The organism is Rhodanobacter sp. Soil_C_14, from assembly GCF_057657335.1.
This window is the reverse complement of the sequence record NZ_JBDGIQ010000001.1, coordinates 916,829-1,147,514: the sequence shown is the minus strand read 5'-3', so window position 1 is coordinate 1,147,514 and position 230,686 is coordinate 916,829. Positions and strand designations below refer to the sequence as shown.

Genomic DNA, 230,686 nt, shown 5'->3' with positions numbered 1-230,686 from the left:
GCCGGTGTACCAGCCCGACGTGCTGGTCTACGACGTGTTCGACGCCGACGGCAAGCAGCTGGCGATCTTCCTGGCCGACATGTATGCGCGTCCGTCCAAGCGCGGTGGCGCGTGGATGAACTCCTACGTGCAGCAGTCCGGCCTCACCGGCAACCTGCCGGTGGTGGCCAACCACCTCAACATCACCAAGCCGGCCAGCGGCCCGACCCTGCTGACCTGGGACGAGGTGACCACGATGTTCCACGAGTTTGGCCATGCGCTGCACGGCATGTTCTCCAACGTGCAGTACCCGTACTTCAGCGGCACCAGCGTGCCGCGTGACTTCGTCGAGTTCCCCTCGCAGGTGAACGAGATGTGGTCCGACTGGCCCAGCGTGCTGGCCAACTACGCCAGGCATTACCAGACCGGTGCGCCGATGCCCAAGGAACTGCTGGACAAGGTGCTGGCCACCTCGAAGTTCAACCAGGGCTTCGCCACCACCGAGTACCTGGGTTCGGCCATGCTCGACCAGAGCTGGCACCAGGTCGGTGCGGACAAGATCCCCGAGGCGAACGGCGTGATGGCGTTCGAAGCCGCTGCGCTGAAGGCCAACGGCACCGATTACGCGGCGGTGCCGCCGCGCTACCGCACGCCGTACTTCAGCCACATCATGGGCGGCTACGCGGCGGGCTACTACGCCTACATCTGGTCGGAGGTGCTGGACGCGAACACGGTGGAGTGGATCAAGGCGAACGGCGGCTTGACCCGCGCCAACGGCGACCGTTTCCGCTCGACCCTGTTGTCGCGCGGCGGCAGCAAGGATGCGCTGCAGCTGTTCCGTGATTTCGCCGGCCACGAACCGCAGATCGAGCCGCTGCTGAAGCGTCGCGGTCTGGATGCGTCGGTCGACTGATCCGCACCTGTCGACGGCAGCGGCCGCCCGGGTCACGCCGGGCGGCCGTTTCTCTCCGGCTCCGCCGCATCCTTCGCCTCGATGATCGAATCCCCCACGCCGTCGCCCAGTCGCCATCGCCTCGTGCGCGGGTTGCTGTTCGGCGTGGGCGCGCTGTCGCTGCTGCTGGGCGTGATCGGCATCTTCCTGCCGCTGTTGCCGACCGTGCCGTTCCTGCTGCTGACCGCCGCGTGCTGGGCTCGCGCCTCGCCACGCTGGCATCGCTGGCTGCTGTCGCAGCCGCGGCTGGGACCGGCGATCGAACGCTGGGAACGCGAACGCAGCGTGTCGCGCCGCACCAAGGTGACGGCGCTGATGGTGGTCACGCTGTCGATGCTCGCCTCGATCGGGTGGCTGCGCGCACATGCCTGGTTGCCGTGGATGCTGGCCAGCCTGATGGTCGTGTTGCTGCTGGTCATCGCCCGGCTGCCCGAGTCGCGGGGCGGACCACGCTGAGCGGCTGCGTTGTCCCGGACACGCACGACGGCTGCGCCGCGAACCCGGCTCCGGGCATACTGCGGTCCAACAATCAGGGGAACCGAATGACCATGCAGAATCCGTATCAGGCGCCGCAGGCCGATGTTGCCGACACCTTTGTCCCGGACAGCGGCATCGAGCAGGTGGCCAGCGCGCAGAAGCTGATCATCTACGCGATCCTCGGCTACTTCGCCGCCGTTGCCTTGCAGGGCGTGCTTGGCCTGTTCGCCGCGTTGCTGCTGGTGCTGGTGGTCTGCGCCGCGCTGGTGGGCACGTTCAAGCTGTGCACCGGCATGGGTTTCTCGATGGCCAGCCGGGTGATCCTGCTGGTGCTGATGTTCGTGCCGCTGGTGAGCCTGATCGTGCTGCTGGTGCTGAATGCGAAGGCCACCGCCAGGCTGCGCGCGGCCGGCTACCACGTCGGGCTGCTTGGCGCCCGGCGGTGAAGCGAAGGCGGTCGTGACGGCGACTATTTCGCGTCAGGGGTCGCCGTTCCGCTTTCCACCACCATGTCCAGCACATAGGCGCTCGACGCTGCGCCGGCCGGCGGGTTTGGCCATGCGTAGCGCTTGACCCGCAGCACGTTGCGCACCCCGGGCTGGTGTTCGTAGCCTTCGATCGGCTGCGCCAGCGGTTGCCATGGGCCGGGTTCGCCCACCCGCAAACCCTGGTCGTCGTAATGCAGCTGGCGAACCTGGAGGCAGTTGTTCGCCGGCGGCAGCGGATGCTGGCAGCTGACCGGTTCGGCCGCGACCTCCAGGAACTCGATCGTGCCGGGACCCCCGTAGCGCTGTTCGGCGGTGGGCTGGCCGGCGAAGGTCAGCGTGGTCCCGTCGGCGGCGGCCAGGCTGAGCAGGGACTGGCCGTCGGCGCTGGATGTGATCAGCGCGGGCTTCGCCCCCAGCACGTGCTTGATGGTCTTCTCGCGCTGCATGAGGACGGGATCGGCGCAGGCCATCATGGTCTGCATCAGCGGCCCGGTGAGCAGGTGGCCATCGACGATCTTGTAGCTGCCGCCGATGCCGTTGCAGGCATGGCTGACGCTGATGCGATCGTCGGTGAAGTCCAGTTGCAGGGGTTTGCCGGAACCGTCGAACAGCCCGTCCAGGCGCTGGTTGTTGCCGTCGACGGCATCGTGCAACTGCCAGTGATGGCCGCCCAGGGCCGGTGCCGTCGTGGCCACGGGCGCCGCTGCCGCCGGGTCCGGTGCATGGGACGGACTGCAGGCGGCGAGCATCAGGGGCAACAGCGATGACCAGAGCAGGATTTTCATGGGATGCCTCCACGATTGGGCTGGCGTATGCCTCACCGGCATCATGTTGCAGCTCGTGTGAACCCCGAATCAGTGCGCGCAGCACGGTGACGGGGGAGCCGGCGCATCGCAGCGGGCTGGCGTGGGCCCGATTCGCCGGGACCCGCGATCAAAAAAGAGCCGCGCCAGACGGGGGGGGGCCGGGCGCGGCAAAAGTTTGAACCGACCACTGCCAAGTGCATCGGGCGCCGGCGACGAAGGACTCGCGACAGCCCGTGCAAGCTAGCCGGGGGTTGTCTCACGGTTTCGGATCGCCCTGACCGAGATCAGGGCGGCTGACCGGAAGGGTCGGCATCATGGTTCATGGCGGATCTCCCGCCCTTGTCCTGGAGGCTGTACCGATGCTGTTCGAAGTGAAGAATCTCGTTGACGACGCCGGCGCCATCGCCGCCATCCTGAGGACCCATGACGCCAACGCGAAAGTCACCGGTGATGTCGCCACGGGTCAGATCGACGTGTCGGCGCAACTGACGTCCGGCCAGGTCATCACCGCATTGCAGGAGGCGGGTTTTGCCGCCAGCCGCGTGTCCGAACCGCAACAGATTCACGTCAGCGGCGGTAGCACCTGCTGTGGCAGTTGCTCCTGAGGCGGATGCATCCATCGATCGCCTAGCTGCGCGGCGGCGGGAACGACGGCGGGGCGTCGGCCGCTGCGCCGCCCCAGGACCGATCGGGCTCCGACTGCAGCGTGAATTGCAGGTGGCCGCCATGTTCGACCAACGAGGTCGGCAGCCAGGGCTTCGTGTGCGGTTTGCCGTCTACGCTTAGCGCGTGCACGTAAAGACGTTCGGGATCGGCGCCAGCCGCGTCGATCGCTAAATCACCGCCGGAACCATGCACCACCGCATGCGGAAATAGCGGGCTGCCCAGCAACAGTTCGGCGCGTCCGGGGATTTCCGGATACAGGCCGAGTGCCGCCCATACATACCACGACGACATCTGGCCGAGATCGTCGTTGCCGGGTATGCCGTCCGGTGCGTTTTTCCAGATCGTGTCGAGCACGATGCGCACGGCTTTCTGGGTTTTCCAGGGCTGGCCGGCGTAGTCGTAAAGCCATGGCGCGCCTACCGACGGTTCGTTGTCCAGTTCAGCATGCAGCGGGCCCGCGCCGGTCAGCGCCCAGTGGCCGTCCGTGTCGTGGAAGAAGGCATCCAGCCGCGCGGTGGCTTTTTCGCGGCCGCCCAGCGCGTCGAACAGGCCATGGACGTCGAACGGCACCATCCACAGATAGACCGCAGCGCTGCCTTCGACGAAGCCCTCGTCGGTATCTGGTTTGAAGGCGGGCCAGCTGCCGTCGTTGTTGCGGTTCTGGATATATCCGCCCTGCGGCGTGGCGGCGGGATTGAACAGATTGCGCCAGTAGCCAGCGCGGGTCAGGAATTGCTGCTGGCCCGCGTGGTCGCCGACCCGGCGAGCCAGCTCGGACAAGGCAAAGTCGGCGGTGGCCGATTCCAGCGTTTCACCGGCACCGCCCCAGGCATGCGACTGGCTGGCGATGTAATGCAACTTCAGCCATTGGTCGAGCGACGGCCGCTGGCCCACGCACTCGACGTTGCAACCCGCATCGCTGAGGTCATTGGCGGTAACGGTGGTCGCTGCGGTGCGCAGCGAATGGTAGGCGCCGCGCAGGTCGAAATGCTGGCCGCCGAACGCCGCGATGTCGGCCAGTGCCGGCACGGAAGGATCGCCGCTCATGACGTGGGTGCCGCCGGAGTTGTGGGTCCAGCGATCCCATTCGCCATGGTTCTGTCCGGCCTGGTTGTACAACGACTGCGCAATGTCGCTGCCGACGCGCGGTTGCAGCCAGGTCACCAGCTGCAGGTGCGAGCGGTAAATGTCCCAACCGGAGAAGTTGGCGTATTGCGCCTGCTGGCCATTGCTGACGCGATGCGTGCGCTGATCGAAGCCGCGATACTCGCCGTTGACGTCGCTGTAGACGTTTGGATGCATCATCACGTGGTAAAGCGCGGTGTAGAACGTGGTGCGCTGATCGCTGCTGCCACCGCCGAGGGTGATTCCGCCAAGTGCCTTGTCCCAGCTGGCGGTCGCACGCTGTCGCACTTGCGCCAGCGTGGTGCCCGGGTGGATCTCGGCATCGAGGTTGGCTTTGGCGTTTTCCAGGCTGACGTAGGAGATGCCCACCCGTGCCTGCACCTTGCTGCCCGGCTTGAAACCGACCCATGCGCCGGAGCCTTTGCCCAACGGGGGGAAACCCTTGGCGGCGTAACTGGTGCCGCCACTGGCTTCGGTGCCTCCCGGTTGCAACTGGTCGTCGTGCCAGCTGCCTGTTTGCGTGAACGGCTGGTCGAACTCGGCGACGAAGTAGAGCGTGTAGTAGCTGCGTTGATTGGCTTCGGAAAGGTAGCCGCAGAAATTGCCGCTGGTGACCGAGCCGCTGACCGTGCGCCGCATGCGATCCACCTGCACCGTGGCCGCGCTGCTGCCGACTTCGGAGTCGGAAGTCCGGATCAGCAGGTTCGCCTTCTTTCCGGCAGGAAAGCCGAACCGTGCGACGCCGCTGCGCATTGCTGCGGCAAGTTCGACGTCCGTGCCGTTGGCCAGCTTTACCTGGTAATAGCCGGCTTTGGCCTGCTCGTCGGCGTGACGGAAGTCGCTCGCATAGCGGCTGTCATCGTCATCGGAGGAAGGTGAACTGGTGATCGGCGTGGTGACGGGCATGAACGGCACGTCGCCGCTGGCACCGGCACAGCCGGTACCGGAAAGATGGGTCAGGCTGAAACCGCGGATACGTGCCGCCTCATAAAGATAGCCGCCCGGCGCCGCGGTGCGATTGTGCTTGCCCCGCGTGTTCTCCGGGCTCCATTGCAACATGCCAAACGGCAGCACGGCACCGGGAAAGGTGTTGCCGCCATGACTGCTGCCGATCAGCGGATTGACGGCCGCAGCCGGTGACAGGATTTGCTGTCGTGGGTCGGCTGCGGCGCTGACCAGCGGAACGGCAAGCAGCGCACAGAGTGCGATGACGCGGATCGAAGTTGCCATGTCTTGCTCCCATGTCGGCGCACCTGCGGAAGAAGATGCCCGGGTGTGATCCATCGGATGTGATCCATCAAGCGTTGATCACTGACGCTGCTCAGGCCTCAAGCAAAACCCGTCGCCGCATGTCGGTGAAGATGAGGGCTCGGCGTTTGTGCCGTTCCTTCAGAAATTCCGGATGCCGGCGTCGTCCGTGCGCACAAGGGGTCAGGGGGCGCCATTTCGGAGGTGAAGTTCGTGGATTTGGAACGATCCAAATGTAACTTATCGGCGCCGTTCCTCACGTCGCGGTGCAGCATGCGTCCTGATGGGGAAGGTGCTAGCGTGGCCGCTTGGATCGATCTAAATAAAAGGCTGGCGATGACCACCGACTCCCCTCCAGGTTCTTTTTGCCAAGGTTTGCCCTGGTGGCGGAGCCTGTCGCGGGCCAGGTGGCTGTCGTGTTCGCTGCAAATCCCGAAGGCAGTTACTCCGCGACAGCCGTCACGCCGTTTGGTGGTGGCAATGCGCCTTGCTGCTCCGCATCGTGTCGTTTCCGGACGATGGGAAAGTGATGGGAAGCGCCTGCGATGGCCTTGCGGGGAGATCCACGGCGGACTTGTTTGTCCGGGTACGGGCCGACCGGCGGGAATTTTTCGCACGGAATTTGGATCGTTACAAATTCACTGATTCGACCGCCACGTCTGGCGCGGGTCGGTGAAGCTTTCGGGGAGGGCGTTCGTGCACGGCAACGTATTCACACGTTCGAAAGTTCGTCGCATGACCAGGCTGCTGCCGGGTCTGGGACTGCGCTTGTTGTTCGCCACGGCATGCTTGCCGAGTGCCAGCGCGGCTATCGCAAAAGATGGCGCCGTCGAGGGCTGGTTGCGCTCGTTTGAGCCGACCGAACCGCCATCGCTGGTTTCCGTGGCGACCACCAACGCGGCACTCCGTCTCGATGTGACGGGCGGGCCGTCGACCAGCCACGCACTTGCCGCGCGAGCGGATGTGGGTTTCGATGGATTGCACGCGCTGCATTACACCGCCGGGTCCGTGGCCAACGGATCCGTGGCGCTGTTCGACGTGGATATTCCGGTGCGTGCCGATTCCGTGTTGTCGTATGTGATCTTTCCCCAATCCGTCGATGGTGATCTGCGCAACCCGGCCAACTACGTGGCCATTGATCTGCTGTTCGACGACGGCAGTCGCTTGTCGCAACTTGGCGCGGTGGATCAGCATCGCATCGGCATGACCGCGCAGGCGCAAGGGCACGGCCGCGTGCTGTACCCCGACCAGTGGAATCTTGTCTCCACGGCGCTGGGCAACGTGGCGGCTGGTCGGCGTATCCGTCAAGTGCTGGTGACACACGACGACGCCTCTGACCGCGCGCAGTTCGAGGGTTACCTGGACGATATCCGTATCGACGCTGAGCCAACATCGCAGCAAGCGGAGCGTCCCAGCGATTTCGTCAACACCTTGCGCGGCAGCAACAGCAACGGCCGTTTTTCGCGCGGCAACACCTTTCCTGCGGTGGCATTGCCCCACGGCTTCAACTTCTGGACGCCGACTACCCAGGCCGGTTCCGACTGGATCTATCAGTACCAGGAACGCAACGGCGCCGATAACCGTCCACGCATCGAGGCATTTGCGCTGTCGCATGAGCCCAGTCCGTGGATGGGCGACCGGCAGACTTTTCAGGTGATGCCGGCACAGGCGGCGAATGGCGTGCCATCACTGGATCGGGCCAAACGCGCGCTGCCCTTCGAGCACGCCAATGAGGTCGCCCGCGCCGATCTGTACCAGGTGCGTTTCGACAATGGCATGCGGGCGGAAATCACGCCGACCAATCACGCGGCGATGATGCGTTTCGGCTTCACCGGCCCGAAAGCCCAGCTGGTCTTCGACAATCGCGACGACCGCGGCGGCATCACCCTGGACCCCGCCGGGCGATCGATCAGCGGCTGGTCCGATGTGAAAAGCCGACTTTCCACCGGTGCTACGCGGTTGTACTTCTACGCCAGCTTCGACCGGCCGGTTCGCGCCAGCGGCCGCTACAAGGGCACGGCACGCGACCACGTGGCAGCCTGGTTCGCCTTCGATGTGGATGCGCGGCAACCGCAGGTGACGATGCGTATCGCCACCTCGCTGATCGGCGTGGAACAGGCGCGGCACAACCTTGAACTGGAGATCGCCCCGCAGGACAGCTTCGAGGATGTGCGTGAGCGTGCGCGACAGGCATGGGATGCCCGGTTGGGCATCATCGAAGTGGACGGAGCCAGCCGTGACGAGAAAGTCACGCTGTATTCGAACCTCTACCGCCTGTTCCTGTTTCCGAATGCGGCGTTCGAAAACACCGGCAGCCGCGAGCATCCGGACTATCGCTACGCCAGTCCGTTCTCGCCGCCGCTGGCCGCCAGCACGCTCAGCCAGACCGGTGCGCGCGTGCTCGAAGGCAAGGTCTACGTCAACAACGGCTTGTGGGACACCTATCGCACCGCGTGGCCGGCCTACACCTTGCTGACGCCGGGCATGGCCGGCGACATGATCGATGGCTTCGTGCAGCAGTATCGGGATGGCGGCTGGATCGCGCGCTGGTCATCGCCGGGTTATGCCGACTTGATGGTGGGCACCAGCGCCGACGTGGCATTCGCCGATGCGTGGCTGAAAGGCGTGCGCAATTTCGACGTGAAGTCGTTCTACCAGTCGGCGCTGAAGGACGCCACCGTGGTCAGCCCGATCGCCGGCGCCGGGCGCAAGGGCATGCAGCGCTCGCCGTATCTCGGCTATACCGACAATGCCGTGGACGAAGGATTGTCGTGGTCAATGGACGGCTACATCAACGATTTCGCGATCGGCAATCTGGCCGGTGCGCTGGCCAAGGCGAGCGGCGACGATCCGTATCAATCGCATTACGCGGACGATGCCCGCTACTTTCAGCAGCGTGCACTGGATTACGTCAACGTGTTTGACCCGCAGGTCGGCTTCTTCGTCGGTCGCGATGCCGCGGGGCAATGGACCGCTGCCTCGACGCCTTTTGATCCGTTGCGCTGGGGTGGCGACTACACCGAGACGAACGCCTGGAACATGGCTTTCCATGTGCCGCAGGATGGGGTCGGTCTGGCGTCGCTCTATGGTGGTCGCGACCACCTTGCTGCCAAGCTCGATCAGTTCTTTGCCACACCCGGCGTGTTTCACACCGGCAGCTACGGCGGCGTGATCCACGAGATGCTGGAAGCGCGCGATGTGCGCATGGGCCAGTACGGGCACAGCAACCAGCCATCGCATCACATCATCTACATGTACGACCTGGCCGGGCAGCCGTGGAAGACCCAGGACAAGGTGCGCGATGTGCTGTCCCGGCTGTACGTGGGCAGCGAGATTGGTCAGGGCTACCCCGGCGACGAGGACAATGGCGAGATGTCGGCGTGGTGGTTGTTCAGCGCCGCGGGTTTCTATCCGCTGCGCATGGGCACGCCGACCTACGCGATCGGTGCACCGTACTTTCCGCGGATGACCATCCATCTCGAAAACGGCAAGCGCATCGAGATCCGTGCGCCCGGCGTCAGCGATCGCAACCGCTACATACAAAGCGTCACCCTCAACGGCCGGCCGTACCGCAAGAACTACCTTGACCACGCTGACCTCGCCGAGGGCGCCGAGCTGGTATTCCGCATGGGGCCCAAGCCGTCGCGCTGGGGCACCGATGCGGCGGCAAGCTTGCCATCGCTGACGCAAGCGGGCAGCCGACCGGCACCGTGGCGCAATCTTTTCCGGCCGAGTCATGACGTGGCTGTTCTTGACGGTGACCAGCCTGCGGCAAAGCCGTTGACCGACGGTGATGCCGCCACGAGCTCGGTCCTTGACGGAAGTCATCCGACGATAGACGTCCATTTCACCGATGGCGCCCGGCGCGTGCTGATGTATACGCTGACCAGTGCGGCAACCGGCCATGGTCCTGGCGATTGGGAGCTGCAGGGTTCCAGCGATGGCAGTCGCTGGCACGTGCTGGATCGCCGTCACGGGGAGGCTTTTCGCTGGCCGCAACAGCTGCGCGCGTTTGGGGTCACCGAGCCGGGCGACTACATCTATTACCGCTTGCGCATCGACAACGGGAACGATGCAGGACCGGTGGCGTTGTCGGAGATCCAGTGGCTTGGGCAGGCGGTGGAACCGGTAGGGAAAGTGGCGGCGCGTCGCTGAACTGAAGCGGCGCGCCGGCGGTAGCGGCGGGGCCAGACAAGCAAGAAAAACGCACGATTTCCGGTCGTGCGGCGGGGAGCTTTGTGCCCGGAAAAAGCTGGGCGCAGGGGGGCGTCGTGAACAGGCGTGGCGGCAGTGCCGGTGAGCGGCTTGTTGGCCATGTTCCCGACGGGCATGGAGAGTCGTGGCGTGCCGCAGTGCATCGGCACATGGTCAATCCTGAGTGGAGTGCATCTATCCCATGAAATTGAAAATTCTTGGTGCCATCGTGACGTCGCTGCTGTCGATCCCGGCAGCACACGCGTGGGCCAGCGACCTTCAGAACACCGTGCCCGACACTCCCGTGGCGGCTCGGGACGTGGCTGTGGGGAGTCAGGCCGACAAGGCCGACAAGCAAAAGAAGCCGGCTGCCACGCCCGAGGTCAAGCAATTGCAGGCCCTGCAGGTAACCGGCTCGCTGATTCCGCGGGCACAGGTCGAGGGCCCCTCGCCGGTCATCACGGTGACCGCCAGGGACATCGAGCAGCAGGGTTTCGGCAATGTATTCGATGCGCTGCGCGCGCTGCCGGTGTCCAACGGCTCGGTGCAGGATCCGCAATTCACGGGTGGCTACACGCCCGGCGCCAAGACGATCAGCCTCTTCGGGCTGAATCCGAGCTTCACACTGACGCTGCTCAACGGCAAGCCGATGACCAGCTACCCGCTGGCCTACAACGGCAGCAACAATATCGTCGACATCGCCAATATCCCGGTCGGCATGATCGACCATATCGACGTGCTTACCGGCGGTCAGTCTTCCATTTACGGATCGGCGGCCATTGCCGGCGTGGTCAATATCGTGTTGAAGGACCACGTGGAAGGTACCCATGTGAGTTTGCGCATGGGCGGCTACAACGATGGTGGCGGCGACAACCAGCGCCTGCAACTGAGTACGGGACACCGTTGGGGCAAGCTGGATGTGAGTGCCGGCTTGCAGGTATCCAGGGAGACACCGGTCTGGGCATTCCAGCGCAGCTACATCGACTCCTACGATGACGATCCGACCGGCAAGCCGGGAGTGCCTTCGCGGACCTTCCTGCGCATGGCTGCCGGGGCAAACCCGCATTACATCGATCCGGGGGCGGACGCCTGCGTGCCATTGGGCTATTTGTATTCGGGCACCACGCGATACAGTCATCGTGATGGCGCCAGCCTGGGCAATTACTGCGGCAGCCCGAACAACGTCAGCCTGGCGTCGCTCAGCAACAAGAGCACGGACGTCAACGGTTCGCTGTTCCTGCGTTACCACATCAACGACAACACCGAGTTGTACTCGGACATGCTGTACAGCTACAGCAACCCGACCTACAGCGGCGGCAGCCCGTTCTGGAACCAGACCTTCTACAACCAGACATCCGGCCAGTACGAACAGTGGCAGCGCATCTTTGCGCCGGAGGAAGTCGGCCTGGATGCGAAGGACCAGCACGTGTTCACCCATACCTACAACGCCAGCTTCGGCATTCGCGGCGGCATCGGCGATACGGGCTGGAGCTACGACGCTTACTACAACCGTTCTCAATCCAGGGCCGTGCGCAAGTCGACCGACTTCCTCGCCAACAATGGCGTCGATGCGTACTACCTCGGGCCGCAGCTGGGTACGGATGCTTCCGGCTATCCGATCTTCGCGCCCCATCTGGATCGGTTGTACCAGCCACTGACGACGGCGCAATACCAGCAGTTCTCCGCGACCAATCGCGCAGCGTCGATGTCATGGACGCAGAACGAGACGATCACCGCCAACACGACCGACCTGTTCCAGTTGCCGGCCGGACCGGTGGGTTTCGCCGCGATCGTGCAGGCCAGCAACGAGCGTTTCGACAACCGTTCGGGCAGCCCGCTGGCCGATGAAGGCTATTTCCGCGGAGTGGGTGGCTCCACCGTGGCATCCGGTGCGCGCTCGCAGTACGCCGCCGGTGCCGAGATGCAGGTGCCGTTGCTGAAGACCTTGAGCGCCAACCTGTCGGCGCGCTACGACAAGTACAGCTACGACGGCGGTGGCAATGGCAAGGCCACCTACAAGTTGGGCCTGGAATACCGGCCGATGGACCACCTGCTGATTCGTGGCAGCTATGCGACGGCGTTTCGCGCGCCGGACATGTTCTACCTGTTCTCCAGCCGCAGCAGCGGCTATTCCACCGCGACCGATTACTACAAGTGCCGCGCGGCAGGTTACACGTCGGACAATTTCGACAGCTGCCCCCAGGCCGGCGGATCGATGCTTGCCGTGTCCAGCGGCAATACGGGCCTGAAGGACATCACCGCCAAGTCATTCACCTACGGCTTCGTGTGGTCGAATGCGGACAACAACCTCAGCTGGTCGGTGGATTACAACGCGATCCGTATCTCCAATGAAGTGGCGATCCTGGGCAGCGACGAGATCCTCGACCTGGAGGCCAATTGCCGCCTGGGCATATCCGAGAACGGGCAGACCGCCTACGACATCAACTCGCCGACGTGCGCCGAGGTACTGGGCGAGGTGCAGCGTCTGCCGGCCAGCGACCCGGTCAATCCCGGCGGCGTGCAACAGGTTTCGACCTATCCGATCAATGTGTCGTCCGAGTACCAGACCGGTATCCAGTCGAACCTGACCTACCGGCTCGATGCCGGTGCGTGGGGCAAGTTCATCTTCAGCGGCGACTACTACAACGAGTTCAAGCACACCTGGCAGGAAAAGCAGGGTGATCCGACCTACGACCTGTTGTGCTGTGCCAATTCCGATGAATTCAAAAGCCGCGTCAGTGGCAGCCTGACCTGGAATATCGGCAACTGGAGCTCAACCGTCTACGGCATCCGCAACGGCAATACGTGAAACGCCATCGGCACGGCGAAGAACATCGCGCCGTGGGTATTGTTCAACGGCAGCGTGCGCTACCGGCTCAACCCGATGGCCTCGATTGCGCTGGTGGCGAACAACATCGCCAACAAGCGTCCGCCGCTGGATCGCACCAATGGAAATTGGCCGTATTACGACGTGGGCAACTACAACGCCTATGGCCGCGCGGTCTCGATCGAACTGGGACTGGACTTCGGCCAATGAGCTGGGTGCGGATCGTGTCGCGCAAATGGCGCGGCATGATCCGCCCTGTCGGGACGTGGCCGTTTCAGGTGCGGAGCGTGCGCGCCGGCGACGAGGGCTTACTTGCCCGGGGACGAGCGCGGGCGCTTCGGCCCGGGCGCGGAATGCCGGCCCTGCGTTGCATCGATTTCGTCGATCCAGCCGGCACGCGAGCCCGGGAACGCATCTGCGTAGGGCACGTAGGGCTTGATGTCGAGGATCGGCGTGCCGTCGAGCAGGTCGACGCCGCGTACCTGCAACACACCATCGCCCACCGCGACCAGTTCCACCGCCGACAGGCCGAGCGCGTTCGGTCGGTGTGGCGAACGCGTGGCCAGTACGCTGCGCTTGCCGCCGCCGCGCGGCGGGCGCACCTCGGCCTTCCAGCCTTCGCTGCGATGGAAGGCGAACACCAGCCAGATCCGTTCGAAGCCGGCCAGGTCGCGGTAGGCTGCCGCGGGGAAGTCCGCGATGAACTCGATCGTGGCCTCGGCCGCTTCCCGGGTCTCGGTGCCGGCCACCACGGTGGACTGGTGCGGCGCGTCGATCCGCCGCGCATACGGTGAACGCACGAAGGCGATCGGCGGGCAGGACAGGGCGCTGGAGGTATCGTGGGCGGTGCTCATTGCGGCATTATCCACCCTCGCCCTGCCTCTCCATGGTTCCGTGAACCTTCCCGCCGAGGACGCCATGAAATACCTCGTGATGATCTACTGCGACGACGCCTTGCTGGGCGCACTGCCCGAAGGCGAGTTCGATACCCTGATGCACGGTTGCTTCGTCAAGGCCGACGCCTTGCGCGCCAACGGACAGCTGCACGATTCGCAGCAACTGGAAGCGCCGGCGACCGCGCGCACCGTGCGCGTGCGCGAGGGTCGCACCAGTGTGGTCGATGGCCCTTACGCCGAAACCAAGGAATACCTGGGCGGCTTCAACCTGATCGAGGCGGCCGACATGGACGAGGCGGTGCGCATCGCCTCGAACTTCCCGTGGTCGCGCACCGGCGCGATCGAGATCCGCCCGCTCCGCGACATGGATGCGGTGCGCCAGCGGGTAGGTGCGTGAGCATGCGCGACGACGATGATTTCGAGGACGACCGCGACTTCGACGACGAAGACGATTCGGTCGAGGCGCGGGTGTGGCAGCTTCTGTTGCTGATCAACCCGGGCGACGAAGACTCCGCGCTGCAGCAGTTCACCGCCTACCGCGAAGCGGTGGCCGATGGCGACGAGTCCGAGCCGGTCGAGCTGGTGGCGCGGGTGATCGACTGGCGCGCGGGCTTCATGGTTGCCGAGGACGACCTGCGCTCGCTGGTGCAGGCGCTGGACGAACTCAGCGCGCGCTGGAACCTGTCGATCGACTGGAACGGCGACCCGGACGACGACGATTATTTCGATGATCGCGATGCCGGCAGCGTGCTTGGTATCGCTTACGACCGGCTGGCCGAATCCGGCTATACCTTGTGGACCTGGGAAACCGAGGACGACTCGCATGCCGGCTGGATCACGCTGAGCCGCGACAACGAGCCGATGCGCGAACTGGCCACGGCGCTGCACATCAACCTGCGTCTGGGCAGCGACTTCGGCTGAGCCGCGAAGAAGGAACGGGACAGGCATGCTGCAACTGATCGGCTTCGATGGCGACGACACGCTGTGGCACAGCGAGGGCTACTACCGCGAGGCGAACGACGCGTTCGCCGCGATCGTGGGCCGCTACGTGGACCTGGGCGACCAGCGCGTGCACGACACCATGCTGGCCACCGAACAGCGCAACCTGCAGCTGTTCGGCTACGGTGCGAAAGGCATGGCGCTGTCGATGGTGGAAACCGCGATCGCGCTCAGCGACAGCCGCATCAGCGCCGCCGACATCCACCGCATCGTCGAGCTGGGCAAGAGCGTGCTGCAGCATCCGGTGGAACTGTTGCCGGGCATCCGCGAGGCGGTCGAGGCGGTGGCCGCGCACCACGACGTGGTGCTGATCACCAAGGGCGACCTGTTCCACCAGGAGAAGAAGGTGGCGCAGTCCGGCCTGGCCGACCTGTTCCGCCGCATCGAGATCGTGTCGGAGAAGAACGCCGCCACCTATCGGCGCGTGCTGGGCGAGTTCGACCTGCAACCGGCGCAGTTCGCGATGGTCGGCAACTCATTGCGTTCGGACATCGAGCCGGTGTTGCGCCTGGGCGGCTGGGGCGTGCACATGCCCTACCACGTGACCTGGGCCCATGAACTGGAGAGCACCGTGGAGGCGAACGATCCGCGGATGGTGAGCGTCGATGCTCCCGCGGGGATCGCCGCGGCCGTGGCGCAACTGGCGCGGCGTTGCCGGTAATGCCGGCGCCAGCTCAGGCCGGGTCGTCGGCGGGCCGGCTGTCGGCGGACAGGTCGTCATCGAAGCCGGTATAGCCTTCGGGAAAGATCGGTGTGCCGTCCTGTTCCAGTCCGCTCATCTCGGCCAGCGCCTTGGCGGCGGCCGTCTCGGCCACCGTCTTGTCGCGGAAGCTGCGGTTCTCGCAGATCGCGTAGTACACCGGGAAACCGTGGCGGCGTGGCGTGATCGCCAGCCACGCGGCGTAGCGCGAGCCTTCCAGGGTGGCGCCGGAGCGGGCAAGGTAGTTGTCGAACTCGCGCTCGGCCATGGCTGTCGGTTCCGCTCGGAAAGCATGCATTGTATAGGGATGGCCGCCGATGCCGGCGCGTCGAAGCAGGGCCCGTCCTCGAAGGCGGACGCGCTTCAGCGGTTCCGCGCGCTGTTCGCGGCGCGGATCTGGTCGATGCCCAGCGCCTCGCTTTCGCCCGGTGGCGGCAGGCCGGTCTTCCGGCAGAACGCGACCAGGCGCGAATCTTCGCGGAAACGCAGGATGAGCGGGTCGCTCAGCATGAACAGGATGTCGTGGGCCGGCGCGCGCTCCAGCCATTCCATGGTCCGGTCCGCGTCGCCGCGCAGCGCATAGGCTTGTGCGACCAGATAGGGGCTGGTTTTCGCCCAGACCTTGTCGGCGAGCACCTTCGCCAGTGCCGCATCCGCCTCTGCGCGGTCCGGGGAAATCTGCGTGGCGATCGCCAGATTCATTTCGCGCCACGGCGAGAGCTGCTTGCGGGCGGCCTCCTGCGCGGCATTCACGTCGCCGCGCGCGATGGCTACGTACATGAACTGGTATGGCCGGGATGATTCCGGTGGCGACAGGTCCTCGGCGATGCGCAGGTACTTCGTCGCCTCGTCCAGCCGGCCAGTCGCCGTCAGCAGTTTGGCGTATTCGAAATCGTTGACGTTGTACAACGGCTCGATCGAGAGGAGTTGCTCGCGCAGCCGGATCGCCTCCCCCAGTTTCCCCAGGCCGGCCAGTACGAAACCGCAGCCATTGAGAACCGTGCCATCCTCCGGTGCCAGCTGCACGGCACGGCGGCATTCGGCCAGGGCGCCGCGGGCATCGAAACTGTAGAACTGCAGGTAGGCGCGGGCTGCGTGGGCCTGGCCCAGGCCGGGCGCCAGTTGCAGCGCCTTGTCCGCTGCCAGGCGCGATTGGCGCAGCTGTTCGCGGGCCACCGCGGGAGGATCGTCCCGGAACGCGGCGACGGTACTCCACGATCCGGACAGGTACGCCCATGCCATCGCGTATTGCGGGTCCAGCTGCACGGCCCGGGCCATGTACTCGGCGGCCTTGGGGAAATCCTGGTTGTGCCAATGCTGCAGGCCCTGCAGATAGACGTTGTAGGCGTCGATGTTGCCGCCGGGTGGGCGGTCGTTCGGTCTTGCCGATGCTCCGGGCGACAGCAGCTTCAGCTGCAGCGCACCGGCCACCGCCTGGGCGATCTCGTCCTGCAGGGCGAACAGGTTCCTGTACGGCCGGTCGTAGTGCTCGGTCCACAGCGTGCTGCCGTCGGCGGCGCGGGTCAGTGACGCGTTGATGCGCACGACGTCACCGGCGCGCTGCACGCTGCCGGCGAGCAGGTAGGCCACGCCCAGCTTGCGGCCGATCGTCGCGCTGTCGTCCTTGCTGTCGCGGAAGCGGAAGGCCGAGGTGCGACCGATCACCTTCAGTCCCTGGAACCGGGACAACGCGTCGATCAGGCTTTCCGACAGGCCGTCGGAGAAGTACACCTGCTGCGCGTCGTTGCCGGCGTTGACCAGCGGCAGCACCGCGATGCTCCGCTCCGGGACCGGCCCCGGGGCGCTCGGCGCATGCGGCCACCATGTCCAGCCGGCGAAGGCGAGCAGCGCCAGCAGCGGCAGCAACCACGGCAGCGCACGCGGCACGGCGCCCCGGTCGCTGGCGCGCCGCCCGCTGGCGCGGGGCGGTGGGGCAGGGGACGGCACCGGCACCATCGGCGCTGCCGGCACGGATGCCTGCAGGGCCTGCAGTGGGTCGTCGGGCGCGGCTTCGGGAAGGTCGAAGCGGTAACCCACGCCATGCACGGTGTGCAGGTAGCGCGCCGCTTTCGCGTCCTCGCCGAGCGCGTGCCGCAACAGGGTCATCAGCCGGTTCAGCACCCCCGGGGTGACGTGGCGGTGGCCCCAGACGGCGTCGAGGATCTCGTCGCGGGTGAAGACCCGGCCGGGGGTGCCGGCGAGCAGCGCCAGCACGGCGAAGGCCTTGGGTTCCAGCGGCTGCTCGATGCCGTCGCGCAGCAATCGCCGGCCCGCGAAGTCGATCGCGGATTCGTCGAAGGCGAGCGGGGCGGGCGTTGAGGGGTCCATGGCGTCCTGTGGCGGTGCACGTGGGTGGACGAAAACCTGCGCTGCGGGGCGGCCCCCAATGTTTTCCCAAGGAATCCAAGCAATGTCCAGTGCTTCCCCAGCGGCGGCCTCAAGACCCGTGGCGCCGCATTCCCGAAGCTGGCCACACCGGCACCCGCCGGCACGTCGCCCGAGGAGATCGCCATGAACCGTCGCCTTCGTTTCGCCGCCGTCCTGCTCACGGCATGTGTCGCACCGGCCTTCGCCCAGGAGGGCGCGGCGACGCTGCCGTCGGTCCGGGTCACCGGGTTCGTCGCCGATTGCGCGTCACCCCGCCTGCCCACCCAGCGCCAGGTCGAGGCATGGACCGGCCTGCACAACTTCGGCCAAGTCTACGCCGCGCGCGAGCGACTGATGGCCGGAATCGGTCGCGCCTGCCAGGGGCGCGGCGTCGATAACGTGCAGGTCGTGATGCACCGGCTTTCGCAAGGCGAGCCGCGGCTCGTCGCCATGGCGCGGCAAGCCCGCTGAGCGGGGCTTGCCGCGGTTGTCCACCTCATACGCAAGGAGATACGCATGAACCGCAAATACCCACAATGCGCACTGGCCATCGCCGTGGTCCTGTCCGCCAGCACTTACGCCAGGAACTACGGCGCGTGGAGCAACGCGGTGCCCGCTCCCGGGATCAACACCGCGGCGGCCGAGGGCTGCCCGATCGAATCGCCGGACGGTAAGTACCTGTACTTCATGTCCACCCGCAATGGCGGCCTGGACAACTGGCGTGCGAGCTGGAACGTCGCGCTGCGCAGCTGGGAGCACGCCGCCAACCTCGGTGCGCCGGTGAACTCGCCCACCGCCGCCGACTACTGTCCCACGCCGTTGCCCGGCAAGTGGCTGCTGTTCGTCAGCTCGCGGCAGAACGCCGGGGACTGCGCCGGCTGCAAGGCGATGCCGGCGCCGCCGCCCGGCAGCCCGCCGGCCGGCGACATCTTCCTGACCCGGGAAAACCCCGCGCACGGCTGGGCGACGCCGGTTGACCTGGGCGGCTACACGGACGGCGGCCCGAACACCCGGGGTTCGGAGTACAGCCCGTCGGTGGTGGAAACCGCCGAGGGCACCTTCCTGTACTTCTCCAGCGACGGCTATCCGGACAGCAAGAGCCATGACATCTACATGAGCCGCATGCGCGCCGACGGCACGTTCGGGCCCGGCGTGCGCGTGGCCGAGCTGAGCACCGACGCCGCCGACCTGATGCCGAACGTGCGCCGCGACGGGCTGGAAATCGTGTTCAGCAGCAACCGCGCCAGCGCCGATCCGCGCAACCAGGACATCTGGCATGCCACGCGCCCGGACACCGCTTCGCCGTGGACGGTGCAAGGTCCGATCGAGAACACCGCCGTCAACACGCCGGACGGCGCGGAAACCCGCGCCACATTGTCGGCCGACGGCACCCGCCTGTACTTCGGCCGCAAGCATTTCGCCCAGGTGCCGGCCGACCCGGGCGATGTCTACGTCAGCACGCGCGTCAGGTTGAACAGGAGCGGCGGCGACTGAACCTGCGCGGGGAACAAGGCCGCGGCGGCCATCGCCATCGCGGCCTTGTTCGTTTCGCTCCGGGCGCGTGCCGTGCATCGCATGGCCTGATTGCCGCATCATGGCGTGATGATTGCCGCCTCTTCGCCACCACGCGTCGTGCTGGACACCAACGTGTGTCTGGACATTTTCCTGTTCCACGATGCGCAGTCCGCCGCGCTGCACGTGGCGATGCGCGAGGGCCGCATCCAGGCGGTGACGCGCAGCGACTGCCGCGCCGAATGGCTGCGCGTGCTGCACTATCCGCAGGTGCCGATCAGCGCCGAAGCACGGCCCGGCATCGAGGCCGCGTTCGATGCCCTGGTGCACTGCCTGCCGGACGAACAGGCCGCCGCGTCGCCCGGGGTATCGCTGCCGCGCTGCGCGGACCCGGACGACCAGATGTTCCTGGAGCTGGCGCAGGCCTCGGGTGCACGCTGGCTGGTCAGCAAGGACAACGAACTGCTGAAGCTGGCGCCGCGCTGCGCCCGCGACGGCTTGTTCTGGATCGGCCTGCCGCAGGCCTGGTCGCCGCGCCACGGTTGACGACCGCGTCACCCGGCTTCGTGCTGTACTGGCCTGGCTACCCGTGGAGATGCGCCATGCTCACGCCAGAGATCATCGATTGCCCGTATTGCGGCGAATCCATCGGAATCCTGATCGACGCTTCGATTTCCAGCCAGCAGTACATCGAGGATTGCCAAGTGTGCTGTCGCCCGATCACGCTGAGCGTGGAGGTCGACGAGGACGGCACGATCGCGGTGCGCGCATCCGGCGAGAACGATGCCTGAGCGAGCCCGCGCTGCTACACGATGCCGATGCCCTGCTCCAGCAGCGCGGCGCGGGTGGTTGCATCGCTGGCCGGCGTCACCGGGCGGCTGAGGTCCCACAGCACGCTGGCGCGAAAGCCGAGTTCCCGCGCATCCTGCGCTGTCCACAACACGCAGACGTCGCGGGCCAGTCCGCACACCACGACCTCGTCCACGCCGCGTTCGCGCAGCCAGCCGGCCAGGCCGGTGCTGGGGCGGCTTCCATCCGGGCCATGGTTCTCGCGAAAGCCGCTGTAGGAATCCACCGCGGGATCGCTGCCCTTGCGGATCACTGCGTCCAGCGCCGACCAGTCGATGCCCGGATGCAGCTCGGCCCCGGCCGTGCCCTGCACGCAGTGATCGGGCCACAGCGTCTGCGGCTGGCCGTACAGGTCGATCCGCTCGAACGCGGAGCGTCCCGGATGACGGCTGGCGAACGACACGTGGCCTGGCGGATGCCAGTCCTGCGTGGCGACCACGTGGCGGAAGCGACGCGCGCGCAGCAAGGCGTCGATGCCGGGCACGATGGCGTCGCCCTCGTGACAGGCCAGCGCGCCACCGGGCATGAAGTCCGGTTGCACGTCGACCAGGATCAGTGCGGCATGGGCAGGGCGGTTCGATGTCATCGACGGTTTCTTGTGGAGCGGTCGGCGAAAGTCTAACCGGAACCGGCTGCGCGACCGGATGACCCATAATGGCCGCAGGCATACGAACCGGGGGCGCGCAGTGCAGTACGACCAGTCGTGGATGGGATACGGAATCATCGGTGGTCTGCAGGCCGGCCTGATTTCCGCCGTGGCGGGATTCGTCCTGTTCCTGTTGTTCCACTGGCTGGGTCGGCGCAATGGCTGGAGTTACGGTCCGCAGATCGGCTGGTCGTTCCTGCTGGCCAGCGCACTGACCGTCAGCGGCGACCTGTGGAACCTGTTCTATTTCAATTACGGGCGGATGCAGTCGCTGCAACTGCTCAAGGTGAAGCTGGCCGAAGTACACGATCCGGACAGCATCGGCCTGCGCACCTTGTGCGAAGTGCTCGGCGTGGCCGTGGGCATCTACCTGGCCTGGGCCCTGTGCAGCGGCGACTGGAAGCACCGCTTCGGCCGCCGCCGCTGAATCTTCAGCGCGCCGGCAATCGGTGCCCGAACAACCACGGCCACAGCCCGTCGGTGGCGTACGCGGCCTGCCATGAGCCGTGGTTGAGCGTGGCGAATTCGGTATAGCGCACGTCGGCGTGGTGCGCCTTGAGCGCGGCGGCCATCTGCCGCGATTCCCGCGGCGGCACCACATCGTCGAGTGCGCCGTGGAAGATCCATACCGGCAAGTTTCCGATGTGGGTGGCGACCCAGGCGTACGGATCGTCGATGCCGGCGGGGATGCCACGCAGGTACAGGTCGGCGTTGTCGTTCGGGTGACGGATGCCGCCGCAGATGATCGCGGCGGCGGCGAACAGGCCCGGACGATCCACCGCGATCTGCCATGAGCCGTAGCCGCCCATCGACAAGCCGGTGAGGTAGAGCCGCCGGCGATCGCCGTGCCAGGCCTTGATGCTGTCCTCCAGCGCCTGCAGCGCCATCTTCTCGACCGCGCCGGTCCAGCGGCTCCCTTGCGGCGCCTGCGGGATCACCACCACGGCGGGGAAGTCCTGGTGCTCGACGAGCCACGGCGGCAGGCCCTGGCTCAGCTGGGCGCGGTTGTCGTCGCCGCGTTCGCCACTGCCGTGCAGGAACAACACCACCGCCCAGTGCCGTTTGGCCGTCCAGCCGTCCGGAACGAAGACCTGGTAGCGATGTGTCACGCCGTCCAGCACCAGTGAGCGTTCGACCAGATGCGCCGGTTCGGCGGCGTGGCCGGCAACACATGCCGTCATCAGGCACAGCAGCAGGGCGAGCTGGCGCATGGTGCTTCTCCGTGATGTCAAAGCAGCGGATCGAACAGGCGCGCCACGTGCATGGCGACCCGGCGCAGGTACGGTGCATCGCGATACTCGTGTTCGTCGATGGCCTGGGCGCGCCTGAAGTCGTCGAGCAGCATGACCGCCACGTCCGCAGCGAAACCGTGGTCGACCACCATCGCGCCGACCTCGAAGTTCAGCCGGAACGAGCGGCTGTCCAGGTTCATGCTGCCGATCGCCGCGGCCTCGCGATCGATCAGCAGCGCCTTCTGGTGCAGGAAGCCCGGCTGGTAGCGGAACACCTTGATGCCGGCGCGCACCGCCTGGTACGCGTGCAGGGTCGAGGCCAGGAAGACGGTGTGGTGGTCCGGGCGCGACGGAATCAGGATGCGCACGTCCACGCCGCGCAGCACGGCCAGCTGCAGCGCCGCACGCACCGCGTGGTCGGGGATGAAATAGGGCGTGCTGAGCCACACGCGCTGGCGCGCCGCGTTGATCGCGGCAGTGAAGAACAGCGAACCGGTTTCCTGCGGATCGGCCGGGCCACTGGCCACGATCAGCGCGCTGGCGTGCCCGTCTCCAGTCGGCACCGGCAGCAGCGGTGGCGTGCTGCCGGTGATCCAGTGCCAGTCGTCGGCAAACAGCTGCTGCAGGTCGGCCACCACCGGTCCGCGCAGTTCCAGCATGGTGTCACGCCACGGCGCCAGCGGCGGCTTCAGGCCAAGGTATTCGTCACCCACGTTGAGTCCGCCGACGTAGCCGCGCGCGCCATCGACCACCACGATCTTGCGATGGTTGCGGAAGTTGAGCTGCAGCCGGTTGCGCCAGCGATGCGTGGCGAAGCGGTGGATCTGCACTCCACCGGCACGCAGGGTCTCGACGTAGCTGCGTGGCAGCGCATGGCTGCCGATGCCGTCGAACAGCACGCAGACGCGCACCCCGGCGGCGGCTTGCTGCAGCAGGACCTGCTGCAGGCGCCGACCCAGCGCATCGTCATGGATGATGAAGAACTGCAGCAGCAGGCAGTGCCGTGCCTCGGCCATCGCCGCCAGCATGGTGTCGAAGGCGGCGTCGCCATCGATCAGCAGGCGCAGCCGGTTGCCGCTGCGGAATGGCCGGCCCTGCAAGGCGCTGATCGCGGCGTAGCTAAGGCAGGCCGGATCGGTGGCCGGTTCGTCGTCCGCCCCGGTCGTTGCCGGATGTTCCCTTGGCGCCTGATGACCCACGCGGTAACCGAGGAAGCGGCTGGAGCCGAGATAGAGATAAGGCAGCAGGGTGACGTAGGGCAGCAACAACAGGCCGAACGCCCAGCCGATCGCGCCTTGCGGGGTGCGCGTGTGCATCACCGCATGCATCGCGGCGAGCAGGCCCAGCGCGTGCAGCAGGAGGATGCAGAAAGTGAGCGCGCCGGCCGTCATCAGGGGCGCGGCGCGTGGCTCAGCCGTCCAGCAACTGGTCGGCGAGGTGGCGTGCCTGCTGGCGGATTTCCGGCATCGCGGTGGACTCCCACAGGGTGCCGCGCAACAGGCTGCCGATGGCGAACAGGTGGGGCCAATGCCGGTCTCCGTGCTGCAGGCGGCCGTTGCGGTCGGCGATCACGCCCAGGCCCAGCGGATCGGCCTCGATGTGTGCGTTGGTGAGCAGCTGGCTGATCAGTCGATGGTCGCTGCGACGCAGGTCCGTGTCCAGCCCGACCGTCTGGATCACCAGGTCGGCATCCAGCACCTCGACGACGCCGGCGTGGGCCATGGTCAGTCGCAGCGAGGCGCCATCGACCTCCACCGCGTGCAGCCGCCCGCATCGGCGCTGCAGCCGGCCGCTGCGCTCCAGGGCATCAACTGCGTCGTGGACTGCCGGCGCCATGCGATGACGCGCGCGCTCCCACGCCCAGCGCGCGTGTCGCATGAAACGCGAACGCTGCTCCAGCGGAAGTTCGGCCCACAGGCCGGACAGGTGCGGGCGCAGGCTGTCCACCACGGCCCGCCATTCGATGCCGGGCTGGCCGATGGCTTCGCGCAGCAGGCGTGTCCACTGGCGGATTTCGGGTGCATCGTGCATCGCCTCGACCAGCCCGGCGCCATCGTCGACGGGCAATGCCGCGTTGTGCAGGTGCACTTCGGGAAAGCGGCCGTGACGGGACAGGCCGACGAACCCGGCCTGCGGCCAGCGCGCGGACAGTTCCAGCACGACATCGACGGCGGTCAGCCCCAGTCCCACCAGCACCACCTTGCGCGGCGGTGGCTGCGTCTGATCGGCGCCGGCCAGCAGGCGCCACGGATCGACGATGTAGCGGCCGCTGGCCAGCGCCGCTGCGCCCACCACGCCCAGCGGCTGTGGCGGCAGCGCACCGAGCGCCAGCACGGCCGCGTCGACGCGATGGCTTTCCTCGCCATGGATCACGGTGACGCCGTCGGTTTCAGGCACCAGCGCGTCCACCGCGAAGGGAATCAGGTTGACGTGGTGGCCGCGCGCCTGGCCCTGCTTCAGCGCCCGCACCACCTCGGCCTCGAGGTAGTCGCCGTAAAGCCGGCGCGGCAGGAAGTCGGTGCCGTTGACGACCGGATCGCTGCGCTGCACGAAGTCGAGGAAGCCGCGCGGCTTGCCGGCGAACATGCTCATCGATGCCGCCCGCACGTTCAGCAGGTGGTGCTCGGAGGTGGTGGCATAGGCCACGCCGCGCGCGGGGCGGCCACCACCGGTGAACCAGTCCAGTTGCAGTGGTGGCGTGGTGTCGCGTTCCAGCAGTTCGCTGAGCAAACTGGCGGCCGCGGCACCACCGCCGATGATGGCAAGGCGTCGAAACATGGTGCTTCTTTCGTCGGGTTCCAGATCAGCCGTGCAGGCGGCTGGCGGTGATGTGGCGTGGGGCGACCTTCAGTTGCGCAGCGGCAGGCCCGGTCCGCCCGGGCGTGGCGTAGTCGGCCATTTCATCGCCGTAGACGTGCAGCGACAGGGCCGTCTCGTAGCGCGACAGGTTGCGGCAGCGGCGCAGCTGGTGGGCCTCGCCGTCGAACCAGGCGCCGTCACCCGGGCCAAGCCATTGGCGATCCAGCACCGTCAGTTCGTTCGATGCGGCGTCGCGCTGGCAGGACTGCACTTCCAGCGCGCCGACCAGGGCCATCTCCAGGCCCCAAGCGCCATGCTCGCGCAGCGGGGAAACGTGGTTCGCCGGCCAGGCGACGATCCACAGGCTCAGTGGCGGCTTGTTGCGCCGGGTCAGCAGGATCTGCTCGAAGCCGCGCTGCCGCTGGCGCAGCGAGGCCAGTCGGGTGGCCATGGACGAGGCGTCCTGGTGCACCACGCGGCCCAGTTCGCGGGCCATCGAGGCAAGGTCGGGGTGGGCGGAGCCGGCGTGTTCGAGCGCGATGCTGCGCAGGGTTTTCAGGATGTGTCGATGCGTGCCCATGCGTGGAACCTGGCAGGGTGAATGGCCGCAAGTGGATCATGCGCATCGTTAACAGGTTGTTGAACGGGACAGCCACGACAACGGCGCCCGGCGTGCCGCCGGAACGGCCCGGGCGCCGTGTCGTGGCGACCCCTCATTCGCGCAGATTGAACGTCACCGGCACCCGCGCCAGTGCGCGCACCGCCCGCCCGTCGACCATGGCGGGCTGGAAGCGCCAGCCGTCCAGCACCTGCTGGATGGCGCTGCGATCCAGCAGCAGGTAACCGCTGCCACGCTCCACCGTCACCTGGACGGGCTTGCCGGTTTCATCCACCAGCACGCGCAACAGCACGGTGCCGTGCATGCGTTGCTGCAGCGCGCGGGTGGGGAAGTGCAGCGGAGCCGAACGATAGGCCAGGCTGGCTTCGACCGGTGCGGCGTCCACCGCGGGTCCGGTGGTCGTGCCCGCCGGCAGCAGGGTGGGCGTGGTGACCGGCGCCACCGGCACGTTGCCGTCGGCGACGGGTGTCGCCACCGGCGGGCTGATCGGCGTCTGGTGGTGGACCACCGGTGGCGCCACGGGTGGATGCGGCAGCGGCAGCACCTCGACCGGTGGTGGCGGTATCACCGGCTCCGGTGGCGGGATGAAGCTGATCGTGGGTATCGGGTTGAGCCGCTGGATCGCGTGGAAGAACGCCGGGCCCGAAGGCCTCGTCGCGATCATGATCACCGCCAGGTTGAGTGCGATGGCGGCGCTGATGGCCGCGATGCGCGCGGGGTCGGGATGGGTACGGTGAGCAACAGCCAGGCTTGCGGGAGACATGGTCAACCTCCTGACATCGGTGGGGATGTTGCGGCGTCACGCTGCGTGAGCAGGGGGATCGTGCTGCCGCGACCCGAGCCTATGCCCCCAAACCGCACTTGCGCAACAGGACGTCTGGATGGCCAAATGCGGGTTTGTCGGGTGCGGTCGTCCGCCGGGGATTTTTTCTGCGGTGCGCACCCGGCCATCAGTCCCCGTTGCCGTGCAGGCACGGGTGCTCGCGAAGCGCGCAGCTGTCCTGCAACAATCAGGCAACGGCAACCGGCCGGCAGGCGACGAGGCAACAGGATGAACCTGATCAAATGGGCGGGCGTGGTCGCGCTGGCGTGCGGCGGACTGATGCTGGGTACGCCGGCGCGGGCGGGCGATGTCTCCTGCAAGATGACCTTCCAGCTGTCCGGCTGGTCGGTGTTCTACAAGACCGCCAAGGGCACCGGCACGGTCCGCTGCAGCAACGGCCAGAGCCTCAACGTGAAGCTGCGGGCCAAGGGCGGTGGCCTGACGTTCGGCAAGACGAAGATCAGCAACGGCATCGGCAAGTTCAGCGGCGTGACCGGCGTGCGCGACGTGCTGGGCAGCTATGCCGATGCCGAGGCGCATGCGGGCGCGTCGAAATCCGCCGCCGCGCAGGTGCTGACCAAGGGCAGCGTCTCGCTGGCGCTCAGCGGCAAGGGTGAAGGCTGGAACCTGGGCGTGGCCTTCGGTGCCTTCATCATCGAATAGTGTGACGGCGCGACCATGCGCCACGGTATGCACGAGCCGGGCGCGCGGGTAAGGTAGAGCCGCGCGCCCCGCGTCCCCGGAGAAACCCCATGACCGCCTTGTCCGGCACCGCCATGCCGAGTTACAGCTTCGGCGACGAACTTGCCAGCAGCATCATCCACGGCCTGGGCATCGTGCTGAGCATCGCCGGGCTGGCGACCCTGGTGGCCTTCGCGGCGCTGCATGGCAATGCGCTGACGGTGGTGGCCTGCGCCGTGTTCGGCACCTCGCTGGTGCTGCTCTACACCGCCTCCACGCTGTATCACTCGATCCCGTCGATCGCCGCCAAACCGACCCTTCGTGCGCTCGATCACATCGCGATCTATGTGCTGATCGCCGGCACCTACACTCCGTTCACCCTGATCGCGCTGCCCGGGGTGTGGGGCTGGAGCCTGTTTGCCGCGGTGTGGACGCTGGCGCTGGCGGGCAGCGCGCTCGAGCTCGGCTTGCTCAAGCGCTACCACAAGCTGGCCGTGCTGCTTTACGTGGGCATGGGCTGGATCGGCATGGTCGCGTTCGAGCCGCTCAGCAGGCACCTGCAGGGCGGCGGCACCGCGCTGCTGCTGGCCGGCGGCCTGGCCTATACGCTGGGGGTGCCGTTCTACCTGTGGCGACGACTGCCGTATCACCACGCGCTGTGGCATGTGTTCGTGCTGGCCGGCAGCGTGCTGCACTTCCTCGCCGTGTTGCTGTACGTGATTCCCGACGCGCCGGGGTGAGCGTGCCGACTGCGTTCGAAGCCCTGCGCCGCGAACTCGAAGACGCGGCAGCCCATCTGGGCAGACCGCACGACCTGCGCTTCAAGCCGATGTTCGGCGGGCTGATGGCCTGGCTCGATGAAAAGCCCTGTGCCTGGCTGAGCGTGGACGGCATGGCCCTGAAACTGGCGCCTGCCGATCAGCCGGCGCTGCTGCGACTGGCCGGCGCTTCGCGACTGGTGGCCAGGCCTGGAGCGCCGCCCAGTCGCCACTACATCGTGCTGCCCGCTGCGCTCAGCCGCGACACGGTGCAGCTTTCCGGCTGGCTGCAGAAAACCGCCGCCGCGAAACATCGCTGACGCTTCAGCCGAACAGCATCGCCAGGCCGAACAGGCCCACCATCAGGAATGACAGCACCAGCTTGAACAAGGTGCCCAGCAACAATCCGAGCCACGTCGCCGCGCCCACGTGCGCCGAACGCAGCACGCTGGTGCCGGAGGCGAGCTCGCCGACCAGCGCGCCAGCGAACGGCCCGAGCAGCAGGCCCGGGATGCCGAAGAACATGCCGACAAAGGTGCCGATGGTGGCGCCCCACAACGCGCGGTGGCTGGCGCCAACCCGCTTGGCACCCAGCGTGCCGGCAACGAAGTCGACGATGATGCCGATCGTGCCCAGCGCCCCGATGATCAGCAGCCACCACAGGCCCAGGTGCCGGTAATCGTCCACGGCGGCGACCAGCCAGATCCCGCCGAAAACCATCGGGATGCCCGGCAGCGCCGGCAGCACCGATCCGGCGAGGCCGCCGACGATCAGCAGGGCGGCGAGGATGTAGAGGGCGATGTCGAGCATGGGTGGCCTTCCGCGGGCGCAGACCGCATTGGAGCAGAAGTGAGTGGAGAGGAGTGAGAAGTGAGAGAGAGCGGGTGCGCGGATGCTCTTCTCTAACTCCTCACTCCTATCCACTCCCTCCTCGCTCGGCTACTTCTCCACGAAGGCCCGCTCGATCACGTAGTCGCCCGGTGCGCGGGTGCGTGGCGAGGCCTGGAAGCCGCGGCCGTCGAGCAGGGCGCACAGGTCGTCCAGCATCGCCGGACTGCCGCACAGCATCACGCGGTCGGTGGCCGGGTTCAGCGGCGGCAGACCGACCGCCGCGCTCATCACGCCGTCGACGATCGCGTCGGTGATGCGGCCGCGGTGACGGAACGGCTCGCGGGTCACGGTGGGGTAGTAGATCAGCTTCTCGCGCACCAGCTCGCCCAGGTATTCGTGCTGCGGCAGCTCGTGTTCGAGATAGTGCGCGTAGGCGAGGTCCTCGATCCGGCGCACGCCGTGGGCCAGCACGATCCGGTCGAAGCGCTCGTAGGTATCCGGGTCGCGGATGATGCTCATGAACGGGGCCAGCCCGGTGCCGGTGCCGAGCAGGTACAGGTTCCGCCCGGGCTTGAGGTCGGTCAGCACCAGGGTGCCGGTGGGCTTGCGCGTGACGATCAGCGGATCGCCGGGCTTCAGATGCTGCAGGCGCGAGGTGAGCGGGCCGTCGGCGACCTTGATCGAGAAGAACTCCAGGTGTTCCTCCCAGCTGGCGCTGGCGATCGAGTACGCGCGCATCAGCGGACGGCCGTCCGTTTCCAGGCCGATCATCACGAACTGGCCGCTGTCGAAGCGGAAGCCGGGATCGCGCGTGGTGCGGAACGAGAACAGGCTGTCGTTCCAGTGCTGCACGTCGATCACGTGCTCGGTTGCCATTGCCACCATGTCGGTTGTCTCGCGTTGTCGCTGGTTCGGGGAGCCGCGCGCCGGGTCCTCCGGCGGGACGGAGTGGGGACTCGCGGGGAGGGCGGCAGTGTGGCCACGGTGCCTTGCGAGCGCCGGAATGAGCGCGGCGACGTAGCTGCCAAGGATACGCGATCCGCCGCCCGCCTGTCGCAGACCCGCGCCGCGATCTGCGGCATCATGCGGCATTCGGCCACAGGCGAACGAAGGGAGGGAGAAGATGGATCATCGCGTCACGCAGGCGGTTTCGGATCATCACGTCGGCCAGCGTCACCTGGATCGGCTGGTCATGCTTTCCGATGGCGTATTCGCCATCGCCATCACGCTGTCGGCGATCGAGATCAAGCCGGAGGCGGTGCCGGGGAAAACGCTGTGGGAGGTCTGGGCGACGCCCCTGCTGATCTATTTCCTGAGCTTCTTCCTGATCGGCACGGTGTGGGCCTTCCACCGGCGCATCGTGGCGCATCTGCGCGACATCGACCCGGTGGGCACGGCGATCAACCTGCTGCTGCTCAGCCTGGTGGCCCTGATGCCGGTGGTGATCCGCTTCGTGTTCGAGGGCTTTCAGCAGGGCCAGGGCCTGCTGGTTTACGGGGTAGCGCTGGGCGCTACCTACGCCTGCATGGCGGTGCTGTGGCTGCATGTCGCATTCTTCGCCCGGCTGGCGCCCGATCTGCCCCGGCAAAAGGCACGCCAGTGGCTGCTTGAACTGTTCGCGGGGGCGCTGATTTTCGGTGCGCTTGCCCTGCACGAGGCACATCTGCGCTGGGCGTCGGTGGTGGTGACCCTGCTGGCGCTGGCGCTGCTGTCGGCCAAGCGGCTGCGGGTCCTGCGTGGGCGCGATCGGAGCTGACGCCCGCCGCGCTGAACACCGGACGCGGCAAGGACAGCGGCGGTTTGCCGGCGGCCAGGCCGGAACAAGGCGATGTACTACAGCGTCCAGGGCGCAGGTACTACAGACAACGGCCTCCCGGGACGGCAGCGGCGACGGCCCGCTTGTCGCATCGTCGCCGCTGGTCGTGGGCCAGGGCCGGACCATGATGGATACCAGGGGGACTTCGCGGCATGCCGGGATGGCGTGCCAGGGTTCTCTTTGGTGAATGCGGGGGCGGGTGATGCCGGTGATGCTCGGCCAATCCAGGGCTATCCAGGCCGTGCGGGCGCAACTGCAGCGCTACGCCGGCTGCGACGTGCAGGTGTTGATCGAGGGCGAGACCGGCACCGGCAAGGAGCTGGCGGCCCGCGAAATCCACTATGCCAGCGCCCGCCGCGACCATCCCTTCGTGCCGGTCAACTGCGGCGCAATCCCCGACAGCCTGATCGAGAACGAACTGTTCGGACATGGTCGCGGCGCTTTCACCGACGCCAAGCAGGCCCAGCCCGGGCTGGTCGATCACGCGCGTGGCGGCACCCTGTTCCTGGACGAGGTCGACGCGCTGTCGGACAAGGGCCAGGTGACCCTGCTGCGCTTCCTGCAGGACAACGAATACCGGCCGGTCGGCGGTGGCGCGGCGCGCGTCTCCGATGCCCGCATCATCGCCGCCACCAACGCCAGCCTGGAACGGCAGGTGGCAGCCGGACGCTTCCGCCGCGACCTGCATTACCGGCTGAATGCGCTGTACCTGCGGCTGCCTCCCCTGCGCGAGCGCGGCGACGATGTGGCCATGCTGGCCCGGCATTTCCTGGACGACGTGGCGCGGCGGCTGCAGGGCCCGGCCAAGTGCTGGGGCGACGACGCCATCGAGGCGATGACGGCGCACGCGTGGCCGGGCAATGTGCGCGAACTGGACCACATGGCGCTGCGCGCCTACATGGGCAGCGAAGAGGCGGTCATCGGGCTGGCCCAGTTGCGCGCGGTCGAACCGGCATTCGCGGGTATCGCAGCGGCCCCGCGCCGGCGTGCGCATGAACCGGACCTGGCATTCGCCACGGCCAAGCTGCATGCCATCCGCCAGTTCGAACTGGACTACCTCACCCGGCTGATGCAGCAGGCCTGCGGCAACATCAGTGCCGCCGCCCGCCTGTCCGGCACCGAGCGTCGCCAGCTCGGCAAGCTGCTGCTGAAGAACGGCATCGAGACCAGGCAATTTCGCCCCGACTGAGCGGCGCATGTCGCGCTCCGCCGCGTTCCTGCCCGGGTCAAGTTTTCCCCGGGTGCGTTGTCGAAACGGGTTTGTCCTGACCCGGTCGTCCCGGCGCGACGGTTCCGATCCGTTGCGGCAGCCCGTTTGGCGACCTCCTGCCATTGGCATGTTCGTTGCGTAGGTTCCCCTCGAGCACGGAACCGGCGGCGAAACAGCCTGCGTTCCGACGCGAACCTGCCATCCGGAACGAAAGGAGATCGTCATGGCCACCCCCGCCACCCCGTTGACCAAGTACAAGGACATTCCCTGCTGCCCGAACCTCGACACCCAGCCGGTGTGCGACGTGATGGACATGCGTCGTCGCCTGCTGTTTCCCACCACGATACGCACGCGCAGCGGCCAGCAGGTCAATGTCGAAGTCATCCTGCATACGCGCTTCAAGCGCTGTTCCGGGCCCATGGCCCTGGGCGATGTCGTCTACACCACCACCTTGCTCCCGGGCGAGAAGGTAAGGCTGGCCACCACCGACCGGCGCAGTCGCTTCAGCTTCGACAGCGAGTCGAATCTCAGCTACCGCAGCGAGCAGATGTCGGAGGAGCAATACCGCATGTCTTCGCTGCGCTCGTTCATGTCGGACCAGAACAGCCAGGACAATGGCTCGACGCGCAACACCGACCAGGGCTCGTGGGATTTCCACGGCGACGCCAGCGGCTCGATCGGCTTCATGTCCGCCAGCGCCGATGCCAACGCCCACGGCAGCCACAACGCCGAATCGACCTTCGAATATCTCCAGCAGCATTCGGCGCAGGCCCGCATGGCCGACAACCTGTCGGTGGAATCCACGCGCAAGGCGCACTCGATGTCCGTGGGCGAGGTGTCCACGCGCGCCCATCAGCAGGGCGAGACGGAAGACCAGTACGAGGCCTCGTCGCGCGAGTTCGCCAATCCCAATGCCTGCCACGCGCTGACCTTCCTGTTCTACCGCATCAACAAGATCGAGACGCTGTCGTTCGAGCTGGTGGCGATCGAACGCCGGGTGCTTGATCCGGTGGCGCCGGCGCCGTTGCTGGCCAACCCCATCCGCGCCAAGGGTGCGGTGGCGGTGATGCCGCAGGAAGTGCCGGCGATGAATGCCAAGCGACTCGATATCGAGAGCCGCGGGCTGCAAAGCGAGGCGTTGCACGCGCAGGCCGGCGCTGCCCCGGCGACGCTGCAGTCGCGCTTCAACCTGGCGGCACTTTCGGTGCCGGTGAATGTGCAGACCCCCTTGCCGGACGACGTGCGCAAGGCCGCGCTAGCCGAGGTGGACAAGCAACTGGTCGAACGCAAGCTGCTCGATCCCAAGACCGGCGGGTTTGCCGCCGATGCGCGCACGCAGTTCGAGTACACGCGTGACACCTCGTTGCCGACCGCCGGCGTCATCGTCAAGGGCTGTTTCGACGACTGCAACATCTGCGAGCCCGAACTGCAGAAGAAGACCCAGCTCGAAATCGTCCGGCTCGACCTGCAGAACCAGTTGCTCAAGCGGCAGATCGAGTTGCTGGACAAGGCGCAGGAATACCGCTGCTGTCCGGTTGCCGAAAGCGGCACCACGTAATCACGAACGGTTCTTCGGGCCAGCTTCGAACGCCCTCTGTCGCAACGGACAACCACCCCAGTCGCAACAGGCACCCCGCCGGCATCCGCTTGCATGGCAGCCGGGCGTGCGTGCCGGAGCGGTGGTTCGTCGCGGATATCGACCATCAAGCCGCACCCCTCAATTCAGGAGTCTTGCCATGAAATCCGAAAAGTCCGCCCGCCTGCAGATCAAGGTCGAATTCAGCGACCAGGGCGAAGTGCCGGCACTGCAGGCCTATGCCTTCAATCGCCAGGGAGCCGCGCTGGGCCAGGCGCCGTTGAAGGACGGCGCTGCCGTGATCGAGGTGCCCGCCGAAATGGACGGCCAGATGGTCGAACTGATCCTCGGTCCACCCACGGAGAAAGGCCAGCCGGTGCCGACCGCGGCGGCCTTGAAGCGGATGGGCGGTTACGCCAGAGCCACCCGCCTGCTGCTGGACAAGCCGGTGCTGCAGCTGAAGCTGCCGACCTACATCTTTCCGCACTGGTGCCTGTGCTACGTGCGGGGCCGGCTGGTCAAGCGCTTCAACCTCCCCGATGGCAGCGCCAGGGAATTGCCGGTCTGTCATGCCCGCGTACATGTCTGCGAGGTCGATCGCATCCGGCTGGTGATCGAGAAACTGCCCGACCCGGAGATCCTGCGCCTGCGCGACGACCTGCTGCACAAGCTGCAGTTGCGGCCGCTGCCGTTTCCGCCGATCCCCGATCCCGGCCCGCTGGCCGGGCCGATCATGACGCGCAGTGCCGCACGGCCCGCCGCCGCGGAATCGCCGCTGCCGCAGGCGCCGGCTTCGACCGGCGCGGAGACCCTGGCCCTGCATGCGGCGGCACTGACCGCAGCACAGTCGGCCGGACAGGCCCGCCGTCAGCTGCTCGGGCTGGCCAGCATCATCGCCATCCACCTGTGCGATCTCACCTATCTGTGGGGCTACTTCCGGGTCGATGCGCTGACCACGATCGATGCCGACAGCGACGGGCGCTTTGCGGCGCTGATTTTCCACGACTGTGCCGACCAGCCGGACCTGTACTTCTGGGTCGAGCAGTTCCAGGGCGGTGTCTGGACCACGGTGTACCGCCCCTCGATCGGTTGCGGCACGCACTGGAATTATCCCTGCGGCTCGGAAGTCGTGATCAACCTGCCGGGCGCCGTGGCCTGCGAGGAACCGCCGTATGACGTTCCGCCCGGGGTCACCCTGTTCATGCTGCCGTACGCGATCGCCAACGCGCCGATCTGGGGCATTCCGCCCGGCGCGCCGCCGGCGCCGGCCGGATGGGTGCGGCCCGACGGCATGCTCGACTACCAGACCGGGACCTCGCTGGGCTGGCTCTACAACGCTCCGTTCGGCGGCACGCTGAACTTCATCCACGACGACTCGTACTTCATTCCGTCCAGCGGGATCAGGTACTACCGCTATTCGTGGCGTCGCGTAAGCGGCACACCGAACACCGGTGCCGCTGATCCGAGCTGGACGCCTATCAGCACGCCGTTGACGCGCGGCTACCGGATGGAATATTCGGACCGCCCGTTCACCTACGAAAGCTACCCCGTCGGCCCGGTCACGGTGGGTCCTCACAGCGGCCTGTTCGAGTTCAAACCGCAAACCCCGCCGGTACGTCCCACCGATCCGCCTACCGCCGTCGTCCCGCGTGAATGGACCAGCGGCAATCTGAGTGAAGTGGGGGCGAGCTGGGATACCATGCTTACCGCACCTCCGCTGTCGGCCGACAACGCCGCCGACGATGCCGGTGTCTTCGAAGTGAAGATCGAGGTGTTCGATCCCGCCGGCCATCAGGTGATGCCGGGCGCGGGCAGCTTCCGCTTCCTGGCGCGCAATGCCGACGGCACCACGACCCGCCTGTCCACGGCCGCCGAGGAAGCCGGCGGCGCCTATGTCATGCGCGTGCATGTGGACAACAACCGGGTGCGGGCGGATCTGCCGCAGCCGAGTATCGGCGGCGTGTCGGCCAGCGACGACTGCGGCTTCCTGCGCTATCACCCCGGTGACCTGGTGCGCCTGCGCTATCTCGCGGCGCATCCCAACCAGCATGCGGTGTTCGACTTCGACGTCACGCGTGGATCGCACGTGCTGCCGGAGGGCTCCACGCTGGCGCCATACGTCGAGGTGGCGGCATCCAGCGCGGCAACGGTCTCCGCGCCCTACGTGAAGGTGGCCGGCTACTACCAGCGGGACTTCACGCCCGCGAGTCTGGTCGGCAGTTGCGTCAATGCGGCCTTTGCCGGATCCCTGCGGGTCTATGGCAAGGCCACCGACGGCTACCAGCGCCTGGGTATCGACGACAGCCGACTGATCGCCTTTGCGCTCGCCGAGCGTGGCGTCGTGCACCCGTAATCCGCCGCATCCCGGTGAGCCGGTCGGCCACCGGGATGCGGCAAGCGAATGAATCGCGACGCGGATGCGTCGACAACCACTGAAAGGAGAGGGACATGGCCACGTCAAGAACTTCCACAGCGAAAACATCGAGCCCGAAATCGTCGGCGCCGAAACCGTCGGCCGCGAAGGACGTCGCATCACGGGCAACCGCGTCGACGGGAGCGCAGGGCCAGAACTGCGCGGTGATCAATCCGTATGCGCTGGCCGACCTGGTTTCCGGCCAGCCGATTCCATGGAATGCCATACCCGACCCCGCCAGCGTGCTGGAGCAGGTGCTGGCCACGCCATACGAGGAGCTGTTCGATCCCAAGTACGGCGGTCCGCTCTACGTGGGCCTGGCCCTGGACAAGCAGCTCAACCTGGTGCGCGAGCGCTCGCCGCTGCTGGATGTGCAGCTGCCCCGGGACGGCAACGACGCCGAGGCGGGCGGGCTGGCCAGCCTCGACCAGTACACGACGCTGGCCGAGATGGCGCGGGTGCCCGAGCTGAAATCCATCCTCGACTGGCCGATCCTGTGCGGCGACCTGTCACGCTATTCGCGCCTGCGCGTTTCGCTGAGCCTGCCACCAGCCCTGCGCGCGCTGGTGTTGGGTCGCTCCCTGTCGGCGGACATCGTCCGTTCGATCACCTTCGATCCGAAGATCGTGCTTAACGCGATCCAGGGCTGGACGCCACCGGGTGCACACTGGGCCACCTCGGGCGAGTTCTTCCACGAGACCGCCGAGTTCTTCGACCCGGTCCAGGGCGCCGTGGCCAACTGCTATTACATCGCGGCGCTCTCGGCGATCGCCTGGGCAACGCCGTTCCGGATTGCGCACCTGACCCGGGCAACCGGAACCAGCCAGACCCAGTTCAATGACCAGATCAACTTCTGCAAGCCCGACTCGGGCGGTGCGCTGGACAAGTCGATCGAGGTCACCGAGGCGGTGCCGCTGACCGCGTCCGGCTACCCGATCTACTGCCGCTCCAGGGAAGCGGGCGAGTCATGGCCGGCCGTCTACGAGAAGGCCTACGCCAAGCTGAAGACGGGGACTTCCAGCGACATGCCCGACATCACGCAGACCGCCTGGGGCGACTGCGTGTGGGCCACGGCCCAGCTCAATGGCGGCGCGCGCCACTACTACGACACGGCCAGCCGCAGCGCCGACGACCTGTGGCACCTGCTGCGCTCCAACTGCCTGTCGTACCGCACCTTCAATCCGATGACGGCATGGACCTACTCGACCGGCGATGCCGCGCCCGACCACGTGGATTATTCCAGCGCGCACATCGTCGGCTCGCACTGCTACACGGTGCTGGGCTGGGCCTATCGCGACTGCCGGCGCTGGATCGTGCTGCGCAATCCCTGGGGCAGCACCGAGGCGACCAGCAGCGTGCTGGACGCCACGATTTCCATGTACGACGTGAGCTGGTGGCGACCGATCACGCTGAAGGACAACGACGGCGTGTTCGCGATGGAGATCGGGGCGTTCAAGAAATACTTCGCCGGTTTTGGCACGGCACATTGAGCGGCCATGCAGGACGATGCCGAGGTGAGGCGCGAGGTACTCGCCTACCTGCGTTCACACCCGCAGGCGGCGGATACCTTGTGCGGCATCGTCAGCTGGTGGCTGCCGCGGCAACGGCTGGAGACCGGCCGCCGGCGCATCGAGCAGGTGCTCGATGAGCTGGTGAGCGCGGGACTGCTGCGCCGCGATCCGTTGCCTGACGGCGAGGCGCTGTACGGCCTGGAACGACGGGCCGGCACTTCGCCCCTGCGCTGACGTCAGGCCGGCGACGTACCGCGGCGCGCCGGGCTGGCCGTCGCCAGCACGTACACTAGGCGCATGAATGATCCTGCTTTTGCCCTGCCATGGCGCCTCAGCGTGGCGCCGATGATGGACTGGACCGATCGGCACTGCCGCTATTTCCACCGGCTGCTGTCGCCGCGTTCGCGGCTGTATACCGAAATGGTGACCAGCGCGGCGCTGGTCCGTGGCCGCCAGTTGCGCCTGCTGGAGCACAGCCAGCAGGAGCACCCGGTGGCCCTGCAGCTGGGTGGCAGCGATCCGCGAGAGCTGGCGCAGGCCGCCCGCTTCGGCGCCGAGGCGGGTTATGACGAGATCAACCTCAACGTCGGCTGCCCCTCGGACCGGGTGCAGTCCGGCCGCTTCGGCGCCTGCCTGATGTACGAGCCGGCGCTGGTCGCCGATTGCGTCAGGGCGATGCGCGATGCGGTCGGCATTCCGGTCACGGTGAAGTGCCGCATCGGGGTGGACGACCAGGACGATTACGCCGGCCTGCAGCACTTTACCGAACAGATGCTGGGCGCCGGTGTCGAGGTGCTGGTGGTGCATGCGCGCAAGGCCTGGCTGAAAGGCCTGTCGCCGAAGGAAAACCGCGAGGTACCGCCGCTGGACTACGAGCGGGTGTACCGGCTCAAGCGCGAGTTCCCCCAGCTGGCGGTGGTGATCAACGGCGGCATCACCAGCGTGGCGCAGGTGCGCGGGCACCTGGCGCAGCTGGACGGGGTGATGCTGGGTCGGGCCGCCTACCACGATCCCTACCTGCTGGCGCAGATCGAGCACGAGCTGCATGGCGAACCGCTGCCCAGCCGCGAGGGCGTGCTGGAGCACCTGCGTCCCTACGTCGAGGCCGAGCTGGCCCGGGGTACCGCGTTGAAGCACATCAGCCGGCACCTGCTCGGCCTGTACCAGGGCGAACCGGGCGCGCGCGCGTTCCGCCGCACGATCAGCGAAGGCGCCCACCTGCCCGGCGCGGGCTGGGAACTGCTGGAGCGGGCTGCGCTGCCGTGTGCGGCGGCGTGACAGGCGTCGTCCATCCGGTCAGTATTCAGCCCTGATTGCCTAGTCTGGGCGTCCAGGCAGTAGCCAGACGGGAACTTCGCGCATGACGGGGCACAAAAACTTCATCACCGCTCTGCTGATATCGCTGTGCGTGGGTGCGGCCGGTGTGGCCGCGGCCCAGTCGGCGGCGGTGACGCTGGATCAGGCGGTGGTCAAGGTGCAACAGGATACGGGTGGCAAGATCCTGTCGGCCGAGCAGCGCGGGGTCGGGCGTCGGCAGGAGTACCGGATCAAGGTGCTTACGCCGCAGGGACACGTCAAGGTGGTGGTGGTCTCGTCCGAATCGGGCAAGAATCCCCCATCGGCCCAGTCAATCAAGAATCCGCCCGCCAAGAACGCGGGTCGCAAGGAGAAACGCTGATATGCGCATCCTGTTGGTAGAGGACGAGGCGCCGTTGCGCGAGACGCTGGCGGCACGCCTGAAACGGGACGGATTCGCCGTCGATGCGGCGCAGGATGGCGAAGAGGGCATCTACCTCGGCCGCGAGGTGCCGTTCGATCTGGCGATCATCGACCTGGGCCTGCCCAAGATGTCCGGCATGGAACTGGTCAAGGCGTTGCGCGAACACGGCCAGCGTTATCCGATCCTGATCCTGACCGCGCGCGGCAGCTGGCAGGACAAGGTCGAGGGGCTCAAGTACGGCGCCGACGATTACCTGGTCAAGCCGTTCCACGTCGAGGAGCTGCTGGCGCGCATCAATGCGCTGGTGCGCCGTGCCAGCGGCTGGTCCAAGCCGATCCTGGCCTGCGGCATGATCAAGCTGGACACCACCGCGCAGACGGTGACGGTGGAAGGCAAGCTGGTCGACCTCACCAGCTACGAATACAAGGTGCTGGAATACCTGATGCTGCATGCGGGCGAGCTGGTCTCCAAGGCCGACCTCACCGAGCACATCTACCAGCAGGACTTCGACCGCGATTCCAACGTGCTCGAAGTGTTCATCGGCCGGCTGCGGCGCAAGCTCGACCCGGAAGGCACCCTCAAACCCATCGAGACGGTACGTGGACGCGGATACCGCTTTGCCATCCCGCGCACCGACGGCGACGACGAATGAGCGTGGGTCGTCGCACGGTCCGCTGTCCCTGGCAGCGCGTGCGGCGATCGCCACCAGTTTCGTGCTGGCCGGCTTCCTCGGCCTGGTCGGGCTGACCCTGACCCAGACCACCAAGGCGCGCGCGCTGCGCGGGCTGCAGGATCGGCTCGAGAATTTCGCGATTGCCTACATCACCAGTACCGACGTCAACCGGTACGGCAAGCTGCTGGAGCCGGAAACCGCGCCCAACCCGAATTTCTCGCGTCCGGGCTCGGGCCTGTATGCGGTGGCCCTGGGCGACAACGGCTACCACTGGGAGTCCTCCTCGGCGATCGGCCGTGACTTCACCTTCCTGAAGCCGCTTGAGCCGGGCCAGAGCGTGTTCGTCGGTCCGATCGACACGCGCATGGGGCGGTTGTACTACTACAGCTACGGCGTGGCGTTCGACACGCTGGACAAGAAATCCGTGCGGCTCACCGTGATGGTGGCGCAGACCGAAGACCAGCTGGAGGGCGAGAACGCGGTGTTCCGCCACACCCTGGTGATCTGGCTGTCGATCCTGGGCGTGATGCTGATCGTGCTGCAGCTGTTGCTGCTGCGCTGGAGCCTCACCCCGTTGCGCAAGGTGGCCAGCGACATGAGCCGGGTCGAGCGCGGCGACAGCGAGCAGCTGGACAGCCAGTACCCGCTGGAGCTGACCGGCCTGACCGAGCGCATCAATGCGTTCATCACCAACGAGCGCGAGCAGCGTACGCGTTACCGGCACACCCTGGCCGACTTGGCGCACAGCCTGAAGACGCCGCTGGCGGTGATCCGCTCGCAACTGGAATCGGCCAACGGCGAGGACGACGCGGCACGGCGCAACAGCGTGCTCGACCAGGTGCGACGGATGAACGAGCTGGTCGCCTACCAGCTGTCGCGCGCGGCCACCTCCGGCCGGCAGACCTTCGCCAGCGCGGTGCCGATCGCCGGCCACGCCGAGGATCTGGTGCAGGGCCTGGAGAAGGTCTACGCGGCCAAGAATGTCCTGTGCGAATTCGATATCGAGGACGGTGCGGTGTTCTACGGCGAGCAGGGTGACCTGCTGGAGCTGATGGGCAACCTGCTCGAGAACGCGTTCAAGTGGGCCGGCCATCGCGTGTTGCTGGTGGTCAGGATGCGCCACGAGGCGGGACGGCAGCGCTCGGGCCTGCTGCTCAGCGTGGAAGACGACGGCCCCGGCATCGCCGCGGACAACATCGAGAAAGTGCTGCAGCGTGGCGTGCGTGGCGACGAACGGGTGCAGGGCCACGGCATCGGCCTGTCGATCGTGCAGGACATCATCCATGCCTATCAGGGCGAGCTGGTGGTCGATCGTTCGCCGGAGTTCGGCGGTGCCCGTTTCAGCGTGAGCCTGGCCGCGACCTGAGCGGCCCGGCTCAGCGTTCGCTGCCTTCGGCGGGCGAGCGGCCGTAGTAGGCCTGCAGCAGTTCGGCGATCGCGGGTTCGGCTTCGCGCAGCAGGGCCGGACGCGAGTAGTGCATCTCGCTGACCACGGCGAAATATTCGGCGACGCTTTCGGTGGCGTAGTGATCGATCGGGCTTTCGCAACTGTCCGGCGGCATGGCGACCAGGCGGTCGTAGGCCAGTTGGAATTGCTGGATCCAGCGTCGCCGGGGAATGTCCACCAGCGGAGGCACGCCGTCGGGCGGGCCGTCGAGCATGTCCAGCTTGTGCGCCATTTCATGCACGACGACGTTGTAGCCGTCCCAGGGTTGTTCCAGGTCCAGTTGCACATCGGCCAGCGACAGTACCAGCGGGCCACGTTCCCACGCGTCGCCGGCATGGGCCTCCCCGCCATCGCCGGCGATCCCGCTGCGATCGTCGTGGTGATTCCGGCGCACCTTGAACTCGCCCGGATAGATCAGCACTTCGCGCCAGCCACGCAGGCTGCCCGTGCCCTGCTGCAGGGCCGGCAGGCAGGCCTGCATGGCAATCAGCAGGCGCCAATAGTCGTCCAGCACCGCGCCCGCCAGCGCGTGGAATTGCTTGCGTGCCAGGAACAGGGTGGACAGCTGGCGCAGCCTTTGCTGCCGTTCCGGATCAAGTCCGCGGGCCAGCGGGCAGGCACTCAATCCGCGTCGCCACAGCGGATCTGCGATCGGAGCGGGCTCGAAACGCGCCCACAGTGTCTGCAACCAATGTCCCGGCATGACGCCGAGCGCTTACTGGATCGACCCAGGCAGCAGCGATTGCCAGCCCAGATGCGGCCGGCGGGAGGGTGTCGGTGCGGACGATGAGCCGCCGGAACGACCATTGCCGGACGCCGGTTCGGCGTTGTCGCTGCTGCTTGCCGGGGGGCAGTCGTGGTTCAGGCCCGCGGCATCGCCGCCACTGGCGGCATTACCGTCGTGCGCGGAGGCGCTGTCGACCAGGGTGCGCGAGGAACTGTCCAGGTCCTGGGAATCCATACTCGCCGCACTGGCACCGCCGATCCCGGCAATGCACAAGGCGCAACCAACCAACCAGTGAACGGCACGCATGGCGATCAAACTCCCTGACTCGCAGCGAAGACCCCGGATCGTCTCAGAAACGCTGCGGCCATGCCAGTGCTGTGGACCGCCCGACGGCGGCCGGCCCGCCGGTGGGCCCGTACGGCGGCCCGCCCGGGCTAGAATCCGCCGATGCCAAACCTGTTCCGCCTCCTGCCCCGCGATACCCGTCACTGTCGCATCGCCCTCTTTGCGGGGCTGCGCTGATGCAGCCTGCGCAACTGCTGGCCCTGCTTGCCGCCGGGGAGCCACTGTCCGGCGAAGCGCTGGCCGTGGCGGCCGGCGTCACCCGTGCGGCGATCTGGAAGCAGGTGGAGGCCTTGCGCCGCCGCGGCGTTCCGGTCGAGGCGCGTGGTGCCGCGGGGTATTGCCTGCCCTGGCCGTTGCAGATGCTGGATGCGGCGCGCATCCGGGCCCTGCTGCCCGCGAGCGCCGCGTCGGCGCTGACTGCGCTGGACGTGCACTGGGAACTCGACTCCACCTCCAGCGAACTGCAACGTCGCCTTGCGACGGCAGGGGATTTCAGCGTGGTGCTGGCCGAAACCCAGCACGCCGGTCGCGGCCGGCGTGGCCGCGAATGGCTCTCCCCGCCGGGGATGAACATCTACCTGTCCTGCCTCAAGCGTTTCGACGCGGGTTTTGCCGCGCTCACCGGGTTGTCGCTGGCCGTCGGCGTGATCGCCCTGCGCGCGCTGGAAAAACTCGGCATCGGCGGTGCCGGCCTGAAATGGCCCAACGACCTGCTGGTGGCTCCCGGCAAGCGCAACGATGGGCCCGGCGGCAAGCTGGGCGGCATCCTGATCGAGCTCAGCGGCGAATACCAGGGCCCTTGCGCGGCGATCATCGGGATCGGCCTCAACCTGCGCCTGACCCCGGCCCTGCGCGAGCAGGCCGGCCAGCCAGTGGCCGATCTGGCCGGGCTTGGCGGCGGCATGCCGCCGGATCGCAACCTGCTGGTGGCGACCCTGATCACGGCCCTGGTCGAGGGTTTGCGGGAATTCGAGCGCGACGGTTTCGCCGCGTTCGGGACGGACTATGCGCGATACGACCTGTTGCGCGACCAGCCGCTGCAACTCAGTGGCGCGCTGGAGGCTTTCCATGGCGTCGGTGCGGGCGTGGACGCCCGCGGCGCGCTGCAGGTTCGCCTCGACGACGGCAGCATCAGGCGGGTCGACAGCGCCGATGTCACGGTGCGTCGCGCATGAGGCTGCTGCTGGACCTGGGCAATACGCGGCTGAAATGGGCGTGGCAGGCTCCGTCAGGGGAATGGCTGGCGGAGGGGGCCGTGGACTGGCGCGTGGATGTCGCCGCCACCCTGGCGACGGCGTGGGCGCCGCTGCCCGCGCCGAGCCAGGTGGTCGGCGCCTCGGTGGTCGACGCTTCCCGTGAGGAACAGGTGGCCGCGGTGGTCCGGCGGCTGTCCGGACTTTCCGTGAACTGGATGCGCACGCCGGCGCAGGCCTGCGGCGTGCGCAACGCATACGCCGAACCGCAACGCCTGGGCGTGGACCGCTTCCTGGTGATGGTGGCGGCGCGAGCGGCAGGTCACGGGCCGCATGTGCTGGCCAGCGTCGGTACCGCGCTGACGCTGGATGCGCTCGATGCCGAGGGGCGACATCTGGGCGGCCTGATCGCGCCCGGCCCGCAATTGATGCAGCAATCGCTGTTCGAGGCCACCGCACGGATCAGGCCGGAGCACCCTGGTGCCATCGTCGAGCTGGCCGACAATACCGCTGACGCGGTCGCCTCCGGTTGCTGGCAGGCTGCCGCTGCGCTGGTGGAACGGTTTGCTTCGCGCGCGGCAGCGCGGCTTGGTACCGTACCCGAACTTGTCCTGGGCGGCGGGGACGCACCGATCCTGCTGCCGCTGCTGTCGCTGCCCGCCCGGCTCACCCAGGATGGCGTGCTGCGCGGCCTGGCGGTCTGGGCTGTGGCGCAACAATGAACCGGGCCGTGTCGGGTTGCCGGTGATGGAGGCTGGATGTTCCTGCGATTGCTGTTCGTACTGCTGACCGCACTCAATATCGCGGTGGGCGCCTGGCTGCTGCTGGGCCAGCCCTATGCCCGGGGCGGCTTGCCGACCGAGCCGGGCGTGACCGAGTTGCGTCTGTTGTCGGAAATGCCCGCCACCACACCGGTGGTGGCCCCGGCGGCCACGGTGTCTGGCGGCGTGACCAGCCCCCGCAATCTCAGCTACAGCTGCGTGGCGCTGGGCCCGTTCGCGACCCCCCAGGATCTGCGCAATGCGCGCCAGGCGCTGGCCAGCCAGGCGACGCGCATGCGTTCGCGCCAGGAGCAGGCCACCCAGACCAGTGGCTGGTGGGTCTACCTGCCGGCGGCCGGCAGCCGCGCCCAGGCGTTGGCGGTGGCACGACAGCTGTCCGCCCGCAACATCAATGACTACTTCGTGGTCAGCTCCGGCGACCAGCCCAATACCATCTCGCTGGGCCTGTTCAAGGACCCGGCGAATGCCCGCAAGCGTCGCGATGAAGTCACCGCGGCGGGCTTCTCGCCACGCATGACCGAGCGCAGTGAAAGCGTGCCGGAATACTGGCTGGACCTGGTCGTCGCCGATGGTGGCAGCTTCGACTGGCGCAGCCGGGTCTCCGCCAGCGGGATCGCCTCGCACAGCACCGGTTGTTTCTGAACGCGCCATGCGGCGCAGCCTGCTAGAATCCTGCGCTTCGCCGGCATAGCTCAGTTGGTAGAGCAACTGATTTGTAATCAGTAGGTCGCGGGTTCGACTCCTGCTGCCGGCACCAGCACATGCGGACAACAGGGGCGTTCCTTCGGGGTGCCCCTGTTGTTTGTGGGCCTTGCGAAGCCCGGGCCAATCGAGCGTGCGGCAGTTCGCAACCCGCCGCCGCTCCGCCCACCGCATAGCCGGCGGCCTGCCGAATCTTCCACATCGGCTTTACGCGATCATCGCGATTCCTCCACCTGACCTTCTCCACGCTACAGGCTTGAGGAGCATGCGAGGACAGCACATGGGAATGCTTTATGTGGTGCAGGGCTATCACGACGCCAGTGGCGAGATGGTGGCAGACAAGCCGATTCTCCACGGACTGCAGCAACTGGCGCTTAGCCGTGGCGAGCAACTGGCCTGCGAATGTGAAGGCGTCCTCGTCTATGCGCAGAGCGCCGACGTCGATCGGGGCGAGTACTCCGAGCCGGTGATCCTTGCCAGTTACGGCCGCGTTCCCGTTGCGGAAGGGGAAGGGCTGCGTGCGACCGGGTGACATGGCGATCGGCGCTGTTCCGGCGCGCCGGTGGCGCACACCACCCGTAGGCCGGCGCCGACATCTTCCCCTCGGCAGCTTGCCCACACTGGTCGCCTGCCGGAAGCACATCACCACTGTCACGGGGGAGACAGTGACTGTGCCGAGCCGGCCTGGCGGGAGGGTGAGGCGATGCGGACTGTGTTGACGATCAGGGAGGCCAGTCATGGCCTGTGGCGTATCTGCAGCGGCGAGGCAGTGCTCTACGACAGGTTGCGTCTGGCGCACGCGATTCGGCTGGCGCGGGGTCTGGCCAGAGAGAAGCACGCGAACTCCGGGCAGGCGGTAAGCGTGGAAATGGCCTGCTCCGAATTCACCATCTCGCTGGTCCATTACGCGCGCCCGAATGCATTGCAGCAGGCGGCCTGATCGACAAGGCGGTCGCGGCGAATCCGACGGACGCGGCAAGTGCCTGGCGTCATGGTTTCAGGCACGTTTCGTGCCAATTTACGGATAGAAATCAGCGTTCGTTCGAATGTGCACGCAGCGTGAAATCTTGCTAGGATCTGGCCTGAGGCTGCACAGGGGCAGTCCAGGACAATCAAATGCAAACGCTGATCGTACATTCCGCCTTCTGGCGTGGAGTGTCGCTGTTTGCAGGGATGCTGATGGGGAAAGTCTTGCACGACTCCCGCCACCGGGTTCTGGTGGCGCGTGAGGGTGCGGATCTGGTGAGCTGGTGCTCGTCTGCGCGGTCACGTCGCGAAGATGAACTGGCACGCAGCCGCCAAGCCGAGGCAGGCTGATCCGGCATTCGTTTCCGGTCTGACTGGATTCGAAGGGCGGTAACGGGTTGTTCGCCGTGAGCGGTGCGGAGCCGGCTTTGCGCTGGCCGACGCGCCGGGCGCCATGCGAATACAGACACGGCAGCATCCGTTTGTCGTGCTGCGTCTCCTCAACCATTGCCGGGGAATTCCGATGTCGGCTTTTCCGATGCTGCGGTTCGCTGCCCTTTGCGTATTCTGCGTGATTGCCCCGACCACGGCCGCCCAGTCCGACTCCGGCAACATGATGAAGATGAGCATCACCATGAAGATGCAGATGGCCGACCTGGGCGACATGCCGGCCCGCACGGTCAACCAGAATGTATGCACGTCGAAGGATCACGACATGCGCTCGATGCTCCAGCAGCAGAAGGACTGCGTAGTTAGCAACTACCATCAGCAGGGCAACGTGATCAGCTATCACGTGGTCTGCGGCGGCAATCCGCCACGGATGACCGGTGACGCGCAGTTCGAGTTGCTGCCCGGTGGCGACATCAGGGGCAGCATGCACGCCGACAGCAACATGAACGGTCAAGCCATGGTCATGGACATGACCTATGCCGGTCAGCGCACCGGCAGTTGCGATTACACCGCGAGCCGGCAGAAGCACTGAGCCAGGTTTCCTGCGCGGCACGACCGGGTGGTCGCGCCATCAGCACGGTTGCGGCCTGCTGCCGTCATGGTCTGTGCGTATTCCCAGGCCACCTTCGCGGCCCGGGCTGCGGCGTCAATCCAGCCATTCCGGTAGACTTCGCCGGATAGGTGGAGTCTTTTCGCTGCGAAAGTCCTGCACACGGGGATGCTGGCGACGCATCCGGGCCGGTTGCCTCAGACCCGTTGCTCTCCGCCTCACCCACATCAATGGTGCGCGCCCGGACAACGGCGCAGTCGCCCCCAGGCATGCAGGAGCAGGCGAACGTGGACAAGCAGACCGTTTCATTGATTGGCGTGCCGACCGACATCGGCGCCGGCCATCGCGGTGCCGGAATGGGACCCGAAGCCCTGCGCGTGGCCAATCTGGCCAGCCGGCTGGAACGTCGCGGACTCAAGGTCATCGATCGCGGCAACCTGCAGGGTCCGCTCAACCCGTGGCTGCCGCCCGAGCAGGGCTATCGTCATCTGGACGAAGTGGTGGCCTGGAATACGGCCGTCCATACGGCTGTTCATCAGGAACTGCAGGCGGGGCGCATGCCGATCATGCTCGGCGGCGATCATTGTCTGGCGATCGGTTCGATCTCGGCCGTGGCGCGTCATTGCCATGACGAGGGCAAGCAGTTGCGGGTGCTGTGGCTGGATGCGCACACCGACTTCAATACCGCCGAAGCCACGCCCACCGGCAACATCCACGGCATGCCGGTGGCCTGCCTGTGCGGCACCGGCCCGGCCGAGCTGACCGGTCTGGGCGGAGTCGTGCCGTCGACCACGCCGGACGTGTTTCGCTACATCGGCATCCGCTCGGTCGATGAAGGCGAGAAGCGGCTGGTGCGCGGCGCCAACATGCAGGTCCACGACATGCGGCATATCGACGAAGTGGGCATGAAGCGGGTGATGGAGGAAGCCCTGTCCGGGATGGACGAAAACACCCATCTCCACGTGAGCTTCGACGTCGACTTCCTCGACCCCAGCATTGCGCCCGGCGTCGGCACCACCGTACGCGGCGGACCGGATTACCGCGAGGCGCAGTTGTGCATGGAGATGATCGCCGACACCGGGCGGATGGCGTCACTGGACATCGTCGAACTGAACCCCGCGTTCGACAAACGCAACGCCACCGCCAAGCTGGCCGTGGACCTGGTCGAGTCGCTGTTCGGCAAGTCCACGCTGATCCGCTGATGCGGCGTCGCCGGAAATCGGCGCGACTCGCGACGAGCCACGCCAAATCGCCTACTCCTCGACGACCTTGGCCTCCGGCGCGTTTGCCGCCACCGAGGCGATGCCGGCGTCGCGCGAGCGCTCGCTTTCATACATCTCGCTGCTGCCGATGACCTGGTGGTTGGCGGCCTTCAGGTTGAAGTGGAACTTGCCGTTGGTCGAGGTCTTCTTCTCGTAGCGAGACGGATCGGGGGCGTTCTCGCGCACGGATTCGATGCCGTTGCGCGCGCTGGCCTTGTCCTTGTAGCCCTCGTTCCTGAGGATGGTTTCGCCGTTGCCGGCTTTCAGGTTGAAGTAGGTTTCGCCGTTCTTGCCGGCAAACAGGGTGAATTTTCCGCTCATCGGCTGGGTTCCCGGTGTGGTGGTGTCCGACAGAATCTGGACTGGCGTTTGTGATTTTTTTGACAAGGCGGCGATTGGGTCTGTCGAGCCGCTCTACCGGATGTCGTAGACTGGCGTTTTCCTCGCGCGACGCAGCATGAATACCCGAGTTCTTACCGGCATCACCACCACCGGCACGCCGCATCTTGGCAATTACGTGGGGGCGATCCGCCCGGCCGTGGCGGCCAGTCGGCGCGATGATGTGGATGCGTTCTACTTCATGGCCGACTACCACGCGCTGATCAAGAGCGACGATGCGGGACGCATCGAGCGTTCGCGGCTGGAGATCGCCGCGACGTGGCTGGCGGCGGGACTCGACCCGGCACGGGTCACCTTCTATCGCCAGTCGGACATCCCGGAAATTCCCGAGCTGACCTGGTTCCTCACCTGCATCGCCTCCAAGGGCATGCTCAACCGCGCGCATGCCTACAAGGCCGCGGTGGACAGGAACACCGCCGCGGGCGAGGACGTCGATGCGGGTATCACCGCGGGCCTGTACATGTATCCGGTGCTGATGGCGGCGGACATCCTGGCGTTCGATGCGAACCAGGTGCCGGTGGGCCGCGACCAGATCCAGCACATCGAGATGGCGCGCGATCTTGGCCAGCGCTTCAACCATCTGCACGGGCATGACTTCTTCGTGCTGCCCGAGGCGTTGATCGAGGAGCAGGTGGCCACCTTGCCGGGCCTGGATGGCCGCAAGATGTCGAAGAGTTACGACAACACGATCCCGCTGTTTGCCGGCGGCAAGAAGCAATTGCGCGAGACGATCATGCGCATCGTCACTGACTCGCGCCTGCCCGGCGAGCCAAAGGATCCGGACGACTGCGCGCTGTTCACCATCTTCCGGGCGTTCGCCAGCCAGATCGAAACCGCGGCGTTCCGCCAGGCCCTGCTCGATGGCATCGGCTGGGGCGAGGCCAAGCAGGTGCTGTACGAGCGCATCGAGACCGACGTGGCGCCGATGCGCGAACGCTACGAAGCACTGATGGCCGACCCGGCCGCGATCGAGACGATCCTGCGGCAGGGTGCGCAGAAGGCGCGCGCGATCGCCACGCCGAAACTGGCGGCACTGCGCGAGGTGCTTGGTCTGCGTGCCATGACCACCGCGCCTGCGCCGGCCATCGGATCGAAGGCCACGCCGAAGCAGGGGAAAATGCCCCGCTTCGCCAGCTTCCGCGATGCCGATGGCGGCTTCCGCTTCCGCCTGTTTTCCGCGGAAGGCGAGGAGCTGCTGCTGTCGAAATCGTTTGCCGATCCGAAGGCGGCCGGCGCGCTGCAGAAGCAGATCAGGGCGCTCGGTGCCGGTGCCGCCGTGCTGCAGGTCCGGTCGCTGAGCGTGGACCTGGAGCTCGACGGCGCGACGGTGGCCAGCACGCCGGATTGCCGCGACGAACAGGCACGTGACGAAGCGCTGGCCTCGTTGCGCGAGGCGCTGGATCAGCTCGCCGCGCAGGACTGAGGCGCGGCAATCCAGGCCCACGGAGATCGAACCATGCGTTACCTCGCCATCCTGCTGTTGACCCCCTGGCTGCTGATTCTGTGCTGGGGCTACTGGGCATATCCGAAGAGTCTGCCGCGCGTGGCCGCGCGACGGTTCTTCGACGTCGCCGCCGTCGTGCTGGCGCTGATCGCCGCGGCGCAGTGCGCGGTGATCGGCTTCGATCGGGTGGAGCTGCCCACGGTCGACGGCTTCGGCCGCGCGAGCGGCGCGATCTGGCAGCAGGTGCTGCCGGCGCTGTATGGCTACGCTGCGTTCACCGTCGTGCTGTTGCTGGCGATGCTGTTGCGGCATGCGCTGTGGGGACGCCGGCGCTGATCCGCCGCGGACGACCTGCCACAAGTCATGCAATGACCAATGGCCGTCGACCCGTTTAAACGCTGACGGCAAGCTGTGCATCTATCCCCGGGTGACGAGTGCCTCGTTCGCCCAGGCGCGATCCTGCGCCAGACCTCATGGAAGTTCCCACATGCGCGTGGCATGCCTGTTGCTGTTTTCGCTGGCCGCAGTTTCCGCGCCGGCACTGGCCGTCGATATCGATGGACATATCCAGCCGGACGAATGGAAAGGTGCGCGGCACATCACCGATTTCCGCCAGGTGCAGCCGCTCAGCGGCAAGCCCGGTTCGCTGCATACCGAAGCCTGGGTCCTGGCCACGCCGAAGGGCCTGGCGGTGGCCTTCCGCTGCGACCAGCCGCCTGGCGTGCCGCGCACGCATCAGCGCGTGCAGCGCGACTTCGAGGACCAGGTGGATCGGGTCAACGTGATGGTCGACTTCAACGGTGACGGCCGCACCGGTTACGACTTCGTGGTCAGTTCCACCGACGGCATCAACGACGCGGTGATCACCAACGAAACCCAGTTCAACAAGGACTGGGATGGCAACTGGAAGCACGCGGTGAGCGAGGATGCTGCCGGCTGGAGTGTCGAGATCCTGATCCCCTGGTACACCGCGCCCATGCATGCGGCGAAAGACGGCCAGCGCAAGCTGGGGATCTATCTGGACCGGGTGACCGGCTCGACCGGCGAACGCGACGGCTGGCCGGTGGCCAGTTTCACGCTGCCGCGCTTCCTGTCCGAATTCAGGCAGATCGAGGTGCCGCACTACAGCCAGTCGCTGTTCGCCGTCACGCCTTACCTGTCCGGGCTGTATGACAACGTGCGCGGCCGCAGCCACTTCCAGGAAGGCGCCGACATCCTGTGGAAGCCGAACGGCCAGTTCCAGCTCACCGCGGCGTTGAATCCGGACTTCGGCCAGGTCGAGAGCGACGACCTGGTGGTCAACTTCGGCGCCACCGAAACCTATGTCAGCGACAAGCGGCCGTTCTTCACCGAGAACCAGGGCATCTTCGATTTCAGCCTGCTCGACGACAACAGCCAGCTGGTCTATACGCGCCGCGTGGGCGGCCCGTCGGATGACGGCCATGGCGCCGCCGACATCAATGCGGCGGTCAAGCTCAACGGCAGTTTCGGCTCCACCAGCTACGGCGTGCTGGCCGCCGACGAGGATGGCGAGGCGGGGCGCTTCTTCGGCGCCGCGCGGCTGACCCACGATTTTGGCGACCAGAGCCTGGGCATGTTGCTGACCCGGGTCGACCGGCCGTGGCTGGATCGCGAGGCCACCGTGCTGGGGGTCGATCACCACTGGCGGCCGACGCCGCAACTGACCATCGCCACCAACGTGGTCGGCAGCGACATCCTGCAGTCGGGCACGCATACCCGCGACAGCGGCGGCACCATCATTGCCGACTACGAGATGGGCGACGGCTGGCGCCAGCAGTGGCTGGGTATGCATTTCGGCGATCAGTTGCAGATCAACGATTTCGGCTACCTCGACCGCAACAACTTCAACTACGCCCATTGGGAAGTGCGCAAGCGCTACACCGCGTTGCCGGCCGATTCGGCCTACAGCTCCAAGGAATGGCGCTACCGCATCGACGCACTGGACAACGATCACGGCCTGCGCCTGCGTCGCCAGTTCCGCGTCAGCCGCAACAGCAACCTGCGCAACGGCGCCACCGAAGTGGTGCAGCTCAACGCCAACAGCGCAGGCTGGGACGACCTGCTGACGCGGGGCCATGGCGCGCTGTTCCTGCCGCCCAGCATCGACCTGGCCTATGAGCGGGTCAGCCCACGCCACGGCGACTGGGCGTTCAAGCTGGAAGCGGAGGTGGTCAGTGGCGGCCTCGGCGGCAACCGCCAGTTCGGCTACGACATCAAGTTCATTCCCACCTATTTCATCAGCGACGCGTTCAGCGTCTACGCCGGCCCCTACTACGAGCATCTGCCGGACTGGCTGGTGTGGCAGCACGACAACCTGATCGGCCGGTTCGACGAGCACACGCTGCAGCTCGATACCGGTTTCGACTGGGCCATCGACCCGCGCCAGGAGCTGCGTGTGAAGCTGCAGGCGATCGGCCTGGATGCACGCCTGCGCGGCGGCTATCGCGTCGGCGCCAACGGCCGCGCGGTGGCCAGCGACGAGCCGGTCGACGATTTCAGCGTGCGCAACCTCGGCCTGCAGATCCGTTACCGCTACGAGCTGGCCCCGCTGTCCTACCTGTACGTGGTCTATGGCCGTGGCGGCTACGCGCTGGACGGCTACGCCCGTAACACCGCCGACGCGTTCGGCAACAGCTTCGCCTTGCGCGACGACGAGCAACTGCTGGTCAAGCTGAGCTACCGCTTCGACATGTAGCAGCCGCTCATTCCCAGCGGTTGAGGTGCGGCCCGAACGCCTCGCGCTGCGGCTGCACCACGCAGAAACGATGGCCGCCGGGCGCCTCCATCACCCACCAGCGCTCGCGCACGAAGGCGATGCGGCGGGCGCCGAGGTGTTCCAGTCGGCCCACTTCGGCGTCGAGGTTGTCGGTTTCGATGTCCAGGTGCACGCGGCTGGCGTGCTCCACCTTCTGCAGCAGGATGATCGGCTCGTCCGCGGCGGTGCGCAGTTCCGCGTACCTGCCGTCGCCGTCCTGGTCGGGGCTGGCGACCGGCTTGCCCAGGGCTTCGCTCCAGAACGCGGTGGCGGTGGCGAGGTCGTCGACCTGGCAGTCGATGACGAGGGTGCTGAGTCGGCTGTGATGCATGGGTCATCTCCGCTGTACGACGCGCGGTGCGGCGCAGTGCGAGAATACGCGGCATGGCACCGCTCAAGTACCTCCAGGCTTATCCCGTCACCTTGCTGGACAAGGTGCGCGAGCTGATCGCGCAGGAGCGCCTGGGCGAGCACCTGGCGAAGCGTTATCCCGATCGCCACGAGGTGCAGAGCGACAAGGCGCTGTACGCGTACGTGGCCGCGCTGAAGCAGCAGCACCTGAAGAACGCGCCGGGTATCGACAAAGTGCTGTACGACGCCAGGCTCGACGTGCTGCGCAATGCGCTGGGTCTGCACACCGCGATCTCGCGCGTGCAGGGCGGCAGGCTGAAGGCGAAGAAGGAGATCCGCGTGGCCAGCCTGTTCAAGGCCGCCGCGCCGGAATTCCTGCAGATGATCGTGGTGCACGAACTGGCGCACCTGAAAGAGCTGGACCACAACAAGGCGTTCTACCAGCTGTGCACCTACATGCTGCCGGACTACCACCAGCTGGAGTTCGACCTGCGCGTGTACCTGACCTGGCGCGAATTGCCTTCGACCGACCACACCGACGTGCGGGAACGATGATGGATAGTGCAGCACTGCAGAAATACCTGCTTCGCCTGTTCGAGCGGCACGACGTCGAACTAGAGGCCGACGAAGATGGCTGGCTGGTCACCGACGGCGACTTCCCCGCGATTCGCGCCGACTGGCACGAGGGCGTGGCGGGTGAACCGGGTCGGCTCGATGTCGACGTGGTGCTGGGCGAGGAACGGCGCATCGAGGAAAGCTTCGCCGGCCTCGGCGGCGGCGAAGCGGGCTGTCGCGATGCGCTGAAGACCTTCGAGCAGAACGTGTTCCACCTGTTGCTGGCCGCCTGCTGGTACGTCACCGACGACCGCCGCATGCAGATCACCGCGTGGGAGATCGGCGTGCGCAGCTGGGACGTCTTCATCGGCCCGTTCAGCGTGCGCGGTGCGGACGTCGCCGACATGCCGCTCGACGCACTGGCATCGATCGAGGCTGCCCTGAAACGCGAAGCGCTGACTCCCGAACTGCACTGGTTGCGGCTGGTGCACAGCCACGCCGAAGACGGCGACTCGCGCTGCGAAGCCCTGCTCGACAACGAACTGTGGACGGCCGGAACGCTGGCCCTCAACGAAGTGGCCTGGCCCCGCGGCGGCGACTACAGCGCCCGCTGCTTCATGCTGCTGGACGTGCGCGATTACTGATGGATGCCAGCGGGCGCCGCGTGGTGACCCGCGCCACGAACGTGCAAACAAACAGGGCGCCCGAGGGCGCCCTGTTTGCTTGACGATGATCCGCCTGCTCAGTTCGGCAGGGACAGATCGTCCAGCATCGCCTTGAGGAAGCGCGCGGCTTCGCCGCCGGTGGCGGCGCGGTGGTCGAAGGTCAGCGACAGCGGCATGCGGCGGTGCACTTCGATGCCGCCGATCACCGCGACCACGTCGTGGCTGAGCTTGCCGGCGCCGACGATGGCGACCGTGGGCGGCACCACCACGGGCGTGGCGTAGCGGCCGGCGAACATGCCGAAGTTGCTGAGGCTGATGGTGTAGCCGGACAACTCCGAGGCCGGGATGCTGCGGTCCTCGACCTGGCTGCGCAGGCGCTTGATCGCGGTGCGGATGCCGGCGCCGTCGAGCATGTCGGCGTTGCGCAAGGCCGGCACGAACAGGCCGTCGTCGGTGTCGACCGCGATGCCGATGTCGACCTGCGGGTGCAGCGTGCGGGTGAGGTTCTTGCCGTCGAACCAGGCGTTCAATGCCGGCACCGTCTTGCAGGCGAACACGATGGCGCGGATCAGGCGCGCGGTGATGTCCTGCTTGCCGATCCAGGCGTGCAGGTCGGCGTCATCCACGAGCGTGGTCGGCACGACCTGGGCGTGGGCGTCGGCCATCACGCGGGCCATGTTGCGGCGCACGCCCTTGAGCTGTTCCGGCTGGCCGCTGGCGGCCTGTGACGGCGGCGCGGTGCGCACCGGCTTGCCAGCCAGCGAGACCGGGCCGCGCTGCGGCTCCGGCTGCGGCAGCTCGGGCGCCAGGTGACGGCCGGCCGAGGCGGGCACCGCGCGGGCGGGGGCGGCGCCGAGGGCGGCCGAGCCATTCGCGGCGGCGTCCTTGACGTCCTTCATGGTGACCACGCCGTCCGCACCGCTGGGGCGCACGCGGGTGAGGTCGACCTTGAGCTTCTTCGCCAGCGCACGCACGGCCGGCACGGCCTTGACGCCGCCGATGCTGGCGGCCTGTTCGACGTGGACGGTGTTGCCGCTGACCATGGCGCCGACCACGGTGCCTTCGTCCTCGCGATCCTTGCCGCCGGTCTCGACTTCGCCACCCTCGTCGGAGACGACGACCTTGCTGCTGTCATCCGCGGCCGGGCTGCCGACACTCTTCTTCGGGCCATGCTGGTGGCCGGTGTCCTGCGACTCGGCGCGCTGCTTCGCGTTCGGGTCGGGTTCGAACTCGGCCAGCGCGGCGCCGGTCTCGATGATGTCGCCGGGGGCGCCATGCAACTTGACGACCTTGCCGGTGTACGGCGAGGGCACGTCGACGACCGCCTTGGCGGTTTCCATCGAGCACAGCGGGGCGTCCAGCTTGATGGTGTCGCCCACCTTCACGTGCCACTCGACCACGGTCGCGTCGGGCAGGCCTTCGCCGAGGTCGGGGAGGTAGAACGTCTTGATGTCAGCCATGAGCGGATTTCCAAGTATGAGTTTTCCGGTTTGCTCCCTCCCCTGCTTGCAGGGAAGGGTTGGGGTGGGGTCCTCTTGATCCGGGCTTCAGATCAAGAGCTTTACCCCCTCCCAGCCTCCCCCTGCAAGCAGGGGGAGGAGCAAGGGCGTCAGCTTGCTGCGAGGGTACGCTTCGCCGCGTCGACGACGCGTTCCACGTTCGGCAGGTATTTCATTTCCAGGCGGAACAGCGGGATGTGCGTGTCGAAGCCGGTGACGCGCTCGACCGGGGCGAGCAGGTCGTACATGCATTCCTCGGCCAGGCGGGCGGCGATCTCGGCACCGAAGCCGGCGGTCTTGGGCGCTTCGTGCACGATCACGCAGCGGCCGGTCTTCTGCACCGATTCGGCGATGGTGTCGAAGTCCAGCGGGGTCAGCGTGGCCACGTCGATCACTTCGGCGCTGATGCCCTGTTGGGCCAGCTCGTCGGCCGCTTCCAGCGCTTCCTTCACCTGTGCGCCCCAGCTCACCAGAGTCACGTCGGTGCCGTCGCGCAGCACGAAGCACACGTCCAGCGGCAGCGCCTCGCCGTCGTCCGGCACCTCTTCCTTGTACTGGCGGTAGATGCGCTTGGGCTCGAAGAACATCACCGGATCGGGATCGCGGATCGCCGCCAGCAGCAGGCCGTAGGCACGCGCGGGCGAGGACGGCATCACCACGCGCAGGCCGGGGATGTTGGTGAACAGATGCTCGTTCGCCTCGGAGTGATGCTCCGGTGCGCGGATGCCGCCGCCCCACGGCGCGCGCCACACGGCCGGCACGGTGAGGCGGCCGCGGGTGCGGTTGCGCATGCGCGCGGCGTGGCAGGCGATCTGCTCCATCATCGGGTAGATGAAGCCTTCGAACTGCGCCTCGGCGACCGGCTTCATGCCGGCCACGGCGAGGCCGACGGTGACGCCGGCAATGGTGGTTTCGTCCAGCGGCGTGTCCAGCACGCGCAGTTCGCCGAACTTTTCCTGCAGGCCCTGGGTGGCGCGGAACACGCCGCCGTTGACGCCGACGTCTTCGCCCAGCACCACGACGGAATCGTCGTGCGCCATTTCATAGGCGAGTGCCTGGGTGACGGCTTCGATGAGAGTGATTTGTGCCATGACTCAATGACCCTTGTTTTCAAGCGACAGGACGTAATCGCGCTGCTTGGCGAGATCGGCGGGGATTTCGGCGAAGATGTAGTCGAACATCGCCGAGACCGGCTGGGTCTTGGTCTCGAGGTAGGCGTTCACCTCGTTGTCCATCCAGTCGTCGCACTCGGCCTTCCAGGCTTCTTCCTTCGCGTCGTCCCACACGCCCTTGGCCACCAGCCAGTGGCGCAGGCGCTTCATCGGCTCCTTTTCCCAGCCGTCCTTCACTTCCTGCTCGCCGCGATAGCGACGGGCGTCGTCGGCGGTGGTGTGGTCGCCCAGACGATAGGTGACCAGTTCCAGCACGCTGCCGCCTTCGCCGTTGCGCGCGCGCTCCAGCGCGTCTTCCATCGCCTTGCGCACCGCGATGATGTCGTTGCCGTCGACCTGGATCGAAAACAGGCCCGCGGCGATGCCCTTCTGCGCCAGCGTGGGCGCGCCGGACTGGATCTTGCGCGGCACCGAGATCGCCCACTGGTTGTTGACGATCACCGCGACCAGCGGCAGGTTCTGCGCGCCGGCGATGTTGATGGCGCCGTAGAAGTCGCCCTTGGACGAACCGCCGTCGCCGATGGTGCACACCGCCACGCGCTTCTCGCCGCGGATCTTGAACGCCAGCGCGGTGCCGGCCGCATGCAGGCACTGCGTGGCGATCGGCACCGACCAGGCGAAGTCATGCCGCGCAGGCTCTTTCTGGTAGTCGTTGCCGCGCTCGTCGCCGCCCCAGTACATGTAGACCTCGCGCGGCTGCACGCCGCGGTACAGCTGCGCGCCGTATTCGCGATAGCTCGGCGCGTAAACGTCTTCCGGCTTCATCGCGCTGCCGATGCCGACGTGCGCGGCTTCATGGCCCAGGCAGCTGGCGTAGGTGCCGAGCTTGCCGGTGCGCTGCAGCGCGATCGACTTGGCGTCGAACACGCGGGTCGACAGCATCAGCTTGTACAGCTTGACCATGTGCTCGAGGTCCTTGGCGAACTCGGGCAGATCGTCACGGACCTGCTTGCCCTCGGCGTCGAGGTATTGCAGGTATTCGATTTCAAACTTGGCGGCGATGGTCACGACTCGCTCCGGGGTGAGGAAGAGAGGGAAAAACCTGGTTGATGGCGTGCCCTCGACGCATCCTCGGGCACACAAACGACCGAACAAGACCGCGCTTGATAACAGGCAGGCATGTTGCGCTGCAAGGTACAGCGCAGCATTCGTGGGCGTACGGATGGGCATGTCGCGCGGCTTCCCGGAACGTCAAACGCACTGCAAAGCGGGTCTCCCGCGACTGTTGCCAAGTATTCGAGGTGTTCAGGACGAGCCCCATGTCCTGGGTCAGGGACTGACCGGGCGGCAGCCGTTACCATGGCCGTTTTCCGGAAACGTGACGGAACACCATGACCGACAACCAGCGCGATCTCGAAGCCGGCATCCAGACCGATCTCAACGGACAGATCACCTACGGCGGCTATCTGCATCTGGACACCTTGCTGTCGGCACAGCAGCCGCTGAGCCAGCCGCCGCATCACGACGAGATGCTGTTCATCGTGCAGCACCACGTCTCCGAGTTGTGGATGAAGCTGCTGATCCACGAGCTGAAGGCGGCGGTGCTGCACCTGCAGGCCGATGACATCGATGCCTGCCTGAAGATCCTGGCGCGGGTGAAGCAGGTGCAGCGCCAGCTGTTCGAGCAGTGGGCGGTGCTGGAGACGCTGACGCCGGCGGAGTACCTGGAGTTCCGTGGCGTGCTGGGGCCGTCGTCCGGCTTCCAGTCGCTGCAGTATCGCCAGATCGAATTCCTGCTGGGCAACAAGAACGCCGACATGCTCAAGGTGTTCGCGCACGATCCTGCCGCGCAGGCGGAATTGCGCGCGGTGCTGGAGGCGCCCAGCCTGTATGACGAGTTCCTGCGTTACCTGGCGCGGCGTGGCCACGCGGTGCCGGCCGAGTTGCTGGAGCGCGACTGGACGCGGGCGTACCGTCGCAACGATGCGCTGCTGCCGGTGCTCAAGCGCATCTACGAGGATCGCGCGGGGTTCTGGCCCGAGTACCACATGTGCGAACAGCTGGTGGACGTGGAGGAGAGCTTCCAGCTGTGGCGTTTCCGCCACATGAAGACGGTGGAGCGCATCATCGGCCATCGCCGCGGCACCGGCGGTTCGTCCGGGGTGAGTTTCCTGAAGAAGGCGCTCGATCTGGAATTCTTCCCCGAACTGCTGGACGTGCGCACCGTGCTGGGCAGCTGAGCGAATCGCCCGCCGCTTGCGCAGCCCGGCCTGAATCCCGTCATGATGTGCCACCTGAAATCCGGGGGCACCCATGAACGAAGCCGTCCACACCAGCACCGCACCCGAGTATCCGCAGACGCTGGGGCATCCGCGTCCGTTGTGGATGCTGTTCATGACCGAGTTCTGGGAGCGCTTCGCGTTCTACAGCGTGAGCTGGGCGCTGGCGCTGTACATCGTGGCGCACTTCTACCACGGCGATGCCTCCGGCCAGGCGTGGGCCGCCAGCATCTTCGGTGCGTACACCGCGCTGATCTACGCCTCCAGCATCTTCGGCGGCTACGTGGCGGATCGGGTGATCGGCTATCAGCGCTCGATCCTGCTGGGCGCGCTGATGATGGCGCTGGGCCTGTTCGTGGTGATGCTGCCCAGCCGCGGTGTCTTCCTGCTCGGCCTGGCGATGGTGATCGTGGGCAACGGGCTGTTCAAGCCGAACATCTCCACCATGGTCGGGCAGTTGTACGGGCGCGACGATCCGCGCCGCGATCGCGGCTTCACCCTGTTCTACATGGGCATCAACGGTGGCGCACTGCTGGCGCCGCTGCTGACCGGCTGGATGGCCGCCCATTTCACCGACACGCCGATGCAGCAGAACTACCGCATCGTGTTCGGCGCGGCCGGCGTGGGCATGCTACTCAGCCTGCTCTGGTTCTGGTTCGGCCGGCGCGGGCTGAAAGGCGTGGGCCGGCCGGCGCCTGAAGCGGCCGGCCGCATGCGCGTGGTGTGGGTGGTGCTGGGCATGGTCGTCGCCGTGCCGCTGGTATACCTCCTGCTGGCCTTCGTCACCACCGGCTTGTCCTGGATGCTGGGTGCGCTGTTCGCCGCGGTGGCGGTGATGCTGTTGGTGGAGGCGGTCAGGCACGGTCGGGTGCAGGTCGACCGCGTGGTGGCGATGCTGATCATCTTCGCCTTCAACATCCTGTTCTGGATGTTCTATTTCCAGCTGGGCACCTCGTTCAATTTCCTGGCCGAGAACCTGGTCGACCGGCAGATGTTCGGCGGCTGGACTTTCCCGGTGGGCTGGTTCCAGTCGGTCAGTCCGCTGGCGATCATCGTGCTGGCGCCCGTGGTCACCGTGGTCTGGGCTTTCCTGGCGTCGCGCAGGAGCGAGCCGTCGATCCCGCGCAAGTTCGGCCTGGGCCTGATTTTCAACGGCCTGGGTTTTGCGGTGCTGATGTACGCGCTGTCGCGCCTGCTCGATGTGCAGGGGCTGATTCCATTCTGGCCGCTGGTGCTGTGCTACGTGCTGCAGACGGTAGGCGAGCTGTGCCTGTCGCCGATCGGCCTGTCGATGGTGACCAAGCTGGCGCCGCCGCGACTGGTCGGCCTGGCGATGGGCGGCTGGTTCCTGTCGCTGGCGGTGGGCGGCAACCTGTCCGGCCTGCTGGCCGGCAGGATCAGCGGCGAAAGCGGGATGACCGCCGCCTCCGCACTGGACGGCTTCACCTTCAGCTTCTGGCTGCTGGCCGGTGCCGGTGTGTTGTTGCTGCTGATTTCGCCCCTGATCAACCGACTGATGCACGGCGTGCGCTGAAGCGATCCGGCCCCGGCAGCACGCGGTTTTCCCCGGGCCGCGTGCTGCAGCGCATTTGACGGATGCGGAGCCGCCGGTTACATCTGGCCGTTCGCAATAACCTGCGAATCACCGATGAGTACAGGGGCAAGGCATGAGTAACAGCACACTCGCCGGCGACGCGAAGCCGGTACCCGACTATCCGCAAATGCTGGGGCATCCGCGTCCGTTGTGGATGCTGTTCATGTCGGAGTTCTGGGAGCGCTTCGCGTTCTACGGCATGCGCTGGGCGCTCACGCTGTACATCGTGGCGCAGTTCTTCAACGGGGATGAAGCCGGCCAGGCTTCGGCCAGCCGCACCTATGGCGCCTACCTGGCGCTGGTCTACGCCACCGCGGTGTTCGGCGGCTACGTGGCGGACAAGATCATCGGCTACCAGCGCTCGATCCTGCTGGGCGCGGTGGTGATGGCCGCGGGCCTGTTCATGGTGATGGTGCCCCAGCACGAGATCTTCATGCTGGGCCTGGCCACCGTCATCGTGGGCAACGGCCTGTTCAAGCCGAATATCTCCTCGATGGTGGGCCAGCTGTACGCCACCGGCGATTCGCGCCGCGACCGCGGCTTCACGCTGTTCTACATGGGCATCAACGCCGGTGCGCTGATCGCGCCGATCCTGACCAGCTACCTGGCCGAACGCGTCTTCGGCACGCCGCAGCACGACAACTTCCACGTGGTCTTCGCCGCGTCGGGCGTGGGCATGCTGATCAGCCTGGTGTGGTTCTGGTTCGGTCGTCGCCAGCTCGGCCCGGTCGGCAAGCCGGCACCGGAAATCGCCAACCCGATGCGCGTGGTGTACGTGGCCATCGGCGTGCTGGTGGCCATTCCGCTGGTCTACCTGCTGATGGACCAGGCCGGTGCGGTGGCGATCCAGTGGCTGCTGACCGCGCTGTTCATCGGCGTGGGCGTGATGCTGGTGATCGAGGCGATCCGCACCGGACGCGTGCAGATCCAGCGGGTGATCGCGATGCTGATCATCTTCACCTTCAACGTGCTGTTCTGGATGTTCTTCGAACAGGCCGGCAGCTCGTTCAACTTCCTGGCCCAGCACATCGTGGATCGCAACTTGGCGGGCTGGGAATTCCCGGTCGGCTGGTTCCAGTCGGTGAACCCGGTGGCGATCGTGCTGCTGGCGCCGCTGGTGGCGCTTGCGTGGGGCTGGCTGGACAAGCGGCGCATCGAGCCGTCGATCCCGCGCAAGTTCGGCCTGGGTCTGATCGGCAATGCGCTGGGCTTCGCGGTGCTGATGTATGCGCTGTCGCGGCTGGTCGGTGGCGACGGCATGATCCCGCTGTGGACCCTGGTGCTGTGCTATGTGCTGCAGACGGCCGGTGAGCTGTGCCTGTCGCCGATCGGCCTGTCGATGGTGACCAAGCTGGCGCCGGCGCGCCTGGTCGGGCTGGGCATGGGCGGCTGGTTCCTGTCCACCGCGATCGGCAACAACCTGGCCGGCCTGTTCGCCGCCCACGTCAGCGGCGACAGCGGCATGACCGTGGACTCGGCGTTGTCCGGCTACACCTCCGGCTTCTGGATTTTGCTGGGCGGCGGCGTGCTGCTGTTCTTGATCGCCCCGCTGATCAACAAGCTGATGCACGGGGTGAGGTGAGGCAGGAGCGGGAACGCAGAGCAAGAGCGGGCGCGGCGTGCGTTCCCGCTCTTACTCCATCAAGCGGTCCAGTATCCGCGTCAACCAGCGCTGCTCCTCGGCGTCCAGCCTGGCCAGCACTTCGCGTTCGCGGGCACGCGCCATCGGCGCCACTTCGTCGTGCATGGCCCAGCCCGCTTCGGTGAGGCTCAGCACCGAGCGGCGCTTGTCGTTGTCGTGGGTGGCCCGGTCGACCCGGCCGGCCTCGACCAGTCGGGCCAGCGCACGGCTCACCGCCACCTTGTCCATCGCCGTGCGTTCGGCCACCTCGCGCGCCGACAAGCCCTCGAAGCGCGCCAGCACCGCCATCACCCGCCATTCCGTCACCGAGATGTCGTAGCGACGCTGGTAGTCGTCGGCGATCGCCTGGCTGATCGTGTTGGACAGGATCGACAGCCGGTACGGCAGGAAATGCTCCAGCTGCAGCGGGGCGTGCTCGGCGGTGGCAGGGGCAGGCTTGCGCTTTCGGGGCATTGCGGCGATGGTCCTTGCAAATGGTTTCATATGAAACTATAACGTGGGTTTACCGTCGATGGTGCCACGCTCTCGTGCTGCCATCGTGCACCGTCACACAGGAGAGCGCCATGAACGCCCAGCCGAACCTTGGCATGCAGGTCACCACGTTCGAAAACCCGATGGGTATCGACGGTTTCGAATTCGTCGAATTCGCCGCCCCGGCCGGTCGCGCCGATGAGCTGCACGACCTGTTCAAGCGGATGGGTTTCAGCGCCGTGCTGAAGCACAAGTCGCGGCCGATCACCGTGTACCGCCAGAACGGCGTGAACTTCCTGGTCAACGAGGACCCCGAATCGTTCGCTGCCGACTTCGCCGACAAGCACGGCCCCAGCGCCTGCGGCTTCGCGATCCGTTTCAGGAAGCCCGCGGCCGAAGTGCTCGCCACGGTGCTCGGCAACGGCGGCGAGGCGGTGACCGACAAGGTCGACAGCAAGGCGGTCGGCGCGCCGGTGATCAAGGGCATCGGCGACTGCATGCTGTACCTGGTCGATCGCTACGGCAGCGCCGGCAGCATCTACGACGCCGACTACGAGGCGATTCCCGGTGCCGAACAGAACCCGGCCGGTTTCGGACTCACCTTCATCGACCACCTGACCCACAACCTGTACTTCGGCAACATGCAGAAGTGGTCGGACTACTACGAGCGCCTGTTCAACTTCCGCGAGATCCGCTACTTCGACATCAAGGGCGCCAAGACCGGCCTGGTGTCCAAGGCGATGACCGCGCCGGACGGCACCGTGCGCATCCCGCTCAACGAGTCGAACGACCCGAAGAGCCAGATCAACGAATACCTCGACGCCTACCACGGCGAAGGCATCCAGCACATCGCCTGTTTCACCGACGACATCTACGACACGGTGGAGAAGATGCGCGCCGCCGGCGTGGAATTCCTCGACACCCCGGACTCCTACTTCGAGGTGATCGACGTGCGCGTGCCGAACCACGGCGAAGACGTGGCGCGGCTGGCGAAGAACAAGATCCTGATCGACGCCGACATGGAAACCAAGCAGCGCAAGCTGCTGCAGATCTTCACCCAGAACAACATCGGCCCGATCTTCTTCGAGATCATCCAGCGCAAGGGCAACGAAGGTTTCGGCGAGGGCAATTTCCAGGCCCTGTTCGAGAGCATCGAGCGCGACCAGATGAAGCGCGGTTTCCTCTAAGGGTCTCTCCTCATGGCGATCGATGTCAGCAAGGGCTACCAGTCGGGTTTCGGCAACGAGTTTGCCAGCGAGGCGATCGCCGGCACCTTGCCGGTCGGCCAGAATTCGCCGCAGCGCGTGGCCCATGGCCTGTACGCGGAGCAGTTGTCGGGCACCGCATTCACCGCGCCGCGCCACAGCAACCGGCGCAGCTGGCTGTACCGGATTCGTCCGGCGGCGGTGCATCAACCGTTCCAGCCGCTGGCGCATGCCACGTTCCATAACCGCTTCGACGAGGCTCCCGCCACGCCGAACCAGCTGCGCTGGAATCCGCTGCCGCTGCCGCAGCAGCCGACCGACTTCATCGACGGCCTGGTGACCCTGGCCGGCAACGGCGGCCCGGCCGAGCAGGCGGGTATCGGTATCCACGTCTATACGGCCAATCGCTCGATGCAGGGGCGTTTCTTCTACGACGCCGACGGCGAGTTGCTGATCGTGCCGCAGCAGGGCCGGTTGCGGCTGGCCACCGAGCTGGGCGTGATCGAGCTGGAGCCGCAGGAGATCGCGGTGATTCCGCGCGGCGTGCGTTTCCGGGTGGACCTGCTCGACGGTACGGCGCGCGGCTATGTCTGCGAGAACTTCGGCGCGCTGCTGCGCCTGCCGGATCTGGGCCCGATCGGCTCGAACTGCCTGGCCAACGCCCGCGACTTCCTCACCCCGGAGGCGGCGTACGAGGACGTCGAGGGTGCATTCGAGCTGGTGGCGAAATTCCAGGGCGGGCTGTGGTCGGCGAAGATCGGTCATTCGCCGCTCGACGTGGTCGGCTGGCACGGCAACTACGCTCCGTACAAGTACGACCTGCGCCGCTTCAACACGATCGGCTCGATCAGCGTCGACCATCCCGATCCGTCGATCTTCACCGTGCTGACCTCGCCCAGCGACACCGCCGGAACGGCGAACATCGACTTCGCGATCTTCCCGCCGCGCTGGCTGGTGGCGCAGCACACGTTCCGTCCGCCGTGGTTCCATCGCAACGTGGCCAGCGAGTTCATGGGCCTGATCGCCGGCGTCTACGACGCCAAGGCCGAGGGCTTCGTGCCGGGTGGTGCCTCGCTGCACAATTGCATGAGCGGCCACGGACCGGATGCGGCAACGTTCGAGAAGGCCTCGAACGCCGACCTGTCGAAACCCGACGTGATTGGCGGCACCATGGCCTTCATGTTCGAGACGCGCAAGGTGATCCGTCCCACCCGGCAGGCGCTGGAGGCACCCCAGTTGCAGCAGGATTATCACGAGTGCTGGCAGGGCATCGCGAAACATTTCGATGCAGGCCGCAAGGCGTGAAATGCCATGCGCTGATCGTGGCCGCTGCGCTGGCGCTGGCCGGATGCGGCCAGGCGGGCCCGTCGGCATCGCCGACGGCGGAGGCCCCGCCTGTCGCCGCGTCGGGCGCCCGTCCGGCCGTGGCCACGAGCACGCCGGCAACGAGCGCTGCCGACACGATGGCCCGCTACGACGGTTACGGCGACCTGCGTTTCGGCATGGACGAGGCCGCGTTCGAAAAGGCCAGCTTCAATAAGGCCAGCTCCAATAAAGCTTGGACCGGCGAGCTGAAGGGTGCGCCGGAGCAGGGTTCAACGTGCTTCTACAAGACCCCGGCCTGGGTGAAGTCGTCGAAGGATTTCGCCTTCATGTTCGAAGCCGGCCATTTCGTGCGCTACGACGTGGGCAACGTGAAAGAGCTCGCGCCCGGCGGTGGCAAGGTCGGCATGGACGAGGCGCAGATCCGCGCGCTGTACGGAACGCGTGTCGAGGCGCAGCCGCACAAGTATGTCGATGGCGCAAAATACCTGCGCATCGCCGCGCCGCAAGGTGACGGCGTGTTGCTGTTTGAAACCGATGAACATGGCAAGGTGACGCGATGGCGCATGGGTGTGCCGCCGCAGGTCGATTACGTCGAAGGCTGTAGCTAGGAGTATTTGATGAAACTCGCAAGTCTCAAGGAAGGCGGCCGCGACGGCACGCTGATCGTGGTCAGCCGCGACCTCACCCGCGCGGTGAAGGCGAGCGCCATCGCGCCGACGCTGCAGGCGGCGCTGGACGACTGGTCGAACGCCGCGCCGCGGCTCAATGCGCTGTCGGAGGACTTGAACTCCGGCAACGCCGCCGGTGCCTTCGCGCTGGACATGCACGCGCTGGCTTCGCCGCTGCCGCGCGCCTATGAATTCGTCGACGGCTCGGCCTACCTGCCGCACGTCGAGCGCGTGCGCCGCGCCCGCGGCGCCGAGGTGCCGAAGTCGTTCTACACCGACCCGCTGATGTACCAGGCGACCAGCGCCGGCTTCCTCGGCCCGCGCGATCCGGTGGTGGTGCCCAGCGAGGATTTCGGCATCGACCTGGAAGCCGAGGTGGTGGTGGTCACCGATGACGTGCCGATGGCGGCGACGCCGGCGCAGGCGTCGGAGCACATCCAGCTGGTCGGCCTGGTCAACGACGTGAGCCTGCGCGGACTGATCCCGGGCGAGCTGGCCAAGGGCTTCGGCTTCCTGCAGAGCAAGCCGCGCTCGGCGCTGTCGCCGGTGCTGGTGACGCCGGATGAACTGGGCGACGCCTGGGCCGGCGACAAGCTGCACCTGCCGATGCGCACGTGGTTGAACGGCGCATGGTTCGGCGAGGCCGAGTGCGGCGTGGACATGCAGTTCAGCTTTGCCGAACTGATCGCCCACGTGGCGAAGACGCGTCCGCTGACCGCCGGCACCATCGTGGGCTCCGGCACCATCGCCAACGAGGACACCGGCAAGGGCGCCTCGTGCCTGGCCGAACAGCGCACGGTGGAAACCCTGCGCGACGGCCATCCCACCACGCCGTTCCTGAAGTTCGGCGACCGCCTGAAGATCGACGTCACCGATGCCGGCGGCGCCTCGATCTTTGGCTCGATCGAGCAGCAGATCGAACCGCACAAGCCTTGAGGTCATCGCCCGGAGGGGCGGCTGCGGCGTGGCGTCGCGGCCGATGGCGTAATTGATCCGGATCAAGGCAGCCAGATCGGAGCGGGGACAGACTCGCTCCATGGCCATTCCCATAAGCACTCCCGAATTCGACCCGGCGCTGATCGCCCGCTACGACGTGGCCGGTCCGCGCTACACCAGCTACCCGACCGCGCCGCAGTTCAAGGCCGGCTTCGACGAGACGGTGCTGCGCGGCGTGATCCGGGCCTCCAACGAGGAGCCGATCCCGCGGCCCTTGTCGCTCTACGTGCACGTGCCGTTCTGCATGAGCCCGTGCTTCTACTGCGGCTGCAACCGGGTGATCACCCGCGACGTGACCCAGGCCGATCGCTACCTCGAACGGCTGTATCGCGAGATCGAACTGATCGCGCCATTGTTCGACCGCGATCGCCCGGTGCGCCAGCTGCACTTCGGTGGCGGCACGCCGAACTTCCTCGATACCGCGCACATGAGCGAGCTGCTGGAGTCGCTGGCTCGCCATTTCAGCTTCAGCCACGAGGCGGAGCGCGAATACGGCATCGAGATCGATCCGCGCTTCGCCGACGGCGACTACATCCGCAACCTGGGCGCCCTGGGCTTCAACCGGATCTCGGTCGGCATCCAGGATTTCGACCCGGTGGTGCAGCAGGCGGTCAACCGCATCCAGAGTTTCGAGCAGACCCGCGAGGTGCTGGACGCGGCGCGCGAGTCGTCGTTCCGTTCCACCAGCGTCGACCTGATCTATGGCCTGCCGTTCCAGACCGTGGCCGGCTTCAGCCGCACGCTCGACCAGATCGTGGCGCTCAACCCCGATCGCGTGGCGGTCTACGGTTATGCGCACCTGCCGGAGATGTTCAAGGCGCAGCGGCAGATCGACGCCGCCGACCTGCCCGATGCCGCCACCCGGCTGGCGCTGTTCGGCCGCGCGCTGGAGCACCTGTCCGCCGCCGGCTACGTCTACGTCGGCATGGACCACTTCGCCAAGGCCAGCGACGAGCTGGTGCTGGCGCAGCGCGCGGGCACCCTGCAGCGCAATTTCCAGGGTTACTCGACCCACGGCGACTGCGACATCGTGGGCCTGGGCGTCAGTGCGATCGGCCGCATCGGCGACAGCTACACGCAGAATGCGCGTGATCTGGTCGGCTACTACGCAGCGCTGGATGCCGGCCGGCTGCCGCTGATGCGCGGATTGCAACTGGACGAAGACGACCTGATCCGGCGCGAGCTGATCAACGAACTGATGTGCCACGGTGTGCTGGACAAGCACGGCTTCGGGGCGCGCCACCGGCTGGTGTTCGACGAATATTTCATGCGTGAGCGCCAGCGGCTGCAGGCGCTGGTCGCCGATGGCCTGGTGCTGGAGAGTGACCGCGAAATCCGGGTCACCTCGCGGGGACGGTTGCTGTTGCGTATCATCGCCATGTGCTTCGACGCCTATCTGGACGAAGCGGCACAGGCACCGCGTTTCTCACGCGTGATCTGATCGACGACGACGCAGCCCCAACCCGGCCTCATCACAATCATGCAATTCAAGCCCACGCCAGGCCGGCCAGGTCGCCTGCCCGAGCCGCGTAGCCCGATTGCCGACGACGGCGATGAAACGCGCTTCTGCGGTACCTGCGCGTTTTCCAGCGCGTGCATTGCCGCCGGCTACGACAAGCCCGAGCTGGCCGAGCTGCAATGCCTGGTCGAACACGTCGGGCCGTTCCGCGTCGGCGAGCACATCTTCCGTACCGGCGATCCGTTCCGGGCGATCTTCGCGGTGCGTTCGGGCACGGTGAAGACGCGCATGGTCGACAAGGAAGGCCGCGAGCAGGTGCTGGGCTTCTATCTGCCGGGCGAGGTGATCGGCCTCAACGCGATCTATCCCGAGCATTTCCCGTGCGACGCGGTGGCGCTGGACACGGCGTACTTCTGCCGTTTCTCGTTCCCCGCGATGAGCGCGCTGGCCTCGCGCGTGCCGGCCGTGCAGCAGCACCTGTTCCGCATGCTTAGCAAGGAACTGGGCACGGCCAGCCTGCTGGCCGGCGACCACAGCGCCGACGAGCGCGTTGCCGCCTTCCTGCTCGACCTGGGCAACCGCTACGCGGTGCGGGGTTTCTCCGGCACCCAGTTCCACCTCAGCATGTCGCGTGGCGACATCGCCAACTACCTGCGGCTGGCCGCGGAAACCGTCAGCCGCGTGCTGAGCCGCTTCCGCGCGCAGAAACTGATCGCGATCGAGGGACGCGAGCTGGAGCTGCTGAATGTGGCGGCGCTGCGCAAGATCGGCGAAGCCCTGTTGCCGGATTGAGCTCGAGCGGGATGCCGTCCAGGCATTGCCGGACCCGATGATTCGTTGAAGCACCGGCCATGCTGCGGGGCGTGGTTGATGCATGTCATGGTTGCCGGCGAAGGCGCTGTGGCAGCATGGCGAATCATTCGCATTTGTGTGGACTCGCCATGTCTGATTCGCCATCTGCCGGCAACACGCCGCCGGCGTTCGCCGAAGCCGCCCGCCTGCTGGCCTCCGCCCCGCATCGGCCGCTGTTCCTGGCCGGCACCGTCGCGGTGCTGCTGAGCATGGCGTGGTGGGCGGTGGAGCTGACCTGGATGCGCTTCGGCCTGGCCGGCTGGCCGCAGCCCACGATTCCGCCGGGCTGGGCGCACGCGATGCTGATCCAGTACGGCCTGTTTCCGCTGTTCATGTTCGGCTTCCTGATGACCACGTTTCCCAAGTGGCTGGGCCGCCCCGAGCTGCCGCGCACGCGCTTCCTGCCGGTCGCCGGCGGCGTCTTCGGCGGTTACGTGCTGGCGAATGTGGGTCTGCTCGACCTGGGGTGGCTGCTCAAGCTGGGCATCGCGGTGATGCTGGCGGGCTATCTGCTCGGTGTGGTGACGCTGGCCGGGGTGTTGCGTGCTTCGGTGGCCGAGCGCAAGGGTCACGCGCGTTCCTGCCTGGCGGCGCTGTGCCTGGGCACGCTGGGGCTGGCGATCTTCCTGGCGTATCTGTTCGGCGCGCCAGCGGAGTGCGCGCTGCTGGCGATCAAGCTGGGCACCTTCGGCCTGCTGCTGCCGATCTATTTCTCGGTGATGCACCGCATGCTGCCGTTCTTCACCGGCAACATGGTGAAGGGGTACGAGGTGATCCGGCCGGACTGGAGCATGCCGATGGTGTGGGCGCTGTTGCTGGCGCATCTGCTGCTGGACTGGCGTGGCGTGCTCGACTGGCTGTGGGTGGTCGACATCCCGCTGGCACTGGTGTTTGCCTGGCACTCGCTGCGCTGGCAGCCGTGGAAGGCGATGCGCCCGGGCATCCTGGCGGTGCTGCATCTGGCGTTTGCCTGGTTGCCGGTGGCGTTCGCGCTGTTCGCCATCCAGGACGTGGTGCATGCCCTGAGCGGCCAGCTGATCCTGGGCCGCGCCCCGCTGCATGCGCTGGGCATCGGCTTCTTCGGCTCGATGTTGGTGGCGATGGTCACCCGGGTCACCCAGGGCCACTCCGGCCGGCCGATGCAGATGGGCAAGGTCGCGTGGCTGTGCTTCGCCCTGCTGCAGGTGGTGACCCTGCTGCGCATCCGTGCCGAACTGGGTGGCGATGTCTATCTGTGGCTGGTGATTGCCGCCTATGGCTGGCTGCTGGCTTTCCTGCCGTGGGTGCTGCGCTCGGCGTGGATCTACCTGACGCCGCGTGCGGACGGCAAGTCGGGTTGAGCGTGCCCGCTGGGGCAGGCTGGCTTGGGCCGTGGCAGGGTGACGCAGTCGGGCTGAAAAGATTCGCCAATTGATTCACGTCACATGGACTTCCGTGAGATAGCCTAGGCTTGCAATCGCAAGAACTCACGGAGAGCGTCCATGTCACGTCCAGGTCTATTCCTACTCGCTGCGGCGGCGCTGTTCACGCTGGCGGCATGTTCCGGCAAACCGCAGGCCGCGGCCAAGGCTGAAGCCGGCCCGGCGGGTGCTGCGTCCACGGCATCGATTCACGGCGACTTCGGCCCGCCCCAGGGCGAAGCGATCCACGCGGTGCTGACCAGCCCGCCGCACGTGCCGCCACCGCTGAAGCGCAACTACCCGGCGAAGGTCATCGTCGAGCTGGAAGTGATCGAGAAGGAGATGCCGATCTCCGAAGGCGTCAGCTACACCTTCTGGACCTTTGGCGGCACCGTGCCGGGCAGCTTCATCCGCGTACGCCAGGGCGACACGGTGGAGTTCCACCTGAAGAACGCGCCGGACAGCAAGATGCCGCACAACATCGACCTGCACGGGGTGACCGGTCCGGGCGGCGGCGCGGCCTCCAGCTTCACCGCGCCGGGCCACGAATCGCAGTTCACCTTCAAGGCGCTGAACCAGGGCATCTTCGTCTACCACTGCGCCACCGCGCCGGTGGGCATGCACATCGCCAATGGCATGTACGGCCTGATCCTGGTCGAGCCACCGGAGGGCCTGAGCCCGGTCGACCACGAGTACTACGTGATGCAGGGCGACTTCTACACCACCGGCAAGTACCGGCAGAAGGGCCTGCAGCCGTTCGACATGGAAAAGGCGATCGACGAGAACCCGACCTATGTGCTGTTCAACGGAAAGGAAGGCGCGCTCACCGGCGACAACGCGCTGACCGCCAAGACCAACGAGACGGTGCGCCTATTCGTGGGCAACGGCGGTCCGAACCTGGTGTCGAGCTTCCACGTGATCGGCGAGATCTTCGACAAGGTGCAACCCGAGGGCGGCACCATCGCGCAGCACAACGTGCAGACCACGCTGATCCCGTCCGGCGGCGCGGCCACGGTGGAATTCCACACCGACGTGCCGGGCAGCTACGTGCTGGTCGACCACTCGATCTTCCGCGCCTTCAACAAGGGCGCGCTGGGCATCCTCAAGGTGGACGGCCCGGAAGACAAGTCGATCTACTCGGGCAAGGAAGTGGACGCGGTGTACCTGGGCGATCGCTCGGAGCCGAACCTGAAGGCGGTGACCACGGCAGCCAAGGCGCATGCGGCCGGCACGCTGACCAAGGAAGAGCAGATCGCCGCGGGCAAGCAGCTGTTCACCGGCACCTGTTCGGTCTGCCACCAGGCGAACGGCGAAGGCCTGGCCAACGTGTTCCCGCCGCTGGCGAAGTCGGACTTCCTGGCGGTCGATCCGAAGCGGGCGATGACCATCGTCACCCACGGCCTGACCGGCAAGATCACGGTGAACGGCCACGAGTACGACTCGGTGATGCCGCCGATGAGCCAGCTCAACGACGACGAGGTGGCCAACATCCTCACCTACGTGCTGAACAGCTGGGACAACCCGGGCGGCCAGATCAGCAAGGAAGAGGTAGCCAAGGCACGCGCCGAGGCACCCGCTGCGGCGGCCCCGGAGCACTGAGATGCGCGCAGGCCTGCTGTTCGTCCTGGGACTGATGCTGGCACTGCCGGCGGTGGCGGCGGATTACGTCGCCCTGCCGGGTGGGACTTTCACCAGCGTGCTGCCGGCCGACGGCAAGGCGGCGCCGGCGCAGGTGGCGCCATTCCGCCTGCGCACCGAACTGGTCACCAACGGCGAGTTCCTGGCCTTCGTGAAGAAGCACCCCGAGTGGCAACGCGACAAGGTGGCCAGCATCCTCGCCGATGCGCGCTACCTGACCCAGTGGGGCAGTGCCGACGCACTGGGTGACACGGCGTTGCCGCGCCAGCCGGTGACCCGGGTCAGCTGGTTTGCGGCGCAAGCCTATTGCGAGAGCGAAAACGCGCGCCTGCCCAGCTGGTACGAATGGGAATACGCGGCCGCGGCCGATGCCACCCGCCGCGACGCCCGCGCCGACCCGGCCTGGCGCGAAAGCATTCTGGGCTGGTACGCGCGGCCGTCCAACACGGCCCTGCCCGACGTGGGCGGCATCGCCAACGTCTATGGCGTGCGCGACATCAACGGGTTGGTGTGGGAGTGGGTGGACGACTTCAACGCCTTGATGGTCGCCAGCGACAGCCGCGAGCAGGGCGATCCGGACCTGCTGAAATTCTGCGGCGCGGGCGCGATCAGCCTGCAGGAGAAGGAAAACTACGCGGTGCTGATGCGCATAGCGATGCTGTCCGCGCTCAAGGCCGCCAACACCACCAACAACATGGGCTTCCGTTGCGCGAAGTCCGAATGAGGCATGCGCCATGAAACGTCTGTTGTCCCTGCTTGCGATGCTCCTGCTGCTCGGCAGCGCGCGGGCGGCCACGCCGCTGCCCGGCGATTCGGTCTACAACCTGTCGGTGCAGTTGACCGACCAGGACGGTCATCGGCAGAAGCTGGCCGAGCGGCGCGGCCGGCCACAGCTGGTCACCATGTTCTACACCTCGTGCCAGATGGTCTGCCCGATGATCATCGACAGCATGCGGCTGACCCGCAATGCACTGGACCCGGCCACCCGTGCCCGGATCGACCTGCTGGCGGTGAGCTTCGACCCCGTGCGTGACGACGTGGCCACGCTGCGCACCTACGCCGACAAGCGCAAGCTGGATTCGCGCATCTGGACCCTGGCGCGGGCCGAGCCCGCACAGGTGCGCCAGCTGTCCGGCGTGCTGGGCCTGCAGTACCGCCAGCTGCCGGACAAGGAATTCAACCACAGCAGCGAACTGATCCTGCTGGACAGCGACGGTCGCATCGCCGCGCGCACCACCCGCATCGGCAAGCTCGACCCGGCCTTCGTCGAGGCGATCCGCAAGCTGGTGGCTGCCACGCCGCAGGGTTGAGCGCAGGGCGCAACCCGGGTTGATCCATGTCAGCGCGACATGCGGCGGTCGCGCGCAGACTTGGGCGCATGCTTCCGGAGAGTGCGCATGAGTGCCTGGTATCCGTGGATCGTGCTGCTGCACCTGTCCTGCGCGATCGTGTTCGTCGGTGCGGTGACCTTCGAGGTGGTGGTGCTCGAAGCGCTGCACCGGCATTTCGACATCGCCACCATGCAGCGCATCGAGAAGGCCGTGATGGCGCGGGTGCGCCGTTTCATGCCGGTAGTGGTGATCCTGCTGTTCGTCAGCGGCGGCGTGTTGTTCGAGATCCGCTGCGGCGGGCTCGAATGCGTCGGCAGCCGCTTCGGCAACTGGCTGCTGCTCAAGGTGCTGCTGGCGTTTGGCGTGCTCGGGGTATTCGTCAACGCGATGTGGGCGATGCGCAGCGGCAAGATGGACGTCTGCCGGTTCAGGCACACCCATCGCATCGTGCTGGGCTTGATGGTCGGCATCGTGTTCCTGGCCAAGACCATGTTCTACTTGTAGCCATCCATCCAGCAACGAGGTGCACGATGTCCGCAGTCACATTCAAGGGCCAGCCGATCAGCGTCGACGGCCAGTTTCCCGCGCCGGGTTCGACCGCGCCGGCCTTCAGCCTGGTCGGCGGCGACCTGTCCGACGTGACGCTGTCGAGCCATGCCGGCAAGCGCAAGGTGCTGAACATCTTTCCCAGCATCGACACCGGCGTGTGCGCCACCTCGGTGCGCCGCTTCAACGAGCTGGCCGGCCAGCTCGACAACACCGTGGTGCTGTGCATCTCCGCCGACCTGCCGTTCGCGCAAGCACGTTTCTGCGGCGCCGAAGGACTGGACAAGGTGATCAACCTGTCGCTGATGCGCGGCCGCCAGTTCCTCAACGACTACGGCGTGGCGATCGCCAGCGGCCCGTTGGCGGGGTTGGCTGCGCGTGCGGTGGTGGTATTGGACGAACATGACAAGGTCATCCATGCCGAGCTGGTCAGCGAGATCGGCCACGAGCCGAACTATGACGCGGCGTTGAAAGCGCTGGCCTGATCGCGACTATTGTAGGAGCGCACCCTGTGCGCTCCTACGGGCGCTCGATGCCGACGATCGGCACGCCGAACGGCTGGGCCTGCGGATGGAGACCCAGTCCGTATTTCAGGCTGCGACCGATGCGCTCGGCGTATTCCAGCATCGTGGCGGCCGCGGTTTCGTCCAGTTCTTCCGCGCAGGTTTCGCGCCACAGCGCCAGCCAGCGGTCGAAGTGTTCGGCGCGGATCGGATGGGGGCGGTGCGCCCCCATCGGATTGCCGCGATAGCTGCCGGCGCGCAGCGCCACCGAGGCCCAGAACGAGGTGAGCAGGCGCTTGTGCTCGTCCCAGTCATGCACGGCTGCGTTGAAGATCGGGCCGATCTGCGCATCGCGCCGCACCTTCTCGTAGAAGTGGTCGACCAGCCTGGCCAGGGCGGTTTCATCGAGGGTCGACTGCGGGTTCATGCGGGACATGGTAGATCCGTGCGTGGAGCGCTGCGTGATGCCGGCACCAACAAAAAACGCATCCGGCCATGACGGCCGGATGCGTCGCTGGTCCAAGGAGCTTACTGGCCCAGGCTCAAGGTGCCCTTCATCAGCGCGGCGTGGCCGGGGAAGGTGCAGAAGAACGCGTACTGCTCGCCTGCCTTCAGCTTGGCCACGTTGATGGTGGCGACATCGGATTCGCCGCCGCCGATCAGCTTGGTGTGCGCGATGATGCGCGCGTCACCTGGCTTTTCGTAGCTGCTGGCCGCGCCGGCCTTCATGCCGTCGGAAATCACGCCCGCTTCGTCGCTGGCGTGCGACAGCACCCAGTTGTGCCCCATCGCGGTGGCCGGCAGCTTGCCGGTGTGCTTCAGGGTGACCTTGAACGACTTGCAGGTCTTGGGTACGGTGATCGTCTTGGTGTTGAACTGCATGGCGTCGTTCGCCTCGACGGTGGTCGCGCATTCGGCGGCCATCAGCGGAGTGGAAAGCAGGCCGAGCAGGGCAATGGCAATCAGTTTGCGCATCATGGGTTGCTCCTTGGGGAAGTTGGGGATCGAGTGAATTCTGCGATGGTGGTGCGTCATCGGCACTGACCTGGGTCATGGCTTTCGCACTATCCGTCCCGGACACTCTAGCGACACACCGGCAGGCGTCGGAAGGAGGCAAGATGACGCACGTCGTCACCGAAAACTGCATCAACTGCAAGCACACCGATTGCGTCGAGGTGTGTCCGGTGGACTGCTTCCACGCCGGTCCCAATTTCCTGGTGATCGACCCCGACGAATGCATCGACTGCACGCTGTGCGTGGAGGAGTGCCCTGTCGGCGCGATCTTCCCCGAGCTCGACGTGCCGGCGGGCCAGGAGATCTTCATGTCGATCAACGCCGAGCTGGCGCGCGAATGGCCAGTGCTGACCAGCAAGATCCCGGCGATGGAGGATGCGGCGAAGTGGGACGGTGTGCCGGACAAGTTGCCGCTGCTGCAGCGCTGACCTCATTGGCTCCGCGCCGATACGGGCGACGCGAAAAGAAAAGGTTTATGGTGGGACGGCTCGGCGCGACGGCAGGGGAGTGGGGTCGTCGCATCGATCCTTGCGCGCGGGCCCAACCGGCATGGTCATGCTCATGATCATGCGATCTTTCGTCGCACCGGCCCGCATTCTCTCGCCTTGCCGGAGGAAGTAGCGATGAATGAAGCCGCACAACCCTTGACCGACGACGATACCGAGTTGTCGCCGTGGTGGCTGCGAACGGTGGCGCTGGTGATGGTGATCGGCTTCGCCGGATTGCTTGCCGTCACCTTGCTCGCCTATCGCAATGCGCCGCCGATTCCCGCACAGGTGGTCGACGCCCAAGGCGCCGTGCTGTTCAGCGGCGACGATATTCGTGATGGCCAGGCGGTGTTCCTCAAGTACGGCCTGATGGACAACGGCAGCATCTGGGGACATGGCGCCTATCTGGGCCCGGATTATTCCGCCGAGGCGCTGCATCGTCTGGGCGAAGACACCGCTGCGGCCATTGCAGGCACGCAGTACGGCAAGCCCGTGGCTGCGCTGGATGCACGGCAGCAGGCCGCAGTGCACGCTGAAACGGCGGTGACCCTGAAGACCAATCGCTACGACGCGCAGAGTGGCGTGTTGCAATTGATCGAACCCGAAGCCGTCGCCTACCGACAGCAGATCGGTTATTGGACCGACTATTTCAAGGACCCTACGAAGAATGGCGGGCTCAAGCCGAACCTGATCACTGACCCTGCGGAGCTGCACCAGTTCACCGCCTTCGTGACCTGGGCGGCGTGGGCTTCGGTGGCGATGCGGCCCGGCACGGACGCGTCGTATACCAACAACTTTCCCTACGACCCCAGCGTGGGCAATGTCGCCACCGGAAGCGCGCTGTTGTGGAGCGCGCTCAGCCTGCTGGTGCTGTTGGCGGGTATCGCGACCGTGCTGCTGGCATTCGGCAAGTTCGACTACCTCGGCTGGATCAGTCGCGGCCATCACGTGCACCCGCAGCTGCTGCCGGGTCAGTCCAGCCGGGGGCAGCGTGCGCTGGTGAAGTTCTTCGTGGTGGTGGCGCTGCTGTTCCTGATGCAGACCCTGGTCGGCGGCGGCGTGGCGCATTTCCGTGCCGATCCGGGCAGCTTCTACGGTTTCCAGCTGGAGAACATCTTCCCCAGCAACCTGCTGCGCACCTGGCATCTGCAAACGGCGATCTTCTGGATCGCCACGGCATATGTGGCTGCCGCCCTGTTCCTTGGCCGCTCGTTGCGCGCGCCGGATGACGAGCCGCGCTGGCTGGCCGGCTGGGTGCACGTGCTGTTTGCGGCCTTCGTGGTGGTCATCGGCGGCAGCCTGCTCGGGGTCTGGGCCGGCATCGAGCAGAAGCTGGGCAATCTGTGGTTCTGGCTTGGCGACCAGGGCTGGGAGTACCTCGAGCTCGGACGCGTATGGCAATACCTGCTGGTGGTTGGTCTGCTGGTCTGGTTCGCCATCCTGTGGGTGCTGGCGCGACCGCGCGCAGTGGCCAACGTGGCCGCCCGACCGCTGGCGAAAATGTTCATGTTCGCCGCCGTCGCCATTCCGGTGTTCTACGTGCCGGCGTTGTTTTTTGGTGCCAAGACCAATTACACGGTGGTCGATACGTGGCGCTTCTGGATCATCCATCTGTGGGTCGAGGGCTTCTTCGAGTTCTTCGCCACGACCATCGTGGCGCTGACCTTCTATCAACTGGGCCTGACCCGGCGCAACGTGGCTTTGCGCGTGATCTACCTGGACGCCATCCTGTATTTCCTGGGCGGCCTGATCGGCACCGGGCACCACTGGTATTTCACCGGCCACACGAACTTCAACATGTCGCTTTCGGCGCTGTTCTCGGTACTCGAAGTGGTGCCGCTGACCTTGCTGACGCTGGACGCCTGGGACTTCGTGCGCACCACCCGCGGCGATTGCGACGTGTGCGGCAAGGCCGTGGCGGTGCCGCACAAGTGGACGTTCTACTTCCTCATGGCGGTGGGCTTCTGGAACTTCGTCGGCGCGGGTATGTTCGGCTTCTTTCTCAACCTGCCGATCGTCAGCTACTACGAAGTGGGCACGCAGATCACGCCGACCCATGGCCATGCGGCGCTGATGGGCGTGTTCGGGATGCTGGCCGTCGCGCTGATGGTGTTCTGCCTTCGCCAGGCCAGCAGCGACGCGCGGTGGCCCGGCATCGAGAAGTACGTCAGGGTGGCGTTCTGGGGCACCAACATCGGACTGATGCTGATGATCCTGATGAGCCTGTTTCCCAGTGGCGTGATGCAGTTGTGGGACGTGCTGAAGCACGGCTACTGGCATGCGCGCAGCGCCGAGTACGTGGCGATGCCGCGTTCGCACCTGGTCGAATGGCTGCGCCTGCCCGGTGACCTGATCTTCATCGGCTTCGGCGCCGTCCCGCTGGTGATTGCTTCGATCAAGGGTTGGCTGGGCGTCCGCGCGGATGCGCGGGCGGAGGCGCGCTGATTTTCGATCGCGCATGAAAAAGCCCGCGCCGACCAGGATCGGCGCGGGCTTCGGTGTCTGCGAATCTGCGGATTACTTCGCGATGACGCGCACCATTTCCAGGCACTTGTTCGAGTAGCCCCACTCGTTGTCGTACCAGCTGACCAGCTTGACGAAGGTGCTGTCCAGCGCGATGCCGGCGTCGGCGTCGAACACCGAGGTGCAGGTTTCGCCGCGGAAGTCGGTGGCCACGACCTTGTCTTCGGTATAGCCGAGGATGCCCTTCAGCGCGCCTTCCGACTGCGCCTTCATCTCGGCGCAGATCTCGGCGTAGCTGGCGTCCTTTTCCAGCTCGACGGTGAGGTCGACCACCGAGACGTCCGAGGTCGGCACGCGGAAGCTCATCCCGGTGAGCTTCTTGTTGAGCTCGGGGATCACTACGCCGACCGCCTTGGCCGCGCCGGTGGAGGACGGGATGATGTTTTCCAGGATGCCGCGGCCGCCGCGCCAGTCCTTGTTGCTCGGGCCGTCCACGGTCTTCTGGGTGGCGGTGGCCGCATGCACGGTGGTCATCAGGCCGCGCTTGATGCCCCACTTGTCGTTGAGCACCTTGGCGATCGGCGCCAGGCAGTTGGTGGTGCAGCTCGCGTTGGAGATGATCGCCTCGCCCTTGTAGGTCTTGTCGTTGACGCCGTAGACGAACATCGGCGTGTCGTCCTTGGACGGCGCGGACAGGATCACCTTCTTCGCGCCGGCATCGATGTGCTTCTGCGCAGTTTCCTTGGTCAGGAACAGGCCGGTGGATTCGATCACCACGTCGGCGTTCACTTCATTCCACTTCAGGTTGGCCGGGTCGCGCTCCTGGGTCAGGCGGATGGTCTTGCCGTTGATCACCAGATGACCGTCCACGATCTTCACGTCGCCCTTGAAGCGGCCGTGCACGGAGTCGTAGCTCAGCATGTAGGCAAGGTAGTCCGGCTCCAGCAGGTCGTTGATCGCCACGATCTCGATGTCGTTGCCGAAGTTCTGCACGGCAGAGCGCAGCACGTTGCGACCGATGCGGCCGAAGCCGTTGATGCCGACCTTGATGGTCATGAGTGAACGTCCTCCTTAGGGGATGGCAGGCAAGGCCGCGGCAGCGGCCGGGAAACAGCCATTTTACAGCCAATCCGCCCGGGTTGCCCGACCGGCGCGGCAGGCCGGGCGAAGCCGGATGGCATGGCACCGGCCGCCGCCGTGCACGGGGCACGGCGAGCGGCAAAAAGCCGCAGCCGTCTGTGGCATGCTGCGGACATCATTCCGCTGGATCAACCGCCATGAGTTTCACCCGCCGCGCCGCCGTCCTGCTGGCCTGTCTCGTCATCGCGCCGGCGCAGGCATGGGGGCCGCTGGGTCACAGCGTGGTGGCCGAACTGGCGCAGCGCCACCTGAGTCCCGCCGCCGAGGCCGAGGTCGTGCGCCTGCTGGCGCCGGAGCACACGAACTCGCTGGCCGACATCGCCAACTGGCCGGACCAGATGCAGAACGATCCGGCGATGGCGGCCTTGTGGAAGCAGACCCGCGGCCAGCATTACATCAACTTCCGCGGCGGCAGCGCCTGCGACTACGTGCCGCCGCGCGACTGTCGCAACGGCAATTGCGTGGTGTCGGCCCTGCAGTATTACGTCGGCGTGCTGGGTGATCGCAGCCAGAGCGACAAGGCGCGGCGCAATGCGCTGAAGTTCGTGGTGCATTTTGTCGGCGACATCCACCAGCCGCTGCATGCGGGCTATCGCGACGACAAGGGTGGCAACACCTTCCAGGTGCAGTTCGACGGCAAGGGCAGCAACCTGCACAAGGTGTGGGATTCGAGCATGCTCTACAGCCGCGACCTGGACTGGCAGCAGTACGCGCAACGGCTGGATTCCGCCGTGCCGGTCGCGCTGCCCGCGCCGATCGCGCCGCTGGACAATCCCTACGCCCAGTGGGCCGAGGAATCCTGCCGGATCACCGCCGAGCCGGGTTTCTATCCGTCCGGGCACACGATCGACAAGGCCTACGTCAAGGCCGAGCTGCCCGAGGCGGAGCTGCGCCTGCGCCAGGCCGGTCGTCGGCTGGCGGCGGTATTGAACCTCGCCCTGGGCAAATAGCCGTCCGTGTCATCGCCTATGCATACGAATGCATGGGGATGGCGTGCCCTCCTTCATCTGCTAGCCTCGACCCATGAACGAAAATCCGCTGCGCCGTACCAAGATCGTCGCCACCCTGGGCCCTGCCACCGATGCGCCGGGCATGCTGGCGCGGATCATCGCCGAAGGCGTCAACGTGGTTCGCCTGAATCTTTCGCACGGCCAGCCCGACGACCATCGGGCGCGCGCCAATGCGGTGCGTGCCGCGGCCAGCGAGGCCGGTTGCGAAGTGGGCATCCTGGCCGACCTGCAAGGACCGAAGATCCGCATCGAGACGTTCGCCAACGGGCCGGTGGAGCTGGTCGACGGCGCACCCTTCGTGCTGGATTGCCGGCCCGATGCGCCGCCCGGCGATGCCTCGCGCGTGGGCGTGAGCTATTACGGCCTGCCCGGCGACGTGCATGCCGGAGACGTGCTGCTGCTGGATGACGGGCTGGTCGCGCTGACCGTGCTGGACGTGGTCGGCGCCGAGGTGCGTTGCCAGGTGCTGATCGGCGGCAGGCTGTCCAACCGCAAGGGACTCAACCGCCAAGGCGGCGGACTCTCTGTGACGGCGCTGTCGGACAAGGACAAGTCAGACATCAAGCTGGCCGCCGAGATCGGCGCGGATTTCCTGGCGATCTCGTTCGTCCGTTCGGCCGAGGACATGCACCAGGCGCGGCGCCTGCTGCACGAGGCCGGCGGCAACGCCGCGCTGGTGGCGAAGATCGAGCGCGCCGATGCGATCCCCGTGCTGGGCGAAATCATCGACGCGTCCGACGTGGTGATGGTGGCGCGCGGCGACCTGGGCGTGGAGATCGGCGACGCCGAGCTGCCCGGCCTGCAGAAGAAGATCATCCGCGAGTCGGTGCAGCGCAACCGCGCGGTGATCACCGCCACACAGATGCTCCAGTCGATGGTGCGCTCGCCGATCCCGACCCGGGCCGAAGTGCTCGACGTGGCGAACGCGGTGATCGACGGCACCGACGCGGTGATGCTGTCGGAGGAAACCGCCGCCGGTGCGCACCCGGACAAGGCGGTGGCCGCGATGCGTCGGATCTGCCTGGGCGCCGAACGCCAGTTCGAGCCGAAGGAGGATCTGACCGCCACCGGCCACATGCTCGATCGCACCGACCAGGCGATCGCGCTGGCCGCGATGATGCTGGCCAGCCAGCTCGACGTGCGGGCGATCGTGGCGCTGACCGAATCCGGCGCCACCGCGCAATGGCTGTCGCGCTACGGCAGCGCCGTACCCATCTTTGCCCTGTCGCCGATGGCCGGCTCGCGTCGGCGCATGCTGCTGTTGCGCGACGTGCAGCCGGTGGCGTTCTCTCACGAGGGCCTGACTTCGGTGGCCACCGCACGCTCGGCCGTGCAGCAGTTGTTCGCCCAAGGTCGCCTGCAGGAAGGCGATCGCGTGGTGCTGACCCAGGGCGACCACGTCGGCCAGGGCGGCGGCACCAATACGCTGAAGCTGCTTTCGGTCGGCAGCGACGGCATGGTGGAGTGCCTGCGCGACCTGTGATGCTGACGGCTTGCTGTCTGGCCGGGTCGTGCTGACTGTCGCTGAACAAGCGGTCGACTAAACTTGAACTGCCCACCCGTGCTGGAGAAACGCCATGAAGACCATTTTCCGCCCATTGCGCCAAGGACTGTTGTTGGCATTGGCGCTTGGCGTCGTCGCCCCGGTATTCGCCCAGGGCCAGGCGCGCAAGATCGACCAGCAGGACCTCTACCGCTACTGGATCCTGCTCAACACCCAGGTGCAGATGGATGTGCCCAATACGGGACTGAACCTGGACAAGCCCGGTTGTGCGGCGGTGACGTATACGGTCGGTTCGGACGGCGTGCCGATGAACGTGCAGGTGGCCAAGGTGGTGCCCAAGAGCGACCTGGGGCCGGTGGCGCGCAGCGCGGTTTCCAACTTCCGCTACGGCCCGTCGCTGAGCAACCGCATCGGTGAGCCGGTGGCCACCTATTACATCGTGCCGTTCAACGCGCCCAAGGACCCGGCCCAGCGCCAGCAGCTGATGGATGCCTGCAAGCTGCCTGGCTACACGCCCTGAGGCGGTCGTGGGCCGCCTCAGGGCGGCCCCGGCGCGCCCGCCGGTGAATCTGGCCTATAATTGCCGTTTTGAACCATGCCGCTTCGTCTTCGAGGCGGCTTCAACCATGTGCGGGCGTGAAGCCGGCCGCACCACGGAGTCGTCATGAGTATTGAAGATCTCGAAAGCATCGCCCTGGCGATGGTCGCGCCCGGCAAGGGCATCATCGCCATCGACGAGTCGACCAACACCATCAAGAAGCGTTTCGAGGCCGTCGGCATCGAGAACACCGAGGAAAACCGCCGCGCCTACCGTGAGCTGCTGCTGACCACGCCGGGCCTGAACGAGCACATCTCCGGTGCGATCCTGTACGACGAGACGATCCGCCAGTCGACCAAGGACGGCGTGCCGTTCACCCAGGTCATGAAGAAGCTGGGCATCATCCCCGGCATCAAGGTCGACAAGGGCCCGCAGCCGCTGGCCGGCTTCCCCGGCGACGTCGTTACCGAAGGCCTCGACGGCCTGCGTGAACGCCTGCAGGAATACGCCAAGCTCGGCGCGCAGTTCGCCAAGTGGCGCGCGGTGATCAACATCACCGAAGAGAACCCCAGCTCCACCGCGATCGAGGCGAACTGCCACGTGCTGGCCCGCTACGCCGCGCTGTGCCAGGAAGCGGGCCTGGTGCCGATGGTCGAGCCCGAAGTGATCATGGACGGCGACCACAGCATCGAAGTCAGCTACGAAGTGCACGAGGCCGTGCTGCGCAGCCTGTTCAACGCGCTGTACGAGCAGAACGTGATGCTGGAAGGCACCATCCTGAAGATCAGCATGGTCATCCCGGGCAAGGACTCGGACGAGCAGGTCGACGTCGAGGAAGTGGCCGAGGCCACCGTGCGCGTGCTGAAGTCCACCGTGCCGGCGTCGTTGCCGGGCATCGTGTTCCTTTCCGGCGGCCAGACCGACGAGCAGTCCACCGCCCACCTGAACGCGATGAACCAGATCGGTCCGCATCCGTGGCCGCTGTCGTTCTCCTACGGCCGCGCGATGCAGCAGGCGGCGCTGAAGCTGTGGTCGAAGGACATGAAGGCGAACTATGCCGACGCCCAGAAGACCGTGCACGCCCGCGCCCGTGACAACGGCCTGGCGGCGCTGGGTCAGTGGAAGGGCTGAGGTTGAATTCCCGCGATCGTCGGTGATCGCGGGAAGCTGCACGCTACAAAAAGAGAACGGGCGCCTCGCGGCGCCCGTTTTTTTACCTTGAGCCGACAACCGATCAGAAGCGATATTCGGCGCTAACCGAGACCATGTCGGTGCTGAGGTCCACGCGGTCCTTCTTTGCGTCGTAGTAGTCGTAGTTCAGGCCGACACTGACGTTGTTGCTGAAGTCGTAACCCACGCCGGCACCCGCGTACCAGCTGGTGTCGTCCAGGCCCTTGCGAACCGGGTTGGCGTCGTTGCTGAGGCCGTGGCCCTTCCAGCCGTAGATGCCGCCGCGAGCGCTGACATACCAGTTCGGGGTGACGTTGAAGTGGCCGTTCACGCCCGCCGTCCAGCCGTGCAGCTGCGACTTGCCATCCTCGACCACCGGCTGGCTGTTGAAGATGTTCTTGGCGTGGATGTTGCCCAGATCGTTGTAACCGACCTCGGCGCCCAGCGCGACCGACGGGCTCACCGCCCAACGGTAACCGCCGTTGATGCCATAGCCGGTGTCGTTGTCGTCATACGCACCATGGTTGATCGAGGTCTGGCCGACGTTGCCGTTGATGAACCAGCCGTCATTGTGGGTGGGCGCGCTCTGCGCGAACACGGCGGGGCCGGCGAACACGCCAGCGGTGGCCAGGGCGAGGGCAATCAGGGTCTTGTTCATTTTCATGGAGCTTCTCCAGTTTGTTGTCATGGCAGTCGGCCCGATGGGGGAGTGGCCGCTGCTGGTGGTGCGCTGTCCAAGGTGGTCGGCGACACGGAGACTTAGATGGGTCGGGCCGGGAAAGATTCAATACCGATTAGTTCAGTATTAAGCCGGCGTTAACGAAAATGGTTCGGACGGATCAGAAACGGTACTCGGCCGTCAGCGAAGCCGTGTCCGAGGTCAGGCCGACCCGATCCTTGTTGGCGCGGTAGTAGTCGTACGACAGGCCCAGGCTGAAATGCGGGTTGAAGTCGTAGCCCGCGCCCACGCCGGCATACCAGTCGACCTGGTCGAGGTCATGCCGGTTGATGTCCTGGTTGGCGTAGCCGTGGCCCTTCCAGCCATACACGCCGGCCCGGCCGCTGACATACAGCCCCTGCCACACGTTGATCTTGCCGTTGACGCCGGCGGTCCAGCCGCGCAGCGCGTTGCGGCGGTCGGTCAGGTTGACGTCGTCGCTGTTGAAGGCATTCTTCAGCTTGAAATTGCCGAGGTCGTTGTAGCCGACCTCCACGCCGAGGCCGACATCCGGGCCGACCTTCCAGCGGTAGCCGCCGTTGATGGCGTAGGTCGTCGGGTGGTCGTTGTAGGGGCCGACGCGCATGTGCGCCTGGCCGACACTGCCGTTGAGGAACCAGTTGCCGCTGCCGATCGGCTGGCCGGGCTGGAAGTTGCCGCTCGTGGCGGCTTCGGTCGTGCCGGCCGTAGACTGGGCGTCCTGGGCAAAGGCCGGAACCGTGCACAGTCCGGTGGTGGCGATGGCGAGTGCGAATAGATGCTTGTTCATGGGGAGTCCTCTTCTTTGATCCGGACCACGGCGCATTCAGCGGAACGCGCGGGTCGGGCAGCGCTCGGGGATGGCGCTGCGGGCACATTGATAGTGGGTCGAGACTGAAGCTCGCCGAACCGTGGGGTGTCGGGGTTAAGCGGTGATTAATCGAAAAGCCGCAGACGACAGCGCACGGTCGATCGGCGACAATAGACGTTTTGCACCCGCCGGAGACTGCCCGATGACCACCCGCCGCGAACTCGCCAACGCCGTGCGAGCCCTTGCCATGGATGCCGTGGAAGCGGCCAAGTCCGGTCATCCGGGCATGCCGATGGGCATGGCCGATCTCGCCGAGGTGCTGTGGAACGATTTCATGAAGTTCAATCCGGCCAACCCCAAGTGGTTCAACCGCGATCGCTTCGTGCTGTCCAACGGCCACGGCTCGATGCTGCAGTACGCGCTGCTGCACCTGACCGGCTTCGACCTGGCGATGGATCAGCTGAAGCGCTTCCGCCAGCTGCATTCGAAGACCGCCGGCCACCCGGAAGCCAGTGAAACGCCGGGAGTGGAAACCACCACCGGCCCGCTGGGCCAGGGCCTGGCCAACGCCGTCGGCTTCGCGCTGGCGGAGAAGGTGCTGGCGGCGCATTTCAACCGTGACGGCCACGAAGTAGTCGATCACCACACCTACGTCTTCCTCGGCGACGGCTGCCTGATGGAAGGCATCTCGCACGAAGTCGCCTCGCTGGCCGGCACCTGGCAGCTGGGCAAGCTGGTCGCGATCTACGACGACAACGGCATCTCCATCGACGGCGAAGTGCACGGCTGGTTCACCGACGACACGCCGGCGCGCTTCGAGGCCTACGGCTGGAACGTGATCCGCGGCATCGACGGGCACGATGCCGAGGCGATCAGGAAGGCGATTGCTGCCGCTACGGCGCAGCACGACAAGCCCACCCTGATCTGCGCCAAGACCATCATCGGTTTCGGCGCGCCGCACAAGCAGGGCAAGGAAGAAAGCCACGGCGCCCCGCTGGGCAAGGACGAGATCGCCGCCGCCCGCGAACAGCTGGGCTGGAAGTACGCGCCGTTCGAAATCCCGGCCGAGATCTACGCCGCCTGGGATCACAAAAAGTCAGGTAATGAAGCCGAGCAGGCCTGGAACGACGCGTTCGCGAAATACGCCGCCGCGCATCCGGAGCTGGCTGCCGAGTTCAAGCGGCGCCTCGCCGGCGAGCTGCCCGCCGACTGGGCGGAGAAGTCGCAGGCGTATATCGCGAAGTTGCAGGCCGAGGGCCCGGAAGTGGCCTCGCGCAAGGCCTCGCAGATGACGCTGGACGCGTTCGGCCCGCTGCTGCCCGAACTGATCGGCGGCTCGGCCGACCTGGCCGGCTCCAACCTCACCAAGTGGAAGGGCAGCCTCGACGCCGCCACCGGCGACAGCGCGGGCGGCCAGGGCAACTACGTCTACTACGGCGTGCGCGAGTTCGGCATGACCGCGATCGCCAACGGCCTGGCGCTGCACGGCGGCTTCATCCCGTACGACGCGACCTTCCTGGTGTTCTCCGACTACGCCCGCAATGCGGTGCGCATGAGCGCGCTGATTCCGGCGCACGCGATCCACGTCTACACGCACGACTCCATCGGCCTGGGCGAGGACGGTCCGACCCACCAGCCGGTCGAGCACATGGCCAGCCTGCGCTACATCCCGAACAACCAGCTGTGGCGTCCATGCGACGCCGTGGAATCGGCGGCGTCGTGGAAGGCGGCGATCGAGCGCAAGGGCGCGCCGTCGTGCCTGATCTTCTCGCGGCAGAACCTCAAGCATCAGCAGCGCAGCGAGCAGCAGGTCGCCGACATCATGCGCGGCGGTTACGTGCTGTCCGATCCGCTGGACACGAAGTTCCAGGCCATCCTGATCGCCACCGGCTCGGAAGTGGAACTGGCGATGGAAGCCTCGCGCGCGCTGGCCCAGCAGGACGTGGCGGTGCGCGTGGTGTCGATGCCTTGCACCGAGGTGTTCGACGCGCAGCCGCTGGAATACCGCGAAGGCGTGTTGCCGGGCTGGTGCCGCGCCCGCGTGGCGGTGGAAGCGGCGACGGCCGACTTCTGGTGCAAGTACGTGGGCCTCGACGGCGAGGTCATCGGCATGACCACGTTCGGTGCCTCCGCACCCGCACCGCAGCTGTTCGAACACTTCGGCTTCACCGTGGCGCACGTGATCGATGCGGTGAAGCGCGTCGTGCGCTGAGCGCGGGTTTCTTCATCCACAAAAAAGCCGCGGCATGCCGCGGCTTTTTTTACGCGCTGGCAAACTCAGGCGAGCAGCAGGCCAGCCAGTTCGTCCGGTGTCGCCGCGATCGCGCTGGCCCCGGCCTGCTCCAGTTCCTCGCGATTGCCAAAGCCCCACAGCACGCCGAAACCGCGCACGCGGTTGGCCACTGCGCCGTCGATGTCGAAGTGGCGGTCGCCGATCATCACGGCGTCTGCCGGGTCGCTGTCGAAATGCGCCAGCGCCTCGGCGATCATCGAGGCCTTCTCGCTGTGCGGGCTGTCCGGATGCGGGCCGTACAGGCGCAGGAAGGCGTCGCCGAAGGGCAGGTGGGCGATGATCGGCGCGGCGTGGCGGTGCGGCTTGCTGGTGACCACGGCGAGTCGGTGGCCGGCGCCGAGCAGTCGTTCGATCAGCGCCTCGATGCCCGGATAGATCTCGTGTTCCTGCCAGCCCAGCGTGTTGAAACGCTCGTGGTAGTAATCCACTGCCGCCTCGATCCGTTCTGGATCGTGATCCAGCAAGGGCGCAAAGCTGTGCCGCAGCGGCGGGCCGATCCAGCGACGCAGTTCCTCGTGCGCCGGCGCTGGCACGTCGAGCCGGGCCAGCGCGTGTTTCACGCAGGCGGTGATGCCGTGCTCGGAATCGATCAGGGTGCCGTCGAGGTCGAACAGGCAGAGCATTACTTCGCGGCCCGCGCCTTCAATGCGGTGACCGCGGGCAGTTCCTTGCCTTCGAGGAATTCGAGGAAGGCGCCGCCGCCGGTGGAGATGTAGGAAACCTGGTCGGCGATGCCGTACTTGTCGACCGCGGCCAGGGTGTCGCCGCCGCCGGCGATCGAGAATGCATTCGATGCGGCGATCGCGCGCGCCAGGGTCTCGGTGCCCTTGCCGAACGCGTCGAACTCGAACACGCCGACCGGACCGTTCCACACCACGGTGCCGGCCCTGGCGATCAGCGCGGCGTAGATCTCCGCGGTTTGCGGGCCGATGTCGAGGATCATTTCGTCCGGCCCGACCTGATCGACCGGTTTCACCGTGGCCGGCGCCTGGGCGGAGAAGGTCGGTGCCACCACCACGTCGACCGGCATCGGCACTTCGGCGCCACGTCGCTTTGCGTCGGCCAGCACCTTCTTCGCCGCGTCGAGCAGGTCCATCTCCACCAGCGAGTTGCCGACCGAGTGGCCCATCGCCGCGATGAAGGTATTGGCGATGCCGCCGCCCACGATCAGCTGGTCGACCTTGCCGATCAGGTTGTCCAGCAAGGTCAGCTTGGTCGACACCTTCGAACCGGCCACGATCGCCAGCAGCGGGTGGGCCGGATGTTCCAGCGCCTTGCCCAGCGCGTCGAGCTCGGCGCACAGCAGCGGGCCGGCGGCGGCGACCGGGGCGTACCTGATCACGCCGTGGGTCGAGGCCTGGGCGCGGTGCGCGGTGCCGAAGGCGTCCATCACGAAGATGTCGCACAGCGCCGCATACTTCTTTGCCAGCGCCTCGTCGTCCTTGCCCTCGCCGACATTCATGCGGCAGTTTTCCAGCAGCACGACTTCGCCCGGGCCGACCTCGATGCCGTCGGCCAGATAGTCGGAAACCAGCCGCACCGGCTGATCCAGCTTGCCGCCGAGCCAGAGTGCCACCGGCGCCAGTGAGGATTCGGCGTCGAACTGGCCTTCCTTGGGGCGGCCCAGGTGCGACATCACCATGACCCGGGCACCGGCGTCGCGGGCGGCCCGGATGGTCGGCAGGGCGGCGGCGAGGCGCTGGGTCGAGGTGATCTGGCCGTGGTCGTCGAACGGCACGTTCAGGTCTTCGCGGATCAGCACGCGCTGGTCGCGCAAATCGAGGTCGCTCATGCGGGTGACGGACACGGCAGGACTCCAGTGGTGGTCGGGATCACCGCGAACGGGCGGCAGCCGACTATTGTCCGGCCCCGGTCGTGTCGATGCAAACCGGTTGCCGTTCGACGGGGCGTTGCGGCCCGGACCGGCCCGGGCCACACTGTCGCCTGCTTGCCATCATCGTGCAGAGGGGGACTGCTCATGGCCACCGGTCTGGTGCTTTACAGCTACTGGCGCTCCAGCGCTGCCTATCGCGTGCGCATCGCGCTGAACCTCAAGGGGTTGGAGTACGAAACCCGGCCGGTGCATCTGGTGCAGGACGGCGGTCAGCAGCATGCGCCGGCCTACAAGGCACTCAACCCGCAGGAAATGGTGCCGTGCCTGCTCGATGGCGATCGGGTGATCACCCAGTCACTGGCGATCATGGAATACCTGGACGAGATGCACCCGGAACTGGAAACGGCCCTGCTGCCGGTGGACGCCCGTGGTCGCGCCCAGGTCAGGGCGCTGGCGATGGCGGTCACCTGCGACATCCATCCGCTGGGCAACCTGCGTGTCCTGCAACAGCTGGAAGCCGAATTTGGCGCCAGCGAGGAACAGCGCGCGACCTGGTCGCGGCACTGGATGGCGGCGGGTTTCAAGGCGATCGAGGAGCAGTTGTCCGACAGCGCCGCGACGGGTCGCTATTGCCACGGCGAGACGCCGAGCATGGCCGACGCCTGCCTGATTCCGCAGGTCTACAACGCGCTGCGCTGGAAACTGCCGATGGACGATTACCCCACCATCGCGCGCATCCACCGCGCCTGCAACGAACTGGAAGCGTTCCAGCGCGCCGCTCCGGAGGCTCAGCCGGACGCGCCTTGAGAACGTGCAGGAGCGCACCTTGTGCGCGATCGCTTTTGTCGGGGGTGGGGATCTGTCGCAACCGTGACCCCTCATCCGACCCTTCGGGCCACCTGCATTCGGGCCATCCTTGGCCCTCACCCTTCGGGCGGCTGTCGCCGTGCAAATCGGCAATCCTGCCGATTTGTCTCCCCGGCGGGGAGAAGGGGCTTAGCGGCGGCCATGGGCCGCTTTTCTAGAAGCCCATCCCGTACGGGTCGTTGCCGGCCAGTTCCTCGTCGCTGGTGCCGCCTTCGGCCAGGCGGATCTTCAGGGCCAGGCCGTCGCGCGAGTCGGACTTGTTGAGCGCTTCGTCCAGGTCCACGCGGCCTTCCTTGTACAGGCGGTAGAGCGACTGGTCGAAGGTCTGCATGCCTTCCTGCAGGCTGCGGTCCATCGCCTCCTTGATCTCGTGGGTCTGGCCACGGCGGATCATGTCGCGGATCAGCGGAGTGTTCAGCAGCACCTCGGCGGCGGGAATGCGCCGGCCGTCCTTGCCGATCACCAGGCGCTGGCTGATCACCGCGCGCAGGTTCAGCGCCAGGTTCATCAGCACGTTCTTGTGCGCCGATTCGGGGAAGAAGTTGAGGATGCGTTCCAGCGTCTGGTCGGCGTTGTTCGAGTGCAGCGTGGCCAAGCACAGGTGGCCGGTCTCGGAGAAGGCGATCGCCGCTTCCATGGTGTCGGTGTCGCGGATCTCGCCGATCATGATCACGTCCGGCGCCTCGCGCATCGCGTTCTTCAGGGCCTCATGATAGGTGTGGGTGTCCAGGCCCACCTCGCGCTGGTTGACGATCGACTTCTTGTGCCGGTGCAGGTATTCGATCGGATCCTCGATGGTGAGGATGTGGCCGGAGGAATTCGTGTTGCGGTGGTCGAGCATCGCCGCCAGCGTGGTCGACTTGCCCGAACCGGTGGCGCCGACCACCAGGATCAGGCCGCGCGGCTCCATGATCAGGTCGCGGAAGATCTTCGGCAGCTGCAGCTGCTCGATGCTGGGGATCTCGCTCTTGATCGCGCGGATCACCATGCCCACTTCGCCGCGCTGCTTGAACACGTTGATGCGGAAGCGGCCGGCTTCCTTCACCGCCAGCGCCATGTTCAATTCAAGGTCGCGCTCGAACTGGGGCACCTGGCCTTCGTCCATCAGCGAGTAGGCGATCTTCTTGACCATGCCGCTGGGAAGGCCGGTATTGCCCAGCGGATACAGTTTGCCCTCGACCTTGATATTCACCGGGGCGCCCGTGGACAGGAACATGTCCGACGCGCCCTTGTCTACCATAAGCTTCAGGAAGTAACCGATGTCCACGAAAAACCCCTAGTTTGCGAAATGCGCGTTGCAATGATGGATTATGCCCGCCCACAATACGCTGCGACACACCATGAGGAATGTGATGCACATCTTTTCCCTGCCGGCCGGACATTTCCGGCCCGGCCGCACCGTCCTGATCGCCCTGGTCCTGGCCCTGTTCGTGGCTGGCTGCGCCTCGGTGCCGCCGCCCAATGACTCGATGAACATGGCCCAGACCCAGCTGCAGATGGCTCGCGACGCCGGCGCGGCCGATTATGCGCCGGTGGACCTCGGTTTTGCCCAGGACAAGTTCCAGCTGGCGCAGTCGGCGATGGCCGAACGCAAGTACGCTGACGCGGCGAGCCTGGCCGAGGAATCCCGCGCCGACGCGGAACTGGCCCAGGCCAAAGCCCGCCTGGGCGCAGCGCGCGCCCAGATCCAGAGCAAGATGCAGGAAAACAGCCGTTTGCGGGCCCAGGGTGAGGCTGCGGCCGCCGCGGCGCAGGCGCCTACGCCTGCACCGGCGCCACCGGCCACCAACGCCCAGCCCACCGAAGACATGCCGGCTCCGCCGTCCTCGGCGCTGTCCTCACCGACCGGTGACGGTTTCCAGACCGTGCCGGACAACGCACAACAGCCTGCGGTGGACCCCGCGGGAGGTCAGCCATGAAGCGTTCCGCCATCATCCTTGCCACCCTCGCGCTGGCGTTGGGCACGCTGGGTTCGGCTCATGCCCGCCAGGACGACATCGACATCAACCGCCTGACCGGCAGCCTCAACCAGCTCGCCAGCGATCCCGGCCTGGGCGCCTACGCCCAGGCCGAACAGGCCCGTGCCCGTGACGCCATCAACCGGCTGGCCCAGGCCGGCTCGCGTGAGCGGCCGCATGCGCTGTATCTGGCCGAGCGTCGCGTCGACCTGGCCAAGACCGCCGCGCAGGTGCAGGACGCCCAGGTCAAGCTGACCCAGCTCGATCGCGAACACGACCAGATCCTGCTGGACAACAGCCGCCGCGATGCGGAGCTGGCCCGGCGCGAGCTGGAGCGCCAGCGCCTGCAATACCAGCTGGCGCAGGAGGAGGCGGCCCGGCTGCAGGCGCAGGGCCTGGAGTACTCGCAGGCGGCCGACCAGGCCCGGGCGGAAGCGGATCGGGCAAAGAAGCTGGCCGCGGCCCAGAGCAAGGTGGCACGCGCCGCCAAGCGGCAGGCCGAGTTGGCGGCGCAGGCGGCCAAGGCGATGCGTTCGCAGATGGAAGGCGCGGACAAGCCCTCCGGGACCGATACCAAGCCGTCCGGCCAGCATCGCTGACCGGGTCGTTTCCGGCCCCCGTTACGGTCGCGGAAGAAAGTCGTTGAGCGGATGTAAAAGGCTGTTTTGACAGTTTTTTACGGAACTTTCCACGCCTCCCGAAAGTGCCCTCGAAACGCTTGCACCCCCTCCGGTGGGGGAGTAGGGTCAAAGTCCCACGGGGCATCCCGGTCCCGTGGGTCACTGACCGAACCATGCACGCATTTCTCGCTTCGAAAGCTTCCTCCGCATCCGGTGTTCCGGCGCGGATCGAGGGTGCGCGCCCCGGTTCACCGTCTGCGGACGGCCTGTTGCGTCCGCACGTCAACTCGCGAGGAGGTCGGACCATGTTTGAAAACCAGCAGCGTGATGATGTCGAGGCATTGATGAAGGCTGATGCGGAATTCCGGCGGCTCTACCAGCATCACAGGGAACTCGACAGCAAGGTGCACGACGCCGACATCGGCGTACTGCCCATCGACGACATGACCCTGGCCAGCATGAAGAAGGAAAAATTGCTGGCCAAGTCCCGACTCGAACGCATGTGGGCAGATCGGGCGCATCTCGTCCACTGACCTCGGCTGTTCGCGAACGCGGCCCCGGGCCCTTTCCGCCAGACGGAAAGGGTGCCGGGGCCGCCGCGTTTGCGCTGCCCGCTTCGAGCGCTCGGGTATCATGGCCCTCTTGTCGCGACGGTCCTCATCGCGTCGCAGCCACATCACGGAGCCCCCATGACGGTCCACCAGAGCGTTCTTGAATTGATCGGCCACACGCCGATGGTCCGCACCCAGCGCCTGGACACCGGCCTGTGCGAACTGTTCCTCAAGCTGGAAAGCGCCAACCCCGGCGGCTCGATCAAGGACCGCATCGGCCTGTCGATGATCGAGGGCGCCGAGAAGGACGGCCGCATCCGCCCGGGCGACATCCTGGTCGAAGGCACCGCCGGCAACACCGGCCTGGGCCTGGCCCTGGTGGCGCAGGCCAAGGGTTACCGCCTGATCCTGGTGGTGCCGGACAAGATGAGTCGCGAGAAGATCTTCAACTTGAAGGCGATGGGCGCCGAAGTGGTGCTGACCCGTTCCGACGTGGCCAAGGGCCATCCCGAGTATTACCAGGACATGGCCGAGCGGATCGCTCGCGAGACGCCCGGCGCGTACTTCATCAACCAGTTCGGCAACCCCGACAACCCGGCCGCGCACATCGCCACCACCGGGCCGGAAATCCTCGAGCAGATGGACGGCCAGGTCGACGCGATCGTGCTCGGCTGCGGTTCGTCCGGCACGCTGAGCGGCCTGTCGAAATTCTTCGCCGAACACTCGCCGCAGACCGAACTGGTGCTGGCCGATCCGGTCGGTTCCATCCTCGCCGAATACATCAACGAGGGCACGCTCTCGACCAAGTCGGCCAGCTGGATGGTCGAAGGCATCGGCGAGGATTTCCTGCCGGGCATCAGCGACTTCACCCGGGTGAAGAAGGCCTACGCGATCCCGGACAAGGAGAGCTTCCTCACCGCCCGCGAGCTGCTGGCGAAGGAGGGCATCCTGGGCGGCTCGTCCACCGGCACCCTGCTGGCCGCGGCGCTGCGCTACTGCCGCGAGCAGACCACGTCGAAGCGCGTGGTGACCCTGGTCTGCGACACCGGCAACAAGTATCTGTCCAAGCTGTACAACGACTACTGGATGCTCGACAACGGCTTCATCGAGCGCGAGCAGCACGGCGACCTGCGCGACCTGCTGCTGCGCCCGTTCGCCCAGCGCGACACCGTGGTGGTCGGCCCCAACGAATTGCTGATCACCGCTTACAACCGCATGAAGCTGTACGACGTGTCGCAGCTGCCGGTGATGGACGGCCGCAAGCTGGTGGGCATCGTCGACGAATCGGACGTGCTGATGCACGTGCACGCCGACGAGTCGCGTTTCCGCGATTCGGTGTCGAGCGCCATGATCACCAGCCTGCAGAAGCTCGATGTGCGCTCGCCGGTCGAATCGCTGCTGCCGGTGTTCGAGCGCGGCCACGTGGCCATCGTGGTCGACGGCGACGACTTCCTCGGCCTGATCACCCGCATCGACCTGCTGAACTGGCTGCGTCGCAAGGTGAACTGAACAGGCTGAATGAAACTCGCGGCCATCGCCGGACGCACCCGGTTCGGGCAGCGAACAGTCATGAATGAACGGGCATAATCGCCCGTCCATGCAGGGCCGGAGGCCCTGCTTCTCCAAGGAAATCCGAACGATGTGTGGAATTGTTGCTGCCGTTGCCCAGCGTGATGTCGCGCCGCTGCTGATCGCCGGCCTGAAGGCGCTCGAATACCGGGGTTACGACTCGTCCGGCGTGGCCGTGATCGATCGTGGCGAGATCCGCCGGGCGCGTGCCAAGGGCAAGGTGCGCGAAATGGAGGCGCTGTACCTCGCCGATCCGCTGCCCGGCGGCACCGGCATCGCGCATACGCGCTGGGCCACCCACGGCGTGCCCAGCGAGGCGAACGCGCATCCGCACATGGCCGGGCGCATCTCCATCGTGCACAACGGCATCATCGAGAACTACGCGGGCCTGCGCGCCGAGTTGCAGGCGGAGGGCCACGTATTCACCTCGGAAACGGACACCGAAGTGATGGCGGCGCTGATCGACCGGCGCTACACGGCGGGCGTGAGCCTGCGCGAGGCGGTGCTGGCCACGGTGCGCGAACTGGAAGGTGCCTATGCCATCGCCGTGCTCAGCAGTGACGAGCCCGATCGCGTGGTCGGCGCGCGCCGCGGCGCGCCGCTGCTGGTTGGCCTCGGCATCGGCGAGAACTTCCTGGGCTCCGACGCGCAGGCGCTGATCCAGGTCACCAACAAGATGCTCTACCTCGACGAGGATGACGTGGTCGAGATCACCCGCGACGGCGTGCAGGTGTTCGGCCTGGACGGCACGCCGGTGCAGCGGGACATGCACGAGAGCGAGCTGTCCAGGGACGCGGTCGAGCGCGGCGAATACCGCCACTACATGCAGAAGGAAATCTTCGAGCAGCCGCGCGCGGTGGCCGACACGCTGGAGGCGCGCATCGGCCCGCATGGCGTGCTGCCGAACATCTTCGGGATCGACAGCGACGCGTTGCTGCAAGCTACGCGCGGCGTGCACATCATCGCCTGCGGCACCAGCTATCACGCCGGCCTCGTGGCCAAGTACTGGATCGAGGAATTCGCGCGCCTGCCGGTCAGCGTGGAAGTGGCCAGCGAATTCCGCTATCGCGAGGCGGTGGTGCCGGACGGCACGCTGTTTGTCGCCATCTCGCAGTCCGGCGAAACCGCCGACACGCTGGCCGCGATGCGCGAATCGCGCCGCCGCGGTTATCTGGGCACCCTGGTCATCTGCAATTCGCCCGAATCCTCGCTGGTGCGCGAAGCCGACCTGAAACTGATGACCCGCGCCGGCCCCGAGATCGGCGTGGCCTCGACCAAGGCGTTCACCACCCAGCTGGCCGGGCTGGCCCTGCTGGCGCTGGAACTGGCGCGTCGCAATGGCCTGGCCGAGGATCGCTACGCCGCGCTGTGCACCGAGCTGCAGCATCTTCCGCGCGCGATCGAGGATGCGCTGAAGCTGGAGCCGGCGATCATCGAGCTGTCGGCCGAATTCATCCACCGCCAGCACGCCCTGTTCCTGGGTCGCGGCGCGCAATATCCGGTCGCGCTGGAAGGCGCACTGAAGCTCAAGGAAATCTCCTACATCCACGCCGAAGCCTATCCCGCGGGCGAGCTCAAGCACGGGCCGCTGGCCCTGGTCGACGAGCATATGCCGATCGTGGCCGTGGCGCCGAACGGCCCGCTGCTGGACAAGCTGAAGTCCAACCTGCAGGAAGTGCGTGCCCGCGGCGGTCGCCTGATCGTGTTCGCCGACGGTGCTGCCGGCATGGACGACATGGCCGCCCACGGCACGATGCTGCGCGTGGAATCCGGCGGCAGCTTCATCGCACCGGCGGTGTTCACCGTGCCGCTGCAACTGCTGGCCTATCACGTCGCCGTGCTGCGCGGCACCGACGTCGACCAGCCGCGCAACCTGGCCAAGTCGGTCACTGTGGAATGATGCGCCGGTCGCCCCGGGTGACTGGGGCCGCCGAATAATGGGGAGCCCGGGCACCGCATATCGCAGGTGACTTCAGTAGAGCCGTGTGGCGCTGCCGCCGTCGATGGTGAGCACGGTTCCGCTGACGTAGCTCGCGCTCCCGGAGCACAGCCAGAGGATCGCGTTCGCGGTTTCTTCGGCCTTGCCCAAACGGTTCATGCCCGAATGACGGGCGACAAGCGCCTTGTACCGCTCTGCTGCGCCGGGCCGGTCGGGATTGACCATCTCGCTCGCCGTGAAGCCGGGCGCGACCGCGTTGATGCGAATGCCCATCTGCCCATAGTCGGCCGCCGCGGACCGGGTGAGGCCGACGACGCCGAACTTGCTGGTCGAGTAGGGCGCATGGCCGATGTCGCTCGGCTTGCAGCCGTAGATCGAAGCGACATTGACGATGGCGCCGCCCCCGTTCGCCAGCATGGTGCGTATTTCATGCTTCATGCAGAGCCACACGCCCTTCAGGTTGACGCCCATGACCTCGTCCCATTCTGCCTCGGTCACTTCGGCTGCCGGCGTGAACCTGGGCCCGGCGATTCCCGCGTTGTTGACGGCACAGTCCAGACGGCCAAACCTCTCCACCGTCTCGTTGACCATGCGCTCGACGTCCGCCGCGCAGCTGACGTCGGCACGGACAAAATGCGCCTCGCCACCCAGGGCGATGATCTGTTGCGCGACCTGAGTGCCTTGCTCCGTGCGCCGGGCGGCGATGACGACCTTCGCACCCTCCTGCGCGAATTTCCGGGCGGTCGCCTCACCCAGGCCGGAGCTTGCGCCCGTCACCAGCGCGACCTTGCCTGCAAACGTGTTCATCAGTGTGCCCCGCGTTTCGCCTTCGAACGGTCAGGGGGAAAGGATCGGCGGAAGGCCGAGATCGTCCGGCTGCCTCAGGCCCCGGTCGCCTCGGTGGGGACGTAGCCGGCCTTGCGCAATTCGTGACGACTCTGATCGAAACCCTGCTCGGGAATGAATTCTCCGTTCCTGTCCGCAACCTGCGCCCATTGCGCGAGCAGGTTCTCGGCAGAAAGCGTCGCGCCCGCAAGGTGGATCCCCTGGGTCAGGCTGATATTCGCCAGCTCGAAGCCGCCAGCGCCGGCGCAGACGATGGCCCGCGTCGGCGCGGCTTCGGACACCAGCGCAAGCACGGCCGGGCTGACCAGCTCGGGTCGTAGCAAGGCCAGTTGTTCCTCCGGCAGGATGCCTTCCATCATCCGGGTGGCCGCGGTCGGCGCAACGCAATTGACCCGGATGCCGTGCTTGACTCCCTCGAGTGCAAGCGTCTGCATCAACCCGACCAGGCCCATCTTCGCGGCGGCGTAGTTCGCCTGTCCGAAATTGCCATACAGGCCCGAAGACGAGGTGGTCATCACGATGCGCCCGTAGCCCTGGGTCCGCATCGTCTCCCAGACCGCCTTGCTGCAATGCGCGGCTCCCATCAGGTGGACTTCGACCGCCAGGCGGAAATCGTCGAGGCTCATCTTCGCGAACGACTTGTCGCGCAGGATTCCCGCGTTGTTGACCAGGATGTCGACGCGTCCCCAGGTGGCCAGCGCCGTTTCCACCATCTGTTGAACGAAGGCGACATCGGTGACCGAGCCTTCGGCGGAATACGCTTCCCCGCCATTCTCGTTGATCTCCCGGGCCACCGCCGCGCCGCCGGCGCCCAGGTCGTTGACCACGACGCGGGCGCCGTGCCTGGCGAGCAGCAGCGCATGGGAGCGGCCGAGGCCGCCGCCTGCGCCGGTCACGATCGCCACGCGCCCTTTCAGATCAATCATTGGAGCCTCCTGTTGCCCTGCTGACGGGCGCTCTGGCCAGAATTCGGGTCCGGCGACACTCGCCGGAGGAGGGCGCCGAACGCCACCCTAGCACCCCGAAAAGCCCTGGTAAAGATATTCACTATAAACTTAGTTAGTATTGACTATGGATCAAAAACAGCGCCAAATTGCGCTCGGGGATGTGCTGATCCATGACGGCGCCATCAAAGTCGCCGACTTACCACGCAAGCCGATCAATGGGAGGGGAGAGATGAAGATCAATTCCGGAAAGAGCCGCGCACGCTGGTTGGGGCTCGCGCTCCTGACCTTGCCGTGGTGCGGGGCGATGGCGCAAGCCACGGCGGCATCATCCGATACGGGGTCCGACCAGGCCCCATCGAAAGCCAAGGACAAGGCCACGACGCTGAAAACGGTCACCGTTTCGGCGGAGCGGCGAGATGAATCCCTGCAGACCACGCCGATCGCGGCGACGGTGCTGACCGGCGACGACTTGCTCAATCGCGGCGTGAACGTGGTTGACCAGCTCCAGTTCACCAGCCCTTCGGCCACCGTGAACAATTTCGGCCAGGGCATCGATTTCGACATCCGCGGGATCGGCAAGGCGGAGCACAACACGCAGACCGGCACGGGCGTCATTGTCTACCGCGACGGCGTGCCGACATTCCCCGGCTACTTCGCCGAGGAGCCGTACTACGACATTGCCTCGGTGCAGATCCTGCGCGGTCCGCAAGGTACGTTCGGCGGCCAGAACGCGGTCGGCGGCGCGGTGCTGGTCAGCTCGAACGACCCGGTCATCAATGGCGGTTACCAGGGCTACGTGTCGGGCCAGGCCGGCAACTACAGCGACGTGGCCCTGCAGGGCGCCGTGAACCTGCCCATCAGCAACACGTTCGCGGCGCGCGTCGCGGTCAACAGCGACAACCGGAGCAGCTTCTGGAACATCTCCGGCCCGTACAGCGGATCCGACGCCCGTTTGCGCTCGCGCAGTGCCCGCGTCGGCCTGCTCTGGAAGCCCAGTGACAGCTTCTCGGCCCTGCTCAAGACCGACTACAACCATATCGACATGGGCGCCTATCCGGCCGATCCGGTGAACTCGCCCAACGACCCGTTCAACATCACGGCCAACGCTCCGCTGAAGGCGCTGGATCAATTTTCGCGCACGGTGCTGAAGATCGATTACCAGTTCGCCAACGGGGTGAAATTCCGGGCGACCTCCGGTTATCAGCATGGCAGCACGGCGTACAAGGCCGACCTGGATGGCACCGAACTGGGCAACAGCACGTTCCGGGACCTGGTGTACGAAACCATCTATTCCCAGGAACTCAATCTGATTTCGCCCGACAGCGGCCCGCTGACCTGGGTACTCGGCGCCTACTGGCAGAAGGACACCTACACGTTCCCCCCCGGCCAATTCCTGATCGGCGTGCCGGAAGGCTTCCCGGCCACCGAGTACGCGCTGCAGGGAACCAATCCCAAGAAGAACACCGCGGTGTTTGGCCAGGTCGGATACCAGCTCACCGACGGGCTCAAGCTCACGGTTGGCGGGCGCTATTCGAAGGACCGCACGACCAACCACGTGACCGTTGTCCAGTACGGTCTGCCGCTGATCGATGACCAGTCCGCCCGATACTCGAACTTCTCCGGCAAGGTGTCGCTGGACTGGACGCTCAGCGAAAGAAACTTCCTCTATGCCTTTGCCGCCAGCGGCTACCGCCCGGGCGGTCTGAATGTGCCGGTGGGCCTCGGCTTGCCCGATCCGTTCAAGGCCGAGACGGTGACCAGCCTGGAAGCCGGCTGGAAGGCGGCCTGGCTGGACGATCACCTGCGCACCCAGGTCAATGTGTTCCACAACGACTACAAGAATTTCCAGGTGACCATCGGCTACCCGGACTTTCCCACCTTCGGCATCGAGCTCAATACGCCCCATCCCACCAGGATCTACGGGTTTGAAGCACAGCTCCAGGCGGCCTTCGGCGATTGGTCGGTGTACGGCAATCTCGGCTGGCTGCACAGCGACGTGGGCGAGTTCTACGCCACCGACCCCAGGCTTCCCTCGGTCGCGTTCTGCGATCCGGCCAGCGGCCCGCAAAGCGCCACTTGCCGCAACCTGGGCGGAACCGAGCAAACCTATGCGCCGAAGCTGACGTTTAACACGGGTCTGCAGCGGACCATCCATGTCGGCAGCGACACGATCACCCCCCGCATCAACTACGCGCACATTGCGGGGCAGTGGGCCACCTTGTTCGAGAACGAGGCGCTCGGCGACCGCATCGGAAGCCGCAACCTGCTCGGTGCCCAGATCGACTGGTCGCACGGCAGCTGGCTGACAACCCTGTACGGCTCGAACCTGACCAACCAGCACTACATCGGCGCCATCAATTCGGGGCTTCGGTTTGCCGGGTTCCCGCGTCAATACGGCATACGGGCCACGTACTTCTTCCAATGATCGCGCAGCGGCCTCGCCGTGTTGCCGTGCGGCGACACGGCGAGGCCGCGCAAGGTGTCTCTTCCGCATGCCATCCTATTCTCTGACCGTCGACAAATTTCTGGAGCACGCCGCCAAATGGTGGGGGCAGCGCGAAGTCGTGTCTGCACAGGCCGGCGGTACGGACCGCATCGGTTATGCCGCACTGAGAGACCGCAGCAACCGTCTTTCAGGCGCCTTGCGCTCGCTGGGCCTGCATCCCGGTGATCGCGTCGGCACCCTCGGCTGGAATACCCGGCACCATTTCGAGATGTATTACGCGACCATGGGAGCGGGCTTCGTCTGCCATACGCTGAATCCGCGCTACACCGTCGAGCACCTGGCCGCGATCATCAACGAGGCAGGGGATCGTGCGCTCGCCGTGACGTCGAGCCTGGCCACCTTCCTGGATGCGCTGCTGCCGCTTTGTCCCACGATCGAGCATGTGGTGGTCATGGACGGCGAGCTTCCCGGCGATTCTTCCGCTCAGGAATGGACGGCCAGATCATGGCTTCTTGAAACGCTGCTCGACCAGCGTGGTACGCCGGTCGCATGGGGCGAGTTTGACGAAGAGGTGCCCGCCGGGCTTTGCTACACCTCCGGCACGACCGGGCCACCCAAGGGCGTGCTCTACACCCATCGTGGCAACTACCTGCACACGCTGCGGGTACTCCAGGCCGATGCCATCGCACTGACCGACCGCGACGTGGTGCTGGCAGCGGTTCCCATGTTCCATGCCAATGGGTGGGGTCTGCCTTTCGCCGTACCTGCGGTGGGCGCGAAGCTCGTGCTGCCGGGCCGGCATGCGGACGGCGCCAGCCTGGCCGCACTGTTGCGCGATGAAAAGGTTACCGTCGCCGTCGGTGTCCATACGCTCTGGCTGGGCGTGATCGATCATCTCGATGCCGTCGGAGGCGAACTGCCCGACCTCGAACGCATCCTCATCGGCGGCTCGAGTTGTCCGGAGACGCTGATCCGACGAATGGAGGAGCGACTCGGTGTCCGGATACAGACCAGTTGGGGCATGACCGAGTTGTACCCCACCGGCACCATGGCTTCGCCCGCCCGTCGGTCACTCGGAAACCAGACTTCCGGCCGCCCCGTGATGGGTGTCGACATCAGGCTGACGGATGCCGATGGAAAGACGCTGTCCCGCCAGCGCGGCATGACCGGGCACCTCAGGATCAAGGGCGCCAGCGTCATCGATCGCTACTACAGGAGCGATGTGGATGTGCTCGATGACGATGGCTACTTCGAGACCGGCGACCTGGCCAGCATCGATGAAGACGGAAATCTCGCCATTCGCGGGCGGTCGAAGGATCTGATCAAGTCCGGTGGTGAATGGATCAACCCGTCGGAAATCGAGGACATCGTGGGTCAGCACGCGGCTGTCAGTCTGGTGGCGGTCATCGGCAGGGCCGACGAAAAATGGGGCGAGCGTCCGGTGCTCGTGGTCGAGCCGCGCGGGGGAATGGCGCTTGAAGCCGCTGAGCTGCTCGCCTGGTTGAAGGGCAAGGTCGCGGATTGGTGGATCCCCGATCAGGTCGAACTCGTCAGTGCGATGCCGCTGGCGGCTACCGGCAAAATCGACAAGCTGCGGCTTCGTTCGACGTTCGGCGGCATCGACCTGGATGACGAGAACCCGGATTGTTGACGCCCCGCGGCAGCGGTGCATAGACTGATCAACGCTCTTCAAAGTGGTTGCCGTATCGAGATGCCAAGGGAAACCAAAAAGCGCGCTCCTCGCCGGAAGGCCGAGCAGCGCGCCGAGAGCATGGAGCAGATCCTCGACGCTGCAGAGTTCCTGTTTTCCAGGAACGGACTGTATGGCGTCACCTTGAGCGATGTCGCCAAACGCGTCGGCATCCACACGACACTCGTCCACTACTACTTCCAGGACAAGCAGACCTTGTTCGAGGCGGTATTTGCCCGGCGCGCCGGCGTCACCAGCAGCCGCCGCATGACGGCGCTGGAAGAATACGAGGCAGAGGCCGGAGACTCGCCCACCGTCGAGGGCGCGCTTCACGCCTTTCTCGACACCGATCTCGACCTCTACTACGAGGGAGGCGAGCACTGGATGAACTACGGGGCCTTCAGCGCGCGAGTCAGCAACACGCCCGAAGGGGCCGCGCTGATGGATGTCCATTTTGATCCGGTGGTGCTCAAGCTGGTGGGTATCCTGAAGCGTGCGCTGCCCGACTATTCGGCGGAGGACATCTTCTGGGGCTACCACTTCGTGACCGGTGCCCTGATGAACACGCTCGCCCGCACCGGCCGCATCGATCGGTTATCTGGTGGGGTCTGTCGCTCGGATGACTTCCCGGCCGTCAAGCAACGGATTACCCGGTTCATGGCGGCCGGGTTTCTCGCGTTGGGACACTGAGCAAGTCGCGGCGCGCAGATCGAACTGGGCGCCACACCTCTTCATGTTGTTTCCGGAGCTTCCTGCCGTGGGGCGCAGGCCGTTCAGCGTGGCGCGCACTTGGCGTCAACGGCGGGCAGTGGCGGCGCCACGATGCCCACGTTCCAGTTCCACGGCTGATCGCCGCTGGCCCGGCGCCGACAGACGACCTCGTTGACCAGCTGGTACATGCCCGGCAGCAGATCCTTCGAGGGCTGCGGGCCATCGGTGAACGCCATGTAGGCCCGGTTCGAGCCGAATGCCGGCCACTCGGGTTCTCCCCTGGCCATCGGCTTTCCCGTGCGCGCGAAGCTGGTCCAGTAACCGGCCATCGCATCGGAAAGCCTGCGTTGCGGCAGCGTCTCGGGCACCTTCGGCCACCGTGGCGGGGTGCCGTCGAAATTGCCGAACACGTAAGGCAGTTCGCTGGCATGGAAGCCATGCAGGTGGGCGGCATCGGCTGCCGGATAGCCATGATCGAAGTAGTAGAGATAGCCCGGCTGGCCAAACTTCGTCTGCGCCCGCACCAGTTTCTCCGCGGTCCACCCGTACAGCGCGTCCCTGGTCGTGGCGAGGATGCTCTCTTCCAGGTTGTCACCGGGATACAGGCGCAGGAAGTCATCCGCAAGATCGCCGTAGCGCTCACGGATGCTGCGCTCGTACTCCGCGGCGCTGGCTGGCGGAGGCGGCGCCAGGACCCGCAGCGAACGGATTTCACCGCTGTTGAAGCCGGCCAGCAGCGGGACTCGCGCCTGTTCGCCCTTCTCGAAAATGTCGACCAGCTGATCCGGTACCAGGTGGCCGTCGACAGTCACCCACGGCGCGAATCCGGCCGCCGCCGCGGCTTCGGTCAGCTTGCCCGCGTCCATGGCGCGCAGTGCGGCAAGATCAGGCGCATGCAGCGCGGCGGCCAGTCTGGTGCCGCCTTCTTCCGCAGCCGGCATGCCGTGGCTGTTCCTTTTCAGCTCCGGCATGGAGATCATGTACGCGCTTTCCGCGATGGCTTTCGCGAACAGGCCGCGCGCCTGCGGCGAAGCCATGAGATACATGACGCTCAAGCCGCCCGCGGATTCGCCCGCGATCGTGACGTTCGCGGAATCGCCGCCGAAGGCGCCGATGTTCTCCTTGACCCAGCGCAGCGCGGCAATCTGGTCGAGCAGGCCGTAGTTGCCGGAAACGCCGAGCGGAGACTCGGCGCTCAGCGCCGGAAGCGCGAGCCAGCCGAGCGGCCCCAGGCGGTAATTGATGGAGACCACGATGATGCCGCGCTCGGCCAGACGTGCCCCGTCGTAAAGCGGGTCGCGGTTCGAGCCGCCCCACAAGGCGCCACCGTAGATCCAGACAAACACGGGCGCGTTCCGCGTGTCCCTGGGTGCCCAGACGTTCAGCGTCAGGCAGTCCTCGCTCATCGGAACCGGCTTGCCTTCGTAGATGTTCGAGAGTTTGGGCTTGGGCTGCAGGCAGGCGGCGCCGAACTCCGTGGCTTCCCGGATGCCCGACCACGTCGGCATCGCCACCGGTGCCTTCCAGCGCAGCGCGCCGACCGGTGGCGCGGCATACGGTATGCCCTTGAACACGTTCAGCGCGCCGGCAGCCAGTCCCTGCACGCGGCCGGTGGAGGTGTCCACCACGGGCGCGGACTGGGTCTTCGAGGTGGACGACATGGCGGGACCTTCGTGCGAATAAGACGGAGCCAGGCAGGCAATGCAAACGATCAGGACGCCCAGGGCGCCCGTGCGTAGCGGCATCACGACATGATTCCTCCGTTCTTGATGGCACGATCCTGGCGACGCAGCACCCGCGCCAGAAACAGAAACAGCACGATGGCAACGATGTAGAAAGGTATCAGCAGGTACAGGGCGGTCTGCAACGAATGCATCGGGTCGCTGGCGTGGAAGTAGTCGCTGAGCAATCCCACGTAGGTCGGGCCCAGGCCCAGGCCGATGAAGTTCATGACCAGCAGCAGCAATGCGCCCGACATGACGCGCTGGTCCGGACGGACTTCCTGCTGGACCAGCGTCACCGACGCGGTGAGATAGAAGTAGTTGAGAAACGCCACGCCGAGCAGGAACCAGAGCGATAGCGCCCATCCAGGCGCCCATACGAAGCCCACGTAAAGCGGCAGGGCGACCACCAGGGAGATGGCGGGGAGCAGGCCATAGGCGGTCCGGCTGCGTCGGGTGAAGTGATCCAGCATCCTCCCGGAGACCATCATGCCCCCGCCCATCCCGATGGCGATGACCAGCGCGTAGTACACCGCGACCTCATCCAGGGTCATGCCTTTCTCGCGCATCAGGAACAGGGTGGTGAAGTTGCCCATGCCATAGGTGATCATCTGCGTCGCGGCGCTTCCGAACGCGGCAAGCATCAGCGCGGGATGCGAAACGAACATCTTCAGGGTCTCGATGAATCCCGATGGGCGGATGTCGCCCGGGCGGACGTCGTCCAGGCCTCCCTTTCGCGGTTCGCGTACCGCGAGGCTGAGGACGCCCGCCGTCAACACGCCCACGCCGCCGAGAACGATGAACGCATATCGCCAGCCGAACACGACCGCGATGGATGCGCCAAACGCCACGCCCAGGGCAGCGCCGATCGGCGGACCGAGGTTGTATATGCCCAGTGCCCGGCCACGCCAGCCAGGCGGGAAGTAGTCGGAAATGATTGCGTAGGACGGCGGGACGCCGCCGGCCTCCCCGAAGCCGGTCGTCATGCGTGCAATGGCCAGCTCGGGATAGGTGCGGGCCAGGCCACACGCCATGGTGGCGGCGCTCCAGACGGCGCAAGCCAGCGACAACACCCTGACGCGATTCGTCTTGTCGGCCAGCCAGCCGATCGGGATCGAAATGAACGTGTAGAACAACGCGAAGTAGAGGCCGCCGATCAGCCCCAGCTGGCCGTCGGAAAGATCCAGCGCGTCCTGGATGGGCTTGGCGAGGATGGCCAGCAGTTGCCGGTCCAGAAAATTCAGGACGTACACGAAACACAGGACGCCCAGCGCGAGCCAGGCCCGCACGCCGGGCATGGTCGATGCCTGGGAAACCGGAATCGCGGACTCGTTACCGTGCATGATCGTCACGGGCGCCGTCGTGCGCGAGAATTCGCAGCCGCCGGATACCCCCGGGCGGCAATGCATGCCGGCATGGATGCCGGGGGAACCGCCAAAGACGAAGTTTCGCTCGCACGGACTCACCTCACTGAAGGAGTTCCAGTTTCCCCGGACTTGCCGAACTACCCGCTCTGCCTGACTCGAATCGTGCGTCCGGCACGCCTTCCCGTTCCGCCCCTGCAGCCACCTTTTACGCGTGGTGCCGGGAAAGGCCCTTGCCGTTGCATCATGCGGGCAAATTCACCACTCGTCAATATTAACTATCATGAGTGTGAATATTATTTGGCGATCGCCTGACCCCTGATGGACCAGCGGACTCGATCCGGCGTCACATCGCGCGCACGACGACACGCCGCCGCCCCATTCGTGCGGGGCAGCGGCGTGTCGCGGACGACTAGAACTCCTGCTTGAAGCGGATGCCGATGGTGCGCGGCAGGCTGTAGCCGGTGTAGACCTGACCGTTCGGGTATGGCGCCACCACGCCGTGCGCGCCGCAGACGTCGACGCCGCACTCGGTGTACTTGTATTGCGCCGAGCGCTTGTCGAACGCGTTGTTGATGTAGACGTCGGCCGACCAGCTGCCTTTCTGCACGCCGGCGGACAGGTCCAGCGTGGTGTAGGCGGGCAGGTCGCCGAGCAGCGCGCGCTCGCTCAGGCGCAGGTCGGTGGTGCGCTTGCCGACGTGGACCAGTGCCGCCTGCACGAACGCGTCGCTGTCACCGATGTTGAAGCTGTAGTGCGCGATCAGGTTGCCCTTGAACTTCGGCGTGATCGGCAGCTGGGTGCCCCTGGGCGCCAGCGGCCCGGACACCACGCTGCCGTCCTGCGGGTTGAGCGAGCCGGGCGGGCAGTCGGTGATCGGGCGCCCGCTGGCGTCGGTGAAGCCGCAGTAGTTGGCGGTCAGCCGCGCGCGATACAGCGCCCAGCCGGCGGTCAGTTGCAGGTTGTAGGTGGCCTGCCAGTTCAGTTGCGATTCGAGGCCGTCGATGCGGGCGGAGTTGGCGTTCTTGATTTCGGTGAGGCCGTTCGCGCCGAGGATCGGGAACTGGAAGTCGTTCCAGGTTTCGCGGAACACCGCGCCGTTGAAGGACACCCGGTTGTTCAGCCATGATGTCTTCCAGCCCAGCTCCTGGTTGATCAGGAAGTCGGCGTGGTACGGCAGCAAGGTGCCGCGCCGGTTGACGCCGCCGGGGCGGAAGCCCTCGGAGCGGGTGGCGTAGATCATCTTGGTGTCGCTGATGTTCCAGGTCAGGTTGAACTTGGTGAGGTTGCCGCTCTCCTTCACCTTCTTGTTGAAGTCCAGGCACGGCGCGCCCATGAACGGCTCGGGCGACACGCAGGCGGCTTCGCCCTGGCTGGAGGAGAAACCCGCGCCGTAGCCGAAATAGCCGTACAGCTGGTTGCTGGTGCGGTAGTAGCGTTCGCCGAAGGTGCCGGTGAGCACGTCGGGGATGAAATCCCACGACAGTTCGCCGAACAGCGCCTCGTCGCGGTCGTAGCGCATCTGCCGGGTCAGCCAGATGGTGTCGCTCCAGCCGCTGACGGAGAGCGCGTCGGCCAGGCCGTCGACCTGGTAGTTCTGCATGATGTCGTGCTTCTGCTTCTGCCAGAACGCGCCGGCGACCAGGCGCAGGCGATCGTCCGCCGGCGAGACCAGGCGCAGCTCGTGGCTGCTGTTGGTGTAGCCGTCGCGATCGCTGATGTGTTGCGACGGATTGATCAGCGCGCCGCTGTTGTCGTAGAAATACGCGCCGGAACCGTACAGCGCGTCGTACCAGAAGCCGTAGTCGCTGTAGTCGGTCTGCTCCTCCTGGTTGCGCTTGAGGTGCGCGTAGGCATAGGTCAGATCGAAGTTGCCGATCTTGCCCTGCACGGTCAGCGCGCCCTGCCACCAGCGATCGTTGACGCGTTCGGGATAGAAATGCGTGACGGCCAGGTCGCCCACCGCCGGGTCGCTGGCGAAGTTGCCGTGCGAGATGGTCTGCTGCCCCATCAGCATCGGCGTGATCGACCAGTTGTCGTCGAGGTCGACCTTCAGCGCGGCGCGCGCGCCGGTGATGTTGGCGTCGTTGTAGTTGTCTTTTGCATGGCCGACGCACTGGGATGCCGACGAGGGCGCAGTTCCGCTCGCCGTGCAGCCCGGCGCGTTGCTGATGGTGATGCCCGAGGTGGGGAAGGTGCGCGAGCCGGCCTTGTTGTCGATGTAGCCCGCATCGTGCTCGCGCCAGCCGACCAGGCGGATTGCGGCGGTCGAGTTGATCGGCAGGTTGAGCATGCCCTCGGCGGTGTAGCCGATGCCGCCGTGGGCGAGCGTGTCCACGCCCAGGCTGTAGCTGGCCGCGTAACCGCTGGGGTCGGGCTTGTTGGTGATGATGCGCAGGGCGCCGGCCTCGGCGCTGGCGCCGTACAACGTGCCCTGCGGGCCGGCCAGCACTTCGATGCGGGCGATGTCGTACATGTGGATGTCGAGCGGGCCCTGGATCGTCGTCACCGGCTGGTCGTCGAGGTACACGCCCACGCTCGGCTGCGAGCCGGAGTGGTTGGTGTTGCCGCCACTGGTCACGCCGCGCATGTAGATCGAGACGAAGCCGGGGCCGGTGGCGATGCCGCCGCCGCCCTGCTGGAACGTCACGCTGGGCAGGTATTTCACGTAGTCGTCGAAACTCTTCACGTGCAGCGCTTCGAGCTGGTCGGTGGCCAGCACATCCATGCTGATCGGCACCTTCTGCAGGTTCTCCGTGCGTTTCTGCGCGGTCACCGTGACCACGCTGAGCGTGGTGGCTTTCTTTGTCGACGACGTGGTGTCGGGCGGCGTGGACTGCCCGGTGTCCTGCGCCATGGCGGGCGCCGCCATGGCGAGACAGATGGCGGCCGCCAGTGGCAACCGGATCAACGTCGCCCGTCGGGCGTTCATGGCCTGTCTGGAACTGCTTGCATGCATGCGATTTCCCCTCATCCGGTGAACGGCAAACCAACCCAACCCCCAACTTTTCAGATGAACCCTGGCACCTCGGGATAGCTGTCCAGCACCGGCCCGAGTGCCTGTTCCAGCGGCCCCAGCCACGGCGCAAAGTGGCGCCAGTGATCCACGCCCTCGCGATAGATCGGGCGGCGCACCTGCTCCGAACTGGCGGTGTGCACCGGCCGCGGATTTTCGAAGAAGCGCAGGCACGCGTCCTCGAACGGCAGGTCGCAATAGTCGAGCAGACGGCGAACCTCGCCCTCGGTGTCCGCCACCATGTTCTCGTAGAACACGCGGTGGATGCGTCCGGGCAGCACCGCGTCGAAGTGCGCCATCAGGCGGACGTAGTCGCGGTAGTAGCGCCCGATGTCCTCGAGGTCGTAGCTGAAACTCTGCCCGCGCGCGAAGTGCTGCTTAAACGCCGAGAAGCAGCACGCCAGCGGATGCCGGCGCGCGTCGATGATTCTGGCGTTCGGCAGCATCAGCTGGATCAGGCCGACGTGCATGAAGTTGTTCGGCATCTTGTCGATGAACAGCGGTGCCGAGGTCTTGCGATGAATGCGCGTGTGCGCGAGGTAGCGCTCGCCGAGCGCGCGCAGCGCGTCGGAGTCGAGCGCGGCCAGCGCGTCGTGGTAGGGCGTCGCGCCTTCACCCTCGCCCTGCCGGCGCAGGCCGCGGGTGATCGAGGCGACTTCGGGCAGCTCCATCGTGCCCTCGACCTGGCTGTGGCTGGACAGGATCTGCTCGATCAGGGTGGAACCGGCGCGCGGCAGGCCAACGACGAAGATCGGATCGCGCGCCGGGCAGCCCATGCCCGCGCGCGAGCCGAAGAACTCGCCGGTGTAGTGCGCGCAGGCGCGGTCCACCCGCGCGCTGGTCGCGTCCGCGCTGTAGTGCAGTTGCGCGCGGCGGATCGCGTTGCCGCGTGCGTAGTGGGCGAACGAATCCGCGCAGGCATCGGCATCCTCGCGCGCCTTGCCCATCGCGAACTCCAGGTGCAGGCGGTCTTCGTCCGACAGGTCGCTGCGGGCCAGCTGATCGCTCATCGTGGCGAGGTCGCCCGCATTGAAGCGGAAGGTCTTGAGATTGGCCAGGCTCCACCAGACTTCGCCGAACGAGGGCAGGCGCTCCAGGCTGCGCCGGTAGGCGGCGATCGCGCGTTCGCCGAAGCCGGCGGTCTTCAGCGCGTGGCCGTAGCTCATCCACACCCGCGGGTTGTCGGGGTAGCGCTGCACCAGGTCGGCGTAGATCGCGAGGGCCGGCTCGTAATCGCCGATGCGGCACAACACCACCGCCTTGAGGTTGCGATAGGCCGGGTGCTGCGGGTCGTTGGCCAGCAAGCGCTCGATCTGCGCCAGCGCCTGCTCGGGCTGGTTGCTGCGATGCAGGACCATGGCGTAGTGCTGGCGTGCGGCGTCGAAGCCGGGGGCCAGTTCGAGGCAGCGCGCCAGCAGGTTCAGCGCATCCTCGTTGCGGCCCACGCGGGCGGCGACTTCGGCGAACATGCGGATCGCCGCCACGTCGGTGGGCACCTGTTTCAGATGCTCGCGCAGCAGCGCCTCGGCTTGCGGAACGCGGCCTTCGGCGAGCGCCACGGCAGCGCCCATCAGGCGCGGGTCATGGGTGGAGTGCAACACGTGCCGGGCATAGGCGGCGTCCGCCGCGTCCTGCTCGCCGGCTGCCATCAGGTGGTCGCCGAGTTCGCGCCAGGCTTGCGGCAGATCGGGTTGCAGCACGACCGCGCGGCGCAGCGCGGCGATCGCCTCCTCGCCGCGGCCGAGCCGACCCAGCACCACGCCCAGGTCGAGCTGCAGCGCCGCCCAAGCCGGTTGCGAGGGCGCCAAGGGAAGCAGGATGTCGAGCGCGGCCTGGGCGTCGCCTTGGCGCAAGCGCGCGGCGGCCAGCAGTTGCAGCGCCAGCGGATGGGCGCCGACGGCGTGCAGGATTTCTTCGAGTTGTTCCACCGCCAGTGCGGGGTCGCGTTGCAGCAGCCGCTCCGCGTGTGCCAGCGCCTGCTCCAGCGTGCCGCTGGCCGACGCCGCGATCATGCGTCGCCTCGTGCTGGCGACGGGAACGCCCCACGCGGGGCGACGGGCCGGAGTGACGACAGCGGTGCGGCGCCTGACATGGAAGGTAGCGGCCTCTCGCGGGGTTCGCCGCAATCTACAACCGAATCCGGCTGGGAGATAGTGGCGCCGGCCGGCGCGGCGCAGCTGCGGTTGCCGCCGGTTCGACACAAGCGCTAGGCTCAGCCGGACGCCTCCGCCGGGCTGGGCGGGTCGCATCGGCCGGGTTGTTCGCGGCCATCCAACCGGGGGACAGCAATCCATGCACACCGACACCGTCGTCGAACCGCTCGACCGGGCACACGCCTTGCCGGCGCGCTACTACGCGGGGGAGGCGATGCTGGCGATGGAGCAGCGCGCGGTGTTCGCACGCAGTTGGCAACTGGTGGCCCATCGGGAGCAGCTGGCCGAGCCGGGCGATCACGTGGTTGATCAGGTCGGCGGCGTGCCCCTGCTGCTGGTGCGCGGCCAGGATGGCGTGCTGCGGGCCTTTCCCAATGTCTGTCGCCACCGCGCCGGCCCGCTGGCGCTGTGCGACGGCAAGGGCGCGCGGGCGCTGCACTGCAAGTACCACGGCTGGACCTACACGCTGGAAGGCCAGCTGCGCAGCGCGCCGGAGATGCAGGACGCCGCCGACTTCCGCGTGGAGGACATCCGCCTGCCGCCGCTGCGCGTGCACGAATGGCAGGGGCTGGTGTTCGTGGCGCTGGACGCTGCCGTGCCGCCGTTCGAGGAGGTCTATGCCGGCATCGCCGAACGCATCGCGCCGATCGACCTGGCGGCGATGCGCTACCTGCGCCGCGACACCTACGACATCGACTGCAACTGGAAGGTCTACGTCGACAACTACCTCGAGGGCTACCACCTGCCGCACGTGCATCCGGGCCTGTCGAAGGTGCTCGACTACCGCGCCTACGACACCGAGCTGTTCCCCTGGCATTCGCTGCAATCCTCGCCGCTGCGCAACAGCACCGACATCTACGGCGACGGCGAGGCGTTCTACTACTTCATCTATCCCAACGTGATGCTCAACATCATGCCGGGAAGGTTGCAGACCAATCGCATCCTGCCGCTGGGCCCGGGCCGCTGCCGCATCGTGTTCGACTACTACTACGCGCAGGACGCCGCGGCGCAGGCACGCATGGAGGCCGACCGCAGCTTCAGCGACGAAGTGCAGAACGAGGACATCGGCATCTGCGAGGCGGTGCAGCGGGGGCTGGCCTCCGGCGCGTACACGCCCGGCCGGCTCAACCCGAAGCGCGAAAGCGGCGTATGGCATTTCCAGAACCTGTTGCGCGGGGCCTATGCAGGGCCGGCCGGCGAATCTGCATGAGTTCGTCGCCGCATGCGCTGCCACCGAAGCGGACAGGCACGCGTCGAGATGCGTGACCGCAGCCGGATCGGCTTCTGGACCTGCACCACGCTGGTGGTCGGCAACGTGATCGGCATGGGCATCTTCCTGCTGCCCTCGTCGCTGGCGCCGTTCGGTTTCAACGCGCTGATCGGCTGGGGCATCACCCTGTTCGGCTGCCTCACCCTGGCGCGGGTATTCGCGCATCTGTCCGCAGCGCTGCCTGCGGCCGATGGCCCGTACGGCTATGTCCGCGACACGCTGGGCGAGCTGCCGGCCTACATGTCGATGTGGGCGTACTGGGTGTCGCTGTGGCTGACCAACGCGGCGCTGGCCACTGGCGTGGTGGGCTACGTCACCGTGGTGATGCCGGCACTCGGCGTCATTCCGCCGGTGTGGTTCGCGCTGGCGCTGGTGTGGCTGTTCACCCTGGTCAACCTGCTCGGCGTGCGCACCGGCGGCATCGTGCAGATCGTCACCACCACGCTGAAGCTGCTGCCGATGCTGGCGATCGCCGTGCTTGGCGGCTGGGTGTTGCTGAACTCGCCGGGCAGCTATGCGGCCCATCCGCCGACCACCCCGGTGACGCTTGCCGGCGTGATGGCGGCCTCCACCATCGCGTTGTTCGCGATGCTGGGCATCGAATCGGCCAGCATTCCGGCCAGCCGCGTGGACAACCCCGGCCGCACCATTCCGCGCGCCACGATGACGGGCGCGGTGGTGGTCGCGCTGATCTACGTCGTGGTGTCGACCGTGCCGCTGCTGTTGTTGCGGCAGGACGTGCTGGCCAGCGCCAGCGCACCGTTTGCGCTGCTGATGGACACGTTCGGCCACGCCGGATCGGGCCGCTGGCTGGCGCTGTTCGTGGTGATCAGCGGACTCGGCGCCCTGAATGGCTGGACCCTGCTGGCCGGACAACTGACCCGCACCATGGCGGACAACGGCGTGCTGCCACCGTTGCTTGCGCGCAGCAACCGTCATGGCGCGCCGGTTGCGGCCCTGCTGATCACCGCGACGCTAGCCTCGGTGATGGTGTGGATGAGCTACAGCAGTTCGCTGGTGGCGGCATTCACCTTCATCACCCTGGTGGTGACGGCGGCGAACCTGCCCTTGTACCTGGCCTGCGCGCTGGCGCTGGCGGTGCTGTGGCGGCGCGGCGCGCCGGGCTGCAGCGGGCGCGGCGTGCTGCTGGTGGCGGGCATCGGCACGGCGTATGTGGTCTTCGCCTTCGTCGGCATCGGCGGCGGGCCGTTCGTGTATGCGCTGGGCCTGATCGCCGCGGGCCTGCCGCTGTATGTCTTCATGCGGTGGCGGCGCAAGCCGGTCGCTGCCACCGAGGCCTGAGCACCATGCGCGACCCCCGCTACGACATCCTGTTCGAACCGGTGAAAATCGGCCCGGTGACCGCGAAAAACCGCTTCTTCCAGGTGCCGCATTGCAACGGCATGGGCCACGCGATGCCGCTGGCGCACGCGGCGATGCGCGAGGTGAAGGCCGAGGGTGGCTGGGCGGTGGTCTCCACCGAGGAGTGCGAAATCCACCCCAGCGGCGATCTCACGCCGTACGTCGAGGCGCGGCTGTGGGACGACCGCGACATCCCGGCGCTGGCGCTGATGTGCGACAAGGTGCACGCGCACGGCGCGCTGGCCGCCTTGGAACTCACCCATAACGGCCCCACCGCGTCGAACCTGTATTCGCGCGAAGTGCTGATCGCGCCGTCGCACCAGCCGACCAAGTACGGCTACCCGCACCAGGCGCGGGCAATGACGAAGCACGACATCCGCGAATACCGCCGCTGGCATCGCGAAGCAGCCGTCCGCGGCAGGCGCGCGGGCATGGACATCATCTACGTCTACGCCGCGCACGACCTGTCGCTGGCGATGCACTTCCTGCAGCGCCGGCGCAACCAGCGCAGCGATGAGTACGGCGGCTCGCTGGAGAATCGCGTGCGGCTGCTGCGCGAGGTGCTCGAAGACACCAAGGATGCGGTGGGCGACACCTGCGCCGTGGCGCTGCGCTTCGCCACCGAGGAGCTGCTGGGGCCGTGCGGCGTCGAGCTGGCCGAGGCGAAGGAAATCGTCGCCATGCTGGCCGAGCTGCCCGACCTGTGGGACGTGAACGTGGCCGCCTGGTACAACGACTCGGTGCCCTCGCGCTTTGCCGCCGAAGGCGCGCAGGAGCCGTTCATCGACTTCGTGAAGAAGACCACCAGCAAGCCGGTGGTCGGCGTGGGCCGCTTCACCTCGCCCGACACCATGGTCTCGCAACTCAAGCGCGGCGTGCTCGACATGATCGGCTGCGCGCGTCCGTCGATCGCCGATCCGTTCCTGCCGAAGAAGATCGAAGAAGGCCGCAGCGACGACATCCGCGAATGCATCGGCTGCAACATCTGCGTTTCCGGCGACATGACGATCTCGCCGATCCGCTGCACGCAGAACCCGACCATGGGCGAGGAGTGGCGCAAGGGCTGGCACCCGGAGCGCATCGCGCCGAAGCGCTCGGCGGCGCGCGTGCTGGTGGTCGGCGCCGGCCCGGCCGGGCTGGAAGCGGCGCGTGCGCTGGGCCAGCGCGGCTACGAGGTGAGCCTGGCCGAGGCGCGCAAGGAACTCGGCGGCCGCGTCACCCGCGAAGCGCGCCTGCCGGGGCTGGCCGAATGGGCGCGCGTGCGCGACTGGCGCGTCGGCCAGATCCGCAAGCTGGCGAATATAGCCGTCTATCTCGATTCCGTACTCACCGCGCAGGACGTGCTGGACTTCGGCGCCGACCACGTGGTGATCGCCACCGGCTGCCACTGGCGCCGCGACGGCTACGGCCGCAGCCACGGCGCGGCCATCGACGGCTTCGCCGACGGCGCGCGCATCTATACGCCCGACGACCTGATGGATGGCCGTCTGCCCGAAGGTCGCGTGGTGGTGTTCGACGACGACGGTTTCTACTACGCCGGCGTCGCCGCCGAAGCCTTGGCGCTGCGCGGTTGTGAAGTGTCCTGCCTGACCCCGGACGACAGCATCGCACCGTGGAGCCAGCACACGCTGGACTACCGGCATATCCGCAAGCGGATGGCCAAGCTCGGTATCGAGGCGATCGTGTCGCACGACATCACCGGCTACGCCGGCAGCACGCTCGCCATCGAAAACGTGTGGGACCACCAGCGCCGCGAGCTGGCCTGCGACGCTGTCGTCACGGTCACCGCCCGCCTGCCCGACGACGCGCTGTACCAGGAGCTGTTGCGGCGCGAGCCCGAGTGGTCCGCTGCGGGCCTGCAATCACTGCGCTGCATCGGCGACGCCGAGGCGCCGGGCCTGATCGCCCACGCGGTGTATGCGGGGCATCGCTACGCCCGTGAGCTGGAAGAGCCGGCCGCGGTCGGCGTCCCGTTCAAACGCCATTTCCACATCGAGTGACGATCGCCCAGGCTCAGGGGCGCAGCGCGGTCGCCGTCGGGAGTGGCCCCGGGATACCTGTCGTTGCAATCGATGCGGTGGCAGATTCGGCGTAGGCTGCGCCCGTGCGCGGGGGTGTACCGACTGGGGGTAAGACGATGGCTCGGACGGCTCTGGTCGATGTGTTGCGGCGGGCCGCGGCGATTGCGGCCGTGTCCCGGAGTACGGGCGAACCGCTGGATGAGGCGATTGCGCGCGAACGCAGCTTGCGGGTGGATCATGCGCGGCGCCGATTCCTGCGGCAATCGGCGGTGGCTTCCGCGGCGCTGATGCTGGGCGCCTGCGCACGCGTGCCGATGCCCCTTCGCGCCACCGGCACGGATGAAGTGGTGGTGGTCGGCGCCGGCGTGGCCGGGTTGACCTGCGCGCGCCGGCTGCGCCAGGCCGGCGTGCCGGTGCGTGTGTACGAGGCACAGGAGCGCATCGGCGGGCGCATGCTCAGCCTGCGCGGCCACTTCGCCGACAACCAGGTGTGCGAACTGGGCGGCGAGCTGATCGACACTGGCCATGTGCATATCCGCGCGCTGGCCTGTGAGCTGGGCATCGAACTGGACGATCTGTCGCGCGATCCCACGGCGGCGTTCGGCGACATCTGGTTCTGCAACGGTCGGCGTTACGGCGAGGACGACATCCTGCGCGAATTCGCGCCGCTGGCCGCGGCGATCGCCCGAGACGCGGCGACCTTGCCGGAGGAAGAAATCACCGCGGCCACGCCCGGCGGCGCGCAGCGACTGGATCGCGAAACGATCGCGCAATGGCTGGATCGCCAGGGCGCCAGCGGCTGGCTGCGCACCCTGATCCAGGTGGCCTACACGACGGAGATGGGACTGGACTGCGACGAACAGTCCGCACTGAATTTCCTCACCTTCATTGATCCGGGTCGGGACCATTTCCGCATTTTCGGCGAAAGCGACGAGCGCTTCCACGCGCGCGGCGGCAACGACCTGATCGTGCAGCGGTTGGGCGCGGGACTGGCCGACGCCATCCACACTGGCAGCGTGCTGGAGTCGCTCGGCCAGGGCGCCGATGGCCGCTACGTGCTGGGCTTCAAGCGCGATGCCGGCGCATTCGAGGTGCGCGCGCAACAGGTGGTATTGGCCTTGCCCTTCACCACGTTGCGCTGCGTACGCATCGACGCGGCGTTGCCGGCGGTGAAACGCCGTGCGATCGCCGAACTCGGTTATGGCACCAACGCCAAGCTGATGATCGGCTTCAACGAGCGGGTCTGGCACACGCGCCACCAGAGCGGTGGCGCCATCTATACCGACCTGCCGCTGCAGACCACCTGGGAAACCAGCCGCATGCAGCCTGGTACGGCCGGCATCCTGACCAACTTCACCGGCGGACGGCATGGCGTCGAGCTGGGAAGCGGCAGCGCGAAGCAGCAGGCTGCCGCCGCCGTGCAACAACTGGAAGCGGTCTTCCCGGGACTGTCCGGGGCGAGGGACGGGGCGCGCGAGGCGCGCATGCACTGGCCCACGTTCCCGTGGACCCTGGGCAGCTACGCGTGCTTCCTGCCAGGCCAATGGACCGGCATCCGTGGCGCCATCGGCGAGCGCGTGGGCAACCTGCACTTTGCCGGCGAGCATTGCGCGTTCGACAACCAGGGCTTCATGGAAGGTGGCTGCGAGACCGGCGAATGGGCGGCCCAAGCCGTGCTGCGCACCGCCGGGACGGGCTCCTGGCCCGCGTCGGCGAAGTGCGCGCAGACGGCCTGAACGACGTGGCGGTCGGCAGCCATGGGGCGAATCGAGGTTCCCGTTTCAGCGAATCCGTGGCCCGCTGCGGCAACGGCCGTCGCGCTCAGACGCGGCCGTAGACATCGTCGAAACGCACGATGTCGTCCTCACCCAGATAGCTGCCGGACTGCACCTCGATCAGTTCCAGCACGACCTTGCCGGGGTTGCGCAGGCGGTGCTTGCTGCCCAGCGGGATGTAGGTGCTCTGGTTTTCGCCGAGCAGGAACACCTTGTCGTCGCAAGTCACCTCGGCGGTGCCGGAGACCACGATCCAGTGCTCGGCGCGATGATGATGCTTCTGCAGGCTGAGCGACGCGCCCGGCTTGACCTGGATCCGCTTGACCTGGAAGCGCTCGCCTTCCTCCAGGGAGTCGTAATTGCCCCAGGGGCGGTGCACCACGCGATGCAGCGAGTGTTCGCTGCGGCCGGCGGCCTTCAGTTGCTCGACGATCTTCTTCACGTCCTGCGCGGCGTCGCGGTGGGCCACCAGGGTCGCGTCCGGCGTGGTCACCACGATCAGGTCGTCGACGCCCACGGTGGCCAGCAGGTGGCGGTCGTGCGAACGCAGCAGCGAACGATGCGTGTCCACCGCCAGGGTGTCGCCTTCGCGCAGGTTGCCGTCGGCGTCCTTGTCGCCGGTCAGCCACAGTGCCGACCACGAACCGATGTCGCTCCATGCGCAGCTGACCGGGATCACCGCGGCACGACGGGTCTTCTCCATCACGGCGTAGTCGATCGAGTCGTCGGGCACTTGGGCGAACGCGTCGCGGTCGATGCGCACGAAGTCCAGATCGACCGTGGCTTTCGCGTGCGCCATGCGCACCGCTTCCAGCATTGCCGGCGCGTGCGCGGCCAGTTCTTCCAGGTAGCGCGCGGCCTTGAACAGGAACATGCCGGAGTTCCAGTCGTAGCCGCCGTCGGCCAGGTAGGACTCGGCGGTGGCCAGGTCGGGCTTCTCGACGAACTGCTCGACGCGATAGCCGTGGCGGTCGATCGCGTCGGCGCGACGGATGTAGCCAAAGCCGGTTTCCGGCCGGTCCGGGCGGATGCCGAACGTCACCAGCCAGTCCTGCGCCGCCAGCGGCTGCGCCTGTCTCACGGCCTCGACGAAGGCGTCGGTGTCGCCGATCAGGTGATCGGCCGGCAACACCAGCAGCATGGCCTCGGGGTCGCGCTGCAAGGCCTGCAACGCACCCAGCGCGATCGCCGGCGCGGTGTTGCGGGCCAGCGGTTCCAGCACGATGCTGGCGTCCCTGATGCCGGCCTCCAGCAACTGGTCGGCGGCGAGGAAGCGGTGATCCTCGCTGGCCACCACGATCGGCGCGGCGACGTCGGGCAGCTGGCGGGTGCGCGCGATGGTCTGCTGGAACAGCGTGCCCTTGCCGGCGAGCGCGAGGAACTGCTTGGGCAGGTTCTTGCGCGAGACGGGCCAGAGCCGGGTGCCGCTGCCACCGCTGAGGATGAGGGGGATCAACATGGTGGCAGGATCTCGTTCAATGCATGGATGAGGCAAGCTGGCGCACGACATCGCGCAAGCCCCGCGTCCAGACGGGCAGGGCAAGGCCAAAATGCCGCTGGAAACCGCCATTGTCCAGCAGCGACCAGGCCGGACGCACGGCCGGCGTGGGGAATTCGCTGCTGTCGATCACGAGCACGCGGGGCACGCGCGCCAGCAGGCCCTGGGTGGCGGCCTCGGCGAAGATCGCGCCGGCAAAGCCGTGCCAGGTCGTCGCGCCGCTGGCAACCAGGTGATGGGTGCCGGCCAGTGCATCGCGTTGCACACGATCCGACGACAACCAGCGATCGAGTGCGGCGAGCGTTCCGTCCACGATCAAGCCGGTGTCGGTGGGTGCGCCGTGCTGGTCGGCCACCACGCGCAGCTCGTCGCGTTCGGCGCCCAGGCGCAGCATGGTGCGCAGGAAGTTGTGGCCGTGCGCCGCGTAGACCCAGGCGGTGCGGAAGATGAAATGGTCGGCGCCGCTGTCGCGCAGCGCGAGTTCGCCGGCCAGCTTGCTGCGGCCATAGGCGCCGAGCGGACCGGTGGCTGCGTCGACCACGTACGGCTGCGACTGCCGACCGTCGAACACGTAGTCGGTGGAGTAGTGGATCACCAGCGCGCCACGTGCCGCGGCCCAGTGGCCGAGCACGCCCACCGCCTCGCCGTTGACGCGGGTGGCCAGGGCCTCCTCCTGCTCGGCGCGATCGACTGCGGTATAGGCGGCGGCGTTGACGATCAGGTCGGGTTGCAGGCGGTCGAGCAGGGCGGGCAGGGATGCGGGGTTCGACAGGTCGGCGAGCTCGCCGTGCCCGCCGCCGGCCAGCACGCCATCACGACTGGCGGCGACCAGCTCGCCGCGCGCGGCGAGGCCGCCGTGATCGAGCAGGCTGCGGCCGAGCTGGCCGTTGGCCCCGAGCAGCAGGATCTTCATGCCACGTAGACCGGAAGGCGCTCCGCTGGCACGTCGGCGAGCAGGGGCGTCTTGCCGTCCTTGTCGGACAGCAGCGGCGCACTGATCGGCCAGTCGATGCCGAGCGCGGCGTCGTTCCAGCGGATGCCCGCGTCGGCCCTGGGGTCATACAGCGCGGTGCACTGATAGCTGAAGGTGGCGAACTCGGACAACACGCAGAAGCCGTGCGCGAAACCTTCAGGCACCCAGAAATGGCGATGGTTGTCGGCCGTCAGCATCACGCCGATCGACTGACCGAAGGTGGGCGAGCCGCGGCGGATGTCCACCGCCACGTCGTAGACCTCGCCTTCGAGCACGCTGACCAGCTTGCCCTGCGGATTCGGCCACTGGTAATGCAGGCCGCGCAACACGCCGCGCGCCGAGCGCGACACGTTGGACTGCACGAAGCGGTGATCGACGCCGGCCTCCTGATACTTCGCCTCGTTGTAGCTTTCGTAGAAGAACCCGCGGGCATCGCCGAACACCTGCGGTTCGAGGATCAGTGCGCCGGGCAGGCTGGTCTGGATCACCTTCATCGGGCGTGTCCCTCGCGCACCAGGCCCTGCAGGTACTGGCCGTAGCCGGTCTTGGCCAGCGGCGCGGCCAGGCCCAGCAGCTGTTCGTCGTCGATCCAGCCGTTGAGGTGGGCGATCTCCTCCGGGCAGCAGACCTTCAGGCCTTGCCGGTTCTCGATCGTCTCGATGTAGTTGCCCGCTTCCATCAGCGATTCGTGGGTGCCGGTGTCGAGCCAGGCGAAGCCGCGGCCGAGCTGCTCCAGGTGCAGCGAACCGTCGTCGAGGTAGCAGCGGTTGAGGTCGGTGATCTCCAGCTCGCCGCGCGGCGACGGCTTCAGCGCCGCGGCGTAATCGCAGACGCGGGCGTCGTAGAAATACAGTCCGGTGACGGCGTAGTGCGATTTCGGTGTGGCGGGCTTTTCCTCCAGCCCGACCACTTTCCCGTCGGCGTCGAATTCCGCCACGCCGTAACGCTGCGGGTCCTTCACCCAGTAGCCGAACACGGTGGCGCCGTGTTCGCGCGCCGCGGCACGCTTGAGGCGCTCGGTGAAACCGTGGCCGTAGAAGATGTTGTCGCCCAGCACCAGGCAGCTCGGCTTGCCGTCGACGAAATCATGGCCGATGGTGAACGCCTGGGCCAGCCCGTCCGGCGAGGGTTGCACCGCGTAGCGGATGTCCAGGCCCCACTGCGAGCCATCGCCGAGCAGACGCTGGAACATTTCCTGTTCGTGCGGTGTGTTGATGATCAGGATCTCGCGGATACCGGCCAGCATCAGCGTGGCCAGCGGGTAGTAGATCATCGGCTTGTCGTACACCGGCAGCAGCTGCTTGCTGATCGCGCGGGTGATCGGGTGCAGCCGCGTGCCGGAACCACCGGCAAGGATGATGCCTTTCTGCGTCGTGCTCATGAGCCGAGCCGCTCCATGCGATAGCTGCCGTCGAGCACGCGCTGGCTCCACGACTGATGGGCGAGATACCAGTCCACCGTCTGCGCGATGCCCGTCTCGAAGGTGTGGGTCGGCCGCCAGCCCAGTTCGTCCTGCAGTTTGCTCGAATCGATCGCATAGCGGCGATCGTGGCCGGGGCGATCCCTGACGTAGGTGATCAGCGATTCGCGGGGGCGCCCGTCGGCCAGTGGCTGGCGCGCATCGAGCAGGGCGCAGATGGTCTTCACCACGGTGATGTTCTCGCGCTCGGCATTGCCGCCCACGTTGTAGGTTTCGCCCACGCGACCGGCGTCCAGCACGCGGCGGATCGCGCTGCAATGATCGCCCACGAACAGCCAGTCGCGGATGTTGAGTCCATCGCCGTAGACCGGCAGGGGCTCGCCGGCCAGCGCCTTCTGGATCACCAGCGGGATCAGCTTCTCGGGGAACTGGTACGGCCCGTAATTGTTCGAGCAGTTGGTGGTCAGTACCGGCAGGCCGTAGGTGTGGTGGAACGCCCGCACCAGGTGGTCGGAGGCGGCTTTGGACGCGGAGTACGGGGAGTTCGGAGCGTACGGCGTGGTCTCGGTGAACTTGCCCTCGGCGCCCAGCGAGCCGTAGACCTCGTCGGTCGACACGTGCAGGAAGCGGAACCCGTCGCGGGCGGCGCCCTCGAGGCCGCGCCAGTAGTCGCGGGCGCATTCGAGCAGGCCCAGCGTGCCCACCACATTGGTCTGCACGAACTCGGCCGGGCCGTCGATCGAGCGGTCCACATGCGATTCGGCGGCGAAATTGACGATGGCGTCGGGCCGGTGCTCGGCCAGCAGCTTCGCCACCAGTTCACGATCGCCGATGTCGCCCTGCACGAACAGGTGCCGCTCGTTCCCGTCCAGCGAAGCCAGCGTGTCGGGGTTGCCGGCGTAGGTCAGCTTGTCCAGGTTCACCACGCGCAGACCATCGGCGATGGCCTGCAGGACGAAGTTGGCACCGATGAAACCGGCTCCGCCGGTGACCATGAGCAGGGGGACGTGACTGGATGGGCTGTTCATCGGGCCTTCTTTGGTGTCATATGGGCATACATCCGCAAGCGAATGGTGGATCGGCAAAACGTCATGCGCGAACCCGTGGCTGGCTGCGCCAGCGTGGGGCGTTTGCCCCGATAGTTTGCCATTGATGGAGGCAAGTAAGGACGCTGCCGGCGGGACGGGTTCATTGAGGGTTGATGTCGCGCGTGCATGGCGCGGTGTCCGAAGCAGCATCTGGAGAGACGATGGAATTGGCAAATCTGTCCCTGCCGCGCCGCCTTTGGGCGCGGCGGGACGTATTCTGGGAGCTTGCCCGACGCGACGTGGAAGGGCGTTACAGCGGGTCCTTCCTGGGGCTGCTCTGGTCCTTCATCAATCCGTTGCTGATGCTGGCCGTCTATACCCTGGCTTTCCGCGTTTTCCTCGGCATGCGCTGGCCCGGCATGAAATCCGGAGTCGATTTTTCGCTGATGATCTTCTGCGGCATGATCATCCACTCGCTGCTGGCCGAATGCCTGATGCGGGCGCCGTCGGTGATCGTTTCGCAGAGCAACCTGGTGAAGCGGGTGGTTTTCCCGCTGTCCATCCTGCCGTGCGTGATGGTCGCATCGTCCCTGTTCAACGCGGCGTTGAGCCTGCTGGTCCTGCTGCTGTTCGTGCTGCTCTCGCAACATGCGATTCCCGTCGTGGTGCTGTATCTGCCGCTGGTGTACGCGCCGTACGTCCTCCTGCTTTGCGGCGTGAGCTGGTTGATGGCTTCGCTCGGCGTGTTCATCCGCGATATCGCCCAGGTGGCCGGCGTGCTTTCGGCGATGCTGATGTTTCTCAGCCCGGTCTTCTATCCTGCCTCGACCCTGCACGAACCGTATCGTGACTGGCTGGCGTTCAATCCGTTGACCCTGATGATCGAACAGACGCGCCAGATCGTCCTGTTCGGTCAGTCGCCGGACTGGGCGGCACTGGGCATCTACACCCTGGTGGCTATCGCCGTGCTGTTGTTCGGCTTTGCCTGGTTTCAGCGCACGCGCGATGGATTCGCCGATGTCCTCTGAAACCGCCCCCGTACCGGGCACCGCTGTCGACGTGGCGATCGAGGTGCGTGGGCTGGGCAAGTGTTACCAGCTCTACGACAAGCCGGTGCACCGGATGTGGCAGAGCCTGCTGGGTGGCAATCGACGCTTCTACCGTGAGTTCTGGGCCCTGCGCGAGGTGGACTTCGAGGTTCATCGCGGAGAGACCCTTGGCATCGTCGGTCGCAACGGCGCCGGCAAATCCACCTTGCTGCAGCTGATCGCCGGTACGCTCAAGCCGACCGAGGGGCGCGCCGGCATCCATGGCCGGGTGGCGGCGCTGCTGGAGCTGGGCAGCGGATTCAATCCCGATTTCACCGGTCGCCAGAACGTCTATCTGAACGCCGCCATCCTGGGCCTGAGCCGCGACGAGATCGATGCCCGCATCGAAGACATCCTCGCCTATGCGGAGATCGGCGACTTCGTCGACCAGCCGGTGCGCAGCTACTCCACGGGCATGGTGATGCGGCTGGCGTTCTCGGTGGTGACGCACGTGGACGCGGACATCCTCATCATCGACGAAGCGCTGGCCGTGGGCGATGCGTTCTTCATGCAGAAGTGCATGCGTTACCTGCGCGAGTTCCGCAAACGGGGCACCATGCTGTTCGTCAGCCACGATGGCAGCGCGGTGACCAGCCTGTGCGACCGCGCGATCTGGCTCGAACACGGCCGGGTGCAGCAGATCGGGACGGCACGCAAGGTGATGGAAGCCTATATCGAGACCTCGCTGATCGAACGGCAACACGGGATCGGGGCGCAGGGGCAAAGGTTGCAGGAACGCCCCCAGCCTTCGACCCGGCGTCAGGTCGATCCGCGTCAGAAGCTGATCGACCGCTCCACGTTGCGCAACGACATGAAGATATTCCCCTTCCAGCCGGAGGAGGACGGCTTCGGCGAGTGCAAGGTCCGCATCGCGCATGTCTCGATCTGCAACGAACAGGGACGGGATATCGCCCTCGTGCTGGCCGGAGAATGCGTGACGCTCCGGATCGAGCTAATCGCCGATGAAGCCATGGACAATGCGATCACCGGGTTCTACGTGAAGAACCGTCTGGGGCAGCTCATGTTCGGCGACAATACGGCCATCAGCCACGGGGGCGACTTCGCGGTGAGCGGGGGGCAGCGGTTTTGCGCCAGCTTCCAGTTCGTGATGCCGCGGCTGATACCCGGGGAATATTTTGTGGCCGCAGGTGTTTCCGAGGGAACGCAGGAGCAGCACGTCGTGCAGCACTGGCTGCACGAAGCGCTGCGTTTTACCGCCGAGGGTGGTTCCATGGTGGCCGGACTGATCGGCATACCGATGCTGGACATTCGTGTTGAACGGTTGACTGATGAAGCCTGACTTTCTCCTCGAAGAGCATCCGCTGCTTCTGCTGAACCCGCGTCTGGTGCCACCGTATGGATGGGCGGGCCACATTCCGTTCGCCTTCCTGGCGATCGACCTGCTGCGCCCGCGAACCCTGGTCGAGCTGGGCACGCATTCGGGCAACTCGTACATGGCGTTCTGCCAGGCGGTGCGGGCGCTGGCGCTGGACTGCCGTTGCAGCGCCGTCGATACCTGGCAGGGCGACGCCCATGCGCTGCACTACGGAGAACAGGTCTATCAGGCGCTGCGCGCGCGGCATGATCCGCTCTACGGCGACTTTTCGCGGTTGCTGCGTGCACGCTTCGACGACGCGGTCGGGCAGTTTCCCGAGGGAAGCATCGACCTGCTGCACATCGATGGACTCCATACCTACGATGCCGTGCGCCACGATTTTGAGACCTGGCTGCCCAGGCTGAGCGAACGCGCGGTGGTGTTGTTGCACGATACCGGGGAGCGTGGGCGCGACTTCGGCGTGTGGCGCTTCTTTGACGAACTGGCCGCCCGTTATCCGTCTTTTGCATTCGAGCACAGCCATGGCCTGGGCGTGGTGGCGGTGGGCGCACGCATCCCGCCGTCATTTGCCGCATTCATGCGCAGGGCAGCGGAAGCGCCGCAGGCCGTGCGGGGATTCTTTGCCGCGCTAGGCGGCAAGCTGGTCGACGCGGATGGCCATCCGGTCGAGGGAACGCCCGCCGAGGTGCCGCCGCCCGGCAGCCATCTGTACTACCGCCGGCGTGACGAGAACTACGACGAAAGCCGCATGGTCTCGCTGGCACCGGATGCGCTCGAGGGCGTGCTGGACCTGCAATTCCGGCTGCCCGCGGACACCACGCCGGACTACCTGCGGATCGATCCGGCGGACCATCCCGGCATTTACGGATTGAGTCGGGTCGCATGGCGTACTCAAGCTGACGAAGCGTGGCACGAATTGGCCGGCTTGCCCGGTCGGCTGGGGCACGTGCACGGCGAGCTGCTGCCATCGCAGGCGACGCAAGGCGTGCGCCTGGCCAGCTTTGACAGCGATCCCCATCTGGAATTCGAGATCGGCAGCGCGCTGCCGCAGCGACTGCCCGGCGAGTGGCTGGAGGTCGCGATCCGGATCGAGTACGAAGTGGTGATCGATCGCCCGACGCTTCATCGCCTGCTCGAGCGGCAGTCGGAATCGATCGTCGATATGGTGCATCTGTCGCGCGAGCGCATCGATGTGCAGAACCTGTTGCGCGAGTTCGCCGGTCAGCAGGAGCAGTTGCTGGCCATCTATGGCGAATTCGGACAACAAGGCCAGGCCCTGCGGGGGCAATCCGCCGAGCTGGCCGAACGGCGGCAGCAGCTGCAACACCTCCTGCTGGGGTTCGCGCACCAGCGCGAGCAGCTGCAGGGGCTTGCCTCCAGCTTGGTGCAGCAGCAGGCCCAGCTGGCCGAGGCATTGTCGGCCAAGGGTGAACTCGAAGCGCTGGTGAAGCAGTCGACCCGGCAACAGGTCGACATGCAGTCGGCGATCGAACGCCTGCAGCAGGGAGTGGATTCGCTTGCCGAGCGGGGCTTGGTTGCGCGGATGCGCAGACTACTGGGGCGCGCACGATGATCCCCGGCGGCGAACCCCCGATCGAACGTGGCGGCTTGCTGCGCAGGGTGTTGCGGCGCCTGCACCGCGCGTTGCGGCATCTTCTGCACGGGCCCGCCGTCTCGCTGCGTCCAGTGCATCAGTTGCGGCCGGTCGAGGGTGTGCCCGACGGCTGGCAGTCGGATGGCAACGACCCCCAGTTCGAGTGCGTGAGTCAGCGCTTCCCGGTCCGGGCGGGCTGGTACCTGCTGTCCATCGAGCTGGAGGATATGGACGGCGACCGGCTGGAGCCGACGTTGTACTTCGACTATGGATGGGGCATGCATGAGGACTGGTCGCTGCAGCTGGGTTTCTTCGACCCCAGCAGGAGGCGGCACAGCGGCGTGGTGTTGTTGACGCATGACATCCATCGCCTGCGGCTGGATCCGGCCGGCCAGCCATGCAGGCTGCGCGCGCGGAACATGAGCCTGGTGCGACTGGGCCGCATCGCGGCCAGCTGGCACATGTGGCGTTCGGTGTCGGAAGCACACGAAGCGCAGGGCGGGCAGGTCGGTGCTCTCCGGCGCGAAGCCTGGACCGAGTTGCGCCAGCGCGGTGGTCGTCGCGCCTTCGCGAGCTGGCTGCATGGTCGCTATACCCGGCGCGGCGGCAAGGCACCGACCTACGAGCGCTGGCTTCGACTCTACGACCGGCAGCCGGCGCCTGCTTCGCGGGCCGGCGGTCAACCGATTTCCATCCTGCTGCCGACCTACAACACGGCGGAAGTCTGGTTGCGCCGTTGCCTCGACAGCGTGCTGGCGCAGACCAGCCCCGACTGGGAGCTGTGCGTGGCCGACGATGCCTCCGGCGAACCGCAGGTTCGCAGCGTGCTGGAGGAGTACGCCGCGCGCGACCCGCGCATCCGGATCCACTGGCGCGAACGCAACGGGCATATCTCGGCGGCCTCGAACAGCGCGCTGGCGCTGGCTACCGGCGACCATGTCATCCTGCTCGATCACGACGACGAACTGCACCCGCAGGCGATCGCCACGGTCAGCGAGGCGCTGCGCGAGCATCCGCAGTGGCAGATGGCCTACTCCGACGAAGACAAGATCGACGCCGAGGGCAGGCGCTACGATCCGTATTTCAAGCCGGACTGGAACCCCGACCTGCTGTGCGGGCACAACTGCGTCAGCCATCTGGGCGTCTATTCGCGCGAGCTGCTGGCCGCCTTGGGCGGGTTCCGCGAAGGCCTGGAAGGCAGCCAGGACTGGGACCTGGCGCTACGTTGCAGCGAGCAGCTGCGCCCCGACCAGATCGGGCACATACCGATGGTGCTGTATCACTGGCGCGCCATCGAGGGCTCCACGGCGCAAGGCGTGGAGCAGAAGGGATATGCGCACACGGCAGGCCTGCGCGCGGTGCGGGAACATTTCGCGCGGCAGGGGCAGGCTGCCGAGGTGCACGAGATCGAAGGCATTCATGGAGCTTTCCGGGTTCGCCATCCGTTGCCCGAGCCGGCACCGCGGATCAGCATCATCGTGCCGACGCGGGACCGGATCGACCTGCTGCGACAGTGCGTGGAATCGATTCTCCGGCACACGACCTATCCGGACTACGAAATCGTGGTGGTCGACAACCAGTCGGTCGAGCCGGCGTCGATCGCCTACTTTGCCCAGCTGGCCGCGCTGCCAAATGTACGCGTGCGTGTGCACGACCGGCCGTTCAACTATTCGGTCATCAACAACGAGGCCGTGCGTGAATGCGCTTCTCCGCTGGTGTGCCTGCTCAACAACGACATCGAGGTGATCACCCCGGACTGGCTGGAGGAACTGGCCAGCCATGCCATGCGCCCTCACGTGGGCGCGGTTGGCGCGATGCTGTATTACCCGAACGACACGATCCAGCATGCGGGGGTCGTGACGGGAGTGCATGGGGTCGCGGCGCATCCATACTGCGGCATGCCGCGCGGGCACTCGGGACAGATGGCGCGCGCACGACTGGCCCAGGCGATGAGTGCCGTGACCGCCGCCTGTCTGATGGTACGACGCGAGGTCTACCAGCAGGTGGGTGGCCTGGACGCCACGCTGCAAGTGGCCTTCAACGACGTGGATTTCTGTCTGCGCCTGCGTCGGGCGGGTTTCAGTAACGTGTGGACGCCGTACGCCGAGCTGTACCATCACGAGTCCGCCTCGCGGGGGCACGAAGACACGCCGCAGAAGCAGGCACGCTTCGAACGCGAGGTGGGTTTCATGCGCCAGCGCTGGGGTGTCGAGCTTGAACGGGACCCGGCGTACAACCCCAACCTGACCCTGCGCGGCGAACCGTTCACGCTGGCCTTCCCGCCGCGTGACTGGCGCCAGGTGAAACTCGGTTCGCCGCTTCCGGAGGAGGTCGCATACCCCCGGGCGCACGCCGGTACTTCGGTGCACTGATGGCCGGGTCGGGAGCCTGTCGGTTGGAGCAGTCCTTGCCACTGCTGTGCATAGGTCACAGCCATCTTGCGTGCGTGACGCGCGCCGCCGTCGCTGCGGAGCTCCCGCTCCGCGCGTTCAACTTCTGGGACTTGCCCGGGGCGATCGTCGACGATGGCGGCCAGCCGCGATTTGCCGAAGACATCCGCGAGGCGCTGATCGGACACGCCGGTCCCGTGTTCTCCTTCGTAGGTGGCGGGGCGCATGTGGTGCTTGGCATGCTGGTGCATCCGCGGCGTTTCGATTTCGTGCTGCCCGACCAGCCGGACCTGGCCCTCGACCCGGCGGCCGAAGTGTTGCCGGCCACTGCGGTCAGGCGGATTCTGGAATCCATGACCGACGAATATCTGACCCTGATGGGCGAGGTTCGCAGGCTGGCCAGCGGGGCGATGTTCCACATCGAGCCGCCACCGCCCTCGGCCGACGCCCTGCGCATGCATGCCGACGTGCCGTGGGTGATGTTTCCGGACCGCTGCAGGGAAATTTCACCCGCGGCGTTGCGCTACAAGCTGTGGCGGCTGCACTCGCAGATTCTCCGCGCATGGTGCAGCGGCAACGGCGTGACTTTTGTCGAGGCACCGGCCGGGACGAGTGACGCCGACGGCTTCATGCTTGACGACTACTATGGCGACGGTGCACATGCGAACGATGCTTACGGTGAACTGGTGCTGGCGCAGATGAGGCAACTGGCGTGACCCATCCCTATGCTTCCGCGCCGGATCGGCAGCGATGGAGCCGGACGATGGCAGGCCGCGAGCTTGCTGCCATCGATCCTGTTTTGCCGCCGCCTTGGCGGATCGGCAGCGAGGCGAAGATCGTCACGGCCGGCAGTTGCTTCGCCCAGCACGTGGCGCGTCACCTGCGCGACCAAGGTTACGCCCTGTTCGAGACGGAGCCGGCGCATCCGCTGATGCCGGCGGGCCTGGCCGAGACATATGGCTATGGCGTCTACGCCGCGCGTTACGGAAACATCTACACCTCGCGCCAGTTGCTGCAGTTATGGCGACGGGCGACCGGGCGGATGCAACCGGTCGAGGATTGCTGGCAGCAGGACGGTGGCTGGTTCGATCCGTTCCGGCCCACGATCCAGCCGGGCGGGTTCAGCTCGATGCGCGAGTACACCGAGGATCGCCGGCAGCATTTTGCCGCGGTTCGCCGCGCCTTCTCGGAAATGGACGTCTTCGTGTTCACGCTGGGGCTCACCGAGTGCTGGGTTTCCCGCCTCGATGGCGCGGCCTATCCGGTGTGCCCCGGTGTCGCCGCGGGGCGCTTTGACGCCGAACGGCACGTGCTGGTCAATCTGGGTGTGCAGGAGGTAGTGGACGATCTTCGCGCCTTCATCAGCGAGGTGCGCGCGATCAATCCGCGCCTGCGCCTGATCCTGACCGTCTCGCCGGTTCCGCTGGCGGCCACCGCCGAGTCGCAGCATGTACTGGCAGCGACGACGTATTCCAAGTCCGTGCTGCGGGTGGCGGCGGAGACCCTGGCGAGGCAGGACGGGGCCTACTACTTTCCTTCCTACGAAATCATCACGGCAGGTGGCGGCGAATACCTCGCGCCGGACCGCCGCACCATTCTTGAGCCGGGCGTGCGGCGGGTCATGGAACTCTTCTCGCACCATGTGCTGGACGGCACCGGTTCGCCCCACGCGTTGCCTGAAGAGAACGACTTCCTGTCGCAGAGCCGGCGGTTCGTCGATGTCCTCTGCGACGAACAACGACTGGATCCGTCCACTGGAGAACTCCCGATGAACGCGCCTGACTCGCCCGATGCGGCGTTGAACTTCGCCGATGCATGCCGGGCGCAGGGACATCACGACGAGGCCATCGCCTGTCTGACCGCTGCCCGTCGCCGGCATCAGGATGCACGCCTGGAGCGTCTCCTCGCGACCTGCCGCTTCGAGGCCTACCAGGCCGGGGTGCCTGTTTCCACCGTGCCCGATCGCTGGGCAGGAGATGCCGCGGACCGCTTCGAGCACGTCGAGGGCATTCCCGAAGTGCAGGCCGGCGAGCTCGACGCCCGCACCGTGGCGGCGGGCGTCCGCAAGCACGGCGCATTGCTGGTGCGTGGACTGTTCGATACGGCGACGGCCGCGATGCTGGCTGATGGCGTCAAGCGCTCACTGGATGCCTGCCAGGCGTGGCACGATGGTGGCCAGGGCGAGTTTCCCGACACCTGGTACTCCCGCCTGGCGCTGCCCGCCGATTGCGAACTCGGCGTGGCCCGTCCCTGGGTCGAGGGCAATGGCGGTGTCTGGCTGGCAGACTCCCCGCGCATGCTCTACGAGCTCACCGAGCTGCTCGAGCGCCGGGGCATCACCCGCGTGGTGGCCGACTATTTCGGCGAGCCCGCGATGATGTCGGTGGGCAAATCCACCTTGCGTTGCGTGCCCAGCACCATCCGTGCATCGGACTGGCACCAGGACGGCGCGTTCATGGGCGCGGAAATCAGGAGCCTCAACATCTGGATGGCGTTGTCGCCCTGTGGGGTCGAGGCTTCCGGCCTCGAGGTGCTCCCGCAGCGCGTGGAGCGCATCCTGCCCACCGGCAGCCATGGCGCCAGCTTCGACTGGTCGGTGGGACCCGACATGGTCCGCCAGGTTGCCGGGGCCGGTGGCACCCGGACCCCCCAATTCGAACCCGGTGACGCCCTGCTGTTCGATCACTTCTTCGTGCACCGTACCGGCATCCCGGCCGCGATAAGCCGGGATCGCTACGCGATCGAGTCATGGTTCTTCGCGCCCACGGCGTATCCCGCCGACCAGGTGCCGCTCCGGCTGTAGGCGCGGCATGGCCTGACCGGTCGCCGCTTCAGTCGATGCCGGCGATCGCCCGGTTCTCCAGCTGGGCGATGCGCTGTTGCTGCGCATCGATCAGCGCGCGGGCGCGTTCCAGCGCCTCGGTGCGGCGGGTCAGGCAGGCCTCCGCCTGGCACAGCATCGCGCGCAGCTGGATGCAGTCCGACTCCAGCGCCTTGCTGGCTTCCAGCATGGCGTCGCCGCTGAAGAACCCGTCGATCAGCGATTGCAGCGCCGGCGTCATGCGCGGCACCGGCACCACGATTGCCAGGCCGTTGAAAAACGGCAGCTTGCGCAGGCTCCATTCGGTAGGCGAACTGGCGATGAAGTCCTCGATGGCCGTGAGTACGCCATTGCGTGGCCCGCCCTCATGCGTGGCGTTCGCCAGCCAGCCGTTGACGCCCTGCTCGGTCAGTTCGGACTGGTCCGGGAGCATGCCCTTGTAGCTGTAGGGGTGCCGCTGCCATCCGTCGAGGTCATCCGGGCTGTAATACATGTCGCGTCGCGCATACGGCCAGGCCGCGTCGTGGCACAGCACGATGGGCGGGAGCTTGCCGCATTGCTCGGCGCGCGCCTGCAGCAGGTTGAGTTCGCTGAACACGGTGGCCCAGTTGTGATCCCCATCCACCAGCGCGATGTCGGGTGCTTCCAGTTGCGGAATGGCGGCCAGGCTCTTCAGCGCGAGAAAGCGGTACTCGGCCGGACCGAACCTGGCCAGTTCCTCGCGCAGGCTCGGCAGCGGCGCCGGATCGATGATGTCGGCATGCGCGCCGTTGTCACGGCAGAAGGCCAGGATCTGGCGGGTGTTCCAGCCGTATTCGGCGCCGATCTCCATGATCTGCCGGGGCTGCACCGTCTCGAAGATCGGACGGATGTAGCGCTGCCAGAAACGATTCATTGCATGTTCTCCAGATCCAGGGACGTGTCGGTGCCGAGCTCGTCCAGCGCGGCATCGTAGCTGGCTGCGTTGACGCCGCCGCCGATCTTGCGCAGGTAGCCATAGGGGCAGGTGGTGATCAGCTGTCGCGTCCAGCTGCGGTCGATGACGAACATCGGGTTGCCTTCGGTGAACTCGCGCAGGGTCTTGTAGTGCTGCCGCGTCGAGTAGCCCAGCCAGGGTTGGCCGAAAACCGTGCCCACGCAGATCATGTACGAGCGATGGGAGACCAGCTTCCCCCACGCTGCCAGGGTGGCGCCGTTGAACCGGCCCGCATCGCCGGCGGCGTGCAGCACCAGCACGGTCTCGGCCGTGCCGGCCCAGAGCCGGGCCGCGGTCGGGGCGTCGGCATCCGCAGGCGTGCCGACCAAGCCGGTGATCCGGGTAGACGCCGCCACGGCGTCGTCCGCCACGTGCAGGATGCGCGCCCCCCCGATCCCGGCGGCATGCAGCACGCTGTCGACATAGGCGATCAAGCCGCGCTCCACGCCCACGCCGATCACGGCATCGGGCCGGATCTGATGGATGATGTCCTGCACGCTGCTCAGGTCGGCCGGCGCCATGCCGGTGGCCTGGCCCAGCCAGCGCACATCGCGTTGCAGGCCGCATTCGGCATACACGGACAGCAGGTGCGACTGGGCGCCGTCATCGAAGTGGGCGGCCAGCTTGCCCGGGCGCACTTCGTCGGTGACGCCCAGTCGCATCGGCATCAGCGTGCGCTGGCGCATGCCGGTGGCGAACTCGGAACGCAGCTGGCCACGGAAGGTGAGCTGGCCCCGCTCGATCATGGCGAAGTCTTCGCCGCGCAGCGTGCGGTAGGCCGTGGCATAGGCGCGCACGCGCAAATCCTTTTCCACGTCATCCACATTGGTGGTGGTGCCGCCGTGGAACTGGTGGAAGGTGGCCTCGCCGATGGGTGCGACCAGTGGTGCGGAGGCAGCCATGCAGGTCCGACGCCACAGGTCGAGATTGGCGAACCCGCCACCAGGCTGATCGAAAGCCTCGTCGAAGCCGCCGATGCGGTCATACAACTCGGTGGGCAGCATCAGGCAGTTGCTCTCGCTGAGGCCGTCGAACCAGGGCTCGGGGTTCTCGCTCATCGGCGTGCCGATGCGGAACAGGTCATAGCCGTTCAGAGGCCAGCGGATGCGTTCGAACAGCTTGTCTTCCTGTTCGCGGCTGTAGCCGACCAGGGTCAGCCAGCGCTGGTCGCCGCCGATGAACCAGTGGCGCACCGCGACCACCGCGCCGGCATGCTCGCGCCAGGCCTGGCGAGCCTCGCGAAAAATGCCGGGGCTGAGTACGTGGGCGCCATCGATCATCACCGCCAGATACCTGCCACGCGCCGCCAACGCGGCCTCGTTGAGCGCACCGCACGGTGAGGCGTGCTGGCGGCTTGGCCGGACCAGCCGGAATTCCGGGCCAAAGCTGGCCACCCAGGCAGGGTCGAGCGGTGGTTGCGATCCATTGTCGATGCACAGGACTTCGTAATCGAGGTCCGCGGAATCGGCCTGATAGGCGCGGGTCAGCGAAGTCAGTGTGCGCGCCGCTTCACGCTGCATGTTGTAGAAGTTGACGACGATGGACAGCGTGACCGGGTCGGCGACCGCCTGGCGTGACAGCGGGGGCGGCAATTTCGCGCGGCTTGCGAGTTTCTCCGGCGAAGCAGGCGAGGTCAGCGCCCGGAACGGCATGGCCAGCGGCGACGCCTCTTCGTCGGCGAGGCACAACCGCAGCTCGTGCAGACGGTCGTCGCGCAACTCGTCCGGAAGCGGTTGATCGAAGCCGCAGCAACCGTCGCCCTGATGCAGTTCGGCGATGTCTGGCCGCCACTGATTGGCCGCAAACCGCATCCATTCGTGGCTGCCTTCGCGAAGTACCAGGTTCGGTGATGCCTGGGTGCCGTCCGTCCAGCGCAGCCATCCCCGCATACGCGCCGGCCCGCACTGGTCCAGCGAACCGTGCAGGCCCGGCCGGTGCAACGGGATGGGCAGGATGTCGCTGCTTTCGGCGGACGCGGCTGCAGGCATCACCACCGGGCTGCCAACCAGTGGCTGGGCGCCGGATGCTTGCACCGCAACGACTTCCAGCGCGGTGCCGGGTTCGGGCAACGTGGCCTCCAGACGAAGCGCAAAGGCGCAGTAGCCGTTTCGCTTCCCGGCGGCAGCGAGATCGGCACGCATGGTGTCGGCCTCGCCGCGGCCCAGCACGGTGCCGTGAGCACGTACCTCGATGCTGGCCGTTCGTGCCGGTTCATCCGGGAACCAGGCCCAGCCGTGCACGATGTGGTTGGTGATGCCGTCCACGACCCCCTCCAGCAGCAATGCGGACGGGAAAGTGATTGGGTTGTTCATCATCAACGGATCTCGACTGGAACGAAAACCCCTCGACGAGTCAGGTCGACGGGGAAGGCTGCGAACCTCAAAGATCGCGTGTCCCGGTGCGATGTGCAATACGCGAGCGCATGCTCGACGGAAAATTCACGCATTCCCATCCGTAAGCTTCGATGAATGGATGCACCCGTCGAGGTTCGGCATGGTGCGCCGCGACGAGTAAGATAGCGGCTTTGCCAGCAGATCCCGCCCCGGGGATATCACGGATCATCATGAACAAACGCAGCAAGCAAGCCCCGCACGGCCTCGGCACCCGCGCCATCCACGCCGGCCAGCATCCTGATCCGAGCACCGGCGCGATCATGACGCCGATCTACGCGACCTCGACCTACGTGCAGAAGAGTCCAGGCGTGCACCAGGGTTACGAGTATTCGCGCACGCAGAACCCGACCCGGATGGCCTACGAGCGCTGCGTGGCGGATCTGGAAGGCGGCGTCGCCGGCTTCGCCTTCGCGTCGGGACTGGCCGCCGCGGCGACCGTGCTGGACCTGCTCGATTCGGGCAGCCACGTGATCGCGATGGACGACCTGTACGGCGGCACCTACCGCCTGTTCGAGAAGGTACGCCGGCGCTCGGCGGGGCTGGACTTCAGTTTCGTCGACCTGAACGACACCGCCGCGATGAAGGCGGCGCTGAAGCCGAACACCAGGATGATCTGGGCGGAGACGCCGACCAACCCGATGCTGAAGCTGGTCGACCTGGCCAAGGTCGCCGCGTTCGCGAAGAAGCACGACCTGATCCTCGTGGTCGACAACACGTTCTGCTCGCCGATGGTGCAGTGGCCGCTGGAATACGGCGCGGACCTGGTGCTGCATTCGGCCACCAAGTACCTCAACGGTCACTCGGACATGGTCGGCGGCATCGTGGTCGCCGGCAACAAGGACCTGGCCACGCAGATGGGCTTCCTGCAGAACTCGGTCGGTGCGGTGGCCGGCCCGTTCGATGCGTTCCTCGCCATGCGTGGCCTGAAGACCCTGCACCTGCGCATGAAGGCGCATTGCGAAAGCGCGCTGGAGCTGGCCAAGTGGCTGGAAAAGCATCCCGCCGTGGAGCGGGTGATCTATCCCGGCCTGAAAAGCCATCCGCAGCACGCGCTGGCGAAGCGCCAGATGCACGGTTTCGGCGGCATCATCACGATCGAGGTGAAGGGTGGCCTGAAGAAGGCCCGGCGCATGCTGGAGCGCTGCGAATTGTTCGCGCTGGCCGAGTCGCTGGGCGGCGTCGAAAGCCTGATCGAGCATCCGGCGATCATGACCCACGCTTCGGTGCCGGCAGCCAATCGCAAGCGGCTGGGCATCAGTGACGGGCTGATCCGGCTGTCGGTGGGCGTGGAGGACTTGAAGGACCTGCGCGCGGAGCTTGAACGTGCGTTGAGCTGAGCGAGCCCTTGCCGACAGTTCGCGTTCCGTTCGCGCGCAAAACCACGATCCCTGCAGCTGTGTCGTACATCTTCGTGAAGGTCGACAGTGCAGCCCTGAAAAGGTCCATCCCCAAGTCATGATTTCAGCCTATCGTCTCATCGACCCGCTCATTCCATATCGGGCATTGTCCCGACATTTCGCGCTGGTCATGCAGATGGCTCGACGCGATGTGGTAGGTCGTTATCGCGGGTCGTTTGTCGGACTGCTCTGGTCGTTCTTCAACCCCCTGCTCATGCTGATGATCTACACGTTCGTGTTCGGGATCATCTTCAAGTCGCGCTGGAACGACCAGGTAACAGGTCACTTCGAGTTCGCGGTGATCCTGTTCGCGGGACTGAACATCAATTCGATGTTCACGGAATGCGCCAATCGGGCACCCACGCTGATCGTGGAGAACACGAATTTCGTCAAGAAGGTGGTGTTTCCGCTGGAAATATTGTCGTGGAGCACGCTGGGCTCCGCGCTATTCCACCTGCTGGTTTCCACCCTGGTCCTGCTGATCATCTCCCTGTTTGCCAGGGGCTCACTGCCATGGACGATCGTGCTTTTCCCGATCGTCATTGCGTCATTTCTGCCCTTCGTCGCCGGAACCATCTGGTTGCTGGCATCTCTTGGCGTGTTTCTTCGCGACCTCAAGCAGGCCACCGGCATCATCACCACGGCCCTGATGTTCCTTGCCCCGATCCTGTATCCCAAGGAATTCATTCCTGAACCATACCGCGACTGGATGTACCTGAATCCGCTCACCGTCATCGTGGAAGCCTCCCAGAACGTTCTGGTCTGGGGAAAGCCGCCGTCGTGGCTTCATCTCGGCATCTACAGCGTATCTGCGTGCCTGTTCGCGTGGTTTGCCTTTGCGTGGTTCGAGCGGAGCAGGAAAGGGTTTGCCGATGTCCTCTGACGATTTCAGCATTCGCATAGCCGGGCTGGGCAAGCGCTACGAGATTTATGCGCAACCATCCGACCGGCTCAGGCAGATGATCCTGCCCCGTTTCCGGCGGGCGATGGGGAAGGGCGACGTTGCCTATTTCAACGAGTTCTGGGCGCTTCGTGGTGTGTCGTTCGACGTGCGCCGAGGCGAAACCGTCGGAATCATCGGGCGCAACGGCTCGGGCAAATCCACCCTGCTGCAGATGGTCTGCGGAACACTCCACCCCACGGAAGGCAGTGTGGCGGTGCACGGACGGATCGCGGCGCTGCTCGAGTTGGGTGCCGGGTTCAATCCGGAGTTCACCGGTGAAGAAAATGTCTACCTGAGCGGATTGCTGTATGGCATTCCGGAAGGCGAATTGCGCAAGCGGTACCGGTCGATCACGGAATTTGCCGATATCGGGGAATTCATCAACCAGCCGGTCAAGACGTACTCAAGCGGCATGTACGTGCGGCTCGCGTTTGCGATCGCGGCCCATGTCGATGCGGACACCCTGGTGATCGACGAGGCGCTGAGCGTGGGTGACGTGCGTTTCACGCAGAAGTGCATGCGTTACCTGCGCGAATTCCAGAAGCGGGGCACGTTGCTGTTCGTCAGTCATGACACTGGTGCGGTGACCAGTCTCTGCAGCCGGGCCGTCTGGCTGGACTCCGGACAAATGGTGATGGACGGTTCGGCCCGCGATGTCGTCGAGAGGTACCTGGCCGAGCAGCATGCGGCTGATCGCGCTTCACTGGGCGAGTCGGTGACCGTTCGGACGTCCATTCCGGGAGCGGGCGCGGCGGGTGACGGTCACCGTGCGGACCACACGACGGTGCCCGCCGATGTGGTTGATCCGCGCAAGGCAATCCTGAACGGGGAGGCGACTCGCAACCTGGTCGAAATATTCGAATTCGATCCGGCACGAATCGACAATGAATTCGGCACGGGAGCCGCGCGGATCGTTGACGTGCAATTGCTGGACGGCAATGGCCAGACGCGGCGGCTGACGGCAGGTGGCGAAGTGGCAGATCTGGTGATCGAGGCCGAAGTCTCCGAATCGCTGGATGCGCCGATCTTCGGGTTCTACGTCAAGGACCGCCTGGGGCAGCGACTGTTCGGTGACAACACATACCTCAGCTATCTAGGGCGATCCGTCGATGCGAGGGGCGGAACGCGCCTGCGCGCACATTTCCGCTTCCGCATGCCGATACTGCCCAGTGGCGATTATTCGGTGGATGTGGCGCTGGCCAACGGAACGCAGGAGAACCATACCCAGCATCACTGGATCCATGACGCTCTCACGTTCAAGGCCAGTGACAGCACCATGCGGCATGGCCTGGTTGGCATCCCGATGCATGCCATCGGAATCGAGCAGGTAGGAGTCTAAGTCGATGGAGTTTACCGGCGAGCGCTACGTACCTACCGAAGCGGGAGAGATCCGACACGAACATCTGCATCGTTATGCCTGGTGCGCACGTCTGGTCGAAGGCAAGGACGTCCTCGATATCGCCTGTGGCGAGGGCTACGGCAGCGCCATGCTGGCGCGCCGCGCCAACTCCGTGGTGGGAGTGGATATCGACGACAACGCGGTGAGCCATGCCCGTGCGACGTATTCGGACATTCCCGGCCTGCGTTTCGTGCAGGGAAACGCCGCGCAGATACCGATGGCGGACAACAGCGTGGACGTGCTGGTTTCGTTCGAAACCATCGAGCATCACGACCGCCATCGGGAAATGCTCAGCGAGATCCGTCGGGTATTGCGCCCGGACGGTTTGCTTGTCATGTCCTCGCCAAACCGGACGGTGTACACGGAGCTTGCGGGGCACCACAACGAATTCCATGTCAAGGAACTGGACTTTGCAGAGTTCGATGCGGTTCTGCGGGAACAGTTTGGTGACATCCGTTATTTTGGCCAGAGGCTCGCGGTTGGGTCATCGATCTTCACGCTGCAGGGCGCTGAAGCCAGCGCGCAGGAGGTCGATGCATTGACGGATACGGGCTCGGAAATCGTCGAACGCGCCACCTCGCTGGCCGACCCGGTCTATTTCATTGCGGTTGCCGGCTCGCTGGATGAGCGTATTCTGCGGGAGCTGCGTCCCTCCATCCTGTTTTCCGAGGCGGAGGACCTTTATACGCATCATCGAAAGGTCGCTGCGTGGGCTACTGTTCTCGACAGCGAGTTGAGCGAGGCGCGGGCGACGCACGGACGCATGGTGGCGGAGCATGAGTCCACGGTGACCTGGGCCAAGTCGCTGGACGCGGAGCTCAATGCGCTGCGTGAGACTCACGCGCGGACCCAGGCGGAGCATGAAAAGACTGTCGGCTGGGCCAAGTCGCTGGACACGGAGCTGAGCGCCCTGCGTGAGACTTATGGGCGGACCCAGGCGGATCATGAAAAGATCGTGGGCTGGGCCAAGGCGCTGGATACGGAACTGAGCGCCCTGCGCGAAACGTATGGGCGGACCCAGGCGGATCACGAAAAGATCGTGAACTGGGCCAAGGCGCTGGAGACGGAACTGAATGCCCTGCGCGAATCGTACGGAGATACCCAGGCGGATCATGAAAAAGCGTCCGCCTGGGCAACATCGCTGAATGCGGAATTGGCGCGGGAACGTGCACACGGCGCAACGCTTGCTGCGGAACATGAAAAGACGGTCGTTGAAGTAACGCGGTTGCATGCAGAACATGCGGTGCTGCAGAAGGAAAAACTGGAAATGGAAGAGTGGGGGCGCGCTGTCGAACAGCAATTGACTGCGGTCGGGCAGCATATCCGGGACTTCACCGGCGAATACTCGCGTGACGCAGTGGTGGGTGAAAAGCTGATCGAGGCTTTTGCACGAATCAACCGCGAACTGGGCGAGCTTCATGCCCGTTATGGGGCACTGTGCATCGAACACGAGAAAGTCGCTCAGTGGGCCCGTTCGTTGGACACCGAACTGGCCGATCGAAATACGCAGGTCGCTTCACTGCAGGATGAACAGGGTCGCCTGAGAGCCCGTGCGGAGCTGTTGGCCGGGGAGTTGGCGAAACTGGGCGATCAGAACGAACAATTGCGGCGGTCACGCTCGTGGACCCTGACCCGGCCCTTGCGTGCCCTCGGCATGCTGTTTCGTCGGGATTGGCATGGCATGCGGGGCAGCTTCGCGGAGCGGCGCATGCTCGGCCTTCGCAGCGCGAAGGCCTCGGCAGAGACGCTCCCGGATCTTCATTCCACGCCCTGGATCGACGCACCGCAGTCATCCGGGCAAGTGTCCGAACTGGCGTTTCCATTCTATAACGAGCCGGAAGTCACGATCATCATTCCGACTTACGGCAATCTGGCCATCACGGCAGCATGCCTGCGCTCGATTGCTGCGCATCCGCCGCAAGTACCGTATGAAATCCTCGTTGCCGAGGACGCTTCGGGCGATGCCGAGATGAACTCGCTGGCGGCGGTGCCCGGACTTCGCTACGAAGTGAATTCGGAGAACCTTGGCTTCCTGAGGTCGTGCAATCGCGCGTCCGGACTGGCGCGCGGCAGCTACATTTATTTTCTCAATAACGACACCGAAGTTACGGACGGCTGGCTGGACAGCATGCTCGAACTGTTCCGGCGATTCCCGGATTGCGGCATGGTGGGTTCCAAGCTGGTTTATCCCGACGGTCGACTGCAGGAAGCCGGAGGGATCATCTGGGCCGATGCCAGCGCCTGGAACTACGGCCGGCTGGATGATCCCTCGCGCAGTATCTACAACTACGTGCGCGAGACGGACTACTGCTCCGGCGCGTCGTTGTTGATTCCCGCCGAATTGTTCGCTCGACTGGGTCGCTTCGACGAACGTTACGTGCCTGCGTACTGCGAGGATTCGGATCTCGCCTTCAAGGTCCGCGAGGCCGGGCTGAAACTCTATTACCAGCCGCGCTCGGTGGTCGTGCATCACGAAGGCGTGTCGCACGGTACCGACGTCAATTCCGGGATCAAGGCCTATCAGGTCGAGAACCAGCGGCGCTTCTACGAGCGTTGGCACGAGGTGCTCAAGCGCGAGCATTTTCCCAACGGCGAGAACGTTTTCAGGGCGCGCGGTCGCACGCGGGCGACCCGGACGATTCTCGTCGTGGACCACTACATTCCCCAGCCGGACAGGGATGCCGGCTCGCGCACGATGTGGCAGTTCATCCGCATGTTTGTACGGAAGGGCTTTTCGGTAAAATTCTGGCCGGAGAACCTGTACAACGATCCGGCCTACGCGCCGTTGCTGCAGCAGCTTGGCGTCGAAGTTGTCTACGGCGCCGAATATCATCAGGGCTTCAGTCAATGGATGGAGCAACATGCTTCGGACATTGATGTCGTGCTGCTGAGCCGGCCGCATATCGCAGTCGACTTCGTCGGGGCGATACGCAAGTACAGTAGCGCTCCGCTGCTGTACTACGGGCATGACGTACATTACCTGCGCATCGAGGATCAGTTGCGAATGCAGCCTGCGGACAAGCTGCTGCGGGCCGAGTGCGACAGGGTGAGAAAGCTGGAGCACGGGATCTGGAAGCTGGTGGACGCCGTTTACTATCCGTCTGCCAGCGAGACTCGCCATGTGCGCGAGTGGCTGGACGGGCAGTCGTCGACGGTCCGCGCCCATACGATCGCCGCGTATGCCTTCGATGACTTCCCCGAGCAACCGGATGCGAACCTGACCGATCGGCACGACCTGGTCTTCGTTGCGGGATTTGCGCACCCGCCGAATGTGGATGCCGCGGAATGGTTCGCCCATGAGGTACTTCCCCTCATCCAGAAGCGCCATCCGCAGATCCACCTTGATCTGGTCGGCTCCAACCCGTCCGATGCGGTCAAGGCACTGCATGGCGGGCCTGTCACGGTGACGGGTTTTGTCACCGACGAGGAGCTTTCGGCACGCTACGCGAATGCTCGAGTCGTTGTTGCGCCCCTGCGGTTTGGCGGCGGCATGAAGGGAAAGGTGATCGAGGCCATGCGTTTCGGCGTGCCCTGCGTGACTACATCGACCGGCGTTCAGGGGCTCGAACAGACGGCCGATTTTCTTGCGGCCGCCGACACGGCCGAGGAGTTTGCGGGGCATGTCCTGCGCCTGCTTGAAGATGATGCTGCGTGGCGCCGAAGCTCTGCTGCAGGTCAGGCGTTCGTGCGTGCCAGCTTCACGGAAGACGCGCAGTGGAGCGAATTCGCGCGCGAACTTCCGTGGACGATGACGGCCGGGGAGCCTTCCCCATGATCGTGCGTGCGCGTGCACCGCTCCGGTTGGGTCTTGCTGGCGGCGGCACCGATGTGTCGCCATATTGCGATGTCTACGGCGGTCGCGTGATGAACGTCACCATCGACCGTTATGCGTATGCAATCGTGACGGCAGGCAACGGGAAGGAAACCTGCTTTCATGCACTCGACGTACGCCACGAGGAGATGCATTCCTGTGACGGTGACATTCCGTGCGGCGGCCCCCTGCAATTGCTCAAGGGCGTGTATGCGCGGGTGTCGCGCGATTTTCTCCAGGGCGAACAGCCTTCGCTGACGGTCAAGACGTTCTCTGATGCGCCTCCGGGTTCCGGCTTGGGGTCATCCTCGACCATGGTAGTGGCGCTGCTGCAGGCCTTCGTCGAGTATTTCTCCCTGCCTCTTGGCGAATATGAAGTGGCCCAGTTGGCCTACGACATCGAGCGCAAGGATCTGGAGCTGGCGGGGGGCAAGCAGGATCAGTATGCAGCCACCTTCGGAGGCTTCAACTTCATGGAGTTCTATGCGGACGATCGGGTCATCGTGAATCCGTTGCGCATCAAGGATTGGGTTTGGGCAGAGCTCGAAAGTTCGCTGGTGTTGTACTTCACCGGGGTTTCGCGTGCTTCCGCGGACATCATTGCCCAGCAGTCGCGCAATGTGGGCAACCGGGACCAGGCATCCATTGACGCCATGCATCAGTTGAAGGATGAAGCCATCCAGATGAAGGAATGCATTCTCAAGGGCGACCTGCGCCGGCTGGAGTCCACGTTGCAGGCGGGCTGGGTGGCCAAGAAGAGAACGGCTACCAGCATCAGCAACCCGTTGATCGAACGAGTCGAGAAGGTCGCTTTCGCCAACGGTGCGCGCGCCGCCAAGGTGTCTGGCGCTGGTGGCGGGGGCTTCATGATGTTCCTGTGCAGCCCCGAGCAGCGCATTGGCCTGACACGTGCATTGCTGGAGGAAGGGGGGAGCATCATGGATTTTCATTTCACACACCAGGGAGCCACCTCATGGCGGATCATTTGAACGGCTACATCGAGGCCGAATTCGACAAGTCGATCAAGTTGCTGACTGCCATGTCGGCGGACGCAGCATTGCGGGAGCTGATATCGCGCGCGGTGACCCTGTCGGTCGAAGCGTTTCGGCGCGGCAACAAGTTGATGTTTGCAGGCAACGGCGGCAGCGCCGCAGACGCGCAACATTGGGCAGGCGAACTGGTCAGCCGCTTCCATTTTGATCGTCCGGGACTTCCGGCAATCGCCTTGACGACGGACACCAGCATCCTCACGGCTATCGGCAATGACTACGGCTATGACTACGTTTTTGCCAGGCAAGTGGAGGCGCTCGGTCGAAAGGGGGACGTGATTTTTGTCATTTCTACTTCCGGAAATTCGAAAAACATCCTGCGGGCGATTGAAGCGGCTCGCGCCATCGGGATTGTCGTGATCGGATTTACCGGCCACGAGGGCGGGAAGATGGCCGAACTCTGCGACCTGTGCTTTCGCATGCCGTCATCGGAGACACCGAAAGTCCAGGAAGGACACGAATTCATCGGGCATCTCCTGTGCGGCCTGATCGAGCAGGAGATCTTCGGCCATGGCGCTCATTGACGAGGCCGTGATCCTCGCCGGTGGATTTGGTACCCGGCTGCAAAGCGTTGTCAGCGATGTACCCAAGCCGCTCGCTCCCGTCCAGGGCCGGCCGTTCCTCGCTTTCCTGCTCGAGCGGTTGGCGGCGCAGGGGTTCAGGCGGGTAGTGCTGGCAACGGGTTACATGGGAGAGAAAGTCCACCAGGCGCTGGGCGATCGCTGGGGCGACATGTCACTGGTCTATTCGCGGGAGACCCGTCCGCTGGGCACCGGTGGGGCGATCGCACAGGCGTTGCCGCAGATCGGTGGCGACGCCTTTTTCGTCCTGAATGGCGACACTTATCTCGAACTCGATCATGCAGCCTTCGAGGAACAGGTTGCCTCCTCCGGCGCGAAGCTCGGCATGGCGCTTGCCCGAGTGCCGGACGTGGCCCGTTACGGGGCCGTCGAGGTCCGGAATGATTGGGTCACCGGCTTTTCCGAAAAGGGGCTGAGTGGCCCTGGTTACATCAATGCGGGGGTATACCGAGTGGCTCGGGAGCTTGCGGGAGCTTTCCCCGAGTCGGACCATTTTTCCTTCGAGGATGCCGTTCTGTCTCCGGCAGTGCGGGGAGGGAAGGTACGGGCCTTTACGCGAACGACCGGGTTCATCGATATCGGCGTGCCGGAGGATTATTCGCGCGCCCAGCTCGGGCTCGGCGAAAGCGCGGGTTCAAGTTGATGGGTCAACGGCCGGCCCTCTTTCTCGACCGGGACGGCGTTATCAATGTCGATCACGGTTATGTCTGCACGCCGGAACGAACGGAGTTCATCGACGGCATCTTCGATCTCGTGCGACTGGCAAACCGGACGAGCCATCTGGTGGTGGTGGTCACCAACCAGGCGGGCATAGCCCGTGGCTACTATTCCGAGGATGATTTTCATCGCTACATGGAATGGATGTCCGGGGTGTTCGTGCAACATGGGGCGCGGCTGGATGCGATCTACTACTGTCCCCATCATCGCGATGGCGTGGTGGAAAACTATGCGCGCGAGTGCAGCTGTCGCAAGCCGGAGCCAGGCATGCTGCTCGCCGCACAGCGTGAATGCGACATCAGTCTGGAAAAGTCGCTGCTTGTCGGAGACAAGCCAAGCGACATCCAGGCCGGAAAGAATGCGGGTGTGCGGCATTGCGTCCTGATGCGCAGTGAACCTGACGAGGTCAGCGGGCGCATGACGTTGCGTGCCGCAGACCTGCAGCTGGTTGTCGCACTGCTTGAAAGTGGCGAATCCCCGAATTGTTGATTTATGACGTTGGAGCAATGAAATGATCATTCGAATCGAACGGGTCGCGTGCGCTGTCTTGCTGGGCGCTGCGATACTCCTGTCCGCTTGCAGCGATGCGGGCAACCCGCAATCGCAGACGCACGCACCAGATGCTGTGGCCCGGAGCCAGGCGTCGTTGAAGATCAGCAGTTATGGACCGGATGAAGTTGTTGCAGGCAAGCCGTTCAACGTGCAGCCCGATGGACAGGCCGCAGTCTGGGTTCGCGTGGATCGCTCACTGGCCGGCAGCGAGGCATCCATCTACCTCAATGACGAACGTCTGGACAGCGCTGTTTCCGCCGATCTGATAACGGCCAGCGTGCCTGCCAAGCTCTATGCAAAGCCGGGAACCTACGTGCTGCGCGTGACTGGCGTGCAGAATGGCGTCAGCTTTCAGAGCGACCCCGTGAACGTGCTGGTACGGTGAGGTAGCTGCCGGCATGTTGAGGCTGACCCGGACCAGCCGGGTGGCAGGGGCGCCGGGCGGTCTCTTCCAGTTCCGTCGTCTGGTGGCACGAGCCGGCACAGCGTGAAAATTCACGCTGCGGGGGCAATTCCATTCAAGAGGCTATATGCGGTGAGCAAAGCGATTTCATCACGCGAGTCAAAGGGCAGCGGGCGCGCAATCAGGGTTGCCATCGTGATCGCGCTGTCTGCCCTGATCGCGGTTTTCAGCTGGCTGATGGATCGGGCGTCGATCAGGGTCGAACTGGATGCGTACCTCTTCAGCTACGGATTCCTGGTCAACTCCGTGCCGGCAATCCTGGTCTTCCTGCTGCTATTGACGCTGTGCAATCGGGCGTTGTTGTCGTTGATCATCAGTCTGACCCTGGTGGCTGTGGTGTATGCCGCCAACATGATGAAATTGAGATACCTGGATGTGCCGATCGCGTTCAGTGATGTGTATCTTCTTGGCAACCTGCATGCCGCGACCGTCGAACTTCTGGCCAATTACGTCAACCTCCGCTACGTGGTTGCAGGCCTGGTTGCAATCATCGGCCTGTTTGCACTCTCGTTCTGGCTGGAGCCGGTCATCTTCCGGCGTCGGAGCATCGCACGGGCAATCGTCGCGGTGCTCGTGGTCTCGTGCATGGTCGGTATCGGCTCCGGCTCGCGTTGGGTGGGTCGCATATATGGCGCGGACAACCTGCGGGTGATCGCGTGGTCTCCGATGCAGAGCATTCTTCACTCGGGCTTGTTCAGCTCGATTGTGTATACCAGTGCCGAGCGCCGACGTGCGCTCGAGGTGCCGGTAAATCAGCAGGCGGTCGACGCATTCCTGAAGCTGGACGTCGGTCCGGCGTTGCCGGAACACCTGGCGGTCGGACAGCGACCGGATATCGTGGTGGTTCAGAGTGAGTCCTTTTTTGATCCGGGCATCCTGAAAGATGTCGATGACACCAGCACGATCCTGCCGAACCTGCATCGTGCACTGGCCAGCGGCATCGGCGGGAGCATGGAAGCGCCGACTTTCGGCGGCGGTACATTGCGTACCGAGTTCGAGGTGCTGACGGGCATTCCCATGGAGACCTACCCGGCCATCGAATTTCCGTATCTGCAGATCACCCAGAAAGCGATCCCCAGCATCATCGACGTGGCCCGCAACAACGGTTACGCCGCCGTCGCCATCCACGGCAACGACGGAAACTTCTGGAACAGGGCCAAGGCCTTCAAGGCGATCGGCTTCGACAAGTTCATTACAGCGGATGATTTTCCGCGAGACGCCAAGCGTGACGGCTGGTATTACGCCGATTCCGCCATGACCGACCAGATCATCGATCAGCTCGGGAAAGCCAGCAAGCCAACGCTCATCTTCGCCATAAGCATCGAAGCGCACGGACCGTATCTGCATGTCCCGACCAGGGACCAGGCGCAGCGGGCCGCGATTCCGATTCCATCGAACTTGTCGGGCAAGGAAGCACAGGAATACGGCAACTACCTTTACCACATCGAGAATGCGGACACGCAGCTGGGGCGGCTGTGGGATTTTCTCGCGGCGCGCAAGCGTCCCTATGTTCTGGTGTTCTATGGTGATCATCTGCCCGGGCTGCAGCATGTGTACAAGGCGGCCGAGTTCGACGATGGCAAGACCGGCCCCACGCAGTTCGTGCCATGGTTTGTCGTGGGGAGCGATCTCGCTCATGCCAATCGGCACGTCCAGTCCTGGATGATCGGCAGCGAAATCCTGCGCGCTGCAGGCATCAGGGAAACGCCCTACTACCGGCTGATTGCCAAGTCGGAAGTCGCGCTGCAGGAGGAGTCAGGGGCAAGGCATGAAGATGAGGTCATGCAGGGTATCTATTCGCTGGCGCGCCTGTATCTGAAGGGCGGGCTGGAAAAGAACATCGGCGAGTCACCCGTGCAGGGGACTCTTGGCGTCCAGGCCGGGCAGAATCACTGACATGCGCAATTCATCTTTGATCACTCTTGCGGGTATCGTCGCCGTCTCGCTGCTCGCCGGCTGCGGTCGCGGTGCCAGGTTTGACGTGACGCCGGCCTCCTTTCCGGAATGCCGTGGTCCCAACATCGTTGCCCATGTGAGCTGGGATGCCCAGTCGGTCACGACAGACCCCGTACGCATCTATATCTACAAAGTGGGCAATCCCAAGGTGCTCTGGTACCAGGGTTCCCCCAAGGGCGACAAGGATACCGGCAAGTGGATTGCAGACGGTTCGACCCTGGTGCTGGAGACTTCCAACGGCAGAGTTCTTGGTCGGCACACCATCGAAACCACACCTTGCAACGATGTGAAAAAGTGACGGATCACTACGCGCCGAAAGGCGGGTAGTCGGGACGTCATCACCTGCGTGAGCGTCGCAGGGTTGCCCTGCAGGCTTGCCGTAGAGCATGAATTTTCCTCGATGCAGCCGCCGCAGATCCACACCGGAAAAGAACTTTGTCGCCCGTGATAGAGTGATTTGCGGGAAGGTCGGGACCATTGATGCGAAGAAGCGCCTATATTGATAACGCCCGCTGGGCGCTGATTGCGCTGGTGGTGCTCGGTCACCTGCTGGAGCTGGTCATCTGGAAACGCTCCCAGCTCCTGGTCGTCTATCGCTCCATTTATCTGGTGCACATTCCTGCACTGATCTTCCTGTCCGGGGCGGTGTGCAGCAGCGAACTGAGCAGGAAGGCGTTGTCCGGCGTGGTCTCGCGCCTTCTCGTGCCACTCGCGGTGTTTCAATTCGCTGCCTGGCTGCTCGACCATTTTGCGTGGTGGCCCGGCCCCAGAGTCGCAAACCTGGACCAGCCGTGGTGGCTGCTGTGGTATCTAGCGGCACTGGCCGCCTGGCGCGTGTTGCTTCCTCTATTCGACACGATCAAAGTGACCGCGCGCTGGACGATAGCCATCCTGCTGTCGCTCGTCGCCGGGTTTCTCGGCGATCTGCCCCCCACCACCCTGCGAATCCTGGTGTTCCTGCCGGTGTTCATGGCGGGACACTACTTTTTCGGAGCGATCTCGGCATGGGGCGAAAAGGTGTCGGTCAAGATTGCAGCTGCCGGGATCCTTTGCTGCGTCGTGATCTTCATGGCGATGCACAATCATTTCGACATGCACTGGCTGTATGGAAATACTAATTACGGCCAGCTTCGCGTCACGGGGCTCGAGGCCGTTGCCACCAGAGCTGTCCATCTTGCCGCGGTCGTCGTTGCATCGGTGGCGTTCCTCATTCTTGTGCCACGCCGCGATGGCATCATCGCGACTGCGGGGCAGTACAGCATCAGCGCATACATCCTGCATGGCTTCCTGCTCAAGGCGGTCTCGGTCGGCCTTGCGGCGATCCTGCTGCGGATCCCCTGGCCGGTGGTCCTGACGGGTTCCGCGGTCGTGGCGGCGGCTGTATCGCTGGTGCTCTCCCGGCGGACGCTCTCGAACTTTGTCATGATGTCATGGCTCTCATCCGCTCTCGTTGGCGACCCGCATCGTCGAGACGCGCAGAGAAAGTCCACCCTTCCGCCCTGACAGCGTCGGCCAGTGAGGCGCTGTAACATGGCGGACCTGTCGGTGCCTTTTCGGGGCGCGGGCGCGTCTTGCGAGCGCAGCCGGTTTCCTGCCGCTCCATGAATGATCGGACGGGGCGATGCACCGGCTTTCTGGGCAGGGCGTTTCGCAAGGCAGGCTGGTCCGGTTCAATGACAAGCAGTGAACCACCAACGCGGCAGCTTGCCGCATAGGGAGAGCCTAGTGCTGAACAGGATCAGTAGTCTTGCGCGGGGCCTGTTCATCCGGGACAGTGCCAGCCGTTCGGCCAGGCATGCGGACCGGAACCTCTGGCATTTGACGCTCGGCTCTTTCACCGAATGCAAGACCCTGATTGAGGCTCATGCCGAAGAGTTCCATCAGCGGCGGCTTCTTGAAAGCCGGCTGGAGGAGCAGTTGGGCGAGGACGAACAGGGCATTCTGGCCGGGGAATGCTGGGTTTGTTCCACGACCCGGGAGTTTCTGTACGACCGGAACTATTCCGACGGCACCCATGTGAACTGGCGTGAGCGCCTGGTGTGCCCGAGTTGCGGTCTCAACAATCGCTTGCGGTTGTGTGCCCAGCTGATCGAACGCCTGGCACCGCGAGGTTCATCGCTGTATCTGACGGAACAGGTCACGGCCCTGGCGAGCCGCCTGAGTCGGCGCTACCGCAAGCTCGCGAAGAGCGAGTATCTCGGTGACGACCTTGTATCAGGCAGCGTGGATGCGCGTGGCATCCGCCATGAGGATGTGACCGCGCTGAGCTTTCGTGACCAATCCTTCGATTACGTCCTCAGTTTCGATGTTCTCGAACACGTTCCGGACTACCGGAAGGCTCTCGCGGAGTTCAGGCGCGTATTGAAGGACGATGGGGGGCTTGTTCTTTCCGTTCCATTCGCACTGCTATCCGAGAAGAACATCGTCCGCGCGCGTATCGGGTCGGACGGCGAGGTAGAACACCTGCTTGCGCCGGAATTCCACGGGGACCCGGTCGATCCCCATGGAGGCATCCTGTGTTACTACCATTTCGGTTGGCAGCTTCTGGATGAGCTTGAGGCCGCCGGTTTCAGAGGGGCGCGGATCGAGGCTTACTGGTCCCTGGAATATGGGCACATCGGCGACGAGCAACTGGTGATTGTGGCCACCCGATAGCCTCGTGATTGCGCTATCGGGCGCGCCGGGCGGGGGCGGAGCGGAGGGCGTTCTGGCCAGAGCACCCTTACAGCGCCGATCCTGCCCCTTCGGTCCTCAGCCCAGTGCCTGTTCCAGCTCCGGGATGATCTTGAACAGGTCACCCACCAGGCCGAAGTCGGCGATTTCGAAGATCGGCGCCTCGGCATCCTTGTTGATCGCCACGATGGTGCCGGCGTCCTTGATGCCGGTGAGGTGCTGGATGGCGCCGGAGATGCCGATCGCCATGTACAGCTCCGGCGCGATGATCTTGCCGGTCTGGCCGACCTGCAGGTCGCTGGGCACGTAGCCGGCGTCGACGGCGGCGCGCGAGGCACCCACGGCCGCGCCGATCCGGTCGGCGAACTTGAAGATGATGTCGAAGTTTTCCTTCGAGCCCACGCCGCGGCCGCCAGAGACGACCTTGCTCGCGCTCTGCAGGTCGGGGCGGTCGCTGCTGCCCTGCTTCAGTTCGATGAAGCGTGTATGCGCGGGCAGGGCGACGTCGATGGCCAGTGCTTCGACCGGCGCGCCGTTGGTGCCGGTGGCGGCGGCCGGCCACGAGGCCGAGCGGATGGTCGCCACGACGGTGTGGGTGGCATCGGCCTCGACCGTGATGATGGCGTTGCCGGCGTAGATCGGGCGCTTGAAGGTGTGTGCGGCCTCGACGCTCATCACGTCGCTGACCTGGGCCACCCCGAGCAGGGCGGCGACGCGCGGGGCGACGTCCTTGCCGAACGTGGTGGACGGCACGAACACGTGGCTGTAACCGGCGGCGGCGCTGGCGATCTGCGGCGCCAGCACGGCGGCCAGCGGATGCGCGTTCTCGGGCCTGGCGACGGTGAGCACGCGGCTCACGCCGTCGATCTGCGCGGCCTCGGCAGCGATCGCATCGGGAGTGTCCGACAGCACCAGCACGTCGATCGCCTCGCCCTTGATGGCGATCGCGGCGCTCACGGCGCGTGCGGTGGCAGAGTTGAGTTTGCCGCCGAGGTGTTCGGCGATGACCAGGATCTTGCTCATGGGGTTTCCTCAAACTTGGAGCGTGGGGAGCTTTATTCGAAAGTCCGGCCATGGATGGCCGGGGCCTGATCAGGGACGATCACAAAAGCCCTTTCTGCTTCAGCGCGGCGACCAGTTCGGCCGCGTCCTTCACCATCACGCCCTTGCTGCGCTTGGCCGGCGCGGCATGGTGGGTGGTCTTGAGGTGGTCGTGCGTCTCGACGCCGAGCGAGCCGAACTCGATCGTGTCGATCGGCTTGCTCTTGGCCTTCATGATGTCGGGCAGCTTGATGAAGCGCGGCTCGTTGAGGCGCAGGTCGGTGGTGATCACCGCGGGAAGCTCGGCCTCGATCACTTCCAGGCCAGCGTCCACTTCGCGCGTCACCGTGGCCTTGCCGTCGGCGATCTCGACCTGGCTGGCGAAGGTGGCCTGGGGGCGGTCCCACAGCGCGGCCAGCATCTGGCCGGTCTGGTTGGCGTCGTCGTCGATCGCCTGCTTGCCCAGGATCACCAGGCCCGGTTGTTCCTTCTCGACCAGCTTCAGGAACACGCGGGCGGCGGTCAACGGCTGCACGGCATCGGCGGTGGTCACGTGGATGGCGCGATTCGCACCCATCGCCAGGCCGTTGCGCAGGTGCGCGGTGAGATCGGCCGGACCGATGCCGACCACGATCACCTCGTCGGCGACGCCTTTCTCGCGCAGGCGCAGCGCCTCTTCCAGCGCGATGTCGTCGAACGGGTTGGCCGAGAGCTTCACGCCGTCGGTGACCACGCCACTGCCGTCGGGTTTGACCTGGATGCGCACGTTGTAATCAACGACGCGCTTGTAGCCGACCAGAATTTTCATCTGCGATTCCTTGACCTCATGGACCACCCCTGCGGGGGCGCGGGAGCCGCCATTCTAACCGGCTTCAAACATTCGTACGAAACGGGGCGGGTCTGCGGCGATGCGACGCAGCCTCAGCCGCTTCGCCGGGCATAGGGATACGGTCCGGGGGCGGCGTCGACCAGCCCCAGCAGCCCGGCCGTGCTCTTCACGGTGAATCCTCCGCTACGCGCGGCGAGGCTGAATACCCGCTCGATCGCATGGGCCAGCGTGCCATCGAGCTGGCCCGCTTCGGCTTCGAATCCCGCCATCTCCAGATGGGCGTCGAGCAGCGGGCGAAACGCCGCCGGTCGCACCCAGAACATGCTGCCGGCGATGAAGCTGTCGGTCTCCACGTTTGGGGCCGCGATGCCCAGACGGCGGGTGAGGTAGTCGACGTTGTCCTGGTTGGCGCCCCAGTAGTAGTCCAGCGGTTGCAGGTGCCCTTCGGCATGCACCAAGCCCAGCTCCGCGTCGTCGCGGAAGGCGGCGGCGATGCGACTGGCCCGTTCCGGCGCAAGCAGCTTGTCGAGCAGTTCGCGGCGCCAGGCCTCGCCGTCCTGGCGATGGGTGGAGCGCTTGCCGTGCAGCTTGAGCACCGTGGTCACGCCTTCGTCGAGCAGGCGGTTGGCCACGTGCAGGAACGGCAGGATGTCGCGCCCGCGGTTCTCGAACACGTCGATCTCGGCGTCCAGGCCAAGTTGCCCGGCGCGCTCGCGCACCGCCTGTTCGCGCTCGTGCGCGGTGGTGATCACGATGCGCCAGTCGATATTGCTGGCGCGCAGCGCGGCGACCAGCTCGTCCAGCAGTTCGGGGTACCAGATGTGGATCACCGCGCAGGGTCGCGCGTCCGGGGGCGCTTCGGCCCGCAGTGCGTTTCGGGTGGCTTCGAGCCAGGCGTGGCCGAGCCGCCTGTCCGGTTCCAGCACCGCGCCTTCGGCCCATTCGTTCCAGGCGTTGACGAAGACCAGCGGTTGCGCCGGAAAGCGCCGTCGCGCGGTGGCCACCGCATGACGCAACCAGTCGCGGTAGCCGCGTGGCGAGGCATGCGCGAACACCCGGCCGCGCCCGCTGCGCCGCGGCTCGTTGTCCCAGCCGGGGTTGACCGCGGGATAGCGCGGATAGGGCGGATCGGCTTGCGCCATCGACAGCCGGGCCAGTTCGCGCCAGTCATGCACGTCGCCGTGATAGTCCGGATTGAGCAGGCGCTGCCTGGCCGTGATCGGGTCGAGCGTGGTGTTGTTCGGCGGGAATTCGACCGCGGCATCGAAGCCGATCGTGCGCGGATCGACGCGATCGAAGCTCTGCACATAGGCCAGCTGGATCTCACCGATGCCGTTGCCCCGGCACCATTCGCGCCAGCGCGCGGCAGTCGCCTTCGCGTCGGGCAGCAGGCCGGGTCGATAGACCAGCAACAGCGGTTTGCCGTCGACGCGCAGGTAGCGCGGGTCGGTGAGGTAACGCGCGACGTGCGCGATGAAGGCATGGTCATCGGCATGGTCGTGGCGCTGGCCGATCAGGATGTCGTCGGCGCGACCGTCCCAGCGGCGTGACCAGTTCTCGTTGGCCCAGCACAGGCACAGCGGCAGATCGAGCGCGGGATCGGCCAGCCATTGCTGCAGCGGCTGCTCCAGCAGGGTCTTGCCGGCGAACCAGTAGAAATAGCTGCAGAACGCGCCAAGGCCGTACTCGCGGGCCAGCGTCATCTGCTGGCGCATGACGTCGGGCTGGCGCAGGTCATAGAAGCCCAGTTCGCCGGGCAGGCGCGGCTGCGCGTGCCCCTCGAATTGCGGCAGGGCGCGGGTCACGTTGTGCCACTCGGTGAAGCCGGCGCCCCACCATGCGTCGTTCTCCGGAATCGGGTGGAACTGCGGCAGGTAGAACGCGACCACGGTGGCGGGCAGCGATGCCGGCAGGTTGCCGGCGCGATGTGGTGCGAAGCCGATGGCACGCGCGTCCGCGCTGGTGCGCAGCCGGTGTTCGACCTGCGAGCCGCTGCCCGCCTGTCCGCGCGGACCGGGTGGCAGCAGGTCGGCGTGACGGTCCAGAAATCGCTGGCGCAGCCGGTCACGCGTGGTCGCCGGCATCGGCGTGAGGCGAAAGCCGGCACGCAGCGCGGTGAACAGGAGTCGCTTGGCGAAGTGAGAGGAGGGCATGACGGAGGATCAGGGGCAATGCCGCAGCATCGGCGCTGGAAGACCGGTGGTCAATCCAGCACCCGGCGCAGGGTGGTGTCGGCGGCCTCGGGCGAGAAGTGCTGGCGCACGTTGTCCTGGCCGCCGGCCGACAGTTGCCGCCAGAGCGCCTCGTCGCGTTGCAGCCGCAGGACCGCGTCGACGAAACCGGCGGCGTCGCTGGCCACCAGCACGTCGCGACCATCGACGAGTTGCATGCCTTCGACCGCCACCGGCGTGGCGATCACCGGTACGCCATGGCTCATCGCCATGTTGATCTTCCCCTTCACGCCGGCACCGAAGCGCAGCGGTGCGAGGGACGCCAGGCAGGCATCCAGCCACGGCGTCAGCTCGGCGACGCGCCCGTGCAGTTCCATGCCGGGAACGGCCAGTTCGCGCCGCGCGGTGTCGGGCATGTCGCCGAGCACGTGCACGGTAATCTTCGGCGAGAGCTCGCGCAGTTTCGGCAGGATTTCCGTGGCGATCCAGCGCAGCGCGTCGCTGTTCGGCGGGTGGCCGTAGCCGCCGATGAAGACCAGGTCGCGCCGCTCGTGGTGAGCGCGCCGGCAAGCCTGCACGGTATGGATGTTCGACAGCAGCTCCACCCGCGCCCGGGGCAGCAGTTGCGCCAGCAAGTCCTGTTCGTGCGGACTGACCACCAGGCTGACGTCGGACTGTTCGATCAGGGCCAGCTCGCTGCGGCGTGCCGCTTCCGCCTGGCGGGCCATCGCTGCGCTGCCACCCACTTCGGCAGCGCGGCCCTCGCGCAGGAAGTGCAGATCCACGGTGTCGAAGATCAGCCGGGCCTGCGGCGCGTGGCGACGGACGGCGGCGGCGTACTGGCCTGCCACCGTGTGGCGGCACAGGATCACCGCATGCAGTTCGTGGCCGTGCCGGCGCAGCCAATGCGGCAGGTCGGCCACTGCGGGCCGGCACAGCACCTCGCAGCCCAGCGCGCCCAGCGCATCGATTTCCGCGGGACTGGCGCGGCCGTCGTCGGGCAGGAAGACGGTGCCCCAGCCTTGTCCGTCGAGCAGGCCCAGGATCGCGCACAGCCGCAGCGAGCCCGAGTCGCGCGCCGGTTCCGGCGTCATCGCATCCACCACCAGCACGAGGCCGCGCTGGCGCCAGCGGATCGCCCTTTCCACCGCCGTGCCAACCGGTGGCTGGGCTGCCAGTTCGGTGGCCCATTTGTCGACGAAGGTCAGCTGGTTGAGGCGCTGGTGGCGTTTCATGCCGCGATCGAGATCGGTGCCCGCGCTGATGCCTTCGCAATGGATCACCGTGCTGGCCGGCTCGTAGTACACGCGCAGGCCGAGCCGGCGCACGGCGAAGGCCAGGTCGACATCCTCGTAGTAGGCCGGGGCGTAACGCAGGTCGAAACCGCCGACCTGTCGGAAGACCTCGCGGCGGATCAGCAAGGCCGCGCCGGAGACGTAGTCGACTTCGCGACGCCAGCGGAACGTCGCGGCCTGGCGCGGCTCGAAGCGACCGGTGGTCCAGCAACTGCCGTCGGCGAACACCAGCGCGCCGGCTTCCTGCAGGCGGCCGTCCGGATACACCAGCTTGCTGCCCGCGATGCCGCAGTCGGGATGATCGGCGAAGCACTGCAGCAGCGCGTCCAGCCAGCCCGGCGTGACCTGGGTGTCGTTGTTGAGGAACAGCAGGAACTCGCCGCGAGCGGCGGCCGCACCGGCGTTGCAGCTGCCGACGAAGCCGAGGTTGTCGGCGTTGCGCACCAGATGCAGGCCGGCGATCCGGGCGAGTGTCGCGGCGCTGTCGTCCGGCGACGCGTCATCCACCACGATCACTTCGAAAGCCGTCCGTGCTCCATGTCGCGCCAGCGAACGCAGGCAGGCGAGGGTATAGGCAAGCTTGCCGTGGATCGGGATGATCACCGAGACACGAGGCTGCCCGCTGACGGGCAACGCAAAGGGTGCGAACGGCTCGTCCAGCGGCAACAGCTCCAGCGCCTCGTCGAACGCGGGACGCGCCTGGAACTCCTGCGCGACGCGCGCCAGCGTACCGCGCACGCCACGCAGCGCCAGGCTGGCGGCGATGCGGCGGCTGATATAGACCAAGCGCTTCAGGCGCCATCGCAGGTGGGAAATCAGGACTGCTTCCTCCGGGGATCGCCGCGGCCATTGTCGGTGGCCGAACCCCGGCAGGCGAGCGTCACCGCCACGCGGGTCATGGCCACGGCCAGCGCCACCGACGAACGGCCAGCTTGTGGGTATGGCCGAAATCGATCTCGCGGAAGCGTGCGATCCGGCGCTGGCCGTGTCGGTAGTAGCGCCAGTCCGCCTTTGCCGCAACCGGCCTGTCGGGATCGAAGAACACATCGATGTGATGCACCGGTACGCTTTGCGGCGTGACGTGCATGACCAGGCTGCGCCGTGAGCGCTGCCTGACCTGATGAGGCGAACCGCCGTGGAACATCGACGGGTGCCAGATGATCATGTCGCCACGCTTCACGTGGATCTCTTGCGCAAGCATGCCGCGCTCGTCGCACTGCCGCTGCACGGCGGCCTGGTAGGCGTTCCAGCCGAGATCGGAGATCGGCGGGATCGAGCCGGGGTCGGGAAACAGTTCCCGCGCCAGTGCGGCCACGTCGATCGCCGGCAACAAATGACTGCGCGGTACCACCCGCAGCGGCCCGTTGTCCGCATCGACGTCATCCAGCGCCAGCCACATCCCCAGGTAGCGGTCGGGCGGGCGCGTGCAGAAGTACGGCGTGTCGCGATGCAGCGCCTGCTCGGAGCCACGTTCGTAATACAGGCTGGTGTAGAGCGTGGCGGGTTCCCCGAAAAAGCGATCGCAGGTGGCCAACGCGGAGTTTTCCGCAAACACGTCAGCCAGTGCATCGATCGCCAGATGCATGTTCACCACCCGGTAGAGCTGGCCGTGTTCGTTGGCATTGTCGCGGATCGCCGCACGGTGCACCCGCTTGAACGCATCGATGCCGGCCAGCGCGCGCTCGCACGCGGCCACGGACACGGCGTTGCGGATCACCGCATAGCCTTGTCCGGTGAGCTGGGCCAGGGCGTCAGTCATGCCGGTTTGCCGGGAAGCCACGCCGCCATGTGCCGGAAATCATGGGCGGCTTCTCAGAGGTTCTGGTAGTTCGGGCCCGAACCGCCTTCCGGCGTGACCCAGGTGATGATCTCGTACGGGTCCTTGATGTCGCAGGTCTTGCAGTGCACGCAGTTGGCCGCGTTGACTTGCAGGCGCTTGCCGTGCGGCTGGCTTTCGTCGGCCACCATCTCGTAGACGTTGGCGGGACAGAAGCGGGTGCAGGGATTGTCGTATTCCTCGACGCACTTCGTGGCGCAGATGTCGGTGTCGGCCACGTGCAGGTGGATCGGCTGGTCTTCGTCGTGCTCGGTGGCGGCGAAGTAGACGCCGGCCAGGCGGTCGCGCGGGGCAAGCGTGCGCTGCACGTAGTCGCGCTTCGGTTCTTCCTGGGCACCGAGCTTGTGCAGCGAGGACCAGTCGGCCTTGTTCTTCAGCGTCCACGGCGACAGGCCGACGGTGACGGTTTCCCACGCCGCATTGAGCAGTCCGAACCACAGGCCCTTCTTGAACGCGGGCTTGATGTTGCGCACCTTTTTCAGTTCGGCCATCACGTCCGAGCCGCGCAGCTTCGCGTCGAAGCCGGCGGCGTCCAGGCCGTTCGCGGCGAGATGCTCGGCGGCCAGCATGCCGCTCTTCAGTGCCTGGTGGGTGCCTTTCACCTTGGGTACGTTGAGCAGGCCGGCGGTGTCGCCGATCAGGATCGCGCCGGGCATCTCGCACTTCGGCAGCGACTGCCAGCCGCCGGTGACGATGGCGCGCGCGCCGGCCGACAGGATCGTGCCGTCCTCCAGCACCGGCTTCACCATCGGATGGTTCTTCCACTGCTGGAAGGCCTCCCACGGCTTGTATTCCGGGTCGCTGTAGTCGAGCCCGCTGATGTAGCCGAGCGCGATGCGATCCTTGTCCAGGTGGTACATGAAGCTGCCGCCATAGGTATGCGTGTCGGCGGGCCAGCCGAAGCTGTGCACGATCTTGCCCGGCGTGACGCGGCCGGCGGGCAGCTGCCACAGCTCCTTGATGCCGATGGAATAGCCTTGCGGATCGCTGTCGGCGTCCAGCTTGAAGCGCTTGATCAACTGCTTGGTGAGGCTGCCGCGGGCACCCTCGGCCAGTACGGTGACTTTCGCCTTGATGTCGATGCCTTCGGTGTAACCGGGCTTGTGCGTGCCGTCCTTCGCCACGCCCATGTCGCCGATGCGCACGCCGGCGACCGAGCCGTCTTCGTTGTAGATGTTGTCGGCAGCGGCGAAACCGGGGAACACGTCCACGCCCAGCGCCTCGGCCTGGGGCGCCAGCCATGCGCACATCGCGCCCAGCGACACGATGAAGTTGCCGTGGTTGCGCATGCCCGGCGGCACCGGCAGCTTGTGGCCGCCATCCTTGCCGAGCAGCCAGAATTCGTCGTCGCCCGCGGGCACGCAAATAGGTGGTGGCCGGTCGCGCCAACCGGGCAGCAGGGCGTCCAGCGGCTGCGGCTCGATCACCGCGCCGGAGAGGATCTGCGCGCCGATGGCCGAGGCTTTCTCGATCACGCAGACGTTCACGTCGGGCTTCAGTTGCTTGAGTCGTATCGCGAATGACAGTCCCGCCGGACCGGCGCCGACGACGACGACGTCGTATTCCATGGTTTCGCGTTCGCTCATGGCGGACTCCGGGATGCGAGGTGTGGGCGCAGGCGGTTGCCGTGCGTCGGGGTATGGATCAGACGACCATTGTCCGGTTTCGGGCGCCGCGCGGCAACGCGTGCTGCGCCACCGCTTGCATTCACTTCACGGGACGCGGTGATAATCGGGGCATTCTCAGGGAGTTTTCATGAATTCGATGCCGCCGATCGCCGATCTCGACTTGCGTCGTGCCTCGCTTTGCCAATTGCTGCACTGGCTGGCCACCGGCCGGGTGCAGCCGCGGGTGCTGGCCGATGTCTACCAGCAGGCGATCGAACGGCTGGACCCCGAACTGCATGCTTATGTCGACCAGCGTTCGGGCCTGCTGCAGGATCAGGCGGACCTGGCCGACCGGCGTCGTCGCGACGGCGTGATCGGACGGCTGGACGGCATTCCGCTGGCGGTGAAGGACAACTTCGACATCGCCGGCTGGCCTACGCGGGTCGGCCTCCCCGGTCGCGGCAAGCCGGTGCAGGAAGATGCCCACGTAGTGGCGCGGCTGCGTGCTTCCGGCGCGCTGCTGGTGGGCAAGACCAACATGGACGAAGGCGCGCTGGGTGCCACCACCGACAATCCGCACTTCGGCGCCACCCACAATCCGCATCGGCACGGCTACACCGCCGGCGGCTCTTCCGGCGGCGCGGCGGCAGCCGTCGCCGCGGGCCTGGCGGTGGCCGCGGTGGGTTCGGACAGCCTCGGCTCGATCCGCATCCCGGCGAGCTACTGCGGCCTGTATGCATTGAAGCCGACGCACGGCGAAATTTCCGCCCGTGGCCTGGTGCCGGCGGCGCGGCGACTGGATGCCGTCGGCCTGCTGGCGCGCAGCGCCGATGACCTGACCGTCCTGCTGCAGGTGTTGGCCGGCTACGACGCCGACGATGCGCGTTCGCGCCGTCGGCGTGTCGCGTTCGCCCTGCCGGACTGGGAGCCGGGCAACCTGCGCGCCGGCCTGCTGCCGGATCTCGCTGGCGTGGGCGTGCAGCCGGAAGTGATCGAGGTGTTCGAGTCGGCGCTGGCGAAACTCCCGCATGCGCTGGGCGATCGGCGCACGGTGGATTTCGCCGACTGGGATTTCGCCCGCACGCGCCGCGCCGGCCTGCTGCTGATGGAGGCGGAGATGCTCGGCACCTTCGCCGCCGACCTGGCCAACACCGAGCGCCCGGTATCGGAGCGCTTCCGTCAGATGCTCGGCTACGCCGGCCGCAAGAGCGCGGCGGATTATGCGGCGGCCGACCGCGTGCTGGATGCGGCCACGCTGAAAATGCGCCGGCTGTTTTCCCGGGTCGACGTGCTGGTCATGCCGACCACGCCCCAGGGAGCGTTCCCGCTGGATGGACCGGTGCCCGATTCGCAGGCCGACCTCACCAGCTTCGCCAGTCTGGCCGGTTGCCCCGCGGTGAGCCTGCCGATGGGAACGCTGCCCAACGGCATGCCGGTGGGGCTGCAACTGGTCGGTGCGCGCGGTTCGGATCTGCGCCTGCTGGAACTGGCGGCAGTATGCGCGGCGACGCTGGATGCCGACCCGGCCTATCCGGTGCTTGCCTGAGGATCGGATAACATGCGGTGCTTGTCGCATCGACGCGGCCCCTGATCCCACATCGCGAAACTCCAGTGTCTGATGGCATGACATCCGTACCGGTCGCATCCTCATCCCATCTCGACGAACTCGAGGCCGAAAGCATCCACATCCTGCGCGAAGTGCAGGCGGCCTTCCGGCACCCGGTGATGCTGTATTCGATCGGCAAGGATTCCTCGGTGCTGCTGCACCTGCTGCGCAAGGCGTTCCATCCGGGCCGCCCGCCGATGCCGTTGCTGCACGTCGACACGACCTGGAAGTTCCGCGAGATGATCGCCTTCCGCGACCGCCTGGCCGCGACCGGCGAGATCGACCTGCTGGTGCACATCAACCAGGACGGCGTGCGCCAGGGCATTTCGCCACTGACCCACGGCGCCACCGTGCACACCGACGTGATGAAGACCCAGGCGCTGAAGCAGGCGCTGAACCAGCACGGCTTCGATGCGGCGATCGGCGGCGCCCGCCGCGACGAGGAGAAATCCCGCGCGAAGGAACGCATCTTCTCGTTCCGCAACGCCCAGCATCGCTGGGACCCGCGCAGCCAGCGGCCGGAGTTCTGGCACACCTTCAACACGCACATCCACAAGGGTGAAAGCGTGCGGGTGTTCCCGCTGTCGAACTGGACCGAAATGGACGTGTGGCATTACATCGAGCGCGAAGGCATCGAGGTCGTACCGCTGTATTTCGCCAAACCCCGGCCGGTGGTCGAGCGCGATGGCGCGCTGATCATGGTCGACGACGAACGCTTCGTGTTGCGCGAGGGCGAATCGGTGCAGATGCGCGAGGTACGCTTCCGCACGCTCGGCTGTTATCCGCTGACCGGTGCGGTCGAATCCTCGGCCGACACGCTGGCGAAGATCATCGACGAGATGGCGCATTCGCGCAGTTCGGAGCGACAGGGCCGCGTGATCGACCAGGATGCTTCCGCCTCGATGGAGCGCAAGAAGCAGGAAGGCTATTTCTGATGACCGTGCCCAGCGTACCGGGACTGCTCCGCTTCATTACCTGCGGCAGCGTCGATGACGGCAAGAGCAGTCTGCTCGGGCGCCTGCTCTACGATGCCGGCATGCTGCCGGACGACCAGCTGGCCGCGCTGGAACGGGACAGCCGTCGCCAGCATGGCGTCGGCAGCGACATGCTCGATTTCGCCCTGCTGACCGACGGCCTGGATGCGGAGCGCGAGCAGGGCATCACCATCGATGTGGCCTACCGCTATTTCCATACCGCGCGGCGCAGCTTCATCGTGGCCGACTGCCCCGGGCACGAGCAGTACACCCGCAACATGGCCACCGGCGCGTCCAACGCGGAGCTTGCCGTGGTGCTGGTCGACGCACGCAAGGGCGTGCTGACGCAGACCTGGCGACATACCTACATATGCGCGCTGCTGGGTATCCGCCAACTGGTGCTGGCGGTGAACAAGATGGACCTGGTCGACTTCGACCAGGCAGCGTTCGAGGCGATTGCCGCCAGCTACCGCGAGCTTGCTGCCGAGCTGGGCATCGACCAGGTGCATTGCCTGCCGGTGGCGGCGCTGAGTGGCGACAACGTGGGTACGCGTTCGACGCGCATGCCCTGGTATGCCGGTGACAGCCTGCTCGGCCTGCTGGAATTCGCCGACGTCACGCCCGTTCGCGCCGCCGATTTCCGCATGCCGGTGCAATGGGTGAGCCGGCCGGATCACAGCTTTCGCGGTTACGCCGGCACGATCTGCGGTGGCCGCGTGTCCTGCGACGACGAGATCGTGGTGCAGCCCGGCGGGCAGCGTGCGCGCGTCGCGCGTATCGTCACCGCCGATGGCGACCTGGCCCAGGCAGGCGAAGGGCAGGCGGTGACGCTGTGCCTGGATCGCGAGATCGACATCATCCGCGGCGATGTGCTGGCCGATGCGCTGCATCCCGCGCAGGTGGCCGACCAGTTCGCCTGCCACCTGCTGTGGGTGGGCGATGCGCCATTGCTGCCCAACCGCGACTATTGGCTGAAGCTCGGCACGCGCACGGTCAGTGCCCGGGTGATGTCGATCAGGCACAAGGTGGACGTCAACAGCCAGGCGAAACTGGCGGCGCGACAGCTGCTGTTGAACGAAGTAGGCAGCTGCACGCTGGGACTCGACGAGGAAATCGCGTTCGAGACCTATGCCGACAACCGCACCCTGGGCGGCTTCATCCTGATCGACCGCCAGAACAATGCCACGGTGGCCTGCGGCATGCTGGACTTCGCGCTGCGGCGCTCGGCCAACGTGCACTGGCAGCATGTCGACATCGACAAGCAGGTACGCGCCTCCAGCAAGGGGCAGCAGCCGTTGTGCCTGTGGTTCACCGGCCTGTCCGGCGCGGGCAAGTCGACCGTTGCGAACCTGGTCGAGCGCAGGCTGCATGCACTGGGTTGCCACACCTATCTGCTCGACGGCGACAATGTGCGCCATGGCATCAACAAGGATCTGGGTTTCACCCCGGAGGACCGCGTCGAGAACATCCGGCGCATCGCCGAGGTGGCGCACCTGATGGTGGACGCGGGCCTGATCGTGCTGGTCAGCGCGATCTCGCCGTATCGCGGCGAGCGACGTTCCGCGCGCGACATGTTCGAGCCGGGCGAGTTCATCGAGGTGTTCGTGGACGCCTCGCTGGAGGAATGCGAGCGACGCGACCCCAAGGGCCTGTACCGCAAGGCACGGTCCGGCGCGATCCGCAATTTCACCGGCATCGATGCACCCTACGAAAGACCCGAGGCGGCGGAAGTCCACCTGCTGGCCGACGGTCGGCGCGCCGAGGCACTCGCCGAACAGGTCATCGCCAGCCTGCCAGGTCTGGACTGAGCGGGCGGGGAGGGGGGGACTCGGCTTGGATTGCCGGGTGCTGGCGGGGATAATGGCCCATCCCCTCCGCAAGGCTGCGTCGCAATGACCGAGAAGACCGTACTCAATGCCACCCATCGCGCACTCGGTGCACGCATGGTCGATTTCGGTGGCTGGGACATGCCGATCAACTACGGCTCGCAGATCGAGGAGCATCACGCGGTACGCCGCGAGGCCGGCATGTTCGACGTTTCGCACATGACCGTGATCGATCTGCATGGTGCGCGGGTCCGCGACTTCCTTCGCCACCTGCTGGCCAACAGCATCGACAAGCTGAAGGTGCAAGGCAAGGCGCTGTATTCCTGCATGCTCGACGAGCGTGGCGGCGTGATCGACGACCTGATCGTGTATTACCTGGGCGACGAGTTCTACCGGCTGGTGGTCAATGCCGGCACCCGCGCCAAGGACCTGGCCTGGATCGAGCTTCAGGCGCAGGCGTTCGAGGTGCAGGTGAAGGAGCGTCCCGAGTTCGCGATGATCGCGGTGCAGGGCCCGGCCGCCCGCGCCAAGGTGCTGGGGCTGTTGCATGAAGTGGATCGCGCGCGCATCGAGAAGCTCGGCAAGTTTGCCGCTGCCGCGGCGCAGGGGCCGCACGGCATGCCACTGTTCGTGGCGCGCACCGGTTACACCGGCGAGGACGGTTTCGAGATCGTGGTTCCCGCCGAGCATGCCGTCGCCCTGTGGGAAGCACTGGCTGCGGCGGGTGTCGCGCCGGCCGGCCTCGGCGCGCGCGATACCTTGCGCCTGGAGGCGGGCATGAACCTGTATGGTCAGGACATGGACGAGACGGTCACGCCGTGGGAGGCGAACCTGGCCTGGACCATCGCGCTGGACGAGGGACGCGACTTCATCGGTCGCGCCGCGCTGGAGCAGCAGAAGGCTGCCGGCGTGCCGCGCGTAATGGTCGGGCTGGTGCTGGATGACAAGGGCGTGCTGCGCCACGGCCAGAAGGTGCTGACCGCGAACGGCGAGGGCGAGATCCTTTCGGGCAGCTTTGCGCCCACCCTGAACAAGGCGGTGGCGTTCGCACGCATCCCGGCCGGCGCGCCGGGTGACGTGCGCGTCGACATCCGCGGTCGCGAGGTGCCGGTGCGTCTGGTGAAATATCCCTTCGTGCGCGACGGCAAACCCTGCGAAGGGATCTAGGTTGTCGTCATGCACGTGCCGCTCGCGGCACATTCTTCCCGCAGGCGGATGTGGCTAGAATCACCGCCTGCAACCCAACCCAACGAGTGGACCCCGATCATGAGCGAGATTCCCGGCGATCTGAAATTTCTCAAATCCCACGAGTGGGCCCGCGTCGAAGACGACGGCCTGGTACGGGTGGGCATCTCCGATCACGCGCAGGGCCAGCTTGGCGACCTCGTCTACGTCGAGCTGCCCGAAGTCGGTTCGGCGGTGAAGGCTGGCACCGGCGCTGCCGTGGTGGAGTCGGTGAAGGCGGCGTCGGACATCTACTCCCCGGTCTCGGGCGAGGTTGTCGAGGTCAACGAGCTGCTCAATGACAAGCCGGAAACCATCAACGAGGATGCCTTCGGTGAAGGCTGGATCTTCCTGGTGCGTCCCAGCGATCGTGCCGAGCTCGACGAACTGCTGGATGCGAATGACTACCAGGATGTGGTCGAGAACGAAGACCACTGAGTCTTTCGCTCGTCGAGTGATGTTCCGCCGGCCGCTTTTGCGGCCGGCGCCGTTTTTGCGATAGCGGTTTGCCCGCTCGGGATGGTTCGCCGTGCTGCGTCGGAGCCTTCTTTTCGCAAGGCAATCGCGCTGCACTTTCCCGGGACGGGTAGCGCAGGATCAGTGGTAAATCGTCGGGAAGTTCGCGTGGATTTTTCGCTGCAATCTTCCCCGGCAATTTTCCGTCACGCAGTCTTCGAACGGAGCGCGGCGACGATCGATCGGTCCGCGAGCGCGTGCTCGCACGTCGTCCTTCCTGGAGAAGTCGGGACGCATCATCTGGTCGACGATGCATTCCGGGCCTGCCCGACCCGGGATCGGGCCATCTTTCGGCTAGTCGGAAAAATGATTTCAGTCGCGTTCCGTTCATCTGTCGGCGACGGTGTTGCGGTGGCCATTTTGCATCGCGCCAGAGAATCGCTTTCGCGCGGAAGATTTTCAACATTTTTTCGTCGCGCATGGCGAAAGCCTTGCAGGACAAGGCTTTCAAGGTGTTGGTCAAATTCTGATCAAAATCCGTTTGGAAGTATGGACGTCCAATTGAAAGATGCATGCAAACCCCGCAGGCCGCGTCGCGCGGTGGTTCCGGGCGGATCGCGGCCGGTCGGGCGGGTTGATTTCATGATTGAAATCAATTGACACCAGAAATCTTCAGGGATAGCTTTCGCAACAGATCACGGGGAATGCGTTTTATGGCAACAACCAAATTCATCAAGCCGTACGTCGAACACGGTGAAAAGGCGAATGCAGTACGCAAGATCACTGTCTCGATTCCGCTGCATGTATTGCGGCGGCTTTCTGATTTGCGCACGCATCGTCAAGTGAACAATCTTCGGCACGCTACCAACAGTGACGTGTTGGTCGAAGCGTTCCTGCACGCTTTTACTGGGCAACCACTGCCAACTGATGAGGAGCTGAGACGAACCATGGCCACTGCCAAGAAACCCGCTGCAAAGAAACCGGCCGCCAAGAAGGCCGCCGCCAAGAAGCCCGCCGTGAAGAAGGTTGCCGCCAAGAAGGCTGCCGCCAAGAAGCCGGTAGCGAAGAAGCCGGCAGCCAAGAAGGTTGCCGCCAAGAAGCCGGCCGCCAAGAAGGCTGCTGCCAAGAAGCCGGCTGCTGCCAAGAAAGCTGCCGTGAAGAAGGTTGCGAAGAAGGCTGCGCCGAAGAAGGCTGCCGCCAAGAAAGCTGCACCGGCCAAGGTGGTGAAGGCCACCAAGACCGCCAAAGCCAAAGCGAAGAAGTAAGCCGACCCGCGTTACCCAACAATAAGACAAGCAATCGACTTCTCTCCCCGCGGTGCCCAGCGCGGGGAGAGCACTTCGAAAGATTCGTCCCGGCCTGGCCGGGACGCTTCGTTTCCGGCGACGGAAAAGTTTCCGGCGGGAGGCGCGGGGCCAGCTGGCCCGCATCGAGTCCGCGCCCGGCGAGTCGCCGGCGGGTGAGGCGTCTTTCCCCGGCGGTCCGGAATTCGCGCCATTTGCCGTGCTGTCCCATTGGAGTTACCTTCTGCACATCCGCGCCGCGGTGAATCCGGGGGATTCGTCGCTCCTGGGTGTACAGGGGGAAAAAGCGCGGGTATCTGTCGACACTCAGTGAGAGACCATGGATACCCGATACATACTAGATACGCGCCGGCATGCGCGCGGGGCCATTCGCCCCACCATGATTGCCATCATCGCCATCGTTGTCCTGCTTGCCGTAGGCGCGTGGTTCCTCATCATCAAGCCGCACCAGGATCTGGTGATGGCCGACTCGGGTGGCCATCCGTCCACGCCGGTTTCCACCGCAACGCGGGCGGCGCCGCCACCGGCCAACGTGGCGGCGATGGATTTGAACCAGTTGCTCGCCGAGGCTCGCACGGCCATGAACGAGCAGCGCTATCTGGCGCCGGCCGGCAACAATGCCTTCGAGTTCTACCTGCGCGTGCTGGAGAAGGAGCCGGGCAACAAGGTGGCTTCGGATGCCTTGCGCGAGACGTTCCCGTTCGCTGCCAATTCGGCGGAGCAGGCGATCAACTCGCGTGACTTCAACGAAGCCCAGCGCCAGATCGATCTGCTGGCCAAGGCGGATCCGGCGAACTTCACGCTGACCATCCTGCGCTCGAAGCTGGATGCCCAGCGCAAGACCCTGGACAAGCAGCAGCAGTTGGCCCTCGACCAGGAGAAGGCGGCGCAGCTCGCTGCGCAGAAGGCGGCGGCGGACAAGGCTGCGGCCGATCAGCTGGCCGAACAGCAGAGGGCGCTGGCCGCCGAACAGCAGAAGGCGCAGCAGGCACGCACGGCGCAACAGGCCAGTCAGCCGACCTCGACGACGGCCAACGCCGCCGACTCGACCGGCGCTGCGGCAGCAGGCGCGGACCAGTCCGGCGCGAGCGGTGCCAACACCGCCGCCGTGCTGGTGAAGGCCGCTCCGGCACGCTATCCCACCGCGGCCATGCGCACACGCCAGCAGGGTTGGGTCGTGGTCACGTTCACCGTCGACCCCGACGGCAAGACCAGTGACGTGAAGGTGCTCGAGTCGCAGCCGCGCCATGTGTTCGACCGTGCGGCCATCGATGCCGTGGAGCGCTACCGCTTCACGCCGGCGATGAAGAACGGTGAGGCGGTGTCCAGCATCAAGCAGCAGCGGATCGAGTTCAAGCTCTGATCCGGAAGTGACCGATGGACTGGCGGCGCATGTTCTGCATGCGCCGCCTTTTTTTCGACCAGCAAAAATCCGGGGCCGTGAAAAAGGCGGCTGCGCGCGCCTTCTTCCATCGCGAGTCAGTCGGTGTGCGCAGTCGCGCGGCGGGCACGGTCACGGCGTGAGCGGGTACCGCCCTCCGCGAAAGCCGCAAGCCCTCAGAGCCTGTGAAGAAAACCACTTCCTGTGGTTTTCTTCTATCGCACGTCCGGTACGCGCCCGGACGTGCTCACGCGAATCAGTCACTTGCGTGACCGATCCGCGTCCGGCCATCGCGCAACCGCTCCTGCGTTGCCTCAACTCGGGCATCCATGCCCTCGCCGTGGCCGGGCTTCGAGGTTGAAAAAATCACAACCTCTCAGTGCTTGCGTGCTGGCCGATGGCGCGCGCGTGGCTTGTGCTTCGGTTTCCTGGCCCTGGTCGGCGCGGCAGCCTTGGCCGGCCCTTCGATTTCGGCCCAGTCGACGTGTGGCAGGCCGAGCAGGCCGTCCAGCACCATCGGCATCAGTCCGCTTGGCGTGGGCCCGGTGGAGTTCCACAAGGTGACCACGCCGGCACGGTACTTCGGGAAGAAACCGATCATGGTGCGGTAACCGGCTACGGCGCCGGCGTGATAGATCAGGGTTTCACCGCCGTATTCGTACACGCGCCAGCCCAGCGCGTAGTGGGCATCGGTGAGCCGGGCGCGACGCCAGGGCGTGGCGTGCAGTTCGCTGGGCGTGGATACGCCCGGAGCATGCAGCACGTCGAGCAGCGAGGTCGGCAACACGTCCTGGCGTCCGCCCATCTGCGCGATCAGCCATTTCTCCATGTCGCGGATGCTGGCGTTGACGCCGGCGGCGGGCGCCACGCGGTAGTAGGTCTCGTTCGGATCGAACGGAATCCAGCCACGGCTGCTGCCACGATGCGGGCGTGCCCAGCTCTTGCTGGATTCCAGGGCGGCGCGCCCATAGCTCGCGGTGGTCATGCCCAGCGGATAGAAGATGCGCTTGTCGACCTGGTGATAGAAGAAGTCGCCGGTGCGCGCGAGCACCACGTCGCCGATCATGCTGAAGGCGACGTTCTGGTAGCCGTAGCACTGACCGACGCCGCAGACCATGTCGACCTCGTCCAGCTTGCGCACCAGTTCCTCGTAGGACGTGTCGCCTTCGAGCATGTTGTCGTAGGTGTTTCGCGGCAGCCCCAGTCGCTGCCCCAGGATGTCGCCGACGGTGGCCCGTGCGGCAGCCTGCATGTCCTTCAGCTTGAAGTACGGCAGCACGTCGAGCAGTTTCGTGTCCCAGCCGAGCTTGCCGTCGTCGACCAGCAGGCCGGTCATCGCGGTGGCGAAGGCCTTGGACAGCGATGCCAGGCGGAACACGGTCTGCGGCGTGATCGGGTCCTTCGTGGTGGCATCGGTGTAGCCGATCGTGCCCTCGTAGGCCACCTTGCCGTCGATCACCACCGCGGTGGCGAGCCCGGCTACCGCATCGCGCTGCGCGACGCGATTGAGCCAGCGCTGGTAGTCCGCAAGGGTCTGCTTGACGCGTGCCGCCGGCAACTTCTGCGGCGTCTGGCCCACGCTGGTGGGCGCTGGCGCCGGTGCGGCGGAAGAGGGCGCCGCCTTCGCGCAAAGCGGCGCACAGGCCAGCCCGAGAGCGCCTGCGACCAGCAGGAAGAGCTTGTGAAACTGCATGGTATTCTGATCTGGTTCCGGCGTGGGGATGCGCCTCAGGGTGGGGAATTTGTCTATGGGTCTGATCATTGTTCTGATTGTCGTCGTTCTGATTGTCTTGTACTTCGTGGCGATCTACAACGGACTGGTGACTTCGCGCAACGGCTACAAGAACGCGTTCGCGCAGATTGACGTGCAACTGACGCGCCGACATGACCTGATACCGAACCTGGTCGAGACGGCCAAGGGTTACCTCGCCCACGAGCGGGGTACCCTCGAGGCCGTGGTGCAGGCGCGCAACGCGGCGGTGAACGGGCTGGCCGGTGCCAAGGCCAAGCCGGGTGACGCGGCTGCGATGCAGCAGCTGGCCAGCAGTGAAAATGCTTTGACACAGACTTTGGGTCATTTGTTCGCGCTGCAGGAGGCCTATCCCGACCTGAAGGCGAACCAGACCATGATGCAGCTGTCCGAGGAGCTCACCTCGACCGAGAACCGGGTGGCCTTCGCGCGGCAGGCGTACAACGATTCCGTGCTGACCTACAACAACAAGCGTGAAGTGTTTCCCGCCTCGTTCGTGGCCAACAGTTTCGGTTTCGCTGCCGCCGAATCGTTGAAGATCGAGAACCCCGCCGTGCGCGACGTGCCGAAGGTTTCCTTCAGCTGATCGCTGCTGCGTCGTGGCGCACGCCACGGCGCAGATCCGGGAGTCTCCATGGATTTCTTTGCGCAGCAGGCTCGCGTGCGCAGCAGCAGCCGGCGCCTGGTCGTGCTGTTCGTGCTGGCGGTGGCCGCCATCGTGGCGGCGATCGACGCCGTGGTGTGGTTGGTGCTGGGTCATCATCCGGCGAACGGCGAGTCGGCGCGATCGAACCTGCCGCTGCTGTTAGGCAGTAGCCTGGCGGTGGTCGCCGGCATTGGCCTCAGTTCGTTGTTCCGCATCAGGAGCCTGTCCGGCGGCGGGAGGACGGTTGCCGAACGCGTGGGTGCGGTGGTGGTCCCCACCAATGCCCGCGACCCGGCATTGCGCCAGCTGCGCAACGTGATCGAGGAAGTGGCGATTGCAGCCGGCGTGCCGGTGCCGGACATCTACCTGCTGGCGGACGAGCTCGGCATCAATGCGTTTGCCGCGGGCTATTCGGCATCGGACGCCGCGGTGTGCGTGACCCGCGGTTGCCTGGACCAGCTCACCCGCGACGAGTTGCAGGGTGTGATCGCGCACGAGTTCAGCCATGTGCTGAACGGTGACATGCGATTGAACATCAGGCTGATGGGCCTGATGTTCGGCATCCTCGTGGTGGGGATCGCGGGGCGCCGGGTGATCGAGTCCAACGCCGAGCGCAGCAGTCGACGTGACGGTGCTGGCCAGATCGTGCTGATCGGGCTGGCACTGATCGGGATCGGCTACATCGGCTACTTCTTCGCGCGACTGATACAGGCTGCGGTGTCGCGTTCGCGCGAGATGCTGGCCGACGCCTCGGCTGTACAGTTCACCCGCCAGACCGCCGGCATCGCCGGCGCCCTGAAGAAGATCGCGGCGCTCGGCCTGACCTCGCGCCTGCAGATGGCGAACAGGCAGGAAGTGGCGCACATGCTGTTCTGCGCGGCCGGTCGATCCAGTGAGCTGTTCGCCACCCATCCACCGCTGCTGCAGCGCATTCGTGCGCTGGAACCGGGCTTTCGGGAAGAGGAGCTGATCCGGATTCGCACGGCGATGCTGCGTGTGGCCATGCAAGCCACGGCCAGCCCCTTGCTGGCATCGGCGCCGGCACCGGCCATGTCGCCGGTGCATGCCGGCGTGATTCCGGGGATGGCGATTCCTCTCGTAGTGCCGGCATTGTTGACTGGCGCGCTGGCGAGCGCTGGCACGCCGGCCAGAGGACAGTTCCAGCGCGCCGCCGCATTGCATCGGGCCTTGCCCACGCGCTTGCGGGAAGCCGCGCAGCAGCCCGAGTCGGCGCTTGCCGTGGTGCTGGCGCTGGCCGCCTCCGCGGCCGAACCACAGCCGGCACAGCGGCGCATCATCGTCGATGCGTTCGGTGACGACGTGCAGCGGGCGGTGCAGGATGTCGCCGCCGATCTAGCGTCGCTGCCACCGGGTTCCCGCCTGCCATTGGCCTCGCTGGCCTTCCCCGCATTGAAGTGCCTGCCGGCAGGACGACAGCAGACCTTGCTGGTCACTCTCGATGCAGTGGTCAATGCCGATGGCAGGGTCGATCTGGGCGAATACTGCCTGGCGCGGCTGCTGCGCCTGCAGTTGCTGGAGGCGCAGCGGCCGCGGAGCGCACCGATCGATGGCGTGAAAAAACTTCCGGCCTGCCGTGACAGCGTGGCCCTGGTCTGCGCCATCGTCGCCGCGGGCGGCTGTTCCGACGAAGCGGGCGCGCGGCGCGTCTGGCTGATGGCGATGCAACATGCCTTTCCCGGCGAAGCGATCGAATGGACGCCGCCGCCAGCGGCCTGGCAGGCACCGTTCGAGCAGGCGCTGGACGATCTGGACGGCTTGCTGCCGGTCGCCAAGGAGCTGGTGATCCAGGGTATCGTCGTTGCAATCAACGCGGATGACCTCCTCAGTGTGGAAGAGGCCGAACTGTTGCGAGTGATTTGCGCCGGCCTGCACTGCGCAGTGCCGCTGCAGGAGCGCCTCGGCGCGCGCGAGGGCTCTTGCCTGGCTTCGTAGGCCGGGCGCTGCCCGCCGGCTCTGGTTGTTGTCATGTCAGGTGCGTGCGGCGGACGGTGTCCGCCCTACGGAGCTGCGGTCTCCAAGAGAAGCGCACTTGCCCGCTCGGCGATCATGATCGTGGGCGCATTGGTGTTGCCGGTGGGAAGCGCCGGCATCACCGAGGCATCGACCACGCGCAGGCCGTCGATGCCGCGCACGCGCAATTCGCTGTCGACCACCGCGTGATCGTCGTTGCCCATGCGGCAGGTACCGACCGGGTGATAGATGGTCTCCGCCTTGCGCCGGATGAAGTCGGTGTATTCGGCGTCGGTGTCGATGCGGCGTTCGGGAAACACCGGGGCGCCACGATGGGGCGCGAACGCGGGCTGGTCCAGGATCTCGCGCGACAGCCGCGCGGCCTCGATCATCAGCTTCAGGTCATGGCCTTCCGGGTCGCCCAGGTAGTTCGCGTGGATCGCGATCGGTTGCGCCGGATCAGCCGAGTGCAGGCGCAACCGGCCGCGGCTGCGCGGGTGCAGGTAACAGGCGTGCAGCGTATAGCCATAGCCGGGCAGGCGGTGGCGGCCGTGATCGTCGAGCAGTGCCGGCACGAAATGGAACTGCAGGTCGCAACGCTCGTCGCCGGCGAAGCGGCTGCGCACGAAACCGCCGGCCTCGGCCACGTTGGAGCTGCCCGGTCCGTCGCGATGGCGCAGCCAGCGCAGGCCGGCGGACAGTTCGTTGAGGTGGTCGTAGCTGATCCGGGTCGCATTGCCATCGAGCGTGCAGATGTCCAGATGATCCTGCAGGTTGCCACCGACGTCGGGCAGGTCGGCCTGCACCGCGATGCCGTGATCACGCAGATGATCGGCCGGACCCAGTCCCGACAGCATCAGCAGTTGCGGCGAGTTGATCGCGCCCGCAGCGACGATCACTTCGCCGGCCTCGATTCGTTCAGTGCCGTGCCGGCCGCGGCGCAACTGCACGCCGACGGCGCGGCCATTTTCGATCAGCACGCGCTCGACCAGCGCGCTCGTGCGCACCTGCAGGTTGGCGCGACTGCGCACCGGTTTCAGGTACGCCGCCGCCGTCGAGCAGCGGGCGCCGTCACGCTGGGTGACCTGGTACAGGCCGAAGCCGGCCTGGCCGACACCATTGAAATCGTCGTTGCGCGGATGCCCCGCACTGGCGGTCGCCTCGATCAGCACCCGTGACAACGGGTTGACGTGGCGAAGATCGGATACGCCGAGCGGACCGTGCATGCCGTGCAACGGGCTTTCGCCGCGGCTGTTGTCTTCGCTGCGCACGAACCAGGGCAGCACCTCGTTCCACGACCAGCGCGGGTCGCCAGTGACCCGGGCCCACTCGTCGTAATCGGCGGCGACCCCGCGGATGTAGCACATCGCGTTGATCGAGCTGGAACCGCCCAGCGTCCTGCCGCGCGGCCACCACAGTCGGCGCTGGTTGAGCGCAGGCTCCGCTTCGGTGCGGTAGTTCCAGTTGAGGCGGCGATTGTTGGCCAGCCGCGCGATGCCGGCGGGCATGTGGATCAGCGGGTTCCAGTCGGTCGGGCCCGCTTCCAGCAGCAGCACGCGCGTGGCCGGATTGGCGCTGAGCCGGTTGGCCAGCACGCAGCCGGCCGAGCCGGCGCCGACGATGATGTAGTCATGGCGATTCATCAATCTGCTGCCCCCGAAGAGTGGACATGGTCGCGTGCTAGGCTTGCCGCGCCCCACGCCGGATGTGCGAAGTGAGTCTGTATCGTCGGACCATGGTGAAACAAGCTGCAGCGCCGATGCTCTCCGCATTGGCGTTCTTCTTCGTGATGACTTCGTATTACATCATCCGGCCGGTGCGTGACCAGTTGAGCGGCGCGGTCGGTTCGCAGTCGCTGCCGTTGTTCTACGGTGCGGTGTTCGTGGTGATGCTGCTGATGACGCCGCTGTTCGGTGCCCTGGTGGCGCGCTTCCCGCGTCGCCAGCTGCTGGGCTGGAGCTACAGCTTCTTCATCGTGTGCCTGCTCGGGTTCGTGCCGGCCTTCATGGCGCAGGACCGGATCGGTGCGCGCGAACTGGGCGTGGTGTTCTTCGTCTGGGTCAGCGTGTTCAACCTGTTCGTGGTGTCGCTGTTCTGGAGCTTCATGGCGGACATCTTCTCCAGCGGCCAGGCGCGGCGCGTGTTCTCGCTGATCGCGCTGGGTGGCATGGCCGGTGCGATCTTCGGGCCGCTGGTGACCAAGCTGCTGGTGCACCTGATCGGCGTCGCGCCACTGCTGCTGGTGTCGTCGGTGTCGTTGACCGCATCGATGATCCTGTTGCTGCGTCTTTCCGCCAGTCACGATCGTCAGCCCGGCAGCCAGGGCGACGAGGTGATCGGCGGCTCGTTGTGGGCCGGCATCAAGCAACTGTGGTCACATCCCTTCTTGCGCTACATGGCCTTGCTGATGCTGTTTGGTGACGGCATCGGCACGCTGGCGTACGCGATGGTGGCCGATTACGCCAAGGCGAATTTCGCCGATGCCGTGGCGCGTACGGCGTTCTACAACAATCTGGATCTGGCCACCAACCTGCTTGGCGCAGCCTTGCAGCTGAGCATCACGCCGTGGCTGCTGGTGCGTCGCGGCGCCGGCTGGGGGCTGGTCGTGCCGTCGCTGGTGAATCTGGTTTTGCTCGCTGCGGTGGCGCTGATCGGCAGCGGCAGCGTTTCTTTCTTCGGCTACAGCGTGCCGTTGCTGCTGGCGGTGATGCTGGTGATCACGCGCGGTTTTGCCTACGGCATGACCAAGCCCGCGGTGGATGCGTTGTATACGCGGGTGCCCCGCGAGATGCGCTACAAGGGCAAGAACTTCGTCGAGACCGCGGTGTGGCGCTTCGGCGATCTGGTGGTGACCAGCGCGGTGAGCTGGCTGCGGATGTTGGGCTGGGGCATCGGCGGACTGGCCCTCGCCGGCGCGGGTGTGGCGGCGCTGGCGACGCTGGTGTCCCGCCGTGCAGGCTGGTCGCCCGACCTGGAACCGGAAGAAAAGGTGCGCGCGAACGCAGATGCGAAAGCACCGCTTTGAGGCGGTGCTCTCCCGAATCTCAGCTGGTGATGTAACGCTCCAGATGCTCGATCTGCTCGGCCTGCGCATCGATCACCGCCTTGACCAGGTCGCCGATGGAGATCACCCCGACCACCGTGTCGCCTTCGACCACCGGCAGGTGGCGGATGCGGCTGTCGGTGCACAGGCGCATGCAGTCGAACACGTCGGTGTCGGGGCCGACGGTGAGCGGGGTGCCGGTCATGATGTCGGACACCGCGGTCTGCGAAGAGGAGCGGCCCTGCAGGATCACCTTGCGCGCGTAGTCGCGCTCGGACATCACGCCGACCAGCTTCTCGCCATGCATCACCAGCAGCGCGCCGACGCGATGCTCGGCCATGTGCTTGATCGCTTCGAGCACGGGGGTTTCCGGTGCAACGCGGTAGATCGCATTGCCCTTGCCTTGCAGCAGATGTTTGACCTGGGTCATGCGCGGATCCCCATTCGGCTACGGACGGGCTGTCCGATGCCGAGTCTAGCGCCGCCGTCGTTCGCGCGTGTAGTGAAGTTGTGAATCGCGGCGCGCGGCAGGAAACCCGTGGCCGCCGCCGGATTCAGCGGCCCCGGCGTGGCGGATGTGCAGGGGCCTGGCCCTCGACGTAGCCGGTACCTCCCAGCTGCATCATCTGCTGCTGGATCCAGTTCGTCCGGCGTTGCACGTAGGCGCTTGGCCGGTCCGCGTGCATGCGGCGCGGACTGGGCAGGACCGCGGCCAGACGCGCGGCCTGGGCCGGCCCCAGTCGTGCCGGCGTGGTGTGGAAATAGACATCGCTGGCTGCGCCGACACCGTAGACGCCATCGCCCAGCTCGGCGATGTTCACGTACACCTCGAGGATGCGCTGCTTGGGCCAGGTCAGCTCGATCAGCATGGTGAAGTACGCCTCCAGCCCCTTGCGCACGAAGCTGCGGCCATTCCACAGGAACAGGTTCTTGGCGGTCTGCTGGCTGATCGTGCTGGCGCCGCGCAGGCGCTTGCCGTCATCGGCGGCATCGAGGGCGTCCTGGATCGAGTCGAGGTCGAAGCCGTGGTGATAGGGAAACTTCTGGTCCTCGCCGGCCACCATCGCCAGCGGCACCCAGGGCGAAACCTGCCTCCACGGCACCCAGTGATGGCGCAGGTGGAAGTCCTTCTCGCCATGGATCAGGGCACCGAGCTGCCGTTCCAGCATGACGGCCGAGGTCCATGGCGGCACGAAGCGCAGCACCAGCACCAGCAGCCAGCTTAGTGCCAGCCAGCCGAGCAGCAGAATGGCGAGCGATCGCAGCAGGCGACGAAGCAGGGGATGGCTGAACAAGGCGGGCATGACTGGCAGTATAAGGGGCGTTGTGCGGGCGCCATGGCGACCCCATCTCGGCCGATTGAATCGAAACGGAATCACCGCCTGTGGAAAACCTGCCTGTCGAAGACGTGCTGCATCGCTTCCTGCTGGAACGCGCCGGCGTGCGTGGGGCGCTGGTCCGGCTTGGACCGGCCTGGCGCGAAGTGGCCACGCGCGCGGAGTATCCGCTGCCACTGTGCAGCCTGCTTGGCGAGGCGCTGGCGGCCAGCGCGCTGCTTACCGGCAACATCAAGCTCGATGGCGCGTTGTCGCTGGAACTGAAGAGCTCCGGTGCGCTGCGCCTGCTGTTTGCCGAGTGCAACGATCAGGGACACCTGCGCGGACTGGCACGCTGGAACGAACTCCTGCCTGCACCGCTGGCACTGGACGCATTGTCCGATGCGATCATGGCGATCACCATCGGCAACGTGGATCGCGGCCAGCGTTACCAGGGCCTGGTCGAACTGCGGCACGCCGGTCTGGCCGATTCGCTGGAAGACTATTTCGTGAAGTCCGAACAATTGCCGGCGCGCATCGTGCTGGCCGCCGATGGCGAACATGCCGTCGGGCTGATGCTGCAGAAGATGCCCGGCGAGGGTGGCATCGACGCCGTGCACGACGAGGATGCGTGGAACCGCGTGCTGCAGCTCACCGCGACCCTGGGCGTGGAGGAATTGCTGGGCGTTGCGCCGGAGCAGCTGCTGTACCGCCTGTATCACGAGGAGTCGGTGCGCCTGTTCGAACCCCGGCCACTGGCATTCGGGTGCAGCTGCAGCCGCGAACGGGTGACGGCGATGCTGCGTTCGCTGGGTCGCGAGGAAGTGGAAGCGGCCCTGCTGGCCCGCGACAACGAGATCGAGGTCATCTGCGAGTTTTGTGCGCAGCGCTACCACTTCGACCGGATTGATGCCGAGCATCTGCTCAGTGACAGTGCGGCGCCGGCGGCGCCGGATACCGCCCAGTGAACTGCTTCAGGCCAGCAGCAGGGGCTTGTCCGCACTGAGCCACGTGCTGGCCGGTTGCGGCCGGGCGAACAGGAATCCCTGGCCGTAGCGGCAACCCACGCGCATCAGCGCCTGGCGTTGCGACTCTTCCTCGATGCCTTCGGCGATCACCTTCATCTGCAGCGAGTCGGCCAGCACCTGGATCGCGCGCACCAGTGCCAGGCCCTGGGTCTCGGTGTCGTCCGGCGGCAGCTCGGTGATGAAGGAGCGATCGATCTTCAGCGTCTCGAACGGATACTGGTGGAGATAGCTGAGCGAGGAATAGCCGGTGCCGAAGTCGTCCAGCGCGATGCCGACGCCGTGGCTGCGCAGGTTCTGCAGCATCTGTTTGACCTGGGTCGGATTCTCCAGCAGCGCATGCTCGGTGACCTCGATGCGGATGCAGCGGGTGGGCACGGCGTACTGGTTGAACAGCGCCAGCAGGCGCTGGTCGAGATCGGCCACCCGGAAGTGCCGGCCGGACACGTTGATGCTGATGAAGCCTTCGGTGCCGATCAGGCGCACGGCCTGGGTGCACACCTGCTCGAAGATCTGCCAGTCGATCGCCTCGGCGCAGCCGCATTCCTCGGCGATCAGCAGGAAATCGCCCGGCGACAGCAGGCCGCGTTCGGGATGATGCCAGCGCAGCAGCGCCTCGTAACCGGTGACGCGCCCGTCGGAGAGTTCCACGATCGGCTGATAGAACGGCTCGAATTCGTTGCGGCTGAGCGCGTGGCGCAGGTCGCTTTCCATGTCCAGCAGCGACAGCGCCTCGCGGCGCAGGCGGTCGTCGAACATCGCCGCGCGGTGGCGGCCGCCGTCCTTCGCGTTGTACATCGCCGCGTCGGCGTCGCGCAGCAGCTCCTCGGGCTGGCGGTAATGCGGGCTGGACAGTGCGATGCCGATCGATGCCGAAGTGAAGATCTCCTTGGTGCCGAGCCGGAACGGCGTCTGCAGTTCGCTGATGATGCGATCGGCGATCAGCATCGGCTTGGCGGTGTCCACGATGCCCTCCAGCAGCACGGCGAATTCGTCGCCGCCCAGCCGCGCCACCACGTCGCGCGTTTTCAGGCAGGCGCGAATCCGGCCGCCCACCTGGAACAGCAGGTCGTCGCCGACCAGGTGCCCGACCGAATCGTTGATCACCTTGAAGCGGTCCAGATCGATGAACAGCACCGCGAACTGTTCGTTCGGACTGGCGATGTAGCGCTGCATTGCCTGTTCGAGGCGCTGCAGCAGCAGGGTGCGGTTCGGCAGGCCGGTCAGCGAGTCGTGCAGCGTCTCGTACTTCAACCGGCGCTCGACGCGCTCGCGCTCGGCGATCTGTTCACGCAGGTCGCGATTGGCCAGTGCAAGGGCGCGGGTACGTTCGGTGACGCGGCGTTCCAGCCCGGCGTAGGCCTGCTTCAGCGAGGTTGCCGCCTGCTTGCGTTGCAGCGCGTTGGCGATGTGGTAGCTGACGAAGGTCAGCAGTTCCTGGTCGCGCTCGTTGTAGGTGTGTTCGGGCGAGTAGCTTTGCAGCGCCAGCACGCCGGTCGCCTTGCCGCCCCAGATCAGCGGCACGCCAAGCCAGCACACTGAGCGGGTGCCGAAATGGCTGATCTCGCCGAGCGCGCTGAGCCGCTCGATCTCGGCCGGCGTTGCCAGCAGCGGCTTCGCATGGCGCAGCACGTATTCCGTCGCGCCGCGGCCATGCGCCCGCGGTGGGCGCACGTTGTCGATGTCGTCCACCGAATACGGGAAGGTGAGCTGCCCGCTTTCCTCGTCGACCAGGGCGATGTAGAAATTGCGCGCGTACAGCAGGCCGCTGATCACCTGGTGGGTGGCGGCGTAGAACTTCTCCAGGCTTTCGGCGGTGTTGGCCAGTTCCGCGATGCGGAACAGCGCCGCCTGCAGGCGTTCCCCGCGCTGACGCTGCAGCACCTGCTGGCGCAGCACGCGGTTGGCCTCGCGCAGCGCCGCCGTGCGGTCGGTGACGCGGCGGCCCAGTTCGATGTGCGCCTCGCGTCGCTCCAGCGCCGTCTGCACGTGCTGGGCCACATAGTTGAGCAGGTCCAGGTCGTGCCGCGAATAATGCGTATCCGGCCGGTAGCTCTGCATCACGATGCCGCCGACCACGCGACCGGCACGCAGCAGCGGGGCACCGAGCCAGTGCTCGCAGCTGGGGCCGACCAGCACGAAGCGGTCGCCGAACTGCTGCCTCAGTTCGTCGATGGAACCCATCAGCGGCCGGCCTTCCTGCAACAGGTTCCAGGTCAGGCTGTGCAGCAGCTCGTGCATCGGCACGCTCTGGTCCGGCGGCGGTGGATCGGTGTCGGCGATGTCGACGTAATAGGGGAAGCGGACCGTGTCGGTCGCCGCGTCGTACAGCACGATGTAGAAGTTTTCCGCGTACATCAGGCTGCTGACGATGGCATGCAGCGAGCGCATCATCTCGGGCATGTCGTGCCCTGCGCCGGCCTGTTCGGCGATGGCGTAGAGCGCGCGTTGCAGGCGCTCGGCCAGGGCCAGGCGCGAAATGGCCTCGTACAGGCGGCTGGTTTCGGCAAGCTGGCGCAGGCGGATGTCGGCCAGCCGACCCAGCCACTCCAACTGGTCGCGCGTGACATCGGCCAGCGGCAGGTCGGCCCATTCCAGGATCAGGGTGCGCGAACCTTGCGGATCTTCGGCGAGGTCCAGCTGGCCGGCCAGGTGCGCGACCTGTTCGTCCCGCCGCCGCCAGCGCAGATGCCCCTGGACACCGAAATGGGTCAGCACCAGCTCGCAAATCTCCATCACGCCGGCGGCATCCGCCGCCTCGAACAGGCGTTCGACCGCTGCATGCAGGGCCGCAGGGTCTCGCGACACCGGTGGTGACGAAGAGGGGCGGATCGTCGGTGTGGCGCTCATGAGGCTAAAGGCTGCTTCCGGGACGACCTGGTTGAGCCGGGACGACACGCCTTTATATCGTGTAAGCCCGCTTCGCCGCCAGCGTCGAGCCGGGGAACCCCGGCGCGGGTCAGGGGTCGAATGTCCTCGCCGAGTCCCAATATGTGCGTTTCGGCAGCTTTTCAGGGTGTTAGTAAAACGTAAAACGGGGTACACTTGCACCCAATCACGCTTTCGCTCGAGTGAGTTACCGGTTTCCGACCATGCGCCGCCTCTCCGCCCTCCTGCTGACCGTTGCGTTGCCGCTTGCCGCGGCCGGTCAGTCCGTGGGCGCCGACAACAGGATGGCCGATGATCTGCTGGCGCAGCCGGCGACCTCCGCCACCCAGGCGGAAGCGGGCATGCTGGTGCCGCTGTGGCGCACGGCCGATGGCCACGTGCTGTCGCTGAAGACCGATCGCAGCAGCACGGCCGAAACCATGGCCAGCCATTCTCCGCTGGCCTTGCGGGTGCTGGACGGCTCCAGTGTGACCAGCACCGGCGTGGAATACGGCCTCGGCCCCCGCTTGCAGGCGCATGCCGAGGTGAGCGAGCTTTCCTGGACCCACCCGGGGCAGCGTTTGCGCGGCAGCGAAGTGGGCGCCACCTATGCGACCGGCCGCTACAGCGTGGGCGTCAGCGTGGGCACCAACAGCGCACCGAACGCGGGCAATGTGTTGCCGCGCGTCCTGCCGGGCGCGGCGCCGGGCGTGGATGGCCTTTCCAGTTTTGACAACAGCGCGCAACTCAATGCCCGCGGCCGGCTCGCACTGGGCAGCAAGAGCGGCATCGACCTGGGGGCCAGCGTCGGCCGCATCCACCTGCTTCCCGGCAATCTGCTCGGCGTCGATACGCTGGACCAGAAGGTGCTGAGTTTCGGTGTCGACCACGGCTCGTTGAGCGGTGTGCTGACGGGTCGCACGATGCAGCCGCAAGTGGCCATTCCCGGCGACCTCAACGCCGATCGCCGCTGGAACAGCATCGATCTGGGCGTGACCTGGCGCCTGCCGTGGCGCGGCTCGCTGAGCGTCGGCGCGCAGAACCTGTGGTCCTCCGGTACGCCGGCCAACACGCCGGTGGGTCCCGAGCCGGACCAGTCGCGTACGCCGTACGTGCAGTACCACCAGGATCTCTGAGCGGCGCGGCAGCGCTCGTCGCAGCCAGAACAGAAACGCCGTCGCTTGCGCGACGGCGTTTTCATGTGGGCGTGGCGGGCTGGGCCACGCCCGGCCTGTTCAGTCCTGCCGACGCACGCGCAGGTCACCGCTGAAGGTCTCGACGTTGATCTTGCCCTGGCCGTTGCCCAGGCGGGCATCGAGCGAACTGCCCGGGCCGTGTTCGGGCTGCGTCGCAGTGCCGAAGTCGCTGCGCAGATTGCCGCTGAAGCTGGTGGCGTGCAGGCTGGCGTCCGTGCTGGCGGGGACCTGCAGCTGCACGTCGCCGCTCATGCTGTCGATATCGATGCTGCCGCCGGCGGTCAGCCCGCCGTTCAATTGCACATTGCCCGACACGGTGCTGAGCGTGAGTTTCTGCCACGGGCCCCCGCTGGCCTGGATGCGTCCGGAGATGGTTTGCAGCTCGACCTGGTTGCCGAGCGAGGGAGCAAGGATGTCGCCGCTGACGGTCTGCAGTTCGACCTTGTCCGCATGCCCGGCCTGCTCGATGCCGCCGCTGACGCTGTCCACCGTCAGCGAGGGCGTGCGGGCATTGATGCGCGCCTTGCCACTCACGGTGTTGACCTCGATGCTGCCGCCGTCCATGCCGTCGATCACCAGCGGTGCGCTGATCACGTCGACCTCGAGCGAGGCGGCCCTGGGCACGTGCAGTTCCAGCGTGGTGGCGGACATGTTGTTGTCGCCGCCCCAGTTGAACCAGCCGCCGGAGCTTCCCTTGGGTTCCACCTTGATTTCCAGGTGGTCCTTGCTGCCGGTGATCGCCAATGGCTTGGCGCCCTCGCCGAGGCGGCCGCTGACCTGCACCTCATTGCGATCCCAGGCGATCACGTTCACCGTGCCGGCGACATTGCTGATGCTGACCCTGGCGGTAGCCGAGGCGTCGTGGTGCAGGTTGATCGGCGTGTCGGCCAGGGCCTGGCCGATGCAGAAGCACAGCAGCAACGGAAGATAGCGTGCGGTTTTCATGCTTGTTCCTTGATGTATCAGCCGGACTGGTTGGCCAGTTGGCGAAGTTGGGATTGTTGCTGTTCGGTGCGGCCGAGCAGCCGTTGCAGCGCGAGCGAGTCAGGCGCCTGCCGGATCGCCAGTTGCAGTTCCATGCGAGCGGCATCCAGTTCGATGGCGGCGCCGCTGAGCCGTGGGTCGGACGGCTTCCACGAGGTGGTATTCGTGGCGACCCGGGTGGTGACGATGTCGGCCGGGCCGCGGGTGGCGTGCCAGCCGATGCCGGCGGCCAGCAGCAGCGATGCGGCGAGTGCCGCGCCGAACAGCCAGCGTCGCCGATGCGCGAGGGCATGGCTGCCTGCGCTTCCTTCGCGGTGTTCGGCCTGATCGAGCGCCGAGTCGATGCCCGCCCAGAGGTCGCGCGATGGCGACACCGGCTGGCGCAGTTCGTGCATCTGTCGACGCCATTCGAATTCATTCATGAGCTTTCTCCCAATACCTTGCGCAGCAGGCCGCGGGCGCGATGCAACTGCGCCTTCGAGGTGCCCACCGCCATGCCCAGTTCGGCACCGATTTCCTCGTGCTTCCAGCCTTCGACGTCGTGCAGCACCAGCACCGCGCGGGCCCGCGGCGGCAGCTTGCCCACGGCATGTTCCAGCTCCTCGCGCTCGGCGGCGCAGAACGGCGTGCTGCCGGCGTCGGGCAGGTCTTCCTCGTCCATCATGCTGACCGGATCGGCGCCGCGGGCGCGGATGTCCATCAGCGCCACGTTCACCGCCAGCCGGTACAACCAGGTGCCGAACGCGCTTTCATGACGGAAGCCTGGCAGCTTCTGCCACGCGCGGATGAAGGCATCCTGGGTGAGATCCTCGGCGCGCGCATGGTCGTAGCCGGCGAGCCGGTACACCGCGCCGTGCACCCGCCCCACGTGCAACTGGTACAGCCGTTGAAACGCGCGGCGGTCGCCGGCAGCCGCGGCGCGCACGTCATCGCTGTCGTTGGTTCCCGCTGGGGCAGGCGACATGGTGCTTCCGAGAGCGGGGCAGGCGGCGTTCATCTTGCCAGCTTGGATGCGCCGCCGCGCGAAAGGGTTTGAAGCCGCGCGGGCAGGCCGTGGCGGCCTGCCCGCGATCGGTCAATTCAGGACGCCGCTGCTTCGCGGCGCGGCTGCTCAGCGGCGCTGTCCAGTGCGTCGGCAACCCGCTGCTGCTCCCGCTGCAACGACTCGGGCAGGCGCGGGGCGAAGGTCTGCAGGTAGTCGCCGATGGCGGCCAGTTCGGCCTGCCAGCCGGCCTGGTCCACGTCGAGCAATTCGTCCAGTTGCGCCTGGTCGAGCTTGAGGCCGTCCAGCTTCAGCTCGCCCTCGGCCGGCAGGATGCCGATCGGCGTCTCCACACCGCTGACGCGGCCTTCTGCGCGATCGATCATCCATTCCAGCACGCGCAGGTTGTCGCCGAAGCCTGGCCACAGGAACTTGCCGTCGGCACCCTTGCGGAACCAGTTGACGTGGAACACCTTCGGCAGCTTCGCGCCTGGCTGGTCGAACGACAGCCAGTGCGCGAAATAGTCGCCGTAGTGATAGCCGGCAAACGGCTTCATCGCCATCGAGTCGCGGCGCAGCACGCCGACCGCGCCGGTGGCGGCGGCGGTGGTTTCCGAACCCATCGCGGCGCCCATCAGCACGCCGTGCGTCCAGTCGCGCGATTCCATCACCAGCGGCAGCAGCGAGGGGCGACGACCGCCGAACACGATCGCGCTGATCGGCACGCCCTGGGGCGCCTCGGCCATTTCCGACCAGGTCGGGCACTGTTTCGCGCTGACCGTGAAGCGGGAGTTGGGATGCGCGGCCGGGCCATTGGCCGGGTCATGCGGACGCCCCTGCCAGTCGGTGACCGGCGTGCCGGGCAGGCCTTCCCACCACGGCTGGTTGTCGGCGGTGACGGCGACGTTGGTGAAGATGGTGTCGTGCGAAATGCTCTTCAGCGCGTTCGGGTTGGTGGCGTTGCTGGTGCCCGGCGCCACGCCGAAGAAACCCGCTTCCGGGTTGATCGCATATAGCCGTCCATCCGCGCCGGGACGCATCCAGCAGATGTCGTCGCCCACGGTCCACACCTTCCAGCCGGCCTGGCGGTAGCCTTCCGGCGGAATCAGCATGGCGAGGTTGGTCTTGCCGCAGGCGGAGGGGAACGCGGCGGCGACGTAGTGCGTTTCGCCCTGCGGGTTCTCGATGCCCACGATCAGCATGTGCTCGGCCAGCCAGCCTTCCGTGCGGGCCTGGTTCGAGGCGATGCGCAGTGCGTGGCATTTCTTGCCCAGCAGGGCGTTGCCGCCGTAGCCCGAGCCGTAGGACTTGATCGACAGCTCGGCCGGGAAATGCATGATCCAGCGACGCTCGGGGTCGAGTTCACCCTTCGAGTGCAGGCCCTTGACGAAGCTGCCCTCGCGCTCGATGCGCGCCTGCGCGGCGGCGCCCATGCGGGTCATGATCTTCATGTTGGCGACCACGTACGGACTGTCGGTGATCTCCACGCCGCAGCGAGACAGCGGCGAGTCGATCGGGCCCATGCAGTACGGGATCACGTACATGGTGCGGCCTGCCATGCAGCCGTCGAACAGGGCGTCGATCTTCGCGTGCGCCTCGGCCGGGTCCATCCAGTGGTTGTTCGGGCCGGCGTCTTCCTTGTTCGGATGGCAGACCAGGGTGAGGTGTTCGACCCGGGCCACGTCGGTGGGATGGGAGCGGTGCAGGTAGCAGCCCGGATGGGTCTGCTGGTTCAGCTCGATCAGGGTGCCGTCGGCCAGCATCTCCTGCACCAGGGATTGATATTCGGCATCCGAGCCGTCGCACCAGTGAATCTTCGCGGGGCGGGTCAGGGCGGCAACTTCATCGACCCACTGCGCGAGCGCTTCCAGCTTGCTGGCCATCGTGTCCTCTTGAGGTTTTTTCAAAAAGTGATCTGAAACGGTAGTTTGCAGGCACTGGTATTGCAAGGTTTCATGCAACAAAAACGGCGCCAGATGGCGCCGTTCGGGGCTTTCCGCGGCTTCCTGTTCAGGCCGGAATCAGGGTCGCGATCATGTGTTCGACATAGGCGTCGAACTCCTCCAGGTTCAGTCGTGGCAGCCCCAGGGTGAAATTGAGCTGCAGGAAACCGACGTAGGCGGCGTAGGTCAGCCGGGCCCGGTTCAAGGCCTGCGGCGGCGGCAGGCCGGACTCGCGGTAGGCCGTGTTGAGGAATTCCATCCGTCGCTGCGACACGCGCGCCATCACCGGCACCACCTGGGGGTGATCCAGCGCCTTCAGCAGCGCGGCATACACGCGGTGCGGCTGCAATTCGTGGGCAACCCGGCGGAACAGTTCCGGCAGACGCTTGCGCGGGTCGCTGATCTGTTCGATCTGCCCCAGCACCTCGCGCTCGCCGTATTGCTCCCAGCGTTCCAGCGCCGCATGCAGCAGCGCTTCACGGGTGCGGAAATGCCAGTAGAAACTGCCCTTGGTGACGCCGAGCTGGCGGGCGAGAGCCTCCACCGCCAGCGCGCCCACGCCCTGCTCGGCGATCAGCTGCAGGGCGGCAAGTTCCCAATCTTCGGCTGACAGCCGGGTACGTTCTGGCTTGCTGCTGACATTCATGTCCGTATGGTAGCCAGACGCCGTGCATTTGTAATGTGTGTGGGCGCCGAACCCGGACGCGCGGCGGCCAACCCGCGCTGGCGGCACGGTTGACGAGGTTCGCCGAGGCAATCCATACTCTGACGTATGGTTAAGAGTGATCGCCGCCCCGCTGCCTGCTCCCGCTTCCCGGTCGCCGACCTGGATCTGGCGGTTGAGACACGCCATGCCGATGGCGATCCCAGCCTGCTGTTTGCCCATGGCTTCGGCCAGACCCGCCATGCCTGGACGGGCGCGGCGACGGCGCTGGCCGATGCGGGCTGTCGCTGCGTGACATTCGACAGCCGTGGTCATGGCGAAAGCGACCGGGTTCCCCACGGTGTCGGCTATCACATGGACCAGTTCGCCGATGACCTGCTGCGCCTGGCCCATTCACAACCGCAGCCGCCGATCCTGGTGGGCGCGTCGATGGGCGGCCTGCTCGGCATGGTGCTGGCTGGCGAGATCCATCCTTCGCCGTTTCGCGCCCTGGTGCTGGTCGACATCACCCCGCGCTGGGAAACCGCCGGCGTGGAACGCATCCTGGCCTTCATGCAGGCGCACCCGGACGGCTTCGACAACTACGCCGACGCGGCCGAGCAGATCGCCGCGTACCTGCCGCAGCGACGCGAGCGCAAGAGCGAACAGCAACTGCGCCCGTTGTTGCGCGAGGGCGTCGACGGTCGGCTGCGCTGGCACTGGGACCCGGCCCTGCTGGCGGGCGACCTGGTGCAGGAAAGCGAGCGCTACCAGCCGCGCCTGCAGGCCGCCGCGATGAAGATTTCCGTGCCCGTGCTGCTGCTGTCCGGCGCCCGCAGCGACGTGGTGTCGCGCGCCACGGTCGACGAGTTCCTGCAACTGGTGCCGCACGCCGAACACGTCGAGTTGCCGCACGCCACGCACATGGTGGCCGGTGACGCGAACGATGCCTTCACGCGCGAGGTCGTGCGCTTCGTGCAGAGTCTTGATTCATTACCCGTCGGCCGGCTCGCCGCCGCCGTTCAATCGCAATGAGGTGTTGAGATGTCCGTGCTACTGACCCTGCTGGCGGCGCTGATTGCCACCGGCGCCTGCGCCTACCATCGCACCAGCCTGCGCACGTGGGCGATCGCCACCATCGTCACCACCCTGGTGGTCGGCCTGCTGGTGCATGCGCCGTGGACCACGGCGATCTTGCTGATCATCGAACTGGCGATCGCCGTACCGCTGCTGCTGGTCGACTTCCGCCGCAAGCAGGTCAGCGCGCCGCTGTTGAAGATGTTCGCCAAGGTCACGCCGAAACTGTCCGAGACCGAGCAGACCGCGCTGGAAGCGGGCACGGTGGGCTTCGAGGGCGAGCTGTTCTCCGGCAAGCCGGACTGGCACGAGCTGCTGAAGCAGCCGAAGCCGGAACTCAGCGTGGAGGAGCAGGCCTTCATGGACGGCCCGGTGGAACAGCTGTGCGCCATGATCGACGACTGGCAGATCACCCACGAGCTGGCCGACCTGCCGCCGAACGTGTGGGACTTCATCAAGAAGAACCGCTTCTTCGGCATGATCATTCCGAAGCAGTATGGCGGCCTGCAGTTCTCCGCGCTGGCGCATTCGGCGGTGCTGCAGAAGCTCAACAGCATGTCGGCCACGGTCGCCTCGACGGTGGCGGTGCCCAACTCGCTGGGGCCAGCCGAGCTGCTGCTGCACTACGGCAGCGACGAGCAGAAGAACCACTACCTGCCGCGCCTGGCGGTGGGCGAGGAAATCCCGTGTTTCGCGCTGACTGGCCCGTACGCCGGTTCGGATGCCACCTCGATCCCGGACACCGGCATCGTCTGCAAGCAGGTTGTCGACGGCGTCGAGACGCTGGGCATCAAGCTCACCTTCGACAAGCGCTACATCACGCTGGCGCCGGTGGCTACGGTGGTCGGCCTGGCCTTCCGCATGTTCGACCCGGAGCACCTGTTGGGCGACAAGGAAGATCTCGGCATCACCCTGGCGCTGCTGCCGCGCTCGACGCCGGGGCTGGAAATCGGCCGTCGCCACTTCCCGCTGAACGTCCCGTTCCAGAACGGACCGGTGCGCGGCAAGGACGTGTTCGCGCCGCTGTCGGTGCTGATCGGCGGCCCGCAGATGGCCGGCCATGGCTGGCGCATGCTGGTCGAATGCCTGTCGGTGGGGCGCGCGATTTCGCTGCCGTCCAATGCCACCGGCGGCATGCGCGCCTCGGCGCTGGCCACCGGCGCGTACGCGCGCATGCGCAAGCAGTTCGGCCTGGCCGTGGCCCGCTTCGAGGGCGTCGAGGAGGCGCTGGCGCGCATCGGCGGCCTCACCTATGCCACCGCGGCGCTGTCGCGCGCCACCGCGGCCGCGGTTGATCGCGGCGAGAAGCCGGCGGTGCCGTCGGCGATCGCCAAGTACCACGCTACCGAATGGGCGCGGCAGATCGCCAGCGACACCATGGACGTGCACGGCGGCAAGGCGGTGCAGCTGGGGCCGAGCAACTATGCCGGGCGTGGCTGGTCGGCGGTGCCGATCGCGATCACGGTGGAAGGCGCCAACATCATGACGCGCAGCCTGATGATCTTCGGCCAGGGTGCGATTCGCTGCCATCCGTACGTGCTGAAGGAAATGCAGGCGCTGTCGATCGCCGATCGCGGCGAGCAGCTGAAAGTGTTCGATCGCCTGTTGTTCAGCCACATCGGATTCGGCATCTCCAACGCGGTGCGCAGCCTGGCGATGGGCCTCAGTGGCGCCAGCATCGGCGAGACCGCAGGTGACGCCTATACGCGCCGCTACTACCGCAAGCTCGACCGTTACTCCGCCGCGCTGGCGCTATGCGCCGACGTGTTCATGGGCGTGCTCGGCGGCAAGCTGAAGTTCAAGGAGAAGCTGTCCGCGCGCCTGGGCGACGTGCTCAGCTACCTGTACATCGCCAGCGCCATGCTCAAGCAGTACGAGGACAACGGCCGGCCGGAAGCGGATCGCCCGTTCCTGGCCTGGGGTTTCCACCAGTGCATGTGGCTGATCCAGAACGCGCTGGATGGCGCGATCCGCAACTTCCCGGTGCGCCCGGTGGCGTGGCTGCTGCGCGTGCTGGTGTTCCCGCTGGGTCGTCGCGAAGTGCCGCCGTCCGATCGCCTGGGTCGCCGCGTGGCCGCGCTGCTCACCGCGCCGAACGAGGCGCTCGACCGCCTCACCGACTGGGTCTACACTACGCCCACGGCGAACAACACGATCGGTCGCATGAAGGCCTTGTTGCCCGACGTGATCGCCGCCGAGCCGGTGGATCGCAAGTTTGGCAAGGCGCTGAAGTCGGGCCAATTCAAGTCACATGACTACCTGGGCCAGCTCGCCGAGGCACAGCAGGCGGGAGTGATCTCCGAGGCAGAAGCGGACTTGCTGCGCCGCGTGCGCGAAGGCGTGTTCGAGTTCATCTCGGTGGATGACTTCGACACCGACGAGCTGCGCGCATTCAAGATCCGTCCGCAGAATTCGGTCGGCCAGTAAGTTCGAAGGATCGCCGCGCCACCCGACGGGTGGCGCGGCCCGCTTCACGTCTTCGCCAGCACGCAGCAGTTCTTGCCGCTGCGCTTGGCATCGTACATCGCGTTGTCTGCTGCGTGCATCAGCTGTTCCTCGGCGTCGGCACGGTCGTTCGGCGCATACGGCGCGATGCCGATGCTGGCGCTCACCCGCACCTCGACCCGTTCGCCGTTGACGCGCAGGCTGTACGGCTCGCCCAGCGCGGCGCAGAGTTTCTCGCACAGCTGCAGCGCCATCTGCGGGTCGTTGATTTCCTCCAGCACCAGCGCGAATTCGTCGCCGCCCAGGCGGGCCACGGTGTCGTTGCTGCGCAGGTGTGTGGGCAGGCGGCTGGCGATTTCCTGCAGCAGCGCATCGCCGGCGGCGTGGCCGTGGCGGTCGTTGACGCCCTTGAAGCCGTCGATGTCGATGCAGGCAAGGGCGAAGCGGCTGTGATGCCGGTTGGCGCGCTGGATCGCTCCCTGCAGGCGGTCGCGGAACAGGATCCGGTTCGGCAGGCCGGTCAGCGGGTCGTGGCTGGCCTGGTGGCGCACCATGGTTTCGATCAGCTTGCGCTCGGCGATCTCGCGTTGCAGTTCCTCGTTGCGCTCGGCCAGCTCGGCCATCGCCTCGCGCAGTTCCATTCGCGCCGAATGGAGCTCCAGGAACACGCGCACCTTGGACTGCAGGATCACGTCGTTGATCGGCTTGGCAATGTAATCCACCGCGCCGGAGTGGTAGCCCTTGAGCCGGTTCATGTCGTCGGCGTAGGCGGCGGTGACGAAGATGATCGGCGTCCCGCTGAGGTGCTCGGCGTCGCCGAGCAGGCTGGCCACTTCGAAACCGTCCATGTCCGGCATGTTGACGTCGAGCAGGATCAGCGCGAACTCGTGATCCAGGCACAGCGCCAGCGCCTGGTTGCCGCTGGTCGCCTCGAACAGTTGCGCGCCGCTGTGCGCGAGCAGGCGGCGCATCGCCACCAGGTTCGCCGGCGTGTCGTCGACGATCAGGATCTTCGGCTTCATCGATTCGCTGGTCATGCCCGCTGCTCCCTGCTTCCGGGAAGCCACCGTAGCCGATGCGGCCGTCGTGCGGCGTGAACCCGGTCCGCTTCCACCGACGCGACGCTGCAGGTCAGCGCCCGCTGCGGCACATTGCTCACGACTGCGCGTCCGGCAGCCAATGGCGCAACATGACGGCGAGCTTGTCGATGTCGATCGGCTTGGAGAGGTAGTCGCTGGCGCCCATCTGCAGGCACAACTCGCGGTCGCCGGTCATCGCCTTGGCCGTCACGGCGATGATCGGCAGGGTGCTGAAGTCAGCCATGTCGCGGATGTTGCGTATCGTCGTGTAGCCGTCCATGCCCGGCATCATGATGTCCATCAGGATCAGGTCGGGCCGCTCGCCGGTCTGCAAGGCGGCCAACGCCTTGTAGCCATCCTGGGCCATGTCGACCTGCAGACCCCAGCCACGCAGCACCTTGGACAGCGCGAACAGGTTGCGCATGTCGTCGTCCACCAGCAGCACGCGGTGACCGGCCAGCGTGGCTGTGGGAGCCGCCTCCATCGTTGCGGGCGTCGCCGCGGGTCGCGGAATGTCCTGCAGGAACGCTCCCACTTCCTGCAGCAGGCGCTCGCTGGAACGCGCGCCCTTGAGCACGACGGCTTCAGCGTACTGACGCAGTTTCAGTTGTTCGGCCGGGTCCAGTTCGCGCCCCGAGTACACCACCACCGGTGGCATCGCCTTCGGCCGGGCCGACAGGTGCTCCATCAATTCCAGGCCCGACATGCCCGGCAAGCCCAGGTCCAGCACGATGCAGTCGTAGCTGACGTCGGCGATCTTCGGCAGCGCATCCTCGGCCGACTCGGCTTCGTCGACCTCCACGTGGTGGGCGCGCAGCGCGGTGCGGATGGCCTTGCGCGAGGCGGCGTCATCTTCCACCACCAGCAGCCGGCGCCGCTTGCCCTCGCTGAAGCGCAGCAGGCGGTCCAGTGCTTCGGCAATCGCCTCGCGACTGACCGGCTTGGTCAGGAAGCCGACCGCGCCCCGTTCCATGCCGCGCCTGCCGACGTCGTTGACCGACACGAAGTGGACCGGGATCGAGCGCGTGGCCTCATCCACCTTGAGCCGGTCCAGCACCGTCCAGCCGTCCATTACCGGCAACGACACATCCAGCAGGATGCCCGACGGATGATGCTCGCGCGCCAGTTGCAGGCCGGATTCACCGTCCATCGCGGCCAGCGCCCGATAGCCCCGGCGGTGGATCAGGTCGATCAGGATGCGCACGAAGGCGGGGTCATCCTCGATCACCAGGATGGTGATCTGGCCCCGCAGCAGCGATTGACGGTCGTCCTCGATGGCGGCGGGCAGCAGTGCCGACGAAGCGATGCGCCGGGTCTGCGTGCCGTGGGCGGCTTCCGCCTCGACGACCGGCGTGGCGGTGGCCGGCGGTGTTTCCGGCAGCAACAAGGTGAACTGGCTGCCGCGTCCGGCTTCGCTGTGCAATACCACGTCGCCGCCCAGCAGCTGCGCCATCCGGCGCGAGATCGCCAGGCCCAGGCCGGTGCCGCCAAACTGGCGGCTGGTGCTGGCGTCGACCTGCTCGAAGGCGTTGAAGATGCGCTCCAGCTTGTCCGGCGGAATGCCGATGCCGGTGTCGCTCACGGTGATCGCCAGCAGCGGCTGGCCGGACAGCGCCGCAGGAATTTCCAGGTCGGTCCGCGGGCGACCGATGTGCAGGTTCACCGCTCCGCTGGCGGTGAACTTGAACGCGTTGCTGAGCAGGTTGTTGGCGATCTGTTCGACCTTGCCGCCATCGGTGGCAATGACGTCGGGCAGCCCCGTGTCGATCGTCATCTCGAAGTCCAGATGCTTGTCGCTGGCGACGTGGGCGAAGTTGCGCTGCAAGCGCCTGCCGAGCTCGGCGAGCGAAACCTCCTCGACCATCAGCTCCATCTTGCCGGCCTCGACCTTGGACAGGTCCAGGATGTCGTTGATCAAGTGCAGCAGGCTGTTGCCGGCGTCATGGATGATCTGCGCCGATTCAATCTGCTCGTCGTCGAGGTTGCCGGTGTCGTTGTCGGCGAGGCTGCGCGACAGGATCAGCAGGCTGTTCAGCGGCGTGCGCAGCTCATGCGACATGTTGGCCAGGAATTCGGATTTGTACTGGCTGGCCCGCGCCAGCTCGACGGCCTTTTCCTCGGTTTCCTGCTGCAGCTCTTCCAGCACGACCTTCTGCCGGTTCAGGCTCTCGGTCATTTCGCGCAGCTCTTCGTTGGAGGAGCGCAGCTCCTCGGCCTGCACGCGCTGCTCCTCCTCCGACGCGATCAGGCGCTGCGACTGCTCTTCCAGCTCGGCAGTCTTCGTCTGCAGCGTGGCGTTGCTCTCGTGCAGCACCTCCTTCTGCTGGCGCATCACCAGTTCGGACAGGCGCAGTTCGTCCGCCTGTTCCTGCGTCTGCTGCAGCAGGCCCTGGGTATGCACGGCCTGGTTGAGGTTCTCCAGCGCCAGTGCCACGATCGGCAACAGTTCGTCCAGCAGCTGCCGCTGCAGAGCGGTCAGCGCGGTGAAGCTGCCCAGCTCCAGCACGCCGATCAGGGTCTCGCGATAGATCACCGGCAGGATCGCGACATGGGTGGGCACCGCCTCGCCGCTGCCCGAATCGATGCGCAGGTAATCGGCCGGTACCTGGTCCAGGATGATCGCCTTGCGATCCACCGCGCACTGACCGACCAGCCCCTCGCCGGGCATGTACTGGTCGGCGGACCGGTTGCTGAGGCGCAGGCCGTAGCTGCCCAGCAGGTCCAGTCGATGACGCGCGTCGTCGAACGAGTAGAACAGGCCCAGCCCCGCGTTGCACAGCGGCACCACTTCGCTGGTCAGCCAATGGGCGAAGTCCTTGTGGGTGGTGGCCTGCAACAGCACCTGGGAAATGTCCGCCACCCTGGAGCGAATCCACGACCGCGCATCGGTGTCCAGCGACATCTGCTTGAACACCTGCAGCGCGCGGGCGATCTCGCCGACCTCGTCGCGGCGATCCAGCCGGCGTATCTCGAAGTCGTGGTTGTGATGGGAGAGCTGGGTCATCTGGTCGGTGAGCCGGCGCAGCGGGCGGATCACCAGTTGCGAGGTCAGCCGGATGACCGTGATGCCGAGCAGGATGCCGAGCAGGATGGAAAGCGCGTTGAGCGCCTTGGTGTTGCGCAGGGTCTGGTCCAGCTGCTGGTTGCGCAGGGCCAGCAGGTGGTTTTCTTCGCCGGCCATCTGATCCAGCGCCGCGGACATGTCCTCGACGCGCACGGTGCGCCCGGCAATGTATCCGGTCTGGATGCGCTGACGCTCCAGGGCGGCGTCCGGGGCGCCCAGGTCCAACCGCTTCAACGGGGTGATGCCCAGGTCGACCACCTCGCGTTGCCAGCGGCTGGCCATGGCGGCCACGGCATCGAGCCGGCCCTGTTGCAAGGGGTTGTCTGCCACCAACTGGCGCAATCCGCGAATGCGCAGGTCCAGCTCGCGCGTGGACTTCTGGAACAATTCGAGCTCGTTGGCCGAACCCGCCAGCAGATAGCCGCGCGCGCCCACCTGGCCGGTCTGCGCGGCGCGTTGCACCGTGTCGATCTGCAGCAGCACCTGATAGGTATGGCTGGCCCAGTGCCGGTTGTTTTCCTGCGTCTGCAGGGAGTGCAGGGTAATCACGTTGGCGACCAGGAACACGCCCAGCAGCAGGCCGATGGCCAGCATCATCTTGCGCGTCAGTGGCTGGTTGGCCAGCCACGAGATCTTCCTGCGGTAACCGGGCTGCTGCGAATTGTGGGTGGCCATGGCGTTGTCCGATACCGGCGAGGTGGGGTGCCGGTCGGCGACCCGTCCTCAGGGTAGCCGCTGCGCCGACCAAACCCCAACCGCGTGCCGTGGCGAATTCAGCTCCGGGCCAGCCACCGGCTTCACCGCCCGCCGCTCAGCGGCGTGAGCGCAACGGAACGATCGAGCCCCGACGCAGCGCCATCACCAGCAGGCCCACCGTGCACAGCAAAGACAGCCCCAGGGCGACCACCGAAGCCTCCGCGCCGAACACGCCGCCGCTGAGCCAGTCCGGGCCGCTGCGGGTGGACACCAGCCAGCCGTCGGCGTCAGTGCCCGAAACAGGGATGCCGTAGATCGTGCCCTGGGTGAAATTCCATGCCGCGTGCAGGCCCATGCACAGCGGCAGCGAATGCGTCAGGTGGTACAGCAGGCCGAACAGCAGGCCGGCCTCGATCGCGATCGCCAGCGAACTCCACAGCGTGGCGCCGGGGTTGCCCAGGTGCACCGCGCCGAAGAACAGCGCCGAGATGATCAGCGCGGCCCAGGTGCCCATGCCTTCCTCGACGATGCGGAACAGCACGCCGCGGAACATGATCTCCTCGCCGATGCCCGCCCCCAGCCCCACCACCAGCAAGGCCGGCAGCCATACCGCATCCGGGTTGGTGCCGGTCACCTGGTAGCTGCCCAGCAGGTACATCACGCCGACGATGATGCTGAAAAGCACCACGCCGAACGCCACGCCCAGCAGGCCTTGCGGCAGCAGCGTGGCTGGCGCCAGTTCGCGCATGCGCCGGCGCTCGATCCATTTCACCAGGATCAGATAAACCAGCAGCGGGATCAGGGCGCGGATGACGAACTGGCCGAAAGCGCGTTCCAGCGGCGGTGAGGCCTTGCCCAGACCCAGCAGGTGCAGCACGGCGCCAGCGGCAAAACTCAGCGCAATGAAGAGCGCGATGAAAATCACGATGCGCGCCCCGGCCGAATACACCAGCCAGCGTTTCCACGCGGGTGCATCGGCGGGCGTGACGAAGGCGATGGCTGGCTGCGGCATGTGCTGGTTTCCCCCGGTTGGAATCAGCGCAGGTTAGCGGTCGGGCGCCGGGTTGCCCAGTGACGACCGTCATGCCGCCGGGATCTAGACGTCGACGGCCGCCGCATGCTCGCGCGTGTTGGCGAAGCGCACCTGCGGCCAGCGCTCCTGCGCCAGCTGCAGGTTGACCCGGGTCGGCGCGATGTAGACCAGCTCGCCGGCGCCGTCGATGGCCAGGTTCATCGCGTTCTTCTCGCGGAACTCCTCCAGCTTCTTCTCGTCGTCGCAGTGCACCCAGCGCGCGGTGCTGACGGTGACCGGCTCGAAGGTGGCGTCGACGTTGTACTCGTCCTTCAGCCGATAGGCGACCACCTCGAACTGCAGCACGCCGACCGCGCCCAGGATCAGGTCGTTCGACATCAGCGGGCGGAAGAACTGGGTGGCGCCTTCCTCGGACAGCTGCGCCAGGCCCTTCTGCAGCGCCTTCATCTTCAGCGGATCGCGCAGCCGCGCTCGGCGGAACAGTTCCGGGGCGAAGTTCGGGATGCCGGTGAAGGAAACCTGTTCGCCCTCGGTGAAGGTGTCGCCGATGGTGATGGTGCCGTGGTTGTGCAGGCCGATCACGTCGCCGGGGTAGGCCGTCTCGACGATCTCGCGATCGCTGGCCATGAAGGTCAACGCATTGGCGATGCGCACTTCCTTGCCGGTGCGCGTCTGCACCATCTTCATGCCGGCGTTGTAGGTGCCCGAACACACGCGCATGAAGGCCACGCGGTCGCGGTGCGCCGGGTCCATGTTGGCCTGGATCTTGAACACGAAGCCGGACAGCTTTTCCTCTTCCGGCTCGATCGCCCGCGAGGTCGTGTCGCGCGGCTGCGGCGACGGCGCGTGCTCGACAAAGAAGTCCAGCAGCAGCTGTACGCCGAAATTGTTCACCGCCGAGCCGAAGAACACCGGCGTCTGCCGACCGGCCAGGTACTCGTCGAGGTCGAACGAGGGCGCGGCGCCCTGCACCAGTTCGAGTTCCTCGCGCAGTTCGCGCATGGCCTCCTCGCCGATCCGTTCGACCAGGCCCGGGGCCTCCAGGCCCTTGAAGATGGTGGAGTCCTGCCGGGTGAAATTCTTGCCCTGCTCGAACACGTGCACCTCGTCCAGCGCCAGGTGGTACACGCCCTTCAGCCGCTTGCCCATGCCGATCGGCCAGGTCAGCGGGGCGCAGGCGATGCCCAGCACCGACTCCACCTCGTCGAGCAGCTCGATCGGCGAGCGACCCTCGCGGTCGAGCTTGTTGATGAAGGTCATGATCGGCGTATCGCGCAGCCGGCACACCTCCATCAGCTTGATCGTGCGTTCCTCCACGCCCTTGGCGCAGTCGATCACCATCAGCGCCGAGTCCACCGCGGTCAGCACGCGGTAGGTGTCCTCGGAGAAGTCCGCGTGTCCCGGCGTGTCGAGCAGGTTGACGATCTTGCCTTCGTACGGGAACTGCATCACCGACGAGGTCACCGAAATCCCGCGCTCCTTCTCCAGCGCCATCCAGTCCGAAGTGGCGCTGCGCGACGTCTTGCGGCTCTTCACCGAGCCCGCCAGCTGGATCGCGCCGCCGAACAGCAGCAGTTTTTCGGTCAGCGTCGTCTTGCCCGCGTCAGGGTGGCTGACGATGGCGAAGGTACGGCGACGGCGGGTTTCCTGGAGATGGCTGGACATGGAGGTGTGTCAATGGGGACGCGAACCGGCAATTGTAGCGTGGAATGCCGATGGCCCCGGACGCCGTGTTACGCTTGCCCCGGTTGTGCCGGCTTGGCCGGCTCGACCACACCCCTTGGGGAGTAGCCTGCCTCGTTGCGACGAGGCGTCTTCGTCAACATGCTCGGCGTCCATCCGCCGTGGCGAAGACACCGATTCCGGTTGGCGAGACCAGCGGTTCACGGCGCCACGGAGGTCGGGCGCGCCGTGCTGCCGTTGCGCCTGGCCCGACCACAAGGCATTGCATGAATCCTGTTTCCATCCTGTTGCTCGGCTTCGCCATGTCCACCGACGCGTTCGCCGCGGCGATCGGCAAGGGTGCGGGCATGACGCGCCCGCGGCTGTCCCAGGCCATGCGCGCCGGGCTGATCTTCGGTGTCATCGAGGCGATCACGCCGGTGGTCGGCTGGCTGCTGGGCAGGGGCGCTTCGCGCTATATCCAGGCCTGGGATCACTGGGCCGCGTTCGCCCTGCTGCTGGCGCTGGGTCTGCACATGATCTGGAACGGCGTGAAGCCGGAGTCGGACGAACCGGCCGACGAGACGAAGAAGCATGGCTTCATCGGCCTTGCACTGACCGGTCTGTCCACCAGCATCGACGCGCTGGCCGTGGGCGTGGGGCTGGCCTTCGTCGATACGCCGATCGCCGTGGTTGCCGTGGTGATTGGCCTGTGCACGTTCAGCATGGTCACGCTGGGCATCATGCTGGGCCGCGTGCTTGGTGCGATGGTGGGTCGACGCGCCGAGGTGATTGGCGGCATCATCCTGATCGGCGTAGGCGCGGTGATCGTGTACGAGCACCTGTCGGCTTGAGGTCACGCCGGCGCGGGGGGGCACGCGCGCAGCACCTTCATGGCGCATGCACGCCGCGCATGTGAACGTGGAGTGGAGGCGCGAGTGACACCATCGCGCATGCCATCTCTGTCGCGTTGCGGGGAGGCCATATGGGCCAGAGACTGCAAGGAAAGAGCGTCCCGATCCTGTCGATGGACGGCGTCGCGCTGACGCGGATCATCCCTGGCAGCGCCGGCCCCGTGTGGGTGCCCATGCCCGGCACGGCAGCCGGGAATCCGGCAGCGGCTGTTCTCATCGGCCTGGGCCACCAATGAAGTTCGTGTCGAGCCTGATCTCGTTCGTTCAAGGGCGTGGCGGTGGCGTCACTCCCTTCCGCAACTGGCTGCCCCTGGTCGCCGCGTCGAGCGCGATCGTCATCGTGTTGTTCAGCGTCGTCGCGGCGAACCGGATTCGCGTGCTCGACCAGCAGTCGGTGCGTTCCCAGCTCAAGGCCAGCCTCGATGCCGCCGCCGATCTCCTGCAGGTGCTGTACAGGAACCAGATCGAAGCTACCGCCGCCATCGTGAAAGACCCCGAGTTGATCGACCTCACCCGGGCGTTTTCGCTGAGTCCGGCAGACGCCGGGGCGCGTTCGAGGATGACCGCGTGGGCGGCCCAGCGCCAGACCCAGTACGGCTTCAGGATCTACGTGCTCTACAGCCCCGCGGGCACGATCCTCGCCGTGGATGATCCGGTGCATGTCGGCGACACTTCGCAAGTACTGACCGCGATGCTGCCCAGGCTCGACACCGACGGCTATGCGGTTTCCGCACCGTTCCGCGCAACCAAGCTGTCACGTCGGGCGAAGGCAGAGGGTGACCGCGACTTCGTGCAACTGGCCTGCCGCACCGTGGCTGACGGGGCGCAGGTACTGGGCTACTTCTGCATCGGGTCCAACCCGCGCAAGTTGCTGTTCCCCCTGCTTGCGGCCGGCTGGCAGGGAGAAACCGGCGAGGCGATGCTGATCGGTCGCGATGCGCGCCTGCGCACGCCGAGCCGCTTCGAATCGGCTTTCGAAGGAAATCCGTCGACGCCGCAGGGCAATCATGTCAGCCGCCTGTACGCCCGCGTGCCATCGAGCCATTCGGCGACATCGGACAAGCTGCCGCTTCCGCTGGGCAGCGATCCGCCGACGCGGCTGGCGCAGGCAGTGCTGGCCTCGAACGGCGGCGAGAGCTGGTTCATGGACGACTACCTCGACTACCGCCGGGTCCCGGTGGTGGGCGCGGGCCAATGGCTGCAGGGCATGAATCTTGGCCTGATCGTGGAAATCGACGAGTCCGAGGCTTATCGACCTTCCCGATTCGCTGCGTTCTGGGTCTACGCCCTGGCGGCGACCGCGGTGACCTTGTTGTTGCTGCTGTCGTACCGCGACGCACGTTTGCGTCGCGACATGCAGCGCAGTGAGGCACGGCTTGTCAGCTTCTTCAGCAACGCGCCCGCCTACATGTGCATCCAGGCCGCCGATGGAAGGTATGTGCAGACCAACTCCCGATTTGATTCGATAGCACCACTGATTGGTGTCTTTGTCGATGCCGCGGGCTACGAAACCACCGAGTCGGAGGGTCGGGCTCAACGCGAGCGGCAGCGTGACGAAGTGCTGCGGACGCGCGAGTCCGCGCGATTCGACACCAGCTTCATCGACGCCCAGGGTCAGACCAGACACCACCAGCTGGTGCGGTTTCCCATCGAGGTGTCGGGTGAGAAGGCGCCGGTGGGCGTGGCCACCGTCGGCGTGGACAACACCACCGAGGTTCGCGCCAGCGAGGCGCTGCGGCGCTTTGCCGACGAACTCGAGGCCAAGGTCGGCGAGCAGACCGTCAAGCTGGCCGGCGAGCGTGAGCGCCTCCAGATGATCCTGGATACCAGTCCGATCAATATCGACTTCTCGGTGGACGGGAAGATCAAGTTCGCCAATCCCCGGTTCATGAAGACCTTCGGAATGGGGCCGGGTGACGACTGGCGTCGTCTGTACGTGGACTTGCGCGAACGCGAAGACCTGATGGAGATCATCCGGCGCGACGGATTCGCCAGGAACGCGGAAACCCACCTGCTGGTCCGCGATGGCAGCGTTCGCGACATGCAGGGCACCTATGTTCCGCTGTCGTTCGATGGCGAGGACGGCATCATCGGCTGGCTGGTCGACGTTACCGAGCGCAAGCGTGTCCAGGGCGAGGTGCTGCGGGCGAGGGACATTGCCGAGGAGGCGACTCGCGCCAAGAGCGACTTCCTGGCCAACATGAGCCACGAGATACGCACGCCGATGAACGCGATCATCGGCATGTCCTACCTCGCCCTGCAGACCGCGCTGGACCCGCGCCAGCGCAACTACATCGAGAAAGTCCACCGCGCCGCCGAGAACCTGCTGGGGGTGATCAACGACATCCTCGACTTCTCGAAGATCGAGGCAGGCAAGATGGCCATGGAATCGGTCGACTTCCGTCTGGAAGACGTGATGGACAACCTTGCCAACCTCGTCGGCCTGAAGGCCGAACAGCGCAACCTCGAACTGCTGTTCGAAATCGCTCCGGACGTGCCCACCGCGCTGGTCGGCGACCCGCTGCGACTGGGGCAGGTCCTGGTCAACCTGGGCAACAACGCCGTCAAGTTCACCGAGAAGGGCGCGGTGGTGGTCAGCGTCGAGAGGGTTGCCATGAAAGGCGACCAGGTCCAGCTGCATTTCCAGGTGCGCGATTCGGGAATCGGCATGACCGGCGAACAGGTCTCCGCGCTGTTCCGGTCGTTCTCCCAGGCCGACAGTTCGACCACGCGCAAGTACGGCGGCAGCGGCCTGGGCCTGGCCATTTCGCGCCGGCTGGTTGGCATGATGGGTGGCGAGATATGGGTCGACAGCGAGCCGGGCCAGGGCTCGACCTTCCACTTTCATGCGCTGCTGGGCGTACAGGCCATGCCTTCGCTTCGCCCCGAGCTGTATGCCGACGATCTCAACGGATTGCGCCTGCTGATCGTCGACGACAACCCCGTGGCACGCGAAATCCTGGCGACGATAGCCACCGAGTTCGGCGTGGACGTCGATACCGCCAGCGGTGGTGGCCAGGCACTGGTGATGATTGCCGAGGCCGCGGCGGCGACCGGTGGTCATCCCTACGACGTGGTGCTGACGGACTGGAAAATGCCGACGATGGATGGTGTGGAAACCATTCGCCGCCTGCAGGAATACACCGCCATGACGTCTTTCCCCGCGGTGATCATGGTGACCGCCCATGGTCGCGATGAAGCACTCGATGCGGCGGCAAGAAGCGGCGTCCGGGTCCAGGCCGTGCTGACCAAGCCGGTGACCTTCTCGTCGTTGTTCGACGCCGTGGTCGAGGCGCTGGGCAAGGGCAAGGTTGTCGACTCCCGCGTCCATCGCAAGGCCGAACGCAACAGCGAGGCCTTGCGTCGGCTGCGTGGCGCCCGCGTGTTGCTGGTGGAGGACAACGACGTCAACCAGGAGCTGGCCAGGGAGATCCTGACCCAGGCCGGGATGGAGGTGATGGTCGCCGGTCACGGCCAGGAGGCGCTCGACATCCTGGGCCGGGACAGCCATTTCGACGCGGTGCTGATGGACTGCCAGATGCCGGTGATGGACGGCTACGAAGCCAGTCGGGCGATCCGCGCCCAGCCTGCGCTGGCGGGATTGCCGATCATCGCGATGACCGCCAACGCGATGATCGGCGACCGTGAGAAGGTCATCGATGCCGGCATGGTCGACCACATCGCCAAGCCACTGCGCGTCGCCGACATGTTCGCGACGCTGGCGAAATGGGTCAGGCCTGCCGCTTCGTCAACTGCTGCCGTCCAGAAGAGCGCCATGCCGGCGCAGGAAATCCCGTCGTCCGGCATCACCGGCCCGACTGCCAGCCCGCTGCCGCCGTTGCCGGGCATCGACGCGAAGATCGGCCTCGCCGCGGCGATGGACGACGTGGCGCTGTACACGCGCCTGCTGACGATGTTCCGCGACAGTCAGCGCGATTTCGAAACACGCTTCCTGAAGATGTCGGGGCAGGGCGATCCGGCCGATCGACAGCGTGCGGCGCATACCCTGAAAGGCCTGGCCGGCACCCTGGGTGCACGGGCGCTGGAGACGTGCGCCGCCGCACTGGAACTTGCCTGCATCAACAGTGCGGGCGCGGACCGCATCGTCGATTTGCTTCAGCGTACCTGCGTCGAACTGGACAAGGTCATGGCTGGCCTCGCCGCCCTGACCACGCATGAGCCGGAGGCGCTCGCCGTGCCTCCCAGCGCGGACCCGGAGTACCTGCAGGGACTGGTCCAGCACCTGCGCATCCTGCTGCTCGATGGCGACGCGGAGGCTGCCGCGGTGATCGAGGAGATCCTCCGGCTCACCGGAGGGACTTCGCATGCATCCGCTTTTCATGACGTGGCGCGTGCCATATCGGCTTTCGATTTTGAGGCAGCGCTGACGGCGCTCGATGCGCTTTCGCAGTAACGCGCCGATCACGGATTTTTTGCCCGGAACCCATGCGTGTATGTTAGACAGGTTCTCAGGGAATGTAGCCGCGAAGCAACGGAGACAGGCAATGAGCGAATCGGAAACCCGGGAAGTCGTGCTGGCCATCGACGATACCGCGGAAAACCTCGCCCTGATCAGCGAGGTGTTGCGCGGGGAGTTCAAGGTGAAGGTCGCCCCTGGTGGTGCGCGCGGATTGCAACTGGCGCAGGCGTCGACGCCACCAGATCTGATCCTGCTCGACATCATGATGCCGGAGATGGATGGCTACGAAGTGCTGCGGCAGCTTCGGGCAGACCCGCGGACACGGGACATCCCGGTGATCTTCCTGACCGCGATGAGCTCGGTCGAGGAAGAGCGCCGCGGCCTGGAGCTGGGCGCCGTCGACTACATCACCAAGCCGATCAGTCCGCCGCTGGTGCAGTCGCGCGTGCGCAACCATCTGCAGCTCAAGGCGGCGCGCGACTTCCTGAAGTACAAGAGCGAGTTTCTGGAGCGCGAGGTGCAGCGGCGCACGCGAGAGGTCACGATGATCCAGGAGGTGACGATCCGCGCCCTGGCATCGCTGGCCGAAACCCGCGACAACGATACCGGCAACCACATCCTGCGCACCCAGCATTACGTGAAGCTGCTGGCGCAAAAGCTCGCCCGTCACCCGCGATTTGCCGCCTTCCTGACCGAAGGCACGATCGACCTGCTGTTCAAGTCGGCACCGCTGCACGACATCGGCAAGATCGGCATTCCCGACCGGATTCTGCTCAAGGCGGGCAAGCTGACGCCGGACGAATTCGAAATCATGAAGATGCACACCACGCTGGGCGGCAACGCCATTGCCAACGCCGAAGCCGCCATCGGCGAGGAGATCGGCTTCCTGCGTTATGCCAAGGAGATCGCCTACAGCCACCAGGAATGGTGGGATGGCAGTGGCTATCCGAAGGGCCTGAAGGGAGACGAGATACCCATTTCGGCGAGGCTGATGGCCGTGGCGGACGTGTACGACGCACTGATCAACAAGCGCGTATACAAACGGGCGATATCCCATGAAGAGGCGGTGCAGGTCATCCGCGAAGGACGCGGAACGCACTTCGACCCGGACATCGTCGATGCCTTCCTAGGCTGCGCGGACGGCATCCGCGAGATCGCGAACCGCTACAAGGAGTCATCGCAGGTCCTGGTGCGGCAGGCCGAGCGGATGATCACGGACCTTGGCGGCGAAGAGATCGAGATGTAGGGGAGCAGCGGCCCTGTCCGGGTTCACGCCGGATGATGCCTGCTCCGGCGCTGCGCGCATCCCCGTTGGTCAAGCTGTCACACAGGACCCTCCGTGCCGGGCTCCATGCCCCGTGCCGCCGCTCGGGGTTCCGGAAGACCGAAACGCGACGAGTGCGAACGTCACTTCCGGGAAGATTCCCGGCACGTTTTCACACATGCCTTTGCTTGCGCCGGAACATTGCCGGCGTGAGGCCCGCGTGGCGGACAATCGCGTATTCCTGCCGAGGGCGCCTGGTGCCAACATTGCAGGCCTGGAAAAGGCGAACGCACATGATCCCATTCACAGCAAGCTCTATCACGCCACGGTCGCGGCGCGCCTGCTTGGTCGACGCACTCACGGGGCGGCTGCCGGCCGGGCCGAGCTGCAGAGTATGCGTGCGGACATGATCGCGGGAACTCCCGTACAGAAGGGCTTGAACATGTCGATTTGGGAATTGAGGACACAGTTTCCGGACAAATTCGCTCCGCTCGTGCCCAGCGACGCGCAGGTAAATTCGGGGGTCTTCGAATTTGACGGCACGCCCAGGCAATGGAAGCGGCGGCCAGTCGTCGAGGTTTACCAGGAGGGCCGGAAGAAGGATCACCTGCCTCGCGGCGATGTCAGCCTGCTGCTGGCCGGCTCTTTGGTGCTCAGCCAGAAACCTGTCGACGCGCTGGGGCCCTTTCTGGCGCAATTCGGGCAATTGCTTGAAGCAAAGGTGGACGACAAGGTCGAGTATTTCTACAACGTCACGCGGGTGATCGACTGCATCGATCCTGATCGCTCCGAGCGGCGCTCCTCCGGGTCTATCGTCAAGGAGGCTTTCAGGGCCGATGCATTGCCGGTCGGGCCAACGGTCTTCAAGGATCCGCGAACGGCGCGCATCCGAATCTATGTCAATGACGAAGCCAGGCAGGTGCTGGAGGCGAGTATCGCCGCGAATGGCCTGACCGGCTTTGAACTGGCTCAGCTCGGCGCCGGTTGAAGTTCCCGTTGGCCATGTGTGCACCTGTGCCGTCTTGATCTGTTGGCCGGTACCGGATCGCCATCATCCTTCGACACGAACACAAAAGCCCGGTAGCAACTCCCGGGCTTCCGCATTTGACACTGAGGCAGGATCAGGTGGCGGTTGAGAACGAAGCCTTACTTCGCCTCCTTCTCCATCAGCTTGTCGACCATGCTGGCCGGCACTTCCTGGTAGTGATCGAAGATCATCGAGAAGTTGCCGCGGCCGCTGGTGGCCGAGCGCAGGAAGTTGATGTAGCCGAACATTTCCGACAGCGGCACGAAGCCCTGCACGAAGGCCGACGTACCCTTCTGGCCCTGGTCGGTGATGGTGCCGCGGCGGCGGTTGATGTCGCCGATCACGTCGCCCAGATAGGTCGCCTCGGTGACCACCTCCAGGCTCATGATCGGCTCCAGCAGCTTCGGCTTGCTGAGCTTCTGCGCTTCGCGGAAGCACTGGCGGGTGGCGATCTCGAAGGCCAGTGCGGAGGAGTCGACGTCATGGAACTTGCCGTCGATCAGGCGTGCCTTGAAGTCGACCACCTCGTAGCCGGCGATCTGGCCTTCGCACGATTCGGTCTTGATCGCATGTTCTACCGCGGGGATGTATTCGCGGGGCACGCGGCCGCCGACCACCTCGTCGGAGAACACCACGCCCGAGCCCGGTTCGCCCGGCTCGAAGATCATCTTCACCTCGGCGAACTGGCCCGAGCCGCCGCTCTGCTTCTTGTGCGTATAGGTGTGCTCGACGGTCTGGCCGAACGCCTCCCGGAAGCTTACCCGCGGCTTGCCCATGCTCGCTTCCACGCCCAGTTCGGTGCGCATGCGGTCGATGGTGATTTCCAGGTGCAGCTCGCCCATGCCCTTGAGCACGGTCTGGCCGGTTTCCTGGTCCACTTCCATGCGCAGCGAGGGATCGGCTTTGACCATCTTGTAGAGCGCGGTGGACAGCTTGTCGACGTCGTTGCGGCTCTTCGGCTCGACCGACACGCTGATCACCGGGTCGGGGAAGCGCATGCGCTCGAGCAGCGCCGGGTGCGCCGGGTCGCTCAGCGAGTCGCCGGTCTCGGTGTCCTTCATCGAGACGAAGGCGCAGATGTCGCCCGCGCGGACCTCGTCGATCTCTTTCGTGTCGTCGGCCTGCACTTCGACGATGCGGCCCACGCGCTCCTTCTTGCCCCGCGTCACGTTGAGCAGGGTGTCGCCCTTCCTGATCACGCCGGAGTAGATGCGGCAGAAGGTCAGCGTGCCGAACTGGTCGTTGATCACCTTGAACGCCAGCGCGCGCGCCGGCGCGTCGTCGGTCACCGCCTGTTCGCCGACGACGTTGCCGTCCTCGTCGACCATCGCGATGCCGCCGTTCTCGCCGGGGTAGGGCAGGTAGTCGACCACGGCATCCAGCAACTGCTGCACACCCTTGTTCTTGTACGACGAGCCGCACAGCACCGGCACCAGTTCACCGGTGACGGTGCCCTTGCGGATGCAGCGCTTGAGCACGGCCGGGTCGAATTCGCCGGTGTTGATCAGGTGTTCGAACGCGTCGTCGTCCAGCGCCAGCGCGCTTTCCAGCAGGTCCTCGCGCAGCTTGGGCAGGTCGGCGATCCACGCGTTGTCGGCGTCGGAGCCGAACTTCAGGCGGTCTTTCAGCTGTTCCAGCGGCACGCTCTCCCACACGCTGTCCTTGTCGTCGGAGGCCCAGATGTAGCCCACGCCGGCGACCAGATCGGCCATGCCCACGAATTCGTCGCTGCTGCCCAGCGGCACCTGGCACAGCAGGGCGTTGGCGCCCAGGCGCTCGCGGATGCCCTTCACGCAATGCGCGAAGTTGGCGCCGATGCGATCCATCTTGTTGACGTAGCACAGCCGCGGCACCTTGTACTGGTCGGCCAGGCGCCAGTTGGTCTCGGTCTGCGGCTCCACGCCGGCGACGCCGTCGAACACCACCACGGCGCCGTCCAGCACGCGCAGCGAGCGGTTCACCTCGATGGTGAAGTCGACGTGTCCCGGCGTGTCGATGACGTTGATCTGGTGGCCCTTCCACACCGCCGACACCGCGGCCGACTGGATCGTGATGCCGCGCTTGCGCTCCTGCTCCATGTAGTCGGTGGTGGTGGAACCCTTGCCTTCCTTGGTGTCGTGCACGTCGACGATCTGGTGCTTCTTGCCGGTGTAATACAGCACGCGCTCGGTGGTCGTGGTCTTGCCCGCGTCGATGTGCGCGATGATGCCGATGTTGCGGTACAGATTCAGGGGTTTGTTGCGGGCCACGGGCAGAACTCCATAGGGCGGCACGATGACGTGTCGGGAACAGACGGCTCAGATGCCGTCTGTTGCAGGGATTTTCAATGCAGGCGGTGCGACGGCCACGCCGTCAGCCGGACAGCAGGTCCTCGTAGAACGCGCCGAACGGTTCGGTGGGGTGCGCGATCTGGATCTCCAGTATCCACAGGTCGCGTGACGGCGGCGCGCCCAGGTCGGCCAGGTTGCCGCCCTTGTGGATCGCGTGCGGGAAGTCGCCCACCCGGTGGCCCTTGGTGGCCTGGTTGAAGCGCCAGCCCATCGCGGCGGCGCGCGCCTCGGCGAACGCATACAGCGCCTGGCCGCTCAGCCCCTGGCCACGCCAGGCGCCGGCTACCTCGTGGAACAGCGCGCGCGCCGCCTCGGCGCAGGCCTGCTGTTGCGGGGCATCCCCGATCACGAAGGTGTCGCCGACGTCGCCTTCGTGGCCGTCGAAGACCAGGCCCAGGTCGATGAAATAGCTGTCGTTTTCGCCCAGCCGCACGTCCGGATCGGAGGCTTGTCGGTAGGCCTTGGTGGTATTCGCGCCGATGCGTACCAGCACCGGATGCCACAGCCGCTCGCAGCCCAGTTCGCGGAACACCTCCATCGCCTCGGCCTTGGCCTCTTCCTCGCTGATGCCCGGTCGCATGCGCTGGCGGATGCCGTGCAGGGCGTCCCAGCTGCGCTCGCGGGCGCGCTGCATCAATGCCGGGTCGTAGCGCTGGCCGACCGCTTCGCGGGGGAGTGAAGTCATGGGTGACGGACCATCAGGCCAGGTGGATCAACACCAGCGCGACCAGCGCGGGCAGCGCCTGGAACCACAGGATCTTCCGCGCCGCGGTCAGTCCGCCGTAGATGCCGGCGATCAGCACGCAGACGAGGAAGAACAGCTTCACGCTGAAGCCGGCGCCGCCGTTGCCCAGCAACAGTCCCCACACCAGTCCGGCAGCGAGGAAGCCGTTGTAGAGCCCCTGGTTCGCTGCCAGCGCCTTCGACTGTTCGGCGAACTCCGCCGTGATGCCGAATGCGCGGCGCCCGGACGGCCGCGTCCACAGGAACATCTCCAGCACCAGGAACCACAGGTGCAGCAGCGCAATCAGCGCGATCACGATGTTGGCGGCAACGGACATGGCGGGTTCCCTGGCTGGCGAGAGGAGTGGCTGGTCCGCAGTGTTGCAGTCGAGCCGGTCGCCCGCAATCACGACCTCTCAGCTCGGTGCGGCGTCGCGCCGGAAGGTCACCACCAGCACGTCGCGATGTGCCGCTTGCGCGGGATCGAGCGGGGTCACCGCGGTCACGCCGTGGAAGACGCGGTGGTCGTCGACCAGGGCGGCATCCAGCGGGTGGGTCAGGGTGAACTGGCCGACTTCGCGGCGATCGGCCGCGTGGATGGTGGTGGTGCCGCGCTCGATGTTCTCGCGGTCGATCAGCAGCACCAGCACGTAGTCGACGCCGTCGCGGTGCACGCCTTCGGGGGTGGGCTCGCCGGCCTCGTCCGCGCGGGCCTCGATGCGGAACTGGTGCACCTCGACATGCCAGTGGCGCACCTGCGGCGCCAGCGCGCCGAAGCGCTCGTGGCAGAACGCGAGGATCCGGCGCAGGCTGGCGCCGTCGGCGATCGCCGGCAGCACCGGCTCGAACCAGCGCAGGATGTCGCCCTGCAGCGGGTTGTAGTGGAGGCTCTGGTAGTGCGGCTGGTGCGCTTCGGCGCGCACGCCGTATCCGGCGTCGGCGGAGAAGGTGGCATGCCGGCGCCGGCGATGGCGACCGCTGGCGGCCAGGTAGCCGTCCGGCGCCAGGTCGTTCCAGCTGGTGACGAAGGCGGGCCAGTCGGTCAGCGCCGAGGCGGGCAGCAGGTCGCGCATGATGTCGGCGGTGACGAAGGCAAAACCGTCGCGCTGCAGCCGGGCATGCAGGGCGGACGTGTCGGGGTGGGGAGTCATCGGCATACGTTAGCAGGACGCGGAAGGCGCGGCGACGGCCTTGCACCGCCCGGGGTGGCCGCGGTTGCGAGGCGGTTCAGCGGGCCGGATGCCGGGTCGAAAGGCGCTTTTTGGTCTTTTGCGAGGTGTATCCATATATACGTCTAGATGTTTAGACGTCTATTGACAGTTGATCGGCAAGGCCTCAAGATCCGCCTCACTCATCGAGACCGGCTGAGGGACAGGCCCTTTGAAGCCGGGGCAACCTGCGGAACGTTTCCGCCACGGTGCCAACTCCTGCGGGGATGCTTCGGCATCCACCGGTAGATGGGCGTGATCCGGTTCGCGGCGTGCTGCCGTCGTGCCATGGATGACGACCTTTCCGGTAGCTCGCAGGGCGATGCCGACCGGAGAGCGCGAGATGACCTTCCTGCCCGAAGCCCGCTGTATCGAGACGCGCTGTAGCGGCGCCGCCGACAGCGCGTCCCCGTCTTCCATCGAGCCGCGCGCCCGCCTCACCGCCCAGCGCGGCACGCGCCGGCTGCAGCTCAGCCCCAAGTACGGCGCCGGCGCGCGCGCGGTCGAGGTGAGCTATGCGTGGCATGGCGCGGCAGGCGCGCCCACGGTGATCGTGCAGGGCGGCATCTCGGCCGATCGCGACGTCAGCGGCCCGGCCAGTGCGGCGGCCCCGGGCTGGTGGCAGGAGCTGGTCGGCGACGGAGCGGCGATCGACCTGACCCGCTGCCGGGTGCTGGCGATCGACTGGCTGACCCCGGCGCAACTGGGCACCGCGTCCATCTCCAGCGAAGACCAGGCCGACGCGCTGGCCGCGCTGCTGCGCGAGCTGGGCCTGACCCAGGTGCACGCTTTCGTCGGCTCGTCCTATGGCGCGATGGTGGGGCTGGCTTTCGCTGCCCGCCATCCGCGCCAGCTGGAACGGCTGGTGCTGCTGGCCGGCGCCCATCGCGCCCATCCGCTCAGCACCGCCCAGCGCAGCGTGCAACGCGGCATCGTGCGGCTGGGCCAGGCCAGCGGCCACGTCGATGAGGCGCTGGCGCTGTCGCGGCAGCTGGCGATCACCACCTACCGCGGCAGCGCCGAATTCGGCCGCCGCTTCGCGGGTGCCCCGGCATTCCGCGACGATCGCTTCCACTTCCCGGTCGAGGACTACCTGGAGCACCAGGGCCGCCGCTTCGTCGAGCGCTTCGACGCCGACCGTTTCCTCGCCCTGTCCGAGTCGATCGACCTGCACGACGTGGCGCCCGAGCAGGTGCCCACGCCGACCACGCTGATCGGCTTCCCCTCCGACCGGCTGGTGCCGCTGGCCGACCTGTGCGAACTGCAGCGTCGCCTGCGCGGGCCGGCCACGCTGGAAGTGGTCGAGTCGCCGTACGGCCACGACGCCTTCCTGAAAGAACCCGAACAACTCGCCCCCCTGCTGCGCGAAGCGCTGGCCCTGTAGGGCGGGCATTGCTCGCTCCTCAACGCGCCGATGGGCATCGCCCGCCCTGCAACAAGAACACCATGCACACGATCCGGAGATTGTCATGAGCGATACCACCGCCCCCTGTACCCGCGCCGTGCGCGCCGGCATCGAGAGCGACACCCAGCACGGCGCGGTGGTGCCGCCGCTGCACCTGTCGACCAACTACAGCTTCGATGGCTTTGGTCGCAAGCGTGCCTACGATTACTCGCGCAGCGGCAACCCGACCCGCGACCTGCTCGGCAATGCGCTGGCGGAACTGGAGCAGGGCGCCGGCGCGGTGGTGACTTCCAGCGGCATGTCGGCGGTGGCGCTGGCGCTGGAGCTGGTGCCGGCCGGCGCCACCGTGCTGGCGGCGCACGACTGCTACGGCGGCACCTGGCGGCTGCTCGATGCGTGGGCGAAGAAGGGCCGCTTCACGGTCGAGTTCGCCGATCTCACCGATCCCGTGTCGCTGGCCGCCGGCCTGGCGCACAAACCGGCGCTGGTGTGGGTGGAGACGCCGTCCAACCCGCTGCTGCGGATCACCGACATCCGCCATGTGGCGCAGGCCGCGCATGCGGCCGGTGCGCTGCTGGTGGTCGACAACACGTTCCTGTCGCCGGCGCTGCAGCAGCCACTGACGCTGGGTGCGGACGTGGTGGTGCACTCCACCACCAAGTACATCAACGGCCACAGCGACGTGGTCGGTGGCGCGGTGGTGGCGCGCGACGCGGCGGTGTTCGACCAGCTGAAATGGTGGGGCAATTGCAACGGCGTCACCGGTGCGCCGTTCGACAGCTACCTGACCCTGCGCGGTCTGCGCACGCTCGGCGTGCGCCTGCGCCAGCACCAGGAGAACGCGGCGCGCATCGCCGAGCATCTGAATGGCCATCCAGCCGTCCGTACGGTGTATTACCCCGGCCTCGCCAGCCACGCCGAGCACGTGCTGGCGGCGCGTCAGCAGCAGGGCTTTGGCGCCATGCTCAGCTTCGAGTTGGCAGGCGAGGTGAGCCGGATCGAGGCGTTCGTCGACGGACTCGAATATTTCTCGCTGGCCGAATCGCTGGGCGGCGTGGAAAGCCTGATCGCGCATCCGGCCACGATGACGCACGCGTCGATGGCGCCCGAGGCGCGGCGCACCGCCGGCATCGCCGACAGCCTGCTGCGGCTGTCGGTCGGCATCGAGGACGGCGACGACCTGTTGCGCGATCTCGACGCGGCGCTGGCCCGCGCCGCGGCCGTGCAGACGTCCAAACGCCGGGTGCTGGCATGAACGCGGTGCTCGACCCGGCAGCTATTGTGGGAGCGGCTTCAGCCGCGATTGCCACGCCGCGATCCATCACGGCTGAAACCGCTCCCGCAAAAACCGCGGCACCGGCCATCGCGATCGTGCTGCTCGGCACCGGCGTGGTCGGCGGCGCGCTGCTGAAGCTGCTCAACACCACGGCCGCGGCTTCACTGCGGCTCGTCGGCGCGGCCAATTCGCGGCGCCAGCAGACCGATCCGCTGCAGCTGGCCCATCGCGGCCTGCGCGAACGGTTGAACAGCCACGGCGATCCGCGCGACAACACCGGCCTGCTCTCCGCGCTGGATGCCAGCGACGCGGCGATCAAGGTGATCATCGACGCGACCGCCAGCGCATCGCTGGCCGCGCGGCATGCCGAGTGGCTCGGCCGCGGCTATCACGTGGTCACCGCGAACAAGGCGCTGGCCGGCGGTGAATTGCCCGGCTGGCGCGCACTGCAGGCAGCGACCGCGAACGGCGGCTGTTACGGCGATTCGGCCACGGTCGGGGCCGGCCTGCCGGTGCTGTCCACGCTGCGTCGTCTGCGCACGTGCGGCGACAGCCTGCTCACCCTGGAAGGCGTCTTCTCCGGCTCGCTGTCGTGGTTGTTCAACCAGTACGACGGCAGCCGTCCGTTCTCCGCGCTGCTGCGCGAAGCGCGTCAGCTCGGTTACACCGAACCCGATCCGCGTTCGGACCTGTCCGGCGAGGACGTGGCGCGCAAGCTGCTGATCATCGCCCGCAACGCCGGCTTCTCGCTCGGCACCGACGAGGTCGACGTGCAGGGCCTGGTACCCGAGTCGCTGCGTGCGCTGGATACCGCATCCTTCCTCGCGCGTCTGGAAGAGCTGGACGAACCACTGGCAAGGCGGCACGCCGAAGCGAAATCACGTGGCGGCGTGCTGCGTTTCCTCGCCCGTCTCAACCAGCGAGGTCACGCCCGCGTCGGACTGGCCGAGGTGGCGCATACCCATCCCGCGGCGCGGCTTTATGGCACCGACAACCAGTTCGCGCTCACCACGACCCGTTACCACGCCCAGCCGCTGGTGATCCAGGGGCCGGGTGCGGGGCCCGAGGTGACCGCGCAGGCCTTGCTGGGGGATGTGCTGGCGCTGGCGTGAGTCCGCTTCGGCGCCAGCTTCCGCCAGTCATTTGGCCGCGATCGCCTCGACCTGGATGCGCAGCGTCACGTCCATGCGGAAGCCGTAGGCTTTGCCCGCGTCCATGCCGTAAGCATCGCGCTTGAACGTGGCCAGTGCATCGGCACCACAGACTTCGCGCTTCAGCATCGGATGCGGCATGCACTTGAAGCTGTTGATCTTCAGGACCAGCGGATGGGTGACGCCGTGCAGGGTCAGCTGGCCGGTGACCCGGGTCGGCGCGCCGTTGACGAAATCGACCAGCTTGCCGGTGTAGTGCGCCTGCGGGTACTTCGCCGTGTCGAACAGTTCCCCGCCCTGGGTGCCTGCGTTGAGCTGGTCCTGGCCGAAATCGGCGCTCTTCATGTCGACGGTGACGTCCACCGTGCCGGTACCGGCGGCCTTGTCCAGCATCACCGTGCCGCTGCTGTGATTGAACTTGCCGCGCCACACCGACAGCCCGCCCATGTGGTCGGCCTCGAAACTGGGATAGGTGTGATCGGGATCGATGTTGTACTTGACCGTGGCGGCGCTGGCGCCGGTGGCAAGCGAGAGCAGGGCGACCAGGCCCGTGGCGTTGATCAGGGTGCGAATGCGGGATGACATGGGCGACTCCGTTTGCTGTGGTGGCATGCAGCCGAAAGTGGATGCTTGTGTGGGCGACGAACGGAGCGCGGCGTTTTCGACACGATGCGCTTGTGCAAACGAAAACGCACGGCAGGTGCCGTGCGTCAGATGGCAAAAACGGGGATAGGGCTATTGAGTTGAGGTTAGCCATGTGGCGCATCTAGCGCATTGAGCGTGGATTTGACTGCTCTTATTAATACATCGGGCCAATCTCTCAGCCCAACTTGCTCTATCTCATTATTTCCGCGTTCATAAAAAAAGGCGATTCGCCATCCCTTTTTTGGGGTTCCATCACTTGTGTCCCATTCTGAAAAGCCGGGAGCGATGATGAAATTTCCGATACTTAAACCACTATGTGTATAGGCGTTTCTTATGTCGTAAAGGATCATGCATTTTTTCTTAGGGTCTTCTATGGTGCGAATTCTGACATTATTTTGTGTGTCGATCCTCGTAACACGTATGCTGTGAAATAAATTTCTTCTTTCTTCATCCGTCATGATCGAATTTATGAATCTAAAGAAAGATGATTTTGTCCCGTAAATTTCTAGATACTTTTGATGTATTTCTTTGGCGGTTTCGACGCAATTTTTATCATTTTTCATGTCGCCGATAGCCGCGGAACATTCATCAGCCTTAGACTTGTCCCTAAGCCAAGACTGAAAATCTTGATATTCTTCAGGCTGGCCGAGCAAATCGAAACATGTAAGAAGTAGATGGATGCGAAGCGCGTCAAAGTGTAGCCATGGATCAAGAAGTTGTTTCGGATCTATTTTTCTCAGTCCTCCCCAGGGACGTGAAAATTGCCCCGACAAGCCAGTAATCATCTCGATAAATTCTAGTCTTTCGCGCACGCGTTGTGCGTTAGATGGGGCATCGCGCGAGAATATTTTCATTGGGTCTGGAATTTTTTTTGAAAGGCGTCGTTCGTCAGTGCCCGGTGACCCGCTCGGCGGTTTCCTCGTCCGGCGGCACCAGCGGCGCATCCGGATCGTCATGCGCTTCCATCCGCGCCGCTTCCACCGACGGCGTGCGCCAGCCGGACTTCACGCCCCACAGGTAGAACGCCAGGCCGATCACCGCGACCAGCAGCAGGTCCCAGCCATACGGCAGGTAACCCTTGCCGCCGAAGGTGGTGCTGCCGGCCCACGACACCACGGCCAGCGCGGGCAGGTAGCAGACCAGCCACCAGGCGCCCTTCATCTGGCGCCCGAAGTCGTGCCAGCCGGCCTTGGCCTGGTAGTAGAAGTACACCGGCAGCGCGACCACCATCAGCAGGATGATCTCGCCGGTCAGCGGCCACTTCGCCCAGTACAGCAGCTCGGTCGACATGATGAAGGCGATGCCGGCCAGGATCGGCAGGCCGGCCAGCCGGAACGGACGGTGCAGTTCCGGCGCGGTGCGGCGCAGCGTCATCACGCTGACCGGACCGGTGAGGTAGGAGATGATCGTGGCCACCGAGATCACCGCCGCCAGCGAACCCCAGCCGCGGAAGAAGAACAGGAACAGGAACGACACCGCCAGGTTCACCCACATCGCCGGACGCGGCACGCCCCATTTCGGATGCACCCGGCCCAGGATCTTCGGCAGCGTGCCGTTGCGCTCCATGCCGTAGAGCATGCGCGCGGTGGTGGCGGTATAGGTCATGCCGGTGCCGCTGGGGCTGATCACCGCATCGATGAACAGCAGGGTCGCCAGCCACTGCAGGCCCAGGATGATCGCCAGATCCGCGAACGGCGACGAGAAGTCGATGCCGTGCCAGCCCACGTTGGCCAGCATCTCGCGCGGCACCGCGCCGATGAACGAAACCTGCAGCAGCACGTAGACCACGGTGGCCAGCGCGATCGAGCAGACGATCGCGAACGGAATGCTGCGCCCCGGGTTGCGCGCTTCGCCGGCGAGGTTCACCGGGCTCTGGAAACCGTTGAAGCTGAACACGATACCGGCGATCGCCACCGCGGTAAGGATCGACGGGAAGTCGGTCTTGTGCAGTTCGCCGTGGATGCCGACGCTGAAGTTCTCCGGGTGAAAGCCGGTCATGATCAGCAGCACCGCGGTGAGCGCGGGGATGACCAGCTTGAACAGCGTGATCGCCGTATTCGAGCGCGCGAACAGCTTCACGCTCCAGAAGTTGAACAGGAAATACATCACCACCAGCGCTGCCGCAATCAGCAGGCCATTGGTGCTCAACTCGCCGTGGCCGCCGGGCACCGAGTGATACAGGTCCTTCGCCCAATCCCACTTCCACGACGACATGTACTGCGCCGACGCTTCGGCCTCCACCGAGATCACCGAGACGATCGCGATCCAGTTCGCCCACGCCGCGATGAAGCCGACCAGCGAGCCGTGCGAGTAATGCCCGTAACGCACCATGCCGCCGGACTCGGGGAACATCGCGCCCAGCTCGGCATAGGTCAGCGCAATCGTCATGATGATCGCCGCGCCCAGCACCCAGGCCCAGATCGCACCGGGACCGGCGATCTGCGCGGCACGCCAGGCGCCGAACAACCAGCCCGAACCGATGATGGAGCCCAGGCCGGTAAGCATCAGGGCGAACGGGCCGACGTCGCGGCGAATCGCGCGTTCTTGTGTCATGGAGGTTCCCGTAGCGGCGCCGAGCACGCCGTAAAGGGGTCGATGGTTGCAGAATCGGGCGGCGGATGTCACCTGTCGGTGGTCATGGAGCCCGTTTTGCTCTCCTTCCTGGGGGAAAGGATGGCTCTTGATCCGGCTTCTTGAGCCGCTGCGCGTCGGTTGTTATCGCAATGATCGAGGGCCGAAGCTTTCGTGCGCCTGCGGCACTCGAAAGCCCTTCGCTTTTGTCGGCGGAAATTCCGCGACGCAGCCTCAGCACTCGATGACGTTGACCGCCAATCCGCCCCGCGAGGTTTCCTTGTACTTGTCCTTCATGTCGCGACCCGTATCGCGCATGGTCTTGATCACCTTGTCCAGCGAGACGCGATGCTTGCCGTCGCTCTTCAGCGCCATGCGGCTGGCGTTGATCGCTTTCACCGAGCCCATCGCGTTGCGTTCGATACAGGGGATCTGCACCAGGCCACCGATAGGGTCGCAGGTGAGGCCGAGGTTGTGTTCCATGCCGATTTCGGCGGCGTTCTCCACCTGCATCACGTTGCCGCCCAGCGCGGCGGTGAGGCCACCGGCGGCCATCGAGCAGGCCACGCCGACTTCGCCCTGGCAGCCGACTTCGGCGCCGGAGATCGAGGCGTTTTCCTTGTACAGGATGCCGATGGCGGCGGCGGTGAGCAGGTATTCGATGATGCCTTCGTCGTCGGCCTTGGGACAGAAGCGCAGGTAGTAATGACCGACGGCGGGGATGATGCCGGCGGCGCCGTTGGTGGGCGCGGTGACCACGCGGCCACCGGCGGCGTTTTCCTCGTTGACGGCGAGCGCATAGAGATTGACCCAGTCGAGGATGGTCAGCGGATCTTTCAGCGCGGCCTCGGGCTGGTTGCGCAGGTCTTCCAGCATCGCCGGTGCGCGTCGTGTCACTTTCAGGCCGCCGGGCAGGGTGCCGGGCGAACGCAGGCCGCGTTCGACGCAGTCCTTCATCGCCTGCCAGATGGTCAGCAGGCCGGCGCGGGTTTCTGCCTCCGGGCGCCACACGCTCTCGTTCGCCATCATCAGCTGGGCGATGGTCAGCTTGTGCTGCTTGCACAGCGCCAGCATTTCGTCGCCGCTGGTGAACGGGTAGGGCTGGGCGGTGGTGTCCGCCACGATACGGTCTTCGGCGGCCTCATCGGTATTGACCACGAAGCCGCCGCCGACGGAGTAATAGTCGCGGCTGGCCAGTTCGTTGCCGTCGGCGTCGTAGGCGGAGAAGCGCATGCCGTTGGTGTGGAACGGCAGCTTCTGGCGCTTGTTGAAAACCAGGTCGGATTTCTCGTCGAACGCGATCTCGTGGCTGCCGAGCAGGCGGATGCGACCGGTGCCGCGGATGCGCTCCAGCGCCGCGGGGATCTGGTCGGCGTCGACGGTGTCCGGATGCTGGCCCTCGAAGCCCAGCAGCACCGCCTTGTCGGTGCCGTGGCCGCGGCCGGTCATCGCCAGCGAGCCGTACAGTTCGGCGCGTACCCGGGTCACGCGGTCGAGTACGCCCTTCTCGTCCAGCCAGCGCTCGGCAAAACGCGCGGCGGCGCGCATCGGGCCCACGGTATGCGAGGAGGAGGGTCCGATGCCGATCTTGAACAAGTCGAATACGCTGACGGCCATGAGTGCGCTGCTTGGGTGTGGGTTGACCGGTTATTCTACGCGGCGTCCCCCGCCATTCGCAGCCGCATGTCCGACCTGATCCTGTACCAGCGCGACTACTGTCACTTGTGCGATCTCGCCCTGGCGGTGATGGCCGAGGCGCGCGCGCCGGAGTTCGACAGCGAATGGGTGGACGATTCGGCCGAACTGGAGCAGCGCTATGGCACCCGCGTGCCGGTGCTGCGCGATACGCGCGACGGGCGCGAGCTGGACTGGCCGTTCGATGCGGCCGCGGTGCGCACGTTCCTCGCGAAGTGAGCTCCCTCCCCTGCGCAGCAGGGGGAGGAAAAAAGCGGCTACCCGCGCCGGCTTTTCAAGCGCTTCAGGATTTCCTCGCGCGCCTCGCGCAAAATCGAATCACGATCGAGGCTGGCCACGATGTCGGCGACGGCGCGCTTGGCGCCCGCTTCGCCCCAGGATTTTCCGCCGACCAGATAGCGCTCCGCGGCGCGGCCGATCAGCACGGTGGCGTACCAGCCCAGCGCGCCCTGCGCCGCGGCGGTGACCACGACGGACAATCCGGCGCTGACGCCTTTCAAGGCCGAGGCGACCAGTTGCATGCCCCAGATCGCGCCCATCAAGGCGGCCAGCTGGGCGGAAATCACCGCGACCAGCCGGCCGGATTCGGCTCGGGTCAGCGGCAGGCCGTAGACGCGCGACAGTTGCACCACCATCGCCGCATCCAGCCCGGCGGCGGCCAGCAGGTCCGCGACCGGGATCGGGTTCAGCGCCACCGCGACGCCCTTGGCGATGCAGTAGTGATGGATCAGTTTGGCCGCCACCGCCTTGCGGGTTTCGGCGATGCGCGCGCTGACCTGGTCGGTGAGCCGGCCGGCGTACAAGCCGGCGTTGATCGCCGACAGCGCCTTGCCTTCACGGGCGGCGATCGCCAGCAGGCGCTCGCGCAGCGCGGCGACGTCCGGCGTGCGCGCCTGTTCGCGCTGCTGTTCGTGGCCGCGGGCGTCGACTTCGACCACGCGTTGCGGGGCCGGGTGGGCCGCCACCGCCAGCACGTCTTCGGCGCGCACCAGCCCGGCCACGCGCAGGCGCAGGTGTTCGAGCAGGCCGTCCAGTTCGTCGCGGCCGTAGCGGTCGGCCTTGTTCAGTGCGAGCAGCAGCGGGCGCTGGGTCGCGGCGAGATTTTTCAGCGCATCGAGTTCTTCGCGGGTAAGGTCGCCGTCGCAGACGAAGATCACCAGGTCGCTGACCTCGGCCACCTCGAACGCGAGTTTTTCGCGGGCCTCGCCGTCGAGTTCGTTGATGCCGGGCGTGTCGATCAGCACCAGGCCGTCGTGCTGGGCCTCATCGAGCATGGCGTGCTCGGCATCGGTGGTGGTGCCGTGCAGGACGCCCACAGTGAACGCCTCGCGGCCGAGCAGCGCATTGCCCAGCGCCGACTTGCCCGCGGAGACGCGGCCGAACACGGCAACGTGCAGTTCGCCACGCTGGAGCTTGTCCAGCATCTGTTCGATGCGGCTGAAATCCGTGGCCAGTTCGCTGCGTACCGACGCCGGAATGCCCGGGTCATCCAGCAGGGCGCGCAGGCTGTCGGCCACCTGGGCGGAGCCCGCGTTCGCGCGCGCGGGCGGCGTGGTGGCCCGTTCGGCACGGCCGCTGCCGACCCATCCGCGCAGGCGCCGCCACAGGCTGTCGTTCGGCATCGGGCGGCTTACTTCGCCGCCAGCTGCAGATGCGCGGTGACCTTCACGTCGCCGCCGATCACCGAGGTGTCGGCGTAGTCGCCGGTGCCCACGCCGAAGTCCAGCCGCTTCACCGTGCCGGCCACGTCCAGCGTGGCGCCGCCGGCCTGCGGCTTGAACGTCACGTCCAGGCTCACCGGCTTGCTGATGCCGTGCAGGGTGAGCGTGCCGTCGGCGATCACCTTGCCGCCGACCTGGCGGAAGCCGGTGGTGACGAAGTGTGCCTTGGGGAATTTCGCCACGTCGAAGAAATCCGAGCCGGGCAGCGCGCTGTCGCGATCGCTGTCGCCGGTCTTCGCGCTGGCCAGGTCCACCTCGACGTCGAACTTCGAGCTGGCGAGGTTCACGGCGTCGTAGCTGATTGCGGCGGTCCACCGTCCGAACTTGCCGTCGAACGATTCGCCCTGGAAGGTGTTGCTGAAACCTAGCGTGCTGGATGCCGGTTGCACCGTGTAGTCGGTGGCCGCGGCAGCAAGGGGCAGGCCGAGGGCGAGCAGGATGGCGAGTCGTTTCATGAGCGGTCTCCTTCGGAAGTCGGACGGCCAAATGGCAGCATCCGGCGCAGCACGTTGTCATGGTCGAACACATGATGCTTCAGCGCGGCGCCGACGTGGGCCACCAGCAGCAGGATGAGGAACCAGAACAGGTACTCGTGCACGCCGTGCGCGAAGTGGCGCAGCTCGTCGTTCTTCGCCGCCAGCGCGGGCAGGTTGAACTGCTTGAACCATTGCAGCGGCTTGCCAGTGACCGAGTTGAACCACCAGCCGCTGAGCGGAATCGCCACGATCAGCAGGTACAACAGGGCGTGCACGATGCGCGCGCTCCATTGCTGCCAGCGCGGCGCCGCCTCTTCCAGCGGGCGACCGTCGCGCCAGCGCCAGAGCACGCGCAGCAGCACCAGCGCCAGCACGGTCAGGCCGATCGACTTGTGCAGGGCCAGCCAGTTGATCTTCTGCATCGGCGAACCGGCCAGGTCCATCAGCAGGCCGAATACGCCGTTGCCGAGGATCGCCAGCGCGATGGTCCAGTGGAAGAACTTCGCCACCGAACCCCATTGGCGTTCGTTGCTGCGCAGGCTCATGGATTCTCCTTGTTGGATGGCATGGCGTGGCCGTCGCGGACGGCCTCCAGCTCCAGCCACACGCTGACCTGGGCGCCGATCGAGTTGGGGTTGGCGGTGATGCCGTAGTCGTTGCGGTCGAGCATCGCGGTGGCCGAGAAGCCGATGACTTCATGGGTTTCGTAAATCGTCCTGGCCGCCCGGTTGAAGGTGAACGCCAGGTCCAGCGGCCGGGTGACGCCGTGCAGGGTCAACTGGCCATGCAGCACACCGTGCCGCTCATCCTTGCGCTCGACACCGGTGCTGACGAAATGCGCCTGGCGGTGGCCCGCGCAATCCAGCAGGGACGACTTGCACACGGCCTTGTTCCAGTCGGCATCGCCCATGTCGACACCGGCCAGGTCGATATCCAGCTCGGTCGCGGCGCTGCTCCAGTCCTTCGGATCGAAGCGCAGCCAGCCGCGCGCGATATGCAGCCGTCCGAACGGCCGCGAATAACCGTTGTGGCTGATGCTGAAGACAACCTGGCTGTGCACGGTGTCGTAGCGCCAGGTATTTTCCGCGGCACGCGCCGTCGCCAGCGGCAACAGGATTGCCGCGAGGCACCACAGCCAGCGGGTTGGGCGCAAGCAGGACATGGGCGAAGTCTGGCCGATCGGCGGCGCGGCTGCCAGCATCAGGGGGTGAACGGTGGGTTTCTCTGGTGATCGTACGGGGGCGGGTGGGGGCGTTTCCTGCGCCCGGCTCCGGTTGGAACGGGGGCATGCCTGCTGACACCCTTGTAACGGCGCCCCGCGCGTTCGTCATTCCGGAGAAGGTGGGAATTGCGTTTGATGCTTTTGCCTGCCCTTGTGCATCAGAGCAAAGCTTTCGTCCTCCTGCGGAGGGCGAGTCACTTTCTCTTTGAGTGGCCAAAGAGAAAGTAACCCAAGAGAAAGGCCACCCCGCTTCCGCGCCTTGCGGACATCGGGCAACCGCTCCTGCGTTGCCTCAACTCCGGCATCCATGCCGTCGCCTGTCCGCAAGGTTCGCGAGTCGGGGCCGGGCTTTTCGACAGGGCATCCTGCCCTGGCGAAAAGGAGCCGACATCCCTGTCGGCTCCCGCTACGCGGCCTGTCGCCCCCGCCTCGCCGCTGCAGAGGGGCCCCGGTAGAGCAGCGGGCCATCGTGGCCCGCACTCTTCAGAAGAGCCGGATCAAGAGCAGAGCGGCGGCAACCCGGAGCTTTTGCTCTGGTTTTTGCCTTTGCATTTCAGCTTCATCACCGAGTGCGGGCCACGATGGCCCGCTGCTTTACCGGGGTCCCTTGTGCGGCGGTGAGGCGGGGTCGACAGGCCGCGCAGCGGGCGTTGCCACGGATGGCAACGCCTTTTCGCACGGGCAGGATGCCCGTTCGAAAAGCCCGGCCCCGGCTCACGGACTTGTTGGGCAGGATGCCCAACAAGCGCCAAGCGGGGTGGCCTTCTCTTTTGGTTACTTTTCTCTTGGCCACGCAAGAGAAAAGTGACTCGGTCGCCGAAGGCGATCGACCGCTCTGCACTTGAGCTTCTCTTTCAAGTCATGGGGGGTTCAACTGCAGCACACACCGTGCGCGGCACCTCAATCCGCGCGCTCGTGTACCGCTTCCATCGTCAACGCGGCCAGCTGGCGCAGGCGGTTGCCGCCGGCGTCGGCGAGCAGTTCCTTGAGGCGGGCGCCCGCATCGTCCTGGTCCAGGCTGTGCCGCTCAGCCAGCGAGGCCGCCAGCGCGCGGCCCATCGAGTCGAAGATCAGCGCGTAGGCGAACGCGTGCAGCACGCCACCGCCCAGCGTGCCCAGGCCGGGGAACGCCTTCAGCGCGTTGCCGGCCACGGCCAGCACGATCGAGCTGCCGCTGCGCAGGGTGAGCTTCGCCTGCTGCACGAAATCCTCGATCTGCACCTCGCTGACTTTCACGCCGTAGAGTTCGGCCAGCGCGCGGGTGAGGCCGGTGGCCAGCACGCCCTGGATCACCAGGTCGCTGCCCGGCGCCACCGCGGCCAGCGCGCCGACGATGGCGCGGCGCGCGTACTTGCGCACGATGCGCTCGGCGGCTTCGGCCCGGGTCTGTGCTTCGAGCATGCCGGTGCGCTGGTGCAGGCCGGCCAGTACGGCGTTCTCGCGCAGGTCTTCCAGGCCCTCGGCACCCGGTGCGGTGAGCCGGGCCAGTGCCTGCAGCAGCGGTTCGATCGCCGGCTTGCGCTGGCGTTCCACCGACTCGGTGCTGCCATCGGCCAGCTGGCGCTGGTAGCGCTCGCTGCCGCCGGCGCTGATCGCCAGCACCGCACCGGCGATGCCGCGCGCATGCCGGCGCAGGCGCTCCAGCAACGTCTCCTGCTCGGCGTCGCTCCACTGGTCGGCCTTGTTCAATACCAGCAGCAGGGGCTTGCCGAAATCGGCGAGCCAGCGCAGTTCGTCGGCCTGGCCCCGGTTGAGATCGCCGGCGCACAGGTAGATCACCGCGTGCGCCCGCAGCGCCTCTTCGCGGGCCAGCGTTTCGTGCGTCTCGCCGCCGCTTTCGCGGCTGCCCGGCACGTCGGCCAGCACCAGGCTGCGACCGTCGGCGAGCGTGCCGTCGTAGTGGCCCACGGCGCGGGTGGTGCCGCCGCGCGCGTCGCTGGCGACCTGCGCCTGCGGGGCCAGCGCGCGGATCAGGCTGGATTTGCCGGTGGAGATTTCGCCGAACAGCGCCACGTAGACGCGGGCGCTGGCGCGGCGGCGATCGAGTTCGCCCAGTTCGGACGCCAGCGCGCCGGTATCCGCGCCGTGCTCGCGCAACTGGCCGATGCGCTGTTCCAGGCTGCCGCGATCGGGTATCGGCAGCGGTCGCCGCTTGCGCCGGGGACGCAGCAGCCACCACAGCACGCTGAGGCCCGCGGCGGCGAACACCAGCAGCACGCCGCCCAGGGTCCATTGCAGCCAGGTGGGCAGTTCGAGGAAACGCTGGGCCAGCGCCAGCGCACGTTCGGCGGCGGCGAACAGCAGCCACAGCAGTGCGGCCAGGCTCAGGGCGGTGAACAGCAATCGCAGGCGTCGTGACATGGGGACATTCTAGCCAGCTTGCGTTCGCGCGCCGGCGGGAGCTTCGGCTCGCGCTGGCAGCCCGGTTTTGGCACTATCGGACGGGGCGATCGGGTCGTTGATGGCGCCGGCATGTTGCCGTGCGACTTCGCCAAGGGGAATTATGGGGAGCGGAACGAGATGGTTGGCCAGGATGGCGTTGGCGCTCGCCTGGTTGCTGTCCGGGCTGGCGGCAGCCGCGGTCGCCCCGTCGGCGGGCGCGGGGGCGCGCTCGTCCGATCCGCTGCCGACGCCGCAGTTCCGCCGCTATCAGACCTCCGATGGACTGCCGGGCAGCACGGTGTATGCGGTGGCGCAGGATCACCAGGGCGCGATGTGGTTTGGCGTCGGCGTCGACCTGGTGCGTTTCGACGGCGTGGACTTCCGCGTGTTCGGCCACCACTCGGATGATCCGGCCTCGCTGCCCGAAGGTACGGTGTACAGCCTGTTCGTCGACCGCGCCGGTGAGCTGTGGGTGGGCGGCTTCGGTTCGGGACTGAACCGCTACCGGCGCGACACCGCCGACTTTGCGCATTGGCGGCACGATCCGGCCGACCCGCGCAGCCTGGCCAGCGACAACGTCTGGTCGACGACGCAGACCGTGGACGGCACGCTGTGGGTGGCCACCGATGCCGGACTGGACCGGATGCTTCCCGATGGCCGGCATTTCGAGCATGTCGGCAATCCGCTGGAGAAGGACCCCGCCACAGGATTCGGTGCCGTGCGCGCCCTGCTGGCGCGGCCGGACGGAAGCTTGTGGATCGGTTCCAGCCAGGGCCTGTTCGTGCGCGGGGCGGATGGCCGCGTGCGCCAGGTGACGATCGATCCGCACCTGCAGAATCTCAAGATCTGGCGCATCCAGGCCGATGGCGACGACGTACGCATCGCCGTGCGTGGCGGCCTGCTGCGAATGGATGCCAGCGGCGCGGCGATGCTGTACCAGCCCACGCAGGTTCCCGCCACCGACGTGTACAGCAGCACGCTGGACCAGGCGGGCAACCTGTGGATCAGCACGCGCAGCGGGCTCTATCTGGACGACGGCCGGGCGCAGATCCACGCCATTGCCGGCCAGCCCTTGCTGCTGGGCAGCCTGCCGGCGCAGCAGGTGTGGCAGTCACTGTGCGACAGCGAAGGCGGGCTGTGGTTCGTGATGGGCGATGGCGGCATTGCCTACCTGGCGCCGGGCTGGAACCAGTTCACCCGCTTCACCCACGTGCCGGATGATCCGCACAGCCTGCGCGACAACATGGCGTCGTCGGTGCTGGCTGGCACGGATGGCTGGTTGTGGGTGGGCGGACACGAACTGGTCGACCAGCTCGACCCGGTCACCGGCGACGTGCGGCACGTGGTCTCGGGCTTGCAGGGCAACGTGCTGGACATGGTGGAGGACGCGCGCCAGCGGCTGTGGATCGTCAGCGAAGGCGGCGTCTATCGCTATGCCGGCGGCAAGTTGCAGCAGGTGGATGTGGCTGCCGCGGGCGCCACCCATCCGCGTCGCGTGGCCGTGGGGCCGGATCAGCGGATGTACCTGGTGTCCAATCGGGATGGCCTGTTCCGCATCGATCCGGACACCATGGCGGTCGATCCGCAGCCGGTGGCGCCCGCCGACGAAACCGGCTTCGTCGGCAACCGGCTGACCCACTGGAACAGCCTGGGCTGGTACGTCGACAAGGGCACGCTGCTGCGCTGGCAGGCGGCTGCCGGCAAGCTCGAACCGGTCGCCGGCCTGTCGGACGAAGGCTATGTCTACGCGCTCGAGGTCACCGCCGACGGGTTCTGGGCAGCGCGCAACAAGATGTTCGAGCGCTACCGGCTGGACGGCGACAAGGTGGTGCGCGAACAGCTGGTGCCGATTCCGCCGAGCTGGCCGTCGATGGTGCTGATCGCCCTGCACGTCGACCACGAAGGACGTTTCTGGCTGTTCTGCAAGAACGGCCTGTGGCGGTTCGACCCGGCCAGCGGCGAGCTGAAATCCTTCGGCCTGCGCAATGGCCTGGTCAATGGCGAGGTGCGCGGCGACTCGCCGGCGATGATGCCCGACGGCACCATCTACGTGGCCAGCCTGGGTGGCGTGTTCGGTTTCCAGCCGGACCGCGTGCCTGCCATCGCCGGCCCGGCGGGCGTGGTGATCACCGCGGCCAGCGTGCGCCGCGACGGCGCGATCCATGAGCTGCCGATCCAGGCGGCGCCGATCCAGCTTGCCTGGAGCGACCGCGAGCTGCGCTTCGAGGCGCGCTCCAGTTCGTACGTGGACCCGGGTGCCAATCGCTATCGTTTCCGCTTGCGGGGGTTCGACCGCAACTGGGTCGACACCGGCAACCACGGCGAGCGCGAGTTCGCCGGTCTGGGCGCGGGCGACTACACGCTGGAAGTGCAGGCCGCCGGCGCCAATGGGCGCTGGGCCGACCTGCAGCAGCCGCTGCGCATCCACGTCGAAGCGCCGCCGTGGCAGCGCTGGTGGGCGTGGCTGGCCTACCTGTTGCTGCTGGCGGTCCTGGTCGGCGTGATCCTGCGCGGTTGGCGCCGGCGCCTGGCGCAGCGTCATCACATGCAATTGGTCGACCAGCAGCGGCAGATGGCCGAGGCGGCCAGCGCGGCGAAGACCCAGTTCCTGGCTACGCTGAGCCACGAGATCCGCACGCCGATGACCGGCGTGATGGGCATGGCCGAACTGCTGCTGAGCACGCCGCTCAACCCGCTGCAGCACGACTACACCCAAGCCATGCAGCGCTCCGGCACGATGCTGCTGAAGCTGCTCAACGACGCGCTGGACCTGGCCCGCATCGAGGCCGGCCGGCTGGAGCTGGAGCCGGTGGCGTTCGAACCGCGGCAGCTGCTGGAAGAGGTGGCGCAACTGGAGCAGGGGCTGGCGCATGCGCGGGGCCTGCGCTTCGTGCTGGACGCCGCCGCCGACCTGCCGCCGCAGTTGCTCGGCGATGCGCTGCGGATCAAGCAGGTGCTGCTGAACCTGGCCAACAACGCGCTGAAATTCACCGAGCAGGGCAGCGTCACCCTGCGTGCGCAACGGATCGATGGTGGCCTGCAATTCAGCATCATCGACACCGGCCCGGGCATTCCCGAGGCGAGCCAAGCGCGCCTGTTCCAGCGCTTCGAGCAGGTCGAGGGTCCGCAGCGCCGGGCGGGCAGCGGTCTGGGCCTGGCGATCTGTCGCGAGCTGGTGGACATGATGGGCGGCAGCATCGAACTGGAATCGCGGCTCGCCCACGGCAGCACGTTCCGCGTGCGGCTGCCGCTGGCCGAGCCGCCGGCGCCGCTGCCCACGGCGGTACCGTCTTCCGACCGCTGCTACCGCCTGCTGCTGGTGGAGGACGACACCATCGTGGCGGCGGTGATCCGCGGCCTGCTGGAACGCGAACGGCACGCGGTGGTGCACGTGGTGAACGGCCTGGCCGCGCTGGCAGAGCTGGCCCAGTCCAGCTTCGATGCCGTGTTGCTGGATCTGGACCTGCCGGGCGTGGACGGTTTCCAGATCGCCCGGTTGATCCGCCAGCGCGAACACCGGCAACAGCACCTGCCGATCATTGCGGTCACCGCGCGCTCGGGCAACAAGGACGAGGCGATGGCCCGCGACGCGGGCATGGACGGTTTCCTGCACAAGCCGCTGACCGGCGAGCAGTTGAGCCAGGCGCTGGCGCGGGTGATCGGATCGACGTCGAACGCCCCCGTCGTTCCGCAGGAGACGGACTGATGCTGGCGGCCGCCTTGCTGGGCATGGCGCTGGCCCTGGGCGCGGCCGTGCCCGGCACGCCGGAGGTCGCCGCGGCCGTCGCGCCCGCGGCGAACCTGCCGGTGAACGGACTGTTGCCTACGCCGCAATTCCGCCGCTACGCCACTACCGACGGCCTGCCCAGCAGCAGCGTGTACGCCGTGGTGCAGGATCGCGACGGCGCGATCTGGTTCGGCACCAAGGGCGGCATCGCCCGTTACGACGGCGTCGACTTCAAGGTGTTCCGGCACGCCGTCGACGACCCCGGTTCGCTGTATGACAACGGCATCGCCAGCCTGCTGTTCGATCGCGACGGCACGCTGTGGGCGGCCGGTCTGGAGGCGGGGCTGAACCGCTACGACGCCGCCAGCGGCCACTTCACGCACTGGGGCAACGATCCGCATGATCCCGCCAGCCTCAGCAGCGACAAGGTCTGGTCGATGGTTGCCGACGCCGACGGCAACCTGTGGATCGGCACGGTGCGGGGCCTGGACCGCATGCGGCCGGATCATCGCGGTTTCGAGCACGTGACCAATCCCCTGCTGGGCACCGACCCGGCCGCGTTCGGGCTGGTCGCTGCGCTCTACGTCGACGCCCGCCAGCAGTTGTGGATCGGCAGCAGCCGTGGCCTGTTCCGTCGCGACATCGCCGGCAGCATGCATCGGGTTTCGCAGGCCGGCACGGCCTTGCCGATCGATGCCTGGCATATCGATGGCGACGCCGGCGAGATCCGCGTCGAAAGCACCCATGGCCTGCTGCTGGTGGGCAGCGACGACGTGGCGCGCCCGCTGGCCAGCGCCGGAGCACCCGATGGCAACGTGTTCGCCAGCGCCCGTGACCGCAGCGGGCGCCTGTGGATCGGCACCCAGCACGGACTGTTCGTGCAGATGCAGCCGTCGGCGCCGATGCTGGCGGTGACCGACCAGCCGGTGCTGCACGGCGATCTGCCCGGCACCTGGGTGTGGTCGATGCTGGTCGACCACGAGGGCGGGCTGTGGGTGACGATGCTGGACGGCGGCGTGGGCTACCTCGCGCCCGGCTGGAACGACACCAGCCGCTTCACCCATATTCCGGACGACCCGACCAGCCTGCGCGATTCGATCGTCACGGCGATGGCGCGCGGACACGATGGTCGTGTCTGGGTCGGCGAACGCTCCGGCCGCGTGGACAAGCTCGATCCGCACACCGGCAAGGTCGAGCATGTGCTGTCCGGTCTTGGCGGCGACGTGCTGGGCATGACCCAGGACCCGCAGGAGCGCCTGTGGATCGCGGTGCGTGGCGCACTTTACCGCGACACCCTGGGCCAGCCGCCGCAGCGCATCGACCCGGAAGGCCACTGGCTCAAGCATCCGCTGGAAGTGGAGCCCGGCCCGGATGGGCGCATGTACGCGCGCACGTTCGGCGAAGGTCTGTTCCGCATCGATCAGGACACCCTGGCGGTGACCCGGGTGGCGATGGACCAGCCGAACCAGCGCGTCTTGTGGGGCAGCCAGCTCACCCTGCATGGCGGCTACTTCTGGTACGCCAGCGATGGCGGCATGTTGCGCATGAGCCCCGATCGCGACCGCTTCGAGGTGATCCCCGGGGTCACCAACGACCGGGCGGTGAACGCGTTCGATTTCGACGACGGCGGCATCTGGATGGTTCGCCCCGAAGCTCTCGAACACTATCACTACCGGGACGACGCACTGGTGCTCGATCGCACCGTCGACGCCTCGCAGGGCTGGCCGTCCATCAACGTGGTCGACTTGCAGATCGATGTCATGCAGCGGATCTGGATGCTCGGTCACGACGGCTTGTGGCGGTTCGATCCGCGCACCGGCCAGTTCCGTTCATTCGGCCTGCAGAACGGCCTGGCCAACGGCGAATTCTCCCGCGGCTACGCCGTCATGCCCGACGGCAACCTGTATGCGCCGACGCTGGGCGGCGTGGCCGGCTTCAACCCCGACCGCATCCGTGACGACACCACCGTGTCACCGCTGGCGGTCACTCAGGTCAGCGTGCGTCGCGACGGCAAGCTGCAGCCACTGGCGCCGCAGCAGACGATCACCCTGGGCTGGAAGGATCGCGGCCTGTACGTGGCGACGCGGCTTTTCTCCTACGTCGATCCGGCGGCGAACCACTATCGGTTCCGCCTGCGCGGTTTCGACAGCACATGGATCGACAACGGCAACCACGGCGAGC

General features: G+C 66.3%; 196 protein-coding genes, 1 tRNA gene and 1 riboswitch (2 of these 198 cut by a window edge). Of the genes, 121 read left to right on the top strand and 76 right to left on the bottom strand.

From position 1 onward, the window contains the following. From AC3A56_RS05280 to AC3A56_RS05270, 3 genes are all read left to right on the top strand, one after another. Window positions 1-892 carry the end of a M3 family metallopeptidase gene (locus AC3A56_RS05280; protein WP_487769573.1) on the top strand. The gene continues 1,301 nt to the left of window position 1, outside the view, so the window shows 892 of its 2,193 coding nt (coding positions 1,302-2,193); its start codon lies beyond the left edge, outside the window; it ends in the stop codon at window positions 890-892. An 81-nt stretch (window positions 893-973) separates the two neighbouring features. After that, a complete protein-coding gene (locus AC3A56_RS05275; protein ID WP_487769572.1) occupies window positions 974-1,387 on the top strand; it encodes a YbaN family protein in 414 nt (137 codons plus the stop codon). A gap of 92 nt (window positions 1,388-1,479) precedes the next feature. Continuing rightward, a complete protein-coding gene (locus AC3A56_RS05270) occupies window positions 1,480-1,854 on the top strand; it encodes a hypothetical protein (RefSeq protein ID WP_235580704.1) in 375 nt (124 codons plus the stop codon). 23 nt (window positions 1,855-1,877) lie between these two features. Here the strand turns inward: AC3A56_RS05270 and AC3A56_RS05265 are convergent, their stop codons facing one another. Beyond that, a complete protein-coding gene (locus tag AC3A56_RS05265) occupies window positions 1,878-2,681 on the bottom strand; it encodes an META domain-containing protein (protein ID WP_487769571.1) in 804 nt (267 codons plus the stop codon). Between the two features lie 380 nt (window positions 2,682-3,061). Here AC3A56_RS05265 and AC3A56_RS05260 point away from each other — a divergent pair, with 380 nt between their 5' ends. Beyond that, the gene (locus tag AC3A56_RS05260; protein ID WP_056718137.1) at window positions 3,062-3,307 is read left to right on the top strand and encodes a hypothetical protein; all 246 of its coding nucleotides are present in this window, start codon (window positions 3,062-3,064) and stop codon (window positions 3,305-3,307) included. A gap of 22 nt (window positions 3,308-3,329) precedes the next feature. Here the strand turns inward: AC3A56_RS05260 and AC3A56_RS05255 are convergent, their stop codons facing one another. After that, window positions 3,330-5,723: a GH92 family glycosyl hydrolase gene (locus AC3A56_RS05255; protein ID WP_487769570.1), complete on the bottom strand. Its 2,394-nt coding sequence runs from the start codon at window positions 5,721-5,723 to the stop codon at window positions 3,330-3,332. A gap of 656 nt (window positions 5,724-6,379) precedes the next feature. Next, on the bottom strand, window positions 6,380-6,637 hold the full coding sequence (locus AC3A56_RS05250; protein ID WP_487769569.1) for a hypothetical protein: 258 nt from the start codon (window positions 6,635-6,637) through the stop codon (window positions 6,380-6,382). Between the two features lie 112 nt (window positions 6,638-6,749). On the opposite strand from AC3A56_RS05250, the gene AC3A56_RS05245 reads away from it, so the two are divergent. The 3 genes from AC3A56_RS05245 (at window position 6,750) to AC3A56_RS05235 (ending at window position 12,972) form a co-directional block, all read left to right on the top strand. Continuing rightward, window positions 6,750-9,896 (top strand): GH92 family glycosyl hydrolase, encoded by a 3,147-nt coding sequence (locus AC3A56_RS05245; protein WP_487769568.1) that lies wholly within the window; start codon window positions 6,750-6,752, stop codon window positions 9,894-9,896. 241 nt (window positions 9,897-10,137) lie between these two features. Continuing rightward, complete coding sequence (locus tag AC3A56_RS05240) at window positions 10,138-12,744, top strand: TonB-dependent receptor plug domain-containing protein (RefSeq protein WP_487769567.1); 2,607 nt, start codon at window positions 10,138-10,140, stop codon at window positions 12,742-12,744. A 39-nt stretch (window positions 12,745-12,783) separates the two neighbouring features. Then, window positions 12,784-12,972, top strand: a complete 189-nt coding sequence (locus tag AC3A56_RS05235) for a hypothetical protein (RefSeq protein ID WP_487769566.1) — start codon at window positions 12,784-12,786, stop codon at window positions 12,970-12,972. Between the two features lie 98 nt (window positions 12,973-13,070). Here AC3A56_RS05235 and tsaA read toward each other — a convergent pair whose 3' ends face one another. Then, complete coding sequence (gene tsaA / locus AC3A56_RS05230) at window positions 13,071-13,616, bottom strand: tRNA (N6-threonylcarbamoyladenosine(37)-N6)-methyltransferase TrmO (protein ID WP_056766586.1); 546 nt, start codon at window positions 13,614-13,616, stop codon at window positions 13,071-13,073. A 64-nt stretch (window positions 13,617-13,680) separates the two neighbouring features. Here tsaA and AC3A56_RS05225 point away from each other — a divergent pair, with 64 nt between their 5' ends. Genes AC3A56_RS05225 through AC3A56_RS05215 form a run of 3 tightly spaced genes read left to right on the top strand, consistent with a single transcriptional unit; the run spans window position 13,681 to window position 15,318 of the window. Further along, window positions 13,681-14,055: a YciI family protein gene (locus AC3A56_RS05225; protein WP_056766587.1), complete on the top strand. Its 375-nt coding sequence runs from the start codon at window positions 13,681-13,683 to the stop codon at window positions 14,053-14,055. A 2-nt stretch (window positions 14,056-14,057) separates the two neighbouring features. Continuing rightward, on the top strand, window positions 14,058-14,579 hold the full coding sequence (locus AC3A56_RS05220) for a DUF6630 family protein (protein WP_056766589.1): 522 nt from the start codon (window positions 14,058-14,060) through the stop codon (window positions 14,577-14,579). A gap of 25 nt (window positions 14,580-14,604) precedes the next feature. Further along, entirely contained in the window at window positions 14,605-15,318 is a 714-nt protein-coding gene (locus AC3A56_RS05215) for an HAD family hydrolase (protein WP_487769565.1), read from the top strand. Between the two features lie 13 nt (window positions 15,319-15,331). Here AC3A56_RS05215 and AC3A56_RS05210 read toward each other — a convergent pair whose 3' ends face one another. Then, window positions 15,332-15,625, bottom strand: coding sequence for a hypothetical protein (locus AC3A56_RS05210; protein ID WP_056766593.1), 294 nt, complete (start codon window positions 15,623-15,625; stop codon window positions 15,332-15,334). 95 nt (window positions 15,626-15,720) lie between these two features. Next, entirely contained in the window at window positions 15,721-17,685 is a 1,965-nt protein-coding gene (locus AC3A56_RS05205) for a winged helix-turn-helix domain-containing tetratricopeptide repeat protein (protein WP_487769564.1), read from the bottom strand. 24 nt (window positions 17,686-17,709) lie between these two features. Between AC3A56_RS05205 and AC3A56_RS05200 the strand changes: the two genes are divergently transcribed. From AC3A56_RS05200 to AC3A56_RS05185, 4 genes are all read left to right on the top strand, one after another. Continuing rightward, window positions 17,710-18,195, top strand: coding sequence for a hypothetical protein (locus AC3A56_RS05200; protein ID WP_157598994.1), 486 nt, complete (start codon window positions 17,710-17,712; stop codon window positions 18,193-18,195). Between the two features lie 45 nt (window positions 18,196-18,240). Next, a complete protein-coding gene (locus AC3A56_RS05195; protein ID WP_487769563.1) occupies window positions 18,241-19,218 on the top strand; it encodes a hypothetical protein in 978 nt (325 codons plus the stop codon). 108 nt (window positions 19,219-19,326) lie between these two features. Beyond that, a complete protein-coding gene (locus tag AC3A56_RS05190) occupies window positions 19,327-19,782 on the top strand; it encodes a putative toxin-antitoxin system toxin component, PIN family (RefSeq protein WP_487769562.1) in 456 nt (151 codons plus the stop codon). A 56-nt stretch (window positions 19,783-19,838) separates the two neighbouring features. Then, window positions 19,839-20,027: a CPXCG motif-containing cysteine-rich protein gene (locus tag AC3A56_RS05185; RefSeq protein WP_487769561.1), complete on the top strand. Its 189-nt coding sequence runs from the start codon at window positions 19,839-19,841 to the stop codon at window positions 20,025-20,027. A 14-nt stretch (window positions 20,028-20,041) separates the two neighbouring features. On the opposite strand, the gene pncA is transcribed toward AC3A56_RS05185, so the two are convergent. Beyond that, on the bottom strand, window positions 20,042-20,671 hold the full coding sequence (gene pncA, locus AC3A56_RS05180) for a bifunctional nicotinamidase/pyrazinamidase (protein ID WP_487769560.1): 630 nt from the start codon (window positions 20,669-20,671) through the stop codon (window positions 20,042-20,044). A 100-nt stretch (window positions 20,672-20,771) separates the two neighbouring features. Between pncA and AC3A56_RS05175 the strand changes: the two genes are divergently transcribed. Continuing rightward, window positions 20,772-21,158, top strand: a complete 387-nt coding sequence (locus AC3A56_RS05175) for a hypothetical protein (protein ID WP_056718123.1) — start codon at window positions 20,772-20,774, stop codon at window positions 21,156-21,158. Window positions 21,159-21,162: 4 nt separating this feature from the next. Here the strand turns inward: AC3A56_RS05175 and AC3A56_RS05170 are convergent, their stop codons facing one another. The 5 genes from AC3A56_RS05170 to AC3A56_RS05150 all read right to left on the bottom strand — a co-directional run bounded on the left by AC3A56_RS05170 (window position 21,163) and on the right by AC3A56_RS05150 (window position 26,144). After that, window positions 21,163-21,942, bottom strand: a complete 780-nt coding sequence (locus tag AC3A56_RS05170; RefSeq protein WP_487769559.1) for a carboxylesterase family protein — start codon at window positions 21,940-21,942, stop codon at window positions 21,163-21,165. A gap of 17 nt (window positions 21,943-21,959) precedes the next feature. After that, window positions 21,960-23,354, bottom strand: a complete 1,395-nt coding sequence (gene cls / locus AC3A56_RS05165; protein WP_487769558.1) for a cardiolipin synthase — start codon at window positions 23,352-23,354, stop codon at window positions 21,960-21,962. A 19-nt stretch (window positions 23,355-23,373) separates the two neighbouring features. Continuing rightward, window positions 23,374-24,741, bottom strand: a complete 1,368-nt coding sequence (locus AC3A56_RS05160; protein ID WP_487769557.1) for an FAD/NAD(P)-binding protein — start codon at window positions 24,739-24,741, stop codon at window positions 23,374-23,376. A gap of 25 nt (window positions 24,742-24,766) precedes the next feature. Next, entirely contained in the window at window positions 24,767-25,342 is a 576-nt protein-coding gene (locus AC3A56_RS05155) for a cupin domain-containing protein (RefSeq protein ID WP_487769556.1), read from the bottom strand. Between the two features lie 133 nt (window positions 25,343-25,475). Continuing rightward, entirely contained in the window at window positions 25,476-26,144 is a 669-nt protein-coding gene (locus tag AC3A56_RS05150; protein WP_487769555.1) for an energy transducer TonB, read from the bottom strand. 294 nt (window positions 26,145-26,438) lie between these two features. On the opposite strand from AC3A56_RS05150, the gene AC3A56_RS05145 reads away from it, so the two are divergent. The 3 genes from AC3A56_RS05145 (at window position 26,439) to AC3A56_RS05135 (ending at window position 27,963) form a co-directional block, all read left to right on the top strand. Continuing rightward, on the top strand, window positions 26,439-26,867 hold the full coding sequence (locus AC3A56_RS05145) for a hypothetical protein (RefSeq protein ID WP_487769634.1): 429 nt from the start codon (window positions 26,439-26,441) through the stop codon (window positions 26,865-26,867). Window positions 26,868-26,956: 89 nt separating this feature from the next. Then, window positions 26,957-27,625 carry a PAQR family membrane homeostasis protein TrhA gene (gene trhA, locus AC3A56_RS05140; protein ID WP_487769554.1) on the top strand — a complete coding sequence of 223 codons (669 nt, stop codon included), beginning with the start codon at window positions 26,957-26,959 and terminating at the stop codon, window positions 27,623-27,625. Further along, complete coding sequence (locus tag AC3A56_RS05135) at window positions 27,622-27,963, top strand: TfoX/Sxy family protein (RefSeq protein ID WP_487769553.1); 342 nt, start codon at window positions 27,622-27,624, stop codon at window positions 27,961-27,963. The genes trhA and AC3A56_RS05135 overlap by 4 nt, the downstream gene beginning before the upstream one ends. A 4-nt stretch (window positions 27,964-27,967) precedes the next feature. On the opposite strand, the gene AC3A56_RS05130 is transcribed toward AC3A56_RS05135, so the two are convergent. Continuing rightward, window positions 27,968-28,453, bottom strand: a complete 486-nt coding sequence (locus AC3A56_RS05130) for a DUF456 domain-containing protein (RefSeq protein ID WP_056718115.1) — start codon at window positions 28,451-28,453, stop codon at window positions 27,968-27,970. A 129-nt stretch (window positions 28,454-28,582) separates the two neighbouring features. Next, window positions 28,583-29,359 (bottom strand): ferredoxin--NADP reductase, encoded by a 777-nt coding sequence (locus tag AC3A56_RS05125; RefSeq protein WP_056718114.1) that lies wholly within the window; start codon window positions 29,357-29,359, stop codon window positions 28,583-28,585. 238 nt (window positions 29,360-29,597) lie between these two features. Between AC3A56_RS05125 and AC3A56_RS05120 the strand changes: the two genes are divergently transcribed. The 10 genes from AC3A56_RS05120 to AC3A56_RS05075 all read left to right on the top strand — a co-directional run bounded on the left by AC3A56_RS05120 (window position 29,598) and on the right by AC3A56_RS05075 (window position 40,759). After that, window positions 29,598-30,230, top strand: coding sequence for a TMEM175 family protein (locus AC3A56_RS05120; protein ID WP_056718113.1), 633 nt, complete (start codon window positions 29,598-29,600; stop codon window positions 30,228-30,230). Window positions 30,231-30,501: 271 nt separating this feature from the next. Then, entirely contained in the window at window positions 30,502-31,479 is a 978-nt protein-coding gene (locus tag AC3A56_RS05115; protein WP_487769552.1) for a sigma 54-interacting transcriptional regulator, read from the top strand. Between the two features lie 244 nt (window positions 31,480-31,723). Beyond that, a complete protein-coding gene (locus AC3A56_RS05110) occupies window positions 31,724-33,058 on the top strand; it encodes a hypothetical protein (RefSeq protein WP_204109665.1) in 1,335 nt (444 codons plus the stop codon). Between the two features lie 178 nt (window positions 33,059-33,236). Further along, window positions 33,237-35,429, top strand: coding sequence for a hypothetical protein (locus AC3A56_RS05105; RefSeq protein WP_487769551.1), 2,193 nt, complete (start codon window positions 33,237-33,239; stop codon window positions 35,427-35,429). A gap of 224 nt (window positions 35,430-35,653) precedes the next feature. Next, window positions 35,654-36,979, top strand: coding sequence for a C2 family cysteine protease (locus tag AC3A56_RS05100; protein WP_487769550.1), 1,326 nt, complete (start codon window positions 35,654-35,656; stop codon window positions 36,977-36,979). A 6-nt stretch (window positions 36,980-36,985) separates the two neighbouring features. Then, the gene (locus AC3A56_RS05095; protein ID WP_056718108.1) at window positions 36,986-37,234 is read left to right on the top strand and encodes a hypothetical protein; all 249 of its coding nucleotides are present in this window, start codon (window positions 36,986-36,988) and stop codon (window positions 37,232-37,234) included. Window positions 37,235-37,297: 63 nt separating this feature from the next. Continuing rightward, on the top strand, window positions 37,298-38,278 hold the full coding sequence (dusA, locus tag AC3A56_RS05090; protein WP_487769549.1) for a tRNA dihydrouridine(20/20a) synthase DusA: 981 nt from the start codon (window positions 37,298-37,300) through the stop codon (window positions 38,276-38,278). 82 nt (window positions 38,279-38,360) lie between these two features. Beyond that, window positions 38,361-38,678, top strand: coding sequence for a PepSY domain-containing protein (locus AC3A56_RS05085; protein ID WP_056766642.1), 318 nt, complete (start codon window positions 38,361-38,363; stop codon window positions 38,676-38,678). Between the two features lies 1 nt (window position 38,679). After that, window positions 38,680-39,372 carry a response regulator transcription factor gene (locus tag AC3A56_RS05080; protein WP_056391729.1) on the top strand — a complete coding sequence of 231 codons (693 nt, stop codon included), beginning with the start codon at window positions 38,680-38,682 and terminating at the stop codon, window positions 39,370-39,372. Beyond that, entirely contained in the window at window positions 39,338-40,759 is a 1,422-nt protein-coding gene (locus AC3A56_RS05075) for an ATP-binding protein (RefSeq protein WP_056718105.1), read from the top strand. The genes AC3A56_RS05080 and AC3A56_RS05075 overlap by 35 nt, the downstream gene beginning before the upstream one ends. A gap of 10 nt (window positions 40,760-40,769) precedes the next feature. On the opposite strand, the gene AC3A56_RS05070 is transcribed toward AC3A56_RS05075, so the two are convergent. Continuing rightward, window positions 40,770-41,528, bottom strand: coding sequence for a M90 family metallopeptidase (locus AC3A56_RS05070; RefSeq protein ID WP_235580701.1), 759 nt, complete (start codon window positions 41,526-41,528; stop codon window positions 40,770-40,772). Window positions 41,529-41,555: 27 nt separating this feature from the next. After that, window positions 41,556-41,801: a hypothetical protein gene (locus AC3A56_RS05065; RefSeq protein ID WP_487769548.1), complete on the bottom strand. Its 246-nt coding sequence runs from the start codon at window positions 41,799-41,801 to the stop codon at window positions 41,556-41,558. 287 nt (window positions 41,802-42,088) lie between these two features. Between AC3A56_RS05065 and AC3A56_RS05060 the strand changes: the two genes are divergently transcribed. The 9 genes from AC3A56_RS05060 to rocF all read left to right on the top strand — a co-directional run bounded on the left by AC3A56_RS05060 (window position 42,089) and on the right by rocF (window position 47,757). Then, window positions 42,089-43,087, top strand: a complete 999-nt coding sequence (locus AC3A56_RS05060; protein ID WP_487769547.1) for a biotin--[acetyl-CoA-carboxylase] ligase — start codon at window positions 42,089-42,091, stop codon at window positions 43,085-43,087. After that, the gene (locus tag AC3A56_RS05055) at window positions 43,084-43,827 is read left to right on the top strand and encodes a type III pantothenate kinase (RefSeq protein WP_487769546.1); all 744 of its coding nucleotides are present in this window, start codon (window positions 43,084-43,086) and stop codon (window positions 43,825-43,827) included. The genes AC3A56_RS05060 and AC3A56_RS05055 overlap by 4 nt, the downstream gene beginning before the upstream one ends. A gap of 36 nt (window positions 43,828-43,863) precedes the next feature. Then, window positions 43,864-44,529 carry an SPOR domain-containing protein gene (locus AC3A56_RS05050; protein ID WP_487769545.1) on the top strand — a complete coding sequence of 222 codons (666 nt, stop codon included), beginning with the start codon at window positions 43,864-43,866 and terminating at the stop codon, window positions 44,527-44,529. Between the two features lie 39 nt (window positions 44,530-44,568). Next, a tRNA-Thr gene (locus AC3A56_RS05045) sits at window positions 44,569-44,644 on the top strand. Between the two features lie 225 nt (window positions 44,645-44,869). Continuing rightward, window positions 44,870-45,121: a hypothetical protein gene (locus AC3A56_RS05040; RefSeq protein ID WP_487769544.1), complete on the top strand. Its 252-nt coding sequence runs from the start codon at window positions 44,870-44,872 to the stop codon at window positions 45,119-45,121. 171 nt (window positions 45,122-45,292) lie between these two features. Further along, a complete protein-coding gene (locus AC3A56_RS05035) occupies window positions 45,293-45,529 on the top strand; it encodes a hypothetical protein (RefSeq protein WP_487769543.1) in 237 nt (78 codons plus the stop codon). A gap of 176 nt (window positions 45,530-45,705) precedes the next feature. Further along, a complete protein-coding gene (locus AC3A56_RS05030; RefSeq protein ID WP_487769542.1) occupies window positions 45,706-45,906 on the top strand; it encodes a hypothetical protein in 201 nt (66 codons plus the stop codon). Window positions 45,907-46,078: 172 nt separating this feature from the next. Beyond that, window positions 46,079-46,537: a DUF3617 domain-containing protein gene (locus AC3A56_RS05025; protein ID WP_487769541.1), complete on the top strand. Its 459-nt coding sequence runs from the start codon at window positions 46,079-46,081 to the stop codon at window positions 46,535-46,537. A 287-nt stretch (window positions 46,538-46,824) separates the two neighbouring features. Further along, window positions 46,825-47,757, top strand: coding sequence for an arginase (gene rocF / locus AC3A56_RS05020; protein ID WP_056766654.1), 933 nt, complete (start codon window positions 46,825-46,827; stop codon window positions 47,755-47,757). A gap of 51 nt (window positions 47,758-47,808) precedes the next feature. Here the strand turns inward: rocF and AC3A56_RS05015 are convergent, their stop codons facing one another. Continuing rightward, entirely contained in the window at window positions 47,809-48,138 is a 330-nt protein-coding gene (locus AC3A56_RS05015) for a YegP family protein (RefSeq protein ID WP_487769540.1), read from the bottom strand. A gap of 136 nt (window positions 48,139-48,274) precedes the next feature. Between AC3A56_RS05015 and AC3A56_RS05010 the strand changes: the two genes are divergently transcribed. From AC3A56_RS05010 to AC3A56_RS05000, 3 genes are all read left to right on the top strand, one after another. After that, window positions 48,275-49,639, top strand: a complete 1,365-nt coding sequence (locus AC3A56_RS05010) for a tryptophan--tRNA ligase (protein WP_487769539.1) — start codon at window positions 48,275-48,277, stop codon at window positions 49,637-49,639. A gap of 33 nt (window positions 49,640-49,672) precedes the next feature. Further along, on the top strand, window positions 49,673-49,996 hold the full coding sequence (locus tag AC3A56_RS05005) for a hypothetical protein (RefSeq protein ID WP_056718093.1): 324 nt from the start codon (window positions 49,673-49,675) through the stop codon (window positions 49,994-49,996). A gap of 151 nt (window positions 49,997-50,147) precedes the next feature. Further along, a complete protein-coding gene (locus AC3A56_RS05000) occupies window positions 50,148-52,376 on the top strand; it encodes a DUF5916 domain-containing protein (RefSeq protein WP_487769538.1) in 2,229 nt (742 codons plus the stop codon). 7 nt (window positions 52,377-52,383) lie between these two features. Here AC3A56_RS05000 and AC3A56_RS04995 read toward each other — a convergent pair whose 3' ends face one another. Continuing rightward, the gene (locus tag AC3A56_RS04995) at window positions 52,384-52,767 is read right to left on the bottom strand and encodes a VOC family protein (RefSeq protein WP_487769537.1); all 384 of its coding nucleotides are present in this window, start codon (window positions 52,765-52,767) and stop codon (window positions 52,384-52,386) included. A 53-nt stretch (window positions 52,768-52,820) separates the two neighbouring features. On the opposite strand from AC3A56_RS04995, the gene AC3A56_RS04990 reads away from it, so the two are divergent. Then, window positions 52,821-53,342 carry a M48 metallopeptidase family protein gene (locus tag AC3A56_RS04990; RefSeq protein ID WP_487769536.1) on the top strand — a complete coding sequence of 174 codons (522 nt, stop codon included), beginning with the start codon at window positions 52,821-52,823 and terminating at the stop codon, window positions 53,340-53,342. Next, complete coding sequence (locus AC3A56_RS04985; protein ID WP_056766667.1) at window positions 53,342-53,986, top strand: DUF6348 family protein; 645 nt, start codon at window positions 53,342-53,344, stop codon at window positions 53,984-53,986. Before AC3A56_RS04990 ends, AC3A56_RS04985 begins: the two co-directional genes overlap by 1 nt. 98 nt (window positions 53,987-54,084) lie before the next feature. On the opposite strand, the gene AC3A56_RS04980 is transcribed toward AC3A56_RS04985, so the two are convergent. The 3 genes from AC3A56_RS04980 to pdhA all read right to left on the bottom strand — a co-directional run bounded on the left by AC3A56_RS04980 (window position 54,085) and on the right by pdhA (window position 57,686). Beyond that, a complete protein-coding gene (locus tag AC3A56_RS04980) occupies window positions 54,085-55,467 on the bottom strand; it encodes a dihydrolipoamide acetyltransferase family protein (RefSeq protein ID WP_056718085.1) in 1,383 nt (460 codons plus the stop codon). Between the two features lie 149 nt (window positions 55,468-55,616). After that, window positions 55,617-56,597, bottom strand: a complete 981-nt coding sequence (locus AC3A56_RS04975) for an alpha-ketoacid dehydrogenase subunit beta (protein WP_487769535.1) — start codon at window positions 56,595-56,597, stop codon at window positions 55,617-55,619. A gap of 3 nt (window positions 56,598-56,600) precedes the next feature. Continuing rightward, window positions 56,601-57,686: a pyruvate dehydrogenase (acetyl-transferring) E1 component subunit alpha gene (gene pdhA, locus AC3A56_RS04970; protein ID WP_487769534.1), complete on the bottom strand. Its 1,086-nt coding sequence runs from the start codon at window positions 57,684-57,686 to the stop codon at window positions 56,601-56,603. A 323-nt stretch (window positions 57,687-58,009) separates the two neighbouring features. Here pdhA and AC3A56_RS04965 point away from each other — a divergent pair, with 323 nt between their 5' ends. The 3 genes from AC3A56_RS04965 (at window position 58,010) to AC3A56_RS04955 (ending at window position 62,073) form a co-directional block, all read left to right on the top strand. Further along, window positions 58,010-58,858, top strand: coding sequence for a tryptophan 2,3-dioxygenase (locus tag AC3A56_RS04965; RefSeq protein WP_487769533.1), 849 nt, complete (start codon window positions 58,010-58,012; stop codon window positions 58,856-58,858). A gap of 73 nt (window positions 58,859-58,931) precedes the next feature. Next, window positions 58,932-60,431: a peptide MFS transporter gene (locus AC3A56_RS04960; RefSeq protein WP_487769532.1), complete on the top strand. Its 1,500-nt coding sequence runs from the start codon at window positions 58,932-58,934 to the stop codon at window positions 60,429-60,431. Window positions 60,432-60,564: 133 nt separating this feature from the next. Then, window positions 60,565-62,073 carry a peptide MFS transporter gene (locus AC3A56_RS04955; protein WP_487769531.1) on the top strand — a complete coding sequence of 503 codons (1,509 nt, stop codon included), beginning with the start codon at window positions 60,565-60,567 and terminating at the stop codon, window positions 62,071-62,073. 51 nt (window positions 62,074-62,124) lie between these two features. Here AC3A56_RS04955 and AC3A56_RS04950 read toward each other — a convergent pair whose 3' ends face one another. Beyond that, the gene (locus AC3A56_RS04950; protein ID WP_056766676.1) at window positions 62,125-62,586 is read right to left on the bottom strand and encodes a MarR family winged helix-turn-helix transcriptional regulator; all 462 of its coding nucleotides are present in this window, start codon (window positions 62,584-62,586) and stop codon (window positions 62,125-62,127) included. Window positions 62,587-62,696: 110 nt separating this feature from the next. Here AC3A56_RS04950 and hppD point away from each other — a divergent pair, with 110 nt between their 5' ends. The 12 genes from hppD to tpx all read left to right on the top strand — a co-directional run bounded on the left by hppD (window position 62,697) and on the right by tpx (window position 74,510). Continuing rightward, window positions 62,697-63,791 (top strand): 4-hydroxyphenylpyruvate dioxygenase, encoded by a 1,095-nt coding sequence (gene hppD, locus AC3A56_RS04945; protein ID WP_487769530.1) that lies wholly within the window; start codon window positions 62,697-62,699, stop codon window positions 63,789-63,791. A 12-nt stretch (window positions 63,792-63,803) separates the two neighbouring features. After that, window positions 63,804-65,114 (top strand): homogentisate 1,2-dioxygenase, encoded by a 1,311-nt coding sequence (hmgA, locus tag AC3A56_RS04940; RefSeq protein ID WP_487769529.1) that lies wholly within the window; start codon window positions 63,804-63,806, stop codon window positions 65,112-65,114. Continuing rightward, window positions 65,111-65,743, top strand: a complete 633-nt coding sequence (locus tag AC3A56_RS04935; RefSeq protein ID WP_487769528.1) for a lectin — start codon at window positions 65,111-65,113, stop codon at window positions 65,741-65,743. Before hmgA ends, AC3A56_RS04935 begins: the two co-directional genes overlap by 4 nt. Window positions 65,744-65,752: 9 nt before the next feature. Next, complete coding sequence (locus AC3A56_RS04930; RefSeq protein ID WP_487769527.1) at window positions 65,753-66,739, top strand: fumarylacetoacetate hydrolase family protein; 987 nt, start codon at window positions 65,753-65,755, stop codon at window positions 66,737-66,739. Window positions 66,740-66,839: 100 nt separating this feature from the next. After that, a complete protein-coding gene (gene hemN / locus AC3A56_RS04925; protein WP_056766686.1) occupies window positions 66,840-68,240 on the top strand; it encodes an oxygen-independent coproporphyrinogen III oxidase in 1,401 nt (466 codons plus the stop codon). A gap of 39 nt (window positions 68,241-68,279) precedes the next feature. Continuing rightward, window positions 68,280-69,050, top strand: coding sequence for a helix-turn-helix domain-containing protein (locus AC3A56_RS04920; RefSeq protein WP_056718074.1), 771 nt, complete (start codon window positions 68,280-68,282; stop codon window positions 69,048-69,050). Between the two features lie 149 nt (window positions 69,051-69,199). After that, window positions 69,200-70,450: an NnrS family protein gene (locus tag AC3A56_RS04915; protein ID WP_487769526.1), complete on the top strand. Its 1,251-nt coding sequence runs from the start codon at window positions 69,200-69,202 to the stop codon at window positions 70,448-70,450. Window positions 70,451-70,591: 141 nt separating this feature from the next. Continuing rightward, window positions 70,592-72,109: a copper-containing nitrite reductase gene (nirK, locus tag AC3A56_RS04910; protein ID WP_487769525.1), complete on the top strand. Its 1,518-nt coding sequence runs from the start codon at window positions 70,592-70,594 to the stop codon at window positions 72,107-72,109. Window position 72,110: 1 nt separating this feature from the next. Beyond that, on the top strand, window positions 72,111-72,872 hold the full coding sequence (locus tag AC3A56_RS04905) for a formylglycine-generating enzyme family protein (protein ID WP_056766692.1): 762 nt from the start codon (window positions 72,111-72,113) through the stop codon (window positions 72,870-72,872). A 10-nt stretch (window positions 72,873-72,882) separates the two neighbouring features. Continuing rightward, entirely contained in the window at window positions 72,883-73,458 is a 576-nt protein-coding gene (locus AC3A56_RS04900; RefSeq protein WP_056713945.1) for an SCO family protein, read from the top strand. 87 nt (window positions 73,459-73,545) lie between these two features. Then, entirely contained in the window at window positions 73,546-73,983 is a 438-nt protein-coding gene (locus AC3A56_RS04895) for a CopD family copper resistance protein (protein WP_056766696.1), read from the top strand. Window positions 73,984-74,009: 26 nt separating this feature from the next. Further along, a complete protein-coding gene (gene tpx / locus AC3A56_RS04890) occupies window positions 74,010-74,510 on the top strand; it encodes a thiol peroxidase (protein ID WP_487769524.1) in 501 nt (166 codons plus the stop codon). Window positions 74,511-74,544: 34 nt separating this feature from the next. Here tpx and AC3A56_RS04885 read toward each other — a convergent pair whose 3' ends face one another. Beyond that, complete coding sequence (locus AC3A56_RS04885) at window positions 74,545-74,955, bottom strand: group III truncated hemoglobin (RefSeq protein ID WP_487769633.1); 411 nt, start codon at window positions 74,953-74,955, stop codon at window positions 74,545-74,547. A 101-nt stretch (window positions 74,956-75,056) separates the two neighbouring features. After that, on the bottom strand, window positions 75,057-75,503 hold the full coding sequence (gene azu / locus AC3A56_RS04880; protein WP_056713982.1) for an azurin: 447 nt from the start codon (window positions 75,501-75,503) through the stop codon (window positions 75,057-75,059). A gap of 143 nt (window positions 75,504-75,646) precedes the next feature. Here azu and fdxA point away from each other — a divergent pair, with 143 nt between their 5' ends. Both fdxA and AC3A56_RS04870 read left to right on the top strand, forming a co-directional pair. Then, window positions 75,647-75,970, top strand: a complete 324-nt coding sequence (gene fdxA / locus AC3A56_RS04875; RefSeq protein ID WP_056713957.1) for a ferredoxin FdxA — start codon at window positions 75,647-75,649, stop codon at window positions 75,968-75,970. A gap of 195 nt (window positions 75,971-76,165) precedes the next feature. Further along, the gene (locus tag AC3A56_RS04870; RefSeq protein WP_487769523.1) at window positions 76,166-78,475 is read left to right on the top strand and encodes a nitric-oxide reductase large subunit; all 2,310 of its coding nucleotides are present in this window, start codon (window positions 76,166-76,168) and stop codon (window positions 78,473-78,475) included. A gap of 72 nt (window positions 78,476-78,547) precedes the next feature. On the opposite strand, the gene gap is transcribed toward AC3A56_RS04870, so the two are convergent. After that, window positions 78,548-79,549, bottom strand: coding sequence for a type I glyceraldehyde-3-phosphate dehydrogenase (gap, locus tag AC3A56_RS04865; protein ID WP_007807517.1), 1,002 nt, complete (start codon window positions 79,547-79,549; stop codon window positions 78,548-78,550). Window positions 79,550-79,770: 221 nt separating this feature from the next. Between gap and AC3A56_RS04860 the strand changes: the two genes are divergently transcribed. The 4 genes from AC3A56_RS04860 (at window position 79,771) to AC3A56_RS04845 (ending at window position 83,816) form a co-directional block, all read left to right on the top strand. Continuing rightward, window positions 79,771-80,583: a S1/P1 nuclease gene (locus AC3A56_RS04860; RefSeq protein ID WP_487769522.1), complete on the top strand. Its 813-nt coding sequence runs from the start codon at window positions 79,771-79,773 to the stop codon at window positions 80,581-80,583. 73 nt (window positions 80,584-80,656) lie between these two features. Next, the gene (pyk, locus tag AC3A56_RS04855; RefSeq protein ID WP_056713969.1) at window positions 80,657-82,126 is read left to right on the top strand and encodes a pyruvate kinase; all 1,470 of its coding nucleotides are present in this window, start codon (window positions 80,657-80,659) and stop codon (window positions 82,124-82,126) included. Window positions 82,127-82,220: 94 nt separating this feature from the next. After that, on the top strand, window positions 82,221-82,667 hold the full coding sequence (locus AC3A56_RS04850) for an energy transducer TonB (RefSeq protein WP_487769521.1): 447 nt from the start codon (window positions 82,221-82,223) through the stop codon (window positions 82,665-82,667). A gap of 144 nt (window positions 82,668-82,811) precedes the next feature. Continuing rightward, entirely contained in the window at window positions 82,812-83,816 is a 1,005-nt protein-coding gene (locus AC3A56_RS04845) for a class I fructose-bisphosphate aldolase (RefSeq protein WP_056713977.1), read from the top strand. A gap of 103 nt (window positions 83,817-83,919) precedes the next feature. Here AC3A56_RS04845 and AC3A56_RS04840 read toward each other — a convergent pair whose 3' ends face one another. Both AC3A56_RS04840 and AC3A56_RS04835 read right to left on the bottom strand, forming a co-directional pair. Next, the gene (locus tag AC3A56_RS04840; protein ID WP_007807528.1) at window positions 83,920-84,519 is read right to left on the bottom strand and encodes a porin family protein; all 600 of its coding nucleotides are present in this window, start codon (window positions 84,517-84,519) and stop codon (window positions 83,920-83,922) included. A 175-nt stretch (window positions 84,520-84,694) separates the two neighbouring features. After that, entirely contained in the window at window positions 84,695-85,342 is a 648-nt protein-coding gene (locus AC3A56_RS04835) for an outer membrane protein (RefSeq protein WP_487769520.1), read from the bottom strand. Window positions 85,343-85,565: 223 nt separating this feature from the next. Here AC3A56_RS04835 and tkt point away from each other — a divergent pair, with 223 nt between their 5' ends. Further along, window positions 85,566-87,575 carry a transketolase gene (gene tkt / locus AC3A56_RS04830; protein ID WP_487769519.1) on the top strand — a complete coding sequence of 670 codons (2,010 nt, stop codon included), beginning with the start codon at window positions 85,566-85,568 and terminating at the stop codon, window positions 87,573-87,575. Between the two features lie 65 nt (window positions 87,576-87,640). Here tkt and AC3A56_RS04825 read toward each other — a convergent pair whose 3' ends face one another. Next, window positions 87,641-88,279, bottom strand: a complete 639-nt coding sequence (locus AC3A56_RS04825; RefSeq protein WP_487769518.1) for an HAD hydrolase-like protein — start codon at window positions 88,277-88,279, stop codon at window positions 87,641-87,643. Beyond that, the gene (locus AC3A56_RS04820; protein WP_487769517.1) at window positions 88,279-89,463 is read right to left on the bottom strand and encodes a phosphoglycerate kinase; all 1,185 of its coding nucleotides are present in this window, start codon (window positions 89,461-89,463) and stop codon (window positions 88,279-88,281) included. The genes AC3A56_RS04825 and AC3A56_RS04820 overlap by 1 nt, the downstream gene beginning before the upstream one ends. Window positions 89,464-89,634: 171 nt before the next feature. Here AC3A56_RS04820 and maiA point away from each other — a divergent pair, with 171 nt between their 5' ends. Continuing rightward, the gene (maiA, locus tag AC3A56_RS04815) at window positions 89,635-90,297 is read left to right on the top strand and encodes a maleylacetoacetate isomerase (RefSeq protein WP_056717357.1); all 663 of its coding nucleotides are present in this window, start codon (window positions 89,635-89,637) and stop codon (window positions 90,295-90,297) included. 214 nt (window positions 90,298-90,511) lie between these two features. Here the strand turns inward: maiA and AC3A56_RS04810 are convergent, their stop codons facing one another. Beyond that, entirely contained in the window at window positions 90,512-91,624 is a 1,113-nt protein-coding gene (locus AC3A56_RS04810; RefSeq protein ID WP_007807540.1) for a PilT/PilU family type 4a pilus ATPase, read from the bottom strand. An 85-nt stretch (window positions 91,625-91,709) separates the two neighbouring features. On the opposite strand from AC3A56_RS04810, the gene AC3A56_RS04805 reads away from it, so the two are divergent. From AC3A56_RS04805 to glmS, 5 genes are all read left to right on the top strand, one after another. Further along, on the top strand, window positions 91,710-92,276 hold the full coding sequence (locus AC3A56_RS04805) for a DUF4398 domain-containing protein (protein WP_487769516.1): 567 nt from the start codon (window positions 91,710-91,712) through the stop codon (window positions 92,274-92,276). Then, entirely contained in the window at window positions 92,273-92,914 is a 642-nt protein-coding gene (locus tag AC3A56_RS04800; RefSeq protein WP_056766715.1) for a hypothetical protein, read from the top strand. The genes AC3A56_RS04805 and AC3A56_RS04800 overlap by 4 nt, the downstream gene beginning before the upstream one ends. A 326-nt stretch (window positions 92,915-93,240) precedes the next feature. Continuing rightward, window positions 93,241-93,468, top strand: a complete 228-nt coding sequence (locus tag AC3A56_RS04795; RefSeq protein ID WP_056717360.1) for an HP1242/YdcH family protein — start codon at window positions 93,241-93,243, stop codon at window positions 93,466-93,468. 156 nt (window positions 93,469-93,624) lie between these two features. After that, on the top strand, window positions 93,625-94,995 hold the full coding sequence (locus tag AC3A56_RS04790) for a pyridoxal-phosphate dependent enzyme (protein WP_056766717.1): 1,371 nt from the start codon (window positions 93,625-93,627) through the stop codon (window positions 94,993-94,995). A gap of 130 nt (window positions 94,996-95,125) precedes the next feature. Next, complete coding sequence (gene glmS / locus AC3A56_RS04785) at window positions 95,126-96,955, top strand: glutamine--fructose-6-phosphate transaminase (isomerizing) (RefSeq protein ID WP_056766718.1); 1,830 nt, start codon at window positions 95,126-95,128, stop codon at window positions 96,953-96,955. 72 nt (window positions 96,956-97,027) lie between these two features. Here the strand turns inward: glmS and AC3A56_RS04780 are convergent, their stop codons facing one another. Both AC3A56_RS04780 and AC3A56_RS04775 read right to left on the bottom strand, forming a co-directional pair. Next, window positions 97,028-97,801 (bottom strand): SDR family NAD(P)-dependent oxidoreductase, encoded by a 774-nt coding sequence (locus AC3A56_RS04780; protein WP_056766720.1) that lies wholly within the window; start codon window positions 97,799-97,801, stop codon window positions 97,028-97,030. Between the two features lie 74 nt (window positions 97,802-97,875). Further along, a complete protein-coding gene (locus AC3A56_RS04775) occupies window positions 97,876-98,766 on the bottom strand; it encodes an SDR family NAD(P)-dependent oxidoreductase (RefSeq protein ID WP_487769515.1) in 891 nt (296 codons plus the stop codon). A gap of 250 nt (window positions 98,767-99,016) precedes the next feature. Here AC3A56_RS04775 and AC3A56_RS04770 point away from each other — a divergent pair, with 250 nt between their 5' ends. From AC3A56_RS04770 to AC3A56_RS04760, 3 genes are all read left to right on the top strand, one after another. After that, window positions 99,017-101,212: a TonB-dependent receptor gene (locus AC3A56_RS04770; RefSeq protein ID WP_487769514.1), complete on the top strand. Its 2,196-nt coding sequence runs from the start codon at window positions 99,017-99,019 to the stop codon at window positions 101,210-101,212. A 67-nt stretch (window positions 101,213-101,279) separates the two neighbouring features. Next, window positions 101,280-102,884, top strand: coding sequence for an AMP-binding protein (locus AC3A56_RS04765; protein ID WP_487769513.1), 1,605 nt, complete (start codon window positions 101,280-101,282; stop codon window positions 102,882-102,884). A 120-nt stretch (window positions 102,885-103,004) separates the two neighbouring features. Continuing rightward, on the top strand, window positions 103,005-103,613 hold the full coding sequence (locus AC3A56_RS04760) for a TetR/AcrR family transcriptional regulator (protein WP_200946191.1): 609 nt from the start codon (window positions 103,005-103,007) through the stop codon (window positions 103,611-103,613). 83 nt (window positions 103,614-103,696) lie between these two features. Here the strand turns inward: AC3A56_RS04760 and AC3A56_RS04755 are convergent, their stop codons facing one another. The 4 genes from AC3A56_RS04755 to AC3A56_RS04740 all read right to left on the bottom strand — a co-directional run bounded on the left by AC3A56_RS04755 (window position 103,697) and on the right by AC3A56_RS04740 (window position 111,747). Beyond that, window positions 103,697-105,295 (bottom strand): carboxylesterase/lipase family protein, encoded by a 1,599-nt coding sequence (locus AC3A56_RS04755; protein ID WP_487769512.1) that lies wholly within the window; start codon window positions 105,293-105,295, stop codon window positions 103,697-103,699. Between the two features lie 83 nt (window positions 105,296-105,378). Next, entirely contained in the window at window positions 105,379-106,698 is a 1,320-nt protein-coding gene (locus AC3A56_RS04750; RefSeq protein WP_487769632.1) for a spinster family MFS transporter, read from the bottom strand. 433 nt (window positions 106,699-107,131) lie between these two features. Next, window positions 107,132-109,651 (bottom strand): TonB-dependent receptor, encoded by a 2,520-nt coding sequence (locus tag AC3A56_RS04745; RefSeq protein ID WP_487769511.1) that lies wholly within the window; start codon window positions 109,649-109,651, stop codon window positions 107,132-107,134. 77 nt (window positions 109,652-109,728) lie between these two features. Continuing rightward, window positions 109,729-111,747, bottom strand: coding sequence for a tetratricopeptide repeat-containing sulfotransferase family protein (locus AC3A56_RS04740; protein WP_487769510.1), 2,019 nt, complete (start codon window positions 111,745-111,747; stop codon window positions 109,729-109,731). Window positions 111,748-112,027: 280 nt separating this feature from the next. On the opposite strand from AC3A56_RS04740, the gene AC3A56_RS04735 reads away from it, so the two are divergent. The 4 genes from AC3A56_RS04735 (at window position 112,028) to AC3A56_RS04720 (ending at window position 118,277) form a co-directional block, all read left to right on the top strand. After that, window positions 112,028-113,098 (top strand): aromatic ring-hydroxylating oxygenase subunit alpha, encoded by a 1,071-nt coding sequence (locus AC3A56_RS04735; protein ID WP_487769509.1) that lies wholly within the window; start codon window positions 112,028-112,030, stop codon window positions 113,096-113,098. 12 nt (window positions 113,099-113,110) lie between these two features. Continuing rightward, a complete protein-coding gene (locus tag AC3A56_RS04730; protein WP_487769508.1) occupies window positions 113,111-114,460 on the top strand; it encodes an amino acid permease in 1,350 nt (449 codons plus the stop codon). A 5-nt stretch (window positions 114,461-114,465) separates the two neighbouring features. Further along, window positions 114,466-116,520 (top strand): oxidoreductase, encoded by a 2,055-nt coding sequence (locus AC3A56_RS04725; protein WP_487769507.1) that lies wholly within the window; start codon window positions 114,466-114,468, stop codon window positions 116,518-116,520. A gap of 191 nt (window positions 116,521-116,711) precedes the next feature. Continuing rightward, complete coding sequence (locus tag AC3A56_RS04720) at window positions 116,712-118,277, top strand: flavin monoamine oxidase family protein (protein ID WP_487769506.1); 1,566 nt, start codon at window positions 116,712-116,714, stop codon at window positions 118,275-118,277. Window positions 118,278-118,362: 85 nt separating this feature from the next. On the opposite strand, the gene AC3A56_RS04715 is transcribed toward AC3A56_RS04720, so the two are convergent. Genes AC3A56_RS04715 through rfbB form a run of 5 tightly spaced genes read right to left on the bottom strand, consistent with a single transcriptional unit; the run spans window position 118,363 to window position 123,235 of the window. Beyond that, the gene (locus AC3A56_RS04715) at window positions 118,363-119,775 is read right to left on the bottom strand and encodes a mannose-1-phosphate guanylyltransferase/mannose-6-phosphate isomerase (RefSeq protein ID WP_487769505.1); all 1,413 of its coding nucleotides are present in this window, start codon (window positions 119,773-119,775) and stop codon (window positions 118,363-118,365) included. Between the two features lie 16 nt (window positions 119,776-119,791). Further along, on the bottom strand, window positions 119,792-120,727 hold the full coding sequence (rfbD, locus tag AC3A56_RS04710; protein ID WP_056766734.1) for a dTDP-4-dehydrorhamnose reductase: 936 nt from the start codon (window positions 120,725-120,727) through the stop codon (window positions 119,792-119,794). Beyond that, complete coding sequence (gene rfbC / locus AC3A56_RS04705; protein WP_056717374.1) at window positions 120,724-121,281, bottom strand: dTDP-4-dehydrorhamnose 3,5-epimerase; 558 nt, start codon at window positions 121,279-121,281, stop codon at window positions 120,724-120,726. Before rfbC ends, rfbD begins: the two co-directional genes overlap by 4 nt. Continuing rightward, window positions 121,278-122,168: a glucose-1-phosphate thymidylyltransferase RfbA gene (gene rfbA / locus AC3A56_RS04700; protein ID WP_487769504.1), complete on the bottom strand. Its 891-nt coding sequence runs from the start codon at window positions 122,166-122,168 to the stop codon at window positions 121,278-121,280. Before rfbA ends, rfbC begins: the two co-directional genes overlap by 4 nt. Next, complete coding sequence (gene rfbB / locus AC3A56_RS04695; protein WP_487769503.1) at window positions 122,165-123,235, bottom strand: dTDP-glucose 4,6-dehydratase; 1,071 nt, start codon at window positions 123,233-123,235, stop codon at window positions 122,165-122,167. Before rfbB ends, rfbA begins: the two co-directional genes overlap by 4 nt. 182 nt (window positions 123,236-123,417) lie before the next feature. Between rfbB and AC3A56_RS04690 the strand changes: the two genes are divergently transcribed. From AC3A56_RS04690 to AC3A56_RS04665, 6 genes are all read left to right on the top strand, one after another. Then, complete coding sequence (locus AC3A56_RS04690) at window positions 123,418-124,263, top strand: ABC transporter permease (protein ID WP_487769502.1); 846 nt, start codon at window positions 123,418-123,420, stop codon at window positions 124,261-124,263. Further along, complete coding sequence (locus tag AC3A56_RS04685) at window positions 124,253-125,623, top strand: ABC transporter ATP-binding protein (RefSeq protein WP_487769501.1); 1,371 nt, start codon at window positions 124,253-124,255, stop codon at window positions 125,621-125,623. The genes AC3A56_RS04690 and AC3A56_RS04685 overlap by 11 nt, the downstream gene beginning before the upstream one ends. Further along, complete coding sequence (locus AC3A56_RS04680) at window positions 125,613-127,232, top strand: class I SAM-dependent methyltransferase (protein ID WP_487769500.1); 1,620 nt, start codon at window positions 125,613-125,615, stop codon at window positions 127,230-127,232. Before AC3A56_RS04685 ends, AC3A56_RS04680 begins: the two co-directional genes overlap by 11 nt. After that, the gene (locus AC3A56_RS04675; protein ID WP_487769499.1) at window positions 127,229-129,625 is read left to right on the top strand and encodes a glycosyltransferase family 2 protein; all 2,397 of its coding nucleotides are present in this window, start codon (window positions 127,229-127,231) and stop codon (window positions 129,623-129,625) included. Before AC3A56_RS04680 ends, AC3A56_RS04675 begins: the two co-directional genes overlap by 4 nt. Window positions 129,626-129,699: 74 nt before the next feature. After that, window positions 129,700-130,359, top strand: a complete 660-nt coding sequence (locus AC3A56_RS04670; RefSeq protein ID WP_487769498.1) for a hypothetical protein — start codon at window positions 129,700-129,702, stop codon at window positions 130,357-130,359. 47 nt (window positions 130,360-130,406) lie between these two features. Further along, window positions 130,407-132,446: a GSCFA domain-containing protein gene (locus tag AC3A56_RS04665; protein WP_487769497.1), complete on the top strand. Its 2,040-nt coding sequence runs from the start codon at window positions 130,407-130,409 to the stop codon at window positions 132,444-132,446. A 28-nt stretch (window positions 132,447-132,474) separates the two neighbouring features. Here the strand turns inward: AC3A56_RS04665 and AC3A56_RS04660 are convergent, their stop codons facing one another. Beyond that, a complete protein-coding gene (locus AC3A56_RS04660; protein WP_487769496.1) occupies window positions 132,475-133,359 on the bottom strand; it encodes a class I SAM-dependent methyltransferase in 885 nt (294 codons plus the stop codon). Then, a complete protein-coding gene (locus AC3A56_RS04655; protein ID WP_487769495.1) occupies window positions 133,356-135,752 on the bottom strand; it encodes a CmcI family methyltransferase in 2,397 nt (798 codons plus the stop codon). The genes AC3A56_RS04660 and AC3A56_RS04655 overlap by 4 nt, the downstream gene beginning before the upstream one ends. A 251-nt stretch (window positions 135,753-136,003) precedes the next feature. Here AC3A56_RS04655 and AC3A56_RS04650 point away from each other — a divergent pair, with 251 nt between their 5' ends. The 13 genes from AC3A56_RS04650 to AC3A56_RS04590 all read left to right on the top strand — a co-directional run bounded on the left by AC3A56_RS04650 (window position 136,004) and on the right by AC3A56_RS04590 (window position 151,356). Then, window positions 136,004-137,170 (top strand): trans-sulfuration enzyme family protein, encoded by a 1,167-nt coding sequence (locus tag AC3A56_RS04650; RefSeq protein ID WP_487769494.1) that lies wholly within the window; start codon window positions 136,004-136,006, stop codon window positions 137,168-137,170. Window positions 137,171-137,288: 118 nt separating this feature from the next. Next, the gene (locus AC3A56_RS04645) at window positions 137,289-138,113 is read left to right on the top strand and encodes an ABC transporter permease (RefSeq protein WP_487769493.1); all 825 of its coding nucleotides are present in this window, start codon (window positions 137,289-137,291) and stop codon (window positions 138,111-138,113) included. Next, window positions 138,103-139,512, top strand: coding sequence for an ABC transporter ATP-binding protein (locus AC3A56_RS04640; RefSeq protein WP_487769492.1), 1,410 nt, complete (start codon window positions 138,103-138,105; stop codon window positions 139,510-139,512). Before AC3A56_RS04645 ends, AC3A56_RS04640 begins: the two co-directional genes overlap by 11 nt. Before the next feature lie 4 nt (window positions 139,513-139,516). After that, window positions 139,517-143,347, top strand: coding sequence for a glycosyltransferase (locus AC3A56_RS04635; protein WP_487769491.1), 3,831 nt, complete (start codon window positions 139,517-139,519; stop codon window positions 143,345-143,347). Beyond that, on the top strand, window positions 143,344-144,372 hold the full coding sequence (locus AC3A56_RS04630; protein ID WP_487769490.1) for a GHMP family kinase ATP-binding protein: 1,029 nt from the start codon (window positions 143,344-143,346) through the stop codon (window positions 144,370-144,372). The genes AC3A56_RS04635 and AC3A56_RS04630 overlap by 4 nt, the downstream gene beginning before the upstream one ends. Next, a complete protein-coding gene (locus AC3A56_RS04625) occupies window positions 144,357-144,956 on the top strand; it encodes a D-sedoheptulose-7-phosphate isomerase (protein ID WP_204109592.1) in 600 nt (199 codons plus the stop codon). Before AC3A56_RS04630 ends, AC3A56_RS04625 begins: the two co-directional genes overlap by 16 nt. Further along, complete coding sequence (locus tag AC3A56_RS04620; RefSeq protein WP_487769489.1) at window positions 144,943-145,656, top strand: nucleotidyltransferase family protein; 714 nt, start codon at window positions 144,943-144,945, stop codon at window positions 145,654-145,656. The genes AC3A56_RS04625 and AC3A56_RS04620 overlap by 14 nt, the downstream gene beginning before the upstream one ends. Beyond that, window positions 145,656-146,219 (top strand): D-glycero-alpha-D-manno-heptose-1,7-bisphosphate 7-phosphatase, encoded by a 564-nt coding sequence (locus AC3A56_RS04615; RefSeq protein ID WP_487769488.1) that lies wholly within the window; start codon window positions 145,656-145,658, stop codon window positions 146,217-146,219. Before AC3A56_RS04620 ends, AC3A56_RS04615 begins: the two co-directional genes overlap by 1 nt. Before the next feature lie 22 nt (window positions 146,220-146,241). Continuing rightward, on the top strand, window positions 146,242-146,667 hold the full coding sequence (locus AC3A56_RS04610) for a hypothetical protein (protein ID WP_487769487.1): 426 nt from the start codon (window positions 146,242-146,244) through the stop codon (window positions 146,665-146,667). Between the two features lie 150 nt (window positions 146,668-146,817). Then, window positions 146,818-148,641 (top strand): LTA synthase family protein, encoded by a 1,824-nt coding sequence (locus tag AC3A56_RS04605; protein ID WP_487769486.1) that lies wholly within the window; start codon window positions 146,818-146,820, stop codon window positions 148,639-148,641. 1 nt (window position 148,642) lies between these two features. Further along, window positions 148,643-148,999 (top strand): hypothetical protein, encoded by a 357-nt coding sequence (locus AC3A56_RS04600; RefSeq protein WP_204109587.1) that lies wholly within the window; start codon window positions 148,643-148,645, stop codon window positions 148,997-148,999. 182 nt (window positions 149,000-149,181) lie between these two features. Further along, complete coding sequence (locus AC3A56_RS04595) at window positions 149,182-150,204, top strand: acyltransferase family protein (RefSeq protein WP_487769485.1); 1,023 nt, start codon at window positions 149,182-149,184, stop codon at window positions 150,202-150,204. Window positions 150,205-150,426: 222 nt separating this feature from the next. Next, a complete protein-coding gene (locus AC3A56_RS04590; protein ID WP_204109585.1) occupies window positions 150,427-151,356 on the top strand; it encodes a class I SAM-dependent methyltransferase in 930 nt (309 codons plus the stop codon). A gap of 96 nt (window positions 151,357-151,452) precedes the next feature. On the opposite strand, the gene AC3A56_RS04585 is transcribed toward AC3A56_RS04590, so the two are convergent. The 6 genes from AC3A56_RS04585 to AC3A56_RS04560 all read right to left on the bottom strand — a co-directional run bounded on the left by AC3A56_RS04585 (window position 151,453) and on the right by AC3A56_RS04560 (window position 160,133). Beyond that, entirely contained in the window at window positions 151,453-152,397 is a 945-nt protein-coding gene (locus AC3A56_RS04585) for an electron transfer flavoprotein subunit alpha/FixB family protein (protein ID WP_487769484.1), read from the bottom strand. Between the two features lie 79 nt (window positions 152,398-152,476). Then, on the bottom strand, window positions 152,477-153,223 hold the full coding sequence (locus AC3A56_RS04580) for an electron transfer flavoprotein subunit beta/FixA family protein (RefSeq protein ID WP_487769483.1): 747 nt from the start codon (window positions 153,221-153,223) through the stop codon (window positions 152,477-152,479). 113 nt (window positions 153,224-153,336) lie between these two features. Next, on the bottom strand, window positions 153,337-155,397 hold the full coding sequence (locus AC3A56_RS04575; protein ID WP_487769482.1) for a glycoside hydrolase family 99-like domain-containing protein: 2,061 nt from the start codon (window positions 155,395-155,397) through the stop codon (window positions 153,337-153,339). Window positions 155,398-155,447: 50 nt separating this feature from the next. Next, window positions 155,448-157,496, bottom strand: a complete 2,049-nt coding sequence (locus AC3A56_RS04570; RefSeq protein WP_487769481.1) for a glycosyltransferase — start codon at window positions 157,494-157,496, stop codon at window positions 155,448-155,450. A gap of 109 nt (window positions 157,497-157,605) precedes the next feature. Then, window positions 157,606-158,469, bottom strand: coding sequence for a phytanoyl-CoA dioxygenase family protein (locus AC3A56_RS04565; RefSeq protein ID WP_487769480.1), 864 nt, complete (start codon window positions 158,467-158,469; stop codon window positions 157,606-157,608). A gap of 53 nt (window positions 158,470-158,522) precedes the next feature. Then, complete coding sequence (locus AC3A56_RS04560) at window positions 158,523-160,133, bottom strand: electron transfer flavoprotein-ubiquinone oxidoreductase (RefSeq protein ID WP_487769479.1); 1,611 nt, start codon at window positions 160,131-160,133, stop codon at window positions 158,523-158,525. 169 nt (window positions 160,134-160,302) lie between these two features. Here AC3A56_RS04560 and AC3A56_RS04555 point away from each other — a divergent pair, with 169 nt between their 5' ends. From AC3A56_RS04555 to AC3A56_RS04520, 8 genes are all read left to right on the top strand, one after another. Beyond that, window positions 160,303-161,700: an amidase gene (locus tag AC3A56_RS04555; protein WP_056717398.1), complete on the top strand. Its 1,398-nt coding sequence runs from the start codon at window positions 160,303-160,305 to the stop codon at window positions 161,698-161,700. A gap of 77 nt (window positions 161,701-161,777) precedes the next feature. Further along, window positions 161,778-162,695 (top strand): sulfate adenylyltransferase subunit CysD, encoded by a 918-nt coding sequence (cysD, locus tag AC3A56_RS04550; RefSeq protein ID WP_487769478.1) that lies wholly within the window; start codon window positions 161,778-161,780, stop codon window positions 162,693-162,695. Further along, complete coding sequence (gene cysC, locus AC3A56_RS04545) at window positions 162,695-164,542, top strand: adenylyl-sulfate kinase (RefSeq protein WP_487769477.1); 1,848 nt, start codon at window positions 162,695-162,697, stop codon at window positions 164,540-164,542. Before cysD ends, cysC begins: the two co-directional genes overlap by 1 nt. Before the next feature lie 84 nt (window positions 164,543-164,626). After that, entirely contained in the window at window positions 164,627-165,727 is a 1,101-nt protein-coding gene (gcvT, locus tag AC3A56_RS04540) for a glycine cleavage system aminomethyltransferase GcvT (protein WP_056717401.1), read from the top strand. Window positions 165,728-165,826: 99 nt separating this feature from the next. Continuing rightward, entirely contained in the window at window positions 165,827-166,222 is a 396-nt protein-coding gene (gene gcvH, locus AC3A56_RS04535) for a glycine cleavage system protein GcvH (protein ID WP_487769476.1), read from the top strand. A gap of 731 nt (window positions 166,223-166,953) precedes the next feature. Next, complete coding sequence (metJ, locus tag AC3A56_RS04530) at window positions 166,954-167,505, top strand: met regulon transcriptional regulator MetJ (RefSeq protein WP_082542781.1); 552 nt, start codon at window positions 166,954-166,956, stop codon at window positions 167,503-167,505. A 358-nt stretch (window positions 167,506-167,863) separates the two neighbouring features. Then, window positions 167,864-168,907, top strand: a complete 1,044-nt coding sequence (locus AC3A56_RS04525) for an energy transducer TonB (protein ID WP_056766775.1) — start codon at window positions 167,864-167,866, stop codon at window positions 168,905-168,907. Window positions 168,908-168,921: 14 nt separating this feature from the next. Further along, window positions 168,922-169,068, top strand: a complete 147-nt coding sequence (locus AC3A56_RS04520) for a hypothetical protein (RefSeq protein WP_487769475.1) — start codon at window positions 168,922-168,924, stop codon at window positions 169,066-169,068. A 233-nt stretch (window positions 169,069-169,301) separates the two neighbouring features. On the opposite strand, the gene AC3A56_RS04515 is transcribed toward AC3A56_RS04520, so the two are convergent. After that, window positions 169,302-170,618, bottom strand: a complete 1,317-nt coding sequence (locus tag AC3A56_RS04515; RefSeq protein WP_487769474.1) for a serine hydrolase domain-containing protein — start codon at window positions 170,616-170,618, stop codon at window positions 169,302-169,304. Between the two features lie 55 nt (window positions 170,619-170,673). Between AC3A56_RS04515 and AC3A56_RS04510 the strand changes: the two genes are divergently transcribed. Then, window positions 170,674-171,261, top strand: a complete 588-nt coding sequence (locus AC3A56_RS04510) for a LemA family protein (RefSeq protein WP_056716280.1) — start codon at window positions 170,674-170,676, stop codon at window positions 171,259-171,261. A gap of 48 nt (window positions 171,262-171,309) precedes the next feature. Then, window positions 171,310-173,274 (top strand): M48 family metallopeptidase, encoded by a 1,965-nt coding sequence (locus AC3A56_RS04505; protein ID WP_487769473.1) that lies wholly within the window; start codon window positions 171,310-171,312, stop codon window positions 173,272-173,274. A gap of 65 nt (window positions 173,275-173,339) precedes the next feature. On the opposite strand, the gene AC3A56_RS04500 is transcribed toward AC3A56_RS04505, so the two are convergent. Beyond that, window positions 173,340-174,935 carry a GMC family oxidoreductase gene (locus AC3A56_RS04500; RefSeq protein ID WP_487769472.1) on the bottom strand — a complete coding sequence of 532 codons (1,596 nt, stop codon included), beginning with the start codon at window positions 174,933-174,935 and terminating at the stop codon, window positions 173,340-173,342. A gap of 116 nt (window positions 174,936-175,051) precedes the next feature. Between AC3A56_RS04500 and AC3A56_RS04495 the strand changes: the two genes are divergently transcribed. After that, the gene (locus tag AC3A56_RS04495) at window positions 175,052-176,317 is read left to right on the top strand and encodes an NTP/NDP exchange transporter (RefSeq protein ID WP_487769471.1); all 1,266 of its coding nucleotides are present in this window, start codon (window positions 175,052-175,054) and stop codon (window positions 176,315-176,317) included. 19 nt (window positions 176,318-176,336) lie between these two features. Here AC3A56_RS04495 and AC3A56_RS04490 read toward each other — a convergent pair whose 3' ends face one another. Further along, complete coding sequence (locus tag AC3A56_RS04490; protein ID WP_056716269.1) at window positions 176,337-176,765, bottom strand: CBS domain-containing protein; 429 nt, start codon at window positions 176,763-176,765, stop codon at window positions 176,337-176,339. 124 nt (window positions 176,766-176,889) lie between these two features. After that, the gene (gene mtgA / locus AC3A56_RS04485) at window positions 176,890-177,639 is read right to left on the bottom strand and encodes a monofunctional biosynthetic peptidoglycan transglycosylase (RefSeq protein WP_056716266.1); all 750 of its coding nucleotides are present in this window, start codon (window positions 177,637-177,639) and stop codon (window positions 176,890-176,892) included. Window positions 177,640-177,719: 80 nt separating this feature from the next. Here mtgA and hslO point away from each other — a divergent pair, with 80 nt between their 5' ends. Then, window positions 177,720-178,619: an Hsp33 family molecular chaperone HslO gene (gene hslO, locus AC3A56_RS04480; RefSeq protein WP_487769470.1), complete on the top strand. Its 900-nt coding sequence runs from the start codon at window positions 177,720-177,722 to the stop codon at window positions 178,617-178,619. 6 nt (window positions 178,620-178,625) lie between these two features. On the opposite strand, the gene AC3A56_RS04475 is transcribed toward hslO, so the two are convergent. Continuing rightward, complete coding sequence (locus AC3A56_RS04475; RefSeq protein ID WP_056716261.1) at window positions 178,626-181,526, bottom strand: bifunctional diguanylate cyclase/phosphodiesterase; 2,901 nt, start codon at window positions 181,524-181,526, stop codon at window positions 178,626-178,628. Between the two features lie 242 nt (window positions 181,527-181,768). Here AC3A56_RS04475 and AC3A56_RS04470 point away from each other — a divergent pair, with 242 nt between their 5' ends. Continuing rightward, the gene (locus AC3A56_RS04470) at window positions 181,769-182,680 is read left to right on the top strand and encodes a hypothetical protein (protein WP_487769469.1); all 912 of its coding nucleotides are present in this window, start codon (window positions 181,769-181,771) and stop codon (window positions 182,678-182,680) included. 99 nt (window positions 182,681-182,779) lie between these two features. On the opposite strand, the gene AC3A56_RS04465 is transcribed toward AC3A56_RS04470, so the two are convergent. The 5 genes from AC3A56_RS04465 to AC3A56_RS04445 form a co-directional block, all read right to left on the bottom strand. Further along, window positions 182,780-183,685: a DUF4097 family beta strand repeat-containing protein gene (locus tag AC3A56_RS04465; protein ID WP_487769468.1), complete on the bottom strand. Its 906-nt coding sequence runs from the start codon at window positions 183,683-183,685 to the stop codon at window positions 182,780-182,782. A gap of 17 nt (window positions 183,686-183,702) precedes the next feature. Further along, window positions 183,703-184,146, bottom strand: coding sequence for a hypothetical protein (locus AC3A56_RS04460; protein ID WP_487769467.1), 444 nt, complete (start codon window positions 184,144-184,146; stop codon window positions 183,703-183,705). Beyond that, the gene (locus tag AC3A56_RS04455) at window positions 184,143-184,688 is read right to left on the bottom strand and encodes an RNA polymerase sigma factor (protein WP_056716249.1); all 546 of its coding nucleotides are present in this window, start codon (window positions 184,686-184,688) and stop codon (window positions 184,143-184,145) included. Before AC3A56_RS04455 ends, AC3A56_RS04460 begins: the two co-directional genes overlap by 4 nt. A gap of 116 nt (window positions 184,689-184,804) precedes the next feature. Then, window positions 184,805-186,613, bottom strand: coding sequence for a phosphoenolpyruvate carboxykinase (GTP) (locus tag AC3A56_RS04450; protein ID WP_487769466.1), 1,809 nt, complete (start codon window positions 186,611-186,613; stop codon window positions 184,805-184,807). 103 nt (window positions 186,614-186,716) lie between these two features. Further along, window positions 186,717-187,295 carry a TetR/AcrR family transcriptional regulator gene (locus tag AC3A56_RS04445; RefSeq protein ID WP_056716244.1) on the bottom strand — a complete coding sequence of 193 codons (579 nt, stop codon included), beginning with the start codon at window positions 187,293-187,295 and terminating at the stop codon, window positions 186,717-186,719. Between the two features lie 126 nt (window positions 187,296-187,421). Here AC3A56_RS04445 and AC3A56_RS04440 point away from each other — a divergent pair, with 126 nt between their 5' ends. After that, complete coding sequence (locus AC3A56_RS04440; RefSeq protein ID WP_487769465.1) at window positions 187,422-188,327, top strand: alpha/beta fold hydrolase; 906 nt, start codon at window positions 187,422-187,424, stop codon at window positions 188,325-188,327. Window positions 188,328-188,336: 9 nt separating this feature from the next. Then, a complete protein-coding gene (locus AC3A56_RS04435) occupies window positions 188,337-190,796 on the top strand; it encodes an acyl-CoA dehydrogenase (protein ID WP_487769464.1) in 2,460 nt (819 codons plus the stop codon). A 44-nt stretch (window positions 190,797-190,840) separates the two neighbouring features. On the opposite strand, the gene AC3A56_RS04430 is transcribed toward AC3A56_RS04435, so the two are convergent. From AC3A56_RS04430 to AC3A56_RS04415, 4 genes are all read right to left on the bottom strand, one after another. Beyond that, window positions 190,841-191,851: a diguanylate cyclase domain-containing protein gene (locus AC3A56_RS04430; protein WP_487769463.1), complete on the bottom strand. Its 1,011-nt coding sequence runs from the start codon at window positions 191,849-191,851 to the stop codon at window positions 190,841-190,843. 118 nt (window positions 191,852-191,969) lie between these two features. Next, window positions 191,970-195,632: a response regulator gene (locus AC3A56_RS04425; RefSeq protein ID WP_487769462.1), complete on the bottom strand. Its 3,663-nt coding sequence runs from the start codon at window positions 195,630-195,632 to the stop codon at window positions 191,970-191,972. Window positions 195,633-195,768: 136 nt separating this feature from the next. Beyond that, the gene (locus AC3A56_RS04420; RefSeq protein ID WP_487769461.1) at window positions 195,769-196,665 is read right to left on the bottom strand and encodes a CPBP family intramembrane glutamic endopeptidase; all 897 of its coding nucleotides are present in this window, start codon (window positions 196,663-196,665) and stop codon (window positions 195,769-195,771) included. An 84-nt stretch (window positions 196,666-196,749) separates the two neighbouring features. Continuing rightward, a complete protein-coding gene (locus AC3A56_RS04415; protein ID WP_487769460.1) occupies window positions 196,750-198,351 on the bottom strand; it encodes a peptide chain release factor 3 in 1,602 nt (533 codons plus the stop codon). 284 nt (window positions 198,352-198,635) lie between these two features. Between AC3A56_RS04415 and AC3A56_RS04410 the strand changes: the two genes are divergently transcribed. From AC3A56_RS04410 to AC3A56_RS04395, 4 genes are all read left to right on the top strand, one after another. Beyond that, window positions 198,636-199,202 (top strand): manganese efflux pump MntP, encoded by a 567-nt coding sequence (locus AC3A56_RS04410; RefSeq protein ID WP_056716225.1) that lies wholly within the window; start codon window positions 198,636-198,638, stop codon window positions 199,200-199,202. Between the two features lie 301 nt (window positions 199,203-199,503). Next, the gene (locus tag AC3A56_RS04405; protein WP_487769459.1) at window positions 199,504-203,676 is read left to right on the top strand and encodes a hybrid sensor histidine kinase/response regulator; all 4,173 of its coding nucleotides are present in this window, start codon (window positions 199,504-199,506) and stop codon (window positions 203,674-203,676) included. Then, window positions 203,660-204,928, top strand: coding sequence for an HD domain-containing phosphohydrolase (locus tag AC3A56_RS04400; protein WP_487769458.1), 1,269 nt, complete (start codon window positions 203,660-203,662; stop codon window positions 204,926-204,928). The genes AC3A56_RS04405 and AC3A56_RS04400 overlap by 17 nt, the downstream gene beginning before the upstream one ends. 196 nt (window positions 204,929-205,124) lie before the next feature. Continuing rightward, window positions 205,125-205,934, top strand: coding sequence for a hypothetical protein (locus tag AC3A56_RS04395; RefSeq protein WP_487769457.1), 810 nt, complete (start codon window positions 205,125-205,127; stop codon window positions 205,932-205,934). A gap of 158 nt (window positions 205,935-206,092) precedes the next feature. Here the strand turns inward: AC3A56_RS04395 and fusA are convergent, their stop codons facing one another. The 4 genes from fusA to AC3A56_RS04375 all read right to left on the bottom strand — a co-directional run bounded on the left by fusA (window position 206,093) and on the right by AC3A56_RS04375 (window position 210,177). Next, on the bottom strand, window positions 206,093-208,222 hold the full coding sequence (gene fusA / locus AC3A56_RS04390; RefSeq protein WP_487769456.1) for an elongation factor G: 2,130 nt from the start codon (window positions 208,220-208,222) through the stop codon (window positions 206,093-206,095). Window positions 208,223-208,325: 103 nt separating this feature from the next. Then, window positions 208,326-208,988, bottom strand: coding sequence for a M24 family metallopeptidase (locus AC3A56_RS04385; RefSeq protein ID WP_487769455.1), 663 nt, complete (start codon window positions 208,986-208,988; stop codon window positions 208,326-208,328). 13 nt (window positions 208,989-209,001) lie between these two features. After that, on the bottom strand, window positions 209,002-209,364 hold the full coding sequence (locus tag AC3A56_RS04380; RefSeq protein WP_487769454.1) for a DUF1304 domain-containing protein: 363 nt from the start codon (window positions 209,362-209,364) through the stop codon (window positions 209,002-209,004). A 78-nt stretch (window positions 209,365-209,442) separates the two neighbouring features. Next, a complete protein-coding gene (locus AC3A56_RS04375) occupies window positions 209,443-210,177 on the bottom strand; it encodes a 2OG-Fe dioxygenase family protein (RefSeq protein WP_487769453.1) in 735 nt (244 codons plus the stop codon). Between the two features lie 197 nt (window positions 210,178-210,374). Next, window positions 210,375-210,490, top strand: a riboswitch (SAM riboswitch). Between the two features lie 87 nt (window positions 210,491-210,577). Here AC3A56_RS04375 and metX point away from each other — a divergent pair. From metX to AC3A56_RS04360, 3 genes are all read left to right on the top strand, one after another. Next, a complete protein-coding gene (gene metX / locus AC3A56_RS04370) occupies window positions 210,578-211,618 on the top strand; it encodes a homoserine O-succinyltransferase MetX (RefSeq protein WP_487769452.1) in 1,041 nt (346 codons plus the stop codon). 85 nt (window positions 211,619-211,703) lie between these two features. Continuing rightward, window positions 211,704-212,894, top strand: a complete 1,191-nt coding sequence (gene metB, locus AC3A56_RS04365) for a cystathionine gamma-synthase (RefSeq protein ID WP_487769451.1) — start codon at window positions 211,704-211,706, stop codon at window positions 212,892-212,894. Further along, window positions 212,891-214,027, top strand: coding sequence for a homoserine dehydrogenase family protein (locus AC3A56_RS04360; protein WP_487769450.1), 1,137 nt, complete (start codon window positions 212,891-212,893; stop codon window positions 214,025-214,027). The genes metB and AC3A56_RS04360 overlap by 4 nt, the downstream gene beginning before the upstream one ends. 27 nt (window positions 214,028-214,054) lie before the next feature. Here the strand turns inward: AC3A56_RS04360 and AC3A56_RS04355 are convergent, their stop codons facing one another. The 4 genes from AC3A56_RS04355 to AC3A56_RS04340 form a co-directional block, all read right to left on the bottom strand. Continuing rightward, window positions 214,055-214,651, bottom strand: a complete 597-nt coding sequence (locus AC3A56_RS04355) for a YceI family protein (RefSeq protein ID WP_487769449.1) — start codon at window positions 214,649-214,651, stop codon at window positions 214,055-214,057. Between the two features lie 164 nt (window positions 214,652-214,815). Then, window positions 214,816-215,667, bottom strand: coding sequence for a hypothetical protein (locus AC3A56_RS04350; protein ID WP_487769448.1), 852 nt, complete (start codon window positions 215,665-215,667; stop codon window positions 214,816-214,818). After that, a complete protein-coding gene (locus tag AC3A56_RS04345) occupies window positions 215,600-217,264 on the bottom strand; it encodes an APC family permease (protein WP_487769447.1) in 1,665 nt (554 codons plus the stop codon). Before AC3A56_RS04345 ends, AC3A56_RS04350 begins: the two co-directional genes overlap by 68 nt. Window positions 217,265-217,516: 252 nt before the next feature. After that, window positions 217,517-218,899, bottom strand: coding sequence for an L-serine ammonia-lyase (locus AC3A56_RS04340; RefSeq protein ID WP_007807684.1), 1,383 nt, complete (start codon window positions 218,897-218,899; stop codon window positions 217,517-217,519). A gap of 66 nt (window positions 218,900-218,965) precedes the next feature. Here AC3A56_RS04340 and AC3A56_RS04335 point away from each other — a divergent pair, with 66 nt between their 5' ends. Next, the gene (locus tag AC3A56_RS04335) at window positions 218,966-219,196 is read left to right on the top strand and encodes a glutaredoxin family protein (protein WP_056713862.1); all 231 of its coding nucleotides are present in this window, start codon (window positions 218,966-218,968) and stop codon (window positions 219,194-219,196) included. A gap of 38 nt (window positions 219,197-219,234) precedes the next feature. Here the strand turns inward: AC3A56_RS04335 and AC3A56_RS04330 are convergent, their stop codons facing one another. The 5 genes from AC3A56_RS04330 to AC3A56_RS04310 all read right to left on the bottom strand — a co-directional run bounded on the left by AC3A56_RS04330 (window position 219,235) and on the right by AC3A56_RS04310 (window position 224,757). Further along, window positions 219,235-220,599, bottom strand: a complete 1,365-nt coding sequence (locus tag AC3A56_RS04330) for a DUF697 domain-containing protein (protein WP_487769446.1) — start codon at window positions 220,597-220,599, stop codon at window positions 219,235-219,237. 8 nt (window positions 220,600-220,607) lie between these two features. Next, window positions 220,608-221,153, bottom strand: coding sequence for a YceI family protein (locus AC3A56_RS04325; RefSeq protein ID WP_487769445.1), 546 nt, complete (start codon window positions 221,151-221,153; stop codon window positions 220,608-220,610). After that, window positions 221,150-221,719, bottom strand: coding sequence for a cytochrome b (locus AC3A56_RS04320; protein WP_487769444.1), 570 nt, complete (start codon window positions 221,717-221,719; stop codon window positions 221,150-221,152). Before AC3A56_RS04320 ends, AC3A56_RS04325 begins: the two co-directional genes overlap by 4 nt. Continuing rightward, window positions 221,716-222,336 (bottom strand): YceI family protein, encoded by a 621-nt coding sequence (locus AC3A56_RS04315; protein ID WP_487769443.1) that lies wholly within the window; start codon window positions 222,334-222,336, stop codon window positions 221,716-221,718. The genes AC3A56_RS04320 and AC3A56_RS04315 overlap by 4 nt, the downstream gene beginning before the upstream one ends. A gap of 960 nt (window positions 222,337-223,296) precedes the next feature. Then, on the bottom strand, window positions 223,297-224,757 hold the full coding sequence (locus tag AC3A56_RS04310) for a GTPase (RefSeq protein ID WP_487769442.1): 1,461 nt from the start codon (window positions 224,755-224,757) through the stop codon (window positions 223,297-223,299). A gap of 172 nt (window positions 224,758-224,929) precedes the next feature. Here AC3A56_RS04310 and AC3A56_RS04305 point away from each other — a divergent pair, with 172 nt between their 5' ends. Together AC3A56_RS04305 and AC3A56_RS04300 are read left to right on the top strand one after the other, a co-directional pair. Further along, complete coding sequence (locus AC3A56_RS04305) at window positions 224,930-228,484, top strand: hybrid sensor histidine kinase/response regulator (RefSeq protein ID WP_487769441.1); 3,555 nt, start codon at window positions 224,930-224,932, stop codon at window positions 228,482-228,484. Further along, window positions 228,484-230,686 carry the 5' portion of a hybrid sensor histidine kinase/response regulator gene (locus tag AC3A56_RS04300; RefSeq protein ID WP_487769440.1) on the top strand. 1,370 nt of this gene lie beyond the right edge of the window, so 2,203 of the gene's 3,573 nt are visible here — the first part of the coding sequence; it begins with the start codon at window positions 228,484-228,486; the stop codon falls past the right edge of the window. The genes AC3A56_RS04305 and AC3A56_RS04300 overlap by 1 nt, the downstream gene beginning before the upstream one ends.

Coding starts and splice junctions, on each gene's coding strand:
- AC3A56_RS04790 (WP_056766717.1), top strand. CDS start 93,625: ATGACGGTCCACCAGAGCGTTCTTGAATTGATCGGCCACACGCCGATG.
- AC3A56_RS04490 (WP_056716269.1), bottom strand. CDS start 176,765: ATGACCCAGGTCAAACATCTGCTGCAAGGCAAGGGCAATGCGATCTAC.
- AC3A56_RS04660 (WP_487769496.1), bottom strand. CDS start 133,359: ATGAATCGTTTCTGGCAGCGCTACATCCGTCCGATCTTCGAGACGGTG.
- AC3A56_RS04555 (WP_056717398.1), top strand. CDS start 160,303: ATGAATTCGATGCCGCCGATCGCCGATCTCGACTTGCGTCGTGCCTCG.
- AC3A56_RS04850 (WP_487769521.1), top strand. CDS start 82,221: ATGAAGACCATTTTCCGCCCATTGCGCCAAGGACTGTTGTTGGCATTG.
- AC3A56_RS04725 (WP_487769507.1), top strand. CDS start 114,466: ATGCGCGACCCCCGCTACGACATCCTGTTCGAACCGGTGAAAATCGGC.
- AC3A56_RS04750 (WP_487769632.1), bottom strand. CDS start 106,698: ATGCACGGTAACGAGTCCGCGATTCCGGTTTCCCAGGCATCGACCATG.
- AC3A56_RS04990 (WP_487769536.1), top strand. CDS start 52,821: ATGGCACCGCTCAAGTACCTCCAGGCTTATCCCGTCACCTTGCTGGAC.
- AC3A56_RS04950 (WP_056766676.1), bottom strand. CDS start 62,586: ATGCCCCGAAAGCGCAAGCCTGCCCCTGCCACCGCCGAGCACGCCCCG.
- AC3A56_RS04305 (WP_487769441.1), top strand. CDS start 224,930: ATGGCGTTGGCGCTCGCCTGGTTGCTGTCCGGGCTGGCGGCAGCCGCG.
- rfbD (WP_056766734.1), bottom strand. CDS start 120,727: ATGAAGATCCTGCTGCTCGGGGCCAACGGCCAGCTCGGCCGCAGCCTG.
- AC3A56_RS04455 (WP_056716249.1), bottom strand. CDS start 184,688: ATGTCGCCTGCCCCAGCGGGAACCAACGACAGCGATGACGTGCGCGCC.
- hemN (WP_056766686.1), top strand. CDS start 66,840: ATGGCCATTCCCATAAGCACTCCCGAATTCGACCCGGCGCTGATCGCC.
- AC3A56_RS04645 (WP_487769493.1), top strand. CDS start 137,289: ATGATTTCAGCCTATCGTCTCATCGACCCGCTCATTCCATATCGGGCA.
- AC3A56_RS04840 (WP_007807528.1), bottom strand. CDS start 84,519: ATGAAAATGAACAAGACCCTGATTGCCCTCGCCCTGGCCACCGCTGGC.
- AC3A56_RS04905 (WP_056766692.1), top strand. CDS start 72,111: ATGCGCGCAGGCCTGCTGTTCGTCCTGGGACTGATGCTGGCACTGCCG.
- AC3A56_RS04510 (WP_056716280.1), top strand. CDS start 170,674: ATGGGTCTGATCATTGTTCTGATTGTCGTCGTTCTGATTGTCTTGTAC.
- AC3A56_RS04895 (WP_056766696.1), top strand. CDS start 73,546: ATGAGTGCCTGGTATCCGTGGATCGTGCTGCTGCACCTGTCCTGCGCG.
- AC3A56_RS05000 (WP_487769538.1), top strand. CDS start 50,148: ATGCGCGTGGCATGCCTGTTGCTGTTTTCGCTGGCCGCAGTTTCCGCG.
- AC3A56_RS04755 (WP_487769512.1), bottom strand. CDS start 105,295: ATGTCGTCCACCTCGAAGACCCAGTCCGCGCCCGTGGTGGACACCTCC.
- AC3A56_RS04635 (WP_487769491.1), top strand. CDS start 139,517: ATGGAGTTTACCGGCGAGCGCTACGTACCTACCGAAGCGGGAGAGATC.
- AC3A56_RS04420 (WP_487769461.1), bottom strand. CDS start 196,665: ATGCCGCAGCCAGCCATCGCCTTCGTCACGCCCGCCGATGCACCCGCG.
- AC3A56_RS05015 (WP_487769540.1), bottom strand. CDS start 48,138: ATGAGCGGAAAATTCACCCTGTTTGCCGGCAAGAACGGCGAAACCTAC.
- AC3A56_RS04655 (WP_487769495.1), bottom strand. CDS start 135,752: ATGAACAACCCAATCACTTTCCCGTCCGCATTGCTGCTGGAGGGGGTC.
- hppD (WP_487769530.1), top strand. CDS start 62,697: ATGAACGCCCAGCCGAACCTTGGCATGCAGGTCACCACGTTCGAAAAC.
- AC3A56_RS04745 (WP_487769511.1), bottom strand. CDS start 109,651: ATGAACGCCCGACGGGCGACGTTGATCCGGTTGCCACTGGCGGCCGCC.
- AC3A56_RS04640 (WP_487769492.1), top strand. CDS start 138,103: ATGTCCTCTGACGATTTCAGCATTCGCATAGCCGGGCTGGGCAAGCGC.
- AC3A56_RS05025 (WP_487769541.1), top strand. CDS start 46,079: ATGTCGGCTTTTCCGATGCTGCGGTTCGCTGCCCTTTGCGTATTCTGC.
- AC3A56_RS04335 (WP_056713862.1), top strand. CDS start 218,966: ATGTCCGACCTGATCCTGTACCAGCGCGACTACTGTCACTTGTGCGAT.
- AC3A56_RS05120 (WP_056718113.1), top strand. CDS start 29,598: ATGGATCATCGCGTCACGCAGGCGGTTTCGGATCATCACGTCGGCCAG.
- gcvH (WP_487769476.1), top strand. CDS start 165,827: ATGAGCGAGATTCCCGGCGATCTGAAATTTCTCAAATCCCACGAGTGG.
- AC3A56_RS04595 (WP_487769485.1), top strand. CDS start 149,182: ATGCGAAGAAGCGCCTATATTGATAACGCCCGCTGGGCGCTGATTGCG.
- AC3A56_RS05265 (WP_487769571.1), bottom strand. CDS start 2,681: ATGAAAATCCTGCTCTGGTCATCGCTGTTGCCCCTGATGCTCGCCGCC.
- metJ (WP_082542781.1), top strand. CDS start 166,954: ATGGCAACAACCAAATTCATCAAGCCGTACGTCGAACACGGTGAAAAG.
- AC3A56_RS05055 (WP_487769546.1), top strand. CDS start 43,084: ATGAGGCTGCTGCTGGACCTGGGCAATACGCGGCTGAAATGGGCGTGG.
- AC3A56_RS04800 (WP_056766715.1), top strand. CDS start 92,273: ATGAAGCGTTCCGCCATCATCCTTGCCACCCTCGCGCTGGCGTTGGGC.
- AC3A56_RS05270 (WP_235580704.1), top strand. CDS start 1,480: ATGCAGAATCCGTATCAGGCGCCGCAGGCCGATGTTGCCGACACCTTT.
- AC3A56_RS04395 (WP_487769457.1), top strand. CDS start 205,125: ATGCCTTTGCTTGCGCCGGAACATTGCCGGCGTGAGGCCCGCGTGGCG.
- AC3A56_RS04610 (WP_487769487.1), top strand. CDS start 146,242: ATGATCATTCGAATCGAACGGGTCGCGTGCGCTGTCTTGCTGGGCGCT.
- tpx (WP_487769524.1), top strand. CDS start 74,010: ATGTCCGCAGTCACATTCAAGGGCCAGCCGATCAGCGTCGACGGCCAG.
- AC3A56_RS04620 (WP_487769489.1), top strand. CDS start 144,943: ATGGCGCTCATTGACGAGGCCGTGATCCTCGCCGGTGGATTTGGTACC.
- AC3A56_RS04410 (WP_056716225.1), top strand. CDS start 198,636: ATGAATCCTGTTTCCATCCTGTTGCTCGGCTTCGCCATGTCCACCGAC.
- AC3A56_RS04915 (WP_487769526.1), top strand. CDS start 69,200: ATGTCTGATTCGCCATCTGCCGGCAACACGCCGCCGGCGTTCGCCGAA.
- AC3A56_RS04445 (WP_056716244.1), bottom strand. CDS start 187,295: ATGAATGTCAGCAGCAAGCCAGAACGTACCCGGCTGTCAGCCGAAGAT.
- AC3A56_RS05105 (WP_487769551.1), top strand. CDS start 33,237: ATGAAATCCGAAAAGTCCGCCCGCCTGCAGATCAAGGTCGAATTCAGC.
- AC3A56_RS04465 (WP_487769468.1), bottom strand. CDS start 183,685: ATGAAAACCGCACGCTATCTTCCGTTGCTGCTGTGCTTCTGCATCGGC.
- AC3A56_RS04930 (WP_487769527.1), top strand. CDS start 65,753: ATGAAACTCGCAAGTCTCAAGGAAGGCGGCCGCGACGGCACGCTGATC.
- AC3A56_RS04975 (WP_487769535.1), bottom strand. CDS start 56,597: ATGGCACAAATCACTCTCATCGAAGCCGTCACCCAGGCACTCGCCTAT.
- AC3A56_RS05185 (WP_487769561.1), top strand. CDS start 19,839: ATGCTCACGCCAGAGATCATCGATTGCCCGTATTGCGGCGAATCCATC.
- AC3A56_RS04320 (WP_487769444.1), bottom strand. CDS start 221,719: ATGAGCCTGCGCAGCAACGAACGCCAATGGGGTTCGGTGGCGAAGTTC.
- AC3A56_RS04985 (WP_056766667.1), top strand. CDS start 53,342: ATGGATAGTGCAGCACTGCAGAAATACCTGCTTCGCCTGTTCGAGCGG.
- AC3A56_RS05225 (WP_056766587.1), top strand. CDS start 13,681: ATGAAATACCTCGTGATGATCTACTGCGACGACGCCTTGCTGGGCGCA.
- hmgA (WP_487769529.1), top strand. CDS start 63,804: ATGGCGATCGATGTCAGCAAGGGCTACCAGTCGGGTTTCGGCAACGAG.
- rfbA (WP_487769504.1), bottom strand. CDS start 122,168: ATGAGCACGACGCAGAAAGGCATCATCCTTGCCGGTGGTTCCGGCACG.
- AC3A56_RS04995 (WP_487769537.1), bottom strand. CDS start 52,767: ATGCATCACAGCCGACTCAGCACCCTCGTCATCGACTGCCAGGTCGAC.
- AC3A56_RS05150 (WP_487769555.1), bottom strand. CDS start 26,144: ATGTCTCCCGCAAGCCTGGCTGTTGCTCACCGTACCCATCCCGACCCC.
- AC3A56_RS04675 (WP_487769499.1), top strand. CDS start 127,229: ATGATCCCCGGCGGCGAACCCCCGATCGAACGTGGCGGCTTGCTGCGC.
- AC3A56_RS04435 (WP_487769464.1), top strand. CDS start 188,337: ATGTCCGTGCTACTGACCCTGCTGGCGGCGCTGATTGCCACCGGCGCC.
- AC3A56_RS04425 (WP_487769462.1), bottom strand. CDS start 195,632: ATGGCCACCCACAATTCGCAGCAGCCCGGTTACCGCAGGAAGATCTCG.
- AC3A56_RS04460 (WP_487769467.1), bottom strand. CDS start 184,146: ATGAATGAATTCGAATGGCGTCGACAGATGCACGAACTGCGCCAGCCG.
- AC3A56_RS04505 (WP_487769473.1), top strand. CDS start 171,310: ATGGATTTCTTTGCGCAGCAGGCTCGCGTGCGCAGCAGCAGCCGGCGC.
- AC3A56_RS04980 (WP_056718085.1), bottom strand. CDS start 55,467: ATGGCTGACATCAAGACGTTCTACCTCCCCGACCTCGGCGAAGGCCTG.
- AC3A56_RS05195 (WP_487769563.1), top strand. CDS start 18,241: ATGAACCGCAAATACCCACAATGCGCACTGGCCATCGCCGTGGTCCTG.
- AC3A56_RS05155 (WP_487769556.1), bottom strand. CDS start 25,342: ATGGGCACGCATCGACACATCCTGAAAACCCTGCGCAGCATCGCGCTC.
- AC3A56_RS05125 (WP_056718114.1), bottom strand. CDS start 29,359: ATGGTGGCAATGGCAACCGAGCACGTGATCGACGTGCAGCACTGGAAC.
- AC3A56_RS05035 (WP_487769543.1), top strand. CDS start 45,293: ATGCGGACTGTGTTGACGATCAGGGAGGCCAGTCATGGCCTGTGGCGT.
- rfbC (WP_056717374.1), bottom strand. CDS start 121,281: ATGAAGGTGATCCAGACCAGCCTGCCCGGCGCACTGATCCTCGAACCG.
- AC3A56_RS04360 (WP_487769450.1), top strand. CDS start 212,891: ATGAACGCGGTGCTCGACCCGGCAGCTATTGTGGGAGCGGCTTCAGCC.
- AC3A56_RS04500 (WP_487769472.1), bottom strand. CDS start 174,935: ATGAATCGCCATGACTACATCATCGTCGGCGCCGGCTCGGCCGGCTGC.
- AC3A56_RS05260 (WP_056718137.1), top strand. CDS start 3,062: ATGCTGTTCGAAGTGAAGAATCTCGTTGACGACGCCGGCGCCATCGCC.
- AC3A56_RS04735 (WP_487769509.1), top strand. CDS start 112,028: ATGCACACCGACACCGTCGTCGAACCGCTCGACCGGGCACACGCCTTG.
- AC3A56_RS04835 (WP_487769520.1), bottom strand. CDS start 85,342: ATGAACAAGCATCTATTCGCACTCGCCATCGCCACCACCGGACTGTGC.
- AC3A56_RS04680 (WP_487769500.1), top strand. CDS start 125,613: ATGAAGCCTGACTTTCTCCTCGAAGAGCATCCGCTGCTTCTGCTGAAC.
- AC3A56_RS04625 (WP_204109592.1), top strand. CDS start 144,357: ATGGCGGATCATTTGAACGGCTACATCGAGGCCGAATTCGACAAGTCG.
- AC3A56_RS04960 (WP_487769532.1), top strand. CDS start 58,932: ATGAACGAAGCCGTCCACACCAGCACCGCACCCGAGTATCCGCAGACG.
- maiA (WP_056717357.1), top strand. CDS start 89,635: ATGGCCACCGGTCTGGTGCTTTACAGCTACTGGCGCTCCAGCGCTGCC.
- fdxA (WP_056713957.1), top strand. CDS start 75,647: ATGACGCACGTCGTCACCGAAAACTGCATCAACTGCAAGCACACCGAT.
- AC3A56_RS05110 (WP_204109665.1), top strand. CDS start 31,724: ATGGCCACCCCCGCCACCCCGTTGACCAAGTACAAGGACATTCCCTGC.
- rfbB (WP_487769503.1), bottom strand. CDS start 123,235: ATGAACAGCCCATCCAGTCACGTCCCCCTGCTCATGGTCACCGGCGGA.
- AC3A56_RS05030 (WP_487769542.1), top strand. CDS start 45,706: ATGCAAACGCTGATCGTACATTCCGCCTTCTGGCGTGGAGTGTCGCTG.
- AC3A56_RS05240 (WP_487769567.1), top strand. CDS start 10,138: ATGAAATTGAAAATTCTTGGTGCCATCGTGACGTCGCTGCTGTCGATC.
- AC3A56_RS04845 (WP_056713977.1), top strand. CDS start 82,812: ATGAGTATTGAAGATCTCGAAAGCATCGCCCTGGCGATGGTCGCGCCC.
- rocF (WP_056766654.1), top strand. CDS start 46,825: ATGCAGGAGCAGGCGAACGTGGACAAGCAGACCGTTTCATTGATTGGC.
- AC3A56_RS04560 (WP_487769479.1), bottom strand. CDS start 160,133: ATGAGCGAACGCGAAACCATGGAATACGACGTCGTCGTCGTCGGCGCC.
- AC3A56_RS04495 (WP_487769471.1), top strand. CDS start 175,052: ATGCTCTCCGCATTGGCGTTCTTCTTCGTGATGACTTCGTATTACATC.
- AC3A56_RS04770 (WP_487769514.1), top strand. CDS start 99,017: ATGAAGATCAATTCCGGAAAGAGCCGCGCACGCTGGTTGGGGCTCGCG.
- AC3A56_RS05085 (WP_056766642.1), top strand. CDS start 38,361: ATGACGGGGCACAAAAACTTCATCACCGCTCTGCTGATATCGCTGTGC.
- gap (WP_007807517.1), bottom strand. CDS start 79,549: ATGACCATCAAGGTCGGCATCAACGGCTTCGGCCGCATCGGTCGCAAC.
- AC3A56_RS04600 (WP_204109587.1), top strand. CDS start 148,643: ATGCGCAATTCATCTTTGATCACTCTTGCGGGTATCGTCGCCGTCTCG.
- metX (WP_487769452.1), top strand. CDS start 210,578: ATGACCTTCCTGCCCGAAGCCCGCTGTATCGAGACGCGCTGTAGCGGC.
- AC3A56_RS05170 (WP_487769559.1), bottom strand. CDS start 21,942: ATGCGCCAGCTCGCCCTGCTGCTGTGCCTGATGACGGCATGTGTTGCC.
- AC3A56_RS04385 (WP_487769455.1), bottom strand. CDS start 208,988: ATGACTTCACTCCCCCGCGAAGCGGTCGGCCAGCGCTACGACCCGGCA.
- AC3A56_RS04515 (WP_487769474.1), bottom strand. CDS start 170,618: ATGCAGTTTCACAAGCTCTTCCTGCTGGTCGCAGGCGCTCTCGGGCTG.
- AC3A56_RS05010 (WP_487769539.1), top strand. CDS start 48,275: ATGAATACCCGAGTTCTTACCGGCATCACCACCACCGGCACGCCGCAT.
- tkt (WP_487769519.1), top strand. CDS start 85,566: ATGACCACCCGCCGCGAACTCGCCAACGCCGTGCGAGCCCTTGCCATG.
- AC3A56_RS04585 (WP_487769484.1), bottom strand. CDS start 152,397: ATGAGCAAGATCCTGGTCATCGCCGAACACCTCGGCGGCAAACTCAAC.
- AC3A56_RS04400 (WP_487769458.1), top strand. CDS start 203,660: ATGCGCTTTCGCAGTAACGCGCCGATCACGGATTTTTTGCCCGGAACC.
- AC3A56_RS04520 (WP_487769475.1), top strand. CDS start 168,922: ATGGACTGGCGGCGCATGTTCTGCATGCGCCGCCTTTTTTTCGACCAG.
- cls (WP_487769558.1), bottom strand. CDS start 23,354: ATGACGGCCGGCGCGCTCACTTTCTGCATCCTCCTGCTGCACGCGCTG.
- AC3A56_RS04310 (WP_487769442.1), bottom strand. CDS start 224,757: ATGTCACGACGCCTGCGATTGCTGTTCACCGCCCTGAGCCTGGCCGCA.
- AC3A56_RS05040 (WP_487769544.1), top strand. CDS start 44,870: ATGGGAATGCTTTATGTGGTGCAGGGCTATCACGACGCCAGTGGCGAG.
- AC3A56_RS04780 (WP_056766720.1), bottom strand. CDS start 97,801: ATGAACACGTTTGCAGGCAAGGTCGCGCTGGTGACGGGCGCAAGCTCC.
- AC3A56_RS04685 (WP_487769501.1), top strand. CDS start 124,253: ATGTCCTCTGAAACCGCCCCCGTACCGGGCACCGCTGTCGACGTGGCG.
- AC3A56_RS04615 (WP_487769488.1), top strand. CDS start 145,656: ATGGGTCAACGGCCGGCCCTCTTTCTCGACCGGGACGGCGTTATCAAT.
- AC3A56_RS04630 (WP_487769490.1), top strand. CDS start 143,344: ATGATCGTGCGTGCGCGTGCACCGCTCCGGTTGGGTCTTGCTGGCGGC.
- trhA (WP_487769554.1), top strand. CDS start 26,957: ATGACCGCCTTGTCCGGCACCGCCATGCCGAGTTACAGCTTCGGCGAC.
- AC3A56_RS04340 (WP_007807684.1), bottom strand. CDS start 218,899: ATGGCCGTCAGCGTATTCGACTTGTTCAAGATCGGCATCGGACCCTCC.
- AC3A56_RS04825 (WP_487769518.1), bottom strand. CDS start 88,279: ATGCTCTGCCTGTTCGACCTCGACGGCACCCTGATCGATTCCGAGCAC.
- AC3A56_RS04775 (WP_487769515.1), bottom strand. CDS start 98,766: ATGATTGATCTGAAAGGGCGCGTGGCGATCGTGACCGGCGCAGGCGGC.
- AC3A56_RS04730 (WP_487769508.1), top strand. CDS start 113,111: ATGCGCTGCCACCGAAGCGGACAGGCACGCGTCGAGATGCGTGACCGC.
- AC3A56_RS05095 (WP_056718108.1), top strand. CDS start 36,986: ATGCAGGACGATGCCGAGGTGAGGCGCGAGGTACTCGCCTACCTGCGT.
- AC3A56_RS04375 (WP_487769453.1), bottom strand. CDS start 210,177: ATGACTCCCCACCCCGACACGTCCGCCCTGCATGCCCGGCTGCAGCGC.
- AC3A56_RS04920 (WP_056718074.1), top strand. CDS start 68,280: ATGCAATTCAAGCCCACGCCAGGCCGGCCAGGTCGCCTGCCCGAGCCG.
- AC3A56_RS05220 (WP_056766589.1), top strand. CDS start 14,058: ATGCGCGACGACGATGATTTCGAGGACGACCGCGACTTCGACGACGAA.
- AC3A56_RS04760 (WP_200946191.1), top strand. CDS start 103,005: ATGGAGCAGATCCTCGACGCTGCAGAGTTCCTGTTTTCCAGGAACGGA.
- AC3A56_RS04740 (WP_487769510.1), bottom strand. CDS start 111,747: ATGATCGCGGCGTCGGCCAGCGGCACGCTGGAGCAGGCGCTGGCACAC.
- pncA (WP_487769560.1), bottom strand. CDS start 20,671: ATGACATCGAACCGCCCTGCCCATGCCGCACTGATCCTGGTCGACGTG.
- AC3A56_RS04345 (WP_487769447.1), bottom strand. CDS start 217,264: ATGACACAAGAACGCGCGATTCGCCGCGACGTCGGCCCGTTCGCCCTG.
- AC3A56_RS04565 (WP_487769480.1), bottom strand. CDS start 158,469: ATGACTGACGCCCTGGCCCAGCTCACCGGACAAGGCTATGCGGTGATC.
- tsaA (WP_056766586.1), bottom strand. CDS start 13,616: ATGAGCACCGCCCACGATACCTCCAGCGCCCTGTCCTGCCCGCCGATC.
- AC3A56_RS05050 (WP_487769545.1), top strand. CDS start 43,864: ATGTTCCTGCGATTGCTGTTCGTACTGCTGACCGCACTCAATATCGCG.
- AC3A56_RS04870 (WP_487769523.1), top strand. CDS start 76,166: ATGAATGAAGCCGCACAACCCTTGACCGACGACGATACCGAGTTGTCG.
- AC3A56_RS05130 (WP_056718115.1), bottom strand. CDS start 28,453: ATGCTCGACATCGCCCTCTACATCCTCGCCGCCCTGCTGATCGTCGGC.
- AC3A56_RS04475 (WP_056716261.1), bottom strand. CDS start 181,526: ATGAGCGCCACACCGACGATCCGCCCCTCTTCGTCACCACCGGTGTCG.
- AC3A56_RS04765 (WP_487769513.1), top strand. CDS start 101,280: ATGCCATCCTATTCTCTGACCGTCGACAAATTTCTGGAGCACGCCGCC.
- nirK (WP_487769525.1), top strand. CDS start 70,592: ATGTCACGTCCAGGTCTATTCCTACTCGCTGCGGCGGCGCTGTTCACG.
- AC3A56_RS04575 (WP_487769482.1), bottom strand. CDS start 155,397: ATGCCCTCCTCTCACTTCGCCAAGCGACTCCTGTTCACCGCGCTGCGT.
- AC3A56_RS04580 (WP_487769483.1), bottom strand. CDS start 153,223: ATGAAAATTCTGGTCGGCTACAAGCGCGTCGTTGATTACAACGTGCGC.
- AC3A56_RS04965 (WP_487769533.1), top strand. CDS start 58,010: ATGACCGACAACCAGCGCGATCTCGAAGCCGGCATCCAGACCGATCTC.
- AC3A56_RS05205 (WP_487769564.1), bottom strand. CDS start 17,685: ATGGACCCCTCAACGCCCGCCCCGCTCGCCTTCGACGAATCCGCGATC.
- AC3A56_RS04415 (WP_487769460.1), bottom strand. CDS start 198,351: ATGTCCAGCCATCTCCAGGAAACCCGCCGTCGCCGTACCTTCGCCATC.
- gcvT (WP_056717401.1), top strand. CDS start 164,627: ATGACCGAGAAGACCGTACTCAATGCCACCCATCGCGCACTCGGTGCA.
- glmS (WP_056766718.1), top strand. CDS start 95,126: ATGTGTGGAATTGTTGCTGCCGTTGCCCAGCGTGATGTCGCGCCGCTG.
- cysD (WP_487769478.1), top strand. CDS start 161,778: ATGACATCCGTACCGGTCGCATCCTCATCCCATCTCGACGAACTCGAG.
- AC3A56_RS04650 (WP_487769494.1), top strand. CDS start 136,004: ATGAACAAACGCAGCAAGCAAGCCCCGCACGGCCTCGGCACCCGCGCC.
- AC3A56_RS05160 (WP_487769557.1), bottom strand. CDS start 24,741: ATGTTTCGACGCCTTGCCATCATCGGCGGTGGTGCCGCGGCCGCCAGT.
- AC3A56_RS04430 (WP_487769463.1), bottom strand. CDS start 191,851: ATGACCAGCGAATCGATGAAGCCGAAGATCCTGATCGTCGACGACACG.
- AC3A56_RS04440 (WP_487769465.1), top strand. CDS start 187,422: ATGGTTAAGAGTGATCGCCGCCCCGCTGCCTGCTCCCGCTTCCCGGTC.
- AC3A56_RS04715 (WP_487769505.1), bottom strand. CDS start 119,775: ATGTTGATCCCCCTCATCCTCAGCGGTGGCAGCGGCACCCGGCTCTGG.
- AC3A56_RS05255 (WP_487769570.1), bottom strand. CDS start 5,723: ATGGCAACTTCGATCCGCGTCATCGCACTCTGTGCGCTGCTTGCCGTT.
- AC3A56_RS04805 (WP_487769516.1), top strand. CDS start 91,710: ATGCACATCTTTTCCCTGCCGGCCGGACATTTCCGGCCCGGCCGCACC.
- AC3A56_RS05190 (WP_487769562.1), top strand. CDS start 19,327: ATGATTGCCGCCTCTTCGCCACCACGCGTCGTGCTGGACACCAACGTG.
- AC3A56_RS05210 (WP_056766593.1), bottom strand. CDS start 15,625: ATGGCCGAGCGCGAGTTCGACAACTACCTTGCCCGCTCCGGCGCCACC.
- cysC (WP_487769477.1), top strand. CDS start 162,695: ATGACCGTGCCCAGCGTACCGGGACTGCTCCGCTTCATTACCTGCGGC.
- dusA (WP_487769549.1), top strand. CDS start 37,298: ATGAATGATCCTGCTTTTGCCCTGCCATGGCGCCTCAGCGTGGCGCCG.
- AC3A56_RS04955 (WP_487769531.1), top strand. CDS start 60,565: ATGAGTAACAGCACACTCGCCGGCGACGCGAAGCCGGTACCCGACTAT.
- AC3A56_RS05060 (WP_487769547.1), top strand. CDS start 42,089: ATGCAGCCTGCGCAACTGCTGGCCCTGCTTGCCGCCGGGGAGCCACTG.
- AC3A56_RS04885 (WP_487769633.1), bottom strand. CDS start 74,955: ATGAACCCGCAGTCGACCCTCGATGAAACCGCCCTGGCCAGGCTGGTC.
- AC3A56_RS05115 (WP_487769552.1), top strand. CDS start 30,502: ATGCTCGGCCAATCCAGGGCTATCCAGGCCGTGCGGGCGCAACTGCAG.
- azu (WP_056713982.1), bottom strand. CDS start 75,503: ATGCGCAAACTGATTGCCATTGCCCTGCTCGGCCTGCTTTCCACTCCG.
- AC3A56_RS04325 (WP_487769445.1), bottom strand. CDS start 221,153: ATGAAACGACTCGCCATCCTGCTCGCCCTCGGCCTGCCCCTTGCTGCC.
- AC3A56_RS04860 (WP_487769522.1), top strand. CDS start 79,771: ATGAGTTTCACCCGCCGCGCCGCCGTCCTGCTGGCCTGTCTCGTCATC.
- AC3A56_RS05275 (WP_487769572.1), top strand. CDS start 974: ATGATCGAATCCCCCACGCCGTCGCCCAGTCGCCATCGCCTCGTGCGC.
- AC3A56_RS05065 (WP_487769548.1), bottom strand. CDS start 41,801: ATGGATTCCCAGGACCTGGACAGTTCCTCGCGCACCCTGGTCGACAGC.
- AC3A56_RS04355 (WP_487769449.1), bottom strand. CDS start 214,651: ATGTCATCCCGCATTCGCACCCTGATCAACGCCACGGGCCTGGTCGCC.
- AC3A56_RS05080 (WP_056391729.1), top strand. CDS start 38,680: ATGCGCATCCTGTTGGTAGAGGACGAGGCGCCGTTGCGCGAGACGCTG.
- AC3A56_RS04380 (WP_487769454.1), bottom strand. CDS start 209,364: ATGTCCGTTGCCGCCAACATCGTGATCGCGCTGATTGCGCTGCTGCAC.
- AC3A56_RS05005 (WP_056718093.1), top strand. CDS start 49,673: ATGCGTTACCTCGCCATCCTGCTGTTGACCCCCTGGCTGCTGATTCTG.
- AC3A56_RS04525 (WP_056766775.1), top strand. CDS start 167,864: ATGGATACCCGATACATACTAGATACGCGCCGGCATGCGCGCGGGGCC.
- metB (WP_487769451.1), top strand. CDS start 211,704: ATGAGCGATACCACCGCCCCCTGTACCCGCGCCGTGCGCGCCGGCATC.
- AC3A56_RS04665 (WP_487769497.1), top strand. CDS start 130,407: ATGGCAGGCCGCGAGCTTGCTGCCATCGATCCTGTTTTGCCGCCGCCT.
- AC3A56_RS04795 (WP_056717360.1), top strand. CDS start 93,241: ATGTTTGAAAACCAGCAGCGTGATGATGTCGAGGCATTGATGAAGGCT.
- AC3A56_RS04470 (WP_487769469.1), top strand. CDS start 181,769: ATGCGCCGCCTCTCCGCCCTCCTGCTGACCGTTGCGTTGCCGCTTGCC.
- AC3A56_RS05215 (WP_487769565.1), top strand. CDS start 14,605: ATGCTGCAACTGATCGGCTTCGATGGCGACGACACGCTGTGGCACAGC.
- pyk (WP_056713969.1), top strand. CDS start 80,657: ATGAACGAAAATCCGCTGCGCCGTACCAAGATCGTCGCCACCCTGGGC.
- AC3A56_RS04315 (WP_487769443.1), bottom strand. CDS start 222,336: ATGTCCTGCTTGCGCCCAACCCGCTGGCTGTGGTGCCTCGCGGCAATC.
- mtgA (WP_056716266.1), bottom strand. CDS start 177,639: ATGCCCGCCTTGTTCAGCCATCCCCTGCTTCGTCGCCTGCTGCGATCG.
- AC3A56_RS04350 (WP_487769448.1), bottom strand. CDS start 215,667: ATGACGATCCGGATGCGCCGCTGGTGCCGCCGGACGAGGAAACCGCCG.
- AC3A56_RS04900 (WP_056713945.1), top strand. CDS start 72,883: ATGAAACGTCTGTTGTCCCTGCTTGCGATGCTCCTGCTGCTCGGCAGC.
- AC3A56_RS04330 (WP_487769446.1), bottom strand. CDS start 220,599: ATGCCGAACGACAGCCTGTGGCGGCGCCTGCGCGGATGGGTCGGCAGC.